Genomic DNA, 230686 nt, shown 5'->3' with positions numbered 1-230686 from the left:
GACTACCACCGGGTGCGGTGCGGCATCGGGCGGCCGCCGGGCCGGATGCAGGTCGCGGACTTCGTGCTGAAGGACTTCTCCTCCACGGAGCGCAAGGAGCTGGACTGGTTCGTGGACCGGGCGGCGGACGCGGTGGAGTGCCTGGTCGCGGAGGGCCTGGAGCGCGCCCAGTCGGCCTACAACGGGTAACGCTTTCAGCCCCCTTCACAGGGACAAGTGGCCCGGAGCAGGTCAGTTCGTCACAAATGTGGACGCCTGGCTCTTGACCGGGGCGGTGTCGTGTCAGCATGCTGGCGCCGCCGCCCCCCATGGCCCCATGCTTCGCTCTCTCCTCAGAGGTGCCTCGATGCTCCGTTCCCATAAGCGCTGGGCGGCTGTTGCCACTGCGCTGCTCCTCTCCGCGTCCGCCGGCCCGGCGTTCGCCGCCGACTCCTACGAGGTGCCGCTGCACCAGGCGAAGGACCTGCCGATCTACGCGGCGCAGTACAAGGGCAAGCCCGGCGACACCTGCGCCTCCATTCCCGCCACGAAGGACGGCTGGCACTTCATAGCGCCGGGCAGCCCCAACGAGGTCTCCTTCGTCAAGCTGACGGTGAAGTTCGAGCCGGGCGGCGAGCAGGTGATCACCACCTTCGGTCCGCCGAACGAGAACCACGCGTACGCGGCTTCGGAGCCCGGCGCGAAGCTGGTCTCGGCGGTCGCCCTGGTCGAGGGCACCACGGGCGGCGGCAAGAAGCTGGAGTGGTTCAACCTCTCGCACACCTGCCCGTCGACGGCCACGACCGAGCCGACGCCTTCGCAGTCCTCCACCACGCCGGCGCCGTCGACGTCGACCTCGGCCTCGGCCTCGACGTCGCCGAGCTCCAGCACGTCGGTCTCGCCGTCGGCCTCGACGAGCACGAGCCCGTCGTCGACGAGCGGGTCGCCGTCCTCGTCGGCGTCCTCCCCCGTCCCGTCCGCGTCGGCCTCGGCCTCCGGCGGCACGACCGGTGGTGACCTGGCGAAGACCGGTTCCGATGCTCCGATCGGGCTGCTCGCCACGCTGGCGGCCGCGCTGATCGGTGCCGGGGCGCTCCTGCTGGTCCGCCGCCGCAGGTCGGGCGCCCAGGGCTGAGCCTGGTCGTAGAAGAAAAAGGGGGGTCCCCCGCGCCGGTCGGTCGGCGCGGGGGACCCCCCTTTCACAGGTACGGCGGCGGGTCAGCCGGTGTTGCGCAGACCCGCGGCGACGCCGTTGACGGTGAGCAGCAGGGCGCGGGCGAGCAGCGGGTCGGCTGCCTCGCCGCGGGCGGCGGCCGCGCGCTGGCGGGCCAGGAGGGAGACCTGGAGGTAGGAGATGGGGTCGAGGTAGGCGTCGCGTACGGCGAAGGTCTGCTGGAGCACGGGGTGGGAGTCGAGGAGCTTCTCGCCTCCGGTGATGCGCAGGACCTCGCGGACGGTGAGTTCGTGCTCGGCCTCGATGCGGGCGAAGACGTGCTTGAGGTGGTCGGGGACGAGGGTGTCGACGTAGTGGCGGGCGATCCGCAGGTCGGTCTTGGCCAGTGTCATCTCGACGTTGGACAGGAAGTTGCGGAAGAAGTGCCAGCGCTCGCCCATCTCGGTGAGGGCGTCCTCGTGGCCGGCTTCGCGCAGCGCCTTGAGGCCGGAGCCGACGCCGTACCAGCCGGGGACGATCTGGCGGGACTGGGTCCAGCCGAAGACCCAGGGGATGGCCCGCAGGCCGTCGAGGCCGGCTCCGGAGTCGGGGCGGCGGGAGGGCCGGGAGCCGAGGTGGAGGTCGGCGAGCTGGTCCACGGGGGTGGCGGCGAAGAAGTAGGCGGGCAGGTCGGGGTCTTCGACGAGTTCGCGGTAGGCGGCGTGGGCGGCGTCGGAGACGGTGTCCATGGCCGCGTCCCAGCGGGAGAGGGCCTCGTCGGACTGGCGCGGCGCGGTGTGCAGGGCGGAGGCCTGCAGGGTGGCGGCGACGGTCAGTTCGAGGTTCTCGCGGGCGAGGGAGGGGACGAGGTACTTGTCGGAGATGACCTCGCCCTGTTCGGTGACCTTGATCTCGCCTTCGAGGGTGCCCCAGGGCTGGGCGAGGATGGCGTCGTGGGAGGGGCCGCCGCCCCGGCCGACGGTGCCGCCGCGGCCGTGGAAGAGGCGCAGGCGGACGCCGTAGCGGTGGGCCACGTCGCGCAGCCGGCGCTGGGCGCGGTGGATCTCCCACTGGCTGGTGGTGATGCCGCCGAACTTGGAGGAGTCGGAGTAGCCGAGCATGACCTCCTGGACGTCGCCGCGGAGGGAGACCAGGCGCCGGTAGGAGGGGTCGGCGAGCATCTCGTCGAGGATGACGTCGGCGGCGCGCAGCTCGTCTGTGGTCTCCAGGAGCGGCACGATGCCGATCTTGGCCCAGCCGGCGTGGAGGTCGATGAGGCCGGCTTCGCGGGCGAGGACGGCGGCGGCGAAGACGTCGTCGGCACCCTGGCACATCGAGATGATGTAGGACTCGATGACCTCGGGGCCGAACTTCTCGAAGGCGTCCTTGACGGCTCCGAACACGCCGAGGGTCTTGGCGCCGGCGGCGTCGAGGGGTGCCGGGGTGGGGGCCAGCGGGCGGCGGGAGCGGAGTTCCTTCGCGAGGAGCTTCTGCCGGTAGTCGCGGGGCATGTCGGCGTAGCGCCAGGACTCCTCGCCGAGCCGGTCGAAGAGCTGGCCGAGGGCGTGGTGGTGGGCGTCGGCGTGCTCGCGTACGTCCATGGTGGCGAGCTGGAGGCCGAAGGCGGCGAGCGTGCGGATGGTGCGGTCCATGTGGCCGTCGGCGAAGAGGCCGCCGCGGTGCTCGCGCAGGGAGGTCTGGATGAGGGTGAGGTCGGTGAGGAGCTCGGCGGTGCCGAGGTAGTCGCGGCCTTCCTCGTGGGGGATGCCCTTGGCGAGGCGCTCGCGGGTGTTGAGGAGCTTCTGGCGGATGCAGGTGGCCTTGAGGCGGTAGGGCTCTTCGGCGTTCAGCCGCTTGTAGCGGGGGCTGATCTCGGGGAGGCGTTCGAGGTCGACCTGGAGGGAGGCGAGGAGTTCCTCGGTGGCTCCGGTGTAGCGGATGGAGTTGGACAGCAGGCCGCGCAGGAAGTCGACGAGTTCGAGGGCGTCGGTGATGCCGTGTTCGTGCTGGAGGATCAGCACGTCCCGGGTCACGTCGGGGGTGACGTTGGGGTTGCCGTCGCGGTCGCCGCCGATCCAGGTGCCGAAGGTGAGGGGCCGGGTGCCGGGGGGCAGCTCGATGCCGACGCGGCGCAGTTCGGCGGCGAGGTCCTCCAGTACGTCGCCTACGGCGCCGGCGTGCAGTTCGTCGAGGTAGTAGATGGCGTTGCGGGCCTCGTCGGCGGGCTCCGGGCGGACGACGCGCAGCTCGTCGGTCTGCCAGACGAGGTCGATGTTCTCGGCGAGGCGCAGGTCGTGGCGGCGGCGGTCGCCGGCGCCGGTGACGGGCTCCTCCAGGAGGGCCGCGATGCGGCGCAGCTTGTTGAGGACGCTGCGGCGGGCCGCCTCGGTGGGGTGTGCGGTGAAGACGGGGCGGACGTTGAGGTTCTTGACCGTCTCGCGCAGGTGCTCGGGGTCGGCGTCCTTGAGCATGTCGGCGGTGCGGGCGAGGAGCCCGCCCTCGGCGGCGCGGTGGGCGCGCAGTTCCTTGCCGCGGTGGACCTGCTCGGTGATGTTGGCGAGGTGGAAGTAGGTGGAGAAGGCGCGCACGAGCTTCGCGGCGGTCTCCAGGTCGGTGTCGCCGAGGAGGGCGGCGGCGGCCTCGCCGTCGGTGCGGGTGAGGGCGCGGACGCGTTCGACGAGGTCGAGCAGGTCCTGGCCCTCCTGGCGTACGAGGGTCTCCCCGAGGAGGTCTCCGAGGCGGCGGATGTCCGCGCGCAGTTCCGCGTTGGCGGTGGCGGCCGGGGTGACGGGGGCCTGCTGGGCGGCCAGGGGGGCCTTGTCAGCACTGCTCACAGGTGCGGCTCCTTGCAGTGTTCGAGCGCTACTGGGCGGTGGGCTCCCGGCCGTGCGCGGCGTGGACCCGCCGGACTCCGTCCGGGGGACCGCCGCTTTTGAGGTGTGGCTCGGGCTGCCCGTGCGGACCGCGCTGTCCGACGGGGACCAGGATAGGTGTCCGACGCCTGTGCCTGGGCAAACGTCTCATAGGCCGAGTCGTACGGGGTCGGGTGGCCGGTGGGGGCGCGGGCGCACTCCTGTTGCCGTGGCCGCGCTCCTCTTGTCCCCGGCCAGGGCTTTGCCATACTTACGATGCCGTAGGTTACGGACCCGTAGGGTTCCGTGGCCGTCGAGCCTGCCGACTTCCCTCACCCCCCAGGGGACACCCCATGACCACCAGCCCCGATCTGATCGAGGGTGCGTCCGCGCCCTCCGAGACATCCGTGCCGTCCGCGACGCTGGGCGGCGAGAGCAAGCGGTCGATCGAGCAGCTCGCCCTGCTTGCGTTCATCACCGTTCCCTTCGTGGCGCTGCTGGCGGCGGTGCCGCTGGCCTGGGGCTGGGGGGTGAGCTGGCTGGACCTGGGCCTGATGGTGTTCATGTACTTCCTGGCCTGCCACGGGATCACCATCGGCTTCCACCGCTACTTCACGCACGGATCCTTCAAGGCGAAGCGGCCGCTCAGGATCGTGCTCGCGGTGATGGGTTCGATGGCGGTGGAGGGTCCGCTGGTGCGGTGGGTGGCCGACCACCGCAAGCACCACAGGTTCTCGGACCACGAGGGCGACCCGCATTCGCCGTGGCGGTTCGGTGAGACGGTGCCGGCGCTGATGAAGGGCCTGTGGTGGGCGCACATCGGCTGGCTGTTCGACGAGGAGCAGACCGATCAGCAGAAGTACGCCCCGGACCTGATCAAGGATCCGGCGATCCGGCGGATCTCGCGGGACTTCATCTTCTGGACGGTCTTCTCTCTGGCGGTTCCGCCGCTGGTGGGCGGCCTGGTGACGATGTCGTGGTGGGGGGCGTTCACGGCCTTCTTCTGGGGCTCCCTGGTGCGGGTGGCGCTGCTGCACCATGTGACGTGGTCGATCAATTCGATCTGCCACGCGGTGGGCAAGCGGCCGTTCAAGTCCCGGGACCGGTCGGGCAACGTGTGGTGGTTGGCGGTGCTGTCGTGCGGCGAGTCGTGGCACAACCTGCACCACGCCGATCCGACGTCGGCCCGGCACGGTGTGCTGCGGGGGCAGGTCGATTCCAGTGCGCGGCTGATCCGCTGGTTCGAGCAGCTGGGGTGGGCCACTGACGTGCGGTGGCCGTCCGCGGCCCGTATCGACGCCCGGCGCGGGGAAAACCGGCCGAACGCGGCATGATGGGGGGCGTGGCGATCGACGGCGGTACATCCAGCAGCGACAAGCCCCGGCGTGGCCGCCGGGTGCGGATGACGGGCGCGGAGCGGCGCCAGCAATTGCTGGACATCGGCCGGGCCCTATTCGCGGAGAAGGGCTTCGAGGGCACGTCGGTGGAGGAGATCGCGGCGAAGGCCGGGGTGTCCAAGCCGGTGGTGTACGAGCACTTCGGCGGCAAGGAGGGGCTGTACGCGGTCGTCGTGGACCGGGAGATGCGCCAGTTGCTGGACGGGGTGACGGGCGCGCTGACGGCCGGGCATCCGCGGGAGCTGCTGGAGCAGGCGGCGTTCGCGCTGCTGGACTACATCGAGTCGTACACGGACGGTTTCCGGATCCTCGTGCGGGATTCTCCGGTCGCGCAGTCGACGGGTACGTTCGCGTCGCTGATCAGTGACATCGCCACGCAGGTGGAGGACATCCTGGGTCTGGAGTTCAAGGCCCGCGGCTTCGATCCGAAGCTGGCGCCGCTGTACGCGCAGGCGCTGGTCGGGATGGTGGCGCTGACGGGGCAGTGGTGGCTGGACGTGCGCAGGCCGAAGAAGGCCGAGGTGGCGGCGCATCTGGTGAACCTGGCGTGGCACGGGCTGGACGGGCTGGAGTCGAAGCCGCAGCTGGTGGGCCGCCGCAAGAGCTGAGGGCTGTGACGGCGCCCTGTCACCGGTGGTCCGGTGGCGGGGCGCCGTCGCGTCACGCCAGTGCCGCGCCAGGCAACGTTTGCCCGTCAGGAGCGGCGGCCGGTGCGTGCTCTCGGCGTGCCGGCCGGAAGCGCTCGTACGGGACGTACGTGGCTTTCGGCCGGTGCGGCGAGGGCACGCCCCGAACGCCGCTCCTTGCTCCACGGGGCAACTCGATACAGACCCTAGGGGGTGTCCGCTTCGTACGGTTCCAGGAATTCGAGCCGGTTGCCGACGGGGTCCTCGGAGTAGAAGCGGCGGTGGCCCGGCAGGTTCTCGTCCCAGACGACCTTGGCGCCCCGCTCCTCCAGTCTCTGTGCGTACTCCTCGATGCCGGTCACCCGCAGTCCGGGGTGCGCCTTGCGGGCGGGCCGGAAGTCGTCCTCGACGCCGAGGTGCAGCTGCACGGGCCCTGCGGCGAACCAGCAGCCTCCGCGGGCGGCGAGGACGGGCGGTTTGGGGATCTCGGCCATGCCCAGCACGCCGGTGTAGTAGGCGCGGAGCCGGTCCTCCGAGTCCGGCGGTGCGGCGAGTTGGACGTGGTCGACGGCGGTGAGCACGGTCAGGCCTCCCTGCGGGCTACGGCGAAGATCCTTCGGAACGGGAAGACGGTTCCGCGCGGCCCGCTCGGGTAGGCCGCGCGCAGCCGGTCGCGGTATTCGGTGAGAAAGGCGTCGGCGGCTTCGCGGTCGTCGCCGAGAGCGGTGAGGACGGGCCGCAGGGCGGTGCCCTTGACCCAGTCGAGCACGGGGTCGGGGCCGTGGAGCAGCTGGTGGTATGTGGTTTCCCAGACGTCGGCGGTGCAGCCCAGCGCGGTGAACCGGGCGAGGTATTCGGCGGGTTCGAGGAGGTGGATGTAACGCGCGCCGTGTCCGGCGAGGCGGGAACGCCAGCGCGGGGTGTCGCACTGCTCGGCGAGCAGGGCGTGGCTGGGGGCGGTGAAGTTGCCGGGGATCTGGAAGGCGAAGGTGCCGCCGGGGCGCAGGCCGTTGATCCAGGCGCCGAAGGAGCCGGGGTGGCCGGGGACCCACTGGAGGGCGGCGTTGGAGACGATCAGGTCGTAGGGCTCCTCGGGGAGCCAGCCGGCGATGTCCCCGTGGCGGAAGTCGAGGCTGCCGCCGCCGGCGGTGGGGCCGGCGTACTGCTCGGTGGCGCGCTGGAGCATCTCCGGGGAGAGGTCGAAGCCGGTGATGGCGGCCTCGGGCCAGCGGGTGGCGAGGAGTGTGGTGACGTTGCCGGGGCCGCAGCCGAGGTCGGCGATGCGGGCGGGCCGGTTGGGGAGTTCGGGTATGCGGGTGAGCAGGTCGAGGAAGGGCCGTGTGCGGTGGCCCGCGTGCCGGAGGTACTGCTGGGGATCCCAGGTGGGTGCGGAGGGCGCGGTGGACGTGGGGGTCCCTGCACGCGCGGTATCGGAATACATGTTCGAGCCTCCCTGCTGGCGGGGCGATCGGAAGCGGAATCCTTTCCGGCCCCCTCCATGCCCCATGCTCGCTTCATTTATATCTCGATGCCAAGATACTCGCGATCGAGATACTTGGGATGAAGAGACTTCACATCGACAGACCCCTTACACTGATCGGCATGGAGGACGAGGTCGACCGACTGGTGGCGGCGTGGCGGCGGGAGCGCCCTGACCTCGACGTGGAACCGCTCGAGGTCCTGAGCCGCGTCAGCAGGCTCGCACGCCATCTCGACCGCGCCCGCAGGCTGGCCTTCTCCGAGCACGGCCTGGAGCCCTGGGAGTTCGACGTCCTGACGTCGCTGCGCCGCGCCGGCGCCCCCTACCAGCTCTCCCCCGGTCAGTTGCTGACCCAGACCCTGGTCACCTCCGGCACCATGACCAACCGCATCGACCGGCTCGCCAAGAAGGGCCTCGTCGAGCGGCTCCCGGACCCCAGCGACCGCCGCGGGGTCCTGGTGCGGCTCACCCCCGAGGGCCGGGACCGCGCCGACCAGGCCCTCGCGGGGCTGCTGGCCCAGGAGCGGGCGATCCTGGCCCAGCTCTCGCAGAGCCAGCGCGGTGATCTCGCCGGGCTGCTACGCCAGTTGACCGCTCCGTTCGACAACATCCCCGGCTAGGTCGGCGGGTCGTACGCCGGCCCGCCGGGCCAGCGCCACCGCGGCGAGGGTGGAGTGCACGCCGAGCTTGCCCAGCACGTTCTGCATGTGCGTGCGGACCGTGTGCGGGGACAGGAACAGCCTGGCCGCCACGTCCTTGCGGCCCAGCCCCGCCACCATGCAGCGCAGCACCTCGTGTTCGCGCGGGGTGAGGGACTCCACGAGCCGTTCGCTGTCCGTACGGTGTTTGCGCGCCGCGGTCAGTTCGCGGAGCACTCCGGTGAGCAGTGCGGGCGGGAGGTGGGTCTCCTCCCGCAGCACCCCGCGGACGACGGCCAGCAGGCGCGAGAGCGAGCAGTCCTTGGCCACCCAGCCCGAGGCGCCCGCCTGCAGTGCGAGGGCGGCCCGGCGCGGCTCGTCGCGCTCGGCGAGGACGACCGTACGGACCCCCGGGTGGGCCGCCCGTACTCCGGCCACGAGCGCGATCCCGTCCGCGGCGGGTGGCGGGGGCCCGGCCCCCGGCTCCCGCTGGGCCGGCACGGCCCCGGGGACCGCGCCGAGGTCGGCGTCGACCAGCAGGACGTCGAAGCGGCGGCCCTCGGCCACCGCGCGTTCGAGGCAGCGCAGCGCGGCGGGGCCGCTGCCGGCCGCGGACACGTCCACGTCCGGCTCGGCCGCGAGCGCGGCTGCGAGCGATTCGGCGAAGATGCGGTGATCGTCGACGACGAGAACCCGGATACGAACCACAAAACCCCCAAGGGTAGGGGAACGGACGACGGCGGGTACGGCGCCAGGACCGGGTGATCCGCAGGCCCACGGCCGCCGCCGAGACATATCTGCACTACCCCGGACCGGACGCCGTACCCGACGTGTCTCGACCCCTGAATCAACACCGGCCCCCACCGGTGTCACGCATCAGCGTAGGGCCGGGGGCGGCTCGTGGTTGGCCGAATAGCAGAAGTTTTCAGCGCGGTTCCCGGGAGTGTGCGGTGCGAGCGGGCTCGGCCGTGGCTGGAAATCGCCTGAATCGGGGGCTGTGGGGCGACTTCCGCGCGGGCGCGTGCCATGGGCAGTTGCACGGGGGGCATTTCACCCGGCGTGTGCACGCCGGGCGCCCGCGCGCAGCGCCCGTCCGCAGCGCCCGGCCCCCGCGCACACGCCCCCACCCCGCGCACACCCCTGCCGGGCGCCCCCGAACCCTGATTCAGGCAGGCGAACCGAGCCCCCAATCAAGACCGGCGAGTGAACCGAAGGGGCGCGACGGGGAGTGGGGCCGAGCGCGCGCAGGAAACCGCGAGGCACGAGCGGCTTCCGAGCACGCACGGCCCCACGAGCCGGCAACAAGCGCCCCGCAGGCGAACCGAGCCCCCAATCAAGAGGTGTGGGTGCGGGCGAAGTCCCAGGCGTCCTGGATGATGCCGGTGAGGTCCGAGCGGTTCGGGGTCCAGCCGAGGCGCTCGTGGGCCGTGCGGGCGGAGGCGACCAGCATCGCCGGGTCGCCGGCCCGGCGGGGGGCGACGACCTCGGGGATCTCCCGCCCGGTGACCTTGCGGACGGTCTCGATGACCTCGCGCACCGAGAAGCCGCTGCCGTTGCCCAGGTTGCAGATCAGGTGCTCCCCGGCGGTGGCGGACTGGAGCGCGGCCAGGTGGGCCTCCGCCAGGTCGGCGACGTGGATGTAGTCGCGTACGCAGGTGCCGTCCGGGGTCGGGTAGTCCTCGCCCAACACCGAGATCGACTCCCGTTCGCCGAGCGCGACCTGGAGGACCAGCGGGATCAGGTGCGTCTCGGGGCTGTGCCGCTCGCCGAACTCGCCGTAGGCACCGGCCACGTTGAAGTAGCGCAGGGACACCGCGGCCAGGCCGTGCGCCACGCACTCGCCCGCGATCATGTGGTCGACGGCGAGCTTCGAGGCGCCGTACGGGTTGGTCGGCGCGGTCACCGAGGCCTCGGTGAGCAGGCCCTCGGTCGGCTCGCCGTAGGTGGCGGCGGTGGAGGAGAAGACGAGCCTGCGCACGCCCGCCTCGCGCATCGCGGCGAGCAGGGCGAGGGTGCCGCCGACGTTGTTCTCCCAGTACTTGCCCGGGTTCACCACGGACTCGCCGACCTGCGAGGAGGCGGCGAAGTGCAGTACCGCGTCGAAGGAGGGGTCCAGGTACCGCGCGGCGTCCTGGATCCGGCCCTCGACGAAGGTCGCGCCCGCCGGGACTCCGACGCGGAAGCCGGTGCTGAGGTCGTCGAGGACGGTGACCTCGTGGCCGGCCTCCAGGAGGTGGGCCGCGACCACGCTGCCGACATATCCGGCGCCACCGGTTACCAGGTACTTGCTCACTCGCCTACTGCCTCTCGCGGGGGACCACGCGCGTGTGCGTGCACGTGTGTGGGCACTGGCTTACCCGATGCGGCGCCCGCGGGGGAAATCGGCGGCCCGGTGCGGCGGTCCGATGCGGCGGTCCGGTCAGCCCTGCGGCGAGGTGGACGGCGGCCCGGGGAGGGCCCGGTCCAGCAGGCCGGTACGGGCGGCCAGCGCGGCCGCCTCCAGCCGGGATCCGACGCCGAGCTTCATCAGGACCCGCTGCACGTGCGTACGGGCGGTGCTCGGCGCGATGGCCATGCCGGCGGCGATCAGCCGGGTGTCCTCGCCCTCGGCGACCCGTACCAGCACCTCCACCTCGCGCGGGGTCAGCAGCCGCAGCAGCCGGCTGCCCTCGTCGTCGGGCTGGACGGCGGGGTTCAGGAGCTCTGCGAAGGCCCCCTGGAGCAGTTGCGGGGCGATGGCCGCCTCTCCCGACCTCGCCTTGGCCAGCGCCCGCTCGACGCCCTCGATGCGCTCGTCGTGGCGTACGTACCCGCAGGCGCCGGCGGCGAAGGCGGCGGCGATCCCGCGCGGGCTGGGCACCGGGCCGAGGACGACCACGGCGATCTGCGGGCGCTCCCGCTTGATGCGGACGACGGGTTCGAAGGCGCCGGGCTCGGCGGGGTGGGCGGTGCCGAGGAGGCAGACCTCCGGGGCGCGGCTGATGACGAGCTCGGCGGCGCCGGCCGCCGGGGCCGTGGCCGCCAGTACCCGGTGGCCGCGCAGTTTCAGGGCAGAGGCCAGTGCCTCGGCCAGCAGCCGGTGGTCGTCGACCACCACGACGCGTACGCCCATCGAGGAATCCACCCCCCATCCTTCTGCCCCGGCAAGCTACACGCTTGTTCGACGGCGCGAGGGGATACCGCGCAGAAGCCCCCGATCGGTACGGACCGTTCGGGGGCTTCGGGCGGTGCTGTGCGCGTCAGCTCGCGGTGAACGACACGAACATGTATTCCGGGTCGGTCGAGTACGGCTTGCTGACGTTCTGCTTGGACATGAAGAGCTTGCCGTTGCGGTAACGGAACTCGGAGGAGAACTCGGGCGAGAAGGAGGTCTCGGCGCGCCGGATGTCCTTGTCGGCCGGGTTCTCCATGAGGAGGGTCTCCTTCATCGTCTTGCCGTCGATGCTGACGATCTGGCCGCCCTTGTCGTACGGGGGGACCTTGTAGGCGATGATGTTCGACCCGTCCATGCGCAGCGGGTACATGGTGTACCGCTCGCCCGCGTCGGCGCGGTCGGTGGTCTGCTTGCCGGTCTCCAGGTCGAAGGAGAGCAGTTCGTTGGTGCGGCCGGTGGGTGACTGGCCCTGGTGCTCGGCGGAGGGCACGTAGATCTTGCCGTTGCCGACGACCATGTTCGAGCACTTCTCGACGTCGGTGGAGGCGCACTTGGCGGCGAAGGAGCCGGCGGCGAGGGGGATGCGTGCCTTCAGCTCACCCTTGGGGTCGACGACGAACAGATCGCTGACGCCCTTGCCGCCCTTGGCGTTGTCGCCGACGTCGGCCGCGACGACGAACGGCTTGGTGGAGACGATGTGCGCGTACTCGATGCCCTCGGAGAGCTTGTACGAGGCGGTGGGCGCGCCGGTGGCCGGGTCGAGGATCTGCGCGTTCAGCGTGTAGTTGGGGTGTCGGCCGCACTTGCGGATGACGCCGAGGGCCTCGCCGCCCGCGTAGCCGGTGTCGCGGCAGCTCTCGCCGTCGACCTTGGGCTGCCACAGGTTCTTGCCGTCGGCGAGGTTCCAGGCGGCGCCGCCGCTGGAGACGCCGCCCGCGGCGACGGTCTTGCCGCTGATGGTGATCTCGGAGAACTGGGCGGGCTTGTCGCCGCCGTTGGCGCTCTTGACGTTGCCGGACCAGGCGAGCTTGCCGGCCTCCAGGTCGATGACGCCGACCTCGGTGCACGGCGGGTACTTGTTCTCGGCCGTGGGCTGGGCGGGCCGGAAGAGGACTGCGCTCTTGTTCTCGCTGACGTGGTGGGTGGCGCCGCAGATCTCGCCGGTGAGGGGGATCTCCCACTTCTTGGCGCCGTCGACGAGGTTGTAGCCGACGACCTTCGACACGTCGGACTTGACGTAGGTGGTGTCGGTCAGCCAGGAGCCGTTGACGGAGACGATGTCGGCGACCGTGGGGGCCGGGTGGTTGTAGAGGGTCTTCGACTTGGGGTTGCCGGGGACCTTCTCGCTGCCGGGCGTGGAGGCCTGGTTCTTGTCGCCGCCCGGGGATGCGCTGGGGTCGCTCTGCGCTGTGGTCCCGCCGCCTGGGTCGCCGGAGGCGTACCAGAGGCCGCCGCCGACGATCAGGACGATGGCCAGGAGGGCCGCGCCGACGATCGTCAGCTGGGTGCGCTTGTCCCCGCCGCCGCCGGCGCCGGCCGGGGGCTGGGCGGGGGGCGCGGGCGCGCCGTACGGGGCGGGCGCGGGGGGCTGCTGCGGGTAGCCGTAGCCGGGGTCGGCCTGCGGGTAGCCGTACGCGGGCTGCGCGGCCGGCGGCTGCGGGGCGGCCGCGGGCGGTCCGGCGGGCGGCGTGGGCGCTCCGAACCCGCCCGGCGGGGGATCCTGCGGCGCTCCGAAGCCGCCGGACGGCGGCTGGCTGGGGGGCGGCGGGGTACTCATCGGTTGCTGTTGCCTCTCGCTGGGCGGCTCGTCGGGCGGCTCGTCGGACGGGTCGTTGGACGGTTTCTCACTTGCCGAAGACCATCAGGAGCTTCTCGTCCTTGTCCTGGGCGAGCAGGCGGGACGTGGAGATGAAGAAGCGCCCGTCCGCGTAGTCGACCTGCGGGGAGTAGAAGGAGCTCTCGATCGGTGCGGAGGGGCCGGACGGGTGGCGCAGGAGTGCGGTGGGTGTGCTGCCGTCGGCCGGAATGGAGAGGACCTCGCCGCCCCTGTCGGCTTCGGCCGTGCGGTAGGCGATCAGCTGCCCGTTCGCGGCCTTCAGCGGTTCGAGGGTGCGCCCCTCGCCCGCCGGCACGCGCCACTTGGCCTTGCCGGTGGCGAGGTCGAAGGCGACGATCTCGTTGGCCTTGCCGATGGCGGCCTTGGTGGGCAGGTAGAGGGTGCCCGCGTCGACGACGGCGGTGGCGCAGCCCTGGAGGCTGTCGTCGTGGCTCGCGCTGCACTCGGTGGAGAAGTTGCCTTCGCCGGAGAGCGTGGTGCGCTGCTTGCCGTCGGGGCCGAGGACCACGACGGAGTTCTCCTTCGAGGACGCGTTCGTGAGGTGCAGGACGATCGGGTCGAGCGAGTAGACGCGGGAGACCTTCCAGCCCTTGGGGAGGCGGTAGGTCCAGGTCTTCTTGCCGGTGGCCGGGTCGGCGTCCTGGACCTCGACGGTCATGTCGGCGTCGTTGCAGGTGGCGATGCCGATCAGCTTGCCGCTGCCGGCGGCGTAGGCGCCGGGCACGCAGCCTTCGGAGGGGCTGCCGAAGAGCTTCTCACCGGTGCTGATCTTGAAGGCGGTGGCGCGGGTGAGCCGGTTGACGGTGACGATGTCCCCGGTCATGGCCAGGCTGGGGTCGAGGAACATGTCGAAGGCGCTCTCCTTGGCGACCTCCTTCGACCAGCCCTCCTTCCCCGTCTTGAGGTCGACCATCCGGATCTGGTTGCAGTTGGCGGTCTCGGAGGGGCCGTCGGCGTACATGACGACGGTCTTGCCGTCGTCGGTGGTCCGCCGGGTCATACCGCAGATCTCCGCGGGGAAGGTGATCGTCCACCTCTCCTTCCCGTCGGCTGCCGCGTAGCCCTTGATCGTCTTGCCGACGGTCTTGGCCACGGTGTCGCCGACGACCCACTGGCCCTTGGTGGCCACCCCGGCACCGGGGCCGTCGATCTTGGTGGTCTTGAGCCAGAGGACCTTGTCCTCGCCCTGCTTGCGGCCGGCGTTGAGGTCCGTCTGCTGGTTGCCGCCGGGGCCGCTGCCGTCGCCCATGTCCACGGACGGGGAGGCGGAGGGCTTGGCGTCGCCGGACTCCTGGGCTACGGGCTGCTGGGGGTCCTCGTCGCCGCCGAAGGCGGCGTAGCCGACGCCGCCGAGGACGAGGACGGCGGCGACCGAGGCGGCGACGAGCAGCGTCAGCTTCTTCTTCGGCGGCATGCCGGGCGCGCCGGGCGCGGGCGGCTGCAGGCCGTGGGCCGGGTACGCCGGGACGGTGGGCGGCTGCTGCGGGTACGGCTGCTGCTGCCCGTGCGCGGGCTGCTGCGCGTAGGGGTTCTCGCCCTGCTGCGGGTATCCGTAGCCCTGCTGCGGCGGTCCCGGCAGGTGTCCGTAACCGGAAGGAGTCGGTGGCTGGTTCGGCGGCTGGGGCGGCTCGGTCATCAGCGCACTTTCGGCTTCGGGGGGGGGCGGGAGAATGACCTTTCTATCACTGACACCGCGCATACAACGGACCGGTCCACCCCCTGTTCCCAAGGGAGGACCGGCCCGTGACGCCCTCGTTATCCGGCCAGTTGGCTCCGAAGACCGGCAGGATCTACGACTCCTCGGCCAGCTCCAGCCAGCGCATCTCCAAGTCGTCCCGGTCGGAGAGCAGTTCGCGCAGTTCCGCGTCGAGCTTGGCGACCTTGTCGTAGTCGGTGGAGTGCTCGGCGATCTGGGCGTGCAGGTTGCCCTCGCGGTCGGCGAGCTTGTTCAGCTGCCGCTCGATCTTCTGCAGTTCCTTCTTCGCGGCGCGCGCGTCCCCCGAGGAGCTGGACTTCGCGGCGGGGGCGGCCGGTGCGGGCGCCGGGGCGGCCGCCTCGATCATCCGCTGCCGGCGCTCCAGGTACTCGTCCAGGCCGCGCGGCAGCATGCGCAGGCTCGCGTCGCCCAGCAGCGCCATCACGGTGTCGGTGGTGCGCTCGATGAAGAACCGGTCGTGGGAGATCACGATCATCGAGCCGGGCCAGCCGTCGAGGAGGTCCTCCAGCTGGGTCAGGGTCTCGATGTCGAGGTCGTTGGTGGGCTCGTCGAGGAAGAGTACGTTGGGCTCGTCCATCAGCAGGCGCAGGATCTGCAGTCGGCGGCGCTCGCCGCCGGAGAGGTCGCCGACCGGCGTCCACTGCTTCTCCTTGGTGAAGCCGAACTGCTCGCACAGCTGGCCCGCCGTCATCTCGCGGCCCTTGCCGAGGTCGACGCGGTCGCGGACGCGCTGGACGGCCTCCAGGACCCGCAGGGACGGGTCGAGTTCGCCGACCTCCTGGGAGAGGTAGGCCAGTTTGACGGTCTTGCCGACGATGACCTTGCCCGCTGCGGGCTGGGCGTCGCCCTGGGTGCGGGCGGCCTCGGCGAGGGCGCGCAGCAGGGAGGTCTTGCCGGCGCCGTTGACGCCGACGAGGCCGACGCGGTCACCGGGGCCCAGGTGCCAGGTGAGGTGCTTGAGGAGGGTCTTGGGACCTGCCTGGACGGTGACGTCCTCAAGGTCGAAGACGGTCTTGCCGAGGCGGGCGTTGGCGAAGCGCATCAGCTCGGACTTGTCGCGCGGCGGCGGGACGTCGGCGATGAGCTCGTTGGCGGCCTCGATGCGGTAGCGGGGCTTGGAGGTGCGGGCGGGAGCGCCGCGGCGCAGCCAGGCCAGCTCCTTGCGCATCAGGTTCTGCCGCTTGCTCTCTTCGGTGGCGGCGATGCGTTCGCGTTCGGCGCGGGCGAAGACGTAGTCGCTGTAGCCGCCCTCGTACTCGAAGACCTCGCCGCGCTGGACGTCCCACATGCGGGTGCAGACCTGGTCGAGGAACCAGCGGTCGTGGGTGACGCAGACGAGGGCGGAGCGGCGCGTCCGGAGGTGGGCGGCCAGCCAGGAGATGCCCTCGACGTCGAGGTGGTTGGTGGGCTCGTCGAGGATCAGGAGGTCCTGGTCGGCGATGAGGAGCTTGGCGAGGGCGATGCGCCGGCGCTCGCCGCCGGAGAGCGGGCCGATGACGGTGTCGAGGCCCTGGTTGAAGCCGGGCAGGTCGAGGCCGCCGAAGAGTCCGGTGAGGACGTCGCGGATCTTGGCGTTGCCGGCCCACTCGTGGTCGGCCATGTCGCCGATGATCTCGTGGCGGATGGTCGCGGCGGGGTCGAGGGAGTCGTGCTGGGTCAGGACGCCCATGCGCAGGCCGCCGGACTGGGTGACCCGGCCGCTGTCGGGCTCCTCCAGCTTGGCGAGCATGCGGATGAGGGTGGTCTTGCCGTCGCCGTTGCGGCCGACGACGCCGATCCGGTCTCCCTCGGACACGCCGAGGGAGATACCGTCCAGCAGGGTACGTGTGCCGTACACCTTGCTGACTGCCTCGACATTGACCAGATTGACGGCCATTAGACGCGCTCCAGGGAAAGGGTGTGGATCAGCCCCTCAGCCTAACCCTCCGGGCCGTGGCTGAACGTTCCACCAGCAAGGCGCCTCCCAGCACCATGGTGATCGCGGCGGGTGCGGTGACCGGGACGGCGACGAGGGTGGCGCTGTGGCCGTCGAGGAGGCCGCCGAGGCCGGTCATGGACAGGCCCAGGACGCCGAGGAGGCACAGGGTGATGCCGAGGGCGGCGACGGCGCCTGAGGCGGCCCCCGCCGGGCCGGCGGGCCGGGCGGGGGCCGGGGCCTCGAAGCGGCGCAGGAGGGCGACGAACACGCCGGTCAGCGCGGCCGCGGCCAGGATCCGTACGGGGACCTGCGCCCACCACGCTGCGGTGGCGGGAGCGGGGAGGTCCATGCCGAGGGCGAGCTGGGCCCCGTACACGGCGAGCATCGCGGTGAGGTGCCAGAGGAAGGCGGTCATGGCGACCCCGTTGGCGGTGACGACCGTCCGCCATACGCGGGGGCGCTGCAGCCAGGCGCCGACGGGCCGGGCGGCGAGCTGTACGGCGCCGACGAGCCACAGGCCGTGGCAGAGCAGGGCCAGGGTGGGCGGGGCCATGTTGGAGACCTTCTCGCCGGGCATCCCGACCATGGACAGCGGGTACGGGCCGCAGGCGACCAGCAGCACGGCCCCGGCGAGTCCGCCGGCGGCGAGGACGGCGGGCCGGCGGATCCGGCCGTCGGCGCGCAGGAAGCCGAGCTGGTGGACGGCGAGCCAGACGAGGGCGAAGTTCAGGAACTCCACGTACGGGACGCCGAGCGCGAAGCGCAGTACGTCGACCAGTGCGGCGGCGCCGGCCAGCGCGGCGAAGGCCGCCCAGCCGTGGCGTTCGTGCAGCTTCAGCAGCGGCGGGGTGAAGGCGACCATGGCCAGGTAGATCCCGATGAACCACAGCGGCTGGGTGACCAGCCGCAGGGCGGCGCCGGTCAGCGTTCCACCGCCGTGGCCGGCGAGTTGCACGGCGAGCGCGACCGCGGCCCACACCAGGACGAAGGCGAGGGTGGGGCGCAGCAGCCGGCGCAGCCGGGCCCGCAGGAAGGCGGCGTAGACGGGGCCTTCGCTGCGGCGGGCCAGGGAGCGGTAGGAGAGGGCGTGCGAGAAGCCGCCGACGAAGAAGAAGACGGGCATGACCTGCAGCGCCCAGGTGAGCAGCTGCAGGGCGGGCACGAGGGCGAGCAGGTTCCCTATGCCGTCCGTGCTGACCGCGGCCATCAGCCAGTGCCCGGCGATGACGGTGCCGAGCGAGGCGACGCGCAACAGGTCGACGTACCGGTCGCGGTCGGCGGGGGTGGCGGCGGCGATGTCGCGTGCGCTGGCTGTCATGCCCCCACGCTGCCCGCCGCCGCCCGCGGCCGGACAGGGCGCGGGTACTCAACTGCGGCGTGAGTACGTGTCAGCCGAGCCAGGGCACCCGGACGACCGAGATCTCCCTCAGCCGCTCCGGCGCCAGGAACATCAGGAAGCCCCGGCCCCGAAGATGTCGAGCGTGCGCAGCCCACCGCCCTCCAGGGGCCCGCGTCCCACTCCGCAGGCGTCTCGGCCCAGGACGGCGAGCTGTTCCGCGAGGCGTTCCACCTCGGCAACGACACCACCGGGCAGGTCACCCACGACGTGCTCGGCGTCCGGGTTGTAGTGCATCTCGTCGGTGCCCCCCAGCCAGCCACACGGCAGGCGGCCGGGGCGAGGATTCACCGCGGCAGGACCGTGGCGCCCGGGGACGGGCTGGAGGCGATGCGGGTGGCGCGGCACGTGCCCGAGGCTTCGAGGGCCGCGGCCACCTTCAGCGCGGCCTCCTCGTCGGCGACGAGGAAGGCCGTCGTGGGGCCCGAGCCGGAGACCAGCGCGGCGAGGGCGCCGGCGCCGAGCCCGGCGTCCAGGGTCGCCCGCAGCGACGGGCGCAGCGAGAGGGCGGCCGGCTGCAGGTCGTTGGCCAGGGTGGCGGCCAGGGCGACCGGGTCGCCGGAGGCGAGGGCGGCCAGCAGCGCCGGCGAGGCCTGCGGCTCCGGGACCGCCGCCTCGGCGGTGAGGCGGTCGAACTCGCGGAAGACGGCCGGCGTGGACAGGCCGCCGTCGGCCACCGCGAACACCCAGTGGAAGGAGCCGGCGGCCACCGGGGTGAGGACCTCGCCCCGGCCGGTGCCGAGCGCGGCGCCGCCGACGAGGCTGAAGGGGACGTCGCTGCCCAGCTCCGCGCAGATGTCGAGGAGTTCCTCGCGCGGGGTGTTGAGGCCCCAGAGGGTGTCGCAGGCCAGGAGGGCCGCCGCGCCGTCGGCGCTGCCGCCCGCCATGCCGCCCGCGACCGGGATGTTCTTGGCGATGTGCAGGTGGACCAGCGGGGCCAGGCCGCCCCGGGCGGCGAGGATCTCGGCGGCCCGCGCCGCCAGGTTGGTGCGGTCCAGCGGGACCTTGTCGGCGTCCGGGCCCTCGCAGGTCACCGTCAGCGTGTCGGCCGGCGTCGCCGTCACCTCGTCGAAGAGGGAGACGGCGAGGAAGACGTTGGCCAGGTCGTGGAAGCCGTCGGGCCGGGCCGCGCCCACCGCCAGCTGGACGTTGACCTTCGCGGGGACCCGTACGGTGACGGGCGTCGTACGCGTGCTCACAGCGCGGGCCTCTCCGGTGCGGGCTTGTGCTCGGCGATCGCGGCGAACTGCTCCACGGTCAGGGACTCCCCGCGGGCCTGCGGGGAGACGCCCGCGGCGACCAGCGCGGCCTCCGCGCCGGCCGCCGAGCCGGCCCAGCCGGCCAGGGCGGCGCGCAGGGTCTTGCGGCGCTGCGCGAACGCCGCGTCGACCACCGCGAAGACCTCTTCCTTCGAGGCGCTGGTCTTGATCGGCTCGGTGCGGCGCACAAGGGAGACGAGCCCGGAGTCGACGTTCGGCGCGGGCCAGAAGACCTTGCGGCCGATGGCTCCGGCACGCTTGACGTGCGCGTACCAGTTGGCCTTGACGGAGGGCACCCCGTAGACCTTGTTGCCGGGCTCGGCGGCCAGCCGGTCGGCGACCTCCGCCTGGACCATCACGAGGGTCCGCTCGATGCTCGGGAAGCGGTCGAGCATGGTCAGCAGGACGGGCACGGCCACGTTGTACGGCAGGTTCGCGACCAGCGCGGTCGGCGGCGGGCCGGGAAGCTCGGTGACCAGCATCGCGTCGGAGTGGACCAGCGAGAAGCGGTCCTTCCTCGCCGGCATGCGGGCCTCGATGGTGGCGGGCAGGGCGGCCGCGAGGATGTCGTCGATCTCGACGGCGACAACCCGGTCCGCGGCCTCCAGCAGCGCGAGCGTCAGCGAGCCCAGGCCGGGGCCGACCTCGACGACCACGTCGTCCGGGCGGACCTCCGCGGTGCGCACGATCCGGCGCACCGTGTTGGCGTCGATGACGAAGTTCTGCCCCTTCTGCTTCGTCGGGCGTACGCCGAGGGCGGCGGCCAGCTCCCGGACGTCGGCGGGGCCGAGGAGGGCGTCGGGGGTACTGGGCGCGGGGTTATCGGGCTGCTGCTCTGCGGTGCTCACCGGTAAAGCGTCTCAGATCGGCCGAGTGGTCCTGACGACGACGTGAACCTGCGGCCTACGACATGAGCCTGCGGCCGCAGTGGGGCCACGGGCTCGCCCCCCGCTGCACGTAGAGCTTCTTCGCCCGGTAGGTCTGCTCCGCGGCCGGGGCGTCCTGGGGGCGGCCGCTGCCGCCGAGGCCCTGCCAGGTGCGGACGTCGAACTGGTACAGGCCGCCGTACGTCCCCGACGCGTCGGTGGCGGAGGCGCGCCCGCCGGACTCGCACCGGGCGAGGGCCGCCCAGTTGAGGCCGTCCGCGCCCGAGACGGAGCTCGGCAGCGGCCTGGTGCCGACCCGGACGAGCTGGGTGACGGGCTCGCGCACGACCTCGTCGGCGATGGCGCGGGGCTTCTGGCGGACCCCGTTGACGGTGCGCAGGCTGTAGGTGACCCGGCGCGCGCCGGGCCGGCCGGCGCGCTCGACGACCTCGGTCCCGGCGAACAGCTCGCTGTCCTTGACCTTCTCCGTCGCGAAGGGGATGCGCTCCTCGCGGACCTCGCGGGAGCCGGTGATCCGGAGCACGGTGACGGTCTGGCCGTCGCGCGGGAAGGCGGTGGGCGGCACGGAGGTGGTGTCCTGGCCCTGGAGGGTGATGCCGGCCTGGTCGAGGGCCTCCTGGACGGTGGCGGCGTTGGTGCGGACGGTGCGTTCTCGGCCGTCGGCCATGAAGGTGACGCTGCGCTCGGTGCGGACGCTGAGGGTCAGGCCGGCGCGCGGTACGGGGGCGGTGCGCGGGGCGGAGAGGTAGGCGCCCTCGGCGCGGATGCCGAACTGGCGCAGGGCGCCGTCCACGGTGCGGGCGGTGGTCCACACCTGGCGCTGCTGTCCGTCGAGGGTCAGCCTCAGGGGGCGGCCGTAGCGGACGACGATGTCCTCGCCGTCGTCGAGGGGTTCGCCGGGGGCGGGGGCGACGAGGTCGTGGGGGCCGACGTCGAGGCCTTCCGCGGCGAGCAGCTCCTCGACGTCACCGGCGAAGGTGTGCAGCTCCCGGGAGACTCCGTCCACGGTGAGGCGTACCGATTTGTCGGCGGCGACGAAGGCGGTCGTACCGCCGGCGAGGAAGGCGACGACCAGGGCCTGCGGCACGATCCGCCGCCAGTTCCCGGCGGGGGCCGCGGGCGGGGCGGGGCCGAGGAGCACCGGTCCCGCGGCCCGGCGGCGGCCGTGCCCCGCCCCCGCGGGCGCGGCGGCCGGGGCGGGGGTGCCGCGGCGCCGGCCCCGGCCGGCCGGGGGCTCCTCCACGGCGGTACGGCCGCGGCCCCCTCGGCCCGCGGCGGCCCCGTCGGCGAGGGTCGGGGTGGGTGTAGGGGCGCGGCGGCGGCCGGTACCCGGGGCGGCGGCCGGCCCGGGCCGTCCGCCCTCCCGGCCCGCGATGTCCGCCCGGGCGGCGGGGTCCGCGGCGCGCCGGCGGCGTCCGGCCCGCCGGTCCTCGGCGCGGGGGACGGGGACGGGGACGGCCGGTTGGGTGTCCCAGGAGGAGGGCCCGGTGTCGGCCGGCACGAGGTCCCCTGCCCCGGGACCGGTGGCCCCCTGCGCGCCCGGCCGGGGACCGGCGGCCCCGGGATCGCCGGGCCGGGGGTCGGCGGACCCGGGACCGGCGGGCCAGGGACCGGCGGGCCAGGGACCGGCGGGCCAGGCCGGCCACGCCCGGGTTTCGCTCCCGTACGGCTCCGGGACGGGAGCGCCTCGGCGGTGACTGCCCTGCGTATCGCTCACGACGCTCGCTCCACTGGTGATCCGGCACCCGCTGGTCGGGGCACGGCACCCTAGCGGAGCGGTCGTCACGGAACAAAGTCGTACGACTACCCTACGTGTCGACCAGGTGGAGCCGCGGTCAGTAGTCGAAGGCGCGGGCGGTGTTGCCCGCCAGGGCGGTGGCCATCGCGTCCTCGTCGATCCCGCGGACCGCGGCCATCGCGCGCACCGTCAGCGGAATGAGGTACGGCGCGTTGGGCCGTCCGCGGTACGGCGCGGGGGTCAGGTACGGCGCGTCCGTCTCGACGAGCACCAGCTCCAGCGGAGCCACGGCCAGAGCCTCGCGCAGCGGCGCGGCGTTCTTGAAGGTGACGGTTCCGGCGAAGGACATGTAGTAGCCGGCGGCGGCGCACTCGCGGGCCATGTCGGCATCCCCGGAGTAGCAGTGGAAGACGGTCCGCTCGGGGGCGCCCTCCTCGCGCAGTACGCGCAGCACGTCGGCGTGGGCGTCACGGTCGTGGATGACGAGGGTCTTGCCCTGCCGCTTGGCGATCTCGATGTGGGCGCGGAAGGAGCGCTCCTGCGCGGCCATGCCCTCCGGCCCGGTGCGGAAGAAGTCGAGGCCGGTCTCGCCGACCGCCTTGACGTGGCCGAGGGCGGCGAGCGCCTCGATCTCCGCGAGGGCCTCGTCGAGGGCGGATTCGCCGCCGCCGGACCGGGCGCCCTGGCGGGACCAGCCGTCGGGATCCCCGTGCACGATGCGCGGGGCTTCGTTGGGGTGCAGGGCGACGGCCGCGTGGACGTTGTCGTACGTGGCCGCGGTCTCGGCGGCCCACCGGGAGCCCTTCACGTCGCAGCCGACCTGGACGACGGTGGTCACGCCGACCGAGGCGGCCTTGGCGAGGCCCTCCTCGACGGTCCCCGACTGCATGTCCAGGTGGGTGTGCGAGTCCGCGACCGCCACCCGGAGGGGTTCGGGCAGCGGCGGCGGTGCGTCCTTGGCGGCGGAGGAAGGGCTCATGGGGCCGATCTTATGACCGGCGGAAGAACCCCATCAGCCGGGAGAACAGGCCCCCGCGCTTCTCGGCCTCGCTGATGGCGACGGGTCCGGGGGCGTCGTGGGGCTCGGCGGTCCTGCGGGGCCCCGGGGTGTGGGGGACGTTCGCTCCGGCCGGCACCGGTCCGGCGATGCCGGGGGCGATGCGGTGGTGGTAGAGGTGGTCGATCATGCCGAGCACCGAGGAGACCTGCCCCGCCCGCATGATCCGTACGACGTGTCCGCCGCAGTTCATGCAGGTCGGGTTGGACAGCGGGGAGGGCACCCGCTCGCTGTCGACCGTGTACATGATGAACGCCTCGCCGCGGCCGTCGACGTGGTGCTCGATCCGGTACTCCTGCTCCCAGCCGTACCCGCAGCGCATGCACGCGAAGGAGTACGCCTCCTGCACGGTCTGCACGTCGGGGCTGGAGAAACGTGCGGGTGCCGGGGCCCGGAGCGGCGCCGGGGTGTCTGCGATCTCACTCATGCCAGCTCCTCTTGTTCCACTGTGCCTCTGCCAGTGGACGCCTCTTCGGGCGGGAGCGCATCAGGTCCTGTCCAGTGTTGGACGGCCTTTGGGCGACTCATGCCCAAAGCGCCCGGCGCACGGTCTGAGCTTTGCTTTTCAGGTTAGCTCTTTACCCGTTCATGGCGCCTTCTGTGCCGCGTTCTTTGCCGCCACGACAGCATCGAACACGTCGCGTTTGGGTACGCCCGCCTCGGCCGCGACGGCCGCGATGGCCTCCTTGCGGCGCTCCCCCGCCTCCTCGCGCACCCGGACCCGGCGCACCAGCTCCTCGTCGTCCACGTCGCCGGGGCCGGCCGCCGGGGCGCCCTCCACGACGACGGTGATCTCCCCGCGCACGCCCTCGGCGGCCCAGGCGGCGAGTTCGCCGAGCCCGCCGCGCTTGACCTCCTCGTACGTCTTCGTCAGCTCGCGGCAGACCGCGGCCCGCCGCTCGGCGCCGAAGACCTCGGCCATCGCCGCCAGGGTGGCGTCGAGCCGGTGCGGGGCCTCGAAGTAGACGAGCGTGCGCCGCTCGCCCTCGACCTCGCGCAGCCGGCCGAGGCGCTCGCCCGCCTTGCGCGGCAGGAAGCCCTCGAAGCAGAACCGGTCCACCGGCAGCCCGGACAGCGCCAACGCGGTGAGCACGGCGGACGGCCCGGGGACGGCGGTGACCTTGATGTCCTTCTCCACGGCGGCGGCGACCAGCCGGTAGCCGGGGTCGGAGACCGACGGCATGCCGGCGTCCGTCACCAGCAGGACGCGCGCACCGCCGGCCAGGGCCTCGACCAGCTCCGGCGTGCGGGCCGACTCGTTGCCCTCGAAGTACGACAGGACGCGCCCGGTGGTGTGCACGCCGAGCCCCTGGGTCAGCCGGCGCAGCCGACGGGTGTCCTCGGCGGCGACGACGTCGGCCCGCTCCAGCTCCGCCGCCAGGCGCGGCGGGGCGTCGGCGAGGTCGCCGATGGGCGTGCCGGCGAGTACGAGCGTGCCCGTCAGGCCTTCGGCCGCGGCGGCTGTGGAGGTGGGCTCGGTGCCGTGGGGCTGGTCAGTTGTCACCCGCCCATCCTCTCAGTCCCACCGCTCGTCACCCCACGCCACTGGGGCGCACACAGATCTCTTCCCTACGATGTGCCGGTGACCAGTACCGCGACGCCGCCGCCCAGCCCCGCGGGGGCCCTGCCCTCCGCAACGGCCGGGGGCGCAGAAGAGCCGTCCACCTGGCTGCGCGACCTGCGCCGCTTCGGCTACGCGCCGCGCGCCGGCGCGTCGCCGCACGTGGACGTCCGAACCCGCCTGGTGCCCCCGTACACGAAGCCGTCCCGGCAGCTGTGGATGACCTTCGGGCTTCCGCCCCAGGTGTGGGGGACCTGGCAGCGCATCGTGTCGTGGGCCGGGCCGCTGCTGGTGGCGCTGGTCGCGGGCGTGCTGCGGTTCGTGCACCTGGGCAGCCCGAAGGCGGTGATATTCGACGAGACGTACTACGCCAAGGACGCCTGGGCCACGATCAAGCAGGGCTACGAGGCGAACTGGCCCAAGGACATCGACAAGTCGATCCTCGCCAACCCGGACGGGGTCGCCCTGCCGGTGGACCCGGGCTATGTCGTGCACCCGCCCGTCGGCAAGTGGGTGATCGGGCTCGGCGAGTGGATGTTCGGCCTCACCCCGTTCGGCTGGCGGTTCATGACCGCCGTGCTCGGCACCCTGTCGGTGCTGATGCTGTGCCGGATCGGCCGGCGTCTGTTCCGCTCGACGTTCCTGGGCTGCCTGGCGGGCGCGCTGCTGGCGGTGGACGGCCTGCACCTGGTGATGAGCCGCACGGCGCTGCTGGACCTGGTGCTGATGTTCTTCGTGCTCGCCGCGTTCGGAGCGCTGCTCATCGACAGGGACCGGGCGCGCGCCCGGCTCGCGGACGCGCTGCCGGTGGACGAGGAGGGCCGGACCCGGCCCGACGCGAAGATCGCCGCTACGCTGCGGCTGGGCTGGCGCCCGTACCGGATCCTGGCCGGGGTCTGCCTGGGGCTGGCCGCCGGCACGAAGTGGAACGGCTTCGTCGTGCTGGCCTTCTTCGGCATCCTCACCGTGCTGTGGGACGCGGCCGCCCGCCGCACGGCCGGCGCGGGCGCCCCGTACGCGGCGATGCTGCGCCGTGACGCGCTGCCCGCGTTCGTGTCCACGGTGCCGGTGGCGGTCGTGACGTACGTGGCGTCGTGGTCGGGCTGGATCTTCAGCCCGGACAACGGCAAGGGCGGCTACCTGCGCGACTGGGCGGCCAAGCACGACCGGGACAGCTCGCTGTCGTTCCTGCCGGAATGGGTGCGCAGCCTCTGGCACTACGAGACCGAGGTCTACAACTTCCACGTCGGCCTGACCTCGGGGCACACCTACGAGTCCAACCCGTGGAGCTGGCTGGTGCTCGGCCGGCCCGTCTCGTACTTCTACGAGTCCCCCGAGCCGGGCACCGACGGTTGCCCGGCGACGGCGGCGGGCAAGTGCGCCCGCGAGGTCCTGGCCCTGGGTACGCCGCTGCTGTGGTGGGCGGGCTGCTTCGCGCTGCTGTACGTGCTGTGGCGGTGGTTCTTCCGCCGTGACTGGCGGGCCGGCGCGGTCGCGTGCGCACTGGGCGCGGGCCTGCTGCCCTGGTTCAACTACCAGGAGCGGACGATCTTCTACTTCTACGCGGTGGTCTTCGTCCCGTACCTGTGCCTGGCGGTGGCGATGATGATCGGCGCCCTGCTGGGCCCGGCGGGCTCGTCGGAACGCCGCCGCGCCCTGGGCGCGATCGGCGCGGGCGTGCTGGTCCTGCTGATCGTGTGGAACTTCATCTACTTCTGGCCGATCTACACGGGCCAGACCCTCCCCATGGACTCCTGGCGCGGCCGCATGTGGCTGGACACCTGGGTCTAGCAGGCAAAACGACGGGCCCGGCACCTGATGGTGTCGGGCCCGTCGCCGTCCGCGCGGGGTCCGGGTCAGCGGGAGGCTTCGCAGGCGGTGTTCGCCGCGTCCTTGCTCGCGCCGCCCGCGACGAGGCTCACGACGCAGCTGGTCTGGTTGCCGATCTGACCCTCGTAGCACGCCTCCGAGTCGCCGTCCGCGGCCTGGGGGCTGTGCTGGGCGACGTACTGCTCGCAGGCCGTGGCGTCGGCCTGGGCGGACGGGGCGGCGGCGCGGGCGGGGGACTCCGGGGCGGGCGACCGGCTCGGCGCCTCGGTCGCCCTCGCCCTTCCGACGCTAGAACAGAGCCCCGGCGCGTGCACGTCGACCGGTCTGCCCCACTCAGGACGACTCGTCGTCCCGCACGGCGGGCGTGGTCGTACCGGTGAGCCGGTCCCGCCGCAGGATCGCGTAGCCGACGGCGTCGTGGACGGCGCTGCCGTCGACGGCGGGCCATCCGCTTTAGCGAGGTTCCGGTCCGGTAACAACTGCGCACCGGGCGACTGCGCAGAGTAAGGTCGGAGCCAAGGGCTCTTTGAACGCGTTCAGGGGCCGTGGGCATGGGGGAGGACGACAGTGAACGGGGCGGCAAAGGGCGCCATCATCGGCGGGGTGTTCCTCGCGATGGTCGGCGGTGCCGGATACGGGGTGTACACGCTGGTCGGCGACGCAGGCGGTGACGGTGGCGCAGACGAGGTCTCCGCCCTGTCCGAGGGCACCGGGCCGGTCAAGGAGAAGGAGGCCGAGGCGGCCGCGAAGGCCTTCCTCGCCGCGTGGGCGGCCGGGGACGAGCGGGGAGCGGCCGACCTGACCAACAACGCCGCGGCCGCGCAGACCGCGGTCGGGGAGTTCCGGACGAAGGCGTACGTCTCCAAGGCCGTGATCACCCCCGGCAGGGCGAACGGCACGACCGTACCCTTCAAGGTCGAGGCGGAGATCACCTACGAGGGCACGACCAAGCCCCTGGCCTACGACTCCCAGCTCACGGTGGTGCGCGGCCTGACCAGCGGCAAGCCCCTGGTCGACTGGCAGCCCTCGGTGATCCACCCGCAGCTGCAGAAGGACGAGAAGCTGCGCGCCGGCGCGCCCGCGAGCCCGCCCGTCAAAGCCGTCGACCGAAACGGCGAGGAGCTGACCGCGGAGAAGTACCCCTCGCTGCGCCAGGTCCTGGACGAGCTGCGCCAGACCTACGGCGGCAAGGCGGGCGGCAGGGCCGGGGCCGAGGTGTGGATCGAGCCGGCGGCGAAGGAGGCTCCCAAGCGGACCCTGCTGACACTGGTCGAGGGCGAGCCCAGCACCCTCAGGACGTACCTGGACGCGAAGGTGCAGGCGGCGGCGGAACAGGCGGTCGCCAGGTTCCCGGAGGCCTCGGTGGTCGCCGTGCAGCCGAGCAACGGACACATCCTGGCCGTCGCGAACCACCGCAAGGACGGCTTCAACGCGGCGATGAGGGGCAACCGGGCCCCCGGATCGACGATGAAGATCGTGACGGCCGCGATGCTGATGGACCGCGGCCTGGTCGCCGCCGACAAGCCAGCGGAGTGCCCGAAGACGGTGACCTGGGGCCGGGAGTTCCACAACCTGAAGAACTTCGACCTGCCGCCCGGCACCAGCTTCGCGACCTCGTTCGCCCGGTCCTGCAACACCGCCTTCATCAAGCAGATCAAGCCCGTCGACGACGACTCCGCCCTGCCCAAGGAGGCCACGGAGGTCTTCGGCATAGGCCTGGACTGGAAGACCGGCATCAAGTCCACCGACGGCAAGGTCCCGCCGGCGACGGGCGCGTCGGCCGCCGCCGCGTACATCGGGCAGGGCCAGATCACCATGAACCCCCTGAACGTCGCGTCCATCACCGCGACCGCCCGCACCGGCGTGTTCCGCCAGCCCGTGCTGGTCTCGCCCGAACTCGACGGCCGGACAGTGGCGAAGGCCCAGCGCCGGATGAAGTCCTCCGTGCAGCAGCAGCTCGTCTCCATGATGAAGCTGACGGCGACCAGCGGCACCGCACGCGAGGCCATGGCCCCGGTCGGCGGCTCGGACAAGGGCGCGAAGACCGGCTCGGCGGAGGTCGGCGGCGCCGACGCCAGCCCGGACAGCTGGTTCACCGGCTTCAGCGGCGACGTGGCCGCGGCCGCGATGGTCGAGGGCGGCGGCCACGGCGGTGAAGCGGCCGGCCCGATCGTCGCGGCGGTACTGAACGCGGGCTGACGCCGGGCCCGTCAGAGGGCCGACCGCAGGGCCCGCACCAGGGCCTGGGCGCGGGGGTCGGCGGTGACCGACTTCGCCAGGGCGTTGGTGACGTAGCCGAAGCCGATGCCGGACTCCGGGTCGGCGAAGGCCAGGGAGCCGCCGCGGCCGGGGTGGCCGAAGGAGGCGGGCGAGAGCAGCGGCGAGGCAGGGCCGTGCAGCATGTAGCCGGCACCGAAGCGGGTGTTGACGACCAGGACCCGGTCGGGGCCCGAGGAGTGCTCCCGGGCGGCGAGTGCGGTGGTGGCCGGGGTGAAGATCCGGGTGCCGTCCTCGACCTCGCCGATGGCGGCCCCGTAGAAGCGGGCCAGGGCGCGGGCCGTGCCGATGCCGTTGGAGGCGGGGAGTTCGGCGGCGCGGTAGGCGGGGGCGTTCTCGTCGGGCAGCGGATCGATGGCGGCGAAGGTGCGGCGGGTGAGGGAGGTGGGGTCGGCGTACGCCTCGGAAACGTTCCTGCGCGGCCTGGTCCTCAGCATCCCGGCGCTCTCCGGCGGCTCGACGGGCGCCACCCGGCCCACCCGGCCGGCCTCGGCCTCCGTCTGCGGCAGGCCGATCCAGAAGTCCAGGCCGAGCGGCTCGGCGATGTCCTGCGCCAGGACGGAGCCCAGCGTGCGTCCGGTTGCCCGGAGCACCAGCTCCGACAGCAGCCAGCTGTAGGTCTGCGCGTGGTAGCCGTGCCCGGTTCCGGGCTCCCAGAAGGGGCGCTGTGCGGCGACGGCGCGCGGCCCGGACACCCCGTCCGCGGCCTCGGCGGCGGTCAGTCCCCGGTCCAGGGCCGGTATGCCCGCCCGGTGCGCGAGGACGTCCCGTACGAGGATCTTCTCCTTGCCGCCCGCCTTGAACTCCGGCCAGTACGCGCCGACCGGCGCGTCCAGGTCGAGCAGCCCGCGCTGGTGCAGGAGCAGCGGGACGGCGGCGGCCACGCCCTTGGTGGCGGAGCGCACGATCTGCGCGGTGTCCTCGGTCCACGGCTCGGTGCCGTCGGCGTCCCGGGTGCCGCCCCACAGGTCGACGACCTTGCGGCCGTCCCGGTAGACGGCCACGGCCGCGCCACGGTCCCCGAGCACCTCGAAGTTGCGTACGAACGCGTCTCTGACGGGCTCGAAGCCCTCCGCCACCGTCCCGCGGACATCCACGTCTGCTCCCACCACCTGCCGCGACGCCGAGGGCGCCTACGTCCACTGCTACTCCCCAGAGCAACGCCGACCGGGCGGTCCTGCTTCCCGGGTCCCCCGGAGCGACCCGCCGGGCCCGGCGTCCGACCGGCGGACGGAGTCCGACGCGGCAGCCCGGAGCCCTGGGAGGCATTCCGGCGCCGATCAGTGCGAGGGGTGCGTCAGAAGGGGCGTACGCGGGTCGAAGCCGAAGGGCAGCTCCAGCCGGTGGGCCCGCATCAGCGTCTCGTCGCACAGCAGGTCCTGCGTGCGGCCGTCCGCCGTGATGACCCCTTCGCTGAGGATGACCGAGCGCGGGCACAGCTCCAGTGCGTACGGCAGGTCGTGGGTCACCATCAGCACGGTCACGTCGAGCGAGCGCAGGATGTCGGCGAGCTCGCGGCGCGAGGCGGGGTCCAGGTTGGACGAGGGCTCGTCCAGGACCAGGATCTCCGGCCGCATGGCCAGTACGGTCGCCACGGCCACCCGGCGGCGCTGCCCGAAGGAGAGGTGGTGCGGCGGCCGGTCGGCGAAGTCCGCCATGCCGACCTGGTCGAGGGCGGCCCCGACCCGCTCCTCCAGCTCCGCGCCGCGCATGCCGGCCGCCGCCGGCCCGAAGGCCACGTCCTCCCGCACGGTCGGCATGAACAGCTGGTCGTCGGGGTCCTGGAAGACGATCCCGACCCGGCGCCGGATCTCGGCGAGGTTCCGCTTCTCCACCGGGAGCCCGGCCACGGTCACCGAGCCGACCCCGCCGGCGAGGATGCCGTTGAGGTGCAGGACGAGGGTGGTCTTGCCTGCGCCGTTGGGGCCGAGCAGCGCGACCCGTTCGCCGCGCCCGACGGTCAGGTCCACGCCGTACAGGGCCTGGTGGCCGTCCGGATAGGCGTAGGCGAGGCCGGCGACCTCCAGTGAGGGGGGTGCGTCCAAAGCGTCCATCCGGATCTCCTTACGGTGCTGTTTCCACTAGGATCGGCCACCTGCGACAGCAGCGGTCAGGGCTCGGCCGTCATGAACCTCCCCGGAGGAGAGTGAGAAGCCGCCTCGGGCGCAGGAGTCACCCCATCAGACAGACGGCTGTCAGCAGGACGGTCAGTGCTGTCAACGGGAGCGCAGAGGCGCGTGCCCACTCCGTGGGCGTTGCCGTCACCTCGTTGATCACCGGCATGGAACCGGCGTAGCCGCGGCTGACCATCGCCAGGTAGACCCGCTCGCCGCGTTCGTAGGAGCGGATGAACAGTGCGCCGGCGGTCTTCGCCAGCACTCCCCAGTGCCGGATTCCGCTCGCCTCGAAGCCGCGCGAGCGGCGGGCGACGGACATCCGGCGCAGCTCGTCGCCGATCACGTCGCCGTAGCGGATCATGAAGGAGGCGATCTGTACGAGCAGGGGCGGCAGCCCCAGCCGCTGGAGGCCCAGCAGCAGGGCCCTCAGCTCGGTGGTCGAGGCGAGCAGGACGGACGCGGCCACGCCGAGAGTTCCCTTGGCGAGGACGTTCCAGGCGCCCCACAGGCCGGAGACGCTGAGCGACATGCCGAGCACCTCGACCCGCTCGCCCTCGGCCACGAAGGGCATGAGCACGGCGAAGGCGACGAAGGGGACCTCGATGAGCAGCCTGCGCAGCAGGAGGCCTGCCGGGATCCGGGCCACGGCGGCCACGCCCGCGAGGAGGAGTGCGTACAGGCCGAAGACCCACACCGCCTCCCGCGGTGTGGACACGACGACCAGGACGAAGCCGAAGGTCGCGGCGAGCTTGCAGTGCGGGGGCAGGGCGTGGACCGGCGAGCGGCCCGGGCGGTAGAGCCTGTGGGCGTGGCCGGCACCCATGTCAGGCGACCGGGGTGGAGGTGGCGGTCAGGTCGTCCGTGCGGCGGCGGCGCACGGCCCAGAAGATCCCGGTGCCGGCGACGACGGTGACGCCGACGCCGATGACGCCGGCGAGTCCGCCCGACAGGCGGGGGTCGTCGACGTCCTTGACGCCGTAGTCGGCGAGCGGCGAGCCGGCGGCGGCGTGCTCCTCGGCCTTCTCGTCGATGCCCTTGTCGGCGGCGACCTTCTCCAGGCCGTCGGGGGCGGCGGAGGCGTAGAAGGAGACGAACCCGGCGAGGACGAGGGCGGTGACCAGTCCGGTCACCCACACCTTCTTCGCCGAGCCGGCCCCGGAAGCAGTGGCGGGCGCGGTGGCGGCGGGCGCGTCGACGAGCGCGCCGTCGACGCGGAGCTTCAACGGCGTGGTCAGCCCGCGGGCCCCGTGCACCAGGTCGGGCCGTACGGCGATCACGGCGCCCACGGTCGCGGCGGTGATGAGGGCCTCGCCGATGCCGATGAGGACGTGTACGCCGACCATGGCGGTGAGCACCTTGCCCAGGGACACGTCGGTGGTGCCGCCGACGGCGTAGACGGCGGTGAAGGCGGCGGCCGCGGCGGGCACCGAGAGCAGGGCCGCCACGAAGCCGGCCGCGGTCACGGAGCGGCGGGTGGGCGGCAGGGCGCGCAGGAGGCCGCGGAAGAGCAGGTGCGCGGTGACGACGGTGACGACGCCCATGACGGTGATGTTCACGCCGAGGGCGGTCAGGCCGCCGTCGGCGAAGAGGATGCCCTGCATGAGCAGGACGACGGACACGCAGAGCACGCCGGTGTAGGGGCCGACGAGTATCGCCGCGAGCGCGCCGCCCAGCAGGTGGCCGCTGGTGCCGGCGGCCACGGGGAAGTTCAGCATCTGCACGGCGAAGATGAAGGCGGCGACGAGCCCGGCGAGCGGCGCGGTCCGCTCGTCGAGTTCGCGGCGGGCGCCGCGGAGGCTGACGGCCACCGCCGCGGCCGCCGCCACTCCGGCGGCCACCGACACGGGTGCGTTGATGAATCCGTCGGGCACATGCATGGAGTGGGCTCCGCTTCTTGTACGGCGGTCTTTAACCGTTCAAGAATAGTGCCCAGTTGCAAACCGTTGGCAAGAGCGAGCGCACCACAAATAGCGTCGCGCGTTTTCGTGGAAATGTGCGAGGCTGGAGGGCAAACGGACGGATATGTTCCGATTCGAGGAGTCTGGTCGATGTCTGCCACCGCCGAGAATCTCCCAGCGACCGCGACCGCGACCGCGGCTCCCGTCGAAGAGCGGGTACGCGCCCGTGTGATCACGGACGACCCCCTCTACCGGGCCATCCCCGTCGCCCTGCGCTTCGCCCCCGCCGAGCCCCTGGCCGTACGGATCGTATTCCCCGCCGATCTGTCCCCCGAGGGCACCGAGAACGAGTGGGTCTTCCCCCGGGCGCTGCTCGAAGCGGGCCTCCAGGCCCCGACGGGGACCGGGGACGTACGCGTGTGGCCCTGCGGCCGCGTCCAGGCGGTCGTGGAGTTCCACTCCCCCGAGGGCGTCGCGGTGGTCCAGTTCGACATCGCAGCCCTGCGCCGCTTCCTGCGCCGCACGTACGCCGCCTCGGCCTAACCCGCCCGGCGCAACGGGCCCGGCCCCGTTTCCCCCGAGTCGGTCGGGGGAAACGGGGCCGGGCCGTCATGACGCGGCGGGCGGTCAGGCGTTGACCAGCTCGCGGTCCTTGTCCGGTCCGTCGCCCGGCGCGGACCCGGTGGCGAGGTGCTTGCGCAGGCTCTCACCCTCCACGTCCACGTTCGGCAGCAGCCGGTCCAGCCACGTGGGCAGCCACCAGGCCTTGTGGCCGAGCAGCGCGAGCACCGCCGGGACGATGGCCATGCGGACCACGAAGGCGTCGAAGAAGACGGCGACGGCCAGGCCGAAGCCGATCATCTTGACCATCTGGTCGCTGGCTCCCAGGAAGCCCGCGAAGACGGCGATCATGATGACGGCGGCGGCCACGACGACCCGGGCGCTGTACTGGAAGCCGGTCACGACCGCCTGGCCCGGGCGCTCGCCGTGGACGTACGCCTCGCGCATGCGGGTGACGAGGAAGACCTCGTAGTCCATGGCCAGGCCGAAGACCACGCCGACCATGAAGATCGGCATCATCGACATGATCGGGCCGGTCTGCTCCACCCCGAAGACCGAGCCGAGCCAGCCCCACTGGAAGACCGCGACGACCGCGCCGAGGGCGGCGACGACCGAGAGCAGGAAGCCGAGGGCCGCCTTGAGCGGGACCAGGATCGAGCGGAAGACGAGCATCAGCAGCAGGAAGGCGAGGCCGACGACGAGTGCCAGGTAGGGCAGCAGCGCGTCGTTCATCTTCTGCGAGAAGTCGATGTTCATCGCGGTGGCGCCGGTGACGAGGACGTCGTCGCCGCTGCCGTCGCGGATCTCGTGGACCAGGTCCTCGGTCTGGGTGGAGGACGGCCGGTCCTTCGGGATGACGGTGATCACCGCGGCGTCGCCGGCCTCGTTGGGGGTCGGCGGGGTGACCGCGGCGACGCCCTTCAGGCCCTTGATCCGGGCGACCGTGGAGTCGGCGAGGGCCTTGTTGCCGTCGACGACCACCATCAGCGGGCCGTTGAAGCCCGGGCCGAAGCCCTCGGACAGCAGGTCGTACGCCTGGCGCTGGGTGGTGGAGACCGGCTGGGCGCCGTCGTCCGGCAGGCCCATCTCCAGCTTGCTCGCCGGGACGGCGACGACGCCGAGGCCGATCACACCGGCCAGCAGCACCATGACGGGGCGGCGCAGGACGAAGCGGGCCCAGCGGGTGCCGCCGTTGGCCTTCTTCTCGGCCCCGGCCGGCTTGCCCTTGCCGAACAGCCTGCTCTTCTCGCCCGCCGGCAGGACCTTCTTGCCGGCGAAGCCGAGGATGGCCGGGACCAGGGTGAGCGCGACGAGCACGGCGATGACCACGGTGCCCGCGGCCGCGACGCCCATCTTGGTCAGCATCGGGATGTTGACGACGGCCAGGCCCACGAGGGCGATGACCACGGTGAGGCCGGCGAAGACGACGGCGGAGCCGGCGGTTCCGGTGGCCCGGCCGGCGGCCTCGTCGCGGTCGCGGCCCTCGGCGAGCTCCGCGCGGTAGCGGGAGACGATGAAGAGGGCGTAGTCGATGCCGACCGCGAGGCCGATCATCGTGGCGAGGGTGGCGGTGGTGTTGCCGAGGTCCAGCACGTTGGCGAGCGCGGTGATGGAGGAGACGCCGATGCCCACGCCGATGATCGCCGTCAGCAGCGGCAGGCCGGCCGCGACCAGCGAGCCGAAGGTGATCACGAGGACGATCGCGGCGACGAGGATGCCGATGATCTCGCCGGAGCCGGTCTCGGGGGCCGCCATCAGCGCGTCACCGCCGATCTGGACGTTCAGGCCCGCGGCCCTGGCGTCGTCGCCGGACTCCTTGAGCGCGTCGCGGGTGGCGTCCTTCAACTCCATGCCGCTGACGGTGTACTTGGCACTGATGTAGGTGGTGGAGCCGTCCTGGCTGACCGCCTGCGTCTCGTAGGGGTTGGCCACGGAGGAGATCTGCTCCGCGCCCGGACCGGTCTTCAGCCCGCCCACGATCTTCTCGACCTCGGCCCTGGGACCGGGGTCGGTGACCTTCGCGCCCTCGGGGGCCTTGACGACGATGCGCGCGGTGGCGCCGTCGGCGGCCATGCCGGGGAACTTCTTGTCCAGCAGGTCGAAGGCTCTCTGGGCCTCCGTGCCGGGTATGGAGAACGATCCGGAGGTCGGGGCGGCCGCGGTGGCGGCGCCGAATCCGGCGGCGAACAGCAGCGCCACCCAGAGGAGGGCGACGAGCCCGCGGCGCCTGAAGGCGCCCCGGCCGAGTCGGTAGAGGAAGGTGGCCACGTCGTGGTTCTCCCGTTCAGGTCGTGGGATGGATCCGGAGGGATCAGGGCGTGGGGAGCCGGCCCGACGACGAGAGCGGCGTGTCAGGAGCAGCAGGGCGGCATCGTTGCCGCGGACTGGGGACGGGACGGGACGGGGACTGAACCGGGGAGGTTCAGACGCCGAGGGCGGGGAAGACCACGGCGTCGATGAAGTCACCGAGGAACGCCCGGTCCACCGGCCGGTCCTCGATCAGCGGGAGCGCGATGAACGCCCCGATGAGCATGTGCGGTACGAAGTCCAGGGCCGGGCACCCCGGTGCGATCTCGCCCCGGTCCACCGCGCGCTGCAGCATCACCTGCAGCCCGGTGATCTCCGGGTCGACCAACAGGTCCCGCAGTGCTTTGTGGAGCTCCGGGCTCTCGTGGACGGCATGGGCCAGACCCCGCATCAGCGCGGTGTCCTTGGCCATCTGCGCGTCGTCCGAGTGCTCCACCATGAGCGCGAAGTCCCCGCGCAGGCTGCCCGTGTCGATCTCGCGCAGCGAGACGGGCTGCGTACATCGCAGGGCTTTGGCCACCAGCTCCGGCTTGCTCCCCCACTGGCGGTAGAGGGTGGCCTTGCTGGACTTCGTACGGGCGGCGACCGCGTCCATGGTCAGCGCCTCGTAGCCGACGTCACGCAGGAGGTCGAGGACCGCCTCGTGCAGTTCGGCCTGCCGTTCGGGGGTGATCCGGCTGCGCCGGGCCGCCATCGCCTCGGTCATCTCCGTGCCTCCATCCGAACGAAACTGTTCCGTACGCTTGAGACGATACCCCTCCCCCAAGCGAAACGAAACCGTTCCGTTTCGCTGGATGGGGTGGCCTGGATCACCAGTACGAGTTGCCGCGCCCCCCTCACGCGGAAAGCATTGGGGGGTGAGTCACGACGTCGCGTACCTCCGATTCCCGCACCTGCACGACGACCTCCTGTGTTTCGCCACGGAGGACGACCTCTGGGTCGCCCCGCTGGTCCCCGACGGCCAGACCCCCGGCCGCGCCTGGCGGGTCACCGTCGACCGGACCCGGGTCGGCCACCCCCGCTTCTCCCCCGACGGCCGCCACATCGCCTTCACCACCTGGCGCAGCCTCGACCCCGAGATCCACCTGGCGCCCGTCGACGGCGGCCCCGCCCGCCGCCTGACCTACTGGGGCGCCACCGACACCCGCGTCTGCGGATGGGACCCCGACGGCAACGTCCTGGCGGTCTCCTCGCACGAACAGCCGTTCTCCTACTTCTCCTGGGCCTACAAACTGCCCGTCGACGGCAGCCCCGGCGGCCGCCTGCCCTGGGGGCCCGTGTCCGACATCCAGGTCGCCGACATCGACGGCGAGCACAGGAGCCTGCTGCTCACCGGCAAACCGCCGCACGAGCCCGCGGCCTGGAAGCGCTACCGGGGCGGCGCCATGGGCCGGCTCTGGCTCCACGGGCGCCAGCTCCTGGAGGACCTCGAAGGGCACCTGGACGCCGCGATGTTCGTGGGCGGCCGGATCGCCTTCCTCTCGGACCACGAGGGCATCGGCAACCTCTACTCCTGCCTGCCCGACGGCACCGACCTGCGCCGCCACACCGACCACGACGAGTTCTACGCGCGGCACGCCTCCAGCGACGGCTCCCGGGTCGTCTACCAGTGCGCCGGGGACCTCTGGCTCGTCGACTCCCTGGCCCCCGACGCCGCCCCGCGCAAGCTCCAGGTCCGCCTCGGCGGCCCGCGCGCCGGCCGGCGCACCTACCAGGTGCCGGCCGCCAGCCACGTCGACTCGCTCTCCGTGGACGCCACCGGGCGGGCCAGCGCCGTCGTGGTGCGCGGCAGCCTGTACTGGCTGACCCACCGCGACGGGCCGGCCCGCACCATCGCCGACACCCCGGGCGTGCGGGTGCGGCTGCCGGAGATGCTCGGCAGCGGTGGGCAGGTCGCCTACGTCACCGACGCCGAGGGCGAGGACGCGATCGAGATCGCCTACCTGCCCCGGGCCTCCGGGGAGCGGCAGCCGCGCCGGCTGGCGTCGGGCGAGCTGGGCCGCGTGACCGAGCTGCTCGCGGACCCGGACGGGGAGCGCCTCGCCGTCGCCTCGAACGACGGGCGGCTGCTGCTCGTCGACGCGACGGAGGAGTCCGACGGCGAGGTCACCGAGCTGATCCGGTCCATCAACGGCCCCGTCACCGACCTGGCCTTCTCCCCCGACGGGGCCTGGCTGACCTGGTCGCACCCGGGCATCGGGCGCTCGCTGCGGCAGATCAAGATGGCCCGCATCTCCGGGCCCGGCGCGCGCACCGTCGTCGACGTCACCAACGGCCGCTTCGCCGACGAGAATCCGGTCTTCACCCGCGACGGGCGCTACCTGGCCTTCCTGTCCTGGCGCGGCTTCGACCCGGTCTACGACGTGCACACCGGCGACCTGTCCTTCCCGCTGGGCTGCCGCCCGTACCTGGTGCCGCTGTCCTCCGCGACCCCCTCGCCCTTCGCGCTCTCCGCCGAGGGACGCCCCGCGGCGGGCGGACTGGACCCGGCCGAGGGGGACTCGGAGAGCTCGGGCGAAGGCGGCGCCGTGACCGTGGAGGTGGAGGGGCTGGAGAGCCGCGTCACCCCGTTCCCGGTGAGCGCCTCCAAGTACTCGGCCCTGTACCCGGTCAACGGCGGCGGACTGGTCTGGCTGCGCTGGCCGATCTCGGGCGCGCTCGGCGAGACCTTCGCCAACCCCAACGACGTCAGCGGCAAGCCCACGCTGGAGCACTTCGACCTGACCAAGGCCCGCAAGAGCGAACTGGCCTCGGGACTGGACTGGTTCGCGGTCAGCGGCGACGGCACCCGGCTCGTGATCAACGACGACGGGGACCTGCGCGCCGTCCCGGCCACCGAGTCGGGCGACAGCGACTCGACGGTCTACCTGGACCTGCGGCGCATCCTGCACGAGGTGGACCCGGCGGCCGAGTGGCGCCAGGCCTTCGAGGAGGCCGGGCGGATCATCCGCGCGTACTTCTGGGAGCCGAACATGTGCGGCATCGACTGGGACGGCGTACTGCGCCAGTACCGCCCCCTGGTCGAACGGGTCGCCTCCCCCGACGAGTTCGCCGACCTGCTGCGCGAGGTCCTCGGCGAGCTCGGCACCTCCCACGCCTACGTCTCCCCCGCCCGCCGAAACGAGGGCCCCCCGCACTACCAGCGGGCCATCGGCCTGCTCGGCGCCAACCTGGTCCCCCGGGACGGGACATGGGTGGTCGGCAAGATCCTGCCCGGCGAGTCCTCCGACTCCAAGGCCCGCTCCCCGCTGGCCGGAACCGGCATCCGCAAGGGCGCGGTGCTCACCCACGTGGACGGCCGGCCCGTGGACCCGGTCGCCGGCCCCTACCCGCTGCTGGCGGGAGCGGGCGGCACCACGGTCGAGCTGACCTTCCAGCCGGAGGAGGGCTCGGGCCGCCCCCGCCGGGTCGCCGTCGTCCCGCTGGTCGACGAGCGGCCGCTGCGCTACCAGGACTGGGTCTCCAAGCGGCGCCAGGTGGTCCGGGAGCTCAGCGGCGGCCGGTGCGGCTACCTCCACATCCCCGACATGGGCGGCTCGGGCTGGGCGCAGTTCAACCGCGACCTGCGCATGGAGATGTCCCGGCCCGCGCTGATCGTGGACGTACGCGGCAACGCCGGCGGGCACATCAGCGAGCTGGTGGTGGAGAAGCTCACCCGCTCCATCCTCGGCTGGGACCTCACGCGCGACGCCCAGCCCGTCAGTTACGCCTCCAACGCACCCCGCGGCCCGATCGTGGCACTGGCCGACGAGGCGACCTCCTCGGACGGGGACATGATCACCGCGGCCTTCAAACTGCTGGGGCTGGGCCCGGTGGTGGGCCAGCGCACCTGGGGCGGGGTGGTCGGCATGACGGGCCGGCACCCCCTCGGCGACGGCACGGTGATCACGGTGCCGATGAACGCCGCCTGGTTCCCCGAGTACGGCTGGTCGGTGGAGAACCACGGCGTGGAGCCGGACTTTGAGGTCCTGCGCACCCCGCTCGACTGGGCGGAGGGGCGGCACGCCGGGATGGACGACGCCGTGCACCTGGCGCTGGAGCTGCTCGAACAGGACCCGGCCGCGATGCCGCCCGGCTACACGGACGTACCGGACCGCCGTCGCCCGAAGCTGCCACCGCGGGAGTGAGCGGCTGACGCGGCGGAAGCGGAGGGGGCGCGGCCGTCCGTGACGGCCGCGCCCCCTCCGGGCGTCAGGTGCCGGCGATCAGCGGCTCCGGGTGCGCTCCTGCTCGTCGGCGGCGCCGCCCGCCCCGACGAGCCCCCTGGAGACACCGGACAGCCGGGGCTCGAAGCGCTTCATCTCGCGCTGCCCGACCGTCGCGATGATTCCGGGCAGATAGCCGCGCACGCCCTGCATCCCCCGCAGCCACCACTGCGCGTACACGTGCGGGGAGCGCCGCTCGATGCCGGCGACGATCCGGTCGACGGCCGGCCCCAGCGGGTACGTGCGGTTCGACGGCCACGGCAGCCGCTGCCGAAGCTCCCGCATGACCTCGTCCTGGTCGGCGCCGCGCACCATGTCCGTGTCGGTCCACGAGAGGTAGCCGACACCGACCCCCACGCCCTTGTAGCCGACCTCGGCGCGCAGGCAGTGGGCGAAGGCCTCGACGCCGGACTTGGAGGCGCAGTAGGCGGTCATCATCGGCGCCGGGGTGACCGCGGCGAGCGAGGCGATCTGGAGGAAGTAGCCGCGGCTCTCCGCCAGCACGGGCAGGAAGGCCCGGGCGGTGACGGCCCCGCCGATCAGGTTGACCTCGATCACCCGGCGCCAGGCGTCGGGGTCGGAGTCCGCGAACGGGCCGCCCGCGGCGACGCCCGCGTTGGCGACGACGATGTCGGCCTTCCCGAAGCGCTCCTTGACCTCCTGCGCCACGCGCGCCATCGCCTCGTGGTCGGTGACGTCGGCGTACCAGTGTCCGCTGTCGGTGTGCAGGCGCGCGGAGACCTCTTTGAGGGCCTCCGGCTCCAGGCCGACGAGCGCGATCCGCGCGCCGCGTGCGGACAGCTTGCGGGCGAGCAGCTCGCCGACCCCGCGGGCGGCCCCCGTGACGACCGCGACCTGGCCTTCCAGACTCCTGCGAGCACTCACGGGGTCTTCTCCTTCTCGGTGGTGTCGAGATAGCGCGCGGTCAGCTCGCACACGGCACGGGTGACGGCCTCGGGAGCCTCGATCGGGATCATGTGGCCCACGCCGGTGAGCTCGGTGAGGCCCACGCAGTGCGGCAGCGCCGCGGCGAGCCCGCGGGCGTGCGCGATCGGGGTGAGCCGGTCCGCGGTGCCGCCGATCACGGCGGTGGGGACGGTCAGCCGCGCCACGTCGGCGTCGAGGTCCAGCCCGGCCAGCACCCGGGACCAGGCGTGCCGCACCCCGGTGGGGCAGGCGTGGACGATTGCGGCGCACGCCTCGACCTTGTCGGGCGCGGAACCGGGGCCCATGGTGGCGTACTTCAGGACCGCACGGGCGACGGGCGTGACCGGCCCGAGCGGGGCGCGCGATCCGAGGAACGCGCCGGTGATACGCGTCCGCACCCGCCCGGCGCGCCCCGGCAGCACCGTGGCCTGCTCGACCAGCCGGGAACTGCCGGTGCTGCACAGCAGCACGGCCGCGGCGTGCTCGGTGAACTCCGGCCGGGCCGCCGCCGCCATGATCGTCATGCCGCCCATGGAGTGCCCGGCGAGAACCGCGCGCTCCCCGGGGGCGAGGGTGGCGCCGAGCACCGCCACGAGGTCGTCGGCGAGCGCGGTGGTGCTGTGCTCCCGCGCGGCGGGGCTGCGGCCGTGTCCGCGCTGGTCGTAGACGACGACCCGGTGGGTGGCGGCCAGGGCCCGTATCTGCGCGGCCCAGAACGCGGTGGAGCAGGTCCAGCCGTGGGACAGCACCACGGGCGGGGCCCCCTCGTCCCCGTGCACCTCTACGTGCAGGCGGGCCCCGTCGGCGGAGACGGCGACGAGCTCGCGCCGAGCGGCGGGCGGGGCGTAGGGGCCGGAGATGACGTGCGCCGGCCGGCTCACGCGGCGCCCTCCGCCTGCGCGGCGAGCGGCGCGGACGGGGCGGTGGGCAGCGGCGCGGGGTCGGCGGCGGCTTCGGTGGCGGGGGCGGTGGTTCCGGGGGCCGCCGCGGGGGCGGTGGCCGGGATCGGGGCCGCCGCCGCGGTCCGCTCACGGTCCCGGGCGCGTACGACCTCGTACTCCGCCAGATCGACGCTGCGCGTCTCCCGGCGGAACTCGCCGGTCGTGCCCGGCCAGACCGTCGTGTTGCGGCCGTTCGCGTCCAGGTACCAGCTGGTGCAGCCGCCGGTGTTCCAGACCGTCCGCTCCATCCGGGCCTGCACCTGCCGGTTCCACTTGTTCACGGCGGAGGGGCGCGCGGCGAGCGCGACCTTCCCGCCCAGCACGCCCAACTGCCGCAGGTAGTCGGCCATGTAGTTCAACTGCGACTCGATCATGAGGATCATCGAGCTGTTCCCGAGCCCGGTGTTAGGGCCGATGATCGTCATCCAGTTGGGGAAGCCGGCCGCGGTCGCCCCGCGCAGCGACTGCATCCCGTCCTTCCACTGGTCGGCGAGGGTCCTGCCCTCCGCGCCCACCACCCGGTCGGCGATCGGCATGTCCGTGACGTGGAAACCCGTACCGAAGACGATCGCGTCGACCTCGGTCTCGGTCCCGTCGGCCGCGACCAGGACCGAGCCGCGGATCTCCTTCAGCCCGGAGGCGACCAGGTCCACGTTGGGCCGTGCCAGTGCCGGGTAGTACTCGCTGGAGAGCAGGATCCGCTTGCAGCCGATCCGGTAGGAGGGCGTCAGCTTGGCGCGCAGCTCCGGGTCCTTGATCGACCGGGCCATGTTGGCCTTCGCGAGCGCCTCGACGAGTCCGAGCTGGTTCGGCCGCTTGGTGAAGGCGCTGACCTGGAGTTCCCGGATGCCCCACAGCAGCCCCCGGCGCGCGGCGCGGGTGAAGGGCAGCTGCCGGTGCAGCCAGCGCTCCACCGCCGAGATCGCCCGGTCGGTGCGCGGCATCACCCATGGCGGGGTCCGCTGGAAGAGCGTCAGGCGCTCCACGTCGGGGGCGACGGCCGGCACGATCTGGATCGCGGAGGCCCCCGTACCGATCATGGCGACGCGCTTGCCGGCGAGGTCGTAGTCGTGGTCCCAGCGCGCGGAGTGGAAGACCTTGCCGGGGAACCCGGCGAGTCCCGGAACCTCCGGCAGCTTCGGCTCGGACAGCGGCCCGGTGGCCGAGACCACCACGTCGGCGGTCAGCTCGCCCTGCGCGGTCTCGATCTCCCAGTGCAGCTCGTCCGCGTCCCAGCGCATCATCCGGACCTCGGAGTCGAGCCGGATGTGCCGGCGCAGCCCGAAGGTGTCCGCGACGTGCTCCAGGTACGCCCGGATGGCGGGCTGCCCGGAGAAGGTCCGCGGCCAGTCCGGGTTCGGTGCGAAGGAGAAGGAGTACAGGTGTGACGGGACGTCGCAGGCGCATCCCGGATAGCTGTTGTCCCGCCAGGTTCCCCCGACCGAGTCGGCCCGTTCCAGTACGACGAAGTCCGTGATCCCCTCGCGCCGCAGCCGCACGGCGGCCCCGAGCCCGCCGAACCCGGACCCGATCACCGCCACTCGTACGTGCTCGCGCCCCTCGCGCCCGCCCTTGCCGCCCATGCCGCCGCCTTCCGCCTCATCCGCAGTCCCAGCCACGCAACGCCGCAACGCACCACACCATCGAAACACTGCCAGCAATCACTGGCACAATCGGGAGGGTAGAGCAGCGCCGTACTCATGGGTAGGGGGCGGACCCGGAAAGTTACTGCCGGTACGCCCCAGGGGGTGTCTTGCCGATCAGGCCGGGCTCGCGGGCCCTGGCACCGCGCCTCGCCGCGTTGTCCTCGGTCGACGACGCTCCGCGTCGCCTCCCTCGTCCGCCTTGCGATCCTTCCCCTAGGCCCTGCGGGCCTGGGGACACCCCATGGCACCAGACCCCCGCTCCCTGATCCGGCCCGACCGACAAGACACCCCCTAGGCTGCATCCGTGGCGAAGGATGAGATGCAAGCGAAGCCGGTACGCGAGTACCGCACCGAGGAGCTGGCCGAAGCGGCCGGCATACCGGTGCGCACCCTGCGCTTCTACCGTGAGCGCAAACTGCTCCCGCCGCCCCGCCGCGAGGGCCGCATCGCCTGGTACGACGACCACCACCTGGCACGGCTGCGCACCATCGCCGGCCTGCTGGAACGCGGCCACACCCTCGGCGGAATCGCGGAGCTGACCGTCGCCTTCGAGAAGGGCCGCGACGTCGGCCAGCTGGGCGAGCTGATCGGCATCGGCGGGTCGGAGGAGACCCCGGTGCGGCTCACCCCTGAGGAGCTGGCCGACTACTTCGAGGGCGAGGTCACCCCGGAGAACCTGGCCGCCTCACTCGACCTGGGGTACCTCGCCGTCGACGGCGACACGATCGTCCACGTCAGCCGCCGCCTGCTGGACGTCTCCTCGGCGCTGGTCCGCGAAGGGGTGCCGCTGGCGGCGGTCCTGGAGACCGGGCGGCGCGTCCGCGAGCACGCGGACGCGATGGCCCTGCTGTTCACCGAGCTGATCTCGGACCACATCTCGCCGGACGCACTCACGCGGCTGCGTCCGCTGGCCAAGAGCGTGGTCGAGGCGGAGCTGACGATGGCCATGGACCGCCTGTCGGCTCCTGCGCCTCCGGGTCAGACCCCGAGCTCGTAGACGACGGTCACGGGCGCGTGGTCGGACCAGCGCTCGGGGTGCGTCTCGGCCCGCTCCACGAAGGCCTTCACGGCCTTCGCGGCCAGCCCCGGGGTCGCCACCTGCAGGTCGATCCGCCAGCCGGCGTCGTTGTCGAAGGCGCGGCCGCGGTAGGACCACCAGGAGTACGGCCCCTCGGTGCCGGGGTGCAACTCGCGCACCACGTCGACGTAGCCGGCCTGCGTGTAGACCTTCCCCAGCCACTCGCGCTCCTCGGGGAGGAAGCCGGCGTTCTTGCGGTTGGTCTTCCAGTTCTTCAGGTCGGCCTCCTGGTGACAGATGTTCCAGTCACCGCAGACGACGACCTCGCGGCCGTCGGCGGCGGCCCGCACCTTCAGCTCGGCGAGGTAGGCCAGGAACTCCCCCATGAACCGGTACTTCTCGTCCTGCTTCTCCGTACCCGCCTCACCGGAGGGCAGGTAGAGGCTGGCCACGGTCACACCGGGCAGGTCGATCTCCAGGTACCGCCCGGAGGCGTCGAACTCCGCACTGCCGAACCCGACCCGCACCTGCTCGGGCGCGCGCCGCGTGTACAGGGCGACCCCGGCCCGCCCCTTCACGGCGGCCGGAGCGAACACGGTGTGCCAGCCCTCGGGAGAGCGCACCTCGTCCGGGATCTGCCCCTCCTCGGCCCGTACCTCCTGCAGGCAGACCACATCGGCGTCGGATCCCGCGAGCCACGCCCCGAAGCCCTTCTTGGCGGCGGCCCGGATCCCATTCACATTCACGGAGGTCACAGTGAGCATCCCAGCACCATAGCGGGATGGTTCCGTACGATGTTCGGATGTCTCATGGGATCGACCTCCGCACCGTGCCGTACGACCACCCGGACGCGGTCAAGCTCAACGACCAGGTCCAGCTCGAATACCAGGTGCGCTACCAGGGCGAGGGCGACGCCACCTATCTGGATCCGGCGATGTTCGCCCCGCCGCGGGGCCTGTACATCGTGGCGTACGACACCTCGGGCGCCCCGGTGGCGACCGGCGGCTGGCGCAGCCAGGAGCGCAACGACGAGGGCTACTCGGACGGCGACGCCGAGCTCAAGCGGATGTACGTCGTCCCGGAGGCCCGCGGCCTGGGCCTGGCCCGCCGCATCCTGGCGACGCTGGAGGAGGACGCCCGCGCGGCGGGCCGCCTGCGGATGGTCCTCGAAACGGGCGACCGGCAGCCGGAGGCGATAGCCCTCTACCTCTCCGCGGGCTACGCCCCGTCGCCGAAGTTCGGCTTCTACCGCTTCTACGACTCCAGCCGCTGCATGGCCAAGCCCCTCCAGCCCTCCGAGGCCCCGGCGCTCCCCTCCCACCCCGCCACCCCCTCCAGCCCCGCGGGCGTGTGAGGCGCCTTCAACCCCGGCGGCGTGTGAGGCGGGGGGCCGGGGGCGGAGCCCCGGTCTTCAGTTCGCAGGCGTGTGAGGCGCGGCGCCCCGGGGGCGGCGCCCCGGGCAACGGCGCCGCTCCCGCCCTAGGGTCTGTATCGAGTTGCCCCGGGCGTCGCGACGCCCGGGGCAACTCGATACAGACCCTAGCGCGGGAGCCAGACGGCCGGGTCCGTCCCCCACCGCGACGGCCCCCCGGCCCACTCCCCGAACGGGCTCATGGCATGCCGCAGCTCCCCGTACCCCGACCCGGTCTCCCGCAGCCACGGCTCCGCCGAGTACTCGGCGGCCCCGCCGCCCCCGCCGGCCGGCGCCAGCCCCCGCACCAGCCACGACCCCGTCCCGGCCAGGGAGAACCGCAGGCCCCGCCCGCCGCCCTCGGCCAGCGCCCGCATCACGCCGGCCGCCACCAGGTAACCCGTCCCGTGGTCCAGCGCCTGCGCGGGCAGCACTCCCGGCGCCCCGTCGGGCCCCGCGCACGCGGCGGCGATCCCGTAGCCCGCCTGTACCAGCGAGTCGAACCCCCGCCGCCCCGCCCACGGCTGCGGCGCCCGCCACCCCCACGCGCACAGTTCGGCCACCACCAGCCCCGGCCGGCGCTCCAACAGCTCCCGGGCCCCGAGCCCGTGGCGTTCCAGCGCCCCCGGCCGGTACCCGGTCACCACCACGTCGGCCTCGGCCAGCAGCCCCTCGAAAACCGCCCGGTCGCCGGCCCGCGCCGACTCGTGCCCACCCAGGTCCAGCAGCGCCGACCGCTTCCCGAAGCCGGTGTCCGCGTGCGCGTCGTCCGACTCCGGCAGGTCCGGCGGGTCGATCCGCAGCACGTCCGCGCCCAGCAGCCCCAGCGTGCGCGTGGCGACGGGCCCGGCGATGACCCGCGTCAGGTCCAGCACCCGCACCCCCGCGACGGGCCGCCCCGGCGGAGCCTCGCCGAGCGCCCGTCCCCGCCCCCGGTCCCCCGTCGTGCGTACGGTCTGCACCAGCGGCTGTGGATCCCCGTACCGCTCTGCCACGGCGACGGCGAGACCGCCCGCCCCGTACACGAGTTCCTGCACCTCGACGGCCGTCCGCCCGGCGACCGCGGCGCGCAGCGCCTCCGGTGTCGGGGACGGCAGCCGCAGCGCCCGTACGAGCGCGGCTTCGTGGTGCGGGTAGTTGGCGTGCGTGCGGACCCAGCCGTCGGCGGCCCGCCAGAAGCCGGACAGCGGGGCGAACGACACCGTGGGCCGACCGCCCACCCGCAGATGGCGTTCGCTGACGAAGGCCGTGGCGACCGCCCCCTCGTCCACCACGAGGGGTGAGGTGTCCCGTGTCGCGCCCCCGGCCCGCACCGCGCCGAGCTCCCCCGCCGCCAGTCCGCAGACCGCGACGGCCGCACGCGCCAACTCCCGTACCGGGAGCGGCCCTTCCCCGAGGTTCCCGCTCCCGACGTACCGGACCCGTTCGACGAGCCCCGGTGCGCCGCCGAGCGCCTCCCAGGCCTGGGCCGTCCCGAAGTCTTTTTCCCCACCGATCGTCATGAACGCATCCTCGCCCAACCGCCCCCGGAAACGCAGAGATCCCGCCCAGCCTTTTGGCTGAACGGGATCTCGTGACGTTCACGAGAGCTACTCGTGAACTGTCGTCTGTGGACCTGTGGGGATTTGAACCCCAGACCCCCTCGATGCGAACGAGGTGCGCTACCAGACTGCGCCACAGGCCCTTGCGACGTGTGAAACATTAGCACCCCTGCGCCGGTGCTCCAAAACGCGTTTCCGGGAGGGTCCGCGCAGGTCACCGATCACTCGTTCGCCGCCCGCGGGCGGTCCTCGCTCTCGTACTGGTCGAACAGCGGGGTGCGGCCGCGGCCCTGGCCGCGGGGGCGCGGGGCGCTCCGGTCCTGCGGGTCGTCTTCGCCGGTGGCCGGGGCGGGGACCGCCGGCTGTGCGCGCAGCCGGGGCTCCGTCGGCTCGGCGGTGCTGGAGCGGGTCGCGCTCCAGGCGTCCGGGGTCACGGGGCCCGTGGCGCGGGGGGCGACCGGGGCCGTCACGTACGTCGGCAGCGGGACCGGGACCGGCTCCCAGCTGTCACCGCGGACGGGGCCGCGTTCGCGCTCGCGCTGCTGGTCCACCCACTCGGCGTGGTCGGTCTGCTCGACCAGTGCGCGCCGTCCGGCCTCCTGCGGGGAGACCGGTGGAGCAGGGTCCGGTTCGCCGGCCGCGTCCGCGCCGCCCTCGGGGTGGCGGCGGCGCGGGCGGTCCTCCCGCAGCTGCCGCGCGGCCGCCTCCGCGCGCCGCCGGTCCATGGTGAACTCGTAGCGCCGCCGCTCCTGGACTCGCAGGTGGGCGATGTACGTGCTCAGCAGGAGGGCGGGCACGGCGGGGGCCCACAGGTAGCGCAGGCCGCCCACCGCGGCGACGACGGCGCCGGCGGTGAAGACGAGGAAGAGGAGTGCGGTGGTGCGCCGGCGGCGCGCGAGGACCTGGAGGCGCTGTTCCCGCCGGGCCCGTTCCGCCCGGTGCTCCCGCTCGGCGGCCGCCGCTCGCGGCTCCGCCCTGGTCGGGGACACGCCGAAGGCCCGGGCGTCGGCGTCGACGGAATTCACCGTTTCCGTCGCGGCGTCCGGGTCCGCGTGGGGCTGGGGCTCCGCCTCCTCGTCACCGCGCTCACGCAGCCCCTTGGCGTAACGGCGCTCCATTCCCGCCCGGCCGGAAAGCAGCCGAATGGCAGTGGAGAAGCGTTCCGTCGGACGGGCTTCGTTCAGCTCGTCCTGCCTCCGGAGCCACATGGGCACCAAGTAGGCGGCCCAGGCCCCGACAATGACTGCGTAGATGAGGCCGCTGCTGCTCACACCTCACACCGTAGAGGGGCGCGGGCGAGGGGATCGGCCAATTGGGCCGGTGTGTCGCGCGATCTCGCTGATATCACGGACTTTTTTTGTGATTCTTCGGATCAGGTTATGGGCGAATCGGTTACCTCGGGCCATTAATTCGAACAGATATTCGTTTATCGCTCCGGCCGGAGCGAACGGCGGGCATCCCTATTTCGGCGGCGACGGCGTGTGGCGCGACCGGTGCCAGCGGCGCAGCAGCCCCTCCGGCACCTCCTCCGCGGTGATCGCGTACACGAGGTGGTCGCGCCAGGCGCCGTCGATGTGGAGGTAGCGCGGACGCAGCCCCTCCTCGCGCAGGCCCAGCTTCTCCACGACCCGCCGGCTCGGCCCGTTCTCGGGGCGGATGCACACCTCGATCCGGTGCAGGCCGACCTTGCGGAAGCAGTGGTCGACCGCCATCGCGACCGCCGTGGGCATCACGCCGCGGCCCGCCACGTCGCGGTCCACCCAGTAGCCGATGTGCGCCGCGCACATCGAGCCCCAGGTGATCCCGGCGACCGTCAGCTGGCCCACCAGACGCCCCTGGTACTCGATGACGAAGGGCAGCATCCGGCCCGCGTTCGCCTCCGCCCTCAGGTGACGGACCATCTGGCGGTACGTGGGCCGCTGGATCACCGGCCCCCACGGCGCGGGCGGCGGAATCGTGGCCTCCCACGGCCGGAGCCAGTCGCGGTTGCGCTGGTTGACCTCGCGCCAGTCCTTCTGGTCGCGCAGTTTTATCGGCCGGAGCGTGACATCGCCGTCGGTCAGGACCACGGGCCAGGTGGGGCCGTTCAGCTCGCGCTCCCGGAGGATCCCGCCGGTCTGGGGTGGTCTCCGCCGCGGATCTGGTCCACCGCGTGCGGGAGGATGCGGGACAGGACCGCGAGGCCGTCGCGCACCCCGCCCGTGGAGCCGGGGAGGTTGACGATGAGGGTGCGCCCGGCGACGCCCGCCAGGCCCCGGGACAGGGCCGCGGTCGGCACCTTCGCCAGGCCCTCGGCGCGGATCGCCTGCGGGATTCCCGGGATCTCGTAGTCCAGCACCCGGGCGGTGGCGTCCGGGGTGCGGTCGGTCGGCGAGATCCCGGTGCCGCCGGTGGTCAGGATGACGTCGTACGCGGCGGCCACGCCCTCGCGCAGTGCCCGCTCGACGGGATCGCCGTCCGGGACCACCCGCGGGCCGTCCACCGTGAAGCCGAGCTTCTCCAGGGCCTCGGCCAGCAGGGGGCCGCCCTTGTCGGCGTACACGCCCTGTGAGGCCCGGTTGGACGCCGTGACGACGAGCGCCCTCCCGAAGGACTCCGCGGCCCCGGACCCGGCGCCGACCGGGGCCGGGGCCGAGCCGGCATCCGGCGCCGCCACCGCGTGGTGGCTGTGCACCTCCCCGCCGCGCGGGGCGTTCACGAGCGGGCCCAGTCGCCGGACTTGCCGCCGGTCTTCTCCTCCACCCGGACGTCCGTGATGACAGCGCCCTTGTCGACCGCCTTCACCATGTCGATCACGGTGAGTCCGGCGACGGCCACGGCGGTCAGCGCCTCCATCTCGACGCCCGTGCGGTCGGTCGTCTTCACGGTGGCGAGGATCTCCACGGCGTCGTCGGCGACCGACAGGTCGACCTTCACGCCCGAGACGGCCAGCGGGTGGCACAGCGGGATCAGGTCGGGGGTCTTCTTCGCCCCCATGATCCCGGCGATGCGCGCGGTGGCGAGGGCGTCCCCCTTGGGCACGCCCTCGCCGCGCAGCAGCTCGATCACCCGGGGGGAGACGAGTACGCGTCCACTGGCGCGCGCCGTCCGGGTGGTGACGTCCTTCGCGGAGACGTCGACCATCCGGGCCGCACCGGCCTCGTCGATGTGGGTGAGCCTGCTCTCGGTACTCATTGCTGTGCCGCTCCGCTCTGGGCCCCCGGGGGCCTGTGTGGTGCGACACACGCTACCCGCACGGGCCGCCGGAGGGGCGCCCCGGGGGAACGGCTCCGGGCGCGCCCGGACGCCAGGACGCGGCTCAGCCGAGCAGGACCACTTCCAGCTCGCTTCCGGGCTCCACCGAGGTGACGTCCTCCGGTACGACCATCAGCGAGTCCGCGTGCGCCAGTGCGGCGATCAGGTGGGAGCCCGATCCGCCGACCGGACTGACCGTGCCGGTCTCGGCGTCGTACGTGCCGCGCAGGAACTGGCGGCGGCCGGCCGGGGAGCGGAGCGCCTTGTCGGCCTTGAGCACGGCCCGCACGCTCGGCCGCCGGACCTCGGACTCCGGCAGCCCCATGAGGGTGCGGATCGCGGGGCGCACGAACAGCTCGAAGGAGACGTAGGAGGAGACCGGGTTGCCGGGCAGCGCCAGCAGCGGGGTGTGGTCCGGGCCGATCGTGCCGAAGCCCTGCGGCTTGCCTGGCTGCATGGCGAGCTTGCGGAAGTCGATCCGGGTCGCGTCCACGTCGACGGGGTCCGCGTCGCCGTCACCCGAGGCGGACGAGCCGACCGAGCCGGACGAGCTGACCGAGCCGGACGAGCCGGACGAGCCGGACGAGCCGGACGAGCCGACCGAGGAGAGCGCCTCCTTGACCACGTCGTAGGCGCCGACGCTGACGCCGCCCGTGGTCACCAGCAGGTCGGCCCGGATCAGCTGGTCCTCGATGGTGGAGCGCAGGGTGTCGGCGTCGTCCGCGACGGCACCCACCCGGTAGGCGATGGCGCCGGCGTCCCGCGCGGCCGCCGCCAGCGCGAAGCTGTTGGAGTCGTAGATCGTCCCGGCGGTGAGCGGCTCGCCGGGCTGGACCAGCTCGCTGCCGGTGGACAGGACCACCACGCGCGGGCGCGGCCGCACCCGGACGGTGCCGCGCCCGATGGCGGCGAGCAGGGCAATCTGGGGCGGGCCGAGGACCGTGCCGGCCGCGAGGGCGAGGTCGCCCGCCTGGACGTCGCTGCCGCGCGCGCGGACGTGGGCCCGCGCCTCGGCCGCGCGGTGCACCCGTACCTCGCCGCCCGCCTGCTCGGGGGCGGCACTGGCCGGGGTCATCCCGGCGGCGGCGCCGCCACCGGTGCCGCCGTCGGTCCACTCCACCGGTACGACGGCTTCCGCACCGGGCGGCAGCGGGGCCCCGGTCATGATCCGGGCGGCCTCGCCGGGGCCGACGGCGGGCAGTTCGCCGCTGCCCGCCGCGACGTCCCCGATGACCGTCAGCACCGCAGGGAACTCCTCGCTCGCACCCTGGACGTCGGCCGTGCGGACGGCGTAGCCGTCCATGGAGCTGTTGTCGAAGGGCGGGAGGGCGACGGGCACGGTGACGTCTTCGACCAGGACACAGCCCTGGGCGTCCAGCAGCTGGAGCTCGATCGGCTCCAGCGGCCGGACGGCCCCGAGGACGTCCGCGAGGTGCTCGTCCACGGACCACAGACGGTGGCCGTCCGCCGGTCGTGGATGCTGCGGTGCGGAACTGCTCAAGGTGCTACATCTCCTCCGTGACGTAACGGTGAAGCCAGGTGCGGAACTCGGGGCCCAGGTCCTCGCGCTCGCACGCGAGGCGGACGATGGCCCGCAGGTAGTCGCCGCGGTCCCCGGTGTCGTAGCGACGGCCCCGGAAGACCACGCCGTGCACCGGACCGCCCACGCTCTCGTCGGCGGCCAGCTTCTGCAGGGCATCGGTGAGCTGGATCTCCCCACCGCGGCCCGGCTCGGTCTCCCGCAGTATGTCGAAGATCGCGGGGTTGAGGACGTAGCGTCCGATGACCGCGTAGTTGCTGGGGGCGTCCTGGGGCTCCGGCTTCTCCACGAGACCGGTGATGCGGACCACGTCCGCCTCGTCGGTGGCCTCGACGGCGGCGCAGCCGTAGAGGTGGACGCTGGCCGGGTCGACCTCCATGAGGGCGATGACGGTGCCGCCGGTGCGGCCGTGGATCTCGGCCATCTGACGCAGCAGCGGGTCGCGCGGGTCGATGAGGTCGTCGCCGAGGAGGACGGCGAAGGGCTCGCGCCCGACGTGCGGCTCGGCGCACAGCACGGCGTGGCCCAGGCCCCGCGGGTCGCCCTGGCGGACGTAGTGCATCGTCGCGAGGTCGCTGGATTCCTGGACCTTCTTCAGCCGGTCGTCGTCGCCCTTGGCGATGAGGGCCGACTCCAGCTCGTAGTTGCGGTCGAAGTGGTCTTCCAGGGCACGCTTGTTACGCCCAGTGATCATGAGGACGTCGTCGAGCCCGGCCGCGACGGCCTCCTCGACCACGTACTGGATGGCCGGCTTGTCCACAACCGGGAGCATTTCCTTCGGGGTCGCCTTGGTCGCCGGAAGGAAGCGGGTGCCGAGGCCAGCGGCCGGAATGACGGCCTTCTTGATCACGGGGTGCAACATAGTCATGGTCAGAACGATAGTGGGTCCTGCCGAACGCCCGACGAGTTCGCGGCTGGTAGGTCCATATATGCCCTGATTCGAAGGAAATTTGATTCTCGTGGCAGAGAAACCGCCCACAGCGTCCGCCAAGTCCGAGCTGCGCCGCGAACTCCTCGCGGCCCGTCGCGCCTTGTCCCCCGACGCCCGCCGCACGGCGGCCGCGGCGCTCGCCGTCACCGCCCTCGAACTGCCCGAACTGGCCGGTGCGCACACGGTCGCGGCGTACGTCTCGGTCGGCGGCGAGCCCGGCACCCGCGAACTCCTCGACGCCCTGCGGGCGGCCGGCAAGCGGGTGCTGCTCCCCCTCCTGCTGCCCGACCACGACCTCGACTGGGCGGCGTACGAGGGCCCCGACACTCTCTCGGAGGCGGCTCATCCGGGGAAGATGCGCCTGCTGGAGCCGTCCGGCCCGGCGCTCGGGCCGGACGCGGTGACGCGGGCCGACGCCGTGCTGCTGCCCGGGCTCGCGGTGGACGGGCGCGGCATGCGGCTGGGCCGCGGCGGGGGCAGTTACGACCGGGTGCTCCAGCGGCTGGAGCGGGCCGGGGCCCATCCGGCGCTGGTCGTGCTCCTCTACGACGACGAGGTGGTCGCGCGGGTCCCGGAGGAACCGCACGACCACCCCGTACAGGCGGTGGCCACCCCGTCGGGGGTGCGCCGCTTCAGCTCATGAGGCCGCCGGCCTGAGGGTCAGGGTGTCGACCGTGGCCTTCTCGACAGCGTCCTTGCCGAAGGGCCACTCCAGCAGCTCGCCCTTGGCCCACATCTTCGTCTGGTCCGTGTAGTGGGAGTTGTACGCGTGGCCCGAGGCACCGGTGAGGTTGATCCAGCGGGACTTGTCCAGGTCGTTGAGGTTGACCACCATCCGCATCGACGGCACCCAGGTGACCCCGTAGCCGCTGGAGGCGTTCCAGCCGGTGGCGTTGACGGTCGCCTCGCCGCCGCCCACGTTCCACGGGCCGCGGTTGAGGAGCCACTGCATGAAGCCGGGGCCCTCGGTGCCGATCGTCTGGTTCTTCAGGTTCAGCTGGTGCAGCCGGCCCCAGCTCCAGGTGGACTGGTCCTTGCCGAGCTTGGCGGTCAGCTCCCAGCGGGCGTCCGCCATGGCCCGCGCGAACAGCTCGTCGCGGGTGGTGGTGGCCGGCTTGTTCAGGCCCTTGGCGGGCGCGCTCCACCACGCCGACTTCTCGTCCTTGACCAGGCGGCGGACCACCTCGAACCAGCGGTCGCCGCCGTCGGGCTGCGCCGAGTCCGCGTCACGGGTGCCGCATTCGCGGACCGTCTTGGACAGGTCGTCGGCCGGGCCGGTGCCGTTGCCGAGGACGTTCATGCAGCTGCCCTCGATCCGCAGCTCCTTGGGCATCTTGTCGCCGAAGGACAGCTTGAGGATGTTGCGCCAGACCGCGTTGAAGTAGGCCGCGGCCGCAGAGTCGGACTCCTGCGTGTAGTTCCAGCCGTCGAGCAGCTTCTGCGCGGCGCGCACGCCCGGGTCGGAGATCTGGATCTTCGACAGCATCGGGGTCAGCAGCGCGGCGATCTCGCTGCTGGTGTCCATCTGCATGGTCCGCATGTCGTCGCTCGAGATCTTGCCGCCGTCCTTGATCTTCGCCTCGATGAGGTCGTTGATCCGCTGGCTGCGGGCGCCGTATCCCCAGTCGGTGGTCAGCAGGTGCGGGTACTTGCCCGCGCCGGTCCCGCCCTCGGCGACGGCCTGGTTGGCGGTGACGATGTAGCCGCGCGAGGGGTTCAGGTCCCAGGGCAGCTCGTTCTGCGGGATGTAGCCGGCGGTGCCGTCCCGGCCGCCCTTCCAGGCGTACTTGGAGTCCCAGCCCGGGGCGGGCATCCGGCCGTCGCCCTGGCCGCGGACCGGGATGCGGCCGGGGGCCTGGTAGCCGATGTTGTTCTTGTTGTCGGCGTAGATCAGGTTCTGCGAGGGCACGTCGAAGTCGGCGGCCGCCTTGCGGAAGTCGTCGAAGGTCTTGGCCTGGTCGAGCTTGAAGACCGCGTCCATCGTCCGGCCCGGGTCCAGTGCGGTCCAGCGCAGGGCGATGGCGTAGCCGTCGCCGCGGTCGGGGGCGGAGACGTCCACGGGGGCGCGGGTGCCGACCGTACCGAGCTCCTCGCTGCGGTCGGAGACGAGCGGGCCGTTGTTGGTGGTGCGGACCGTGATCTTCTTGCTGGCGCCGCCCGCGACCTTGATGACCTCTTCGCGCAGGCCGAAGGGGAGCACCCGGTTGTCGTAGACGTACCCCTCGGGCTTGATCTGCTCCAGGTAGAGGTCGGTGACGTCGGCGCCGAGGTTGGTCATGCCCCACGCGATGTCGTTGTTGTGGCCGATGACGACGCCGGGCATGCCGGAGAAGGTGAAGCCGGCCACGTCGTACTTGCACTGGGCCGAGACGGTGCGGCAGTGCAGGCCCATCTGGTACCAGACCGAGGGAAGTTGCGGCGACAGGTGCGGGTCGTTGGCGAGCAGGGGCTTGCCGGTGGTCGTGTACTTGCCCGAGATGACCCAGGAGTTCGAGCCGATGCCGCTGCCGTTGGGGCCGAGGATCGCGGGGACCTTCTCCAGGGTGTCGGCCAGGGCGCTCAGCTGGGTGCGCAGGCCCACGGTCGCACCCTGGGCGGTGGCGTTGCCGGCGAGGCCGGTGGGGTCGCCGGCGCCCGCGGCGGTGGAGGCCTGGGACACGGCGGTCCCGCCCGAGCCACTACCGGAACCGGAGCCCGAGCCGCTGCCCGCGTTTCCGGTCTGGCCCTGGGGGGTGTACTTCCCGCCGTCGACCTTGCCGCCCTCGACGACCGGCTTGTTCCGGTCGAAGGGGTACGGCGGGTACAGCTCGGCGATCTGCGCCTGCGAGAGCTTGCCCGTCATCAGCGCGCGGTCGATCTCGTCCTGCATGTTGCCGCGCAGGTCCCAGGCCATCGCCTTGAGCCAGGCCACCGAGTCCACCGGCGACCACTTCTCGGGGGCGTAGCCGCCGCTGATCCCCAGGGCGGCGTGCTCGACGGAGAGGTCCTTGCCGGACTTCCCCTTCAGGTACGCGTTGACCCCGTCGGCGTAGGACTGCAGATTCTTCTTGGTCTCGGCGGAGAGCTTGGTGTCGTACTCCTCCTGCGCGACCTGGCGCCAGCCCAGCGTGCGCAGGAAGGCGTCGGTCTCGACCTGGCCGGCGCCGAACATCTCCGACAGCCGCCCCGAGGTCATGTGGCGGCGTACGTCCATCTCCCAGAAGCGGTCCTGCGCGTGGACGAAGCCCTGCGCGCGGAAGAGGTCGCCGTCGTTGTCCGCGTAGAGCTGGGGAATGCCGTGGGCGTCGCGCTTCACCTCGACCGTCCCGGTCAGGCCGGGCACGTCGAGGGAGCCGGTCGTCTGGGGGAAGGAGGCGCGCACGCCGTCCACGCTCCAGTACGCCCCGTAGCCGAGGCCCGCGACGAGTCCCAGGACCAGTACGAGCACGATCAGACGGGCGCGTCGTCCCTTCTTCTTGACGGGAGGAGCGGTTTCGTTGGCGGGCATCGCTGTCCTTAGAGGGGCAGGGTGGTCCTGGGAGTGCTGGGAGCAACCATAGGCGCAGGACCGACTGCGGTGATCCGCCAGGGGTGGAGGCCGTGTGGAGGGCCTGTATCCCGCGACCGCCCGGGAGTCGGCCCGGGAGCCGGCCCGGAGGCGATCCACCGGCGAGCCCGGCGGTCCCGAGGACAGAGGCGGAAGGCCGTTTCACAATGTGGTTATCGCGTAAAGGGCGCGTCAAAGATTAGGTAAGGTAACGAACTACTTGCCGAACTTGCCGCCGGGAGGATCGATCCACCGGGCGCATTGAGGAGGGCCGCCCGCTGACTGTCCACACGCTCAATGAGCTGCTGCTGGTCTGCTCGCTCGTGCTGCTCGTCGCCGTGGCCGCGGTGCGGCTCTCGTCCCGCAGCGGCCTGCCCAGCCTGCTCATCTACCTCGGCATAGGCGTCGCCATAGGCCAGGACGGCATCGGGAACGTCGTTTTCGACAATGCCGAGCTGACCCAGGTCATCGGTTACGCCGCGCTCGTCGTGATCCTCGCCGAGGGTGGTCTGGGCACCAAGTGGAAAGAGATCAGACCGGCCCTGCCGGCCGCGATCATGCTGTCCCTGGTGGGCGTCGCGATCAGCGTGGGCGTGACGGCGGCGGGGGCGCACTACCTCGTCGGGCTGGAGTGGCGCCAGGCGCTGCTGATCGGCGCGGTCGTCTCCTCGACGGACGCGGCGGCCGTCTTCTCCGTGCTGCGCAAGGTCCCGCTGCCCTCCCGGATCACGGGCGTCCTGGAGGCCGAGTCCGGCTTCAACGACGCACCCGTCGTCATCCTGGTGGTGGCCCTCTCCACCATCGGCCCGGCGGACGCGTGGTACGTCCTGATCGGCACGATCGCCCTGGAGCTCGCGATCGGCGTCGCGATCGGCCTGGCCGTGGGCTTCCTCGGCGCCTACGGCCTGCGGCATGTGGCGCTGCCCGCCTCCGGCCTCTACCCGATCGCGGTGATGGCCATCGCGATCGTGGCGTACGCGGCCGGCGCGATGGCGCACGGCTCCGGCTTCCTCGCGGTGTACCTCGCGGCGATGGTCCTGGGCAACGCCAAGCTCCCGCACTGGCCGGCCACGCGCGGCTTCGCCGACGGGCTCGGCTGGATCGCCCAGATCGGCATGTTCGTGCTGCTGGGCCTGCTGGTCACCCCGCACGAGCTGGTCCGCGACTTCTGGCCCGCGGTCGTCATCGGCCTGGTGCTGACGATGGTGGCGCGGCCCCTGGAGGTCTTCCTCAGCCTGCTGCCCTTCCGGATCCCGTGGCGGGAGCAGGTCCTGATGTCGTGGGCGGGCCTGCGCGGCGCCGTGCCCATCATCCTGGCGACCATCCCGATGGTGTCCGGGATCGAGGGCAGCGACCGCGTCTTCAACATCGTCTTCGTGCTGGTCGTCGTGTACACCCTGGTGCAGGGGCCGACCCTGCCCTGGCTGGCGCGCAGGCTGGACCTCGGGCAGAGCATGGAGACCGCGTCCGACCTCGGCATCGAGTCGGCGCCCCTGGAGAAGCTGCGCGGGCACCTGCTGTCCTTCGCCATCCCGCCCGCCTCGCGGATGCACGGCGTCGAGGTGAGCGAGCTGCGGCTGCCGCCCGGGGCGTCGGTCACGCTGGTCGTCCGGGAGGGCAAGAGCTTCGTACCGGCGCCGTCGACCGTGCTGCGGCGCGGGGACGAGCTGCTGGTGGTGGCCACGGACCCGGTCCGGGACGCGGCGGAGGCACGGCTGCGGGCGGTGGCCCGGGGCGGCAAGCTGGCGGGCTGGCTGGGGACCGGCAACGGATCCGCGCAGCATTAGGGCCTGTATCGAGTTGCCCCGTGGAGCAAGGAGCGGCGTTAGAGCGGCATTCTAATTCGGCCGGATTCGGAGAGATATGACCACCCTCATCCGGATATATCCGGTCTTTCGGATGCGAAGCTCCCGTTAATCGCAGGTGGAGAGACGGCTTGTCGGCACAATCACAGGGCGTGATAACGGGTTCCCCTGTACGATGAAGGCACAACAGATCGAACCAACTCTGCCTGACGCAGAGCTGGCGCGACCGCAAAGCGGCCGTGGCACCCTCCCGCATTGGGCGCCCAGGTATCACTCGGTTATGCGCAAGAGGACAGCTCTCGGGGCTCCCAACACGTACGGGTGCGACCGCTCACAAAGCACGGCACCGTCCGCAGACGGGGATGCTCTACCAGGCAGCGGAAAGGCAAGGCCGTGACATCCGCGGTCACGACCGACACGTCCGCCCGCCCCGGCTACGGGCAGCTCCTGCGCACGCCGGGCGCCCTCGGCTTCGTACTCCCCGGCTTCGCAGCCCGGCTCCCCTTCGGCATGCTGACCATCAGCATCCTGCTGCTGGTCCAGCACACCACAGGTTCCTACGGCAGCGCCGGCATCGTCGCCGCCGTCACCGGCATCTCGATGGCCCTCTCCGCCCCGCTGATGGGCATCTTCACCGACCGGTTCGGCCAGAGCGCCGTACTGGTGCCCGTGGTCCTCGCGCACGCCGCAGCCGTCACCGGCCTCGCCGCCCTGGCGCTGGCCGACGCCGACGTCTTGTTCCTGACGCTGGCCGCGATCCCGGCCGGCGCCTCGGTGCCGCAGGTCGGCCCGATGGTCCGCGCACGCTGGGCCGCCCGGCTGGAGGGCTCGCCGCTGCTGCCGACGGCCGCCGCCTTCGAGTCCGTCACCGACGAGTTCACCTTCGTCGTCGGCCCGGTCCTGGCGACCGCGCTGTGCACCGGCGTCCACCCGGCGGCCGGCCTGGTCACCGAGGCCACGCTGACCCTGCTCGGCGGCCTGCTCTTCGCGGCCCGGCGGGCCTCCCAGCCCACGACGCACGCCCCGTCGGCCACCGGTGAGAAGCGCGCCTTCGCGCTGTCCTACCCGGGCCTGCGCGTCCTGATCTTCGCCTTCCTCGGGATCGGCGCCGTCTTCGGCGGCATGCAGGTCTCGCTCGCCGCCTTCTCCAACGAGATCGGCAACCCCGGCGCCAACGGCCTGCTCTACGGCGTCTTCGCGGCCGGCAACATGATCGCGGGCATCGCCATGGGCGCCGTCGCGTGGAAGATCGGCCCGCGCCGCCGGCTGATCCTGGGCTACGTCGGCCTCACCGCCGCCGCGTCCGTCCTGTGGGCGGCGAACTCGGTGTTCCTGCTGGGCGCGCTCGGCCTGGTCGTCGGCCTGTTCATCGCCCCGGCCCTGATCACCGGCTACACGATGGTCGAGCAGCTGGTCCCCGCGCACGCCCGGACCGAGGCCTTCACCTGGCTGACCGGTTCGATCGCCTTCGGGCAGGCCATCGCGGTCATCCTGGCCGGCCGCCTGACCGACGCGCACGGGTCCTCGTACGGCTTCCTGGTGCCGATGGCGGCCACCGCGCTGGCGCTGGCCACCCTGCTGGCGCTGCGGGCCAAGCTGGCCCCGACGGCCCCGAGCCGGATCGTGAACACCTCCGCGTCCGCGCCCGGCACCGAGGACACCGCCTCGGCCGGGGTGACGCCCGCCGCCACCCCCTCGCAGGCCCCCCGTAACCGGGTGAACGAGCGTGGGATGGGTCACCGCGTGCCGCTGACGGTGGACTGATCCGCCGGAATACGTCACCATGGAGCGTCGTTAGCACTCATTGAGTGAGAGTGCCAGGAGGAAATTCGTGCCGACCTACCAGTACCAGTGCACCGAGTGCGGTGAGGGCCTTGAGGCCGTGCAGAAGTTCACCGATGACGCGCTGACCGTGTGCCCGAACTGCGACGGACGCCTGAAGAAGGTGTTCTCCGCGGTCGGCATCGTCTTCAAGGGCTCCGGTTTCTACCGGAACGACAGCCGTGGCGCCTCGTCGAGCAGCACCCCCGCCTCGAAGCCCGCCGGCTCGTCGTCCTCGACGTCGACCGCCGCCGCCGCTCCCGCCGCTGCGTCCTCCTCGACGTCGTCGAGCACGAGCAGCAGCTCCACGTCGGCCGCCTGACCGCTCCTTGACCCGAGGCCCCGCCCGCCCCCCACCGGGCAGCGGGGCCTCCGGCATGCCCGGTTAGGGTGAGTGGCATGGTGAACGCAGAGATCGGTGTCATCGGCGGCTCGGGCTTCTACTCCTTCCTGGAGGACGTCTCCGAGGTCCAGGTGGAGACCCCGTACGGGCTTCCGAGCGACTCCCTGTACGTGGGCGAGCTGGCCGGCCGCTCGGTGGCCTTCCTGCCCCGGCACGGGCGCAGCCACACGGTCCCGCCGCACAAGATCAACTACCGGGCGAACCTCTGGGCCCTGCGCTCGGTCGGTGTCCGCCAGGTGCTCGGCCCGTGCGCGGTCGGCGGCCTGCGAGCCGAGTACGGGCCGGGCACGCTGCTCGTTCCCGACCAGCTGGTCGACCGTACGAAGTCCCGCACGCAGACCTTCTTCGACGGGGAGGCGCTGGCGGACGGCTCCGTGCCGAACGTCGTGCACACCACCTTCGCCGACCCCTACTGCCCGGTGGGCCGGTCCGCGGCGGTGGCCGCGGCCCGCTTGCGGGACTGGGAGCCGGTCGACGGCGGGACCATGGTCGTCGTCGAGGGTCCCCGCTTCTCGACCCGGGCGGAGTCGCGGTGGCACGCGGCGGCAGGCTGGTCCGTGGTCGGCATGACGGGCCACCCGGAGGCGATCCTCGCCCGTGAGCTGGGGCTCTGCTACACCTCGATGGCGCTGGTCACGGACCTGGACGCGGGTGCCGAGACCGGCGAGGGCGTCTCCCACACGGAGGTGCTGAAGGTGTTCGGCGAGAACGTCGGCCGCCTGCGCGAGGTCCTCTTCGAGGCGGTGGCGGCGCTGCCGCCCACGGACACCCGCGACTGCCTGTGCACACACGCGCACGACGGCTGGGACCTGGGCATCGAGCTCCCGTAGTCCGGCGCCGGGCCAGGGCGCCGGGCCAGGGCGCCGGGCCAGGGCGCCGGGCCAGGGCATCCGGTCGTCGGCTGTCACATCCGGGGCAGCTGTCCTGTCTTCCTCTGTGAAGGCCCAGTCGGGACAGACCGCTCAGGGAGTTGACAGTCATGCCTCGTATCTCGCTCACCCCGCCCCGCACCCTGCTGACGCGCATCGGCGCCTGGTACTCCCGACGCACCTACGGCAAGGTGCTCGACCCAGGCCAGGCCTACGGGCACAACGCGCGCGTGCTGTTCTCGTACGTGCGCCTGGAACAGCGGGCGGCGAAGTGGAACGCGCTGGACGCCGGTCTCAAGCACCTCGCCGTGATGGCGGCGGCGGCCCGCATCAACTGCTCGTGGTGCATGGACTTCGGCTACTGGGAGGGCCTTGAGCAGGGGATGGCGGCGGAGAAGATCGAACGGGTGCCGCGGTGGCGGGAGGCCCGGGAGGTGTTCGGCGAACTGGAGCAGCTGGTCATGGAGTACGCCGAGGCCATGACCGAGACCGAGCCGGCGGTCACGGACGAACTCGCCGCGGCACTGGTCGCACGGCTCGGGGAGGCGGCGTTCGTCGAGCTCACGGCGGTGATCGCGCTGGAGAACTGGCGTTCGCGCGTCAACAGCGCCTTCGGGCTGACCAGTCAGGGCTTCTCGGAGTCCTGCCGGGTGGCGGCCGGGAGGCCGGTGACGCCGACAATGACGGCGTGAACACCGGCTTCTCCGCCTCCCCCTCATCCCCCGGTTCCAGCGGTTCCAGCGGTTCCAGCGGCTCGTCCGGTTCCTTCGGTTCCTTCGGTTGGTCCGGTTCCTCGGACCGTGCCTTCGGCGACCGGGTCGTCGTGGCCCTCGACTTCCCCGACCGCCGGTCCGCCGAGGTGCTCGTGGAGCGCCTCGGGGACGCGTGCGGCTCGTACAAGATCGGCCTGGAGCTGTTGACCGCCGCGGGCCCCGGGCTCGCACGGGACCTGGTCGCGCGGGGGCACGAGGTCTTCCTCGACCTGAAGCTGTTCGAGATCCCGAACTCGGTGGCGGGCGCCGTCCGGGCCGCCGGCGCGCTGGGCGCCTCGATGGTCACGGTGCACGGTATGGGCGGTACGGGGATCATGGCCGCGGCGGTGGAGGCGGCCCGGGATTTCCCGCGGCTGCGGGTGCTCGCGCTGACGGTGGTCACCAGCATGACCGGGAGCGACCTCGCCGACATCGGCGTCGGGGCGGGCGCCGAGGAGCAGGTGCTGCGGCTGGCCCGGCTGGCGATGGGCGCGGGCTGCGACGGCGTCATCGCCTCACCGCGGGAGGCCGGGCCGCTGCGGGCGCTGCTGGGGCCGGAGCCGCTGATCGTGACGCCGGGAGTGACGCTGGGGCCCGACGGGGGCGGGGCGGGAGGGCACGCGGGCGGGCATGCCCGGCCGGGGACGCCCGGGGCGGCCTTCGCGGCCGGGGCCTCGCACGTCGTGGTGGGCCGGTCGGTCGCGCGGGCGGCCGACCCGGTGGCCGCGCTGCGGCAGGTCCGGGAGACCGCGAGGGAGGCGCTGGGGGCGGGGGTCCCTCACTCCGGCGGGTGAGCGGGTTTTCCACAGGCTGGGGACCGTCCACAGGCCTGAGCGGGATCCGGGAGGAGGCCGGATCGTGGGGTGTGTCCGGGCGGTGGGTCCGGGCACAGGAACTCACTCCGTCTGGTGGTGCTCGTCATGTCCCGTCTGTCCGCGACCTCTTCGTACTCCTCTCCTTCGCACTCCTCCGCGGCCTCCTCCACGGCCTCGGCCCCGGCAGTCCCTGCGGGCTTGCCTTCCCGCTCCCTCTCCGTGTGTGCGACCGCCACCACCTGTCCGCCCCTGCGTCCCGTCCCGCCGTTCCCGCCGCTGCGGGTGGGGCGGGGATCGGGCCGGCTGCGCCGGGCCGTGCGGCGCCGGCGGCGGGCCGTCTCTGCCGCTCTGGCCGTCGTGGCGGCGGCTCTGGCCGTGGGAGGCACCGAGGCGCAGGCCTCTCGGGGCGGTGCGCCGCCGCCCGTGGTGGAACCGCCGCCGGCGGCGGTGCGGATGGTCTCGGCGCCGGTGCGCATCGCGGACGCCGCGACCGTGCGGCTGCTGCGGCCCGGGGACCGGGTCGACGTGGTCGCGGCGGAGCGGGCGCAGCCGCCCAGGGTGGTGGCGGCGGGGGCCAGGGTCGCCGAAGTCCCCGCTGCGGAGCGGGATGTCGGGGACGGTGGCGCGCTGGTCGTCCTGTCCGTGCCGCGGGAGACCGCGCGGGCCCTGGTGGGGGCGGGCGCGATGGCGCGGCTGGCGGTGACGTTGTGCTGAACCGCACGCACGATCAGTCGATTCACCTCAAAGTGATGGCCGATTGGACACACCGCGCCTGGACTGCCGTAACTTTCGGAACCGTTGGCTCCGTGTTCGGCTCCTGTGAAGAAGGGCTCAGCGATGAGCGAGAAGAAGGAAAACGTGCTGGCGGGCTTCAAGGCCTTCCTGATGCGCGGCAACGTGGTCGACCTTGCGGTGGCCGTGGTGATCGGCGCCGCGTTCACGAACATCGTGAACTCGGTGGTCAAGGGGATCATCAGCCCGGTGGTGGGCGCGGTGGGCACGAAGAGCCTGGACGGCTACAAGTCCTGCCTGAAGGCGCCTTGCACCATCGGCCCCGACGGACAGCCGACCGGTGTCGAGATCCTCTGGGGGTCGGTGCTGAACGCCACGCTGACCTTCGTGATCACCGCTGCGGTCGTGTACTTCCTCATGGTGCTGCCGATGGCGAAGTACCTGGCGCGTCAGGAGGCGCGCCGCAAGGCCCGCGAGGGGGTCCAGGAGATCGTCGAGATCACCGAGCTGGAGGTCCTCAAGGAGATCCGGGACACCCTGGTCGCGCAGCGCGCGGGCGGCGGCGTGGGCAGCCAGGCGGGTTCTCGCGACGGGCTCTGACCGGGCCGGCCGCCCCGGCCGGTCAGATGTGGTGCGGCGGCTTCTCGTCGAGGAAGCGCGCCAGGTCGGCCGCGCTCGCGCCGGTGGGCGGCCGCTCGCCCCAGCCGCGGTCCGTGTCGTCGGACGACTTCTGGTCCAGCGGGTCGTCGAAGTCGATCCGCGGCTTCGGCCGGGGCTGCCGTGCCTGGGGACCGGGGCGCGGGGGCTGCGGATCGGAGGTAGGGGTGCTGCTCATGCCTCCAGGGTACGGCCGCCCGTGGGGGCGGCCCGGACATGATCACCGGTCCTTGGGGTCGAGGAGCCACAGGCCGATCACCACGAGGAACGACAGGGTCAGGAATCCCGCTCCCCACCAGGCCGTCCCGGTGTTGCCCTCCATCCATTCGTTGACCGTGACGGTCAGTGCCCAGAGCTGTCCGACGACGACGGTGAGGGCCAGCACGAGACGGGCGTTCAGCTTCGAGGACCGCTCCGGCTCCTGCTCGGTGCCGGCGCCGGGGCCGGGGCCCGTGTGCCGGATTCCGACGAGCGTGCCGTCGGAGAGGCGGACGGCGAGGGCGCGGTCCTCGTCGCCGGGGAAGCGGAAGGCCACGGACTCGCCGGGGGCCAGTACGTCGGTGACCTTCCTGGCCTCGGGCATCGAGTCGCTGCCGCCGTGCCGGTGCAGGATGCCGGCGGCGACGCCGACACCGCCGACGGCCAGGCCGCCGGAGACGGTGGCGACGATCCGCAGGTAGTCGCGGCGGGTGGTGAGGGAGTCGGCGCTGATCCGGTCCCGCAGCCGTTCGGCGGCCTCGTCGCCCGCGGGTCCGTTTCCCGGTGCGGGGGCGGGCTGTTGGGTGACGCTCATCGGACGTCGACTCCGTTCACCTCTACGACGGGCAGGCCGCCGGGGACGGGCCACCGGACCTTGTCGGCGGGGACGACCATCGCCACTCCGGTGCGGACCATCACGTCACCGAAGGCGAAGGAGTCGGCGACCTGGGCGCCGGGGCGCTCTGCCTGGAGTTCTTCGAGGGTTCCGTAGAAGAGGGCGCCGGTGGGGCAGACGGTGGCGCACATCGGGGCCAGGCCGTAGGCGGTGCGGTCGTAGCAGAGGTTGCACTTCAGCTGGAGCTCCGCCTGGAGGTCGATCTTCGGGACGCCGAAGGGGCAGGCGTTGACGCAGTTGGCGCAGCCGATGCAGCGGGTGGTGTCGGCCTGCTGGACCACTCCGTCGGCGGTCACCTCGACGAGCCGGCCCGCGATGCCGTCGGCGCGGCCGGACACGGCAGCCGCCCGAGGCACGGCCGCCGCCCGGACAGCGCGCCCGACCTGCTGGAAGCCCGCTCCTCTGATCTTCTGGCCGGTATGGCCTACTCCCCCATGACCGCCCGCAGCCGCGAAGAGGACCACCGCACCTCGACGCCGCTGGAGCTGTTCTTCGACCTCTGTTTCGTCGTCGCGATCGCCCAGGCCGGCGCCCAGCTCGTGCACGCGCTCGCGGAGGGCCATCCCGGTACCGGGGTGATCGGCTACTTCTTCGTCTTCTTCGGCGTGTGGTGGGCGTGGATGAACTTCACCTGGTTCGCCTCCGCCTACGACTGCGACGACGTGCCGTACCGGATCGCCACACTCGTCCAGATCGCCGGCGTCCTCGTCTACGCGGCCGGGGTCGCCGAGGCCTTCAACGAGAACGACTGGGCGGTCGCCGTCGTCGGCTACATCATCATGCGCGTCGCGCTGACGGCGCAGTGGCTGCGGGCCGCCGCCGGGGAGAGCGGCACCGCCCGCACCGCCGCCCTGAAGTACGCGGCCGGGCTGGTGGTCTGCCAGGCCGGCTGGGTGGCACTGCTGTTCGCGCCGGACGCCGCCCAGCGCTGGCTGTTCCTGGTGCTGGTCGCGGCAGAGCTGACGGTCCCGGTGATCGCCGAGCGCGGCCACCCGACCCCCTGGCACGCCCACCACATCGTCGAGCGGTACGGGCTGTTCACCATCATCGTGCTCGGCGAGACGATCGCGGCGAGCACGGTGGCGGTGAAGTCGGCGCTCGACGAGCACGAGGCCCTCGACCTGCTGCTCCCCATCGCCGCGGGCGGGCTGCTGATCGTGTTCGCCGCGTGGTGGATCTACTTCGCCGTACCGATGCACGAGCACCTGGCCTCCAACCGGGAGGCCATCCCGTGGGGCTACGGCCACCTGCTGGTCTTCGCGTCGGGTGCGGCGATCGGTGCGGGCATCGAGGTCGCGGTCGAGCACGCGGCCGGCAAGGCGCACATCTCCCAGGTCTCCGCGAACGCCGCCGTGACGGTCCCGGCCGCCGCCTTCCTGTTCATGGTGTGGTTCCTGCACTCGCGCCACTTCAAGCACGGCCCCGCCCAGCAGCTGGTCCTGCCGGTGGCCGCCCTGGCCACCCTCGCCTGCACCTGGACGGGTGTCTACGCCGTCCTCTACGCGGGCCTCGTCGGGGTGGTCACGGTCACCGCCGGCGTGGTCCTGGCCGAGCGGCCGGGCGCCGCGGCCCGGTAGCGGCAGGACGGCCGGGCCGTCACTCCCGCGCCCCTGCCGCCGTTCTCCAGCGCAGAACGAGCAGGACGAACCGCGGGACGAACCGCGGGACGAACCGCAGGACGAACCGCACCGACTGGAGGCCCGGCCATGACACTCCCGGCGCAACGCCACGGCACCGACCCCGGCAGGGAGCTGGCCGAGCCAGGCTTCTGGCAGCAGCCGCCCGCCCACCGGCTCGCCGCCTTCGCCCGCCTGCGCGCCGCCGAAGGACCCGTGTTCGTGCCGGAAGGGGCCGGGCACTGGGCCCTCGTCCGGCACGCCCACGTGCAGGAGGCCAGCCGACTGCCCAAGGTCTTCGCCAGCGCCCCCGGCGTGACCACCCCCGAGCCGGCCCGCTGGGTCCGCGCCCTGTTCGGCGACTCGATGGTCAATCTCGACGGACCGGACCACGCCCAGCTGCGCAAGATCGTCCAGCGGGCCTTCACCCCCCGCCTGCTGGCGGCGGCCGAGGCCGACATCCACGCCGTCGCGGCCCGCATCGTGGACGACGTCCTGGCCCATCAGCCCGACGAGTTCGTCTCGGCGGTGGCCTCCCGGCTCCCGCTGGAGGTCATCTGCAACATGATGGGCATCCCCGAGCGCCACCGCTCCGAGATCGCCGACCGGGTCAACCACGCCTCCGAGAACATCGGCGTGGAGCGCGGCCTGGCCTCCCGGCTGCGGATGCCCGGCCGCGGGCTGCGCGCGCTCGCCCGGATGCAGCGGATGGTGGCGGGCATCGGCCGGGAGCGGCGCAAGAACCCCACCGACGACCTGATCTCGGCGCTGGTCTGCGCGAACGTCGACGGCCAGGCCCTCGGGACCCGCCAACTCGGCGCCTTCTTCTCCCTCTTGATGGTCGCCGGCGTGGAGACCACCCGCAACGCCATCACCCACGGGCTGACCCTGCTGACCGACCACCCGGACCAGCGGGACCTGCTGCTGTCGGACTTCGAGACGTACGCGGACGGCACGGTGGACGAGATGATCCGGCACTCGACGCCGATCATCCAGTTCCGCAGGACGGTGGTCGCCGAACACACCCTGGGCGGCCGCGACTTCCGGCCCGGCGAGAAGGTGGTCCTGTACTACGCCTCCGCCAACCGCGACGAGGCGGTCTTCCCCGACCCCGACGCCTTCGACATCACCCGTTCTCCCAATCCGCACCTGGGCTTCGGCGGTGGCGGTCCGCACTTCTGCCTGGGCGCGCACCTGGCCCGGGTGGAGATGAAGGCGCTCTTCCGCGAGCTGCTGACCCGGCCGGTGGGGCTGCGCGCGGTGGGCCTGCCGGACCTGGCGGGTTCGAACTTCGACAACCGGGTCCGCTCGCTCAGGTTCGCCTTCGAGCGGCCCTGAAGGCGACACCGGGCGACGCCCCCGGGGCGTCGGACCGGCCACCGGGCAGGCTGGGAGCCCGGTGGCCGGAGCGGGTGGGGCGGGGCCCCGGCGCGCTCGCGCCGCGGCCGCAAAGGTGCACCGGACGCCCCTGCGGGCTACTTCTGCAGGCGCCGCACGGAGAGCACGCAGTGGGCGCTGCCCGTGAGGACCTCCTCGTCGCCCGCGAAGGCCTGCAGGGTCGTCGCGTCGACCGGCCGCCCCGGGACCGCCTCGGGCCAGGCGCGCGTGGCGAAGAGGAAGTACGCCTGACCGCTCTCGTCCGCCGCGGCGACCCACTCGTCGGGGGCGGTGCACTGCGCGTTCATCCCGGGCAGGGTGAGCGCGATCTGGTTGCCCTCCAGCAGGATCTGGACCGGGAAGCCGGCCGGGTTGCGGGTGCCGTCCATGACGACGTCGCCGATGGGCAGGCCGATCTCCTCCAGCAGCCCGCGGGCCGCCGCCTCACCGGCCTCCCGGCCACCCGGGCCGTCGCCCAGGGTGTAGGCGAGCAGGTACGGGATGTCGTGCGCCTCGGAGGGGTCGCCGATCCAGGCGAGGACCGAAAGGGTGCCGAGCTGGGACCGGTCGATTTCGGCTTGAGTAGAAGTCATGCGCCGCACCCTAGTGGTCCCGCGCCCGGGCCTTTCACGGCCTTTCACCCGGGCGGGCTAGACGGCCCAGAATCCCTCTCCGGAATTCGCCCGGATGTTCGCGTCCTGGTATTCGAGCCGCACAATGCGTGCGTTTTCCGGGACTTCGAACACCACCCACCCCTCTGCCCGCTCACCGACCTCCAGGGAATCGAAGACGATCGGTTTGCCGGTCGTCAGCTCACCGGTGGGCACCACCGGGTGGCGCTGCCCCGCGCCGTCGTGCGCCCACATGCGTCCGAGCGCCCCGTACGAGGCACCGCCCACGTTGACGAAGGACATCGAGGCGGCCACCCAGCGCTTGCCGGCGGGCGGGGCGAAGTTCTTGTCCGCGCTGATCGCTGGGTTCACATAGGCGCCGAGCACGACCTCCAGGTGGCGGCCGACCTGCGTGCCGTGCACCCGTACGGCGTCACCCACATGGGCAACCTCCGCCCCGGGCCGGACGGGGCCGCCCTCGCCCCCCGGAGCCCCGTCGTCCACCGGAACGGCCGGCGCCGCGGCCGGGGCGGGGGCGGCCCCGTCGGGAACGCCCTGGCAGGCGGTGGCACCCAGCAGCAGCAGCGGGAGCAGGGCGAGGGCTGGAAGGGCGGACAGGGCAGGGAGGGCGGGCTGGCGCATGCAGGATCCCTTCGGGCACGTAGTTCGGCCAGTTTCACGCCCCCGGGCAGGCAATTGCACCCAACGACACGAGTGCGCGGAGCGAGTGCGTACGGCCACCTGCCAGCACAATGCGTTCCGGCGGAATCCCGCCGTCCGCACCCCCTGGAGGAAGAATGCGCATCCCCGCCCGCCGAATCGCCCTGGCGGCCTTCTCCGCACTGGCCGCCACCACGCTGTTCGGCGCTCCGGCCGGCGCCACCGTTTTCGATCAAGGTATTTCCGTGCACCACGACGCCTACGTCGCGGCGGACGGCACTGTCACCCTTTCCGGTTCGTACCACTGCGAGCAGGCGTCACCCGCGGGGGCGATGCAGATCAAGGCGACCGTCGAGCACGAGGGCGGCCGGCTGAGCATCGGCGCGGAGCAGCCCGTCTGCGACGGCAAGGAGCGCCGCTGGGTGGCCACGGCCCCGGGCCGCTGGGTGAACGTGCGCCCGGGCCACGCGGTGGTCACCGCGGAGCTCCAGGAGATCCGCCTCTCGGGCCTGATGCCGAGGTCGGTCACCACCGTCGCCGAGGCCACCACGGACGTCGAGGTCCGCGAGCACTGAAGCCGGTGCGGGACTCCGGGCACGCCCGCTCCCGGTAGCCGCCGCTACCGGGACCGGCACTCGGGGGCGACGCCCGTCATCGACATGAAGGCCACCGTCTGGCAGCCGGGGTCCGCGTGCGGTCGCCCCGTCGTCCAGTCCACGACCGTCGGCACCCCGGCGGCCAGCAGGAGCGCGGCGAGGATGCCGCTCACGGCGCCCTTGCTCAGCCTGCGCACAGTACGTTCCGTTCCATGGTGGGCATCATCGCTCCGGCCCCCGCCGCCCACAACTCGGCGTGTCCGGCCGGTCACCCCGCGCTGCGGGGGCTGCCGCCGACGTCGAACTCGCACCACACCGCCTTGCCGTCGCCCCGGGACTCCACACCCCAGTGCGTGGCCAGGGCGTCCACCAGCAGCAGCCCGCGCCCCGTCGTGGCCGCCTCGCCCGGGGTGCGCCGGCGCGGCCACACGCTGGAGCGGTCCTTGACCCACAGCCGGATCCGCCGCACCGGCTCCGGCAGCACCTCCATGGTCAGCACCGCCCCGCCGTCGGTGTGCAGCAGGGCGTTGACCAGCAGCTCCCCCGCCGCGACCTCCACGTCGTCGGCCAGCTCCGGCACGCCCCAGTCGCGCAGGGCCTGACGCAGGGCGTAGCGGGCCTCGGAGAGGCCCTCCGGGTCGGCCTGGTGGATGTACTGGTGGATGCGCGGCGCCCGGTGTGTGCCGGGGTCGGGGGCCCTGCGCAGCACCAGCAGGGCCACGTCGTCGCCGGAGCCCCAGCGCTCCCACAGCCGGTCCGAGAGGTGGTCGGCGAGCGCCCCCGCCTCCTGCGGGCCGCTGCGTACCGCGTGGGCGAGGGCGTCCATGCCCGCGGTGATGGTCGTACCGGGCTCCTCCACGAGGCCGTCGGTGCACAGCACCAGCGTCTCGCCGGGGACCAGGTCGAGCTGGGTCTCGGGGAACTCCTCCTGCTCGAAGGCCGAGGCCAGCCCCAGCGGCAGACCGCCGCGCACGTTGGGCCAGCCCGTTCGCCCGTCCGTGTGGCGGATCAGCGGGCCGAGGTGGCCCGCGCGGACGGCGCGTACACCGCCCGTCTCCAGGTCGACCTGCGCGTACATGCAGGTGGCGAAACGCTCCGTGTCGAGCTCGGCGAGGAAGCGCGAGGCCCGCGCCAGCACGGTGGACGGCGGATGGCCCTCCCCCGCGTACGCCCGCAGCGCGATCCGCAGCTGGCCCATGATCGCCGCCGCGTGCGTGTCGTGGCCCTGTACGTCGCCCACGACGATGCCGACCCGGTTGCGGGGCAGCGCGATCACGTCGTACCAGTCCCCGCCGACCTCCCGCCCGCTCCACGCGGCGTGGTAGCGGACGGCGATCTCCCCGCCGGAGATCTCCGGGATCCGGCGCGGCAGCATGGCCGCCTGCAGACCGGTCGCGAACTCCCGCTCCTGGTCGAAGAGGAGCGCCCGCTGCAGCGACTGGGCCACGATGCCGGCCAGGCCCAGGCACAGGTTGCGCTCCTCCGGGCTGAACTCCTCGCGCCGCCGGTAGAAGAGGACCAGCCCGCCGATGGCCTTGGCCTGGGCGATCAGCGGCAGGTAGGCGGCGGCGTCGAACCGGATGCGGCCGAGGTAGTCGGCGAGCAGCGGGAACTCGCCGCCGAGGTCGGTGAGCGAGGTGACGAAACGTGCCTGCCTGGTCAGCACCGCGTGCGAGAGCGGGAGCGAGCCGTCCAGCCGGGTGAACCGGCGCTCGCTGAGGATCTCCAGCGACTCCCCGCTCAGCGCGATGATCTTCATGGTGCCGCCCTCGACCAGCCCCAGGGCCAGCCCGTCGGCGCCGAGCCGTTCCAGGGCGCCCGCCCCGGTCAGCGCCGCCGTGACGTCGTCGACGGTCACCGCCCGCGAGAGGGCCTCGGTGGTGCGCTGCACGATCGTCGTCTGCTGGGCGCGCGCCGCCTCCAGCTTGCGCAGCAGCGTCGCGTGGGCGAGCTCCGCCGCCGCGTCCCGCACGATCCCGGCGATGTGCAGCGCCTGCCCGTCGCCGCCGCGCACCACCCGGCCCATGGTGTGCGTCCACTGGTCGCTGCCGTCGCGCCGGTGGACGGTGACGTACGCGCCGAACGTCTCCCCGCCCTCCGCGAGGACGCGGGCGATGGTCTCGCGCAGCCGGGCCGCGTCCTCCGGCCGCATCCGCAGCGCGGCGCCCTCCGCGGTGCCGTCGTACTCTCCCGGCTCCAGGTCGAAAACGGTCATCGCGGCCGCGTCCAGCGCCACCGTACCCGTGCCCAGGTCCCACTCGAAGCTGCCCATGCCGTTCAGCGCGAGCCGCTCCCCGGCGTCGGTCACGGGGGTCCGCCGGGCCGGCCCGGGTCCGTCGCGCTCCGCCGCTGCCACCTTCCGCACCCCCTAGCGGCCGGGCCAGCACGGCTGGGAGATCAGCCGCTCCCACTCCTCGTCCGGGTGCCCCGGGAGGGTGCGCCCTGCCTCCCGCCAGCGCTGGACGACGGAGAGGTAGATCGTGGGCTGGTCGGGGGCGGGCGCCGGCGCGTGCGGGCCCGCGTACGGCGCCGCGTACGGGGGCCGCTCGTGCCCGGCGGTCCGGGCCGTGGCGGACTGTTCGCCGCGACTGGCGGGAATGCGTACCCAGCCGCGGCCCTGTGCTCGCTCCGTGCTCATCACGGACCCCTTCTCCCCGCGGATCTCACCGCAGGTGCGTCTTCGGATGTCCCGGTGGTGGTACCCCCGGACCCGGGCCGGGGGAAGCAGCCCGGACGGGCCGGACGGCACCGGGGGAGCCCGGCCGCGGCCCCCGGGCACCGAGGCGCTTGCGGACTCCTCTCACCAGTCTCCCCGCCGTGAAGCCCGCACCGTGCACGAATCGCATGGAAGGGCCGAATGAGGGAGCCGCCAGCAGTCCCGCGAAGAACAGCCCGGGCCACGAGGACTCGAAGCCGGGGCCCAGTTCCGGGGCCCTGCCGGCGCCGACGGTCGCCAGCGCGGCGCGCAGCCCCGCGTCGAGGATGTCCAGCCGGTCCAGGCCCGGGGCGAAGCCGGTGGCCGCGATGACGTGGTCGACCTCCATGACCACGGATTCGCCCTGGAGGGTGGTCAGCCCGAGCCGCGTCCGCTCGCCCACCGGCACCGCACGGTGCAGCCGGTGCCCGAGCAGCGCGGGCACGCGCCGCTCGAAGCGGTCGCGCAGCCACCAGGCGCCGGCCGGGCCCAGCGCGGTCGCCGCGATCCGCTCCCGGGTGTGCGGGGGCAGCCGGCGCACCGCCCAGGGCAGCTCCGACCAGACCCAGCTGCGCCAGCCCGTGCCGAGGCCGCTGTGCGGATCGCGCAGGGCGCGCAGCGGCGGCCTGCTCAGCGGCTGCGGGACGGTGTTCCAGTTCAGCCGGGAGCGCCGGGCGACCAGGCACGGCCGGGCGCCCTGTTCGGCCAGCAGGGCGGCGGTCTCCAGGGCCGCCTGCCCGGCCCCGAGCACGGCGACCTCCCGGCCGGCGAAGCCGGACAGGTCCCGGTGGCCGCTGCTGTGCGAGTAGTGCCCGGGCGGCAGCCCCCGCAGTGCCTCGGGGAGCCGGGTGAAGGGCATCACCCCGGCCGCGACGGCGACCGTACGGGCCAGCAGGGGCGGTCCCTCGGCGGTGCGGACGCGGAAGCCGTCGCCCTGCGGGGTCACCTCCGTGACGGTCACCTCCTCCACCTCCGGCCCGGCGTGCCGGGCGAACCACATCCCGTACGCGCTGAACGTGCCGATGGGCAGCGGAGTGCCGTGTTCCGCGACCGTTCCGAGGGAGGCGCAGTACTCGGCCAGGGTGTGCCGGCCGTCCGGCGCGGACAGGTTGGAGGACCACGGCTCCGACTTCAGGTACATGCCCTCGGGCATGTGGTCGCGCCACGAGGCCATGGGCCGCCCCAGCAGCCGTACGCCCAGACCCGCGCCGGCCGCGTGCGCGGCGATCGACAGCCCGTACGGGCCCGCGCCGATCACCACGAGATCGTCGATCCGCGTCACGGCCGTTCCTCCACCTCACTCGTCACCTGCGGGTCACCTGCCCGGCCCCGCCCGCCGGGCCCGGTCAACGGCTCACCAGTTCGTCCGGCTCGGCCGAGGCCTCCGGCGGGGCGGGGCGGGAGACCGACCCGGCGGAGGTCCCGCCCAACGGTTCCCGCCCGCCTTGCTGTTCCCGCCCGCGCTGCCGGGGCGCGCGGACGACCGCCCGCGCGGTGCGCCGGCCCTGCGCCGGGACCCCGCGCAGGGCTCTCGCCCCCTTGGCCGCGCCGCGTCCCAGGAACGCCGCGAGCATCGCCAGGAACGGCTTGACGTCGTCCCCGGCGAACCAGGCCGCCTCTACCTGCCTCCGCTCGGCGGCCGGGCCGGGCGCGGGGGACGCGGGGGACGCGGGGGACGCCGCCGGGCGGCGGCGCGGCAGGGACGGGCCCCGGACCGCCGCCAGCAGCGCGTAGTTCTCGGCGACGAACACCCGGCCCGCGCCGCCCGAGGGCTGCGGGACCCGCTGGCCCGTCAGGTCCAGGTACATCGCCTGGACCACGTCCAGGCCGGCCGCGTCCGTGAACAGCCTGAACTGCGCGCCGGGGCGGGGGTTGAAGTCCACCAGCCGGAAGACCCCGCGCTCGTCCCGGCGGAAGTCCAGGTCCAGGATCCCCTGGTAGCCGAGGCGTTCGGCGAGCTTCAGCGCCGCCTCCTCCACCGCCGGGTCCGGCAGCCAGCGCCCCACCGCCGTCAGGCCCGTGCCCACCGGCCAGGCCAGCTCCTTGCGGCCCGAACCGGCGAGCAGCGGACGCCCGCCGCGGGTGAAGGCGCCGTGGAAGAACCAGTCGGTGTCCGGCCCGGCCGGCAGGAACCGCTGGAGCAGCAGCCTGCTCCCGGCCTCGGCGGAGCGCTCGTACAGGCGGCGCGCCTCGGCGGTGGTGTGCACGAGTGTGGTGCTGCGCAGTCCGTCCGCCCCGGTGGGCAGCAGCCAGGGCCGGCTCCACTTGGCGACCACGGGCAGGCCCAGCCGCCAGGCCGCCTCCGCCGCCTCCGTTCCGCTCGCCGGGACCACGGTGTCCGGGTGCGGGACGTCCCACCGCGAACAGAGCCGCGACAGCTCGGCCTTGTCGGCCACGCGGGCGGGCAGGTTGTCGGGCTGATGGGGGATCCGGAAACGGTCGCGGAGCTTCGGGGCGATCCGGGACACGGCGATGGCGCTCAGGTCGTCCATCGCGACGAGCACGGCCGGGCGGCCGATCCGCTCCGACACCCCGGCCAGGCACTCCAGCAGGGCCTCCGGCGCCTCCGGGTCCAGCCCGCCGGCGGGCCCGGGATGGGCGGCGCGCAGGTACCGCGAACGCCCCATGGGTCCTCCCCCGGCCTCGACGACGGCATGGACCTCCACGCCCTTGCGGCCAAGGGATCTGACGGCGCCGAGGGTTCCGTGGTGGAACGGATTGCGGTCGAGTCTGAGCACAACGGCGGGCACATGGTTGGCGAACGCGTGCATGGCAGCGGTGTCTTTCACCTAGTCGGACCAAGCGGGGGTGGTGGGCAACTGCTAATGGCCTACGCGGTAGTCACCGAACAGGCCGTTCGTCGGATGTGATGCCTAACGTCTTGGCAAGCACACCGATTCAGGAAAGCTCGGGAGACGCCATGCCCAGACCACGCCGCCGACTGGCGGGCACCTGCATCGGGACGGTCACGGCCGGACTGCTCGCCACCGGTGCCGCCCTCGCGACGCCGGACGAGAACCGTGCCGAGGACTCCGGCATCGCCATGGGTGCCTATCTCGACTACGGCCCGAACGGGGTGGCCCGCATCCCGCACCTCTCGCGCTGGCTGGGCGGCAGGGACATCCGGGTCGGCCACACCTATCTCCCCGGCGACCAGTGGGCCGGCATCGAGGGCCGGGTCTCCTTCCTGGGGGACTGGGCGCGATGGCGTCTCGCGGACGACGACCGGATGTTCGTCCTCAACGTGCCCATGCAGGCGCGCAACGAGGAACGGGTGCCGGACGAGCAGGTGGCCCGGCTGATCCGGGCGGGCGCGCAGGGCCAGTACGACGTGCACTTCCGCAGGCTCGCCGAACGGCTGGTGTCGCTGGGTGTCCCGGACACCGTGATCGTGCTCGGCTGGGAGATGAACGGCGTCACCTACACCCACCGCTGCCGCCCCGACCCGGCGAACTGGAAGGTGTACTGGCGGCGCATCGTCACCGTGATGCGCGCCGTGCCCGGCCAGAAGTTCAAGTTCGACTTCGCGCCGAACAGGGGTACGGACGCGATCGGCTGGACGAAGTGCTACCCGGGCGACGACGTCGTCGACATCATCGGCATGGATTCGTACGACCAGGGTCCCGGGCAGACCTTCGACGACCAGATCTCCCAGCCGTACGGGCTCCAGAAGCACGTCGACTTCGCGCGGGCGCACCGCAAGGCGATCTCCTTCCCGGAGTGGGGGCTGTTCCGGCGCGGGGACAACCCGGAGTACGTACGGCGCATGCTGGCGTGGATCGAGCAGAACAAGCCGCTCTACCACACCATCACCGACTACTGCCCGCACGGCGTGTGGCAGTGCAAGCAGAACCCGGCGTCCGCGAAGGTCTTCCGATCGGCGCTGACGCCCGAGGCGCCCGGCCCGGTGACCCCGACGCCGGTCGTGCCGACGCCCGTGGTGCCGACCCCCGTGGTGCCCACTCCGGTGGTGCCGACTCCGGTCGTTCCCACGCCGTCCGTGCCCACGCCGCAGGTGCCGACTCCCCAGATCCCGACCCCGGCAGTCCCGACTCCGGCCCTGCCGACCCCCCAGGTCCCCACACCGCAGGTCCCCACGCCGGCAGTCCCCACGCCCCAGGTACCGACCCCGCAGGTGCCGACCCCGCTCCCCGAGCCCTCGACGGCCGAACCGAGCCCGGTCGTGCCGAGCCCGGTCGTGCCGAGCCCCGAGGTGCCGACACCCGCCAGCCCCAGCCCGCTGGAGCCGGAGCCGAGCCCCGAAGTGCCGAAGCCCTCGCCTGCGGCGCCCTCGCCCGTGGGGCCGGCGCCCGTCACTCCGAGCCCGGTCGTGCCGAAGCCCCAGCCCACGCCGGTCAAGCCGCAGCCGCAGCAGCCACCGCCGGTCAACAGCATGCAGTGGTGCGTGCCGATCAACTTCGGCGAGTGGCTGTCCAAGCTCGTCGGCAAGCAGTCGGTCTGCATCAAGATCGACCTGGGCGGGGGCTCCGGCTTCTGGCCCTTCTAGGTCCTGTCCGGAGTTCCGGCGCGGGAGAAGGGGCGGCGTCCGGTGCCGTCGAGTCCAAGGCGGGGGAGGGAGTCGACGCGGAGCGTCGGCGACTGACGACAACGCCGGAAGCGGCGGTGCCGGACGCCGCAACGCCGCGGGGGAACTCCAGACAGGACCTACGGAGTGTCCGCGAAGCAGCGCCGGCCCCCGCCGGGCAGGCGGGACCGAGTGGACACGACCGGGAAGGGTCATCGCACCCGCAGTTCGTTGAGCCGCGCCCGCCAGTCCCTGGCGGCCGGCAGCGCCTCCCGCAGCGCGTCCACCGCCCGCTCGCGCCCCGTCACCTGCGACTCGTGCAGCCGCAGCAGGGGCGCGAGCGCCCTCGTGGCCATCAGGAAGCGCTGGTTGACGAGCGCCGCGGGCCGCCAGTGGTTCTTGTACGGCTCGTTGCCCCGCAGGAAGCTCACCACCGGCCGGCCCTCCTCCAGCGCCCGCCCGGCCTCGTAGCGCAGCAGCAGCGTCGCCACGTCCACCTTGCGCGCCCGCAGGTCCGGGTCCGCCCCGTAGAGGTAGCCGCCGCTCAGTCCCGCCGACAGCAGCGTGACGTTGGCGGCCACCACCTTCCCGTCCAGCCGGAACTCCGTCAGCCGGCCCTCCCCCGCCCGCACCATCCGGCGGGTGGCCCGGGTCAGGTGCTCGGCGAAGCGGGGCCGCAGGTGCTCCGGCGTCACCCCGCGCCCGCGCCACTGCTTCTCGTGCAGCCGCAGCAGGTTCCGTACCGCACGCGGCACCTCCTGCTCGGTGGCCTCGTGCTCCTCGATCCCGGCGGCGTCGGTCTTGCGCAGCTTCGCCCGCACGCGCTGGGCGCCGGAGGCGGGCATCCGCTTGACCAGTTCGTCGAACGGCAGGGCCGGCAGCTCCATGCACGTGGAGTCGGCGAGCCTGCTGCCGACCCCGGGCCACTGCCGGTACAGCTCCTCGGCGGCGGCCCCGGGACGGACCTCCCGCAGGTCGACCACCGCGCCGCGGGCCGCCCGGTGCAGCCCGTGGGCCAGCGCCGGGACGACCTGGCCGGCGTGCTCGGCGGCCACCAGCACGTCGAAGTAGTCGGTGATCGGGCCGCCGAGGGGCACCAGCAGGGGAATCGGCCGGTGCACGAGCATCAGAGCGGCCGCGCCGACCAGTTCCCCGCCGCGCCGGACGAGGACGATCCGGAGCCGGCCGTCCTTGCCGTACGTCAGCCACCACGAGTGCAGCCAGGCGTGGCTCTGGAAGGGGGTGGCACTGGGACAGGCGCGGACGAGCCGGTTCCACGGCTCCTCCAGCGCGGCGAACTGCCGGGGGTCGCGGCACAGCGTCACCGACAGGGCCCCGGTGGAGCCCGAACTCATCGAACGGACTCCTTCTCCTTGGCCGAGGCCGGCTCACCCTGCGCCGGGAGGGTGGCGTACTCCTCGGCCGGGGCCTCGGCCGCGTGCTCCGCCACCGGCCGGGCCGCCGGACCGGCGGCGGACGCGGCCACGCCCTCCTCGGGGCGCCGCGCGCGGCCGGGCCGGGCCAGCAGCCACAGGCCGCCCAGCAGCCCGCCGGCGCACATCCCCACGGCACCGCTGATGGCGGCGGACGGGGAGGCGGGGTCGGCGGGGGCCACGGCCTGGTTGAAGAGGAGCAGTTGGACGCCGGTGTTCTTGGCGGCCTGGTTGCTGCTCAGCGACAGGGCGTCGGCGACCGCGTTCGCGATGTCGGCGGCCTCGGCGGGGTTCGTGGAGGTACCGGTGATGGCGATCATCGGGGACTCGGGGGAGGTCTCGGCCCGCACCTGGGTGCGCAGCTGACGCGCGGTGAGGCCCGCGCGGGGCTGTGCGTAGGCGAGGGTGGCGCTGCTGGTGGCGATACGGGCGTACGCCTGCGCGAAGCCGAGGGCGGTGGCGGGCTCGGTGGTGTCGTCGGGGACGGCGACGACATAGCTGGTGGCGGCGTACTCGGGGGCCTTGAGCACCCCGTACGCCCCGCCGGCGGCGAGTCCCAGCGCGGCGCAGACGGGCAGCGGCCACCACACGGGGGGCCGGGTGAAGCGCCGCCTGGGACTCTTCCCGGAGCGGTGGTCCGCCCTCTTCTCCGGCTTCTCGGACTTCTTCTCGGCGCTGTCGGCCATGGTCGTGCTCGCTTTCTGGAGGGAGGTGGGTCCTGCGGGTCCCGGCCGGGACCCCTTCGGGTGTGTGGGGGTCAGCCGCCGGTGCGGGGCGTCTGCCGGGGGGAGCCGGGCCCGGGCACCGTCAGCCCCGCCGGCGACCGCTGCGCGGGGCCCGGTGCCTGCGGAGCCGGTGCGTGCGGTTCCGGCGCCTGCGGTTCCGGCTCGGAGCCCCGGCCCGTCCCCGCCGCGCGCGGCGCATCCGAGAGGGCGAGGTCGTACACGTCCAGCAGTCGGCGCGCGCTGCCGGCGATGTCGTAACGGCGCACCACCGGCGGCGGGGGCAGCCGTCGCGCGCCCGCCTCCATGTGGCCGCGCAGCGCGGCGACGAGCTCCTCGGTGCCGGTGCCGATGCGACGGGCTCCGGGGGCCTGGGCGGCGGGCAGGTCGTCGATGGCCGGGCAGGTCACGTGCAGGACGGGAAGCCCGGCGGCCAGGGCCTCCACGACCGCGAGCCCGAAGGCCTCCTCCCGCGACGGCGAGACGAAGACGTCCATGGCGGCCAGCAGCGCCGGGATGCCGGGGGTACGGCCGTCGGGGCTGTCGCCCAGCGGGTCCCGCTCCCCCAGCAGGTGGATCCGGCTCTGCACGCCCAGCTCGGCGGCCAGCCGGCGCAGCCCGGCCCGCTGCGGGCCGTCCCCGGCCAGCAGCAGGTGCGCGCCGGGCAGTGCCGCCACGGCCCGGACCAGTACGTCGAAGCGTTTGCCCGGGACCAGCCGGCCGACCCCGCCGACCACGAAGGCGCGCTCGGGCAGCCCGGTGCGGGCCCGGGTGGCCCGGCGGACGCCCTCGTCGAAACGGAAGCGGACGGCCTCGATCCCGTTCGGTACGACGTGGACCCGCGCGGCCGGCACCCCCCACCCCTCCAGCCGCGCGGCCACGGTGTCCGACACGGCCACGGTCGCCGCGCCCAGCCGTTCACTGGCCAGGTACAGGGCCCGGACCCCGCCCGAGAGGGGGCGGCCCTCGATCTCGCCCTCGCCGAGGGAGTGCTCGGTGGCGACGATCGCCGCGGTGCCCGCGAGGCGGGCCGCGATGCGCCCGTACACGCAGGCCCGGTACAGGTGCGTGTGCACGAGGTCGTACTGGCCGCGCCGGATGAACCGCACGAGCCGGGGCAGCGCCCCCAGGTCCCGGTTGCCGCGCATCCCCAGGTGCACGACCCGTACCCCGTCGGCGCGCAGCCCTTCGGCCACCGGGCCGGGGTTGGTCAGCGTCAGTACGTCGCACCGCATCGGCATGTGCCGTAGCAGCAGCCGCAGTTGCTGCTCTGCGCCGCCGACGCCGAGGCCGGTGATGACGTGCAGTGCCTTGACCGATTCCATCGCCTTCACCGGGACACCGCCCGCCCCAGCTCCCGGACGTGGTGGCGCAGGTGCTTGGCCCGCAGCCGGAGGCCGCCGTCGGCCTGGCTGACGTGCGTGCGCGGCAGGGCGTGCCGGCCGGCGAGGCGGCCGGGGTCGATGGCGCAGGCGTAGCCGTAGCCGGCCGCCCGCGTCGCGTCGACGACCCGGGCGTCGAGGTGCCCGTACGGGTAGCAGAACCCCTCGGGCAGGGCTCCGGTCAGCTCGCGCAACAGGTCCCGGCTGCCGCGCAGTTCCTGCTGGAGCACATCGTCGGCGGCCGCGGTGAGGTCCTGGTGGAGCAGGCCGTGCGAACCGATCTCCTGCCCGGCGGAGGCGACTTCGCGGATGCCTTCGGCGGTGAGCAGGGACTTGCGCGGCCCCAGCGGGTCCCACACGTTGTCCACGCCGAGCCGCCCGGGCAGTACGAAGAGGGTGGCGGTGCAGTCGTGGCGCTGGAGCAGCGGCAGCGCGCGGGTCAGGAAGTCGGTGTAGCCGTCGTCGAAGGTCAGTCCGACCAGCCCGGCTCCCCGGCCGGCCGCCCGTGCCCGCAGCAGCTCGCCGACCGACACCCCGCGCAGGCCCCGGGAGCGCAGCCACAGCAGCTGGGCCTCCAGGGCGCGGGGGGTGACGGTGATCCCGTACGGGTCCTCGGCGGGGTCGGTGAACTCGGCGACCGAGTGGTACATCAGGACCCACGGCGGAGCGGTCCGGCGGGCGGGGGCCACCACGGCGGCGGGGGCCGTGTCGGTGTCAGCGGGCATTGCGGAACCTCTGCGTGAACTGGGAGATCTGAGCGGGCAGGGCGGTGACTTCGAGGGCGCGTATGGCTGTGCCGGTGGCGCAGAACATGGCCGGGACCAGCAGGCAGCCGAGGGCGGCGCTGAGCAGCGGGTCGGGGATCATCGGCCCGGCGATCCACCCGGTGGCGCAGGCGGCGCCCGCGGCCACCGCGAGCCGTCCGATGCCGACGGCGACCCGGCGGACGTGGATGGCGATGATCCGCGGGCCGAGTCCGGTGAGCAGCAGGGCGGCGGCGGTGGAGATGCCGGCGGCGTTGGCGGCGGCGATGCCGTAGGTGCCCCACCAGCGGACGGCGAAGGCTCCGGCCACGATGTTGACGAGCAGTCCGGCACTCATCGCGAGCGCCGGGAACCAGGTGGGCCGGGCGGTCGAGAAGAAGGGCCGGGACAGTGCCCCGACGAGGCAGTGGCCGAGCAGTCCGAGTCCGTAGACCCGCATGACGGAGGCGGTGGCGAGGGTGTCCTGGTGGGTGAAGGCGCCGCGTTCGAAGAGGACCTGGATGATCTGGGGGGCGTATCCGATGACGAGCGCGGTGCCCATCAGGACGGCGAGGGAGGCCAGTGCCAGGTCCCGTTCCACCCGTCGGCGGGCTTTCTCCCGCTCGCCGCCGGCCATGGCCTGGGCGACGACGGGGAAGGTGACGGTGCAGATCATCAGCGACAGCACCATCGGCATCTGCGCGACCTTCTGCGCGTAGTTGAGGTGGGAGATCGCCCCGGGCTGGAGTGAGGCGGCCAGGAACCGCTCGACGAGCACCTGCGACTGGCGGAAGACGGCGAAGAGGATGACGGGGGCGATGACCCCGAAGGCGATGAGGGTGGGGCGGTCCCGGTCGCGCTGGCTGCGCGGGGCGGCGGCCCGTTTGGCCCGGGGCGGGCCGAAGCCCACGTTGCGGATGAAGGCGGGAAGCTGCACGAGCGCCATCAGCAGCCCGCCGACGGCGACGCCCGCGGCGGCGGCCCGCACGCCCCACAGGGTGTGGAGGGCCACCATGGTGGCGATGATGCCGATGTTGTACGAGACGTAGATCGCGGCGGGCGGCAGGAAGGAGCGGTGCGCGCGCAGCGCCGCGCTGAAGTAGCCGGCGACGCCGAAGGAGAGCACGGTCAGCGCGGTCAGGCGGGTGCACTCGACGGCCAGTGCGGGGTCGGGCAGGCCGGGGGCGAGTACGGCGACGACGGCCGGCGCGGCGACGACGAGGACGGAGGCGACGGCGGCCAGGAACACGACGAGCCGCGGCAGGGTCGCCCCGACCAGCAGCCGTACGGGGTCCTGCGCGCGGGCCTCCCTGCGGGTCAACCCGGCCCGGGTGGCGGCCCGCCGGGCCAGTGCGTGGCTGAAGGCGGGGACCATCAGCAGCGCCATGGCGTCCTCGATCAGCAGCGTCGAGGCCATCTCCGGGACGGTCCAGGCGATGAGGAAGGCGTCGCTGTCGTGCCCGGCGCCGAAGAGGTGCGCGATGGTCTGGTCGCGCACCAGCCCGAACAGGGCCCCGGCGGCGGTGAGCCCGGCGGTGACGGCGGCGGCCTTGGCCAGGAACCGCCCGAGCGGTGCGCCTGCGGCGGGCTCGGCGGACACCTCGGCCTCGCCCCGGCGGCGGCCGCGTGCGGACCGGCTCCCGCCGGAGGCGGCGGGTACCGCGGACCCGGCCGGATCACGGTCGCGGCGGACACCGCCGAACCGCCTGCCACCGGGGGTGGAGCGTACGGAGGCCGCGCCCCGGCCGTGCGCGGCACGGGGCTGCCCCCCGCCCGGCCCGGCGGCCCCGCCCTCGCGGCGGACATCGCCGAGCCCGTCGGCCGGTGCGCGGGCTCCGGGCGCGTCGGCGGATGCGCTCGTGGTGCGCGCCGCCACCCGCACGCCGAGCCCCGCCGGGGCCCCGCCGGGATACCCGGCGGGGCCGAACAGCGGCTCCCGCACTGCGGACCCGCCTCCCGGCAGGCCTCCGGCGACGAACCCCGGGTCCGCCGGAGTCGGCACGACGCCGGAGCCCGTGGGGGCCGGACCGGCCGCGGGCGCGTTCCGTACGTACCCGGCGGAGCCGAAGGGGCCCAGTTCGCCGGGCGGGGGCGGCGGAACGCGGGTGTGGCCCGCCCCGGCGGGGAGGCCGGAGGCGGGCCGCCAGGGCGTGGTGTCCGTCACCGGCCGCTCGAACTCTCGGGGGCCGCCCCCGCAGCGGCGACGGCGCCGCGCAGCGGATCGGCACCGCCGGGCGAGGGAAGCGCCCACCAGGCCGCCAGGCCGATGATCACGCCCGTCAGGACGGTGGACGGGCCGCCGATGTCCGCGTAGAGGAAGTCGGTCAGCTGCCACACGAACAGCCCGGTCGCGATCAGCCCGCAGTCCCGCATCCGCGCCCCCGCGCCGGAGACGAGCCGCCGCAGCCCCGCGACCAGCAGCGCCGCCCAGCCGCCCGCCAGCGCGATCAGCCCGATGAGGCCCTGCTCGCTCAGGATCAGCAGGTACATGTTGTGCGGGGAGAGCAGCGGTTGGCGGATGTACGCCTGCCCCGCGCCGGCGGTGTCGCTGCCGGAGGAGAGCCCGAGCGAGGCGTGGCCGTCGCGGTGGGCGGGGAAGCCCTTGAGGCCCACGCCCGCCGCCGGCCGCTCGCGCCACATCGACTCGGCGGCCGACCACATCGTGTAGCGGTCGGTCACCGACTGGTCGGGGGCGCTGGAGACCTGCGTGATGGAGGTGAGCCGCTCGGCGACCATCTCGGAGCCGACGCCGAGCCCTCCCACCAGGACCACCCCGGCGGCGGCCAGCGCGGCGAGGACGGTCAGGGCCCGCCGGATCCCGGCCAGCGCCATCACCAGCAGCGCCGCGCCGAGGGTGGCGATCCAGGCACCACGGCTGAAGGACAGCACCAGCGGCAGGACGAGCACCAGGGCGCAGCCCGCGGCGATCCGCCGCAGGCGCGGCGGCAGTCCGGGGGCGAGGGCGGCCGCCGTGGCGACGACCAGCCCGTAGGCGACGACCGTGGCCATGCCCATGACGTCGCCGGGGCCGAAGGTGCCGACGGCCCTGATGTCCTCGCCCTGGTAGGAGGCGCCGGTGTGGGTGGCGTACTGGACCACCCCCACCGCACCCTGCACCAGCGCCAGGACCACGAAGCAGCCGGCCGCGATCCGGAACTCCCGTGCATCGCGGACCAGCAGCACCACGGCGGCCGGGACGAGCACGAAGACCTGGAGGTAGCGTACGAAGCCCGGCAGGGCCGCGTACGGGTCTCCTGCGGTCACCGTCGCGACCGCGAGGCCGACGGCCGGCGCCCCGAGGACGAGGACCCCCAGCGGGGTCAGCGCCCGTACCCGGCCGCGCAGCGCCTGCACGGCGCAGACGAGGACGAGCAGAAGCGAGGCGGCGTCGGCGGGGCCGACCTTGCCGGAGGCGGTCGCGTCCCCGGCCGGGATCGGGGCGAGCAGCAACAGCACGGTCGCGGCGAGCGGCAGCAGCGGCCAGTGCAGGCGCAGCATGCCCGGTACGTCCGGCCGGGCCCAGTGGCCGGGGGCGGCGAGGCTCATCAGCTGCCCCCCAGCCGGAAGCGGAAGAAGGAGGCCGCGGTGCGGGCGAGGATCCACAGGTCCTGCCACAGCGACCAGGTGTCGATGTAGTGGTTGTCGAAGCGGGCCCGGTCCTCGATGGAGGTGTCCCCGCGCAGGCCGTTGATCTGGGCGAGGCCGGTGATGCCGACGGGCATCCGGTGGCGGGCCTCGTAGCCGGGATGGACGGTGGAGAACTTGGCGACGAAGAAGGGCCTTTCGGGGCGCGGGCCGACCAGGCTCATGTCGCCCCGGACGACGTTCCACAGCTGGGGCAGTTCGTCGAGGGAGGACTTGCGCAGGAAGGAGCCCACCGGGCTCATGCCGCGGTCGCCCGCGACCGTCCAGCGGGTGGCGGCCTCGTGCTCGTCGGCGCGCAGCGTCCGGAACTTCAGCAGGGTGAAGGGGCGCCCGTACAGGCCGACCCGCTCCTGCCGGAAGATCACGCCCGGCCCGTCCCAGAGGCGTACGGCCGCCGCGCACAGCAGCATCACGGGCGCGGCGGCGACCAGGGCGACCAGGGCGAGCGCGGAGTCGATCACGCGCTTGGCCCAGCGCTCCGGCAGCCGGGCCGGGCGCGGCAGCAGCGGCTGGACGGCGTATCCCCACAGCTGGTCGGCCGGGTGGGTCAGCCGCATGCCGGTGACCTTGGCGGTGCCGGCCGGGTCCGCGAGCCACAGCCGGCAGCCGTGGTCGTGGAAGAGCCGGACCAGGGAGGCGGTGCGCTCGTCGGCTTCGGGCGGCCGGGTGAACACCGCGTGCCGGACGGAGTTCTGGATGACCGCGCGCCGGATGTCCTCGGGGGTGGCGAGGAGCGGCAGGACGCCGGTGCCCGCGTCGGCGGCGGCCGCGGTGTCGGCGAGCCCGACCGGGCGCAGACCGAACTCGGGGCGGCTGTGCAGGGCTGCGGCCACCGCGCTCGCCCCGGCGCCGGGTCCGACGACGAGGGTGGAGGCGGGCCGGCGCAGGGCTGCCCGGCGGTGCAGCTGGTTGGCGATGCCGCGGCCGGCGCAGACCAGTACGGCCTGCAGGCACACGGCGGTCAGCAGCACGCTCCAGCCCATGGCGCGGGCGGGGGCCAGGGCGGCCGTGACGGCGGCCGCCGCACACCACAGGACGGCGGAGCGCCCCACCAGGGCGGGCAGTTCGAGGACGGCGGAGGGGGCGAGCCGCGGCCGGTACAGGCCGGCCTGCGCGTGCAGTGCGACGAGCAGGACGGGCAGCGCGGCGACGGCGGGCGCGGCCGCCGGGGCGGGCAGCTCCGGTCCGGGCAGGGTGGCCGCGGTGAGTACGGCGGCCAGCGCGTCGGCGGTGAGCAGGGGGAGCACCCGGCTGCGGCGGCGGACGCGCCGCGGGCGTACGGCGGACCGGGCCTGCTCGGCCCTGGGCCCGCGCGGCGGGTGGATGGCGGTCGCGGAACGGCGGGCCGCCGCGTGGGGCGCGGGCGCGAAGGCGCTGCCGCCGGGCCCTGTGCCGCCCTGCCCGGTGTGCCGGGCGGGTGCGCTGTCCATCGTCATCGGCTGATGCGCTCCTGGTTAAAGGGCCGGGGCCTGCCCAGCAGTTCGTGGTACAGGCCGCTGACCGCGTCCGTGGTCCGCCGCACGTCGAAGTCGGTCCGGGCGTGCTGCCGGGCCTGCTCCCCGAGTTCGGCGAGGAGCCGCGGCTCGGCGAGCAGCCGTCCCAGGGCCTTGGCCAGTGCCGTCGGGTCCTCCGGCGGCACCAGGCACAGGCGTCCCTGGCCGGGCGGCAGGCTCTCCCGGGCACCGCTGACGTCGGAGACCAGGACCGGCCGGCCACAGGCCATGGCTTCGAGCGGGGCGAGCGCCATGCCTTCCCACCGCGACGGCAGTACAACGAGATCGGCCGCCCGAAGCCACGGTCGGATGTCCGCGGCGGCGCCCGCGAAGTGCACGCTGGTGCCGGACGGCGCCGTGCGCTGAAGCCGTTCGGTGTCGGGGCCGCCGCCGACGAGGGCGAGGCGGGCCGTGGGGACCGTGGCGAGCACCTCCGGCCAGGCCTGCAGCAGGATGTCCTGGCCCTTCTGGGGGCAGATCCGGCCGGCGCAGACCGCGAGCGGCCCGCCGGCCGAGAAGGAGGGCGGCAGCGGCAGGGCGGCGCGGGACTCGGCCCGGTCGTGGCCGGCGTCGGGTGCGCCGGGCCGGAAGTGGTCGAGATCCACGCCGTTGCGGATCACCGTCCAGTGGGCGTTGATGCCCTCGGACTCGCCCGCGCGGCGTTCGGCCTCGCTGACGCAGAGCACCCGGTCGGCCCAGCGGGCCGCGTACCGCTCCCAGCGCAGGGCGAGCGCGGCGGTGGCTCCGCCGACGGCGTCGAAGGACCAGGCGTGGGGCTGGAAGACGGTGGGGAGGGTGCCGCGCGCGGCGAGCCGTCCGGCCAGTCCGGCCTTGGCGCTGTGGGCGTGCAGGAGGTCGGGCCGGACGCGGCTCAGCAGCCCGCGGGCGCCGGCCACTTCGGCGGGGAGCCGGGGGCCTGGGGACCGGCCGGCCCGCCAGGTGAACACCTCGGCCCCGGCCGACCGGGCCGCGTCGCCGAGCGTGCCGCCGGGCGGGCAGCCGACGACGGCGCGGATGCCCTCGGCGGTCTGGGCGCGGACGAGGTCGGTGACGACCCTGGCCACACCGCCGTCGACGGGCTGTACGAGGTGGAGGACGGTCGTGGGCTGTGCCGCCCGGGAGTGTGTGGGCACGGGGAGTGCTCTCCTGCGTTCAGCGGCGCGCTTCTGTCTGAACGAAGAGCACACCGAGGAAATGACCCTGACTTTCGCCCGTGAACGTGAAGTTCAGGCTGCGGGCGCCACCGGACAGGGCGGGACTCAGATCGAAAACGTCCGCGTCATATCCGAGATTATTAATATGATCGGGCTGCCGCACGAACGGCTGCCCTCCGAATTCCGTGATCGTGGAATTCATAACATCATTAAAAGGATTTTCTCCGTCACTGAGATTCACCCGGCGACCACTGTCGGCCGTCACGATGAGTGAGTCCCCGAGGGTCCCGCGGTCCCCGTCGTACCCGACCACTCCGACCTTGCCCGCCGACCCGGCCGGCACGTCCAGGCCCTCGACCTCGACGGTTCCGTCGCCGGCCCGGGCGGCGAGCGACTCGAAGCCCTCCCACAGCGAGATCCGGCGCAGCGGCTCCTGCGGGTGCTCGTAGGCGACGACCAGCGTCCAGCCGCCCCAGGCTCCGACCTCGGAGTGGCCCATGGCGATGTTCAGCTGCGCGACCGTCCACATCCCGGCGCCGCCCCTGCGCACCAGCGGGGTCACGTCCGCGGACGCCTGATAGGCGTCGCTGCCCGCGTCCGTGCGGTGGCCCATCACCGTGTCGGCGAGGACCTCCTTGTACGCCCCGCCCGGCTCGGCGACCAGCACCCGGCCGTTGTCCTCGGGCGGCTTCTGCTCGCCCACCCGCAAGTTCCCGCCCCAGTAGAGCCGGGCGTACGAGACCTTCGCGCCCTGGGGGACCTTGAGCTCGGCCCGGGTGGAGTTGTAGGTGTCCGGGTTCTTGTCGACCTCGCTGTAGAACATCTCGAACTCGCTGTTGACCCCCGCCGCACCCCGCTTGACCTCGGCGCACGACTCCGCCTGCGGGGACTGCTCCCTGCGGCAGCTGATGCCCGCGTTGGAGGCGCGGACCAGCCCGCCGTGCTGCACGGCCTGGTAACGCTGGGTGAAAGGGACCCGCGGCAGCTCCCTGGGGGTGGGCGCGGCGGCAGCCGCGGGAGCGTTCACGGAAAGTGCGAGGCAGGACAGCAGGCCGAGCGCGCCGAGGATTCTGCCGGAGGAACCCATGACCCTGTCTCCATTTTCGATCAAGGGAACAAAACAGGAGTGAACTTTGTCAGAAATCGGGCTGGAAATCACGCCGGACTCGCTCATACGGCCTTTTGGGCGATAGCACACACCCTCGCAACGGGCGGGTCGTTAAGAGGTGCACCATTGTTCGAGCCGAAAGGAAATTCGCAGATGAAGAAGAGGCTGCTGCGCGGCACCGCCGTCGCCGCCGCGGGTGTCGCCGTGCTCGTGGGCGGCGCGGGCCTCGCCTCCGCGCACGGGGGCGGCGCGACGGCCGAGGGCCTCGCCGCCGGGTCCCCGGGCGTGGCGAGCGGCAACCTGGGCCAGGTCCCGGTCCACGTCCCGGTGAACGTCTGCGCCCTCACCGTGAACGTGGTCGGCGCGCTGAACCCCGCCTTCGGCAACACCTGCGTGAACGCCTGACCGTCAATCGCGCCGCCCGAAACGGCTGCATCCGAGTGAAGCCACGCAACCCGAGCCGGGTCGCGGCCGTTGGTCCGGGTGCTCCGCTTCCGGGCAATCCTGCAAAAAAGGGATGACAATGATCAAGAAGATGATGGCCTCGGCCGCGGTTGCCGCCTCGGTCGTGGGCATGGGTGCCGCGATGGCGCCGCAGGCGATGGCGGTCGGCAACGACAACGGCATCAACACCGTCAACGGCAACAACTCCGCGCAGATCTACGGCAACCAGGCCACCTACGGCAACATGAGCCCGCAGATGGCGCTCATCCAGGGTTCCTTCAACAAGCCCTGCATCGCGCTCCCCGCGAAGGCCAACGTCCAGTCCGTGCTGGCCCTGGTCAACGTCGGCGTCCAGGACATCCCGGTCCTGTCCAGCCCGCAGAACCAGCAGTGCACCGAGAACTCCACCCAGGCCAAGGGCGACGAGGCTCTCTCGCACATCCTCAGCAACATCCCGGTCCTCTCCGGCAACGCCTCCGCCGGCAGCTGACCGCCCCCGCGCACGCGAGGCCGCCGCACCTTCGGGTCGCGGCGGCCTCGCCGCTTGTCGGGCGGACCCCGGTACGGAATTCGCGACGCAAATAGCCGGAGGACCGGCCGCCGAAATTCGGGCGGAGCATCGGGGTGAATTACCCGGCGGTCTCCGAAAAGGCGCGGTTTCTTTTGCCCGGGTGGCTCGTTGTTAATTCTGCAGCGGATACACCTCTGCGGGAAGGATCGAAACGAAATGACGTACAAGAAGGCTGTGGTGCTGGCCGCCGGCGCTCTGATGGCAGCTGGTGCCGCCTCCCCCGCCATGGCCGACTCGGTTGCCGACGCCAAGGCCGTGGGCTCCCCGGGTGTCGCCTCCGGCAACGCCGTCCAGGTCCCGGTCCACATCCCGGTCAACCTCTGCGGCAACAGCGCGAACCTCGTCGGGCTGCTGAACCCCGCGTTCGGCAACACCTGCGTCAACGCCTGACGCAGCGCCTGCGCCCGCAAGGGCAGACCTCCTCGAAGGTGGCCTCGGAGTGCACGGCGGTGCACTCCGAGGCCACCTCCGATTCACCACCGGCGCCTGCCGGTAGACAGGGTAAGGACCCATGCGACAGGTACTGAGCCGACAGGTTCTGGGCAAGGGCATGCTCACGGCGGCAGCCGCGTCGAGCCTGCTGTCGATCGCGACCGGTGCGGCCTGCGCGGCTTCCGGGACGGCCGAGGTCTCGCATTCGCCGGGCGTGCTCGCCGGCAACAGCGTCTCGGTGCCGATCACCCTCTCGCCGAACGTGTGCGGCAACAGCGTGGACGGCGGCGCGGCGCTCAACCCCGCGATGGGGAACACCTGCGCCACCGGCTCCGGCACGCACACCGACGAGGGCCCCGGCCACGGGCGCTACCTGAGCCCCGAGCACGCCGAGGCCTTCGAGCGCTACCTCGACGAGCGCTCGGGCCGCCACGCCGTCCCCGAGCAGCGGCAGGAACCGCGGCGCTACGAGGTACCGCGGCAGGCGGTGCCGCAGCAGGCGGTGCCACAGCAGCAGGCCCCCCGGAAGGAGGGCCCCCGCCACGCCAAACCGCGCCACGAGGAGCCGCGCCACGAGGGCGGCTACGGCGGCCCCGGCGAGCAGCAGCAGGGCCCGGAGGAGGAGTGCGACGACCACCCGGCGCCGCCCCCGCCGGCGCACCACGCCCCGCCGGCGCCGGCGCCCGAGCACCCGCACCCGATGCCGCGGCCGGTGGAGGACCACCCGGCCCCGCTGCCCGGACCGGGGCCGGTCCAGGAGGCGCCCGCGCCGCCCGGGGAGCAGCCCGTACCGCTCCCGGAGCCCGCACCCGGCCCGCAGTCCCCGGCCGAGGAGGCGCCGAAGCCGCTCCCACAGCCGCAACCGCCGGTCGCCGAAGAGCCGCCGCACACGCTCCCCGCCCCGGCCCCCGTGGTCGAGGAGGCGCCGCCCGCGCCGCCGCACGGCAGCCACCCCGTGGAGCGCCCCGCCCCGGCCCCCGGCCCGGAGGCCGCACCGCCTGCGGACCAGCCGCCGGCCGCCCCCGCCGGCGACACCCCCGTCCACCTGCCGCCGGCACCGGCCCCGGCACCGGCGCCCGCGCCTGCCCCGGCGCCACTGCCCGCCCCGGCGCCCGCTCCGGCCCCGGCCCAGGTCGGCGCGCCCGTGCTGGCCGAGACCGGTGCGGGTCAGCCCGCGGCCGCGGCGGTCCTCGCGTCGGCCCTGATCCTGGGCGGCGCCATTCTGTACCGGCGCTCGCGCGCCGCCTGACCGGCGATACCGGTAATCGCAAGAAATATCGGCCGGAGAATCCCTCGTCGGATTCTCCGGCCGCTGTCATGTACCCGCGTTCCGTTTCCACGGCGCCCGGGAATCGTTACGCATGGCGATAGCGGCGCGCCGGTCGCCGCTGATGCCTCTGTCCACGAAAGAAGAGGATTTCGATAATGAAGCTCACGAAGGTCGCCGCTGTCGTCGTCGGCTCCGTCGCCGCCCTCGGCGCCTCCGGTACCGCGTTCGCCGCCGAGCCGGCCGCCGCGATGCCCCCCATGAGCCTGACCGGCGGGGTGACGCAGACCCTCGACGCCGTCGCCCCCGTCACCGAGAACCTTCCGCAGACGGTGGGCAACGGGCTGGCCGAGCAGGGGGACACCGTCAACAAGGTCGTGGGCACGGCCCAGAAGGTCAACCAGGCCCGCAACGACGTGCCCGGCACCGTCCTCGGCCTCGCGAACGGCGCCACCCAGGCGTCCCCGATGCTGGGCGGCGTACAGCTCAACGGCGGCAAGGGCTGAACCGCGCGGCACTAGGTTCCGTCCGGCACCTGCCGACAAGACTGTGGGCGCCACCGGCAAGGCCGGGGCGCCCACGGTCAGTTGTGCAACCGACCTCAGTTGTTGACGCAGGTGTTGCCGAACGCCGGGTTCAGCAGCGCGATCACGTTCACGGTGTTGCCGCAGACGTTGACCGGGACGTGGACCGGGACCTGCACCAGGTTGCCGGAGAGGACGCCGGGGGAACCCACGGCCGCGCCCTCGGCCGACGAGTCGGCGACGGCGGAGCCGGCGGCACCGGCCGCGGCGAGACCAGCGGTGGCCAGGACCAGGGCGGCCTTCTTGGCAGAGTTCATGGGAAGTGCACCTTCTGTTCGACGTTCCGCCCCGCTCCGGGGCTCACACCGAGCGAAACGTTCCACACTCCCAGACGACACGGTTCTGCGCACGATCAGACCTGTTCGGCTCAATCGCTGTCGCCGTGTTGCCGTTCCGGGGACCTTTACGGAAGGGCGGGGAGCTGGAGGCCCGGGAGTTCGACGTCGGGGACCTCCGCGTCGGGCACCTCCGGCACGAGGTCCACGGGAGCCGCCGGATCGGGCAGCGCGGGCGGGGTGAGCGGCGGCAGCTGCGGGACCTCGACCCCCGGGATCTCGGGGAGTTGCACCCCGGGAAGGCTCGGCAGGTTGATCTCCGGGAGCTTGATTTCGGGGAGCTTGATCTCGGGCAGCTGGATTTCCGGGATCTTGATGTCCGGCAGGGTGACGCCCGCCGGGAGCAGCGCCTGGATCTGCTCCAGGAGGCCGTTGACGAGGTCGTCGATCGGGCCGGCCGGGGCCGCCTTGGTGGACACCGCACCGGAGCCCGAGTCGACGGCGCTCGCGGGGGCCGCCGCGCCGGTCAGTATGACGACGGCGAGCGCCGAGGGGACGAGGAGGCGGGCGCGGGACGGCTTCGTGCGGTGCATGGGGGTTCCTTCACGGGGGGACACGGGGACATGCGAGCGGACCGTCGGGACCGCTCTTCACCCACCGTGGGAACACCCCTCACGGAGCGCAACAGGAGCCGGGGCGGCTGGGGCCGCGTACGGGCTTCGCGCATGTGTCCGCAGGCGGCTCACCCGGGGTGGGGAAAACTTCGTGACGCGCGGGCCGTTTGAGTGAAGCAGCGGAACCATCCCCCTGACCGGACGGTTGATCAGGGCGCTCCATCAGCGGGCACTCGTGCGACAAAAGGATCAAGATGTTCAAGAAGTTCATGACCGCCGCCGCGGTTTCCGCCGTTGCCGTCGGCGCGGGCGCTGCTGCCGCGGCCCCGGCCATGGCCATCGGCAACGACAACGGGGTCAACACCGTCAACGGCAATGGTGCCCAGCAGATCTACGGCAACCAGAAGACCCACGGCGACCAGAGCCCGCAGCTCAGCCTGGTCCAGGGCTCCCTGAACAAGCCCTGCATCGGCCTGCCGGCGAAGATCAACGCCCAGTCGCTGGTCGCCGCGCTCAACATCGGCGTCCAGGACATCAACGTCCTGTCCAACCCGCAGAACCAGCAGTGCACCGAGAACTCCACCCAGGCCAAGGGCGACGAGCCGCTCTCCCACATCCTGGACAACATCCCGGTCCTGTCCGGCAACGCCTCCGTCGGCAGCTGATTTCCGCTCCCCCCGCCCCGCGCGGGGGTCCGGGCCGACGAGCCCGCGCGGTGATGTGACAGGGCCCCGGCAGCGTCCAGCTGCCGGGGCCCTCGCACGTGCCGCGCACGCGGCGGTCAGCCGGTCCAGAAGTCCCACCACCGGGTGAGGATCAGCATCCCGATCACCCCGATGTGCAGGGCGGGCGGGGCCCAGCCGAACTCGGCGAAGAAGACCCGCAGCGGGCCGGGGGCGGGGAGGACGCCCGTACGGACGTTGTGCGCGGTGACGGCCCAGAACATCAGCAGGGTCGCGACCCAGGCCAGGCAGCACCACAGGCAGAGCGCGTTGATCTCGTAGAGCGACTGGACCATGAGCCAGCTGCAGAAGCCGACGCCGAAGACCGTGCCGGCGTTCAGTCCGAGCCAGAACCAGCCGCGGTAGCGGGCGCCCGCCAGCAGGCCCGCGCCGACGCAGACGACGACGGCGTAGGCGACCAGTCCCAGCATGGGGTTGGGGAAGCCGAAGGCCTGCGCCTGCTCGCTCTGCATCACGCTGCCGCAGGAGACCACCGGGTTGAGACTGCAGGCGGGCTTGAAGTCCGGGTCCTCCAGCAGGAGGAACTTGTCGAGGGTGATCACCCAGGAGGCCAGTACCCCGGCCGCGCCGGTGACGGCCAGCAGCCACGCCAAGCCCCGCGGGGCGGCGTCCCGTTGGTCCTCGTGTCCACTGCGGGGCAGGCCCTGCCGGGCCGGGGCGTCCACTGTATTCGTTGCCATGTGGCCCATACTCCCCCGCCTCCACCCAGAGCGGGTCCAACCATGCCCATCTGTACGCAAGTTGACCTGAAGGTGTGGCGGGAACCCCCGATGCTTCCCGGACGTTTTACCGAACCCCGGACGTGATGTCAGAGCCAGGGGTTACGTTGAGCTTCCGCGAAGTGACAAGCTGCGACGGCCTGGAGACCCACCTTGAGCGATCCGTACGAGACAACCGAGGCGCACCTCGACCGACTCCTCGGCCGCGCCCTCAACTCCTTCGACCTGCCCGACCGGCTGGTCGAGCGCCTCGGCACGGCGCTCGCCCACAGCTCTTCGCTCTGCACCACCCACCACGACCCGGCGGCGGGCGTCTGGCGGGAGACGCGCCGGCACACCTGCCTGCTGGCCGACGGCGGCTCGGTCTCGCTGTGGGAGCTGTCGTACCGGCTGGAGGGCGACCGGGCCGTGCGGCACGAGGTCTTCGCGGACAAGGCCGATATGTGCCTGGCGGTGGCCCGGCTGTTCGGCGCCTCCGCCGCCGGGGCGGTCCCCGATCCGCTGCCTCTCCCGGGTGAGGAGGAGCGCGACGACGACCCGGGGGTGTTCGGCGCACTGTTCGCCTCACGGGGACCGTCGGCCCGGCACCGGGAGTACGCGGTGGAGGGGTCCGCCGACCACGCCCGGCGGGTGCTGCGCCGCGCGGAGAACCGGGACCGGCCCGGCGAGGCGGTGGCGGCGCTGCTGCGGGCGGCGTACGCGCACCACATCACGCAGGCGTTCGGCACGCGGCAGCTCCTGCCGGACGGGCGGGGCGCGGGCTTCAACCTGTACGAGCACGCCTTCGTGCTGCTGGACGGAAGCGAGCTGAGCCTGTGGGAGGTCGAGCACACGGCGACTCCCGACGGTCGGCACATGTGCGAGGTGTACGAGAGCGAGGCCGCCGCGCGCGGGGCGATGGAGCTGCGCGCCCGCGTCGGCTGACCCGCCCCGCCCGGAACGGACATGCCCGCTCGTGACGGGCGGGCATGTCCGCGGAAGAAGCCGCGTCAGAGGGCGGCGGGCACCTTCTGCGGTGTGCTGCCCGTGTGCTCGGCGGCGCCTTCGCGCTCCTCCATCGGGATCGCCTTGCGCGGCAGCATGAACATCACCGTGGAGATCACGACCAGTACGCCCACGACCCACCAGAGCGCGCCGCGGAAGGCCTCGACGTAGGGCGGGCCGAAGACCATGTCGTCCTCGATCAGCCCGAAGAAGACGACGGAGGTCAGGGCGAGGCCCAGCGCGTTGCCCATCTGGCCGGTGGTGTTGATCAGCCCGGAGGCCGAGCCCGCGTCGCGGCGCGGCACCTCGGACAGCGTGGTGTCGTTGAGCGGGGCGACGATCAGGCCCATGCCGACGCCCATGAGGATCAGCGGGGCGGCCATCTGCCAGGAGGCTATCTCCATGCCGTAGTGCTCGGACTCCCAGATGTAGAGGATCAGGCCGGCGGCCATGACCAGGGCGCCCGCCTGGAGCACCTTGCGGCCGAAGCGCGGGACGAGCTTCTCGACGGAGAGGCCCGCGGCCACCGAGACGGCGATGGAGAAGGGGATGCCGGTGGTGCCCGCGCGCAGGGCGCTCCAGCCGAGGCCCATCTGCATGTAGAGCGTCCAGACCAGGAAGAAGATGCCGGTCGCGATGCCGAAGGTCAGCTGGACCGCGATGCCGCCAGCGAAGCTCTTGACCTTGAAGAGGGAGAGCTCGACGAGCGGCGAGCCGTCCTTCTTGATCTTGTGCTTCTCGTACACGAGGAACGCGGCGAAGACGAACGGCGACGCGATCATGCAGACGAAGCCCCACGCCGGCCAGCCGTTCTCACGGCCCTGGGTGAGCGGGAAGATCAGCATGACGAGGGCGAGGGTCGCGAGGACGACGCCGACCAGGTCCAGCCGCAGGGCCTGGGGCGCCTTGGACTCGCTGATGAACTTGCGGCCCAGGATCACGCCCGCGATGCCGACGGGCAGGTTGATCAGGAAGATCGGGCGCCATTCGAGACCGAAGAGGTTCCACTCGGTGAGCAGCGCGCCGAGCATGGGGCCGGAGACGGCGCCGAGGCCCACGATCGCGCCGAACATCCCGAAGACCTTGCCGCGTTCCTGCGGAGGGAAGGTGACGTGGATGATCGCCAGCACCTGCGGCACCATCATGGCGGCCATGCCGCCCTGGAGGATGCGGGAGGCGACGAGCATGGCCGGGTCGGCCGCGATCCCGCACAGCAGCGAGGCGGCGGTGAAGCCGGATATGCCGATGAGGAAGAGGCGCTTGCGCCCGTAGATGTCACCGAGACGGCCGCCGGTGATGAGACCCGCGGCGAAGGCGAGCGCGTAGCCGGCCGTGATCCACTGGATCGCGCTGGTGGAGGCGCCGAAGTTCTGGCGCAGGGTGGGTATCGCGATGTTGACGATGGTGACGTCGACCAGGTCCATGAAGGCCGCGGTCATCACGATGGCGAGCGCCAGCCAGCGGCGGCGGTCGGGGGGTGAGTCGGGTGCGTCGTGGGCTGCGTCGGTCCGCTCTTCTTGTGCGGGCCCGTTCTCTCTTTCGGGCGATGTCTTGGACGTCTCGGTGGTCATGAGGAGAAACCTAGACGGGATGTAGGTCAGTTAGTGTCCTATTTCGCTGGCAACCTGGATCCCATGACCGACACACCGGCACGGCTGCTGTCCCTGCTGTCCCTCCTGCAGACCCCGCGCGAATGGCCCGGGAGGGAGCTCGCGGAGCGGCTGCGGGTGAGTTCGCGGACCATCCGGCGCGACATCGAGCGGCTGCGGGAGCTCGGCTACCCGGTCGAGGCCACGCTCGGCGCCGAGGGCGGCTACCGCCTGGTGGCGGGAGCGGCGATGCCGCCCCTGCTGCTCGACGACGAGGAAGCCGTCGCCATCGCGGTCGGGCTGCGGGCGGGCGCCGGGCACGCGATCGAGGGGGTCGAGGAGGCCTCCGTACGCGCACTGGCGAAGCTGGAGCAGGTCCTTCCGTCGCGGCTGCGGTACCGGGTGGGCGCCCTGCAGTCGGCCACGATCGCGCTGACGCGGGGGGACGGGGCCAGCGTGGACCCGCGGACGCTGACGACCATGGCGTCGGCGGTGGCCGGGCCGGAGCGGCTGCGGTTCGCCTACCGGGCGCGCGACGGGGCCGAGTCGCGGCGGCTGGTGGAGCCGTACCGGCTCGTCAGCACGGGCAGCCGGTGGTACCTGGTCGCCTACGACATGGAGCGGGAGGACTGGCGGACCTTCCGGGTGGACCGGGTGGCCGAGGCCTTCGCGACGGGGGCCCGGTTCACGCCCCGGGAGCTGCCCATGGACGCGCAGGAGTTCGTGCGGCGCGGGCTCGGCTCGCACGGCGCGCAGGCGTACGCGGTGGAGGTGGCCTTCGAGGCGGTGGCGGCGGAGCTTCCGGAGTGGTTGCGGGCGGCCGCCGTGCCGGGCGGGGGGACGCCGACCGTGGTCCGTTTCGACAGCAGGGACGCGCTGGAGTGGCTGGCGGCCCGGCTGGCCCTGACGGGCCTGGCCTTCACGGTGCGGGAGCCCGGTTCCCTGGCGGAGGCGGCTCGCGTGCTGGGCGCGCGGCTGAGCGGAGCCGGTTCCTTCCGGGCGGCCGACCGGTAGCGGGTCGCACGCGGCGCGCTCCCGGCCGGTTCCCCGCTGCCCGGGACGGGCGCCCCTCGCCCCGCCCCGGGCAGCGGGGAGCCCCGGCGCCTGGGGGGGATAGGCACCGGGGCTCGTTTCGGGGGTCGACGGCGGGCGGCTAGGCGACCGCGTCGAAGCCGGTGTCGCGCGCCATCCGCTTCAGCTCCAGCAGGGCGTGCTTCTCGATCTGGCGGATCCGCTCACGGGTCAGGCCGTGCTGCTTGCCGACCTCCGTCAGGGTCCGCTCGCGGCCGTCGTCGATCCCGTACCGCATCTTGATGATGGACGCGGTGCGCTGGTCGAGCTTGCCGAGCAGGTCCTCCAGCTCCTCGCTGCGCAGCAGCGAGAGCACGGACTGCTCGGGGGAGATCGCCGAGGTGTCCTCCAGGAGGTCGCCGAACTGCGTGTCGCCCTCGTCGTCCACCGACATGTTCAGGCTGACCGGGTCACGCGCCCAGTCCAGTACGTCGCCGACGCGCTTCTCCGTGGAGTCCAGCTCGGCGGCGATCTCGGCGTGCTCCGGGTCGCGGCCGTTCTCGCGGTTGAACTCGCGCTGGACCCGGCGGATCCGGCCGAGCTCCTCGACCAGGTGGACGGGGAGGCGGATGGTGCGGGACTGGTCGGCGATGGAGCGGGTGATCGCCTGGCGGATCCACCACGTGGCGTACGTGGAGAACTTGAAGCCCTTGGTGTAGTCGAACTTCTCCACGGCGCGGACCAGGCCGGCGTTGCCCTCCTGGATCAGGTCGAGGAGGGGCAGGCCGCTGCGCGGATAGCGCCGGGCGACGGCGACGACGAGGCGGAGGTTGGAGCGGATGAAGACTTCCTTGGCCCGCTCCCCCTCGGCGGCCAGCGCCTGGAGTTCCTCGCGGGTGGGCGTGTCCCCGTCGCACTCTATCGCGCCGTCGAGGATCTGCTGGGCGTAGACACCGGCCTCGATGATCTGGGAGAGCTCCACTTCCCTGGCGGCGTCGAGGAGCGGGGTGCGCGCGATCTCGTCCAGGTACATGCCGACCAGGTCGCGGTCTGCGATCTCCCCGCCCACAGCGCGTGCGCTGCTCGTGGACTGACGGCGGGCGACGGCGCGGGTTGCCATGCGTGCTCCCTTGCGATGTGTTCGGTCGCGGTGCGGCTGCCGGACGGCCACCGGCGGTGCGGTGGTGCGCCCTCGGACACTCTCCCGAGTGCCCGCTTCCGAAGGAAACAACGACTGGAAACGGGACAGAATTCCCACGCTGGTCCCTCTTCTTCGAGATCTTGCAGTATCCTGCCCCGCCACGAGAGGGGGCCGGATGGCGCGGAACCTCGAAGATGTGCAGGTCAGGCCCGGAACGAGGCCGATCCGACGTCGCACACGAACCCGTGGGGTCACCAGTCCGTGAGACGGGCGTCACGCTCGGCACACCGTGTTCACTCCGGAGCAGCGCCGCCCTCGGCTGCACTCCGCCCCTGAAGACGGCCTTCACCGGCTTCTGGTTGCCTGGACTGGCGATCGAGTGGCTGGATACGCCCCAACCAGGCCTTTCCGCCTGATAGTGACCATGTCACGGCGGTGGAGGCAGGCATCTCTACCTCCACCGCGCGCGCGTGGGGCCGAGAAGCGGCGCCGACCGGTCGGCGAGCACCCGTTCGGGTGGGGCCCGGGCATATTCCTTCGGCTGGGACGCGGCCTCCGTGGCGTCGGGGCGTCGCTTGTGCCGCCCGGTCGGCGACGCCCACACCGATGAGGAGGTGCTGAACCATGACCGCTCTCGCCCACGAGACGCAGGAGGCTGCGATGTCGAAGGTCACGACTCCCCCGTCGGACCTCGACGACGCCCCGTGGCAGGCATGGAAGGCCATCGAACTCCCCGAGGGCCACCACGCCGAGATCGTCGAGGGGTTCATCGAGGCGTCACCCACGGGACGCTACGCACAGCCGGATCGTCAATCGCCTGCGGGACCGGCTCGTCCTCCACCTCGCCCAGAGCGAGTTCGCCGCCTGGCAGGACACCAACGTCATCCACCACCGCAAGGTCTGGATCCCTGACCTCTTCATCGCGCGGGAGGACGCCGAGGAGCACATCACCGAGGACGGGCTGGGCATCGCCGCGTCCGCCGTCCGGCTGGTCGTCGAGGTCGTCTCCGCCGGCAGCGACGGCATCACCCGCGACCGCACCCGCAAGCGGCGCGAATACGCCCGGGCCGGCATTCCCGTCTACGTGCTCATCGACGACTTCGACGAGGGCGGCACCATCACCGTACTGACCTCTCCCGACCCGGAAGCGGCCGTCTACGCCGACGAGGTACGGGCCGCGTACACGGCGGGCGTGACCCTCTCCGACGGGCCCGCCAAGGGGTTCGCCATCGGGGAGGACGTCACCGGGCCGGGGCGGGCGCGCTAGCCGTACTGGAGACTGCGCTTGGAGAGGCCCATCCAGAAGCCTTCCACCGGGGTGCGGCGGGTCGTGAGGTCGCCGGCGGCATCGGCCGCGCCGAGGGTGACGAAGAGCGGGGCGAAGTGTTCCGTACGGGGATGGGCCAGGCGGCCGGCGGGGGACTTGGCCTGGAAGTCGAGCAGGGAGTCCAGGTCACCGGCGGCCAGCGCCTCATGGCCCCACGCGTCGAACTCCGCGGACCAGGCGGGGACGCCCGGGCCCGTGTGGCGCAGTGCGGCCAGGTTGTGGGTGAAGAAGCCGCTGCCGACGATGAGGACACCCTCGTCGCGCAGGGGTGCGAGCGTGCGGCCGATGTCCATCAGGCGGCGCGGGTCCAGCGTCGGCATGGATATCTGCAGGACCGGTATGTCGGCGTCGGGGAACATCTCCACGAGCGGGACGTAGGCGCCGTGGTCCAGGCCGCGGTCCGGGATGTCCTGGACGGGGGTGCCGGGTGCCCGGAGCAGCGCCCGGACCGAGGCGGCGAGCTCCGGGGCGCCGGGGGCGTCGTAGCGGACCCGGTAGTAGTGCTCGGGGAAGCCCCAGAAGTCGTGGACGAGCGGGACGGGTTCGGTGGCGCCGAGGGCCAGCGGGGCCTCCTCCCAGTGGGCGGAGACCATGAGGATCGCCGTGGGCCGGGGCAGGTCCGCCGACCAGGCGGCCAGCTCGCCCGGCCAGAGGGGGTCGTCCGCGAGCGGCGGCGCCCCGTGGCTGAGGTACAGCGCCGGCATGCGCGTCTCGCCGGTGGCCGTGGAGGCCTGGGCTGCGGGGGTCGGGGTCATGGGGGCGCTCCTCCGTCGTCGTGCAGGGCTGCCTCCACAAGACTAACCCCACTTGGTTCAAATTTGAACCAAGTGGGGTGTGCAGTCATTCCCGCGGGCCTGCGGCCGGGGTCAGTGGGCGATCACCGGGACCTTGAACTCGGCGTCCTCGGCGGAGCCGGACCCGGAGGCCACCGGGTCACCCGCACCCGGCCGGCCGGTGTTGATCAGCGTCAGGGCGATGGCCGCACTGGCGGCCAGGATGCCGACCGCCCACCAGATGGCGGAGGAGTAGCCCTCGACCATGGCCTGCGCCTGGATCAGCTGCGCCGCCGGGCCGCCCGCCGCGGCCTCGGCGGCGTGGTCGGCCAGGTACGCCGTGGTCGCCGAGGCGGCGATGGTGTTCAGCAGCGCGGTGCCGATGGCGCCGCCGACCTGCTGGGAGGTGTTGACCATGGCGGAGGCGACACCGGCGTCGGCCGGGTTCACCCCGTGCGTGGACAGGGACATGGCCGGCATGAAGGCCGTTCCCATGCCGAGGCCGAGGAGCAGCTGCGCCGGCAGGATCAGCGCCGGGTACGAGGAGCCGACCTCCAGCTGGGTCAGCAGCAGCATGCCGGCGGCGGCGACCAGGAAGCCCGGGCCCATCAGCAGGCGCGGGGCGACGCGGGTCATCAGGCGGGCGCCGATCTGGGTGGAGCCCAGGATCATGCCCGCGATCATCGGCAGGAAGGCGAAGCCGGTCTTGACGGGCGAGAAGCCCTTCACGACCTGGAGGTAGTAGGTGAGGAAGAGGAACAGGCCGAACATCGCGATGACGGCCAGGCCGAGGGAGAGGTAGACACCCCCGCGGTTGCGCTCCAGCAGGACGCGCAGCGGCAGCAGCGGGGACTTCACCTTGGACTCGACGAGGACGAAGGCCGCCAGCAGGACCGCCGAAGCGGCGAACATGGCCACGGTGACCGGGTTCGACCAGCCGGCCGACTCGGCGCGGGTGAAGCCGTACACCAGGGCCACGAGACCGGTGGTGGACAGGACCACGCCGGGGATGTCCAGCGGGGCGCGGTTGCGGGAGCCGGCGGGCTCGCGGATGACCATCCAGGCGCCCACGGCCGCGACGATCGCGAACGGGATGTTGACGAAGAAGGTCCAGCGCCAGTTGAGGTACTCGGTGAGGACGCCGCCGAGGATCAGGCCGACGGCGCCGCCGCCGCCCGCGATGGCGCCGTAGATGCCGAATGCCTTGGCCCGCTCCTTGGCGTCGGTGAACATCACCGCGAGCAGGGAGAGGGCCGCCGGTGCGAGCAGCGCGCCGAAGGCACCCTGCAGGGCGCGGGCGCCGAGCATCATGGCCTCGCCGTTCGCGGCGCCGCCGAGCGCGGAGGCCAGGGCGAAGCCGACGAGACCGACGACGAAGGCGTTCTTGCGGCCCCACTTGTCGGCGATGCGGCCGCCGAAGAGGAGCAGTCCGCCGAAGGCCAGCGCGTACGCGGTGATGACCCACTGGCGGTTGCCGTCGGAGATGCCGAGGTCGGTCTGGGCGGAAGGGAGGGCGATGTTCACGATGGTCGCGTCGAGGACGACCATCAGCTGGGCCAGGGCTATGAAGACGAGCGCCTTCCAGCGGCTGGGATCGGCAGCCGACACGGGTGTCGCGGCTGTTTTCGGCATGGGGATACCCACTTCACTGTGCGGAATGACCGGAAAAGGCTAGTTCGTTGGCTGTGGCGGTGTCACATGGTTTTCAGCGTCAGGTCTTCCAACGTGGCCGCCGAACCGGGGAGTTCGGAGCGGGCCGGGGCCCGCAGCCCGTCCAGGAAGAGCTGGAGATGGCGGTGGGCGAAGGTGTCGGTGTCGAGGCAGGCGGTGCCCGGGAGGGGGCGGCTGAGCTGGGACAGGGCGACCATCAGGTCGCCGGCGCCGATGTCCGCGCGGACCAGTCCGGCCTCCTGGCCGGCGGCCAGCAGCGTCTCCACGGCCGCCGCCAAGGCGGTGCGCGCCGCGAGGAGTTCGGGGTGGTCGCGGTCGAAGCCGTCGGCGAGCATCGGGCACAGGGCGCCGATCCGCTCGTCGGCGGCGGTGTGCGTGAAGCGGCACAGCGCGGCGAAGGCGTCGGGCTCCTCGGCGAGGGAGGCCTCGGCCGAGGCCGTGACCCGCTCGGTGGTGAAGAGCACGACGTGGTGGACGAGGGTGTCGCGGTCGGCGAAGTGCCGGTAGAGGGTGGCGTTGCCGATGCCCGCCCGGCGGGCCACCTCGTCGAGGGGGGCCGCCGATCCGAATTCGACGAAGGCCTCGCGGGCCGCCGCCAGGATCCGCTCACGGTTGCGGACGGCGTCGGCGCGCGGCCGCGGTGCGGCGTCGGCGCAGGATGCGCGGGAGCGGCCAGGCCGCGGGGCCGCCGGGTCCACCGCCGCCTCCGGGGCGGGCGGGGCCGCCAGGGCGGTCGTGGTGGGGCGCTGCATCGCGGGGCCTCCCTGGGGCGGTGACGAGCGGATCGGACGTACGGGCCGGCTCGCCAAACGGGGAGCCGTTCCCCGCTTGGCGGGACTCACGTACAAACGGGGAACGGATCCCCGGTTATTTCACTCCTCCGTGTGAGCCGGGTCACGCCGGCGAGGGTCGCCCGTCACCGTTTGGCCTCTTCCGACGCGCGGGCGCCGCGCGCCCGGCGGAGGGTGAGCGCACAGGGCGCAGACCGGACAGGGCCGGCTGCCGCGGACCCGAAGGCGAGCTCCATGACGCAGACCCGCCACCGGATACGCAGACCACGCCTCACCGGCGCGTACATCGGCCTGACCGCGCTGGCGATCGGCGTCACCGCGACCGCGAGCACGGGGATATCCGGCCGCGGCCAGTCGGCGGCCGGACCGGTGGCCACGACCGTCGAATCGGCGCTCGCGCCGTGCCGGATCGCCGGGACGATGGGCGTGCAGATGTCCGAGGGCATGCCGACCCCGCCCGGGTACTCGCGCTCGACGGGAGAGGTCCGGGCACTGAACCTGATGATCGACTTCCCCGACGCCAAGGGCGAGGGAACGGCCCTGGACCGGCTGGCGGAGTTCTTCCCCCAGACCTCCGACTGGTTCCACACCAGCTCCTACGGCCGGATGGCCTACCGGGCCGAGGCACCGATACGGACCTGGCTGCGGATGCCGATGCCCTTCGCGGCGTACGGGATCGAGCGCGGTTCCTCGTACGAGCCGGGCTACCGCCAGCTCGTCGAACACATCGCGAAGGCCGCCGACGACGAGGTGGACTTCAGCCGGTACGACCTGATCAACATCCTGGTCACGCCGAACGCCGGGCCGTCCGCCCTGGACACCGTCCTGTCGGTGACCTTCTCGGGCAACGGCGAGGCGCCGATGGCGGACGGGGTCCCGCTGTCCAACACGTCCTTCGTCTACAGCCGGCAGGACGACGGCTCCGGGACCTACCGGGAGACCGGCTACCGGGTGCTCCCGCACGAGAACGGGCACGTCTTCGGGCTGCCCGACCTCTACACGTCCGACGGCGGGAACACGGTCGGGCACTGGGACATCATGAGCGAGGACTGGGGTGCCAACAACGACCTGATGGGCTGGCACAAGTGGAAGCTGGGCTGGCTGGACAGCACGCAGATCTCGTGCGCGTCGAAGCCGGGCACCAGCGACCACGTCCTGACCCCGCTGGCGGCGGAGGGCGGCATGAAGCTGGCCTTCGTCCCGCTGTCGGAGAGCACCGGATACGCCGTGGAGGTGCGGACCCGGGCCGGCAACGACGAGGCCGTCTGCCGACCGGGGGTCCTCATCTACAAGGTGGACTCCGACGTGGACACCGGACACGGGCCGGTGACCGTCTCGGACAGCTCGGACGCGAGCGGCGGCTGCACCCGCCGGCCCAACGTGCACGCCGAGCTGTCGGACGCGCCGTTCCGGCCGGGTGAGACCTTCACCGACGAGAAGGCCGGCATCAGCATCTCGGTGGTGGGCGAACTGCGCGACGGCAGCTACCAGGTCCGCGTCACCCGCCCGTAGCGCCCCTCCGGGCGGGCACGGACCGGGCTGCGGAGCCGGGCCGCGCTCGGCGCGATCCGGCTCCTCGGCCGCCCGCGGCCGGGAAACGCCCGGCCCGCGGCACTAGCCTTCGGCTAAAGCCGGTTCGTGTACGCCGGTAAAACTTCCGGACGCCTGGCGGCGGTATGTCTGCTCTGCGGGCAACCTTCCGGAATCGGCGTTGGTAGCTTCCCCCCTGAGCGATCGTCGGAGGGGGCCGGCCATCCGAGTCGTACGGCGGACCGCTCCTCCTGACCCGCACCACTTACGGGACGTTCATGAGGAGTGACCACCCCATGCCGATGAAGACCACCCTGCGCATCACCGTGGCCGCCGCGACCGCCTTCGCGGCGCTGGGCATCGCCGCCCCGCAGGCCGCCGTGGCCGACACCCCCGGGCGCCATGTCACCGTCGCTCCCCAGGCCTCGGCCTCGACCCAGAGCCTCGTGGCGGCGAACCGGCAGGCGGCCGCCATGGCCGCCAACGTCTGCGGCGCCGGCTACACCCAGATCCTGCTGGCGGAGCGGCTGCCGAGCGCCACCACCCGCTACGCCACGGTGTACGTCTACACCAACGGCAAGGAGACCGGCCCGCTGATCTACGACCAGCCGACCTGCGCCGTGCTCCACAACGAGACCGGTTCGGCCCAGTACATGGGCGTGCGCCTGAAGGACAACTACACCTCCACCCCGGACACCCAGGACTTCGGCACCTACAGCTCCTACGCCGGCCCCGTCTACCAGAACAAGGGCTACTGCGGCCACGTGTACTCGTACATGAAGAAGTCGGGCAAGGTCGTCGTCGACCACCTGCGCGTCGTCGGCTCCTGCAACTGACCGCAGCGCCGACGGGCCCCCGCGGCGTGCGGGGGCCCGTCGGTGTTTGCGCAGGCCGCCGGGAGGGGTCAGCGGCCGGTGGCTCTGGGCCAGAAGGCGTCCAGCCATACGAGGGTGTCCCGCATGACGTAGTGGTCGGCGTTCGGGCGCAGCGCGGAGAGCAGGAAGGAGCGGGCGCCCTCGGAGGGCACGCCGAGGACGGTGAAGCGGGGGTCCGGGGAGCCGTCGGCGCCGACGGGGTGGAAGCGCGGCGTGAGGTCGAGTCCGCCCGGCTGGAAGACCTCGCCGTCCGCGGACTCGTTGCGCCACAGCCGCACCATGCCCCGGCCGAGGAGGTTGCGGTAGAGCGGGAGGGCGTCGAGCCGCGGGTCGAAACCGTGCATGCGGGCCTCGACCAGGACGTCGACGGGCCGGGACAGGCCGGTGTGCGGGCCTTCGACCACGGTCTTCCCGGTGGCCGCGTCGAGCCGGGCGCGCGCTCCCGGCCCGGCGCCGACGTCGACCAGTCCGCAGTCGACCAGGGCGGCCATCTTCGCCATGATCTCGGCGGCGGCCCCGTTCGCCAGCCGGTTGTGGTGGCGTACGTAGGTCCCCAGGAAGTGGCGCTGGGAGGCGGGGGTCAGGCCCGCGTGGTCCACGGCGTACGAGATGACCTGGCGCAGGTCGCGCCAGACGCCGTCGGCGGCGGCCTTGTGGGGGTTCTTCACGTTGCCCTGCCGGGCCCACAGCTGGTCGCGGGCCATGAACGCGGCGACCGACGCACGGAACTCCTCGGGAGAGGCGGCGGGCGGGACCGGGGAGACGGCGCGGTGCCAGTCGAAGCGGTTGCCGTGGAGGTAGGTCTCCAGGCCCCATGCGGAGTCGAGGGGGTCGGTGACCTGGCCGGGCGGCAGCGAACGGTCGACGCACCGGCGGACCCCGGCCTCGGCCGAGGGCCCGTACACGGTCCTCGTCCAGTGCAGCAGCACGTCGCGGACCGGCCAGGACACGGCGGCCTGGGCCCCGAAGAGCGCGCACTTGCCGCGCAGGACGCCCTCCAGGACGTCGGCGATCTCGTCCACGGCGCGTTCCAGCGGGGCGGTCAGGGCGCCGGGCCCGTCGGCGGGCGTGCCGGTCACGAAGGCCAGGTATCCGGGGAGCGCGCGCCGGGTCAACAGCAGCGCCGCGGCGGGGCCGAAGAGGGTGACGTAGTGCAGGTGGGCCATCTCCAGGACGACCAGAGGCAGGAGGTCGCGTTCGAAGTCCAGCTGCCGGCGCCCGGTGCCGTCGCCGCCCTGGGGCCGGCCGACGTGGGCGCGCAGCTGGTCGACGGCCTCGCGCGTCAGGAAGGTGCCGGGGTGGTCGCCGCCGCCGTCGGCCGGCTTGTGGTTGTCGGGGCGGGCGAAGGTGAACAGGCCGGAGCCGCTGAACGCCACGACGGCCGCGGGCTCCCGGCCGGAGGGGCGGTAGACCAGGCGCGGGCCGTCCTGGTGGAAGGTGCCGCCGCGGCCCTCGGTGAGGTGCAGGATCGTGTCGATGGCGGTGAGGCCCATGCCGGCGCAGCCGACGACCGTGTCCGGTCCGCAGCTGCCGGCGTCGAGTTCCTCCTCCAGGGGGTACGGATGCGGTACGTGGCGGGTCGCGCCGCCGGCGGCCGGGCGGTCCGCGGCGGAGCGGCTCGGGTCGTGGTGGGAGTGGCCCGTCAGCAGGAGCACCTCGTCGGCGGTGCGGCGGTCGCCGTCGGCGGTGACGACCTCCAGGCGGTCGCCGCCGGCGGGGGCGATGTCCACGACCTCGGTGTGGTGCAGGTGGAGGGCGGCGCCGGGGTGGCGGCGCAGGTCCGCGGCGAAGGCGTCGAACATGTCGCGCAGGGCCAGTCCGTGGACGTAGCGCTTGGGCCAGTCCTCGGGGCCGAGGTCGAGGTCCGGGTCGCCGGTCTCCTCGTAGCGGCGGCGGCACCACTCGTGCAGGGTGGGCCGCTCGGCGGGCGGGCGCAGCGGTCCGGCGCCGGCCACCGTCTCGTCGGCGGCGAAGCCCACCTGGGCGCCGATGCGGTTGAGGTAGCTGGTGCGTGCCTGGTCGGGGGCGTGCGCGCGGCCCGCGCCGAACGCGCCGGTGCGTTCGTAGAGGTGGACCTCCAGGCGGCGTCCCTCCCCCAGCCGGTCGATCGTCGCCGACAGCCGCTCCAGGGCGTACGTGGCCCTGGGCCCGCCACCCACCACGGCGAGCCGGTAGGGCTCGGACGTCGCCGCGGGTCGGCCGGATGCGTCAGCTCGGGGGGTGGTCACGGGCACCTCATTCAGGGGTCGGAGGAGATCTGCCGGGGCGCGGGGGCCGGTCGGTCCGTCGGCCGCGCCCGTCAGCTGCGGGCCGTCGGTGCGGGGCCGTCGGTGCGGGGCCGTCGGTGCGGGGCCGTCGGTGCGGGGCCGTCAGTCGCGGGGCCGTCAGTCGCGGGCCGGCAGGATGCGGGCGAGCGCGGCGAGGAAGCGGTCGATGTCCTGCTCCGTCATCTGCCCCATCGTGGAGAGCCGGAAGAAGTCGGCCGCCAGCTGTTCCTGGGCGCTGTAGATGACGAAGCCCTCCGCGCGCAGGCCGCGGTGCAGTTCGGCGTAGCCGCAGCCGTCCGGGATGCGGATGGCGGTCAGGGAGGCGGCCCGCTGCCCGGGCGGGAGCAGGATCTCCAGGCCGAGCGCCTCCAGGCCGTCGCGCAGCCGCCGCGCGAGGGTGGTGTAGCGGGCGTGGCGGGCCTCCCAGCCCTCGGCGAGGGCCAGGTCGAGGGCGGCGTCGAAGGCGTAGAAGCCGGGGATGGCCGGGGTGAACGCGGGGGCGTGGGCCTTCTCCTGGGCGGCGTAGTGCCGGTGCAGGTCGAGGTAGTAGCCGCGCCGGGGGTGGCCAGCCAGGGCTTCGAAGGAGGTCCTGGCGGCGCTGACGAAGCCGAGGCCGGGGGCGCCTTCGAGGCACTTGTTGGCGGAGCCCGCCAGCCAGTCGACACCGTCGGCTGCCAGGGAGATGCGTTCCGCGCCGACGCTGCTGACGGCGTCCACGACGACCTCGCGGCCGTGGGCGTGCGCGATCCGGGTCACGGCCGCGACGTCGTTGAGCATGCCGCTGCTGGTCTCGTGGTGGACCACGCCGACGTGGGTCAGGCCGGGGTCCGCGGCCAGGGCGCGGTCGACGGCGGCGAGGTCCACGGGGGTGGCCCAGCCCAGTTCGAGCCGGTGGGCGCGGATGCCGTGGGCGTCCGCGATGTGCCAAAACCGCTCGCCGTAGTGCCCGTTGTCGATGACCAGCAGGCCGCCGCCGTGCGGCACGGCCGAGCTGACGGCGGCCTCGACGGCGGCGGTGCCCGAGCCGGTGAGGACGACGGAGGTGTGCCGGTCGTCGCCGCCCGCGGCGAGGGTGGTCTTGTGCCGGACGCGGGTGAGGAGGTCGGAGAACTCCGGCTCGCGGTGGCACATGTCGGGTCCGGCGAGCGCCGTGCGCACCCGGTCGTCGGTGATGACGGGGCCGGGGTTCATCAGGACGAGGCGCTCCGGGCGCGGCGGTGTGCTGTCGTTCATCGGGCGATCGCTTCCTTGAATCGGGCTGCCGAGGCGGGCGGGGCGAGGGCCGGGCGGCCGAGGTTCGGGTCCGATCCGGGGGCGATGCGGACGCGGACCAGGTGGGCTCCGCCGTCCCGCTGTGCGCGCAGGACGGCGGCGCGCAGGGCGTCGGCGTCGCGTACGTCGTGGGTGGCGCGGTAGCCGCAGGCCGCGGCGATCGCCGCGAAGTCGACCCCGGCGGAGGCGGTGGGCTGCCCACCGGTGGACTCGTAGGACTCGTTGTCCAGCAGCAGGTGACACAGGTCGGTGCCGGCGTGGCGGCCGATGGTGGCCATGGCCTCCAGCCGCATCAGGGCAGCGCCGTCGCCGTCGAGTACGGCGACCCGGCGGTCGGGGGTGTGCAGGGCGACGCCGAGGGCCACGCTGGAGGCGCAGCCCATGGAGCCGACGACGTACAGGTTCTGCGGGCGGTCCCAGTCCCGTTCCAGTTCCCGGGCGGTCTTGCCGGTGGTGGCGACGAGCAGGGTGTCGGGGTCCATGGCGGAGACGATGTGGCCGATCGCCTCGGCCCGCTTCATCAGCGGCGGGCCTGCTGCCGGGGCAGGGGCCGCGGCGGGGGCCTCGTAGGGGGCGACGGCCCCCTTGGGCACGATGAACGCGAAGGGCAGCCCGGTGGTGTCCATGTGCTCGGCGGCCACCCCGAGGCGCTGGGCGAGGAGCGCGGGATCGTCGGGGAGGACCTCGTTGCGCACGCCCATGGACGTCAGCATGTCCTGGGTGATCCGGCCCATCAGCTCGTGCTGGGGCTCGTCGGGGCGGCCGGGGCGGCCGCGCCAGGTGACGAGGAGCAGGACCGGCAGGCGCAGGGTGTGGCAGAGGGAGGTCAGCGGGTTGACGGTGTTGCCGAGGCCGGAGTTCTGGAGGATGACCACCGGGCGGCGGCCGGCGAGGACGGCGCCGGCGGCCAGGGCCACGGCCTCGCCCTCGTTGGCGGCGATGACGTACTCCTGCGGGTGCTCGGCTTCCAGGCAGGAGATGACCGGGCCGAGGAAGGAGCAGGGCACGCCGGTGAACGGCCCGTGCCCCTGCTGCCTGAGCAGTTCGACCAGGGCGCGCGCCCGGAGGGCTCCGGCGCTCACTGGCCGCCCTCCCGGGTGGCGAACAGCTCGGCGGCGCGGGCGATGTCCTGTGCGGTCCGCAGCTCCAGCCAGCCGGAGCCGATCTCGACCGCGCCGACCCGGTGTCCGGCGGCGAGCAGGTCGGTGAGCAGGTCGGCCAGGGTGCCCTCGGTGCCGTCGGCACGGCGCTTCTCGGCGATCTGGCGCACGGCGGCGAAGCCCTGGGCGGAGAAGGCCGCGGCGCCGGCGAACTCGCCGTCCGCCCTGGAGCCGGCGACGGCGAGGACCTCGCTGCCGGAGGCGCCGCCCAGCCGGCGGCCGCCGCGGGCCGTGGAGTCCAGGGTCAGCGGCAGGGCGTCGGCGCGGCGCTCGGCGCCGGGGCCCTGGGAGACGTCGACGAGGACGGCGATGTCGCCGCCCGCGGCGACGAGGCGGCGCAGCGGCTCGCCCTCGACGAAGACGTCGCCGGAGACCAGCACGGTGCCGCTCAGGGCGTCGTCGTCCAGGGCGAGTACGGCGCCGGTGGCGTCGGCCTGGGCGGGCAGGATCGTGACGTCCTGGGGGGCCCGCGCGGTGTCGGCGCCCGCGGTCGCGGACACCGGTTCGATGTCCGCCCGGCGCAGTGCGGCGCTCTGCTCGGCGAGCAGGCCGGCGGCGGGGGCGGTGGGCCGGCCGGGGACGACGACGGCCCGGGCGCGGCCGGCGTACGGGGTGATGAACTCGGCCTCGTGGCGCTTCTGGAGGGGCATGCCCTGGAGGTCGAACACGGTGGACAGGGGCGCGATCCGGTCCTCGATGCCGGTGGTGCGGTCGTCGCGCAGGATCGAGGCGAAGGTCTCGGTGACGGCGGCGATGCCCGCGCGCAGACCGTGGTTGGCGTAGATGACCATCTTGGCGCCGGCGTCGGCCAGTTCGGTGGCGGTGATGGTGTGGTAGGTGGTGGGGACGACGACCACGGGGGTGGGCAGGGTCCAGCGTTCGAGGAAGCGCAGGACCGGTTCCGGGGAGCTGCCCTTGGCGTGGATCAGTACGGCGTCCGCGCCGGCCGCCGCGTAGGCCTCGCCGCGGCGCAGTGCCTCGTCCATGCCCCAGCCCGCGATGAGGGCCTCGATCCGGGCGATGACCATGAGGTCCGGGGCGGCCTGGGCGGCCTTGGCCGCGCGCAGCTTGCCGCAGAACTCGGCGATGGGGGCCAGTTCCTGACGGCCCGGGATGAAGCTGTTGACCTTCGGGAAGCGCTTGTCCTCGATGGACACGCCGGCGATCCCGGCCGCCTCGTAGCGGCGGATCATGTTCATGACGTTGTGGGCGTTGCCGTACCCGGCGTCGCAGTCGGCGACCACGGGGACGTCGACGGCGGCCGCCAACGAGGTGGCGGTGGCGAGGAGTTCGCTCATGGTCAGGATGTCGGTGTCGGGCACGCCCTGGGAGGCGGACACCTCCAGGCCGCTCGACCAGACGCCGTCGAAGCCGGCCCGCTCGGCGAGGCGCGCGCCGAGCGGGTTGTGCGCGCCGACGATGCGTACGGTGCCCGGGCGGGCGAAGAGGTCGCGGAGCCGCCGGGCTCCGGTCGTCCTGTGGTCCCCGCGTGCCTCTGTCGTCCCAGTAGTCATGCCGATTCTCCTGTTGTCCGCATTCGTGCGTGAGGGGGCGCAGCATCATCGGGGCGGCCCACATAATGCAATTGCCGGAAATTCAAATGGGTCGGGGTGAATGGATGGGCTGGATATGCGGCCCGCGGCTCGCGCCCTGCGGTCACAGGGTGACGGCCGTGAATACCAGGCCGTCGGCCACCAGCCAGCGGCCGTCGAAATGCCGGACGGTACGGCCGGCCACCTCCGGACCGTCCACCAGGAGGCGTGCGTGGAACGCCCCGCCGGTGGTGGCCGGGCCCGGTTCCGGATGGAACCGCAGTTCGGCCTGGGTGAAGTCGAGCCAGCGCCCGGTGAGCGGGAACCACGTCTTGTAGACGGACTCCTTGGCGCTGAAGAGGACCGTGTCCCAGTGCAGGCCCGGCCTGGACCGGGCCAGCGTCCGCAGCCGGACGCGCTCGTGCGGGAGCGCCACCGCCTCCAGGACTCCCGGGGGCAGCGGGACGTGCGGTTCGGCGTCGATGCCGATGCCCGTCAGATCGGTGGACCGGGCGGCGGCGGCCGCCCGGTAGCCGTCGCAGTGGGTGATGGCGCCGGCCACCCCCGCGGGCCACAGCGGCTCTCCGGAGCCGCCCACGGGAACGGGCCCGGCGGGCACCCCCAGGCTGTGCAGTGCGCGGCGGGCGCAGAGCCGTCCGGTGGCGAAGGTCCGCCTGCGTCCTTCCGAGGCGCGCGCCACGGCCGCCCGTTCCTGCGGGTGGAGGCGGGAGACGGCGCCGGGTGGGTCCGCGTACTGCGCCGAAGTGGCCACGCAGGCGGGCAGGATCCGCTCGATCACTTCGTGCGCCCCCCGCCCGTGTGCTCCGCGCCCGCCCGGCCGGCGCCCGCGAAGAGGCCGGCCACCGCGCCGAGGGCGGCCACCGCCGCGGTGGCGAGCAGGGCGTGCTGCATGCCTTCCAGGAACACGGTCCGGGAGATGTCCGTGAGGGTGGCGTGCGCCATGTCCACGGTCCCCGGCTCCGGTGCGAGGCCCACGGCCACCGCGCGTACGGCCGTGTCCAGGGCGCCGGGGGCGATCCAGGCGCCCTCCGCGGCGAGGCGTGCGGGCAGGGCGGAGGCGGCGTGGGCGGCGACGAGGGCGCCCGCGGTGGCGGTGCCCAGGCTGCCGCCCACCTGCATGGCCGTCTGCTGCATGCCGCCGGCGACTCCGGACAGTTCGACCGGTGCGCTGCTGATGACGAGTTTGGTGGCGCCGACCATGACGGGGCTGAAGCCGAGCCCGAGCAGGAAGAAGCACAGCGTCGTCTCCAGCGTCCCGGACTGCGCGTCGAGACGGGACAGGGCGCACATGGCCGTCGCGGTCACCAGCAGTCCGGTGACCACCGGGGCCCGGGGCCCGGACCTGCTGATCCACAGCGCGGCGAACGGCGCGCCCACGATCATCAGCAGGGTCAGGCCCAGGACGCGGACGCCCGACTCGGCCGGGGTCAGCCCGAGCACGTTCTGCAGGTAGAAGATCAGGACGAAGGGCGCGCCGAACATCACGAAGGACATGGCGAGCATGGCCAGGACGCCGACGGTGAACCGGACCGACCGGAAGATGCGGGGTGGTATCAGCGGGTCGGCGGTGCGCCGCTCCCACCAGGTGAAGAAGGCACCGAGGAGCAGCGCCGCGGCCAGCAGCGCCAGGGTGCGGGCGTCGGGGCGGCCCTGGTCGGCGACCGTGGCCAGGCCCCCGACGAACAGGCACAGCGCGGTGCCCAGGACGGCCATGCCGGTCAGGTCCAGGCGGCCGGGCGGCCGCTCGGCGCGTACGTCGCGCAGGACGGTGGCGCCGAGGGCCAGGGCGACCGCGCCGAGCGGCACGTTCAGGAAGAACACCCAGCTCCACGAGGCGTGTTCGACGAGCAGGCCGCCGACGACGGGGCCGGCCGCGGTGGACGCGGCGATGACGGCGCTGCGCACGGCGATCGGCATGTTGAGCCGCTCGGCCGGGAAGGCGGTGCGCAGCAGGCCGAGGGTGGCGGGCTGCATCAGCGCGCCGAACACGCCTTGCAGGACGCGCAGTGCGATGACCCAGCCGAGGCTGCCGGAGGCGCCGATGGCCACCGAGGCGGCCGTGAAGCCGGCGGCGCCGATGAGGAAGACGGTGCGGTGGCCGTAGCGGTCCCCGAGCCTGCCCGCGGCGATGAGCAGGGCGGCGACGGCGAGCAGGTAGCCGTTCGTCACCCACTGGATGCCGGTCAGGCTCGCGTCGAGCTCGGCCTGCATGGCCGGCTGGGCGACGGTGACGATGGTGCCGTCGAGCGAGACCATCATGGCCCCGACCGACAGGGTCAGCAGGGTCAGCCAGGGGTGGCCCCGTACCCCGCGGCGCGACGGGGAGGGCGGGCCGCCCTGCCCCTCCGCGGCCGCGGTGTGTCCGGTCGCCCTGCTCATGTAAGGAGCTCACCCGGCTGTCCCGCGGCCGCCGCGGTGTTCGTCCGGCCGGAGCCGTCGCGGCCGCCGCCGGCGCCGTCCTCGGCGGGCTTCCAGCCGGGCGGGCCGAAGACGTACCCGAGCTTGTGGCGCAGCGTGCTCGCGCCGCGCACGTCGCGGAACATGTTGGCGAACTCGTGGACCTGGATCTTCCAGATGGAGAAGGTCTCGATCTGCTTGGTCAGGCCGTACGTGGGGCGCTGTACCTCGGGCTGGAAGGTGCCGAAGATCCGGTCCCAGAGGATGAGGATGCTGCCGAAGTTCTTGTCCAGGTATTCCGGGTCGTTGCCGTGGTGCACGCGGTGGTGCGAGGGCGTCACGAAGACGTACTCGAACCAGCGCGGCAGCTTTCCGATCTTCTCGGTGTGCGCGAAGAGCCCGTACACCAGGTGGGCCGAGTGCATCGTGAAGACCAGCGCGGGGTGCACGCCGAGCAGCGGGAGCGGCAGCCAGATCATCTTCTCGAACCACTGGGCCCACTTGCGGCGCAGCGCGGTCGAGAGGTTGAAGTACTGGCTGGAGTGGTGCACCTGGTGACCGGCCCAGATGAGCCGGATGCCGTGCGCGGCGCGGTGGTACCAGTAGAGGAGGAACTCCACGCCGAAGAAGAGGACGACCCACGTGGTCCAGGACGAGGACGACAGGTGCCAGGGCGCCACGTACTCGTACACGAGCAGGTAGAGCGCGAGCGCCACGGTCCGCAGCATGGTGGACGAGAACAGTGCGCCGAAGCCCGTGAGGATGCTCGCCCGGTGGTCCCGCAGGTCGTATCCGGGCCGCTCGTCGTGGTCGTCGCCGAACTTGATCGCCAGCATCTCGATCACGATCAGCAACGCCATGGCGGGCAGGGCGTAGACCGCTGGATCGTGCAGCCGGTCTATGACCTTATCGAGCATCGCTCTCTCCTCGTTTCGACTTCCGCAAAAGCCTAAACACGCTCCCTAAAAAGCCCCCTAAAGCCCGCCTTAACTTCCGCCTTCACCCGGACGACGCCCTGCGAGCAGAACTGTTTAGTGGCGTTTTAGCATCCCCCGGGTACGCTCGCCGTCGGCTTGGCAGGAAATCGCAATTTCCGGATCGTCGCCACTTTTTCGAGGAACTGGCCGCAATGATCCAGGAACGGGGTGCGAATGGGCGGGAACGGTCTCGCGGTCCGCATGGAGCGGCCGGCCCGCGGCGCCGGCCCGGTGCGGGTGCTCGCCCTGCACGGGCTGGCCGCCAGCGCGACCACCTGGACCGCCTTCGGCGAACACGCTGCGGACGACGTGGAGTTGTGGACGGCCGAACTGCCGTGGGGAGTCGGCGGCCCGACCTCGTGGAGCCACCGCGGCGACCCGGCCGAGTGGATCGGCCGCGCCCTGGCCACGGTCCCCGGCGGGGCCGACGTCCTCGTCGCGCACTCCTTCTCCGCCGTCCTCGCCGTCGAGCACCTCGCCCGGACCCCGCACGCCGGACGGCCCCGCGCCCTGGTCGCCGTGTCGCCCTTCCACCGGCGGGACCCGGCCGACTTCCGCTGGGACGACGCCGGCCACTACCTCGGCATCTTCCAGGAGGTCTTCGAGGAGGCGCTGGGCGTCGCCTCGGCGCGCCGGCTGTCCCCGCGGACCCGCCGGGACATGGCCCTGCTCGTGCGCGACCGCGTCGGCCCCTACGGCTGGACGCGCTTTTGGGAGAGCTACCTGCGCAGCCCCTTCGTCGACGTCGGCGGCCTCGACCTGCCGGTGCTCGTCGTGGCCGGGGCGCAGGACCGCTTCGCGCCGCCGCGGGAGGCCGGGCTGCTGGCGGCCGCGCTGCCGCAGGGACGGCTCGAACTGATGCGGGACTGCGGGCACTTCCCGATGACCGAGCGGCCCGGGCCGTTCGCCGAAGCCGTCCACCGGCTGATCGCCGGGTCGGCCGCGCAGCCGTACGCGGCTCCCACGAGAGTGAGTTGACCCTTGCGCCCCTCTGCCACCCCCGAGGTCCTCGTGACCGGAATCGGCGCCGTCAGCTGCCTCGGCGCCACCGCCGGGGAGTTCTGGACCGGTCTGAAGGCCGCCGCCTCGCGGCCCGCCCCCGTACCGGGTCTGACCGAGCACGTGCCCGACGTACTCGCCTACCAGGTGCCCGACGGCGGGACCGGTGCGCCGGACACGTCGCCCGGCGCCCTGGGCCGTGCCGCGCGCTTCGCGCTGGCCGCCGCCCGCGAGGCGGTCGCCGACGCCGGCCTGGGCGCGCACGAGGTCGCGGAAGCCGCCGTGGTGATCGGCACGGCCGTCGGCGAGAGCGGCGGGCGCGAGAGCGGCCACGACGGCGGGGGCGCCGCGGACGGGACCCCTGCGCCGGCGGCGGGCTCCTGGGAGCCCATGTTCTCCGTAGCCTCCGCGGTCGGCGCCGAACTCGCCACCTTCGGGCCGAACATCAGCGTGAGCAACGCCTGCGCCGCGAGCGGATACGCGCTGTCCGTCGCCGTGGACCTGATCCGCCGCGGCGAGGCCGACACCGTGCTGCTCGGGGGTGCGGAGGGCATCGCCCGGGTGCCCCTGGCCAGCTTCAGCCGGCTGGGCGCGGCCGACCCCGAGGCATGCCGGCCCTTCGACGCCGGCCGCCGGGGCACCGTCTTCGGCGAGGGGGCCGCCGTGCTGGTGCTGCAGTCCGCCCGGGCCGCGGCCGGCCGGCCCGTCTACGGCAGGGTGCTGGGGACCGCGTGGAGCTGCGACGCCCACCACCCCACCGCGCCCGATCCCGGCGGCGAGCAGCTGGTACGGGTGGCCCGCACGGCCCTGGAGGAGGCCCGGCGCGGTCCCGACGACGTCGGCTGCGTCATCCCGCACGGCACCGGCACCCGGCAGAACGACGTGGTCGAGTACCAGGTCCTGCGGGAGGTCCTCGGCGACCACGCCGCGCACACCCCGCTGTTCAGCCTGAAGGCGTTCATCGGGCACACCGCGGGCGCCGCGGCCGCCTTCGCCGCCGTGTGCGCGGCGCTGATGGCCCGGCACGGGGAGATCCCGGCGAACATCGCGCTCGCACGGCAGGACCCGCAGTGCCCGGTCTGGCTGCCGCAGGACGGCCCGACCGCGCTGCGGAAACCGAACGTCCTGGTCAACGCGTACGCGTTCGGCGGGAGCAACTTCTCGATGGTGTTCGGGGGCGGGGCACGGTGACGGCGGGTGTCGTGGTGGCCGAGTCCGTCGCCCACGGTGCGGGAGTGGTCCTGCCGCCGGAGGGGGCCGGACCGGCACAGGCCTGGTTCGACCACCGGGCGCGGCTCGGCCGCGGGTACAAGTACCTGCCGCCCGCCTGCCAGTACCTGCTCGCGGCGGCCCGGACGGCCCTGGAGGACTCCGGCCGGGAGGCGGACCCGCACGCCCCGGCCACGGCCCCGGAGCTGCGCGGCGCCGTCGTCGGCACCAACAGCGCCGTGGCGGCCCTGCACGCGGCCATCGACGAGACCGTCCGCCGCGAGGGGGCATCGGCGCTGAGCCCGATGAGCGTGCCGTACTTCGCGGTGAACCTCGTCGCCGGCCGCCTGTCGACCGAGCACCTGCTCAAGGGCTTCAACCTGACCGTGACCTCGCCGCGCGTGGCCGGCGTCGAGGCCCTGCACCTGGCCGCCCTCGAACTGGCCGCGGGCCGCGCCGCCGTGACCCTGGCGGGGGCCGCGGAGGCACCCGACCCGCGGGCCGGCGACGCCGAACCGGAGGCGGGCGCCGCGCTGTTCGTGCTCCGCCCGGGCGGCGGGCCCGTACCGGCCGGCGGCGCGGTGCTGCGGACCGTACTGCGCTTCGTCCCGCCGCCGGCCCTGGCCGCCGCGGAGGGCCGCCGACGCGCCCGGGACTCCGTACGGCAGGCCCTGGACGCCCTGCGCGCGGGCGGGCCCGCACCGGACGAGGTCGAGCTGCTGGCCGACCCCTCGCCCGTCGGCGACGCCGTCGCCGACGCCCTGCGCTCCTGGTGCGCCGACCGCGCACCGGTGTCCACGCGCTGGTCCGGGGCGCGGGCCGGGGCCCTGGCCCCGGTGGTCCGGCTGGCCGCCCGCCCCCTCCCGGCGCCCGCCGGCTGCCGGCTCGTCGTCACCGCCTCCCGCGCGGGCAACGTCGCGCTCGCCACGGCGCACACCCCTGAACACACCGACTGAGAGGTACGCATGCTGACTTCCCTCAAGGGCTCCTGGTGCCTGATCCTGGGCGCCTCCAGCGGTATGGGGCGGGCCACCGCCCTGGCCATGGCCAAGGAGGGCGCCAACGTCTTCGGCGTCCACTTCGGCACGGCCGCCCAGCAGGAGGAGGCCGACGAGCTGGTGGCCGAGCTGCGCGCCACGGGCGTCCAGGTGTCCTTCCACAACTGCAACGCCGCGAGCAGGCAGACCCGCGCCGAACTGGTGCCGGTCCTGGGGGAGCTGGCCGGGCCCCAGGGCGTACGGGTGCTGCTGCACTCCCTCGCCTTCGGCAGCCTGCTGCCCTTCCTCCCGCGGGAGGGCCAGGAGGACGTCATCACCCCGCGGCAGATGGACATGACCGTCGACGTCATGGGCCACAGCCTCGTGTACTGGGTGCGCGACCTGTACACGGCCGGCCTGCTGCCGCGCGGCGCGAAGGTGTTCGCGCTCACCAGCCGCGGCGACGGCCGGGTGATGCCCAGCTACGGCGCCGTGTCCGCCGCCAAGTCCGCCCTGGCCTCGCACGTGCGCCAGCTCGCCGTCGAACTGGCGCCCTCCGGCGTCTCGGTGAACGCCCTGCGCGCCGGCCTGACCCTGACCCCGGCACTGCAGCGCATCCCCGGCAGCGACGGACTGGCCCGCTACGCCACGGACGCGAACCCGCACGGCCGCCTGACGGTCCCCGAGGACGTCGCCGAGGCCGTCGTCATGCTCTCGGCCACCGACTCCTCGTGGATGACCGGCAACGTCATCGACGTCGACGGCGGCGAAGGCCTCGTCTGACCCCTCCCCCGCACCACCCGCCCACCCACCATCCCAGGAGAGAACGATCATGCCCGAGCAGACCACCGGCGCCGCCGTACTGGACACCGAGGACCTCCGCTCCACCATCGCGGAGATCCTGGACGTCGACCCCTCCGAGGTGACCGACACCGCCGACTTCAAGGAGGACCTCGACGTCGACTCCCTGCTGGCGCTGGAGATCCTCGTCACCCTGGAGCGCAAGTACCAGGTGAAGATGGAGGAGTCCAACCTCCAGCTGATGCGCTCCTTCAAGGTCGTCCACGACCTGCTGGCCGAGAAGCTCGCCGCCTGATGCCGCACGACACGCGCAGGGTCGCGGTCGTCACCGGCGGGTCGCGCGGCATCGGCCGGGCCGTCGTGGAGCGCTTCCTGTCCGACGGGTACGACGTCGGCTACTGCTACCGCTCCCGGCCCGCCGACGCCGACGCGCTCGAAACCCTCGCCGCCGAGCACGGCGGCCGGGTCTTCGACGCGTCCGTGGACGTGACCGACCCCGACGCCGTACGGGGCTTCCTGGAGCGGACGCAGGAACGGCTCGGGGCGATCGACGCCCTCGTCACCAACGCGGGCATCGTCCACGACGGGCCGCTGGTGACGATGGGCCAGGACGCCTGGAACAGCGTCATCGACACCAACCTGACCGGTACCTACAACGTGTGCCGGGCCGCCGTCTTCACCCTCATGAAGCAGGGCCGGGGAAGCATCGTCACCGTGTCGTCCGTGGCGGGCGTCTGCGGCAGCGCCACGCAGGCCAACTACGCGGCCTCCAAGGCCGGGATCATCGGCTTCACCAAGTCGCTGGCCAAGGAAGTGGCCCGCTTCGGCGTCCGCGCCAACGTGGTGGCGCCCGGCCTGATCGCGACGGACATGACCGACGGCATGACGGAGAAGGCCCGCGCCGGCGTCATCGCCTCGATCCCGCTCCGCCGGATCGGCACCGCGTGGGAGGTGGCCGACACCGTGGCGTTCCTCGCGTCGGACCGCGCCGCCTACATCACGGGACAGGTGATCCGGGTCGATGGCGGCATTAGCAACTGAGGGAGCGCGGTGATGGCAGCGATGGCAGCGCAGACGGGGTCCGCACGGGTCGTGGTGACCGGGCTCGGCGTGCTCACGCCGATCGGCACGACCGTGGAGGGCTTCTGGGACGCCGCGGTCCGCGGGGTGGTGGGCACGGGGCCGCTGACCCGTCCCGACGCGGCCGACTTCCCGGCCGCGCTGGCCGGCGAGGTCGCCGGCTTCGACGCGCCGCGGGCCGGCGGGGAGCGCAGCCTGGCGCTCGCGAGGGCCGCGGCCGCGGCGGCCGCCGCCGACGCGGGGATCCCCCGGTGGACCGGCGACCCGTACCGGGCGGGCGTCTGCCTGGGCACGCTCCTCGGCAGCCGCGCCGGTCTCGAACCGGCCGTGACCGGCTTCCACCGCGGCGCGGACACCGGCGGGGCGCCGCACCCGGGGCCGCGGCCGGCGCCGGACCTCACCGACGCGGTCGCCCGCGAACTGGGCTTCCTCGGACCGGGCCTGGCCGTCGCGACGGCCTGCGCCTCGGGCAACAGCGCGCTCGCCCACGCCGCGGACACCATCCGGGCGGGCCGCGCCGACGTGATGATCGCCGGCGGTGTCGACGAACTGTCCAGCGGCATCATGATGATGTTCTCCAGCCTGCGCTCACTGGCCCCCGACTTCCTGCGGCCCTTCGACCGCGACCGGGCGGGGCTCATCGTCTCCGAGGGGGCGGCCGCCCTGGTCCTGGAGTCGTACGAGCACGCCCGCCGGCGCGGCGCGCACGTCCACGCCGAACTGGCGGGCTGGGCCTCGGCGTCGGACGCACACCACATGACGGCCCCGCACCCGCAGGGCAGCGGCGCCCGCCGCTCCATGCTGCGGGCCCTGAAGTACGCCGGGATCTCCCCCGACCGTGTCGACCACGTCAGCGCCCACGGCACCGGCACCCCCTCCAACGACCGCGTCGAGGCACAGGCCCTGCGCGACGTCTTCGGACCCCGCACACCCGCCGTGACCTCGCTGAAGGGGGCCCTCGGCCACACGCAGGGCGCGGCCAGCGCCATCGAGGCCGTGGCGTGCGTCCTGGCGCTGCGCGACGGGGTGGTCCCGCCCACGGCCAACCTGGTCGACCTGGACCCGCAGTGCGATGTCGACGTCGTACGCGGCCAGGCGCGCGAGACGCCGGTGCGGGTCGCCGTCAACAACGCCTTCGGCTTCGGGGGCAACACCGCCTGCACCGTCTTCACCCGCACGAGCACAGCAGGGAGCGCACGATGAGCCCGACGGCCGCCGTCACCGGCATCGCCCTGGCCAGTCCGCTCGGCGGCAGCCTCGACGCGACCTGGGAGGCGCTGCTCGCCGGGCGGACCGGCTTCACGCGGGCCACCGCCACCGACGGCCTGTACCCGGGCGTGGTGAAGGCCACGGCCGGCGCGCTCGCCGACGACCTGCCGGACGTACCGGCCTTCGGCCGCAAGCGGCTGCGCGCGCTCAGCCGCGAGTCCCTGCTGGTCTCCCGGGTCGGGATGCTCGCCTGGCAGGACGCCGGATTCGGGCCGGGGACGGCCCCGGACCCGCAGGAGACCGCCGTCGTCCTGGGCACGGCCGCCGGCGGCCTGACGGGCTACCTCCAGGTGATGCGCGACGGCCTGACCCTCGGGCCGGAGCTGGTCAGCCCGTACGCCGGCCCGCAGGGCAGCCTGAACGCCGCGGCCTCGGACCTGTCCATCGCCGCCGGCGCGCAGGGCAGCATCGTCACCGTGACGGCCGGCCGCTGCTCCGGGGCGCACGCGCTGGCCGTCGCCGCCGACCACGTCCGTACGGGGCAGGCGGAGGCCGTGCTCGTGGCGGCCGTGGACGTGCTGGACCCGCTGCGGCTGGCCGCCGGTGAACGGGCGGGCACGCCCCGGCCGTTCGGCGCGGACCGGGCGGGCGCCCCTCCCGGCGAGGCGGCCGTGGTGCTCGTCGTCGAGGACGCCGCGCGGGCCCGGGCCCGAGGTGCCCGGGTGCACGCCGAGATCGCGGGTGTGAGCGCCCTGCGGGGCGGCGCCGGCGGCGCGAGCGCCGCCGCTCCCGCCGTCGCCGCGGCCCTGCGCGAGGCCGGCGTCGCGGCCGGGGACCTCTCCCTCGTCTGCTCGTCCGCCGCCGGCGACCCGCACACCGACCGCGCCGAGGCCTTCGCCGTGCACGGGGCCGTCGGATCCCGCACCCCCGTCCACAGCCCCTTCGGCGCCCTCGGGGACTGCGCGGGCGCCACCACCCTGCTCCAGGCCGCGCTGACCGCGAGGGCCCTGGCCGACCGGTGCGCCCCGCCCACCGCGGGCCGGGGCGGCCCGGATCCGGACCTGCCCGCGCTCGCCGCCGCAGACGGGCCGCGGGACCTGGCGGGCGGGCCCGCGCTGGTCCTGACGACCGACGCGCACGGCCAGGCCTCGGCCGTGGTGCTGCGCACCCCGTAGGCCTCTCGGCCGCTCCCGCCGGCCCGCCCGGCCCGCGTACCAGAACCCATGAACGAACCAGGGAGATCCGGAGCTCCGGCCCCCTGCCGTACGGAGGTAGGAAGTGCATCACGACCCGGCTGAGCTGATCGCCATCGTGGGGATGGCGGGGCGATTCCCCGAGGCTCCCGACACGGACCGGTTCTGGGACCTGCTCATGGATGGCGGCGACGCGATCCGCCCGATCCCGTCGGCCCGTTGGAGGACCGACCAGCCCCTGGACCCGGAGAAGGAGATCCAGGGCCACGGCGGCTTCCTGGAAGGCATCGACGAGTTCGACGCCGCCTTCTTCGGGGTCTCGCCGCGCGAGGCGGAGGTCCTCGACCCCCAGCAGCGACTGATGCTGGAGACCAGCTGGCTGGCGCTGGAGGACGCCGGAGTGCCCACCGCGAGCCTGAGCGGCACCCGGACCGGCGTCTACTTCGGCGGTCTGTGGCAGGACTACGAGCGGCTGCGCGAGGACCGCGGCGCCCGCCCCACCCAGCACTCCATATCCGGCAACGCCCTCGACATGCTGTCGGCGCGGATCTCCTACTTCCTCGGTCTCACGGGTCCCAGCCTGACCCTGGAGACCGGCTGCTCCTCGTCCCTCGTCGCCCTGCACCTGGCCTGCCAGGCCATCCGGGCCGGCGACGTGGACGGCGCGCTGGTCGGCGCCGCCAACCTCATGCTGACCCCGGACGTGACCATCGGCCTCACCCACTTCGGCGGTCTGTCCCCCACGGGCCGGTGCAGCGCCTTCGGCGCCGGCGCGGACGGCTTCGTACGCGGCGAGGGCGTGGCCGCCGTCTACCTCAAGACCCTGGAGCGGGCCCGCCGGGACGGGGACCGCGTGCACGCCGTGATCGTGCGCACCGCCTCGAACAACGACGGCGGCGGCACCAGCCTGGTGACGCCCAGCCTCGCCGGCCAGGAGGACCTGCTGCGCCGCGTCTACAACGACTCCGGCATCCCCGTCGACCGGGTCGCCTACGTGGAGGCGCACGGCACCGGCACCCGGGCGGGCGACCCGGTCGAGGCGACCGCCCTGGGCAGGGTGCTGGGGCAGGCCCCCGAACGGGCGGGCCGGCCGCTCGGCATCGGGTCGGTGAAGACGAACATCGGGCACCTCGAACCGGTGGCCGCGCTCGCCGGCCTCTTCAAGGCGGTGCTCTCGCTGAAGAACGGCGTCGTGCCGCCCAGCCTGCACTCCGCCGAGCTCAACCCGGACATCCCCTTCGGTGAACTGGGCCTGGAGGTCGTGCGGGAGCCGCTGCCGCTGCCCGCGGACGGCGCTCCGGTCTACCTGGGCGTCAGCTCCTTCGGCTGGGGCGGCACCAACGCACACGCCGTGATCACCGCGGCCCCGCCGGCCACCGCGCCGGCGGACGAGGCCGCGCCGCGGGACCACGGCCGGAGGCCCTTCGTCCTGCCGCTGAGCGCCCACAGCCAGGCGGCGCTGGTCCAGCGCGCCCGCGACGTGCGCGCGGCCCTGGACGCCCCCGGCGCCGATCCGCGGGAGATCGCCGCCACCCTGGGCTGGCAGCGCGACCAGTTCCCCTTCCGGGCGGGCCTCGTCGCCACCGACGGCGACGGCCTGCGCTCGGCGCTCGACGCCTACGCCGCCGACCCGGAGGCCACCGCGACGGGCACCGTCGGCGGCCGGGCCCGGGAGCGCGGCCGTACCGCCTTCGTCTTCCCCGGCCAGGGCTCGCAGTGGGCCGCCATGGGCGCCCGGCTGTACGCCGAGGACCCGGCGTTCGCCGCGGTGATCGACCGGTGCGCCGCGGCGCTCGCCCCGCACACCGACTGGTCCCTGACCGAGGTGCTCACCGGCCGCGACGGCGACGCCTGGATGGGCCGCGTCGACATCGTCCAGCCGGTGCTGTGGGCGGTCTCCGTCGCCCTGGCCGCCGCCTGGCGCACGGCCGGCGTGGAACCGGACGTCGTCGTCGGCCACAGCCAGGGCGAGATCGCCGCCGCCACCGTGGCCGGGATCCTCTCCCTGGAGGACGCCGCCCTCGTCGTGGCCCGGCGCAGCGCCGTCCTGCTGCGCACCGCCGCGGGCACCGGCCGGATGCTCGCCGTCGACCTCGACGCCGACGCGGCCGCCGCCGCCCTGGAGGGCTTCGAGGACTGCGTGGCGCTCGCCGTGCACAACGGCCCCAGCTCCTGTGTGCTCTCCGGCGACGCCGACTCGGTGCTGCTGCTGAAGGAACTCCTGGAGGCGGACGGCACGTACTGCCGTCTGATCAACGTGGACTACGCGTCCCACAGCCCGCTCATGCTCGACCTGACCGGCGAACTGCACGAGGTGCTCGCCCCCGTCCGGCCCGCCGAGGGCTCGATCCCCCTCATGTCCACGGTGCGCGCCGCGGAACTGGCGGGCCCGGAGATGGACGGGGCGTACTGGGTGGAGAACCTGTGCCGCCCGGTGCGCTTCGCGCAGGCCATGGACGCGCTCCTCGACGAGGGCGTCACCCACGTCGTGGAGGTCAGCGCGCACCCCGTCCTGGTGCCGGCGCTGGAGCAGATCGGCGCGCTGCGCAAGGAGCCGCCGGCCGTCCTGGGCACCCTGCACCGCGACCGCGGCGCCCCCGAGGACCTCGCCGAGAGCTTCGCACAGGGCCATGTCGCGGGCCTGACGGCGTACGGGCCGCGCCCGGCGTCACGCGACGCGGGGGTGCCCGCGTACCCGTGGCAGCGCGAGAGCTACTGGGTCGGGGCGCCCCAGCGCGGAGCGGGCCGTTCGGCCGCCTTCGCCTTCCCGCTCGCCCCGCTGCCGACCGAGGCCGGCACCTGGCACGGCACCACCGAGATCGGCACCGCATCCCACCCCTGGCTCGCCGACCACCAGGTGCACGACGCCGTCGTCGTGCCCGCCGCGGCCTCGATCGAGCTGTGCCTGGGCACGGCGGCCGCCCGTACCGGCGGTGTCCCGCAGTCGCTGCGCGGCCTGTCCTTCCTCAGCGACATGACCCTCGCGGACGGCGGGCTGCACCTGGGCGGCGTCTGGCGCGAGGACGCCGGCGAGGGCGCCGGACTGGAGGTGCTGTCGCTGCCCGACGGCGGCGACGGCTGGACGCGGCACATGACGGCGCACGCCTCCTACCGCGCCGAGCAGGCGGCCCCGCCGGTCTTCCCCACCGGCCTGTTGAGGGAGCCGGCCGTCGACGGGGCCGCGTTCTACCGGTCCTGCACCGCCCGCGGCCTGCGGTACGGCCCGGCCTTCCAGGGCGTACGCGAACTGCGTGTGCACGGCGACGAGGCGCTGGGCCGGGTGGCCCTGGCCGAGCAGTGCCGGCCCGGCGCCCGCCGGTTCGTCCTGCACCCGGCCCTGTGGGACGGGGCGTTCCAGCTCTCCCTCGCGCTGTGCGGGCACGAGGACACCGTGGTGCCCGTCGCGATCGGGCGGATCGCGCTGCTGCCGGGGCGGCCCTCGGACCTGACGGAGCTGTGGGTGCACGCGGTGCGCCGCCCCGACGGGCTCTTCGACCTGGCCCTGTACGGGCCGGACCGCCAGCCGGTGGCCCGCGTGAGCGGGCTGGAGCTGCGCCGCCTGCGCACGGGCGAGCGGTCCGGGCCGGCTCCCGAGCGCGTGCACCGGTTCGGCTTCCACGAACGCCCGTACGCGGGACCGGGACCGGGCGCGGAGCGGGGGCCCTGGCTGGTGTGCGGCCCGGAGTCGGCCCGCACCGCCGTCGTCGCACTGGCCGGTGCGCTGGGCGGCACCGCCGTGGCGCTGCCGCGGGCCTGGGCCGGCGGGACGCAGGCCTGGGCCGAGGCGCTGCGGGCCGCCGACGGCGGGGAGGTCGTGTTCGTCGCCCCGGACCGTGCGGCCGGCGAGGAGGAGCAGCGGGCGGGCCTGGAGGCCCTCGGCGCGCTCGCCGGGGCCTGCGCGGACCGGCCGGTGGCGCCCCGCCTGACGGTGCTGACCACGCGGGCGCAGGCCGCGTCGGCCACCGAGGCGCCCGACCCCGGAGCGGCCCTGTACTGGGGTTTCGTACGGGTGGTGCAGGGCGAGCACCCGGGGCTGGCGGCGCGGCTGGTGGACACCGCGGGCGACGAGGGGTGGACGGCCGGCGTCGTACGGGAACTGCTGGACGCCGAGCGCGAGGACCAGGTCCTCAGCCGCGGGGAGCGGCGCCTGGCCGGCCGGCTGGAGCGCGGCGGGCACCGCCCGGACGACGCGGCCGTTCCGCTGCCGTACACGGGCCGCCAGCCGTTCCGGCTGCATCCGGGGCCGCGGCCCGGACTGTGGGAGTCCCTGCGCTACCTGCCGCTGGTGCGCAGGCGGCCTGGGCCGGGCGAGATCGAGATCGAGGTGGACGCGGCCTCCCTGAACTTCATCGACGTGATGAAGGCCGTGGGCACCTACCCCGACGAGGCCGGCGGCAAGGAGCTGCTCGGCGGGGACTGCTCCGGCCGGGTCGTCTCGGTGGGCCCCGGCACGACCGGGTTCCGTGTCGGCGACCGGGTGGTGGCCTGCGTCTTCGGCGCGATCGTCTCGCACGTGACCGTCCGCGCCGACCACGCGCGGCCGGTGCCGCAGGAGATGGCGCAGGAGGACGCCGCCGCGCTGCCGCTGGTCCTGGCGACCGCCTGGTACGCGCTGCACGACCTGGCCCGCACGGAGCCGGGCGAGACCGTCCTGGTCCACTCGGCGGCCGGCGGTCTGGGTCTGGCCGCCGTCCAGGTGGCCCGGATGCTGGGCGCCGAGGTCATCGCGACGGCGGGCAGCGCCGCCAAGCGGGCCTACCTGCGGGAACTGGGCGTCGAGCACGTCTTCGACTCGCGCGACCTGTCCTGGGCGGACGCCGTGTCGGAGCGCACGGGCGGCCGCGGCGTCGACGTCGTCCTCAACTCGCTGACCGGCGCCGCCATCGCGCGCGGCCTGGAGGTGCTCGCCGAGGACGGCCGGTTCGTCGAGGTCGGCAAGAAGGACATCCACGGCGAGCGCACGCTGGGCCTCGCCCCCTTCCGCAAGGGCGTCAGCTTCGCGGCGGTGGACCTGGAGGGGCTCGTCATGCGGCGGCCCCAGCGGTTCGCGCGCCTCTTCCGCGCGGTCTGGGACGAGGTGGAGGCGGGCCGGCTCACGGCCCTGCCCGTCACCCAGTACACCTTCGACAACGCGGCCGAGGCGCTGCGCGCCATGTCGCACGGCGACCACATCGGCAAGTTCGTGCTGTACGGGCCGCAGACCGTCGAGCGGGTGGTCGCGGACCCTCTGCCGTACGGCCGGTTCCGCGCCGACGGCACCTATCTGATCACCGGCGGCCTGGGCGACCTGGGGATCTCGCTGGCCGAGCACCTGGTGGAGCGCGGGGCAACCGCCCTGGCCCTGCTGGGCCGTTCGGAGCCCTCCCCGCACGCCGCGGAGCGCATAGCGGCGCTGCGCGCGGCCGGCGCCCGGGTCGCGGTGGTGCACGCGGACGTCGCCGACGCCACCTCCCTGGACCTGGCGCTGGCCCGGGTGCGGGCCGAACTGCCGGCGCTGCGCGGCGTGTTCCACGCGGCGGGCGTCCTCTCCGACGCCGTCGTGCGCAACCTCGACGCGGCGGGCGTGGCCCGGGTGCTGGCGCCGAAGGCGGACGGGGCCGCCGCACTGGACCGGCTGACGGCGGACGATCCGCTGGACCTCTTCGTGCTGTTCTCCTCGGCCGCAGGGCTCGTCGGCAACGTCGGCCAGTCCGCCTACGCGGCGGCCAACACGTACATGGACGCGCTGGCCGCGGCCCGGCGGGCCGCGGGCCGGCCCGCGCTCAGCGTCCAGTGGGGCACCTTCGACGGCATCGGCCTGGCGGCCCGGTCCGCCGAGCGCGGCGAGCGCCTCGCGGACCGCGGCATGGACGGCTTCGAGGCCGCCGAGGCCTGGCGGGCGCTGGAGTCCTTCCTCGCGGAGGGCGAGAGCGTCGTGGGGTACGTGGCCTTGGACCCGCGCCGCTGGTTCGAGACGTACCCGGCGGCGGCGGGCCTGCCCAGCTGGAGCCTGCTGCGCACGACGGGGGAGCCGGGCGCCGGCTCGGGCGGCGACTTCCGCCAGTTGCTGGGCGGCTGCCCCGAGGAGGAGCGGCACGCGGTGGTCGAGGAGCGCGTACGGCAGCTCGCCGGCAGGGTGCTGCGGCTGTCCGCGGACTCCATCGACCGCGAGACGCCCCTGAAGTCGCTCGGACTGGACTCGCTGATGAGCCTGGAGCTGCGCAACCGGCTGGAGGCCGATCTGGGGCTGCGGCTGTCGCCGACGCTCCTGTGGACGTACGGGGCGCTGCGGCCGCTGGCCGGGGCGCTGGTGGAGCGGCTCGCGGAACAGGAGGCCTGACGGTGGAACAGGACAGCGGCAGGGCGGCGGGCGCGGCCCGCGCGACCCCGGTCAGCCGGGCCATGGAGACGATCCGTGCCCTGCGCGAGGAGCTGGCGGCGCTGCGGGGCGCCCAGCCGGTCGCCGTGGTCGGCGTCGGCCTGCGGGCCCCCGGCGGCATCGAGGACCTCGACGGCTACTGGTCGGCGCTGGCGTCGGGGGCGGACGCGGTGCGCCCGATCCCGCAGTCGCGGCGGGCGCCCTTCGGGGAGGCCTGGGACGAGGTGCCGCACCGGGGCGGGTTCCTGGACGAGGTGCTGGAGTTCGACGGCCCGTTCTTCGGTGTCGCGCCCCGCGAGGGGCGCTCCCTGGACCCGCAGCACCGGATGCTGCTCGAAGTGGTCTGGGAGGCCCTGGACGACGCCGGCATCCCCGCCGGCCGGGCGGCGGCCGCCGCGGCCGGCCTGTACGTGGGCATCACCGGCCAGGACTACCGGGAGTGGATGCGCGAGGGGCCCGACTCGTACTGGGCGACCGGCAACGGGCACTGCTTCTCCGCCGGGCGGCTCGCGCACACCCTGGGCCTGACCGGCCCGGCCATGGCCGTGGACACGGCCTGCTCCTCCTCGCTGGTGACGGTGCATCTGGCGCGGCAGGCGCTGCGCAGCGGCGAGTGCGACATCGCGGTGGCCGGCGGGGTGAACCTGGTGCTGTCACCGCACGGGACCGCGCTCGCGGCGCGCACGGGGGCCCTGTCCCCGGACGGGGTGTGCCGTCCGTTCGACGCGCGGGCCAACGGCTTCACCCGGTCGGAGGGCTGCGGCATCGTGGTCCTCAAGCGGCTGGCGGACGCCGTGCGCGACGGCGACCGGGTGCACGCGGTGATCCACGGTTCGGCGGTCAACCACGACGGGCGGGCCTCGGGCTTCACCGCGCCCAACGTGCTGGCGCAGACCCGGCTGGTGGAGCGGGCGCTGGCGGAGGCGGGCCTGGGCCCGGCCGACATCGGCCATGTGGAGGCCCACGGCACCGGTACGTCGCTGGGCGATCCGATCGAGGTGGAGGCGCTGGCGGCGGCCCTGGGTCGGCCGGGCGGCGCGGGGGCGCCGGTCCTGCTCGGCTCGGCCAAGGCGAACCTGGGCCACACCGAGTCGGCGGCGGGTGTGCTGGGGCTGATCAAGGCCATGCTGAGCCTGCGGCACCGGGCGGTGCCGCCCGTGCCGCACTTCACCACCCTGAACCCGCGCATCGACCTGTCGGGGACGGGCTTGCGCATCCCGACCGAACTGGAGCCGTGGCCCGCCGGCGCCGGCGCGTACGCGGGCGTCAGCTCCTTCGGCATGAGCGGCACCAACGCGCACGTCGTGCTCGGCGCCCCGGCGCCGGACCCGGCGCCGGCCGCGGGCCCGGCCGCGGCCGTAGCCGTGACCGGCTTCGAGGTGTCGGCCCGGACCCCGGCCGCGCTGCGGTCCTACGCGGCGCGGCTGGCCGCGCGCCTGGCCGGCATCAAGGACGAGGAGTACGCCGCCTTCGCCTACACCGTCACGCACGGCCGTACGGCCCTGGCCACCCGTATCCGGGTCGAGGCGTCCGACCGGCACCGGGCGGCGGCCGCCCTGGGCGCCGTCGCCGAGGGCCTGACCCCGCCGGAGGTGCGGGAGGTCGCGGCGGACACGGCCCCCGGGTTCGCGGACCTGCCCCGCCGGGTCCTGGACCTGCCCGCGTACCCGTGGGAACGACGGCGCTACGCCCCGTTCGACGCGGAGCGCCCGCCCGCGGGCTGACCACGGCCGGGTACGCGCAAGGGCCGGCCCCGGACGGTGATCCGGGACCGGCCCGCTCCGTGCGGCGCCGTCCGGTCAGGCCGTCGCCGCGTCCTGGATCAGGGCGACGACCGCAGCGACCGTGAGGTCCTTGGTCAGCGCTTCGAGGGGGACGTCGACGGCGAACTCGCGCTTGACGGACGCGGTGAGCTCGACGACGCCCAGCGAGTCGATCTCCAGTTCCTCCAGCCTGGCCTGGTCCGTGATCGCGTCGGGCTCCGCCCCGAAGTCGACGAGTTCGCGCTCGACGAAGGCACGGACGGAAGCAAGATCGGCGGGCTGGGGCACGACATCCTCGTCTCTGAATCCTGAGCAGTGAAACGCGCAGCAGCCTAACAACGGGCGCACTACGCGCGGCTAAAGAATCCCTTTCGTCCGGCTGACCGCGGCACTAAACGATCCTTGCCCGCCCTGCCGACCCCTCCTATATTCCCGGTGAACGCTCGGCCGAGACGTTCAGAGAGGGAGACCTGCACATGCTCCGGATGCTGCTGAGGCGGCTTCTCCTCATTCCGTTGCGGCTCGTCCTGCGGCCCCGCGTCAGCGGTGTCGGGAACCTGCCGAAGTCCGGCCCCTTCATCATCGCGGCGAACCACCTGTCCTTTTTCGACTCCATATTCATCGCGCTGCTGGTCCCGCGGCACCTCTATTTCGTGGGCAAGCAGGGCTGGCTTGAGATGCCGGGCCTCAAGGGCCGGCTGCAGGGCCTGTTCTTCCGTTCCGTCGGGATGATCTCCGTGGACGGGACGAGCGGTTCCGCGACCATGGCGGGCCTGGAGACCTCCCTGCGGATCACGCGCGAGGGGCACGGGGTCGGCGTGCACATCGAGGGCACCCGGTCGCCCGACGGCCGCCTGTACAAGGGCAACACGGGCACGGCGTGGATCGCGATGCGGAGCGGGGCGCCGGTGGTCCCCTGCGGGCTGACCGGCACGGAGCGGGTGCACCCGGCCGGCGCCAAACGCCTCTACGTCTCCCGCTTCGACGTCCGCTTCGGCGCCCCCATGACCTTCCCCGAGCACGCCGGCCGCGAGGCCGACCGCCGCGCACGCCGCGAGGTCACGAACCGGATCACCCAGGAGATATCCGCCCTGACCGGCCAGGAATACGTCGACGTCTATGCCGCGACCGTCAAGAGCCGGGCTGCGGCCGAAGCTGCAATTCCGGTTCCGGTTTCTCCGAGGGAAAGCCAGGGATAACAAGGGCTTTAGCCTGCCTCGATAGCCTCGGCCGAGTGCGACCTGACCACCGAGAGAGGTTCTCGTGAAGATTCTCCGCCAGGAAGACAAGAAGTTCGGCGTAACCGTCGAGGAATTCGATCTCGCCACCGCCACGGCAGCGGATTTCGAGGAGATCAAGAACCGCGTCTACAACGACAAGATCGTCGTGCTGCGAAACCAGCACCTGTCCTCCCCGGAGTTCGCCGAACTCGGCCGCCGCCTCGGCACCGTGGAGACGTACTACGAGCCGATGTACCAGCACCCGGAGGTCTCCGAGATCTTCGTGTCGTCGAATGTGGCGAGCGCGGACGGCACCCAGGTCGGCGTCCCGAAGACCGGCAAGTTCTGGCACGCGGACTACCAGTTCATGCCGAACCCCTTCGGGCTGACCCTCATCTACCCGCAGGTCGTCCCCAAGCAGAACCGCGGCACCTATTTCATCGACATGGGCCGCGCCTACGAGGGCCTGTCCGACGAGCTGAAGCGCGCCGTCGAGGGCACCCGCGCGGTGCAGAACGTCAGCCGCTACTTCAAGATCCGCCCCGAGGACGTCTACCGCCCCGTCGGCGAGCTGGTCGACGAGATCCAGGCGAAGACTCCCCCGTCGCCGCACCCGACCGCCTTCAAGCACCCCGCCACCGGCGAGACCGTCCTCTACATCAGCGAGGGCTTCACCACCGGCCTGCTGGACGCGGACGGCAACGCGCTGGACAAGTCCCTGCTGACGGCCCTCCTGGAGTCCAGCGGCCAGCTCGACGACACCTTCGAGCACGAGAACATCCACCTGCAGACCTTCGAGCAGGGCGATCTCCTCGTCTGGGACAACCGCAGCCTCGTCCACCGGGCCCTGCACACCACCACTGCGGAGCCGGCCGTCTCGCACCGCGTCACGGTGTACGACCAGTACCCGTTCTACGACGGCATCGGCGCCTGATCCCCCACACGTCTGCACCCACCCCGAACAACGAGGTAGCCATGACCATCGGATGTCCCGTCACCGGTCACAAGGACCCCTTCGACGAGGAGTTCTTCGCGGACCCCTACCCGGTGTACGCGCAGATGCACGAGGAAGCGCCCGTGCACCGGGTGCGCCTGCCCGAGGGAACGCTCGTCTGGCTCGTCACCAAGTACGAGGAGGCCAGCGAGGCGCTCAAGGACCGCCGTCTGGTCCGCAACCGCCGCTACGCCGGCGAGGACTACGAGAACGAGATCCTGCCGGAGATCGTGCGGTCCGGGAACCTCCACATGGAGGACGGCCCCCTGCACACCCGCCTGCGGCGGTTCATGAACTTCGCCTTCACCCCGAAGCGCATCGCCGCCATGGAGCCCCGCATCCACGAGGTGACCGCCACCCTGCTGGACCGCATCGAGGCGGACGGCGGCGGCGACATCATGGACCTGCTCGCCGCCCCCCTGCCCATCACGATGACCAGCGACATCCTCGGTGTCCCGGAGGACCAGCGCAGCAGCTTCCGCGAGTGGAGCGACACGCTGCTCGGCGGTGAGCCGGTGGCCGCCAAGCAGGCCGCGGTCAGCCTGCTCGGCTTCGTCACGGAGCTCATCGCGAACAAGCGCGAGAACCTCACGGACGACCTCATCTCGTACTGGATCACCGCCGAGGACACCGACGGGCAGCCGCTGACCGATCAGGAAATGATCGGCATGACGTTCTTCCTCCTACTCGGCGGCTACGACACCACCGTCGGCCAGATCGGCGCGTCCACCCTCGCCCTGCTCAACAACCCGGACAAGGCCGCGCTGATGCGCGACAACCCGGAGATCATCCCGGACGCCGTCGAGGAGCTGATGCGCTGGGACGGCTCCACGCACAGCGGCATCCGCCGCTTCGCCGCCGAGGACATGAACATCGGCGGTGTGGACATCGCCAAGGGCGACTGCGTGCTCATCTCGCTCGGCGCGGCCAACCGCTGCCCGGTGCGCTTCGAGGACCCCGAGGTCATGGACTTCGGGCGCGAGGACAACTGGCAGCTGGCCTTCGGCCGCGGCCCGCACCACTGCCCCGGCAAGGAGCTGGCCCGCAAGGAGCTCCAGATCGCGCTGGGCGAACTCGTACGCCGTTTTCCGAACATGCGCCTCACCAAGCCCGAGGAGGAGGTCGTCTGGCGGCCCTCCTACATCATCCGGGTCCCCCAGTCCCTGCACGTCACGGTCTGATGCACAGCGAGGAGACGAAGTTGGAGCGCAGTCAGGGCCTGGCGGAGGACACCGTGCAGGTCGAAGCCGCCCGATGCCCCGTAGGGCCGCTCGGCACACCGTTCGACGCCCAGTTCTTCGCCGATCCCTACGCCACGTACCGCCGGCTGCACACCGAGGGTCCGGTGCACCACATCAGGACTCCGGACGGCGTGGAGGCCTGGCTTGTCACCCGCTTCGCCGAGGTCCGCCAGGGGCTCGGGGACCACCGGCTCGTACGCCACGTGCGGCACGCCAAGGACACCTACCACCGGTTCCCGCTGCCGGTGGAGTTCACCAAGTCGCTCGTACGGGAGGACCCGCCCGAGCACACCCGCCTGCGCCGCTTCATGAACATGGCGTTCGCGCCCAAGCGGGTCCGGCTGCTGCGGCCGCGGATCGTCGAGGTCGCCGAACGCCTCATCGACGAGCTCGGCGAGCACGGCGAGACCGAGCTGATGGCCTCGTACGCCGCCGCGCTGCCGATCGAGATCATCGCGGACATGCTCGACATCGCCCAGGAGGACCGGGCGGGCTTCCGGCGCTGGGCCGACGTGATCCTCGGCATCGACCCGGAGGAGATGCGCGAGGGCGGGATCGGGATGCTGAAGGTCCTCACGGACCTGATCGAGCGCAAGCGCGCGCAGCCCGGCGACGACATCTGGACCGAGTGGATCGAGGGCAAGGACGACCAGGGCGGCAGCCTCGACCAGCACGAACTCATCGGCATGGGCTTCATGGTCCTGCTGGGCGGCTACGACCCCACCGCGGGCGTCATCGGCTGCGCCATCCACACGCTCCTGCAGGACCCCGCCCTCGCGGAGCGGCTGCGCAAGGAGCCGGAGCTCATGGCGGACGCCGTCGAGGAGTTCCTGCGGATGTTCGGTTCGAACCACACCGCGGCCCGGCGGTTCGCCGCCGAGGACGTCGAGATCGGGGGCGTCACCATCCCCGCCGGCGACACCGTGCTGCTCTCCCTCGGCGCCGCCGACCGCGACGCCCTGCAGTTCGACGAGCCCGACACGTTCGACATCGCGCGGAACAACAACCGGCACGTGGCCTTCGGTTTCGGCCCGCACTACTGCCCCGGTACCGAGCTCGCGCGCATCCAGATCGCGGTCGCACTCGAAGTGGTCCTGCGTCGCCTGCCGGATCTGAAGCTCACGATCCCGGCCGAGGACGTCCGGCTCCGGCCGGCCTACTTCATCCGTTCGCCCGTCGCACTGCCCGTCTCCTACTGAGTGCCGGTTCTGGAGAGACACGTGACGCAGACAAGGACTCCACCGGCCGGGTCCCGCCCCGACCGGCTCGACACCGACACCGAGCTGCTGGCGCAGGTGCTCAGGCCCTACCGGGAGCACTGCCAGTACCTGAAGTCGTGCGAGGTGGCGGGCGGGACCGGGGACGGGGGTGCGGACGGGCCGCTGACGGCGCGCTGCACGTTCGAGATCCCGGAGTCGTGCTACATCGACGACACCGGGCACTTCAACTCGGTGGAATTCAACATCTGTTACAACCAGATGCTGTACTACGTCATCGCGAAGTCGGTGCAGGACGGGCTCCTGGAGTCCTTCGCGCACTGGTCCATGGAGGACTACTGGCAGCGCCAGCTGGCCGACTTCCTCATCACCGACTTCCGCAGCACCTTCAAGCGGGCCATGCGCGGCCGCCACTTCTCCGGCGAGATCCAGATCCTGGACGTCGTGGAGTGGGAGGGCAGCGACCTCCGCGAGCCGCTGCTCGTCGTCCACACCGCCTGCCGGTACTGGGACGCGAGCGGCGGCAACTGCCACGGCGAAGTGAAGATCGCCATCACCCATCCGACGACTGCGACGACTGCGACGACTGCGGTGCAACCATGACCATCGACCCCCGTGCTGCCGACCGCTTCCGGCGGCTCCCCCGGTCGGAGTGGCGGACGGAGCTGGAGGCCCTCGTGGTCCAGGAATTCCGTACGGCCCTGCTGATGACCGGCGACGAGACCGTTCCGCTCGACCAGAACTACTTCGACCTGGGCCTGACCTCGCTGCGCGCCACCGAGATCAAGCAGCGGCTGGAGGCCGCTCTCGCCGTCACGATCGACACGTCCGTGCTCTTCGGCAGCCCGACGGTCGACCGGCTCCTGGACCACCTGCTCACGCAGCCCCTGGACGGCACGCCCGCGCCCGGCCCGGCGGCCCCCGCCGCGCCCGCCGCACCCGACCTGCGCAAGTCCCTGGTCGACGATCTGCTGAGCGACCTCTACCAGGCCTGACCACGTCTCTCCGGCAGGGCCCCCGCGGCCCTGCCGGATCTGGAGGAAAGACCGTGCCCAACACGCCCGCCCGTGAGCAGGATGAGCTGGAGGCGTCCCGTGAGGCACTCCGGCAGCACAAGCAGCTCCTCAAGGAGCTGATGCTGGAGAAGTACGAGCCCATCGCCATCGTCGGGGCCGGAATCCGCTTCCCGGGCGGCAACGACACCCCCGAGGGCTTCACCGAGTTCCTGCGCGCCGGCGGTGTCGGGACCGGCCCCATCCCCGAATCCCGCTGGAACGTCGCGGAGTTCGCCTCCGGGGGTGAGAACGCCAAGGGCAGGATCCTGCCGCACAGCGGCGGCTTCCTGGACGGCATCGACCGGTTCGACCCCCGCTTCTTCAACATCTCTCCCAAGGAGGCCCAGTACATCGACCCGCAGCAGCGGCTCGTACTGGAGACCGCCTGGGAGGCGCTGGAGCACGCCAACATCGACCCGACCGGCCTGCGCGGCGGCAACGGCGGCGTCTACGTCGGCATCAGTTGCGTCGACTACACCATCGAGATCGACGACCTCGCCTACGACGAGCTGGACGCCAACGTCGGCACCGGTACGGCCCACAGCGTCGCGGCCGGCCGCATCTCCTACTTCCTCGGCATGCGCGGCCCGAGCATGGCCATCGACACCGCCTGCTCCTCCTCGCTGGTCGCCCTGCACCTCGCGGTCGAGGGGCTGCGGCGCGGCGAGTGCGAGATCGCGCTGTGCGGCGGCGTCAACGCCATCCACCACCCGCGCAACCACATCGTCTTCTCCCAGGCGGGCATGCTCTCGCCCGACGGGATGTGCAAGACCTTCGACGACTCGGCCGACGGCTACAGCCGCGCCGAGGGCTGCGGCATGGTCGTCCTCAAGCGGCTGTCCGACGCCCTGCGCGACGGCGACCGGGTGATCGCCCTGGTCCGCGGCACGGCCGTGCGCCAGGACGGCGAGAGCGGCGGCCTGACCGTCCCCAACGGCTCCGCGCAGGAGCAGGTGATGCGGGCCGCGCTGGCCGCGGCGATGCTGGAACCCGGCGACGTCTCCTACGTCGAGGCGCACGGCACCGGAACCTCCCTCGGCGACCCCATCGAGATGGGCGCCATCAACGGGGTCTTCTCCCGGTCCCACACCGCGGACGCGCCGCTCGTCGTCGGCTCCCTCAAGAGCAACATCGGCCACATGGAGGCCGCCGCCGGTATCGGCGGTGTCGTCAAGGCCGCGCTCCAGCTGCAGAACGGCGAGATCTACCCGCACCTGCACGTGGACAAGCCCTCGTCGCACATCCCCTGGGCGGACATGCCCGTCGAGGTGCCGAACGAGGGCCGCGCCTGGGCGGCGCCGGTCCGCCGCGCCCTGATCAACTCCTTCGGCTTCCAGGGCACCATCGCCTCCGCCGTGCTGGAGCAGCCGCCCGCACCCGCCGGGCAGGCGCACCCCGACCAGGACCCTCCGGAGGCCGCGGGGCATGTCTTCACCCTCTCCGCCAAGGGCGAGAAGGCCCTGGCCCTCCAGACGCGCGCCTACCGCGCCTTCCTCGCCGAGAACCCGGACGCCGACCTCGCGGACCTCTGCTACACCGGCAATGTCGGCCGCGCCCACTTCGGCACCCGCCTGACCGGTGTCGTCCGGGACCGCGCCGAGCTGGAGGCGCTCCTGGACAAGACCCCCGCGGCCGCCTCCGACCTGCGCAAGGTCGCGCTGCTCTTCACCGGGCAGGGCTCCCAGTACCCGGGAATGGGCCGCGCGCTCTACGACGCGTACCCGGTGTTCCGTGAGCACCTGGACGCCTGCGACCAGCTGTTCGCGCAAGGCCTCGGCCGGTCGGTGAAGGACCTCGTCCTGGGCACCGCCGCGGACGCCGAGGTGATCCACGAGACCCGCTACACCCAGCCGGCGCTGTTCGCCCTGGAGTACGCCACCGCGAAGCTCTGGCTGAGCTGGGGCATCGAACCGAGCGTCCTGATCGGCCACAGCATCGGCGAGGTCGTCGCCGCCGCGATCGGCGGGCTGTTCTCGCTGCAGGACGCCGTGCGGCTGGTCGCCGCCCGCGCCCGGCTGATGCAGTCGGTGACCGCCCCCGGCGGCATGGTCGCCGTGACGGCGCCCGCCGAGGAGGTGGCGCCGCTGCTGGAGGCCTACGCGGACGTCTCCTTCGCCGCGTTCAACGCCCCCGGCCAGTGCGTGATCTCGGGCGGCACCGCCTCCCTCGCCGAAATCACCGACGCGCTCACCGCCCGCGAGGTGAAGACGAAGGCGCTGCCGGTCTCGCACGCCTTCCACTCGCCGCTGATGCACGAGGTGTTCGACGCGTTCCGCGAGGTCGTCGCCACGATCGACTTCCGGGTGCCCGAGCTGACCCTGGTCTCCAACCTGACCGGCCAGGTCGCCGACCCGGCCGAGCTGGCCACCCCCGAGTACTGGGTGCGCCACATCGGCGAACCGGTCGACTTCGCCGCGGGCATGGCCACCATCGGCGCTCGCGGCCGCCACGTCTTCATCGAGGTCGGGCCCGCCGCGACGCTGCTGGGCCTGGGCCGGCGCATCCTCGACGCCCGCGACCACGTGTGGGTGGCGAGCACCGGCGCCGAGGACACCGCCGGCTCCACGGCCCGCAAGGCTCTCACCGACGTCTACGCCGCGGGCCTGCACGTCGACTGGGCCGGCTACCACGCGGGCCGCCCGCACCGCCGCGTCCCGCTGCCGCGCACGGTCTTCGACCGCAAGCGCTACTGGCTTCCGATCAACGGCGTCCGGCACTCCAAGGAGCTGGTGGCCGACGCCTCGCGCGTCCACCACCCGCTGCTCGGCCAGGAGATCACCGACACGGCGGGCCGGGAGCGGGGCGTGCGCGAGTTCGCCGCGACCATCGCCCCCGACCGCCCGGCCCAGCTCGCCGACCACGTGGTCATGGGCCAGGTGGTGTTCCCCGGCGCGGGCTACGTCGAGATCCTGCTGGCGCTCCAGGACGCCGTGTACGGCGAGACGGGCCGGCCGCTGGAGGGTGTGGACATCCTCGAACCGCTGATCCTCACCGAGGATCAGCCCACCGAGGTCCGCACCCGCCTGACGGAACTGCCGGACGGCGGCGCCGAGGTAGAGATCGTCAGCCGGGTCGACGGCTCCGGCCGGGCCATCGAGCGCCGGCACGCCGTCGCCCGGATCGCCGCCGGCTGGACCCTGCTGCCCGAGCTGGAGCAGGCCGCGGCCGAACTGTCCGCACGGGCCGCCGCCGACACCGGCGCGCCGGCTGCGGCTCCGCGCCGCGCGGACGACCTGTACGCCGACTTCGCCGACCTCGGCCTGGAGTACGGCCCCGAGTTCCGCCGCATCGAGCTGCTGGCCCGCGAGGGCGACGGCGTGGCCGTCGCGCACCTGCTCGGCCGGCCGGCCGGCGCGGTGGAGCACATGCCTCCGTCCGTCCTCGACAACGTCATCCAGTCCCTCGCGGCCGTCCTCGACAACGGCCACACCTACCTCCCGGTCGCCTTCGGCACCTTCCAGCTGCTGAAGAAGCCCAAGCAGGGCGCCCTGCGCAGCCTGGCGCGGATCACCAGCGAGGAGAACGCCGACGGCGAACTCACCGCCGACCTGCTGCTGCTGGAGGGCGACCGGCCGCTGTTCGTCGTCCGCGACCTGGGCTTCAAGCGGGTGGCCAACACCGCCGGCGGGCCCCGCCGCAGGTTCTTCCACACTCCGCGCTGGACCAAGCGCTCACTCGTGCGGCGCGGCACCGACGGCGCCCGCCGGATCCTGGTCGTCGGCCGGGACGAGGCCGACCTCGCCGGGGCGGTCCCCGAGCTCGCGGCGGCGGACGCCGCCCTGGCCTTCGCCCCCGACGCCGCCTCGGCGGCCCGCGCGGCCGAGGCCCTGACGGGCCGGCCCACCGACGTGGCCTGGTTCTGGCGTGCCCAGCCGGGCCCGGTCACCGAGGAGCGGCTGCGTGCCGAGTCCGAGGCCAACTACCGGGACCTGCTGGCGCTGCTGGCCTCGCTGGAGCAGCAGGGCTTCGGCCGCGAGCAGAGGCTGTGGCTGGTCACCGAGGGCGCTCAGCGGCTGCCGGGCGACGTGCCCGCGCCGGGTGCCGGAGCCGTGCCCGCATCCTCCCTGTGGGGCTTCGGCCTGTCCCTGTGGAGCGAGTACCCGACGTACAAGGTCACCCTGGTCGACCTGCCGGACGGCGGCGACGCACGGTCGCTGGCCGACGAGTGGCTGGCCGCGGAGGCCGAGGAGTTCCAGATCGGCTACCGGGCGGGCAACCGCCACGTGCGCCGGCTGCGCCCCGTGGAGCCGGCCGCGGCCGACGACGAGAACTTCGAGCTCACCGTGACCCAGTACGGCGAGTTCGCCGACATCAAGCCGGTGCCGCTGGCCGACGTCACCCCCCAGGGGGACGAGGTGCAGGTCCAGGTGCACGCCGCGGGCCTCAACTTCAAGGACGTCCTCAACGCGCTCGGCCTGCTCAAGCAGCACGCCGAGGACACCGGGGTGCCGTACCAGCGGCTGCCCCTCGGTTTCGAGGGCTCCGGCACGGTCCTCGCGGCCGGCCCGGACGCCGAGTTCGCCCCGGGCGACGAGGTCGTCCTCAGCCACCTCGGGTGCATGAAGCGCCGGGTGACGGTGCCGTCGGCCATGGCGGTGCGCAAGCCCGCCAACGTCGGCTTCGCCGAGGCGGCCGGCCTGGCCACCGCGTACGTGACCGCGTACTACGCCCTGCACGACCTGGCCGGCATCAAGGCCGGCGACACGGTGCTGGTGCACGCCGCCGCGGGCGGGGTGGGGCAGGCCGCGGTGCAGCTGGCGAAGCTCGCCGGGGCCGAGGTCATCGCCACGGCCAGCCCGCGCAAGCAGGCCCTGCTGCACGCCCAGGGCGTCGAGCACGTCCTGAACTCCCGCTCCCCGCAGTTCGCCGACCGGATCCTGGAGATCACCGGCGGCGCGGGCGTCGACATCGTCCTCAACAGCCTGAACAAGGAGTACATCGCCGAGGGCATGCGGGCGCTGGGCCGGGGCGGGCGCTTCGTGGAGCTCGGCAAGATCGGCATCTGGTCGGCGGAGCAGGCACACGAGGCGCGTCCGGACGTGGCGTACCACAACTTCGACCTCAGTGAGTTCCCCGAGCACGAGCTGCGCTCGGTGAACAAGCAGATCCTGGAGACCGTCGCCGGGCTGCTGGAGCGCGAGGAGATCCGGCCCATCCCGACGACCTCGTACTCCCTGGAGGAGATCGAGGAGGCGTTCGGGGTCCTCAGCCGGGGTGCGAACATCGGCAAGCTCGTCCTCGACCTCACCGCGTCGGGCGACCGCCCGGCCCGGCCCGTGGAGATCGCCGCGGACCGCACGTACCTGATCACGGGCGGTCTGGGCGCCATCGGCACCGTCACGGCCGAACGCCTGGTCGCCCTGGGCGCCCGGCACATCGGGCTGGTCAGCCGGCGGGCGGTGTCCGCCGAGCGGACCGCGGCCATCGCGGCCGGCCTCGGCGAGGGGGTCTCGGTGACCGCCTACCAGGGCGACATCGCCCGCACCGAGGACGTGCTCCGCATCGCCGAGGACCTCAAGGCGTCCGGCAGGCCGCTGGCGGGCGTCTTCCACGGCGCGGGCGTCCTGGCCGACATGCCGATCTCGGCGATGGACTGGGAGAGCATCGAGAAGGTCTTCGAGGCGAAGGTGTTCGGCACCTGGCAGCTCGACCAGGTCCTGCGGACCTTCCCCGAGGAGCCGTTCCTGGTGGGCTACTCCTCGGTGGCCTCGGTGCTGGGACCGGTGGCACAGGGCAACTACGCGGCGGGCAACGCCTTCATCGACACGGTGATGCAGTGGCGCTCCGCGGCGGGCCTGCCGGGCCTGAGCATCGGCTGGGGGCCGTGGGCCGAGGTGGGCATGGCCGCGAACCTCAGCGCCGAGCTGATCCGCGGCATCGAGGGCCAGGGCATGCGGTTCCTCAAGCCGACGGACGGCGCTCGGTGCCTGTTCAAGGCGCTGGGCGGCAGCGAGTCGCACGTCACCGTCGGCGAGTTCGACTGGGACCGGTACGCGTCCGGGCGTCCGGCGGCGAGCGCGCTCTACCGCGAGGTGGCGCGGGCGTCGGCCGCGGCGGTGCGCAAGGTCGACCTGGAGGCGCTGCGGGCCCTGCCCCGGGCCGAGCGCCGGGCCACGGTCAACGAGCTGATCCGGGAACGGATCGCCGTGCTCCTCCACTTCGAGGGCGCGGACGACGTCCCGGCGGACGCGAAGTTCACCGAGCTGGGACTCGACTCCCTGGTGGCCGTCGAGCTGAAGAACGCCCTGGAGGCCGGCTTCCAGGTGCCGCTGCCGACGTCGATCGTGTTCGACTACCCGTCGATCCTGCTGCTGGCCGAGTACCTGGACCAGGAGATCGCCCCGCCGGCCGCCGACGAGGGGGCCGCGGGCCGGGCGCCGAAGGACGTCCGGGAGCTGTCCGAGGAGGACGCCGACGCCGAACTCGCCGACCTGATGGATCTGTGACGCGGTGAAGGAGTACATCGAGTCCCTGTCGGGGCTCTCCCACAAGCAGCTGGTCCTGCTGCTGGCACGGCAGCGGCTGCGCGAGAGCGAGGGCATCGCCGTCACCGGCCTCGCCTGCCGCCTGCCGGGCGGCCTGGACAGCCCCCGGCAGTACTGGGAGGCGCTGCGGGACGGCCGGGTGGTGGCCGGTGGCGGCGGGATACCCGTCGACTCCACCGGCCGCCCCCGGTGGAACACGGCCGCACCCGACCTGGCGCCCCTGGCCGGGCTGCTCGGCCAGGGCTCCTACCTGGCGGACATCGACCTCTTCGACGCCGAGCGCTTCGGCATCGGCGAGGAGGAGGCGTCCTTCATGGACCCCCAGCAGCGACTGCTGCTGACGGTGGCCGCCGAGGCGCTCCAGGACGCGGGAGCGGCGCCCGGCACCGACGCCCGGGTCGGGGTGTTCGCCGGGGTGAGCACCGTCGAGTACAACTACGCCTGTCTGCGCAACGGGGTCGGACCCGAGGGCCTCTCCCCGTACATGGGCACCGGTGGCGCGCTGAGCGCCGCCGCGGCCCGCGTCGCCACCGGGCTGCGGCTGGGCGGGCCGGTGCTCACGGTCGACACGGCCTGCTCCTCGGCGCTGACCGCGCTGCACCTGGCCTCGCACGCGCTGCGGGCCCGCGAGTGCGACCTCGCCGTCGTCGGCGCCTGCCACCTGCTGCTGGCGCCGTTCACCACGGCCGTGTTCGCGCAGGCGGGCATGGTCTCGCCGACGGGCCGCAGCCGGCCCTTCGACGCGGCGGCCGACGGGCACGTGCGCGGCGAGGGCTGCGGGGTGCTGGTGCTCAAGCGGCAGTCCGACGCCAAGGCGGACGGGGACACCCCGTACGCCGTGGTCCGCGGCAGCGGCATCCACCAGCACGGCGACCGGCCCGCCATGGCCGCGGCGTCCGCGCTGGGCCAGCGGCGGGTCATCGCGGACACGCTGCGCTCCGCCGGGATCGACCCGCACGAGGTGGGCTACGTCGAGGCGCAGGCCAACGGCTCCAAGCTGGGCGGGGTCATCGAGGCGGAGACCCTCGCCGGCGTCTACGGCCGGGACTCGGCAAACGCCCCCGAGCTGCTCGTCGGCTCGGCCAAGGGCACCCTCGGCTACCTGGAGACGGCGTCCGGCGCGGCCGGCCTGATCAAGGCCGTGCTGGCGCTGAACCACCGCACGGTCCCGGTGCAGCCCGGCTTCGACGTCCCGGACCCGGCGATCCCGTGGCAGCGCATGGCACTGCGCGTGCCGACGGCCTCGCAGCCGTGGCCGGACGCGCCACGGCGGCTGGCCGGGGTGAGTGCGTTCGGCTTCACCGGAACCAACGCGCACGTCCTGATGGAGGGCGTGGACGGGCCCCCGCGGCAGGCGCCCGGACCGGCGCCCGTACGCGGCCGGCGGTACTGGCCGGAGGGCAACCAGTGGACTTGAGGAGCGAGGAGCCGGACATGTACCACCCGCAGTTGCAGACCCTGGACCGCACGGTGGCCTTCCACGCCGCCGAACGCCCCGACCGGACGGCCGTGGTCTGCGAGGGCCGGGAGGTCGGCTACGGGGAGCTGCACCGGCGCAGCAACCGGACGGCGCGCGCGCTGCACGCGGCCGGGGCGGTGCGCGGCTCCCGGGTGGCGTACCTGGGCAAGGAGTCGGAGCACTACTACGACATCCTCTTCGGCTGCGCGAAGGCCGGCACGGTCCTGGTCCCCGTCAACTGGCGGCTGACGGCCTCCGAGGTGGACCACATCCTGCGGGACTCGGGGACCGGGCTGCTCTTCGTCGAGGACGAGTTCCTCGACGTCGCGCACAAGGCGGCCGCCGGACTGCCCTCGCAGGTGCGGATCGTCGCCCTCGACGGCCCGGCGGGCCGCGGCAGCGGCTTCACCGCCTGGCAGGCGGGCCATTCGGACGCCGACCCGGAGACGTCCGCCGCCCCCGACGACCCGATCGCCCAGATCTACACGAGCGGCACCACGGGCCTGCCCAAGGGCGTGGTGCTCGCGCACCGCAGCTTCTTCAAGGTGCGCGACGCCCTCGCGTCCGAGGATCTGCGGTGGATCGACTGGCGGGCGGAGGACGTCAGCCTCATCGGCATCCCCGGCTTCCACATCGGCGGCCTCTGGTGGGCCACGCAGGGCTTCAACGCGGGGGTCACCAATGTCGCCATGCGGATGTTCGTCAGCGGCGAGGCGGTGCGGCTGATCCGCGAGCACGGGGTCAGCACCACCTGCCTGGTCCCGGCGATGCTCCAGATGATGCTGGCCGAACCGGGCGCGGGCAGCGCCGACTTCGCGACCCTTCGCAAGATCGTCTACGGCGGTTCGCCCATCTCCGAGAGCCTGCTCCAGGAGTGCCTGGAGAGGATCGGCTGCGAGTTCGCGCAGATCTACGGGCTCACCGAGACCGGGAACACCGCGGTCTGCCTGCCGCCGCACGAGCACGTGGCCGGCGGGGCCCGGCTGAAGGCCGCGGGGCGGCCCTACCCGGGCTTCGAGGCCAAGGTGATCGACCGGGCGGGCCGGGTGCTGCCCACGGGCGCGATCGGCGAGGTGTGCCTGCGCACGCCGTCGCGGATGCTCTCGTACTGGGGGCTGCCCGAGGCCACCGCGGACACCCTCGTGGACGGCTGGATCCACACCGGGGACGCCGGCTATCTCGACGACGGCGGCTACGTGTTCATCTGCGACCGGATCAAGGACACGATCATCGTGGCCGGCGAGAACGTGTATCCGGCCGAGATCGAGAACGCGCTCGCCCGGCACGAGGCCGTGGTGGAGGCGGCCGTCGTGGGCGTCCCGGACGAGCGCTGGGGCGAGGCCATCCACGCGTTCGTCGTGGTCAGGCCCGGTCACGAGGTCAGTCCGCGGCAGCTCGTGCTCTCGCTCAAGGGCACGATCGCCGACTTCAAGATTCCGTCCGGTTTCGAGTTCATCCAGACCCTCCCGCGCAATCCGAGTGGAAAGATCCTCCGGCGGGAACTGCGTGACCGCTTCTGGCAGGACCGGGAGCGCCAGGTCAACTGAGCTCCCCGGGCGCCGCGTCGGCGCCTGTTCCCCCCACTTCCCGTCCCGACCAAGCGAGAAAGCAGGCAACCGGATGGCTTCCCTCAGCACCATACGCAACGTCATCAACGCCATGTCGTACGTCTCCGTCAAGGCGGCCGGAGCGCCGGCCTGGAAGCTGTTCCTCGGCGCGCCGCCCCGCACCCCGGTCCGGCCCGAGCAGCGGGAGGTCCACGACCGCGCGGAGCAGGAGACCCTCACGGTCGGCGGACGCGAGATCCGCACGTACCGCTGGGGCAGCGGCGAGAAGCCCGTCCTGCTGGTGCACGGCGTGAGCGGGCGGGCCGCGAACTTCGCCGGCTTCGTCCAGGGCATCGAGGCCCTCGGCCTGACCGCCGTCGCCTACGACGCCCCCGGCCACGGCGCGTCGGCCGGTTCGACCTGCACCATCCTCGAACACGGCGCGGTCATGCGGGCGGTGCAGGAGCGGTACGGCGACTTCCACGCGGTCGTCGGGCACTCCTTCGGCGGCACCTCCGCCTACCTGGCGGCCCGCGGCGGCCTCGTCACCGAGCGGCTCGTGTCCATCTCCTCCGTGGCGGACTTCGGCTCGCTCCCGGAGACCTTCTGCGGGCAGCTCGGCCTGCGCCCGGCCCTCGCCGGCGAACTGCGGCGGCGCAGCGAGCTGCACTTCGCCCCCGAGCGGGACATCTGGAACCGCTTCTCCGCCGACCACCGGCCGGAGGAGGTCACGGCGCGGATCCTCGTCGTCCACGACGAGAACGACCGCGAGGTCGGCGTCGACCAGGGCCGCCGGCTGGCCGCGAGCTACGGCGACCGGGCGGAGCTGCTGATCACACGCAAGCTGGGCCACCGCCGGATCCTGGGCGACCCCGAGGTCATCGGCAGGGTCCTGGACTTCCTCAAGGACTGAACCGGCGGGCGGCGGCACACGCGGCGGGCCGGCGGGCGGAACAGACGAGCGCGGACGAGCGGACGAGAGAGAGCGATGAGCAGCAAGCCTGGGACCACAGCCGGCCACCCGGAGCGGCATGCGCCGGCCGAACCGATCGCCGTGATCGCCATGGCCTGCCGCCTGCCGGGCGCGGCCGGGCCGCGGGACCTCTGGCGCCTCCTGCGGGACGGGGCGAGCGGCGTCAAGGACGTCCCCGCCGACCGCTGGGACGCCGAGGAGTTCTACGACGGGGACGCGCGGCGGCCGGGCCGTGTGAACACGCGGCGCGGCGGCTTCCTCGACGACGTCGCCGGCTTCGACGCGGAGTTCTTCGGCATCTCCCCGCTGGAGGCCGAGGCGTTGGACCCGCAGCAGCGGCTGGTGCTGGAGCTGGGCTGGGAGGCCTTCGAGAACGCCGGCCTGCGCCCCTCGGAGGTCCGCGGCAGCGCCGCGGGCGTCTTCGTCGGCGCCATCGCAGCCGACTACGAGGCGCTGCTCGCGCAGCAGGGCCCGGAGGCGATCGGCCCGTACGCCTTCACCGGTCTGCAGCGGGCGCTCGTCGCCAACCGCCTCTCCCACACCTTCGGCCTGACCGGCCCCAGCATGACGGTGGACACCGGCCAGTCCTCCTCCCTGGTCGCCGTCCACCTGGCCTGCGAGAGCCTGCGCCGCGGCGAGTCCGAGCTCGCGCTCGCCGGCGGCGTGCACCTCAACCTGATCCCCGAGAGCGCCGTGCGCGCCTCGCAGTTCGGGGTGCTCTCCCCGGACGGCGAGTGCTACACCTTCGACGCCCGCGCCAACGGTTTCGTACGCGGCGAGGGCGCCGCCGTCGTCCTGCTCAAGCCGCTGGACCGGGCGCTCGCCGACGAGGACGAGATCGTCTGCGTCATCCACGGCAGCGCGGTCAACAACGACGGACGCGGCGAGGGACTCGGCGTGCCGAACCCCGACGCGCAGGGCGGCGTCATCCGCGCCGCCCTGCGCCAGGCGGGCGTCGCGGCCCGCGACATCGGCTACGTCGAGCTCCACGGCACCGGCACCCCGCGCGGCGACCGGCTGGAGGCCGAGGCGCTCGGCGGTGTGTTCGCGGCCGGCCGTGAGGCCGTCGGCCCGCTGCGGGTCGGCTCGGTCAAGACGAACATCGGCCACCTGGAAGGGGCGGCGGGCATCGCCGGGCTGCTCAAGGCGGCTCTCAGCGTCCGGCACGGAGAGATCCCCCGCAGCCGCAACTTCGAGCGGCCGAGCGACCTCGTACCCCTGGACCGGCTGGGGCTCACCGTCCAGCGGGAGCACGGCGCGTGGCCCGGCGGGAGCCGCCCCCGGCTGGCCGGGGTCAGCTCGTTCGGTGTCGGCGGCACCAACTGCCACGTGGTCATCGGCCAGGCACCGCCGCGACCCGCGGCCGCCCCGGCCCGCGAGAGCGCCGCGGGCGCCGTCGTGCCGTGGGTGCTCTCCGCCCGCAGCACCGCCGCGCTGCGCGACCAGGCCCGGGCGCTCGGCGAGCGCTTCGCCGCCGACCTGGGCCTGACCCCCGCCGACGTGTCCTACGCGCTGGCCGCGACCCGCGACCGGATGGAACACCAGGCCGTGCTCGTGGCGGGCGCGAGGGAGGAGTTCCTGACCGGGCTGGAGGCCCTCGCGCAGGGCCGCCCCGCGCCGGGTCTCTTCCGCGGGCGGGTCCGCCGCCCGGCCCGTACGGTCTTCGTCTTCCCCGGCCAGGGCTCGCAGTGGGAGGGCATGGCGCTGGACCTGCTGGAGACCTCGGAGGTCTTCCGGGCCTCCATCGAGCAGTGCGCCGGGGCCCTCGCGCCGTACACCGACTGGTCGTTGACGGAGGTCCTGCGGGGCACGCCGGGGTCGCCCGGCCTGGACCGGGTGGACGTGGTCCAGCCCGTGCTGTTCTCGGTGATGGTGTCGCTGGCCGCCCTGTGGCGCGCGCACGGCGTGGAGCCGGACGCGGTGGTCGGCCACTCGCAGGGCGAGATCGCCGCCGCCTGCGTGTCGGGGGCGCTCTCGCTGGAGGACGCCGCCCGCGTCGTCGCCCTGCGCAGCCGGGCCATCGTCCGCCTCGCGGGCACCGGCGGCATGATGTCGGTGGCCCTGTCCCCGCAGGAGCTGGAGCCGCTGCTCGCCCGGCACCCGGGCGAGCTGGCCCTTGCCGTGGTCAACGGCCCCTCGTCGGCCGTGGCCGGGGGATCCCCGGGGGCGCTCGCCGCCCTGCGTAGGGCCTGCGAGGACGGCGGCGTCCGCACGCACACCCTCCCGGTCGACTACGCCTCGCACTCCCCGCAGGTCGAGGCCATCGCCGACGAGGTGCGCACGGCCCTGAGCGGCATCCGGCCCCGCGAGGCCCGCGTCCCCTACTGCTCCAGCACCACCGGGGAGTTCCTCGACACCCGCGCGCTCGACGGCGGTTACTGGTACCGCAACCTGCGCGACACCGTGCGCTTCGACCGCTCCGCACAGACCCTGCTCGACGCCGGCTTCGACCTGTTCGTCGAAGTCAGCCCGCACGCCGTACTGGCCGCCGGGCTCGCCGACACTCTGGAGTCGCGCCCGGCCGGAGCCGGGGCCGGCGTCGGCGCCGACGTCCATGTGGTGGGCACGCTCGCCCGCGACGAGGGCGGCCTGGACCGCTTCCTGCTGTCCCTGGCCGAGGCCCACGCGGGCGGCGCCGCGGCGGACCTGGCCGAGGTGGCCCGGGCCGCCGGGGGCCGCCGGGTCCCGCTGCCCACCTACCCCTTCCAGCGGCGCCGGCACTGGCTGCGTACGCGGCCCCGCACCGCGACCGCGGTACCCGCCGGGCCGGCCGACCCGGTCGGGCCGGCGCCCGCTGCGGCACCGGCCGCCGACGTGACCGGCGCGGACCCGCTGGACCTCGTACTCGGCCACGCGGCCGCGCTGCTCGGGTACGCGGACCCGGCGGACGTCGACCCGCACGGGGCCTTCCGCGACCTCGGCTTCAACTCCCTGACCCTGGTGCAGCTGAGGCGCCGCCTCGCCGAGGCCACCGGCCTGCGGCTGCCCGCCACCCTGTTCTTCGACTTCCCCACACCCGACGCCACGGCGCGGCGGCTGCGGGAGCTGGACGGCGGCCGCGCGCACGGCCCCGCGGGCGAGCCCGCCGCACCGGCCGCCGCCGGGGCGCCGACGGACGCGGACGCACCGGCGGACCTCGACGCCCGGGAGGACGGCGACCCCGTCGTCATCGTGTCGATGGCCTGCCGCTACCCCGGCGGGGTCGGCTCCCCCGACGACCTCTGGCGGCTCGTCACCGAGGGCGGCGACGCCATGTCGGAGTTCCCCGCCGACCGCGGCTGGGACCTGGACGCCCTCCACGACCCCGATCCCGCCCGCCCGGGCACCACGTACGCCCGCCGGGCCGGCTTCCTCTCCGACGCGGCCCGCTTCGACGCGACCCTGTTCGGGATCAGCCCGCGCGAGGCCCTCGCGATGGACCCGCAGCAGCGGATCATGCTCGAACTGGCCTGGGAGGCCTTCGAGCGGGCGGGTATCGACCCGCGGTCCGTCCGCGGCCACCGCACCGGCGTGTTCGTCGGCGCGATGCCCTCCGGCTACGGCCCCCCGCTGCACGAGGCCCCCCGGAACGCCGAGGGCCACCTGCTGACGGGCTCCGCGCCCAGCGTCATATCCGGCCGGATCAGCTACGTCCTGGGCCTCCAGGGGCCCGCGCTGACCGTGGACACCGCCTGCTCGTCCTCCCTGGTCTCCCTGCACCTGGCCGCGCAGGCCGTCGAGCGCGGCGAATGCGACGCGGCGCTCGCCGGCGGCGTCACCGTCATGGCCAACCCGGGCATGTTCACCGAGTTCAGCCGCCAGCGCGGACTGGCCGCCGACGGCCTGTGCAAGGCGTACTCCGCGGACGCCGACGGCACCGGCTGGAGCGAGGGCGCCGGCCTGCTGCTGCTGGAACGGCTCTCCGACGCGCGCCGGCACGGACACCCGGTCCTCGCGGTCGTCAAGGGCACCGCCACCAACCAGGACGGCGCCAGCAACGGGCTGACCGCCCCGCACGGCCCCTCCCAGGAGCGGGTCATCCGCGCGGCCCTCGGCGCCGCCGGGCTCGCCCCGCACGAGGTGGACGCGGTCGAGGGCCACGGTACGGGCACCGTGCTCGGCGACCCGATCGAGGCCGCGGCGCTGCTGGCCACCTACGGCCGGGACCGGCCGGGCGACTCCCCTCTGTGGCTGGGCTCCCTCAAGTCCAACATCGGCCACACCCAGGCGGCGGCCGGGGTCGGCGGGGTGATCAAGACCGTCCTCGCGATGCGCCACGGCCTGCTGCCGCGCACCCTGCACGCCGAGTCCCCCTCACCGCACATCGACTGGTCGTCGGGCGCCGTACGGCTGTTGCAGGAGCACCGGCCCTGGCCGGCGGCCGGCGCCCCGCGCCGGGCCGCCGTCTCCTCCTTCGGCATCAGCGGCACCAACGCGCACGTGGTCGTCGAGGAGCCGCCCGCCCCGGTGCCCGCGGCCGAACCGCCGGCCGCCCCGGTGCCGGCCGGCGGACTCCTCGCCTGGCCGCTGTCGGCCGCCGACGAGGACGCGCTGCGCGAGAGCGCGGCCCGGCTGCGCGACGCGGTGTCCGGCGGGCAGCCGCCCGCACCGGCCGACATCGCCCACTCCCTGGCCACCGGCCGCGCCGCCCTGGCGCACCGCGCGGTCGTCCTGGCCACCGGCCACGAGGAGTTCACGGCGGCGCTGACGGCCCTCGCGGACGGCACGGCGGCCACGTCCGTCCACCGGGGGACCGCCGCCTCCGCACCCGGCCGGCTCGCCTTCCTCTTCACCGGGCAGGGCAGCCAGCGCCCCGGCATGGGCCGCGAGCTGTACGAGGCGTTCCCGGTGTTCGCCCGCGCGCTGGACGAGGTGTGCGGACACCTCGACGGCCTGCTCGAAGGACCGCTGCGCACCGTCATGTTCGCCCCGGAGGGCACCGCCGGGGCCGCGCTGCTGGACCGTACGCAGTGGACGCAGCCGGCGCTGTTCGCCTTCGAGGTCGCGCTCTTCCGGCTGGTCGAGGCATGGGGCCTGCGCCCCGACCGGCTGCTCGGGCACTCCGTCGGCGAGCTCGCCGCCGCCCATGTGGCGGGTGTGCTGTCGCTCCCCGACGCCTGTGCGCTGGTCGCGGCCCGGGCCCGGCTGATGGGAGAGCTGCCGGAGGGCGGCGCCATGGCCGCGCTGCACGCGCCCGAGGACGAGGTGCTCGGCCTGCTCGCCGGGCACGAGGACGTCGCGGGCATCGCCGCCGTCAACGGCCCCCGCTCGGTCGTGGTGTCCGGGGACGAGGACGTCGTACGGGAGATCCTGGACCGCTGCAGGGAGTCGGGCCGGCGCGGCAAGCTCCTCAACGTCAGCCACGCCTTCCACTCGCCGCTCATGGAGCCGATGCTGGAGCGGTTCGCCGCCGTCGCCCGATCGGTGACCTACCACCCGCCGCGGATCCCCGTCGTGTCGCACCGCACCGGGCGGCCGGTGTCCGCCGCCGAGCTGTGCACCGCCGACTACTGGGTGGAGCACGTCCGCCTGCCGGTGCGCTTCCTCGACGGGATGACCGCGCTCGCCGGGGACGGCGTACGGGCCTGCCTGGAACTGGGTCCCGACGGCGTGCTCGGCGCCATGGCCCGCGCGTGCCTGGCCGAGCCGGGGGCGACCGTACTGGCCGCGGCGGCCCGGCGGGGACGGCCGGAGCCGGCCACGCTGCTCGGCGCCCTCGCCGAACTGCACGTGCGCGGCACCACGGTGGCCTGGGACCGGGTCCTGGCCGGACGCGGGGCGCGCCGGGTGGACCTGCCGGCCTATCCCTTCCGCGGCTCCGCGTACTGGCTGCCGCTGCCCGGTCCGGCCGGCGGCGGCCTGGCCGCGGCGGGCATCGGGGCGAGCGGCCACCCGCTGCTCGGCGCGGAGATCGAACTGCCCGCCCAGGACGGCCTGTTGTTCACCTCGCGACTGTCGACGGAGAGCCACCCGTGGCTCGCCGACCACGTCGTGCAGGGCACGGCCTTGGTACCCGGGACCGCCTTCGTCGAGATCGCCCTGCAGGCCGGGGCCGCCGTCGGGGCCGCGGGGATCGCCGAACTGGTGCTGCGGCGCCCGCTCGCGCTGAGCCCGGGCACCGCGGTGGACCTGCGCTGCCAGGTCGGGGCCCCCGGCCCGGACGGCACGCGCACCGTCACGGTGCACTCCCGTCCGGCCGGCGCGGACCGCGGGGAGCCGTGGACCGAGCACGCCGGCGGCCTGCTGCAGGCTCCGGCGGCGCAGGACGAGCCGGCACCCGCCGCCGCGCCGGTGGATGCGGCCGGGGGGCACGGGCACGGGCTCCCGGACGGCACGTACGAGCGGCTGGCCGGCCTGGGGTTCGCGTACGGGCCGGGCTTCCGGGGGTTGCGGTCGATGGGGCGCACCGGCGGAGCGCTGTGGGCCGAGGTGGCCCTGCCCGAAGGGCAGCGGCCCGCGGCGACCGCCTTCGCGGCGCACCCCGCGCTGCTGGACGCCGCGCTCCACCCCTTCCTGGTGGACTGCCTCGACTCGGGCGGCCGGGACGTCCTGCTGCCCTTCGTGTGGCGCGGTGTCCGGGTGCACAGCCCCGGAGCCGGCGCCGCCCGGGTGCGGCTGGAGTCGGGGCCTGGCGCGGGCACGTTCGCGCTGGAGCTGACGGACGGCGGGGGGCGGCCGGTCCTGACAGCGGAGTCCGTCGTGTTCCGGTCCCGCCCGGCCGGGGACGACCCGGCCGCGGGCCTGCTCGTACTCGACTGGTCGCCGGCGCCGGCGAAGGAGTCGGGGACGGAGTCGGCGCCCGCGGCGGGCAGCGGGCGCTGGGCGGTGCTGGGGTCCGACAGCCTGGGGCTGGCCACGGCGTTCAAGGCGCGGGACGTCGCGGTGACCACGTTCGTGGACCTGCTCGCCCTGGACGGGGGCCTGGGCGCGGCGCGGGAGGTCCCGGACGTCGTGTTCGTCACGGCCCGCGGCGAGGCCCCGGACACCGCGGACGCGACCCGCTCCGCCGCCCAGCGCACCCTGCTGCTGCTCCAGGAGTGGCTGACCGACACCCGGATCGGCGACAGCAGGCTGGTCTTCGTCACCTCCGGCGCCGTCGCCGCGACGGCCGCGGACGAGGTCTGCGATCTGGCCGGCGCGGCCCTGTGGGGGCTGGTGCGCAGCGCGCAGACCGAACACCCCGGCCGGTTCGTCCTGGTCGACGTGGCAGCGGACGAGGACGTCGACGCGCGGGCCCTGGCCTCGGTCGTGGCCTCCGGCGCACCGCAGTCCGCGATCCGGGCGGGCGCCGTACTGCACCCGGCCCTCACCCGGGCCGTCACCGGCGGCGACGGCGGCGGTCTGAAGCCGGCCGCGACCGCGTGGGGCGCGCCCGGCACGGTGCTGGTCACCGGTGGCACCGGCGCCCTCGGCGCCCTGCTGGCGGAGCACCTGGTGCGCCGTCACGGGGTACGCGACCTGCTGCTGCTCAGTCGGAGCGGGCCGCGGGCCCCGGGTGCCGGGCGGCTCGTCGCCGCCCTGGCGGAGCTGGGGGCGTCGGCCACCGTCGTGGCGTGCGACGCCTCCGACGCCGGGGCGCTGGCCGCCGTACTGGCGGACGTACCGGCCGACCGGCCGCTGACGGCCGTGGTGCACGCGGCGGGGATCACCGACGACTCGACGATCGCGGGGCTCACCCCGCGCCGGCTGGAGCGGGTGCTGGCGGCCAAGGCCGCGGCGGCGCTGAACCTGCACCGCCTGACGGAGGGTGCGCCACTGCGGGCGTTCGTGATGTTCTCCTCCGTCATGGGTCTGCTGGGCGGCGCCGGACAGGCCAACTATGCGGCTGCCAACGCCCAGTTGGACGCGCTCGCCCTGCACCGGCGGGACCTCGGCCTGCCGGGCCTGTCCCTGGCCTGGGGGCTGTGGGGCGGCGCGGGGATGGGCGGCCGGCTCGGGGCGGCGGACCTGGCCCGTATGGCTCGGACGGGCCTGGCGCCGCTCTCGGCGGAGCAGGGCCTGGAACTGTTCGACGCGGCCTGCGCGGGCGACGCGGCGGTCGTCGCACCGGTCGCCCTGGCACCCGGCGCGCTGCGCGGTGACGGGCGTCGGCTGCCGGCGCTGCTGCGGGGCCTCGCCCTGAGCGGCGAGGCGGCCCCGGCCGGGGCCTCGGGGGTGGATTCCGCGCGGGAGGCGCTGCGCGGGCTGCCGCCGGCGGAGCGGCGGGCGGAACTCGTCGAGATCGTGCGCCGCCGGGTCGCCGAGGTACTGGGGCACGCCGGTGCGGAGGCGGTCGCCGCGGACCGCGACTTCTGGGAGCTGGGCCTGGATTCGCTGACCGCGCTGGAGCTGACCGGCAGGCTCGCTTCCGAGGCCGGGGTGCGGCTGGGCGCGACGGCGGCCTTCGACCACCCGACGGCCGTGGCCCTGGCCGCCCACCTGGGCGCCGAGATGGACGGGGCATGACGGGCGGGGCATCACGGACGGGGTGACGGACGGGGCATGCGGGACCGGCCGCAGCCGTGGGGGTGTCCCCCGGCGGCGGCCGGTGCCGGCCGGTCAGTGCGCGAGGGCCTCGCGCAGGGTGTCCACGACCGCGCCGCGGTGTTCGTCGGCGAGGAGGAAGAAGTGGTCGCCGTCGAAGCGGCGGACCCGGCAGGGGCCGGTGGTGTGGTCGGCCCAGCCGTCCAGCGGTTCGTGCGGGACCAGCGGATCGGCCGTGCCGCCCAGGACGTGCAGGGGCACGTCGAGGCGTATGTCCTCGAACCCCGAGGCCGCTTCCCGGCTGAGGTCGATGTCGGCGCGCAGGACGCGGGTGACGTGGGCGAGCATGTCCGGGTCCTGCATGACCCACTCGGGGGTGCCACCACCGTCGCGCAGCAGCCGGACGGCGTCCTCCTCGCTGCTGGTGGCGTGCGCCCGGCGCGTGGTCCGGCCGGGTACCTGGCCGCTGACGACGGCGGCACGGCAGTGCGGGCCGAGGAGGTGCGCGGCGCGGGTGGCGAGGAGCGCCCCGAGGCTGTGGCCGAAGACCACGGTGGGCAGCGGGTCCCGGCCGAGCACCTCGTCGGTGACGGAGTCGAGGACCTCGTCGAGGCGGCAGCCGGGGGTCTCGCCGAAGCGGCGCTCCCTCCCGGGCAGCGACAGCCCGAGCACTTCGACGTCGTCGGGGAGCGGTTCGACGAGGGGGAAGAGGGTGTTGGGGCCGGCGCCGGAGTGCGGGAACACCAGCAGGCGCAGCCGGGGCGCGACCGCCGCCCCCTGGAGCCGCAGCAGCGGCCACCAGGGGGCGGTGGAGGAGGACTTCACCGTGGTCACGTCGTCCTTCCCGGTCACGGGCAGTGGATGATCTGGCCGGCGTAGGACAGTCCGCCGCCGAACGCGAAGAGCAGTACGGGCGACCCCTTCTCGATCTCACCGCGCTCTACGAGCTTGGAGAGCGCCAGCGGGATGCTGGCGGCGGAGGTGTTGCCGGAGTCCACGACGTCCTTGGCGATCACGGCGTTGACCGCGCCGATCTTGCGGGCCAGCGGTTCGATGATCCGCAGGTTGGCCTGGTGCAGGACGACGCCGCCGAGGTCCTCGGGCTTGACCCCGGCCCGCTCGCACACCTGGAGCGCGACCTTCGGCAGGGCGGTGGTGGCCCAGCGGTACACCGACTGCCCCTCCTGGGAGAAGGTGTGGGACGGCGCCTCGATGCGCACGGCGTGCCCCATCTCGGGTACGGAGCCCCACACGACCGGGCTGATGAGGGACTCCTCGGAGGCGACGACGACGGCCGCTCCGGCTCCGTCGCCGATGAGCACGCAGGTGGTGCGGTCGGTCCAGTCGGCGAAGTCCGTGAGCTTCTCCACGCCGATCACCAGGGCCTTGGTGGCGGAGCCGGTCCGGATGCTCTGGTCCGCCAGCGCCATTGCGTGTGGAAATCCAGAACAAGCCGTGTTCACGTCAATGGCAGCCGGAGCCTTCGCGCCGACAGCCGCGGCGACGCGGGCCGCCATGTTGGGAGAGCGGTCCTGCGCCGTACAGGTGGCGACGATGACGAAATCTATGTCCGCTCCGGTGAGGCCCGCATTCGCCAGAGCGTTTGCAGCGGCCTTTGCTGCCATGTCCGAAACCGACTCGTCCTCGGCCGCCACCCGGCGGGTCTTGATCCCGACCCGGCTCTGAATCCACTCGTCGCTGGTCTCGACCATTTGCTCCAGATCGGCGTTGGTCAAAATCTTTGACGGCTGATAGTGCCCGAAGGAAAGCACGCGGGACCCGACCATCAGTGATTCTCCTCGTTCCATGGACCCTGACCCGGATCCGGATTGACCCACGGTCACCCTATGCAGCGGGCCGACCGCGCTCACGCGGCGCTCACGCCCACCAGCTGATCCGCGCCACAGTCGTCCAGGGACGGGGCATGGGTCAAGATCGCGTGCTGAAGGCGCTGCAGGCGGGGGGCGGGCTCGATGCCGTGGTCCTCGACGAGGTTCCGCCTGACCCTGCTGTACGTCGCCAGCGCCTCGGCGGTCCGCCCGCTGCGATAGAGCGCCACCATCAGGTAGGCGAAAAGGTTCTCCCACGTCGACCGGTCATCCAGCAGCGCGTATATCTCGCCCACGAGCGCCTTGTGGTTTCCGAGTTCGAGTTCGAGCTCGAAACGCTGCTCGTGCGCGAAGGAGCGGCGCTCGTCGAGCCGGCGGCCGAGGGATTCGAATGCCGGAATGCCGCGCAGATCCTCCAGGGCCTGCCCGCGCCACAAGGAAATGGCCTGCTCGAATGTTTTCGAAGCCTTTTCCCGTGCACCTTCCCGGCGGAATTCCCGGGCCATTCCGAGCAGCCGGTCGAATTCATAGACGTCGAGATCGCACCCGACGAGACGGAGCTTGTATCCGGGCGGCTGCGTGGTGATGAGTGCGGCCGCGTCGAGATCGAGGCTCTGGAGGTGCTTGCGCAGCTTGGACACGTAGACGTGCAGGGCGGTGGAGGCGGTCTGCGGTGGAGCGCCCGACCACAGGGCCTCGATGAGCCGGCCGGAGGACACGGCCTCGCCGTGGTGGGCACAGAGATAGGCCAGCAGGGAGCGGAGCTTGAGCGCTCTCGGCGAAACCTGAATCCCGTCCTCTGTCTCTATCTCAACCGGTCCGAGCACTTGGAACTTCACGGTATTCCCCCTGGTAGACCTCTGCGCCACGAAGGGGATGCGAACAACCGGCCTGCACCGTGCAGCCCCCCTCCGCACCCCTAGATCTTTCATGGGGTACCTAGATCGAGTCAAGCGGCTCAACTCTCTTCTGAGCAACCCTTGAGGTGTCGAGATGGAATCTCCGCATTACGAACGCTCCACACGAATCGGCCACATCTCACACCCATCCGGGATGACCCGGTTCCGTTTCTTCGTCACCCCTGAACGGCTATTTCTCGCCACCAGAACACAGCCTTTCAAGCCAAATACAAACGGCTCGAAAGCGACCTGCGACGGGCGCCGAAACCCGCACGTACCGGACGTCCGGCGCCGTCGGCGCCGGACCGCGGGACGAGATCCCGCCTACGACCGACCCGGCGCAGGGGGCGCCGGGTCCGCGATCAAGTCGATCACTTTCGGTGCAACCACCACGAACGCCCTGTCGTCCCTCTCGACAGGACGTTCACGCATTTCGAAAACATGTTCGCATCGACCTATCGGTATGTGTACTCTGAACGCGCTCTACTTCTGAACTGGTTCAATAAAAAAAGGGGGGACCGGTGCAGCGTCACCGCGTCATGATCTCGGCTGCCGTCGTAGCAGCAGCCATCGGCTTCGTACCGACCGCGGCCCAGGCCGCCGACCAGCCCGCGGCGCGCCAGGGGAGCGCAGCCGCGGCGATGGATGCCGCCAAGGCCGCATCGACGAAGCAGGCCGTCTTCCACAGCCCGGCGGAGCGTACGGTCCGCACGTCCGGCAAGGCGGCGGCCGCTCCGCAGGCCGCCGGGGCCGCCGGAGCCGCCGACGCCGCGAAGGGCAACGCCGGCCTCGCCGTCGACCTGCGCGCCTCGGCCACGTCGGCGCACGGCTTCAGCCTGGCGTCCCGGATCACCACCGCCGCCGGCGCCCCCGTCCGGGTCGACATCGACTGGGGCGACGGCAAGACCGACACCGAGCACGTCACCGGGGCGAAGCTGCTGACCTCGAAGCACACCTTCGCCGAGGTCGGGAACCACAAGGTCACGGTCACCCTGACCGACCAGGACAACAACGTCACCGCCACCAACAGCGTCGACGTCCAGGCCGCCGGCTCGAAGTTCACCCCGCACGCACCGACCCGGCTGCTCGACACCCGCTCGGGCATCGGCGGCAGCTCCTACCCGGTCACCCCGTACGGCGTGGCCCGCGTGAAGGTCGGCGGCAACAGCGGCATACCGGCCGACGCGACCGCCGTGGCGCTCAACGTCACGGTCGTCAGCCCCCGTTCCGCAGGCCACATCACGGCCTATCCGTCGGGCACGGCGCAGCCGACCACCTCGAACGTCAACTTCGTCGCGGGTCAGACCGTGCCGAACATGACGATCGTGCCCGTGGGCGCGGACGGCTACGTCGAGCTCGTCAACCGCAGCCACGGCGAGGTGGACCTGCTCGCGGACGTCACCGGATACTTCAGCCGCTCATCCGGCGCCGGCGGCTACACCTCCCTGGACCCGTTCCGCATCGCCGACAGCCGTACGGGCCAGGGCACTTGGGGTCAGGTCGCCGGGCAGAGCACCTTCGAACTCCAGGTCGCCGGCAACGGCGCGATCCCGGCGAACGGCGTCACCGCGGTGGCCCTCAACGTCACCGCCACGGCTGCCCGCGGCGTGGGACACCTGACCGTCTTCCCGAGCGGACAGTCGGCACCGGACACGTCGAACGTGAACTTCACGGCCGGTCAGACCATCGCGAACTCGGTGATCGTCCCGGTGGGCCCCGACGGCAGGATCAGCGTCCGCAACGGCTCCTGGGACCCGGCCGACGTCATCGTGGACGTCGTCGGCTACTACAGCCCCAACAGCAAGGCCGCCTACCTGCCGACGACGCCGACGCGTCTGCACGACTCACGCAAGTACGACTTCCCGGTCCAGGGGCAGGACTACCGCTGGCTGCCGCTGGCGGACGGCGATCCGACGGTCACGGCGTTCGTCCTGAACGCCACGGTCACCGACACCCAGGGCAGCGGGCACCTCACGGTCGCCCCGGACCCGAACACCTGGGCGCAGTACAAGAACAACACCGCGAAGTGGCCGACCCCGCCGAACTCCTCCAACCTGAACTGGACGTGGGGCCAGACCGTTCCGAACCTGGTCCAGGCGAGCACCGGCAAGACCGGCGTCATCGACTTCTGGAACCGCGGCTGGGACCGCACGCACCTCGTGGTCGACATGTTCGGCCTCTACGAGCAGGACTGATCCGCCGGGCGGCCCGCGCCCTCCCGCGCCCGTGCCCCGGGAACAGCCGTACAGGCCGTTCCCGGGGCACGGCCCCTTCGGAGGCGGCTGTCACACGGGCAGGGACGAGCGCGGCTCCAGCAGGGTGATCTCCGCCGGGCCGCCTCGTCGGCGCAGACCGGCTGCCGGGCGAGGCGCACGACGATGTCCACCGGCCCGCTCGTGAAGGGGCTCGAAGGACCTCCACGGCGCCGCCGTTGCCGCCGGGCAGGTGCTCAGCCGGAGGAACCGAATGCGGTGGCCACGGTCTCGCCACCCCAGCCGGCGGGGCTGCGCCACATGACGTTGACGCGGAACACGTCGCGAATCGTGTCCGCAGCCCAGTCCTCGGCGGGCGGTTCGGAGAGGACGAGGTAGAGACCGTCGGCCGGCGAGGGCAGCGTGTGGTTGATCTCTAGCAGGCGGGTCGCGCCCGATCGCAGGTCCGCATAGGTGGAGCAGCCTGCGCCCAGGGCCTCGTAGAGGAAGAGACCGTGCCGGGTGACGCAGCTGACGTCGACCACCGGTGAGTCGGCCGGCTGGAGGTCGGCCCAGAGCAGTGACGCCTTCAGCGCGTGACGCACCGCTTCGTGCTTCCGGCACGCGCGGTCGGTCTCGGCGGCCGCCTCCAGTACGCGAAGGAAGCCGTCCTTCGTGGCCGCAGCCGGTGTTGCGGGGGTGGTGTCCGCGGTGGTCATCTGTACTTCTTCCTTCTGATCGGGTTGCGTCATGGCGGCGGGGACGGTGCCGCCGGAGTTCGGCTTCGGCGCCGTGCCGAAGCGCTCCTGGAGCTCTCGCCGCGCCGCAGCGAGGGGCCCCGCCCAGCCGGAAGCCGCCAGCCCCGCCGCGAGCCGGCCCCGCTCGAAGGTGCCTTCCTTGAGCGCACGGTTGGTCGTGGCGGCGAGATCGCGGAGAACCCCGAGCCGTTCCCTGTCCGGATCGCCGAACAGATGGAGTACGTCGACCCAGTCGGCCTGGTCCCGTCGGAGGATGCGGTTGGCCATCCCCTGGAGTTCGGAGAGACGGATGCGGGCGTCGGGAACGTCGCCCTCGTTCGCGGCCAGTTCTTCGAGAACGTCCAGTGCCGCGAGGTAGCGCCCTGCCATCCGCTCCGAGACGGGCGACCGACCGCGCTGGTCAGCGGCAAGCACCGTCTGCGTCGTCTCGTTGGCGAACACCCAGCAGTCCAGCTTCTCGCCCCGCACCGGGGGAACCGACCCATGGCGGACCGTGAGGACCAGCGGTCGGTCGATCCTCGGAGACAGGGGCCTGACCTTGTAGCGGCCTCCCGGGGCCCGGTCCACGACCTCGACCCGGACATCACTGCCGATCCGGGGAAGCCGTGCGGGCCCCGCGCCCTCCGGGTGACTGCCGGGCACCGTCGGCGCCTCGGCGTCCCCGGCACGGGTGAGCGCCTCCGGCAGCGGTGCGGTGTGCAGGACGGTCAGGCTCTGGGTGCTGCGGGTGAGGGCCACGTACAACTGGCGAAGCCCGGCGGGACCGCGGTCGGCGATCGTGGCGGGCTCGACGACCAGGACGTGGTCGTACTCCATGCCCTTGGCCTGGGTGGCCGCCAGGACGTACACGGCCTCGCGGTCCTGCTCGGCGATATCGCTGCCCTCGTCGATCCGGCGGTTGATGGCCTCCAGCCAGTCCGAGTCGTCGGGGACGAGGACGGCAACGGATCGGGGGGTGCTCCCGTCACTGGTGTGCACGAGTCGTGCCACGTGGGCGACGGTGTCGTCGAGCAGCTTCCACGGTTCGGTCGCCACGGTCCGTACGGCGTCCGCCCCCGCCTCACGGACCGCCTGCGGATACGGCAGGGTCGGGGCGATCACCCCGGCGAGAGGGGCGACGAACTCCATGATCTCGGCGGGGACGCGGTAGCTGGTGTCGAGCTGGGCAACGCTCCAGTCGCCGTGGTCGGAGAGGAGCGCGCCGAGCAGGTCCCAACTCGTCGGAATGTGGGCTCCCGTCGCCTGCGCGAGGTCGCCGAGGACGGTCATGGAGCCGCCCACGGCGCAGCGCCGCCGTAAGGAGCGGGCCTGCATGGGCGTGAGGTCCTGCGCCTCGTCGACGACGATGTGCCCGTAACGCGGTGGGGTGTCACCGCTGATCAGCACGCGGAGCTCTTCGAGGCAGACGTGGTCCTCAAGGGTCCACGGATCGGCGTCGGCGCTGGCAGCGCGGGCCCGCAACAGGGCCGCCTGCTCGTCCTCGTCGAGGATGCCGTCGGCGCAGTCCCGCAGGAGGTCGGCCGAGTCGTAGAGGCTGCGCAGGGCCTCTCGGGGGCCGGGGGACGGCCAGACGCGTTCGACGAGGCGCTCGACCCGGCGGTTGCGTTCCAGGTCGCGGCGGATGTTGCCGGCCTGCCCGCGGCGCGGCGCGATGTCGGCGAGCTCTTGGAGGAGTCGGTCGACGAAGAGCCCGCGGAGGCGCTCGCGGCGCTCCCGGAAGGGGCCGTCGCCGGAGTGGGCGCGGTCGAGGAGGGCGAGGACCTCGGACGTGGGCACCCGCAGGGTCGTACTGCCTGCGGTGACGACGACGGCGGGCTCGTCACCCTCGAAAGAGGGAGCGACGGCGAGGGCGTCGAGAGCTTCGGGGCGGTAGTCGCTCTCGACGCGGCGCCGCAGCACGGCCGCCATGCGTTCGTCCGACTTCACGAGGCGTGCCTTCGGGGAGTCGGTGCCGAGGACCTCGCCCTCCCACAGGCGGTCCAGCTGGACGGCGTTGACGTCCCGGGTGCCGAGGGTGGGGAGGACCTGTCCGACGTAGTCGAGGAACCGTTGGTGGGGGCCGATGACGAGGATGTCCTGGGCCCTGAAGTGCTCGTTGTTGACGAGCCAGGTCACCCGGTGGAGACCGACCGCCGACTTGCCGGTACCGGGGCCGCCCTGCACGAAGAGGATGTCCGAGGGCGAGCCGGTGACCAGCTCCATCTGGTCACGCCGGATGGTCTCGACGATGTCGCGCATCCGGCCGCCGCGCGACCGCTGGAGCTCCCGCAGCAGGAAGTCGTCCGGCTGGAGCGCCTCTGGCCGCTGCCGCCGCAGGACATCGCCGGGCGTGGGGGCCGCCGTACGCTCCGGGGCGTGGGGCGCGTCCGCCTCCTGCGTCGCGCTGTCGTCGGCGGCCCGCCGGGGCCGCGGCACGCCGGCGGCCTCGGGCTCCGGGACCGCGGCGGCCTCGGGCTCCGGGACGCCGGCGGGCTCGGGTACGGCGGCTGGCTCCGGCGCCGCGGCCGGCCCGGGTACGGCCAAGGGCCCGGGTGCGGGCTTCTGCAGGGAGATCTCGTCGAAGTAGCCTTCGACGATCCGCTGCACGCAGCGGAGTTGTCGACGCAGGACCACCTCGCCCGGCTTCTCGGGCCGGGTCTCGATCCACTTCTTCGCCAGGGGGCTGGTCCACAACAGGACCACCGGCTCGTGCGAGGCGTCGTGCACGCCCCGGCGCCCGATGTACCACGGCCGGGGTGCCTCACCCGGGTCCTCCGGCGCGTCGACGCGGGCGAAAACCAGCGCTTCGTCGCCGAGCCCTCCGTAGGCCTCCGCCCGAGCCTGCGCCTCCGCCCGGTTGGCGATCCCGTCCTTGCCGCTCGCCGAGGCGGTGGCGGCCGAAGTGCCGCTCAGTTCAGCCAGTTTCGCGGTGTAGCAGTCGTACGCGTGGTCCACTGCCCGCTGCTCGCCGACGAGGATCTCATCCCGAGTGGTGGTGCTCATGTGCGTCCTCCCTGCGGTGCCGGGGGACACCGCCACGGGCGTGCGCCCGTGCCCCGCTGAAACAACTATCAGAAACCGGACGGTAACGAATAGTCAGCGGATCAGTTCCCCGATGAGGCCCCCGACCCCGGCCCACCAGGCCCCGCACCTGGTCGTATGTACGTACGAGCTCCTCCAGGCGGCAGTGGCAACGCGGCACCCCCGGCAGCGCGGCAGCGCGGCAGCGCGAGGCCGACGCCGCGACACCGACCGGACCCGCGGATCCACCTTCTGGGCTGAGGCGGCTGGGCCGGCCCGGCCTCCGCCACCCTCGTCGGCGTCGGCCGCACGGCACGCGAAGCCACCCGCGGGATCGCCGATCTCCTTCGGTCCTGAGCTCCGGGTACTGCCCGGCGGACCCGGGGCCGTGGGTCCCCGTACGCCGTCGGGGCTCTCAGCTGATGCGCGGGCTCCGACGCTCCAGCAGGACCACGTCGCGCCAGGTGCCGTGGTGGCGGCCGATCCGTTCACGGGTACCGATGACCCGGAAGCCGGCGCGCTCATGGAGGGCGAGGCTGGCGGTGTTCTCCGGGAAGACGCCGCACTGGATCGTCCAGACACCCGCCGCTTCGGTCGAGGCGATCAGCGCCTCAAGCAGGGCGCGGGCGACGCCCCGGCCGCGGGCGCCCGGGGCGACGTACACGGAATGCTCGACGACGCCCGCGTACGCACACCGGTCCGAGACCGTGGCCGCGGCGACCCAGCCGAGCACCTTGCCGCTCTCGTCCACCGCGGCGAAGCGGTGGTCCGGCAGTTTGGCGGCGTCGAACGCAGCCCAGGTCGGGGCGGTTGCTTCGAAGGTGGCATTGCCTTCGTCGATCCCGCACTGGTAGATCGCGAGTACGCCCTGCGCGTGCACAGGCTCCATCGCCACGATGGCGAGGTCAGCAGCCACCAGCGGGCGCCTCCTCGCCGAGGATCGCGCGTACAGCGCGCGGGAAGACGGTCAGGCAGGTGCGGTTGACCGTGTAGAGGGTCGAGGTGCCCTGCTTTTCGGCGAGGACGAACCGCACCTCGGCGAGGATCTTGAGGTGGTGGGAGACCGTCGACTGGCCGACCTCCACCCGCGTGACGATCTCGCCCACGCTCATCGCGCGGCCCTCGCCGGCCAGCAGGCCGAGCAGCCGCACACGGGTGGGATCGGCCAGGGCTTTGAACCAGCCCGCGTACGTGCCGGCGTCCTCTTCACTGAGCGGCAGAACGGCTTTCATCGTTTATCGACGATAATCGATGAAAGCGCGAGGCGCCAGCGGCGCACACCCGGCCCGCCGGCCTCAGCCCTCGCGAACGGCTCCGACCAGCAGTGCCCCCATCGCAGCGAGCACGGCAGGCTCGACTCGGTAGTAGACCCATGTCCCGCGGCGCTCGGAGGACAGCAGCCCCGCCTCCTTCAGCTTCTTCAGGTGGTGGGAGACGGTCGGCTGGGACACCCCCACATCGGAGATGTCACATACGCACGCCTCCCCGCCCTCATGGGAGGCGACGGCGGAGAACAGGCGCAGACGCACAGGATCCCCGAGGGCCTTGAACATCTTCGCCGCGATCTCGGCCTCGCTCGCGGACATGGCGCGCTCGGTCAGCGGCGGGCAGCAGGGCGCGACGGCCTCGGGCTCCAGAAGCGGCAGAACCTTCGCATTCGACATACATCTATGTTGACACACGTCGAACCAGTTCGGCAGGGGCGCCCTCGCCTCAGGTGCGGCCCAGGAAGGCCGCCAGGCGGCGGGCGGCCCGCGAGGCGTCGCGGCCGACCCCGCGGAGGGAGTTCGAGGACAGGCTGCGCTGCCATTCGAGGCCTACGAAGGCCAGGCCGGGGTGGCCGAGGGCGGCCCCGCCCCGATGGCGCGGCCGGCCTTCTGCGTCCAGGGCGCCGTCGAGTCCGGCGAGGTAGGGCAGGTCGGGGCGATAGCCCGTCGCGAGGATCAAGGCGTCCACCGTTTCCACGCTCCCGTCAGCCCAGGTGATCTTCTCGCCGCCCAGGCCCCGGAACACCGGGCGGCGGTCCGGGGCGCCGGCGTCCACGGCAGCGCGGTAGCGGCCGTCGTCAAGGACGCGCTGGGCGGGCGGGGTGCGCAGCAGGCGCCCCAGGGGTGCGGTGTCCAGGCCGCTGCGGGTCAGCCAATAGGTCAGGTCGCGGCCCAGCAGGTGCTGGGCCGCGTACTTCACCGGCACCCGGGTCGCCAGCGTCGTACGGCTCACCCGGGCAAGCTCGGCTGCGATCTGGACCGCGGAGTTGCCCGCCCCGACCACCACGACCCGCTGCCCGGCGAACGGAGCCGGGTCTCGATAGTCGGCCGCATGCAGGACCCGGCCGGTGAAGGACTCCAGACCCGGCAGCGCCGGCCGGAGGGGGCGCCCGAAGCTGCCGGTCGCCGCGACGACCGCGCGTGCCGCGAGGCGCCCGCCACCCTCCGTCTCCACGGTGAAGCCGGCGCCGTTCGCCGCGACCGCGGCCACCCGAAGGCCGGTACGGATGTCGGCCTGGAGCCGGTCGGCGTAGGCGGTCAGGTAGGCGACGACCTCGTCGCGGTGCGGGTAGCGATCCGGATCGCCGCCGAACGGCATGCCGGGCAGCGCGCTGAACCGAGCCGGGGAGAACAGCGTCAGGCTGTCGTAGTAGTGCGGCCAGGACCCGGCCGCGCGATCCGACGCTTCCAGGATCACCGGCGCGCGCCCTCGCCGGGCGAGTGCCTGCGCGGCCGCCATACCCGACTGGCCGCCCCCTATGACCGCGACGTCCACGTGCTCCACAAGAACCTCCGATTTGATGAATGTCTATGTTGACGCCCATCGAAGCAGGTGCCATGCTGGAAACGCAAGCATCGATAGATGTCAAAACAAAGGAGGAGCCCGCCGTGAACGCGCCCGCCACCACCGAGCTGCCTGTCGTCGTCATCGGGGCCGGTCCCGCCGGACTCGCCGCCGCCGCCCACCTCGTCGACCGCGGCATCGAACCCCTCGTCCTGGAGGCCGGCCCCGCAGCCGGCGCCGCCGTACGCGAGTGGGCGCACGTGCGGCTGTTCTCCACCTGGGGCGAGGTCGTCGACCCGGCCGCCGAGAAGCTCCTCGCCCCCACGGGCTGGGTCAAGCCCGACCCGGCCACGTACCCCTCCGGTGGCGACTGGGCCGAGCTCTACCTCCAGCCGCTCGCCGACGTCCTCGGCGAGCAGGTCCGCTACGGCACCCGGGTCACCGGCGTCTCCCGCACCGGACGGGACCGCATCGTCGACGCCGACCGCGACGCCCAGCCCTTCGTCGTCCACTACGAGACCGCCGACGGAGCCGAGCGGCAGGTCCGGGCGCGGGCCGTCATCGACGCCTCCGGGACGTGGACCACCCCGGGCCCGGCCGGCGGCAGCGGTCTCGCCGCTCTCGGCGAGAAGGCGGCGGCCGACCGCATCACCTACCGCGTCCCGGACCTGAAGGACCCTGCCGTCCGCGCCCGTTACGCGGGCAAGCGCACCGCGGTCATCGGCTCCGGCGCCTCCGCCTTCACCGCGCTCGCCTACCTCGCCGACCTCGCCCGGGACGAGCCGGGCACCCACGCCGTCTGGATCCTGCGCCGCGGTATCAGCGGCTCGACCTTCGGGGGCGGAGCCGCCGACCAGCTCCCGGCCCGCGGCGCGCTCGGCCTCGCCGCCAAGGCAGCCGTCGACGACGGCTACGCCGACGCCGTCACCGGTTTCCGCACCGGCGCCGTCGAGCGCGACGGCGACCGGGTGGTCCTGGTCTCGGAGGACGGCCACCGCCTGGAGCCGGTCGACGAGGTCATCGTCCTCACCGGCCTGCGCCCCGACCTCTCCTTCGTCTCCGAACTGCGCCTCGGCCTCGACGAGCGCCTCCAGGCGCCTGTGGAGCTGGCCCCGCTGATCGACCCCAACCAGCACTCCTGCGGGACGGTCTACCCCCACGGCGTGAAGGAGCTCTCCCACCCGGAGAAGGATGTCTACCTCGTCGGCATGAAGAGCTACGGGCGGTCCACCGCCTTCCTCGCCATGACCGGATACGAGCAGGTCCGCTCCGTCGCCGCCTCCCTCGCCGGCGATCAGGAAGCCGCCGAGCGCGTCGAGCTCACCCTGCCCGAGACCGGGGTGTGCGGCGGCGCCGGCCTCTTCGACCAGCCCGAGCCCGCGGAAGCGACCGGTGGCGGCTGCTGCTCCGCCCCCGCCACGCTCACGATCGGCGCCCCGGCCTCCTCCGGCGGCTGCTGACCACCGTGCAGCACATCCAGGCCGACACGGCCGCGACCGGGACGGGGGTCCGGGCGCGGCCGCGCGCCGTGCTGCCCGCGCTCTGTGCCACGCAGATCACCAGCTGGGGAATCGTCTACTACGCCTTCCCCGTCCTGCTCCCCCACCTGACCGCCGAGACCGGCTGGTCCACCAACGCGGCAACGGCCGCGTTCTCGCTCGCGCTCCTGATCTCGGGCCTGGCCGGGATCCCGATCGGCAGGATCCTCGACCGGCGAGGCCCGCGGGCCGTGATGACGGTCGGCTCGGCAGTCGGCGTACTCGCCCTGCTGGTCGTCGCGACCGCCCCCAACCTGATCGTTTTCACGCTCGGTTGGCTCCTCGCGGGCACCGCCATGGCCGCCACCTTCTACCCGCCCGCATTCGCCGCGCTGACCCGCTGGTGGGGGCCCGACCGGATCCGCGCCCTGACCATCGTCACCCTCGCCGGCGGACTGGCCTCCACCGTCTTCGCGCCCTTGACCGCGCTCCTCGCGGAACACCTGAGCTGGCGAGCCACCTATGCGGTCCTGGCGGTCGTCCTCGCCGTCATCACCGTCCCCACGCACGCCCTCGCCCTGCGCGCCCCCTGGCCGCCCGCCCCACCGCCCCCACCCACCGTCGACCGCACGCGCATACCCCGCAGCCGCCCTTTCCTGCTCCTGGCCGCGGCGTTCACGCTCTCCAGCTTCGCCATGTACGCCGTGGTCATCGCCCTCATCCCGCTCCTCATCGAGCGCGGCGCCACGCCCACCGAGGCCGCCTGGGCACTCGGACTGGGCGGGGCGGGCCAGACGCTCGGGCGGACCCTCTACGCGAGCCTGGCCGCTCGCACCTCGGTGACGACGCGCACCGTCACCCTCATCACCCTCGGCAGCGCGACCACCGCCGCACTCGCCCTCGTCCCGGGCCCCGTGTCCTTCCTGGTCCTGCTCTCGATCCTGGCCGGCGTCGTCCGGGGCAACCTCACCCTCCTCCACGCCACAGCCGTCACCGACCGATGGGGCACGACGCACTACGGCCGCCTCTCCGCCCTCCTCGGAGCCCCGGCCCACATCGCGGCCGCCCTCGCCCCCTGGGCAGGCACGGCCCTCGCCGGCCCTCTCGGCGGCTACCCGCACCTCTTCGCGACCCTGGCCGCCCTCGCGCTCGTCGCGGCGCTCCTGGCGCTGATGACCAGGACCGGACTCGACCGACGACCGCTCACCAAGGCGGACCTGGGGTGACGCTGACCAGCCGTCCGGGATCCACCCCGCCCCCACACTTCGTCAACGCCGAGAGAGCCGCAGCCGCCACGGCCACGTCTCGCAGTCGGCCACCGTCCCGACAGCGGCCCCACACACGCGACATCGCCTGAACGTGCAGGTCACAGGGTCCGAGATGGGCCTGGGGTAGCCGCACGCCAATCGAGGCGACCTCGGCCGGCCTGATCCGCTAGGCTGTCAGCGGTCAGTCGGCTACCAGGCGTGTGCCCGGGAAAGTGTCCGTAAGGACGCTGCCCGCTCCGCGTACGCACGCAAGCTGGCCAGAACGTTTGTCCGTCCGCGCCAGGCGGCCCCAGCGGGGTTCTCCGACACTGTTCGCGACAAGCCCCCGCCTTCGTGGGATCTGTGGGAAATCAGATCGCCGCAGATCAGGGTGAATGCGCTGGCAGGCCACCAAACGCGCCAGGGCATTTTTCCCAACGACTTCCGGGTTCGCGCAGGCCACGCCAGGCCCCACGTCCTCCACAGGCTGCCACTTGGAGCGCTGGCTGGAGCACCTCAGCCCGACCCCCTGGACACGTCAGCTCACCCATCTGGCACCGCAGGGATTGCTACTCAAATAGCAGCACGTGAGGCTTGGGACGTGACACCACACGCTGCCCCTTGGGTGCCCTGGCCCCGCTTCGATCGCCGCGCATATCTCCTTCTGCTGGACGACCAGCGCAGGCTCCTGCTGTGCGGTGGATGCTGCGGCGGCTGGACCGTCCCGCAGGTCCGCATGACGAGCGGAACACAATTCGTGGAGTCGGCTGTCCGATTCCTGGACGAGCAATTCGGATTGACGAATCCACGCTTCGGCTCCGTCTACGGAGTCCGGCAGTCGCGCGCCGGCGACAACTGGGAGTTCGACCGCGTGACGGCGGCACGCGTCTTCATCGTCCGCATCAGCGACGCCGAGGGGGCGGCAATCGAGCAGAGGTCGCCCGCACACGCTCGATGGGGTGTCTCGGACCTACGCAGGCGGAGGCGGGAGATCCACCCTGAGGGCATCGTCCTGCTGACCACCGGATACGTCGAGGGGTGGATTCCCGGCGGCCCTATCTCTCTTTGTTGAGCTCCTGCGAGTTGTACCCCTGGTTGCCGGGGCCAGCACTTCACCGGGGCGTCAGAACCCGCCCTGCACGAAGAGGATGTCCGAGGGGGAGCCGGTGACCAGCTCCATCCGGTCACGCCAAATGGTCTCGACGATGTCCCTCATCCGACCACCGCGCGACCGCTGGAGCTCCCGCAGGTGGTGCTCATGTGCGCCCTCCCTGCGGTGCCGGGGAACACCGCCACGGGTATGCGCCCGTACCTGCTGAAACAAATATCACAAACCAGATAGTGACGAACAGTCAGTGGATCAATATGGAAGGCAGTGCTCACCGCCGACCTGACTGGCCGGCGATTCACCGCGCCCCTCCCTGGGATGCAGCTGAGCGATGCCCGACCACCACCGCGCCGAGCTGCCGGTCGCCCCCTGCCGATGGCGGCAGGACGCGGCGGCCTTGGAGGACAGCTCCATCATGCAATCATGCACACCGGCCGCGGAGGCGAGGGGGCGCAGCCGACTCCGCAGACACCCCGCCGGGGGGCATGGGCTGGCGGCCATCACTTACATGGTGCTGGCCTGGGGGTCGTCGTCCCGGTCGGTCGCCAGTACCGCCGGTAGCGGCAGTCCGTACTTGTCGCACAGGAACCGGGTCTGGCAGTACCGCTGGGCGTCGGCGGCCACGCCTCCGAGGACCGCCGAATTCATGCCGGCACCGACGAGGACGCCCACGAACGGCACGACCTTGGCGACGCTCTTGACGGGCACCCTGGAGCCGGCCGGGCCCAGCTGCTGCATCAACGTCTCAAGGGCGGCCAGGAGACGGTGGTCCTGGCGGAGCTTTTGTGACCAGTTCACGCGCCCCTTGACCGCGTCCGCTGCCCGTGCGACGTCACGCAACGGCTTGGCTTTAGCCGCCTGTGCCATGAAGGACCGCTGTACAAGGCGTTCAATGAAGTCCTGCTCCTTGGGGTCCTTGGCGTCGTAGCCGTAGGAGTACGCGATGCGCGCTGCTATCGACGTGCTCAGAACCTGGATGACGAGGATGTCCGCGGTCATCGCGGCGGGGATACCGGCTACGGGGACCATGGCCAGCAGGCCCATGGCTCCGCCTTCGAATGCGCCAGCGGTTCGCCACTTGAGGGTGTTGCGGGTCAGCAGCCGGTCGCAGACCTGGAGGTCCTGCTGCCGCAGTTCGGAGAAACTGTCGATTTCGAAGCCGTGCTTCCGGGCGAGTTCCTCAACGTTCTTCGGGTTGTTGAGATCCATGGCCCAGTCGTTGACCAGCTCGAGCAATGCTGCCGCGCCTGCGAGCGCCGGCCGCATGGCCGTGTCGGCGACCGCGTCGCCTGCGCGACGGATCGGTTCCGTGACCGCCTCCGGCACAGCGTCCTTGACCCGTCTCACGGCGTTTCCCGCGACCTCACCGGTACGACCGAGCGCGGCGCTTGCCCAGTTCGGCAGACCCCGGCGGTTGTTACGGCGCTGCCAGTGCTCATTGAGCGTGTCCCATACCTGCCCCTCGTACGCGGTCATCGGGGTTGCACCGTCGACCAGTGGGTCGGCGTAAGTGCTCATTGAGTTCTCCATTTCGACTGTGATCGCTGGGTCCACGATGTCTTGCCGGCCGACACGTGGGTGAATCCGCAGCAGTGCGGGGGGTGTCCGCCGTCGACTGCACAGGCCACCTGCGGGGTGGTAATTCACCTCTGCCGCCAGGCAGCGGTCAGGCTTGGTGATCCTCGTCCTCTTGGGGCAAGGGCAGGCCCTGGGTCTCGTTGAGGTGTCCGTACACCGTCGGCCAGGGCAGATGAGGGCTCATGTCGTCGAGCCCTCCGTACGCCTCGGAGCGGGCCTGTGCCTCGGCCTGATTGGCGATGACGTCCTTGCCGCTCGCCGAGGCGGTGGCCGCCGAGGTGCCGATCAGTTCAGCCAGTCTCGTGGTGTAGCAGTCGTACGCGTGGTCCACCGCCCGCTGCTCGCCGGCGAGGATCTCGTCCCGAGTGGTGGTGCTCATGTGCGTCCTCCCTGCGGTGTCGGGGGACACCGCCACGGGCATGTGCCCGTACCCCGCTGAAACAACTATCAGAAACCAGACGGTGACGAACGGTCAGTGGATCAGTTCCCGGACGAGGCCGCTGGCCTCGGCCCGCCAGGCCCTCACCTGGTCGTACGTGGGCCCGAGCTCGTACAGGTGGTAGTGGCACCCCAGACTCAGCTGGGACCAGAGGGCCTTCGCCCGTCGGGCCGTCTCGGCCGACGCGACGGAGTGCAGGAGGAGCAGCTTGGCGCGCCCCGTGGTGCGGGACAGACCGGGTGCCGCGGCTTCCAGCACCCGGTCGACGCAGAGCTCCAGCGCTGTCCGCAGCGCGAGGCAGGCGCCGCGGTGCCGACCGGCGGTGGTGGCGTCGGCGAGTTCGCCGTCGAGGAGGCGGTCGGCCGTCAGCAGCAGACCTTCGACGGAAGCAGGGGCAGGGGTGGTCATGCGGTCACCTCCGGCTTGCGGATCTTCTGCGCCAGAGCCTCGACGTCCGTGACGAAGCGGTGGGGGTTGGGGATCGAGGTGCCGTCGGGGTGGGCTCCCTTCTGGCATTGGTGGATCAGGGAGCACGCGGGGCTCCCGTAGCGGCGGCGCACCTCCTCCCTGACGTCGCTACCGCGCTCCACGTCGCCGAAGAGGGCGAAGGCCGCAACCTCGTGGAACCTCTCCGCGCTGTCGATCGCGGCCTGGAGGTCGTGTTCCGATCCGCCGGTGCGGTGGTGTCGGATCCACGCGGCCTCCAGGAAGGCGTTCTCCAGGGCGATACGGCACAGGCCGGGCAGCACGTGGCTGTACGTCTCGGGGGGAAGGCCCCGGGTGGCGGCGATGGCCCGGGCGTCGCCGATGGCCTGCGCGACCGGGTCGTCGATGCGGTCGACCTTCACCCGAGACCTCTCGCCCCGCGTCACCTGGAAGACCGTGACCGGCAGCTCCTGGTCAGTAAACGCCTTCTGCAGACGAGGGTCGTGGGTGAAGACGACGATCTGCCGATGCCTGCCCAACTCGTGCAGCACCTGGGCGAGTCCGTGCACCTTGGTCGGGTCCATGGACTGTACGGGGTCGTCGATGACGAGGAAGCCGAACGGGCTGTCCGCGGTCGTGGCCCTCGGCAGGAAGAGGGAGAGAGCGAGGGAGTGCAGCTCCCCCTGGCTCATGACGTCGAGCGCGGGGGCGTCCTGGCCGTCGACGGAGGCCGCCATGACGAGCTTGCGGACGTTCGCCTTCTCGCTGCCCTTCAGGCTGACGGCCGTGAGATCGACATTGCTCTCCTGCCGCAGGCGCTCCCAGATGCCCTGCGTGGCGTCGGTGAAGCGCTCCATGCGCTGCTCCCGCAGCTCGGTGGAGAGGTCCTTGAGCCACTTCACCGCCTTCCGGAGGTTGCCCAGCAGAGGCCTGTCCCGCTCGGTCTCGCGCGCCTTGTCCGCCCAGGCGGCAAGCCGGGTGACGAGCGCGCGCCACCGCTCGTCGCGCTCCTCAAGCTCGCGGGCCGCGTGCCTCCTGACGGTGTCGCAGGCGTCGACGAGGACCGTGGCGGCCTCCTCGGCGCTCCTGGCGAGCTCGGCGGGGGCGGTGATCTGCCAGCAGTCGGTCCACGCCTTCCACGGGCCGGCCAGTGCAACGGGGATCCGCTGGGGGTTCTCGATGAGGTTGTGGAGGTTCCGCTTGCCGGTCCGGACGGCGGCGTGCGCGTCCTCGGCGGACTTCGCCTCGTGGCGCAGCTCCGCCACCTGTCGGGAGGCGCGGTCGTACCACTCCCGTCCGAGGACCCGTTCCGTTCCGCACGTCGGGCAGACGTCGTCGTCGGGGTGCCGGTCGGCGTGGGCGAGGGCCTTCTCCAGCAGGTCGGCGCGCAGCCGGGCGTTCTCGGCGTCGGTGCCGTGCAGGTCCTCCACGTCGGCGAGGGCGTTCCGCAGCCGCCGGACGGCCTCCTCGACCTCCGCCAGGTCGGGCCCCTGCACCCCGGCCTCGATCCGGAGCTCGGCGAGCCGGCTGTCGTCGGCCGGGGGAAGACCGGCGACGAGGGCGTCGATGGTGTCGAGGTCCGGGGCGCCCGGGGTGTCCACGGCGAGCAGGGCCCGCACGGCGCGGTCGTCGTCCTCCAGCGTGTAGAGGGACTCCTTCAGGCCGGGGAGGGCCTCCTTCATCTCCTTCGCGACGGACGCGAGGGCCTTCTCCCGCACGCTCAGCCGGTTGGTCGCGGTGGAGAGCAGCTCCATGCCGAGGATGGTGGCGATCGCGTCGTACCGCTCGGACGGCTTGCCGGTGAGCATGAGGTCGAGGTCGGTGTACGAGAGGAACGGCCGGTGATCGGCGAGGGCCGTGTCCCAGCCGGCCTCGGCCACGGGGACCGTCCCGTGACCCGGGCGCTTGAAGGTGGCCTCGGAGCTGCCGAATTCCTGGCTCGTCCAGGTGCGGGCGAGGGTGCTGTTGCCGGTGTCGCCCTCGATCGCGAGCTTGAGCTCGATCTTGGGGCTGTCGGCGTTGTGGAGGTTGTACCAGTGGCCGCCGCGCGTGGCGTCCTGGCCCGGCCGGTGGGCCCGGGTGCCGGTGAAGCCGACCTCGATGGCTTCGGCGAGGCTGGACTTGCCGGAGCCGTTGCGGCCCACGACGAGGTTGACGCCCGGGCGGGGGCTGAGGCTCAGCCGGGCACGGGGGCCGATGCCGCGGAGGCCGTTGACGGCGAGGGAGCCGAGGTAGACGCGCCCCGAGACGGCGGACGACGTGGTGGTGCCGGCGTCGGCGGTGCCGCTGCCGAGCGCGTCGCGGAGCAGGGCCTTGACGGGGTCGGTGAGAGCCGACTCGGCCAGGCGCGTCGCCACCGTCTCGGCGAGGGGAAGCGCGGTCTGCTGGTGCTGTTCCGTCTCGGTCACGAAGGGCCTCCTGCGCGGTGTGGCGGGATGAGGCGGTGTCGTGCACCACCTGCTGACAGGACGGAACGTTAGAGAGATGGCGAGACATATCCTCAACGACTGACTGGTAATCGGGGTTATCAACCTTCCGCTCCAGGAACGAAGTTGAGCTCCGCCGCCGCCTCTTTCGCACTCCTTGGCGTGACGAGGCCCTGGCGCCGGGAAGCTCGGTCGGAGCCGCCAGGGCAGTCGTCCGGCCCGTGCCGTCGTTCAGTCATCGCCCGAGGGTGAACGTGAGCCCTCCGGAACGCAGTTCGTCCTCGGTCTGGGTGAGGCCGCCGCGGTGGGAACACCTCCACCGTGTAGAACTTGGAGCCCTGAGGTATCCCCTCGATCGTGAACGGGAACTCGCATCCCAGCGCGGCCTTCTTCCCGCCTTCCAGTTCGCCGGTGGCGACGAGAGTGCCGTCTGCGCCGGTGACGTTGACCTGCGCACCGCGCTGGATGTCCGAGTAGCCGTCCAGCCCGGTGCAGCCCTCTCCCTCCTCAAGGAAGGAGAGGGAGGAGTCGGCGAGGGTGAGCGTGCCGCTCGTCCCGAAGGTCTTCTCGGTGGAGGACGCGGCGCCGCCGGACAGGGAGACGATCAGCCAGCAGCCACCCGTGACCGCGACGCCGAGGGCCAGGCCGACTGCGAGGATCGCAGAGCGGGGCTGCCGGGACCAACGCAATGCGTCCGCCGGAGCGTTGCGAGCGGGGGCCGACCCTTCACCCCCGGACACGGGCGGCTCCGGAGGGGGCATTGGAATACTCGGCGGTTGTTCGGGAGGGGTGGCCATTCGGACAGTCCTTCCATCGGGGGCGCGGCGGGAGCATCGGTGGCAAGGACCACGGGCCCGGGCACGGCCTTGGCCCGCGGACAGGCAAGGGGAGAACGGCGGCCCACGGTTCCTCCGGTTCGGGACGAGGGAAGCGGTCGCTTCGGGTCGGAGCGAAGGCAGAAGCCCGGATCAGTGGCTCAGCCGGCCTTCTTCCACGGCAGACAGCCCTTGACCTCCAGGTACTCGCCCTTGCGGACGGTCACACGGGTCTGCCCTTGGACGTTTCCGTTGGCGACGATCGACGAGAACTCGCCGGAGGCGTCCTTGTGCCGAGCCCAGTAGCAGTTGGGGAAGAGGCTGTCCACCGGACCGGCGGTCATGTACGTGGCGGCCTCGATGTCCTCGCCAACCAGGTACTGACCGTCCCCCTTGAAGGAGGTTGCCGGGCCGGGCTTCGCGGTCGGCTCGGGGGACGGGGTGCTCGGGGCCGTCGTGCGAGCGGGCGCCGGTTCGGTGGCCGGGGCTCGTGTGCGCGCGTGGTCTCGGCGGCCCGGGAGGGCGTGGTGACCGTGGGCGCGGGCCGCTCCCGGCCGGCCTTGTCCTCGGTGGCGTCGGGGCTGCCGATCGCTACGCCGACGATCAGGGCGACGAACGCCGTTACGCCGTGGGTCAGCCACGCCTTCGCCCGGGACAGCCTGCGTGTGGGGGCCGGCGGCGGCACGGGGCCGCCGCCGGGGCCGGAGTGAGGGGGGCCGGGCTGCATGGGTGATGTGCCGGTCATGACGGAGCTCCCTGGCTTCCCGGGATCGCGTGGTCGTCACGCGATCGGCCTGTTAATGAGGGGAACCTGCCACTCACACGGAGGATGTGGCTCCGTCATTTTGATAAGAGGGGTTATCAGGCAGCCGATGGATCATTCCTTGATCGGCGGTAGGCTTTCTGTCGTTCGTCGCCGACGGCTCCCGGAGCCGTCACGGCGGACGCGATTCCGCGGAGCTCCGTGGACGTCCGCGAAAGCCCACGGCACGGAGGAGGACCGATGAGCAGCCCGACGCCTGTCGGCGACTCCCCCATCCTGCCGGGCCCGCTCTCCTGGCGTATCGGTTACGCCGAGATCGCCGCCCTGGCCCAGGTAAAGCGGCCCGTCCCCACCACCTGGAGCCGGCGCCACTCCGACTTCCCCGCACCGGTGACCCGCGAGAGCGGCAGCCCGCTCTTCGATGCCCGGGAGGTCGTCGACTGGCTGATCCGGACCGGCCGCGGCAACGCCGAGCCCCGCCGCCTGCGGGCCGAGGCGGCCCTGCACACCCTCTCTGCCTGGCGGTCCTCCGGCCTCTCCGCCCCCGTTCTGGTGGGTGCACTGACGGCCTTGATCTGCCTGCGCCAGCAGTACGACGCTCCCGTCAGCGAGCACGCCTGGGGCGACCTCCTCGATCAGGCCGCCGACCTCGACGCTGAGGACACCTTCCTCCTCTCCGAGCTGCGGGCCGTCCCCGACCCGGACCACCTGGGCCCGGCCCTGGGGGCGCTCGCCGACGAGCTGACCGAGGCCGCCTACACCCCCGCCGAAGCCTTCGGCTGGGTTCTGGATGCCCGCCGTCGCCTCGGCTCCCACGACCTCGCCGCCGACGAACCCACCCCTGTGGTGGCCCGCGCCCTCGCGGCCCTGGCCGGCGTCGACACCCTGACCGACGAGGCCGTCCTCGCCACCCCGTATGCCCGCAGCGGCGACCTGCTCGCCGCCCTGCACACGACGGCGCCAGAGGACTCCGGCCACACCTACCTCGCGGCGGAACCCGACTCGGCGCTCGCCCGCCTCGTCCGGCGCCGGATGCTTGTCCGGGGCGTCTTCGAGTTCTTGCTCGACGTCACCGAGGGCGAGGAGCTGGCCACGGATGACTGGGGCGACCCCGACGTACTGGTCTGCGTCCTCCCGTACGAGGCGAGCGAGACCCGCAGCGCCCGCCGGACCCTGGAGCGGATCCAGGACCTCACCGACTACCTCGGCGACAGCTCGACGGCGGTCGTCCTCGGCCCGGCCGACGCGCTCGTCCGCTCGCTGCCCCGGCACAGCGACGCGGACCGGCTGCGCCGCTCCTTCCTGGGCGAGGGCCTTCTCAAGGCGGCGATCAGCCTGCCCGACGGAGCGTTCGCCTACCGCCCCGGCTACCGCACCGCTGTCTGGATCCTCGCCCGCACCCCCGAGGACGAGCGCGCGGGCCGTGTCCTCCTCGCCGACTACTCCGCCCAGCCGCTCACCGAGCCGGTCCTCGACGTGCTCGCCGAGGACATCGCAATCTGGCGAGCCTCCGCATGGCGTGGGGACCGCCGCCACGAGTTCCGCCATGCGGTCGTCGTGCCGGCGAAGGATCTCGACGACCGGCCGGGCTCTGCCTTCACACCCCAGCACCGCTCACCCGAATCCCGGTACACCAGAGCCGTCGTAGAACGCCCCGCCCGCATCGCCGACGTGGAGCGGCACCTCGCCGAACTCGAGGAGCGGGCGACGCGCCGGGCCGGCATCGACGGCCCTCTGAAGACCGGGGCCGTACTCCGCCCCGAAGACCAGCCGGTCCGTCGCACGACCGTCCGCCGTCTCCTCAAGGACCGCCGCCTGCGCCGCCGCCCCGGCCACCGCATCGCCCCCGAGCACCTCGCGGCCGACGGGCACTACGCGGTGATCGGGCCGGCGGAGATCCTCGGCGCCTCGCGGTTCGGCAGCCGCCGCATCGACCGGGGCCTGGTGCTCACGGCGTACGAGCACGTCCAGTTCACCGAGCCGGGCGACCTCGTCGTCACCACCAGCCCGCGCTTCGGCGTCCACGTCGACACCGAGGGCCTGTCGGTCGTCATCGCTCCCGCCCGCATCCTGCGCGTCCACCCCGACGCCGACCCCCCGGTGCGGCCCCGGGTCCTGGCGGCACTGCTGCGGGCTTCCGCCTACGACCACGGCCGCACCAGCGGGGCCGTACGCGCGTCGCGCGGCATCGAAGACCTGAGCGTCCCGGACCTGGGGCGCGAGGAGCTGGAACGGTACGAGGCCGTGCTCGCCGAGATCGAGCGCCGGGCGGAGCTGCTGCGACAACAGTCCGAGGCGCTCGACGACCTGGCCCGCATCACGGCCGCCGGCATGGCCGACGGCACCTTGACCATCCAGAACCTGCCCGAACTTCCCGGAACCGACGACTGAAGGAGACGGCCCACCTCATGCCCCCGCGCAAGAAGAAGCCCACCGAGCAGGAGGAGCTGTTCAGCGCCTCCACGCCCAAGGAGATCCAGGCGATCCTGTGGAAGGCCGCCGACAAGCTGCGCGGCTCCATGGACGCCGCGCAGTACAAGGAATTCGTCCTCGGCCTGATCTTTCTGAAGTACGTCTCCGACGCCTTCGAGGAGCGCCGCAACGAACTCGCCAAGGAGCTCGCCGAGGACGGAATCTCCGAGGATCAGATCGGCGACTTCTTGGAGGACCGCGACGAGTACACCGGCGCCCACGTCTTCTGGGTCCCGGAAACCGCCCGCTGGTCCTGGATCGCAGCCAACGCCAAGAGCCAGGGCGTCGGTGAACTCCTCGACGGGGCGATGGACGCAGTCATGCGGGAGAACGCCGCCCTGACCGGTGTCCTCCCGAAGATCTTCAACCGCGACAACGTCGACCAGAAGCGCTTGGCCGAACTCGTCGGCCTCATCAGCGACGCCCGCTTCGGCGGGACCGAGGACAAGCCGGCGCAGGACGTCCTGGGCGAGGTGTACGAGTACTTCCTCGGCAACTTCGCGCGGGCGGAGGGTAAGCGGGGTGGCGAGTTCTACACCCCGCAGTCGGTCGTCCGGCTGATCGTGGAAATCCTGGAGCCGTACAACGGGCGCGTGTACGACCCGGCGTGCGGCTCGGGCGGCATGTTCGTCCAGGCGAGCAAGTTCATCCAGGCGCACCGGGGCCGTGGGCACAAGGCCGACATCGCGGTCTACGGCCAGGAGCTCAACGAGCGCACTTGGCGCCTCGCGAAGATGAACCTCGCGATCCACGGCATCGACGGCAACCTGGCCGCCCGCTGGGGCGACACCTTCGCCGACGACAAGCACCCGGACCTCAAGGCCGACTTCGTGATGGCCAATCCGCCCTTCAACATCAAGGACTGGGCGCGGGACGAGAGCGACGCCCGCTGGAAGTACGGCGTCCCCCCGAAGAACAACGCCAACTACGCGTGGCTCCAGCACATGGTGTCGAAGCTGGGCGAGCGTGGCACGGCCGGCATCGTCCTGGCCAACGGCTCTATGAGCTCCCAGTCGAGTGGCGAAGGCGAAATCCGCCAGGCGATGGTGGAGGCGGACCTAGTGGCCTGCATGGTCGCCCTGCCGTCCCAGCTCTTCCGTACGACCCAAATCCCGGCGTGCCTGTGGTTCCTGGCCAAGGACAAGTCACCGCAGGGCGCGAAGGGCCTGGCCGACCGGCGCGGGGAAATCCTGTTCATCGATGCCCGGAGCATTGGCGAGATGGCGGACCGCACGGAGCGTGTGTTCGCGGACGCCGACCTGGCGAAGATCGCCGGCACGTACCACGCGTGGCGGGGGACGGCCTCGGCACAGGACGAGAGCCTGACGTACGAGGATAAGCCCGGATACTGCTTCTCGGCGGACCTGAAGACGGTCAGGGAGCACAGGTACGTCCTGACGCCTGGTCGCTACGTGGGGGCCGTCGAGACGGAGGAAGAAGACGTCGAAGCGGTGGCGGCGCGGATCACCTCTCTAACCGAGGAACTGTTTGAACTGTTCGAAAAGTCCGCAGAGTTGGAGAAGACGGTGCGGAAGCAGCTGGGGAGGGTGACCCATGGCTGATTGGGAGAAGGTCCGTTTCGACCAGCTGGCCTCACCGGAGCGTTGGGCGTTCTCCATCGGCCCGTTCGGATCGAAGGTGACTACCAGCGACTACCGCGAGGCCGGAGTGCCATTCATTCGCGGAGTGAATCTGGCGCAGGGAATCTTCTTCGACGACGGCTTCGTCTACATCGCGGACGAGAAAGCCGAGGAAATCGAGTCTGCGCTCGTAAAGCCCGGGGATATCATTTTTACTCGCAAGGGGACGGTCGGCCAGGTCTCGATGATCCCGCGTAATTCACGCTATGAGAAGTATGCAATCTCGGGCAGCCAGGTGAAGGCCCGTATCGACGAGCGCCACGCCGTACCCGAGTTCTATTACTACTGGTTCAGGTCCTCCGCCGGCCAGCACAGCATCCTTGAGCATGCCGTCACAACCGGGGTTCCCAGCCTCGCCAACTCCCTTCAGAGCATCCGCGGACTCATGGTGCCGAAGCCGTCCCGCGCGGAGCAGTCGGCGGTAGCGGAGGTCCTGGGCGCGGTGGACGACAAGATCGCCGTCAACGAGCGCATCGCCACCACGTATGAGCGCCTGCTTCAGTACAGGTTCACGGAACTGGGACTGTCCGACGAGCCTGATGGCGAGGAGGCCATCGCCGTCACTGACCTCGTCGAGTTCAACCCGAAGCTGTCCAGGCCTCAAGCCGATGAGCCCGTGTATGTGGACATGGCCGCGTTGCAGACCGACCGGGCCGGCATTCCCGTCTGGACTCGGCGCGCTCCGAAGTCCGGCCCGCGATTCATGAACGGCGACACGCTTCTGGCGCGTATCACCCCGTGTCTGGAGAACGGGAAGACCGGATACGTCGACTTCATGGAGGACGGCGAAGTGGGTCTCGGATCCACCGAGTTCATCGTGATGCGCTCCCTCCCCGGAGTCCCTGCTGAACTAAGCTACTTCCTGGCGCGTGACGGAAGATTCCGCGAGCATGCGATTCGCGCCATGGTCGGCACATCCGGGCGTCAGAGAGTCAGCGCAGCGGACGCGGCAAACTTCATCGTGAATCGTCCCGACACCGATGAGCTGGCCTCGTTCGGTCGGCACGCGAAAGCGGCCTTCACCCACCTGAAGTCCCTGCAAGACGAGAACCGCACCTTCACTACCCTCCGCGACACCCTTCTCCCCCAGCTCATGTCCGGCCGGCTCCGCGTCAAGGACGCCGAGAAGATTGTCGAGGACCACGTATGACGTACCCCTCTGGCGGCGACGACAGAGAGAACCACCGCCCCTACGAGGCTGACTGGGAGCAGCTCGCCCGTGAAGAGATGGCCGAGCTCGCCTGGGAGCCCGCCTCCGGCAACGAGTTCGCGGTCGGCTCCGGGCACCGCAAGTCCTGGGACGACCTCATCCTGTACCCGGACCTCCGCGACGCGGTCGAGCGGCTCAACCCGGACCTTCCACTGAACGCCGTCCGGGACGCCGTCGGCATCGCGGCGACCCCGTCCTCCCAGGACACGTACGAGGAGAACCGCACCGCCCACGGCTACCTGACCGCCGGCATCCGGTCCGTCACGTACACCGACGCCTTCGGGGCCGAGCATAACCCCACCATCCGGCTCGTTGACCTCGACAACCCGGACGCGAACGTGTACCGCGTCCTCAACCAGGTCACCGTCATCGACGGCGAGAAGCGCCGCCGTTTCGACGTCGTGCTGTACGTCAACGGGCTGCCGCTCGCCGTCCTGGAGTTGAAGCGCGCCGGCGACGAGGACGCGACGCTCCAGGACGCGCACACCCAGGTCACCCGCTACGTCGAGGAGTTCCCGACCGCGTTCCGGTACAACACGGTCGTCCTCGTCTCGGACGGCATCACCGCCAAGTACGGCACGCCGTTCACGCCGTACGAGCACTTCGCGCCGTGGAACACAGACGAGCTCGGAGAGCGCGTCGACCTGTTCTCCGCCGAGGGCATATGGGACTCGGGCCAGAACTTGGCCCTGCACGGGCTGTTCACCCAGGACCGGTTCCTCACCCTCGTCAAGTCCTTCATCAACTTCGTCCCGTCGAAGAGGATGAAGCGGATCGCGAAGCCGCACCAGTTCTACGCCGTGACCCGCGCCGCCGAGGCCGTACGCGTGGCCGCCGCAAGCGACGGCAAAGCCGGCGTCGTCTGGCACACGCAGGGCTCGGGCAAGTCCGAGGAGATGGTCCTCACCACCACCATGGTGATGAAGGACCCGGCCCTCCTGAACCCGACCGTCGTCGTCATCACGGACCGCACGGACCTCGACGACCAGCTGTACTCGACGTTCCTGGAGAGCGAGATCCTCCCGGAGGCGCCGAAGCAGGTCCTCACCCGGGCCGAGCTCCGCGAGGAACTCGCGGCCAAGCGGGTCGGCGGCATCCTCTTCACGACGCTGCAGAAGTTCGGGCGGACGAAGGAGGAGAAGGAGTCCGGCGCGGACCACCCGCTCCTCTCTGACCGCCGGAACATCATCGTCGTCGTCGACGAGGCGCACCGCAGCCACTACGACAACCTCGACGGCTACGCCCGCCACCTGCGGGACGCGCTCCCGCACGCCACGCTCCTCGCCTTCACCGGTACGCCGATCTCCGAGGCCGACCGCAACACGCGCGAGGTGTTCGGCGACTACATCGACGTGTACGACCTCAAGCGAGCCGCCGACGACGGGGCGACGGTCAAGGTCTTCCACGAGAGCCGGGTCATCCAGCTCATGATGGACCGGGACGTCGACCCGACAGAGATCGACGAGAAGGCCGACCACATCACCGAGGGGCTCGACGACGTCGAGCGCCGGCGCGTCGAGCAGGCCGTCGCCACGATGAACGCGATGTACGGTGCGCCCGCCCGCATCCGTGAGCTCGCCGCCGACCTTGTCCAGCACTGGGAGACGCGCCGGGCGGCGATGCAGCCGTTCGTCGGCGTCTCCGAGACGGGCGGGGCGACCGGCAAGGCGATGATCGTGTGCGCGACCCGCGAGATCTGCGTCCGCGTGTACGACGCTCTGCGCGACCTGCGGCCCGGGTGGCACAGCGACGAGTTCGACAAGGGCGCGATGAAGATCGTGTTTTCGTCGAACACGCGCAGGGACGAGCCCCCGCTGCTCGCCCATGCCCTGAGCGACAGCCGCCGCAAGGCCGTCATCAACCGGGCCAAGGACCCTGAGGACGAGCTGCAGCTCCTCATCGTCAACAACATGCTGCTGACCGGCTTCGACGCGCCGCCTGTCCACACCATGTACCTGGACCGGCCGCTCAAGGGCGCCGGCCTGATGCAGGCCTTGGCCCGCGTCAACCGCCGCTTCCGGGGTAAGGAGGACGGCCTGCTCGTCGGATACGCGCCGCTCACCGAGAACCTCCAGCGGGCGATCGCCGAGTACACGGACGCCGACCAGCAGGACCGTACGCTCGGGCAGGATCTCGACCGGGCGTTGGACGAGCTGCGCAACGAGTACGACATCCTCAACGACATCCTGCGCGGCCTCGACTGGCGGGCCCGGCTGGAGATCCCCTCCAAGACGGCGTTCATCGACGCCGCGCTCCGGGCTGCGAACCACCTCCTTGACCCGGCCACCCCGGGCAACAACCCCGAGAAGCTCGACGACCCCCGGCAGACGCTCGGCCGACGCTACCGCGAGCACTCCCACCGCCTGGAGCGCTTCTACGCGCTCTGCGGTAGCTCCACCGACATCGGCGAACGCTTCCCGGACCATCCGGCTTGGCGCCGGGACATCCAGTTCTTCGTCGAGGTCCGCGCCTACATGGCGAAGATCGACGCGATGAACCGCGAGGCCCGCGGCCTCCCCGTCGCCCGCGACGTCGAGCTGTACCTGGCGCAGCTGACGTCCTCGGTCGTGGAGACCGGCGGGGTGACCGACCTGCTCGCCGAGGCAGGTCTGGAGACCGCCGACCTGACGCACCTCAACGACGCGCTCGTCGCGAAGCTGCAGAGCAGCGAGACCCCGCACCTGGCGGCAGAGGCCCTGCGGCGGCTCATCGAGCGCAAGATGCGCGAGGTTACCCGGCACAACATCGTCCGGCGCACGACCTTTTCCGAGCGGCTGCAGGACCTCATGGTCCGGTACATGCGGCAGCAGTGCACGAGCGCGGAGCTCATCGCCAAGCTCGTGGAGATGGCCAAGGAGGTCATGGAGGACGCCCGCCGCGGCGAGAAGTTCGAGCCGCCGCTGGACTGGCGCGAGCTCGCCTTCTACGACGCGGTCGCCGACCACGGGACGGCCCGCTCCGTCATGGGCGACGAGATCCTCGCCGGCATCGCCCGCGAGCTGGTCGCGGAGGTCCGCAGCAAGCTCAAGCCGGACTGGATCGCCCGCGAGCCGGTCCGCGCCCGACTCCGCAGCGCCATCAAGCGCCTCCTGGCCCGCCGGAACTACCCGCCGGACGAGGCCCCGGAGGCCATCGACCTGGTCCTGAAGCAGATGGAGCACTTCGCCAACGAATGGTCAACGAACGGCGCTGGGGAGAGCTGACCCAAGAAGTGACCCTGCGGGGCGGTGCGAGTCAGAAGAACCGTCTCGCACCCGCCCGCACCACGCCAGCGGGGAACTGCCCCCAATCTCTTGCGACTTCGTGGACGAACTCCTATGGTGAGCGTCCACATGGATTCGTCCACGAAGTCACAATCGGGGGAGTTCGCCATGGAGCACGCGACCATGCGAGCGGCGGTCGTCGCCGCGCTCATCGACGCAGAGGCGCTGCGCGACAAGCTGAACGGACTGCTTGCCGATATCGACGGGACAGAGACCGCGATCGACCTCGGTCGCCAAGGTCTGTGGACCAAGGCCCAGGTCTCGCTGCTGTGGAGCAGGGTGAAGCATCTCCCCGGCGTCCGAGCCCTGTTCGAGGTCACTGCCGAGCGCCCCGACGAGAAGATCACCTTCACGGAGGTCCTTCAGCGCTCCGGACTTCCGGAACGTCAGCAGAGCAACGAACACGCGGCTCTCAGCCGAATCTCCGGCCAGCTGTTCAAGGAGAAGCGCTGGCCGATCGAGAACAGTCAGGGCGGCTCCGACAGCACGACGGGCAAGGCCGAAATGCTCTATTGGATGGACAGCCGCGTCGCCGCGTGGTGGCGGGACATCGCGAAGTAGCGGTTCTGGCTGGGGGCCTGCTCGGGGGCGGCGGCCCGCAGGACTCAGCGGCGGTCATCGCCCAGGCCTTCTGATCACCGTAGACAGGCACTGCCGAAAGCAGCGCTCGGTAGGGGTGGGAAATGAACAGACCTGTGTCGTCGGACAGCGCGTCCGATGGGGCATCGGGTGGGGTACCGGCCGATGACGACATGGCGATACTCCAGTACCGGCCATGGGCAGAGTCGAGCCTTTACAAGGAGGCCCTGAGTCAGACGATCGAGGTCTTCTACGACACGTCGGAAGCTGCTGACCGGCTTGGCCTGCCGCACATGCGCAAGGTTTCGGAGGCCGCCTTCCGGCAGGGCCAGGACCTGCCTGCGGGGCTGTACCTGTTCGAGTCACGGCGGTCTGGCGGCCGTACCGCGGCCCTTGCCCTGTACGACGGCAGCGCACCGGTGCCTACTCAACGCAAGCGGCTGCGCGACGTCGAGGACAGTCACCTGCTGCATCGCGCCCTTCTGCTGTACCGCGCGTGCCGGACTCAGCTCGAGATGCCCAAGCCCGAGGTGTCGTCGGTCGAGCCCATTCACGCCGTCGGTGACGTCGTGCGGGTCACGGGCCGGGGCAGCGCCTACACCGTCGTCCGTGCGCGCGCAGTGGGTGGGAAAGTCGTCCAGTACACCCTGCGGGGTGTCGACGGGCGATCGATCAAGGTCTTCGAGGAAGACCTCGAAGCCGTCGCCGCAGTGTGTGACGACCCCGAACAGTGGATACTCGGATCACCTGCCTCGGCGGCTGAAACCGCGCTGACGCTGACCCTGGCCAAGCTCAGCACTCCGCTCACGGACACCGTGTACTCCTTCCAGTCGAGCCGCACTGTGTTCCGCCCCTACCAGTTCCGCCCCGTTCTCAAGCTGATGAACTCGGATCGTCAGCGGCTTCTGATCGCGGACGAGGTCGGTCTCGGAAAGACCATCGAGGCAGGGCTGATCTGGAACGAGCTGGAGCAGCGCACCCATCTGACGAGGCGAGCCGCACGGCGCGCCGGCACACACTTCCGAGGACTGGTCATCTGTCCGGCCGCGCTCGTCCAGAAGTGGCAGGACGAGATGGAACAGCGCTTCGACCGACGGCTGCGCCTCCTCGACAACAACGGCATGGAGGAGCTCCTCAAGACGCTGCGCCGAGGCGACGACGAGGAGCCCTTCGCCGGGGTGATCTCCTTGGAGCGCCTTCGCAGGGTGGGGCAATTGGACGAGCTCATCGAGCTCCAACCGCGCTTCGACCTGGTGATCGTCGACGAGGCCCACTACGTGCGCAATGCGCAGACCAGCAGTCATGCGGCGGTCAGCAGAATGGCCGACTGGGCAGACGCCCTTATCTTCCTATCCGCGACCCCGCTGAACCTCGGAAACCAGGATCTCTACAACCTGGTCCACCTGCTCGATCCGGGCTCCTTCCCCGATCCCCGCGTCTTCGAAGCGCAGCTGGAGCCGAATCGACACCTCAACACCGTTGCGGCCCGACTGGCCGGTGGGATCGGCTCCACCCCTGGCGGCGCGAGCGGTCTGCTGCCTACGCTGGACCGCGTGTCGGGATCCACTTTCGGCAGATTGGTTGCGAAGCGACCGGAGTTCACGCGTCTGCGCCAGATCCTGACGACTTCGACACCCCTCTCGGCGCACCAGCTCTCCGAGACCAGGCGGAACATTGCGGAGCTGAATGCCCTGGCGGGCATCGTCAGCCGCACGCGCAAGGCTGACACGCCCGACGCCAAGGCCGTACGCGTGCCCGAGGACGTGAGGGTCACCTGGACCGCAGCGGAGCGTGACTTCTACGATCAACTCCACGACTGGTGCCTACGACGTGCCGCCCGCAGCGGGACGGCGTCCGCGTTCGCCGCGCAGATGTGGCTCCGGCAGGCCGCGAGCTGTATCCCCGCCATGCAGCAGAGGCTGAGAGAGCGATTCTCCGGGACGCCCGCCGGTCCAGGCACACGCGAGGCTCCCACGAACCGCCCCGGATTCCTTGATGAGGAGGCGGCTCTCTTTGACGACGCTGAGGCCGAGGTCGCGCCCGAGGCGGTCAAGCAGGCTGCCGATCAGGACGGCGAGGAGCTCGCCGTCCTGCCGGGGCTGCTGCGACCGCTGGCCCAGGACACCAAGTTCGAGGCGTTCGTCGGCATGCTACGTGAGGCCCAGGCCAAGGGGCTGCGCCAGGCCATGGTGTTCTCCTTCTTCAAACGCACTCTGGAGTACCTGAAGGAGCGGCTCGGTAACGAATTCCGGGTGCGGGTGATGCACGGCGGGGTACCACCGCAGGAACGTACTGCCATCATGGCTGACTTCCGCGCGGGGAAGTTCGACCTTCTCCTGGTGAGCGAGGTCGGAAGCGAGGGCCTCGACTTCGAGTTCTGCAATGTGCTGGTCAACTATGACCTGCCGTGGAACCCCATGCGCGTCGAGCAGCGCATCGGCCGGCTCGATCGGTTCGGGCAGAAGCACGAAAAGATCTTCATCTTCAACATGCAGGTGCCCGGCACCATCGAGACGGACATCTTCCAGCGCCTCTATCAGCGCATCGGCGTCTTTCAGGACTCCATCGGTGAGCTGGAGCCGATTCTCCACGGCCAGCTACGCGAACTCCACCGCGTGGTGCTGAACCCCCATCTGACCCAGAAGGAGCGCCAGCGCCAGATCGACCGCATCGATGTCGCCCGCGTCGACCGGGACAAGGACATCGCGTCGCTCGAGAAGGCCCGGGAGTACCTCACGGGCCTGGACGACCTGCTCGTGGAGGGCTTCGACCAACACACCCCCGGGCGGGGCCGATACCTGGGACCGCGGGAGATCCGCGGGCTCCTCGACGCGTTCCTCCACCAGAGCGGCGTCGGCCGGATGGTTCCGGTCCCGTCCGCCGACGACCTGATGGACATCACTGGCAGCGGCCTACTGCGCCAGATCATGTACGAAGCTCAGGACGCCGGGGTCTTCTCCCTCTCCCGGGGCAGCGATCTAATGGCGAGTCTCGCGGATCGTCGTCGGTCGCTGCGCGCCTGCTTCACCGCCCAGACCTCCACGGAGACCGGTGCCCCCCTGCTCAGCGTGAGGCATCCGCTGGTGCGCACCGCCCACTGGTGGTTCGCCGAACGAACCGAGTCCACCAGTCGTTACGGACGGGTGAGGGTGCCCGGTCTCCCGCCGGGGTCCCGATACCTGGTCGAAGTCAGACTGGCGCAGGTGGACGGTGCCCGGCCTCGGCGTGAGCTTTGGACCACGGCCGTCGACACCGCGACCCTCCAGGAGGTGCCAGGGGTGGGCACCGCGCTCCTGACTTGTCTCGCCGATGGCGGACTCGGAGGGGCGACGGAGCCGCTTCCTGCACGGTTCTCGAAGCTTCTCCCGGACGTACTCGACACTGTGCAGGATCTGGCGGCAGAGAGGGAGTTCTCTGCCAAACAGACCTACCAGGCGGAGAACGCGGCCCTCGCGGCAGGTCGGCGTGCGACTGTGGAGGACACCTACCGTCACAAGATCGAGCAGGCCCGCCGGCTCGCGCAGGAGGTGGACAGTACCTCCATCCGCCGTCTCCACGCCGCCCGGGTGGGACTCCTGGAAGGTCAGCGAGACGCCCGTCTCGCTCAGATGGACCGCGACTCCCGATTCAGCCTGTCCACCGAGACGGTTGCCCTTGTGGTGGTCGAAGGCTGAGCCGGGAGGCGGGGAGCGAGCGTGGCAGCGGACTCCACCTCACGCCTACTGGTGAGGGTGCGAGTACATATCGGTGAACTTGACGGCCCGTTGATCCGGGAGCACGTTGTGCACGGTACTCAGGCTCACGGAATCACGCTGTCCGGCTCGCAGAATCGGCCACCGCTCCACCCGGAAGCGCGATTCCCGGTAGGCGCAGTCCTTGACGTAGATCTCTCCGGAGACCTTCAGCGTGAACGTGAAGTTGGCGAACCGTCGGAGACTGATCGGAAGATGAGGTGTCGGAATGCCATCCACGACGAAGTCGAGGGCCTTGCCGTCGACTGAGACGGCGCGGAGCGCGGCGGTGGTGTCTCCTGTAAGCCCAGGTACCTGGCTGTCGTACCGGTGGGCTAGGTCGCTCTCCCTCCGGAAGACCTGGTCGGCGGAGTAGAGCGGCTTGAACGCCGGATACAGGAGCTCACGATACGTCCTGCCGTCCCTGCCTTGCCATTCGAGCACCAGATCGAACCCTGGTCTTGGGAGATTGAGCCGGTGATACCGATCGGAGCGCACCACGAGCCCCGTCGCCACCGACTCCTCCGGAGTTTCCAGTGACTGGTCGTACTCCACCTGAGCCTGCGGGAAGAAGCGCAAGAACTCCTCACGGACCAGGGGGATCTGGGACATCCCGCCGGCCAGGAGTACGTAGTCGACGTCTCCGGCAAGCTCCTCCAATGGCATCCGGGCGAGAGCGGTCAGATCTGGCGCATTCTGACGACGCAGCCGCGCCTCGCACAGGGCGGCTCGCACGAACTCCAGAGCCCGGTTCAGCTGCGGACGGAAGGCGTTCTCCAGACGCTGCCGCGTGTACTCCAGCATGGGGAAGGAGGTGAAACCACCACCGATCGGTACGCCTTGCCTATCGAAACGGATATCGGAAAGCAGGACCTTGAGACGGCGGGCCGCCAGCAGCAGCAGTGCTCGTACGGTCCGAGGGTCCGGCAGGCGATCGACGCGCATGCCGAGTGCCTCCAGATCTCGCTCCAGGTCAGCCGCGATCCGTCGGTCCAGCGCGTCGCCGGCCTCCGGAACGCCGCGTGCCGAGAGGACCGTCAACTCCGGTTCCAGATCGTCCAGGTCCTCAGTCACGGACATCAGGGCGATGTCCAGCGTCCCCCCGCCGTAGTCGAAGACCAGAACGGTGCCTTCGGGCGGACGGCCGTCGCGCTCGTGGCACCCCTCCGACCAGGCCAGACCTGCCGCGATCGGTTCGTCGACGATGTCGGCGACCGTCACGGGGATGCCCGCCTCCGTGGCCAGCCGGGCCAGCCGCCTCCGGCGAGGCCCGTCCCAGATCGCGGGACAGGCCAGGCGGAACTCCGCGTCGTCGGTGTGGGCCTCGTTGGCCTTGGCCAGTAGGAGCACATGCCGGAGCAGGGAAGCGACCAGCCGGTCCGGGGTGAACTCCCACGTGCCGAGCGACAGGGGTCCGTGCATGTCGTCGGTGATGTACTGCTTGACGGACCGCACGGCGGCGGCACCACCGATCGCCTCTGCGGGCTCTCCAAAGACAAGCTCTCCCCTGGTCGTGGCGGCGACCACGCTGGGGATCCAGGAGGTACTGATTCCGATCGGCACGGTCTCGGCGAAGCCGTACGCCAGCCTCTGTGTCACCAGTGTGGTGGCCGTACCGAAATCTATGCCCACCAGGGGCCTTCCCTCACCCACGCATGTTCCCCTCCCCGCGGAGGCCCCCAGGAGACGGCGCCCCTCCGCCAATATCGAGAATTTGCTTATGCCTACTGCTCGGCGGCTCGAACCGACGCCGGCACCAGGACGACCTCCTGTGACGTTCCGGGCTGCCACGCGAACCCTGACCGCTCCACGACGACCCGCGCGGCGGATCCGGTCGTGGTGAGCCGATGGCGCACAGGATCGAAGCCTGTCTCCTCGCCGACGACGCCGATATCCGCGACATTCGCCGCCGCAGCCTGGGTCAGGACCCGGCGGTACAAAGCATCGGCAGCAGCGGATCCGCTCATGTCCGCCGCGTGAACCACGTGGTCCGCGACCTCGGCCAACACGGCTGCGAGCACCCGCAGCCCGTCCATCCGAGCCTGCCGCAACTGGGACTGGGAGACGGCTCTTCCCGCCTGACGTACTTGGCGCAGCTCCTCTTCCCTCCGCTGCACCTTGTCGGCGAGGGCCTCAGCTCGCCGATTGGCCTCCTCCAGCGTCGAGGACACGTCCGCGAACTGCTGCCTCTGAATGCCGGCCTGCTCGTCGGACCGGTTGCACTCGGCCTGCAGATCGGAGACGCGGAGACGCAACCGGTCCCGTTCCGCCCGGAGCTCTTCTGCGGCGGCTTCCTGCCGCCTCAGTGCGGCTTCATACTGATCACGCTCGTCAGACGATAGGCCCAAGCTAGCCTCGGACAGCTCATGGATATCCGTGTGATGGCCCTCGGCCTCCTCCGCCGGGCCGCCCGGAAGTACCCAGGCCTGAGAGGGTTGTTCGTCCAGAAGGCCGACGGCGCACTCCGTCCCGCCCGGTTCCGCCGCAAGCGAGGACATCGGGCTTTCCGGAGCGCTGCCCGAGCAGGGCTCTGTCTTCACCGCTGCCTCGACGTCATCGTGCTCAGCCGTGGCAACCGCGATAGACGGCATGTGCTCCTGAGGCAGGCGATCCGCCGGGAGCAGTTTCCACTGCGCTCCTCCCCTCACCTTGGTGACACGAGGATCCGTGTCCAGCTCTTTGCGCACATTGCCCCACCAAGTGTTGTCGTATCCCCCCGCAAGCTCGAACTCACCAATCCACCGGCGCAGGTCACCGAAGGACGCGGTACCGCCACGCTCTCCGAGGAGGGTCACCAGGACGGAGACCGGAGATTCGGCGAACTCCCGTTGAAGGGCCTCGGCGTCTCGTAGCGAGCGATGCCGTAGGGAGCCGGCAGGCGCCACCTCGATGTCGGAGGGGGCAGGGAGCGGAATCTCTGTTCGCTGACCGTCTGACCACTCCACGACCACGCGTGCGTCTCCTACGAGGCATACGATTCCGATGCCAGCTTCATCCGTACCGTCGTTCGGTCGGCTTATGACCAGGTCTCCGCTCTTCACGGCGGGCACACTACAGGTCCCTCCTCATCTGCCTGCCGCACATCCGGGAGTGGGCCGACGGCTCGGGGGCCCAGAGGTGCAGCCTCCAGCGGCCTGCTTTAGGGGAGGCGGTAGCCAGGCGCCTTTGGGTCGCGCTTCAGAGGGTTGCCGGGGCACGCCTTCCGGTACAGCCCGCCCTTCGTAACCCAACACGCCTCCAGGGTCCGGAGTTGGGCAAAGAGGCAGGTCGTACGTCTGTCACCCCCTGACCAACGTGTCTCGACAGGGCCCCGAGAACCTCCGCCGGTGGGGGCCGGTCGCTTGACTTATCCGGCGACCGACCACCCCTGCCCGTCACTGCCTGCCTGTGCCCCGGCGCCAGTCCTCCATGACCAGCCAGAAGTCACGGGGCCACGACATAGTCATCGGGTCGAAGGAGTAGTTCTTGGCCGAGGTGTCCCGCCACAGGGTCTGGGCGTGTTGCACCTCGTCCGCGAGAAGTCTCGCAGTTGCCAGGTGCTCCCGGGCACAGGAGTAGTCCCTCTCCTCCGCGGCGCCCACGAACGCAGGCCACAGTTCCCACACCAGGTGATTCCAGAGTTCCCTCAGATGGTCTCCTGTCCTCTGACGGAGCGCCGCTCCCACCATCTGGTCGACTTCGTGCAATCGGTGATCGAGTTCACCAGAGGGGTCGTCGTCCCAGCCGTGCTTCTCCACGAGCCCCTTCCAGACCAACCAGGAGCGCTCCGCCTCGGTCCGTGCAAACTCTTCCAGCTCCCGCCGGGAAAGCATCGGGAAGTCCTGACCCGCCGCCGCAGTCGAGGGAGCCTCGTCCGGTGCCGGATCCGCCTCGCCGCCGTACCTGACGCGAGTGAGAACCTCCAGCAGGCGGAGTGCGGATTCGACATCTTCGTCACGAACCAGTCCGCAGATATCCGCCACGTCCTGGGAGACTCCCTCCCAGTCGCTCTCGGCAAGGTGATTGTCGAGCTCGTCAGCCAGCCAACCGGCTGACCCGCGACTCCGAAGACCTCCCAGAATCTCCTCGACCTCGGACTCGAGCCGGCCCACCACGGCTTCCGGCGTCTCCCGGGCTCGCTGGGCCTCTGCTTCCCCCTGAGCCCGTTCGGCTGCTTCACGCTGTCGGTCCCGCGCCACCTGGACTGTCGGAAGACGTGTCTGACTGGCACGCATCTTCTCGGCCGCCACGATGTCGATCTCGTCCAACTCCCGGATGGCCTGCATGCGATGCCCAGCCTGGATGAGCGGGTCCGATGCGAGGCAGCACAGCAGGCTCACCGCTTCCTTGGGAGCACGTTGTGCAACGGCCACTGCCAGGGCAAGTCGGTCCGCACTCGCGGCGGCCGGGTCTGCTACCAGCTGCTCCACGGCCAAAGGTACGTAAGAGCCCGGGTACTCATACTCAGCGAGAGCGAGACCTACCCTCATACGGGTCTTCATCGGGGCGGTCTCGTCTTCGGCGAAGAGGCTCGCGGTCCACACTGCCCACCCCTCGCGCACCGCATCCGCCAACCAGCCCCATCCGTTCCGGGGCAGCAGATATCGGGCTTCCGCGTAACCCACATCACGCCCACGATTCACCAGGGCATCGGCGGCCCTGTGACGAATGCCCTTCGGCAGACCCTTGGTTCCCACGACATAGCAGAGGCCGACGACGTATTCGGCAGAGGAATAAGAAGGCCGGTCGACACCAAGCCCGGACAGGCGCAGGATGCGCTGCAAGTCCTCGTTCCAAGGTCCCGGCGTCTTGACCACGAACGACGCTGCCGCCAGTGCCGCCCCGCCACGGATCTCACACGCGTGCAGGCTGGAAGTCCGCCAGTTATCGCCGAGTGAGTCATCGGCCAATCGGACCAGACAGGTACGGATGACATCGTCGGGCTGTCTGTCGCGAACCGGCACGTTGCAGTCCGGCAGTAGTTCGGGCCTCTCAACGCCCCCCATTCCACTCCCCCTTGATCGACAACCACGAGCATCCTAGCGGCGAAGCATCAGGCATCTTCGGAGCTTTCAGGGCCCGCCTCGGTCCTCTGGTATCTGCCGCCGCGTGACACCGCGCTGTCTCACTGGCCGAGAGCGCCGCCCGTTCTCGTCAGCCATTCGGTTCATCGGAGGGGTGAGATCAGCGTTCGCGCCGCAGCGAAACCCGAACATTCTTGTCGCCATCACGATCAAGGAACAGGCCTGACCCGTTCACGCTGGTGAGGTATGGAACGTCCACACCTACACCGAGAACTTTCGGCTCACCCGTGCTGGTCGTCAGGTTCAGCTCCGCGACGACCGCTTCCGCGCCATCGGCCGCCGATTTGTCCTGGACCGCCCCGTAGGCCGTGCCGTCGTCGCGGATCGAGGCGAGCGCGATCGTCTTGCGGTCCCCGTCACCTTCCAGACAGATGCCCTTGCCGAGCTTCAGATCGAAGACAACAGGCCCGGCTGCCAGGTAGCGGCGGTCTGGCGAAGTAATCACGGGGTAGTCGCGAGCCTTGTTGGAGCCCGGTACTTCGTGCGCACAGGTCATGCTGGCCTGCAGCCGGCCCGTTCGCACATCGTGCACCGACCACAGCGGGGCGTTCGGAGCTCCGAACGTGCCGCCTGTCGACCAGCCCGCGAGGATGTGGCCACCGGAAACGCCGTACACATCGCCATTCCACGAGCCGACAATGCCCGTCTTCGCTTCGATACCACTCGGGCGTACGGCGTCACTGAACCAGCGGTTCGGAATGCCGAAGCCTCCAGTGCCCAGGCCTACCAGCGGGCCGTCTGCTGTGGCCGCCAGCACGCGGCTGCTGGCGCAGGCCACCGTCGTCGCACACTGGGAAAGCATGCCGTTCGGCTTCTCGTATGCGTCGACCTTGCCGGTCGCCACGTCCACCGCTGCCGCCGAACGGGGAAAGGCGTCACTATCGCCCCAGGCGACGAGGATTCGCCCACCCGTCAATCCCACACGCACTTCACCGGGGTCAGCCGAAACAGGGACGTCGATCTCTCGCAGCGGCTTGACCGAGGTGCCGGAGGCATCGGCGGCATACACGGCGAGCCGCACCACCTCAGCCCCCTCGTGGAGAGAATCCTTGCCCCGCATTCCGTGCGCGTAGGCGAGCACGTACTCGCGCCCGTCCTGCTCGACCGCCATCACGTCCGGGATCTCCCCCGCCCGACCGGATTCCGCGTCGCCCTCCGCACCCTTGATCGGCGTGGGAGGGTTCCAGGGCCCGGAGATCCAGCGGACCTCACCGGTGTCGGCGGCACGCGCCTCGACAGTGTACCCGTTGGAGGCGGCGTGCATCATGGCAATCACACCCGAGCGCGGTGCGGCAGTCACGGGAATTGTCCGCACCACGCCTGGAACCCAGTTCAAGGTTGCATCCCAGCCCTTGCCCGGGTCGTAGGCCGACGGCACCTTCAGCTCCGCAAGCGGCTTCGCCTTATGGCCCGACTGAGGAATCCCGTTCTTGTCTTGGGCTCGACTGTCACCGCTGCCGCCGCTACAGCCCGCCACCAGGACTGCCGCCAACACGACCCCGCCCACCGGCCTGGCCACACGCATGCCGCTCTCCCTCTTCGCCCCCGTGGCCCCTCAGAGGCGCCCGTGATCATGCGTTCGGCGACGCTACCAGGGCTGACTACACACCCATTGCCGAGGATCACTCTCCGCTGGCGACCAGCAGCACGTTCACCTGGTCATCTGGCTGGCTACGTGAAAGGGGCGTCGGTGCGCCCGGCGTAGAAGCCATGCACAGGTTGGCTGATACGAGCCGGTGTGTGGCGGGGAGCTGACCTTGACCAGGGTCCGTGAGAGCTGGTCCGCTTATGCGCGATAGGGCGTCGGATTCGGGGGTTGCGTTCGTGACCAGAGCTACAGCTGGAAAGCTGTGCCGCGCCACAGGCGGCCAGCCCGAACGGACCAATCCCTGCTCCGTCAAGACGACCCACGTATGAGGCTCCGGCGGGGGATTTCCGTCGCCGTCGTGGCCGCCGGCGGAGCCGTTACGACCATGCTCGTGGGGCTCGTCACCAACGCCGTGTCCGAGTCGGAGTGGCCCGGGTGGCTGGGGTGGTTGCAGCGGCATGGCTGGTTCTCGTTCGCTTTGCTCGGCGGGGCCATGGTCGGGCTGGCGGTACTGCTTGCCGCGCTGTCGGAGTCGGGGGCGCAGGAACGCCGCGCCGCGCCGACGCCCCAGCCAGAGGAAGGGGCGGCGCCTCCAGGTGCTGCCCTCGTGCTGCGGTCCCTGCCCCGCGACACCACCGCGTTCACCGACCGGACCGCCGAGCTCGAGGCGCTGGTGCGGTCCGTACGGAACTCGCAGGAGAGCGGCGAGGCCCTACCTGTGCATGTGATCGACGGAATGCCAGGAGTCGGGAAGACGACGTTCGCCGTACACGCAGGACATGTGCTGTCGGAGCGGTTCCCAGACGGCCAGCTCTTCGTGAATCTCAACGGGCACACGACAGGAAGGCCCCCCGTCCAGGCCACGGAAGCGCTCGCATCGTTGCTGGCGGCGACCGGAGTGCCGGCGCAGCGGATTCCTGTCGGCGACGACTTGGGTGCGGTCACCGAGGCGAGGGCGGCCATGTGGCGGAGCCAGCTCGCGAACAAGAAGGCACTGCTCATCCTCGACAACGCGTCCAGCTATCGCCAGCTGGAGCCCCTGCTCCCTGGCGGGAGCGACTGTCTCGTGCTGGTGACGAGCCGGAAGCGGTTGGCTGCGTACGAGGAGGTGGTCCTGCCAGTGGAGGCGTTGCCGGCGGAGCATGCGGTCGACCTGTTCGTACGCCTCAGCGGGCGGTCGGCGGAGTCGCTGGATCGTTCTGTCCTCGAGCAGTTGGTGGAGCTGTGCGGGTACCTGCCACTGGGGGTGTCGTTGCTCGCCGCGCGGCTGCGCCATCGCCCGTCGTGGAGTGCCGAGGATCTCCGTGCGCGTCTGGTCACTGCCAGGGACCGGCTGGGAGAGCTCCGAGCTGGGGAGCGCGCGGTCGCCGCGACGTTCAGTCTGTCCTACCAGGACCTCACACCTGAGCGGCAGCACTTCTTCCGGTGTCTCGGCCTCTACCCTGGAACCGAGCTCGATGCCTTCTCCGGGGCCGCGCTCGGCTCGGTCTCGGTGGCGGCGGCACGCAAGGGACTCGACACGCTCTACGACGCCCATCTGATCGAGGAACACCCGGGGAGCCGGTTCCGGCTTCACGACCTCCTACGCGACTATGCCCGCGGTCTCGCCGACGAGGGAGGCAGCATGGCCCCTGTTCATGCCGTTCAGCGCGTGTGCTCCTACTACCTGGCCGCCCTCGCTGTCGCGAACAGACACATTGCCCGCAGCGGCGCCTCCACTCCGAATCCTCCGGATGAAGCCGCCCAATTCGAGACCCCTCCCATCGATTCACGTACGGCGGCTCTCGGCTGGCTGGAGGACGAGCGGGCCAACGTCCTGGCATGTATCCGAAGGGCAAACGATCTAGCGCTGCACGAGTTGGTGATTCACATGGCTGCGGCGATGGCGCCCTTCCTGCGGCAGGCCGGTCCCTGGGATCAAGCCATTGGCCTCCACCGGACCGCCGCCGAGGCCGCCCGGCACACCGGCGACCGGCGGGCGCTGGCCAACGCGCTGGCCGAGCTCGGAGTCGTACGGCGCTTCACGGCGGCCTACCCCGAGGCCATTGAGGCACTGAACGAGGCGGTGACGGAGTACGAGGCGGTCGGCGAGAAGCGAGGCAAGGCTGACGCTCTGAACCAGGTGGGCATCGTCTGGTACATGACCGCGGACAACGACGCCTCTGCCCAAGCGCAGACCGAGGCCCTCGCGCTCTATCGGGAAGTCGGCGACCGTCTCGGCCAGGCCAACGCGCTCGCGGACCTCGGCATGGTGCGCCGGCAGACCAGCCGGTTCGACACAGCGGTGGCGGCACAGACCGAAGCGTTGTCGATCTACCGGGAGCTGGGCGACCGGTACGGGGAGGCCAACTCACTGCGGGACCTTGGCGTCGTGCACTGTCTCCTGGGCGAGTATCAGCTGGCTGCCCAGCGCCACCGTCAGGCATTCGACATCTATCAGAAGCTCGACGATCGGGTCCACCAGGCGTACGCCCTCAACGAGCTCGGAGTCGTACGGCGCCTGACCGGCGATCTCACCGGGGCGCGGGAGGCTCATACCCGGGCGCTGGAGTACTTCACCGAGCTCGGTGAACGGTTCGGCCGCACGAACAGCGTTCGCTATCTCGGGGTACTGGACCGTATGGACGGGAACGTCATGGAGGCGATCCGGCTGTTGGATGATGCCCTGGGCTCGTACCGTGATCTCGGCAGCCGTGGTGGCGAAGCCGCCGCTCTGGGCGAGCTGGGTGCGGCGCGCGGGGTCGCCGGCGAGCGGGACGGTGCCGTCGAGTGGTTCCGGCGGAGTCTGGACATCCTCCGAGAGCTCGGCGACCGGTGCGGTGAGGCGGAGGTCCTGAACCTCTGGGGGACGCTGCTGTACTCCTCCGGTGACTGGGCTGCCGCCCGCGGACTCTTCGAGCAGGCGCTGGGGCTGGCCCGCGACATCCGCTGCCCGCTTGAAGAGGCACGGGCTTTGGAGGGGGTCGGCCGTTGTGACTGGACGGCCGGCGAACGGGCGCGGGGTGAAGGGTCGCTGCGTGAAGCGCGCGATGTGTACCGACGGTTGGGCATCGGCGGGGCGGCAGCTGTCGTCGAGCGGCTCATTGCGTCGCAGGCCGAGTAGCGGGGCATGTGGCTGGATTCGATATGTCGCCGAGGGTAGCGTCGCTGCTACCTTGCGGGCTGGTCTGCCGCCTCAATCGCCGTTGCACCACGCCGAGGAGCGTCGAATGCCGTCACGTACGCCCGTTCCCGCACCGCATGCTCCGGCGTCCGTCGTCGCGGAGTCGATCAACGGTTCGGTCGTCCTGGATCGTGTCGCCGTTCGCGTACGGCAGCGGCTGGCGGCCGAGCAGACGGCGTCGAACCACGCCGGCGAGGGTGGTCACCACGCTTCGCTGATCTGGACCTGGCCTCTTTAAGTCGTTCCGCTCGATGACACCGCGCGCGGACGTTGCCCCCTTTCGGTCGTTCATCCTCAAGGTTGCCAATCGCTGCAACATCGACTGCGACTACTGCTACGTCTTCAACTCCGCTGACCAGGCGTGGCGGCACCTGCCTGCTCGGATGAGTGCGGACGTGGCCCGGGCGGCTGGGCTGCGAATCGGTGAGCACGCAGCGGTGCACGGCCTGCGGAGCGTGCACGTCGTGCTGCACGGCGGTGAGCCGTTGCTCACCGGCCCCCGGCACATGGCAGGCCTGCTCGGCGCCGTACAGGAGGGTGTTCCGGCCGGTGTGGCGGTCCGTTTCGAGCTCCAGACCAACGGGACGCTCCTCACGGAGCCGTGGCTGGACCTCTTCGAGCGGTACGAGGTCGTCGTGGGCGTCAGCCTCGACGGACCGCCGACTGCGAATGACCGGCACCGGCTGACACACGCCTCGCGATCGAGCGCCGCCTCGGCCGTACGCGGCATCGAACTCCTGCGGTCTCGGCCTCACCTGTTCGCAGGGCTGCTCGCCGTCGTCGACCTGGCCAACGACCCGGTTGAGGTCCACGACTACCTGGCGTCGTTCGAGCCGCCTGTGATCGACTTCGGCCTGCCGCACGGGACGCACGACGAGCCGCCGCATCGCGACGACCCGAGTGTGCCCGAGTACGGGTTGTGGATGAGCCGCGTCTACGACGCCTGGCTCGCCCGGCCGGAGCAGCGGCACAGTGTGCGGATGCTGGAGGACATCGTGGCGCTGAGCTCCGGGGTGCACAGCTCGGTGGAGTCCCTCGGCCTGGCCCCGCCGACGAGCATCGTGATCGAGTCGGACGGCACGATCGAGGGCGTGGACACCCTGCGGTCCGTCGAGGAAGGCGCCTCCTGGCTGGGACGCGAGGTCTTCAGCCAGTCCTTCAATGAGGTCCTTCACCATCCGAAGCTCCTGCACCGGCAGAACGGGAAGGCCGCGCTCGCCGATCAGTGCCAGAGCTGTCCTCTGGTGGAGGTGTGCGGTGGGGGCTATCTACCGCACCGCTTCAGCACTGACCGCGGCTACCGAAACCCCTCGGTCTACTGCGCGGACTTGGAGTACCTCATCCGGCATGTTCAGGACTCCCTGCGCCAGCACGGCTGGGCTCCTCAGGCACTGACGCCCCCGTAGCCACGAGCCGTGCCGCCACGCCAGGATCACGTATTGCGACGGACGAGTGAAGCGATGAAAGAGCGACAGGAGATGTCGATGACCGTGACGATCCGCCCCGCCGAAAGGCGCGACACCGTGGCAGTGGCCGATCTGATCGAGGAGATCGAACGGTTCTACGGATCGACCGAGATCCAGCCGCTCGAGGAGCGCCGCTCCCAGGTGGAGGAGGCGCTCTTCGGCTCCCCGCCGTTGGCGTCCGCTCTCTTGGTCGAGGACGAGGCTGGTGATCTCGTCGGGCTCGCCGCCTACTCGTTCCTCTGGCCGGCGGCTGGCTCCTCCCACTCTCTGTTCCTGAAAGAGCTCTATGTCCGCGGCACCCTCCGGCGCCAGGGCATCGGCGCGCGCCTCATGGACGAGCTCCGCGCCCTGGCCTCAGCACGTCCCGGATGCAGCCGGGTCGAGTGGATGACGGACCGCAACAACCCCGGCGCGCGCGCCTTCTACAAGTCGTTGGGGTTCGCGGAGTTCGACGGGAAGATCGTCTACCGTGTGGACACCTAATACGACGTGAGGGTGGGCTTGGGAGGTGAACCTCCGACCGGCCTCTGGGACCGGTTTGAGCAGCAGCTACCTGGCGACCGCGACAGAGGGAAACACCATGCGGCAGACGGTGCGGCGGTGCGAGGAGTGCCAGACGATGCTGGCGTGATGTGAGCTGCCCGGGACGCAGATGCGGTTGATCCCCTTGAACTTGCCAGGCGAGCAGTCTGGGCGGGGCTCTCATCACCCACTACCGCCACATCCGACCGTCAACAGCGGTCTGGCGCCATTGCTTACCCAACGCCATCCGATGCGCTCGAGCCTGCGGGGGACGGCCCCTCCGCCTCATCGTTGTAGCCCCCGGGAGCCTCGCCAGGCGCAGGAATGCGCCACTCCACGTGAACGGGCCACAGCATCACGCCCAGCGCGCCCTCTAGATCAACCACGGTCAGCATGTCCGGCCAGACCGTGCCGTTGAGGACGTTCGCGATCACCTGGCGGTTGACGCCGCTTTTGCGGGCGAGCGCGTTGGCGCTCATGCCCCGTTCCGCCATGGCCTCGGAAAGCGCGCGGGCGATGGCCTGGGCTACGAGGGCTCCACGGTGCGCCTGCATCACGGCATGCGGCCACTCGCCGCCGCCCACGAACTCGTTCGGCCTCTTCGCACGTCTCGTTCCTCCAGGCACCTGACAAGTGTGGCGGAGTCACGCTCGCAATGCGTACCCACCCCACCCATGCTACTGATGTAGCATCCCTTGGTGAAGGGAACCAGCGAAAGGACTGCGCATGATTTCGTGTACCGATTCCCTCCCCGCCATGAAAAGCCCCGAGTCGGAAGCAGTCCACAGGCCGCCCGCTGCCCATGCAGTGGATGCGTCCGGCAGGGCATCGCGCAGCGCACGCCATGCGGCGTGGAGCCGTGACCCCAACCCGGACGCAGTATGCAGGTGCACTGCCAGGGCTCAGCCGAACCGGCCCGGGATTCTGGCACTGGAAGACGGGCAGCACGCTCCTACTGCCAGCGTGATACAGATGCCCCTCTCACCCTGCATCTCCTCGGCCGACTACCGGGCAAGCCTCAGCCGACCCGGACCACAGCACGGCCCTCATAGCCACTGCAGAGATCGCCAGCGTTCATGATCGCCGCATGGTCGTTAACCACAGTTGACGCATGAACCCTTGCTTCCACCTTCGCCAGGCTGCGCTGCCGGAGCCGAGGACGTCCTGGTCAACTGGCCTGTAAACAGGCAGCTTTGCGATGCCAGGCAAGATCGACAGTTTTCCTGCGGAGGAAGACTGCGGTGGCTTACGCTGCGCAAGCGCCGCCCACGCGCATGTCCCAGGAGGAACCCGTGCCCACCGCCAGCAGTCGTTCGGCAGCTTCCGAACCAGCCAAACCACTGCCTCACTTCAGGGTTCCGGTCAACAGGCAGATCGCGATCATCAAAACCCTCGGGTCCATGCCCCAGCCCTGCCATGTCAGAGACATCCAGGAGCGCACGAACATCGGCTCGTGGCAGGTCGGAATCGCCATGAAGTTCCTGCTGGATTGCGAGCTGGCCGAGCGCGTCCCCCCTCGGGGTACCTACCGTGCCACGAAGAAGGGTGTCGCTGTCGCGCGCGCCTGGTCAGTGAGCCCGGACGAAGGCCAGCGGGCACTGCACGACGCTTGGAAGGGACTCTGGTTCGTCCGCGCCGCACGCGAACGCCTCGCGGACGGCGCCGGGCTGCGCGCCGGACTACGGCTCCAGTTCATCAGGCAGGTCAAGACAGCAGGCCATGAGCAGGGCGTCGACCGGCTCCTGGACCTGATGACCGCAACCGGCTTTCTCCTTGAGGAAGCCGATGGGTACATCAGGTGGCACGCAGACGCGGCAGAGCCCGCCTCCAGGGCCGAGGACGGTCAACCCGAAGCGCAGCTGGAACCGGAACAAGCCGAGACTCGGCAGGACGTTCCCGAGGCGGGCGAGCAGACACCCGCCTCGGATGCGGATGACTCCTCGACGAACCACACGGAGTACGAATCCGGGGCCGGCCAGGACGAGCGCTGCTCCGGCCATGGGGAAGAGAAGCACGCGGAGACGAGCACCGGCGTTCCCGGTCCTCGCCGCGCCGCCGATAGCAGCTCAGGGCAGCCGTACCACGACCACGATGCAGGGAAGCTCCTGGCCGGGCAGCTCGACCTGGGTGACGTGTGTCATCTGACCCCCGAAGAAGCGGCTGCCCTGCACGACCACCTCACCGGACTGCTCACCACTCTGTCGGCGATGCGGACCCGTTTCCTTGAGCACGGCGAGGTCCTGAACGCCGCACTCCTGACCCCCTGGAACCTGGCTGACATCGCCGCCATGGATCGGGCTGAATGGCTCAACACGCACTCTCTGGCACGCCAGATGAGCACTGCCGCGCCCCTGAGGAGGCAGCCGACGAACGTCTAAAGACTGGGTCCGGAGGCGTCCTTCTCCTTGGCCGGTGCAGACGCCTCCGGACCCCCCACCGCAACCCGACACTTCCCCGCGAGGCATACGCCCGCGAGAGAGGGGCTTTGGCGTGCCCTCACCCAAGGCGAGAGCCATCAACCACCGTAGCGCGACTGAACCGCGCTCCCCATACTTTTCCGCGAATACCGTGATCATGAGTACGTCGTGGTCAGGGCCCGGCCACCCCGCTGGAGGCCCGCATGGCTAGGGCCACCCTCCGCGCTGCCCTCCGTAAAGTCGTCCACGAATGGGACCTGCGAACACGGGCCGGCACCCTCAGCCCCCAGACCGCCGAGTCCTACATCACCACCTCTGAACGGCTCCTGCTGTACGCCACGGCCCTTGCGCTCACCCGCCTGGACGACATCAGCGACAACGTCGCTCGGGGGTTCATCGACGCCCCCGGCCACGACCGCCACGGACGGATGGTTCCCGTCCCGGCCGAAAGCACGCGCCGGGGCCGAAAGGCTGGCGTCGACGCCCTCTTCGTGGAAGCACGCCGGCTCGGCCTGACCACCCGGGCCCCGTTGCTCGACCTGCCGCCCATCCCCCGTTCCGCACGACGTCCCACCGGCGTCCTGTCCGACAGCGACATCGACGCGCTGCGCTTCCACTCTGAACGGGGCATGCCTCAGACACGGCACGCCGCCGTCCTCGGGCTCCTTCTGTCCGGGCTGCACACCAGCGAGATCGGTTTCACCAGCACCACTGACCTCGACTTTGGGCACACCCGGGTGTGGGCGCTGGGTGCCACGCATGTCACCGCCCGCTACTGCCCCCTCGATGATGACTGGGCTCGCGAAGTGCTGCGTCTGCGCACGGACTTCATCAGCAGCCTGACCGCGCAGTGTGGCGCCCCACGCGCCCTGGCCACGATCGCGAATTCCCCCGCTTACCGCAGGCAGGCCAGTGTCTGCACGGCGTTCGGTGAGATCGTTCGCAGCAGCGGAACCGCTCCCGATGGCAAATCCGCAAGACCACGCGACGTCTCCAGCTGGCTCGCCGGGAAGGTCCTCGACGACACCGGCCAGATCGCTGACGTCGCGCTGCGCTTCGGGCTGTCGTCCCTTGACCGGGCCGCGCAACTCGCCGACTACCAGTGGCGCCCCCTCACCACCGAGGACGGCATCCTGTGAACCCTGCGGCCCCCAGTCGGCGCATGCCGGCCAATGCTTCCAAGCGCGCCCGGACCAATCCGGGGAGGGAGGGAAAGCCGAGGAAGAAGGAACCGGACTGGATCCTCGGCGCCGTCCCGCAGGATGCACTCAGTCCCGTCGGCTTCCAGCCCGAGCCCAAAGGAGCCGAGGCCCGCAACATCCCGGACCTCGAGCGGCTGGCGTTCCTCGTGGCCAACCCAGCCCTGTACGAGGTGGCCGCGGAGGTCTTCCCGCGGAAGACCTCCGGCAACGCCAGCCGGCCTGCGCACTACCCGCCGTACATCTACCTCATCTTCGTTGCCGCCATCTCGATCTTCAGCAGTGCCCGATCTGTCGAGGCGAATTTGCGCCTCGGCTCCGTGTGGAAAATCGTCGTCGAAGGTGTGCGCCACTGCCTGGGGGACAAGGAGGCCGACTTGCTTCCCGAAACCGGGCCCGAGCGCCACCACTGGATGGACTTCCAGCCGAAGATGATCCGAGCTTTGCCCCGGCTCCGGGAAATCTCAAGGGACACGTGGATCCGCCAGGCGATCGCACAGGGACTCCTTTCCGAGGAGAGACCCCGTGGAAGCTGGCTTCGCCCTGATCGAAGCCAGGTCATCAACGGCGACGGCACCGTAGTCCGTCCCCCTTCCGACCAGACCGAAGAGTTCAGCGTCGACAAAAAGACCGGAGAAATCCGGAGGCATCGCGTTGACCCGGACGCTGGGATCCAGACAGAAGGAGACGGAAACAGCATCTACGGTAAGAAGCTGGTCGCCTTCTCCACCCGCGTCGCCGGGAAGCCCCACAGCCGCTGGTTCCTGAACGTCGACAGCGCACGCCACCGCTCGCCCGAAGAAGATCCGGACAGGGAGGAGGAGGCCTCCGTAGCCCTCCGCCTCGCCCACGAGATCATCGACCGCGCCCCTGGCGTCATCGCCGCCAGCTTCGACACCGCATGGCGAGGCGTCCACCGGACCGGACTCGTCCGCCGGGGAATCATCGTCTTCACCAGACAGCACGATGGCATCAAGCCGCACCCACTCGAGCGATTCCACTACCAGGACTGCACCCACGACATCTACGCCACAGCCGGCCGTGCCTGCGAGCGGCAGATCACCGTCAACGGGAAAACGATGTACTCGCCGCTACCCGTCCGGGAACTCGAAGTGCGCTCCGGAAATACCTGGCGCTTCTACCACAGAGTAGAAATCCCGTGCCGCCACGGAGCGCACACCGAGCGCATCCCCGTATACGAGACACAGACAGACCAGAGGATCGACCCTAGAACCAAACGAAAGAAGTTCAACAGGACCGAGCATCTGCGCCAAGTACCCCCGAACACCGACTACGGCGACAGGCTTCTCGGTTTCCGCCAGGACAGCGAATCAGGAAACTGCACACTCGACTACTCGCACCGCGACAATCGTGTCCCCGCGTACGGAGCGCAGGCAGCCCTCCTCGTCTACCTCGGCTTCGCCTGGATGATCAACTCCATCTCCCTCGCCACGGCTGCGGGCCCATCCGCCTGACCGCGCTGCGGCCGACGCGGTCCCGCCAGCGGAGCTCGCTGCGGGCCCCGGGCCCCACCGCGCCGCCGCAAGATCACATCCCCCTAATCCGACAGCAACCTACGGTCCCCACCCGCTACACTGGCGCCGGTGCGCAGCCCTGGCTGTGCACCGCGCAAGATCCTGGGACGACGTGTCTGGCATCGCGGGGTTCACCCCGATTTCCTACACGTTTTCCCACAGATCCCCGCCTTCGTAGCTCAGGGGATAGAGCACGGCTCTCCTAAAGCCGGTGTCGCAGGTTCGAATCCTGCCGAGGGCACAGTCGAGGACCCCCCGCCGGTGAACGGCAGGGGGTCCTCTTCGCGTGGTACGGGGCTTCAGCGGGCGCGGCGTGTGCAGGGGCCGGGGGTCGCAGGTGCGTCCCGGCGGGCGTCCCGGTCGGGGACGGGATCGGTCGCCGGGGGCGACGCCGGGCCCGGGAGCACGACGCGGGCCTCGGCGCCGCCCTCCGCCCGGTTGCGGAAGGCGAGGGTGGCGCCGAGGGCCCGCGCCTGGCCGACGGCGATGGTCAGGCCCAGCCCGTGGCCCTTGTTCGTGCCCTCCGTGCGGAAACGCTGCGGGCCGGTCGTGATCAGGTACTCCGGATAGCCCGGCCCCGCGTCGGTCACCGTCAGGACCGGGCCGTCCACCGTGACCGTGACCGGGGCGGCGCCGTGGCTGTGCGCGTTGGCGACGAGATTGCCCAGGATCCGCTCCAGGCGGCGCCGGTCGGTCTCCACGCGCGGGGAGGCAAGCACCCTCAGGGCGGTGTCGGTGCCGGACGCGCGGATCGTACGGGCCGCCAGGTCGGCCAGGTCGTACGAGTCCAGCTCCACGCGTTCGCTGCGCGTCTCCAGCCGGGAGATCTCCAGCAGATCCTCGGTGAGCGAGCGCATCGCCTGCACCCGGTCTCGTACGAGTTCGGCCGGGCGGCCCGGCGGCAGGAGCTCGGCGGCCGCGTTCAGGCCGGTCAGCGGGGTGCGGAGCTCGTGGGCGACGTCCGCCGTGAACCGCTGTTCCGCCTCCAGCTTGCCCTGGAGGGACGAGGCCATGGTGTCCAGGGCCCGGGAGACCGCCGCGACCTCGTCCTTGTTGCGGGGCTTGTCGCCGACCCGGGCGTCCAGGTCGCCGGCGCTGATCCGGCGGGCCACCTGCGCGGTCACGTGCAGGCGCCGGGTGATCCGGGTGACGCCGACCGCGCCGATGAGGAGGGTGACGCCGATGGCGAGGCCCGAGGAGCCGAGGATGGCCCGGTCGAGATCGGCGATGGTGCGCTCGGCCCCGCGGAAGTCCACGAACACGGCGATCGCGCTGCCGTGCTCGGCGGGCGCGGCCGCCCACATCACGGGACGCCCGCGGTGCCTGCCGACGGCCGTGCCGCGCTTCCCGTCGAGCGCGAGGGCGCGCAGCTCCGGGGGCAGGCCCGAGGGTTCGATGCCCTCGCCGCGCGGCATGCGCGCGCCGTCCTCGTACGCCTCGATGGACCGCTCCAGCTTCAGGAGCGCCTTCTCGCGCGCCGTGCCCACGGTCTGGCGGGTCATGGCGCCGTGCACGAGGCAGCCGAGCAGGGCGGCGAGCCCGCAGCACATCAGGGTGATGAAGACCGTGGCCTTCCAGGTCAGGGTCGAGGTCCAGGCGGGCAGCCGCGGGCGCGGCCGCAGCCGCGCTCTGCGCTGCATTTCGTTCATGGTCAGGTCACGGTAATGCGCCCGCCCGGGCGGGCGACCGGCGGGATCCGGCCGGATCCCGCGAGATCCAGCCAGATCGGGCCCGGGCTCGTCGGCGGGTGTCCGCGCCGGTTTCGGCCTCCGCCAAAGACGCAAGCAGGACGCCGCCAGGAACGCGACCGGAAGCGGAACCGGAGCGGAACCGCAAACGGCATCGGAGCGGCATCGGAAACGGACGGGCAGCGGACCCGAAACGGACGTGGAACCGGAAGCGTGTGTGGCGTCGGAAGGGCGTGAGGGCGCACGAAGCCCTCCCGGCCGGAGCCGGAAGGGCCGCGCCACCACGGATGCGCCTTCCCGCGAGGGATCAGCTCAGGCCACTGCTGCGTTCGCCGATGCGGTCGCCCTGCGGAGTGCCGGCCCGCTTGAGATCGGCCTTCGTGTGCAGTCCGCCCTTGACCTTGCTCCGCACAGGACCGTCGAAGCCGTGACCCGGGGAGCGCGGCGGCTGCGCGGCCGCCTCCTGCGCCTTTGCGATGGCCGCCCGGACGTCCCGCTTCTGCTCTTTGTTCATCCCGTCGTCAACTCCCTCAGGAAGCACCCAATCGGACTACTGGGATCGTATGCATATATACGGAGCAACGCACCCGGACCGGAACGTAAAGAAATCCGGTCTCCTGGTCAGGGAGTCGAGCCGGTCGCCGGGGCCGGGCTCTCCGGCAGCCCCACCGTCGCCTGGATGACCTCCTCGGGGCAGGGCGTGCCCCGCGGCAGCTGGTACTTCGCCGCCACCCGGTACTCCCCCGGCGCCGGGACCAGCAGCTCCGTCCACACGTCTCCCTCGGCGTCCGGCAGCGCCTTGAACAGGCATCCGGCGGTGTTCGCGAACTCCTTCGGCACGGCCCCCCGCGCCTTCGAGTCCACGGTCTCCTGCGGCGGCGGCACCGGCTTGCCGGCCCCGTCCACCAGCCCCAGCCACGGCGAGTGCGGGATACGCACCAGCACCCGGCCGGCCTGCCTGACGTCGACGACGAGCTGGTCGGCGCCCGCCCGCACCACGGTCGCGGGCCCCGACACCAGGTTCGTCGGATCGTCGACCTTGAAGAGCCGCCAGTTCGCGTCGCCCCACACCTGCTGGAGGTACGGCAGCCCCGCCCGCACCAGCTTCGCCTCGTCCTCACCGCCCGAATCGGGCTTGTCGGCCGGCAGCACCACGTAGTGCACGGCCCAGCGCTCCAGCCAGGCCCGGTAGCTGTCGGCGGTGAGCGTGTCGTCGTAGAAGAGCGGGTTGCGCTCCAGGTCGGCCTGCCGGTTCCAGCCGCGCGCGAGGTTCACGTACGAGGGGAAGGCGGAGGACTCGCGGTGGCTGCTGACGGGAACCACCTCGACCCGGCCGCGGTCGGCGCCCGCCTTCCGGAGCTGGTCCACGAGCGGGGCCAGCTCCCGGTTCCAGGCGGCCACCGGGGTGGTGCGGACGATGTCCGTGATGCTGTTGGTGGTGATCCAGGCGTTCAGGCCGACGAACGCGAGCAGCACCCCGTACCAGCGCCGCGACCGCGGGACCTCGTACGGGAGGGCCGCGAGCAGCACGGCGCCGCCGAACAGCATCACCATCCTGGTGACGTTCGAGCCGACCTGGGAGTCGATCACCCAGGTCAGGAAGACCCCGAGGGAGTAGACCGAGGCGGCGATCCGGACCGTCTTCCAGCGCCGCGGCACCAGGAAGAAGATCAGCAGCCCGAACAGGAACGGCAGCCCGGCCGAACCGATCTTCATCGGCTGCGTACCGGAGAACGGGAAGAGCCAGGCCGACAGCCCGACCACGGCCACCGGGGCCAGCCCCAGGGCGTACGCACCCGGGCGCCGACGGCTCAGGAACAGCGCGGCCGCGATCACCCCGAGGAAGAGGCCCGCGACCGGGCTGGCGGCGGTCGCGATCCCGGCGAGCGGGGCCGCCACCGCGGCCTTGGCCCAGCGGCGGTACGCCCACTTGCGGGGCCAGCAGAAGACCGCCGCGACCGCGCCGAGCGCGAACATCGCGCCGAGCCCGAAGGTCACCCGGCCCGACAGCGCGTTGCAGAACAGCCCGTACACCCCGGCCAGAGCGGGCCACACCGGCTCCCGCACGGCCCCGCGGCAGCGGGTCAGGATCAGGGCGAGCAGCCCGGCCGAGACAGTGCCCGCGATCATCATCGTGGTCCGCACACCGAGCATGTGCATGAGGTACGGCGAGACCACGCTGTACGAGACGGGGTGCATGCCGCCGTACCAGGCGAGGTTGTACGCCGAGTCCGGATGCCGGCCCACGAACTCGGCCCAGGCGTCCTGCGCGGCGAGGTCGCCGCCGCTGTTGGCGAAGATGAAGAACCAGACGACGTGCAGGACTGCGGCGAACAGGGTGGCGACGGCCACCGGGTGCCGGCGGAGCGGATCGAGGGCGCGGGTGCGGATGCGGATGCGGATGCGCCGAGGGGGCGTCTCGTGCGGCTCTGGCTGCCCCTCCGGCTGTCCCTGCGACTCCCGCGGTTGCTGCGGCTCCTGGTCCCCCTGTTGCGGCGGCAGGGGGTCGGCGCCACGGCCCGGGCCGCCACCGTCGGCCGACGGGATGGCTGCCTGGCGCCGGCCCTGCTGCTCAGCGGTGGTCACTGCCACACTCCCCACACATGGATCCGCACCGGGACGCATCTGCGCGTCCCGGGTCCACCCTGCCGTCAAAGTCTCGCCGAGGTGCCCCCCGGGCGCCTGGCCGCCCGGCCGCCTGGCCGCCTGGCCGCCCGGGCGTCGGTCGCACCTTGGCGGACACTCGCTCGTGCTGTGGCCGGAAAGGTTTGCCGGGTCGCGGTGTTCGGCGCATGGGGTCTCCCCAGGCCCACAGGGCCGAGGGGAAGCATCGCAAGACGGAGGGCCACGGCGCGTACCGGACGTACGGGCGTGGTCCGACAACGCGGCGAGGCGCCGTGCCGGGCGCCGTGACCCGGTGAACCTTGGCGGTCACACAGCACTAGACGCGCACCGGCGCCCCGGGGTTGCCCGGGGCGCCGGAACAGCGCTCTCACCGACTGCCGCGTCAGCCGATGCGGGTCAGCCGATGCGGGTCAGCTTGCTGCCGATGCCCGGCGAGGCCAGGTCGCTCTGCAGCGCCACCGGCACCTTGACCTGACTGGCGCCCTCGCCGACGGTCAGCAGGCCGACCTCGGTACCGGCCTTCGCGGTCTGCGGCACCTTGCCGCCGCCGTCCGCGAGCTTCACGTCCACGGTGAGCGAGGCCCACCCGATCGCCTGCACGTCGGCGGTGGCGACGACCGGCGTCCGGCCGCCGAGCCCGTCGTCGACGTACCCCACGACCTGGCCCTTCTTCACGACGATCGCGCCGTCGAGGGACTTCTGCGTGGCGGTCATCAGCTGCTTGCTCGCGGCGAGCACGGTGTCGATGATCGACGGCTTGTGCTGGCCGAGGACGGCTCCGACGATCAGCTGGTTGGTGTTGCCGATCTTCTTCTGCGCGGCGAAGAGGAGATTTCCGCCCGCCTTGGTCGTCGTACCGGTCTTGATGCCGAGCGCGCCGCTGGGGCCGGTCAGGCCGTTCCAGTTGCGCCAGTTCTTGCCGGACGGGTCGACCCAGTTCGGCTTCTTGGTGATGTCGAGCAGTGTCTCGATCTCGACCAGCTTCAGGCCCAGCTTCACCTGGTCCTCGGCGGTGCTGACCGTGGTCGCGTCCAGACCCGAGGGGTCCGTGTACGTGGTGTTGGTCATGCCGAGTTCCTTGGCGGTGTCGTTCATCTTCTTGACGAACGCCTCCTGGGAACCGGAGTCCCAGCGCGCGAGCAGCCGCGCGATGTTGTTGGCCGACGGGATCATGAGGGCGGCGATCGCGTCGTACTCGGAGATCTTGTCGCCCTCCTTGACCGTGTCGAGGGTGGACTCGTTGTCGGTCGAGTTGTTCTTCTTGCCTTCGGTCTCGGCCGTCTTGTCGACGTCGATCATCGCGCCCTGCTCACCCTTCTTTATGGGGTGGTCGCGCAGGATGATGTACGCCGTCATCGACTTGGTGACGCTCGCGATCGGCACCGGCTTCTGCTCGCCGGACTGGCCGAGCGTGCCGAGGCCGGCGGCCGCCATGTACGCCTGCCCCTCGGTGGGCCAGGGCAGCTGCGGCGCGGCGCCCTCGAAGGTGTACGAGGACTTCGCGGTCATCACGAGCTTCGGCTCGGGCAGTGGGCGTACCAGCTGCACGACGGCCAGGATGACCGCCAGGAGCACGACGAGCGGCGCGTAGATCTTGATCCGGCGGACGGCGGTGCGCAGGGGGCTCGGCGGCGGGGGCGGGTTGTTCGTGAGGTCCGCCAGCATGTCGAGCGGAGGCTTGGGAGGCAGCGGCTGCTGGGTGGTCCGCTCACTCCGGTCGTTGAGCCGCTCGGTGGTGGTCGCCGCCGCGGAGCCCGGTGCCGGCGGGGCCTGCGGTACCGGGGCCTTCGGCGCCCCGCCGTCGGCGCGCAGCGGCACGAAGGTGCTGGCCTTGGGCGCGTCGGGCCGCGGCGCCTCCGGCTTCGGGGCGCGGAAGACGGCGGTGCGCTCGCTGTCGGCGGCGGCCTCGTCGGCCGGAGCGGACGTGGAATCCGGAGCGGAAGTGGAAGCGGTACTCGGCCTCGCGGCGGGCGTCGGCTTCTGCTTCTCCCCGCTGTCGGGCTTGAGCGCATCCACCTTCGGCACGCGGAACACGGCGGTGCGCTCGCTGTCCGCCGCCTGCCCCTTCGGCTCGCCGGAACCGTTCCCGGCGGCCCCGCCCGTCCCCGGCTTCACCGCGCGGAAGACGGCGGTGCGCTCACTGTCCGCGGGTTCGTCGGCAGCGGGCTTCGAGGGCGCGGCCGGAGCCGGCCCCTTCGGCAGCCGCACACCTCGGGACTTCGCCTCACCGGACCCGGCCTCACCGGACCCGGGCTTCACGGCGCGGAACACCGCGGTGCGCTCACTGCCGGCCGACTCGGCGGCGGGAGCCTCCGCAGGCTTCTGCCCGGTGGCAGCCGACGGCGTGCCCCCACCGGCCCCGGCGGACCCGGGCTTCACGGCACGGAAGACGGCGGTGCGCTCACTGTCCTCGGCCGCGGACTGCCCCTCGCTGGAAGCGGAACCGCCCGCACGGGACGCAGCGGGACGCCCGCCAGCCTCGCCGGACGCCCTGTCCGCGCGAGCGGAGCCGGTGCGGTCGCTGTCCGCCGCAGCCGGCTTGGGCGCACCGAAAGCGGAACCGGCCGCGCCGGACGCAGCGGAACGCCCGCCGCCCTCGGCCGAAGGCTGCCCCGCACCGGCGGAGCCGGTCCGGTCCCTGTCCAGGACAGCGGGCTTCGACTGGCCGGAAGCGGAACCGCCCACGCGGGACGCAGCGGGACGCCCGCCAGCCTCGGCCGACGACTTACCCGCGCGAGCGGAGCCGGTGCGGTCGCTGTCCGCCGCAGCCGGCATCGACGCACCGGAAGCGGAACCGGCCGCGCCGGACGCAGCAGGACGCCCGGCAGCCTGCTCCGAGGCCTCGCCCGCCGAACTGGCGGCTGCGGACTGCGACTCGCCCGAAGCGGAACCGCCCACGCGGGACGCAGCGCGACGCCCGCCAGCCTCGGCCGACGACTTACCCGCGCCAGCGGAGCCGGTGCGGTCGCTGTCCGCCGCAGCCGGCTTCGGCGCACCGAAAACGGAACCGGTCGCGCCGGACGCAGCGGAACGCCTGGCGGTCTCACCCGAGGACTCGCCCTCAGCGGCGGAGCCAGCGCGGTCGCTGTCCGCCGCAGCGGGCTGCGGCCCGCCGGAAGTGAAACCGGCCGCGCGGGGCGCAGCGGGACGCCCGGCAGCCTCGCCGGACGTCCTGTCCGCGCCGGCGGAGCCCACCCGGCCGGAGCCGGGGCGGTCGCTGTCCGCAGCCGCGGGCTTCGACTCGCCGGAGGCGGAATCGGGGGCGGAACCGGGGGCGGTCGTCGGGGACGCGGTGGGGAGCCTGGCGGGTTCGGCCGGCGAACGGTACGCGCCCGCGGCAGCCGCATCGGCGGAGCCGGAAGCGGGCTCCTCCGTGGTGGCGACCCATGCCGCCACCGCCTCGCGCAGCGCATCCCGCCCGCCGACCCCGACCCCGGCATCGGCATCGGCATCGGCATCGGCATCGGCATCGGATTCAGCCGCACCGCCGTCGGCCCCGGCATCCGCCTCGGCCCCGCTTTCGCCCTTACGGGCGACCACGGCACCGTCATCGGATTCCCTCGGCCGGAACACCGACAGCCTCGGGTCGCGCTCCGCGGACGACTCCGCCGCCCCCGGCGTTTCTTCATCTACCGACTTGTCGGGGGACTCGCCCGCCACCGCTCCTCCTCATCGCCGCCACGTTCGGCTGTCCGAATGTCTAACAGTGTCCCGTCTCGGGAGCATCGCCCCCGTGCTAGACGAGAACGACATAGCTGCGGGTTCCCCCACAAAGCGGCCACGCGCTCTCGACAGATGAATGTGAGAGGCGTCACCCTGTCACTCATCCACGCGGGGAGGCATGGATGGGCAGGAGCCGCAGAACAATTCCGGAGGAGCTTCTGTTGCTCGCCTTGGACCCGGCCACGGGTACCACGGCGCAGCCGCAGTCGCTCGACCTCGGCCTGGCCGGGGCACAGCTAGTGGAGCTGGCTCTGGCAGGACGGATAGCCCCTGATGGGGATCGTATCGCCGTGGTGATGCCACGGCCGACAGGAGATCCGACTCTGGACTCCGCACTGGAACTGCTGCGCAGGCGCGGCAGCCCGGTACGGGCCGTCCACTGGATCGGCGGACCCCGGCTGGGGCTTCGTCAGATTTACCTCGCGCACCTTGAGCGCTGCGGCATGGTCCATGCCGTCGCGGGACAGATGTGCGGGGTGTTGCCGACGACTCGCTACCAGGCGACGGACACGGAGATCAGCCGGGAGATCCGAGCCCGGCTCGACAGTGCGATCCGCACCGGCGTACCGCCGGACCCGCGGACCGCGGCGCTCGCCGCGCTGGCCCACGCGGTCGGACTCGGCAAGCACCTGTACCCCGGCAACGAGGGGCGCTCGTCCAGGTCCCGGCTGCGGGATCTGATCAGGCACGACCCGATGGGCGGACTCGTGGCGCACGCCGTGATGGACGTCCAGAACGGTGTGGCAGCACAGCCGCGCCGGGACCGCCCACCGGCGCCGCCGGCCCGGCCCACGGCGGGCGGCATGCCGCTGCAGCCGCGTCGCACGGGTGCGATGGCCCGCGTGGCCGCGCACTGATCCACCCCCGGTGCGGCCCGGGCAGATCCCGGGTCCCCCGTTCCACCGCTCGACCGTTCCACAGCTCCACCGCACCACCGCACCGAGCCGCCAGCGCGCGGGGTGACGGGGCCGGTCCTCCGGCTCCGCCGCCCCGCGCGTCTGTGTTTTCCCTGCCGTTCCCCAGCGGCGCCGCCCGCTTCGGTGGCAGTCTGCTGAACATCAGCCACGCAGAGAGACAGCTGCACTACAGAAGAAGGCGGAGGTGCCGTTCACGTGGCGTCCAATGTCAATCCCACCGTCCGACGCCGCCGACTGGGAATGGAGCTGCGCAAGCTCCGCGAGGACAAGGGCATGACGGCCGAACAGGTCGCCGAACGCCTCCTCGTCTCCCAGTCGAAGATCAGCCGACTGGAGAACGGCCGCCGTTCCATCAGCCAGCGCGACGTCCGCGACCTGTGCGACGTGTACGAGGTCGAGGACCGCCGGCTCATCGACTCCCTCATGCAGATGGCGAAGGACTCCCGCCAGCAGGGCTGGTGGCACGCCTTCGGCGACATCCCGTACAGCGTCTACATCGGGCTGGAGACGGACGCCGCCAGCCTGCGCACGTACGAGCCCCTGGTGATCCCCGGGCTGCTCCAGACCACGGAGTACGCCCAGGCCCTTGTCCGCGGCGCGTGGCCGGAGACCGCCCCGGCCGACGTGGACAAGCGCGTCCAGGTCCGGATGCACCGCCAGAAGCGGCTCTCCGAGACCGAGAACAACAACCCGGAGCTCGGCCCGCTGCGCCTGTGGGCGGTCATCGACGAGGCGGCGCTGCGCCGGCACGTGGGCGACACCCAACTGATGATCCGACAGCTGGGGTACCTGATAGAGCAGTCGGAGCAGCCGCACGTCACGGTGCAGGTGATGCCCTTCGAGCTGGGCGCGCACCCCGGCGTGAACGGCCAGTACGCGATCCTGGAGTTCCCGGACGCGTCCGACTCGACGGTCGTCTACATCGAGGGCGTGACGAGCGACCTGTACCTGGAGAAGGCCAACGACGTCCAGAAGTACAGCGTGATGTACGAGCACCTGCGCGCCCAGGCGCTGGGCGTCGACCAGACACGTGAGTTCATTCTGGGGATCATCAACGAATATGCGGACAAAGGCGAATAGTCCTGTGACGCAAGGGGCAGGCGGGATCGGGGGCGGCACCGTACACCGTCGATCCCCAGCCACAGAAGGCTTGAATGGAATATGCCACTCGGTCGGGTGAATGCTTCCTTCACCCGTCAGGAGCTGCGGGTAGCGTCGATCACGTCAGCCGGAAATGGCCGACAAGACACCGAACTACTCGCTCACCGGAGAGAAACATGGCTATTCGCCAGGGCGCCAACGACAACTGGGTCAAGTCCTCCTACTCCGCCAACGGCGCCTGCGTCGAGGTCAAGTCCCCCGTCATGGAGACGATCGCCGTGCGTGACTCGAAGGTGCAGGACGGCCCGTCCCTCACGTTCGCGCCCGGCTCGTGGACCTCGTTCGTCACCGACGTCACCGAAGGCCGGCTGGGACGCCTCGCCTGAAGATCACGACGCGTCCCGACCGTCCCGACTGGAGCCCTCTCGACCGATCCGCCGTCTTGGCCGAGGGGGCTCGGCCATGCCCGCCTCCGGGCCGGCGGCACAGCCGGCCAGCCATTCAGACGGCGACCAGCCGGCCGTCAGTCGGCCGTCAGTCGGCCGTCAGTCGGCCAGCCGACGGTCTGCCGGTCGGCCAACAGGTCGGCCTGTCAGCGCAACTGGTCGACGTATCGGTCCGTCCCCGGCACCGTCGGGATGAACGGAGCCACGAGTTCCACCCGCCCCAGGCCCGCCTCCGCGACCTCCGCGTCCAGCCCCTGGAAGCGGTCCCAGCAGGCCCGGGGGTCCTCCTCCAGGAACCACAGCAGCGTGAGGCGCGTGTCGACCCCCTCCACCTGCTTGACGTACGCCATCCGGTCACCGGGCAGCGGTGTCGGCCGGAAGACCGTCACCATCGCCGCCGGGGAGCCGTGCAGCCGCCTCGGCAGGGCGCGTGAGCGCAGCCACTCCAGCAACTCGGCCCGCTGCGCGGGGCCGTCGGCGTCGACCACCTGCACCACCAGTCCGGCGTACGGGTGGTCGAGCGCGTGACAGTCCCGCGGGCCGGCGGCGCCGTCGCGGTAGACGGTGGCCGCGTGGTCCTGGAAGGCCGTGAAGACGTGGGTCCGGTCCTGGTAGACGCGCCCGTCGCGGTTGAGCCGCTTGTTGATGCCGACGGTCCACTTCATGTGCTCGTCGTAGCGGCCCTCGGTGACCCAGTACGTCGAGATGTAGCAGCCGGCGGTGACCGGCTGGGCGACGGCCGACTTCTCGGGGTAGCGCAGCTCCTGGAGCTCGCGGGTGGCCACCCAGCGGCGGCCCGCGTACATCCAGGGCATGGCCATGGCGCCGGCGTAGTAGTGGTCGTCCTCGTACCAGCGGTTGTACGCGTACTCGTGGCCCGGGTGCGGCTCCACCATCGTGATCAGCGCATGGCCGGGGCGGACGCCGTACGGGCCGACGGCCGCCAGCGCGGCGTAGTCCTCGACGCGGGTGCCGGTGTCCTGCTGCGGGTCCTGCTCTGCTGTCGTCATGGGAACGGTCTAGCTGATGTGGCGTCAGATCGGGAGGGGCCGGGCGGAGTCGGAGGGCGGCGGGACGGGGCGTCCACCCCCTGACACATACATGTCGTCTACAACTTTTCCTCGCTACGATGCGCGCACCCGTCTCCCGGAGGAGCCCCCGTGCCCGCTTCCACCACCGCCGCTGGCGCCACCACCACTGGCGCCACCGTCGCGGCCCCGCCCGCGTTCGCCGCCCGTGCCACCTCGGTCGAGGGCTCCCCCGTACGCGAGATCCTCGCGCTCACCCAGCGGCCCGGGATCATCTCCTTCGCCGGCGGCCTTCCGGCGCCCGAGCTCTTCGACACCGAGGGCCTGCGCGCCGCGTACGACGCCGCGTTCGCGCTGTCGGCGCGCCGCGCGCTCCAGTACTCGACCACCGAAGGCGCCCCGGAGTTCCGCGCGGCCGTCGCGGCGCGGGCCACGGCGCGCGGGCTGCCGACCGGCGCGGACGACGTACTCGTCACCTCCGGCTCGCAGCAGGCCCTCGCCCTCATCACCGCGGCTCTGATCGAGCCGGGCGACGTGGTGCTGGTCGAGAACCCCACCTACCTCGCCGCGCTCCAGTGCTTCGGCCTGGCGGGGGCGCGGGTGGTGGCCGTGCCCTGCGACGGCGAGGGCGTGCTGCCGGACGCGCTGGCGGAACTCGTCGCGCGGGAGCGGCCGAAGCTGCTCTACACGATCCCCACCTTCCAGAACCCGACGGGGCGCACCCTGCCGGCCGCCCGCCGGGCGGCGGTCGCGGAGGTCGCGGCCCGCCTGGGGCTGTGGCTGGTGGAGGACGATCCGTACGGTGACCTGCGCTACGAGGGCGACGACCTCCCGTGGCTCGCCGCCCACCCGGGCGCGGAGGACCGTACGGCCCTGCTCGGCAGCTTCTCGAAGATCATGGCGCCGGGGCTGCGGCTGGGCTGGCTGCGTGCGCCGGCGGCGCTCCTGCGGGCCGCGGTGGTCGCGAAGCAGGCGGCGGACCTGCACACCTCCACGGTGGACCAGCTGGCCGCGGCGCACTACCTCGCGACCGCGGACCTGGACGCGCACATAGCCGCCGTGCGCGGCGCGTACCGCGAGCGGCGCGACGCCCTGCAGGACGCCCTGAGCCGGACCCTGTCGGCGGACTGCGACTGGAACCTGCCCGAGGGCGGCATGTTCGTGTGGGCCCGGCTCCCGGAGGGCCACGACGCGACGGCCCTGCTGGGCACGGCCGTCGGGCACGGCGTCGCGTACGTCCCGGGAGCCCCCTTCCACACGGGCAGCCCGGACCCCCGCACGCTGCGCCTGTCCTTCACCACGCACACCCCGCGGGAGATCGCCGAGGGGGTCGGCCGCCTCGGCGCGGCGCTGGCGGAGTACGGCGGGACGGCAGCGTAGTACGGCGGTACGGCGGACGGCCGGCGGCGGCACGGCGGACGGCGGCACGGCGGCACGGCGGGGGCGGGACGGCGGGCGGCGGGACGGCGGGCAGCGGGCAGCGGGCAGCGGGCAGCGGCAGGGCAGGCGGCGGCACGGCGGGCAGCGGGGCAGCGAGCAGCGCGGGGCGGCAGGCGGACGGCGGCGGGCGGCGGGGGCGGTACGGCGGGCCGCGGGTGGCGGCCGTGGCGCCTCGCGGGGCCTCAGTGCTGGAGACCGACCTTGAGCAGCACGATGACCAGCCCGAGGAGGAGGTTGACGATGCCGGCGACCGCCATGAGGCGGCGCGAGGCGCCGGCGCGTTTCGCGGCCACGGTCGCCCAGCCGACCTGGCCTGCCAGGGCGACCAGCAGGGCCAGCCACGCGATGCCCTGCGGGCCGAGGCCGAACAGGGGGCTGATGGCCACGGCGAGGGCCGGCGGGACGGCCGCCTCGATGATCGGGCGTTCCTCCCGGGAGGTGCGGCGGATCACTCTCCAGCTGAGCCGGCCCGCCATGCGGGCGCCGAAGAGGCGGGCGAAGACGTGCGCGGCCCAGAACACCACGCCGGTGCCCAGCAGCAGCGCGATGAGCTGCAGGCGTGGGAACGCGCCGAGCGTGCCGGCGCCGACGACGACGGAGGCGGCGAGCAGGGAACCGTAGACCGCACCGGCGTAGTCGCCGCGGATGTGCCCTCCGTGCCCCGCCGCGCCCCCCTCTGCATCCTCCTCCGGAAGCCGCGCCCGGCCCTTCTTCGGGGCAGACGTGGGGGCCGTCCTCGTTGCCGGCTCCGGGCCTGCCCCCGGCGGGATCGTCGATGCCGGCTCCGGTGGCGTCCCCGGGGCCTCGGGGGCCCGCTCCGGGACCTCCGGGACCCCCGCGGGGGCCTCCTCCCGGGCCTCCTCCGGGCCGCCCGCGGCCACTATGACGCGGCCCCGGACCGCGAGGCGGTGGTGGGCCACTTGAGCTCGATCTCCATCTCGATCTCCCCGTCGCCGACCTCGACCTCGATCTCGGTATGCAGTTCGTCGGGGATCCGCAGGCTCATCGTGCCGGGGCCGAGTTCCAGTTCGGCGTTGCCGCCGTGCCGCAGTGCCTCCGCGAGGGCGGAGAGCTGATCGGCGGCCTCCAGACGTGAAAGGGAACTCTTCTGCTCGAACTTGAGGTCCTTCACGACTGTCTCCTATCCGCCACGGCCAGCGGGACCACCGGGACCACCGGTAAGGCTCACCGGGACCACCGGCTAAGGCTCATTGTGCCGCCGTACCAGGGGCCGGGCATCCCGGGCGCTTCCGCTCGCCTGCGCCGTCACCGCGGCCGAGGCCGGTTGAAGGCCAGCGCGAGGACGTCGCGCCACTGCATCGGCGGACTGGCCGCCGGAGCGCCCGGACGCTCCCTCGGCACCAGTACGCGCAGGGCGCCCGGGCGGATGGAGCAGGTGACGGGCGTGGGCAGGGTCAGGGCCTCCCCGTCGACGGCGACCGGGATGCTCTCGGCGTCCGACCTGATGACGACCTGCCGGGAGGTCAGGACGTGCAGGCCCGCCGCCCGTGCGCCGCGCAGCGCCACGTCGGCCGCCTGGGCGGCGTTGTCGACCCGGATTCCGACGACGCCCAGCACGCCGAGGTCGAGGCGGGCCCGGCGGGCGCCGACGGACATCGGCTCGGGCGACGAGTAGGGGTTGTTGCTGATCAGCAGCGCCTGCTGGGCTTCCAGACGCGTCTCGTCGGTCGCCGCGTCGAGGGTGCGTCCGGCGTACCCGAGCAGCAGGTCGGGCAGGGCGTTCAGCGCCGAGTCCGCCTTGGCGTCCCGGTACTCCGGCCGCTGCACGACCTCCGCGTAGACGCCGAAGGAGGCCGTGTTCACGAAGGCGCGGCCCCCTGCGAAGCCCAGGTCGACCCTGAGTTCCTCTCCGTCCGCCAGCGCGTCCAGGCACCGGGCCGGGTCCTCGCGGTCCAGGCCGAGGTCCATGGCGAAGTGGTTCCTGGTACCGGCGGAGACCACCAGGAACGGCAGATCGTGCTCGGCCGCCACCTCGGCCACCCGGGCCTGGGTGCCGTCGCCGCCCGCCACCCCGAGCAGGTCCGCCCCCTCGGCCACCGCCCGGCGGGCGAGGGCGGCGACGTCCGTCACGACCTCCGGGTCCAGCAGCACCACGCGGGCGCCGAGCGCCTCGCCCTTCTCGACGAGGCCGAAAAGGCCGACCTTCCCGCCGCCGGACTTCGGGTTCATGATCAGCACCGGGTTGCGGGGGCGTTCGGCGGGGACCGCCCGCATGCCGGCGGGCGGCCGCGCGGCGCGCAGCGCCGTCCGCGCGCACACCACGGCGGCGGCCCACACCACGATGGCGGCCAGCGCCGTGGGCCACAGGTCGGCCCGTGCGTAGATGACGAGGATGGCCACGGGAGCGGCCACGGCCAGCACCGCCCCGGCCAGCCGGACCGGTCCACGGTGGGCGACCACCCACCAGGTACCCATGGCGGTGAGCGCCGCGCCGGCCACCCCGACCACGACGACGACCAGCCCGCCGCGCTCGCCGGCCGCCACCAGCACCACCACCGCGCCCAGCGCACAGACCAGCGCCAGCAGAGCGAACAGCCGGGCGCGCGGGGGCACGCCGACAGGGTGCGAGAGCGACATGGTCCTCACGTCCTCCGACCGGGTCCTGGCACGGCGGATCGTCCCCACCAGGATGCTTCCCACCCGATCATCCCCCCAACACCCGCCCCCCGCACGCAGGGGCGAGCCCCGCCCCTTCCCATGGGCGCGGCGGACCCCTAGCCTGACGCACCGTCAGATTCGCCGCGCCCGCCCCTGGAGGTACGTCGTGCTGTTGCGAGGGAAGACCGTCATCGTCTCCGGCGTCGGGGCCGGGCTCGGGCATCAGGTGGCCGCCGCCGTCGTGCGGGACGGCGGGAACGCCGTGCTCGGGGCGCGGACCGAGGCGAACCTCGCCAAGTGCGCCGCCGAGATCGACCCCGGCGGCGCCCACACCGCCCACCGGCCGACCGACATCGGCGACGAGGCGCAGTGCGAGGCGCTCGCGGCCATGGCCGTGGAGCGGTTCGGGGGCGTCGACGCCGTCGTGCACGTCGCCGCCTGGGACTCGTACTTCGGCGGGCTGGAGGACGCCGACTTCGGGACCTGGCAGCAGATCCTCGACGTCAACCTGCTGGGGACCCTGCGCATGACCCGGGCCTGCCTGCCCGCCCTCAAGGAGAACGGCGGATCCGTCGTCATCATCGGGACGCAGTCCGCCGTCGCCGCGCCCAACGAGGTGCAGCAGGCCGCCTACGCCGCCTCCAAGGGGGCCCTGACCTCCGCCATGTACTCCATGGCCCGCGAGCTCGGCCCGTACCGGATCCGCGTCAACACCGTGCTGCCCGGCTGGATGTGGGGCCCGCCCGTACAGGCCTTCGTCACCTTCACCGCCCACACCGAGGGCGTCCCCGAAGCCGAGGTGCACGCCCGCCTCACCGAGCGCATGGCCCTGCCCGACCTCGCCACCGACGGGGATGTCGCCGACGCCGCCGTCTTCCTCGCCTCCGACCGCGCCCGGGCGATAACCGGCCAATCGTTGCTGGTCAACGCCGGTGAGCTGATGAGATGACGGTCTCCACCGGCGCGTCGGCGGATCGTATGCTCGCCGCATGACCATTCCGAGTGCCGCTCCGACCGAAAACGCGATGCGCCGCGCGCTGCGACGGGCCCGAGACGGCGTCGCGCTCGACGCGGCCGAGGCGGCCGTACTCCTCCAGGCGCGCGGCGAGGCCCTCACCGACCTCGCCGCCTCCGCCGCCCGCGTCAGGGACGCGGGGCTCGCCGCCGCCGGCCGGCCCGGTGTCGTCACGTACTCCCGCAAGGTCTTCATCCCCCTCACCCGCCTCTGCCGCGACAAGTGCCACTACTGCACCTTCGTCACCGTCCCCGGCAAGCTCCGCCGGGACGGCCACGGCATGTACCTGTCCCCCGACGAGGTCCTCGACATCGCGCGCAAGGGCGCGGCGATGGGCTGCAAGGAGGCCCTCTTCACCCTCGGCGACCGCCCCGAGGACCGCTGGCCCGAGGCCCGCGAATGGCTCGACGCGCACGGCTACGACGACACCCTCGCGTACGTCCGCGCCATGGCGATCCGGGTCCTGGAGGAGACGGGGCTGCTGCCGCACCTCAACCCCGGCGTCATGTCGTGGTCCGAGCTGCAGCGTCTGAAGCCCGTCGCCCCGTCCATGGGCATGATGCTGGAGACCACCGCCACCCGCCTGTGGTCCGAGCCCGGCGGCCCCCACCACGGCTCCCCCGACAAGGAACCGGCCGTCCGGCTGCGCGTGCTGGAGGACGCGGGCCGCTCCAACGTCCCCTTCACCACCGGCGTCCTGATCGGCATCGGCGAGTCCTACGAGGAGCGGGCCGACGCCTTCTTCGAGCTGCGCCGCATCCAGCGCAGCTACCACGGCATCCAGGAAGTCATCGTCCAGAACTTCCGCGCCAAGCCGGACACCGCCATGCGCGGCATGCCGGACGCCGAGCTGGAGGAGCTGGCCGCGGCCATCGCCGTCGCCCGCCACATCCTGGGGCCGAGCGCCCGCATCCAGGCCCCGCCGAACCTGGTGGACGCCGAGTACGCCCTGCTCATCGGCGCCGGCATCGACGACTGGGGCGGCGTCTCCCCGCTGACACCCGACCACGTCAACCCCGAGCGCCCCTGGCCGCACATCGAGGAGCTGGCCGCGCGGACCGCCGCCGCCGGTTTCGAGCTGCGCGAACGCCTCACCGTCTACCCGGAGTTCCTCCAGCGCGGCGAGCCCTGGCTGGACCCGCGGCTGCTGCCCCACGTACGGGCGCTGGCCGACGCCGAGACCGGCCTGGCGGACGAGTCCGCGGCCGTCGAGGGCCGGCCCTGGCAGGAGCCCGACGAGGGCTTCGCCGCGTACGGGCGCACCGGCACCGGACGCACCGACCTGCACACCGCCATCGACACCGAGGGCCGCACCACCGACCGCCGCGAGGATTTCGACCACGTCTACGGCGACTGGGAGGCCCTGCGCGAGGCGGCCGCGCCCGGCATGGTCCCCGAGCGCATCGACACCGACGTACGGACCGCCCTCGCACAGGCCGCCGACGACCCGGAGAAGCTCACCGACGCGCAGGCCCTCGCCCTGCTGCACGCGGACGGGCCGGCCCTCGACGCCCTGTGCCGGATCGCGGACGACCTGCGCCGGTCGGTCGTCGGCGACGACGTCACCTACATCGTCACGCGGAACATCAACTTCACCAACGTCTGCTACACCGGCTGCCGTTTCTGCGCCTTCGCGCAGCGCCGTACGGACGCCGACGCCTACACCCTCTCCCTCGACCAGGTCGCCGACCGGGCCGCCCAGGCCTGGGACGTCGGCGCGGTCGAGGTGTGCATGCAGGGCGGCATCCACCCCGACCTGCCGGGGACCGCGTACTTCGACATCGCGCGGGCGGTCAAGCAGCGGGTGCCGGACATGCACGTGCACGCCTTCTCGCCGATGGAGGTCGTCAACGGCGCGACGCGCACGGGCATGTCCGTACGGGACTGGCTGACGGCCGCCAAGGAGGCCGGCCTGGACTCGATTCCCGGGACGGCGGCGGAGATCCTGGACGACGAGGTGCGCTGGGTCCTGACCAAGGGCAAGCTGCCGACGGCGGACTGGATCGACGTGGTCACCACCGCGCACGAGCTCGGGATCCGCTCCTCGTCCACGATGATGTACGGGCACGTGGACCAGCCCCGGCACTGGCTCGGCCACTTCCGCACGCTGGCCCGCATCCAGCAGCGGACCGGCGGGTTCACGGAGTTCGTCACGCTCCCCTTCATCCACACCAACGCCCCCGTGTACCTGGCGGGCATCTCCCGGCCCGGCCCGACGGTCCGCGACAACCGCGCGGTGACGGCGATGGCCCGGCTGCTGCTGCACCCGCACATCCCCAACATCCAGACGAGCTGGGTGAAGCTGGGGGCGGAGGGCGCGGCGGAGATGCTCCGCTCCGGGGCGAACGACCTCGGCGGGACGCTGATGGAGGAGACCATCTCCCGGATGGCCGGGTCGAGTTACGGCTCGTACAAGTCGGTCCAGGACCTGGTGGCGGTCGCGGCGGCGGCGGGCCGTCCCGCGAAGCCCCGTACGACGCTGTACGGGGAGGTGCCGCAGGAGCGACAGCAGGCGGCCCGCGCCTCGGACGGCCACCTGCCGGAGCTGCTGCCGGTACTGGACTGAGCGCGGCGGACTGGGTCCGCGGACCGGGCCGCGGACCGGGCCGCGCCCCGGGTCCGCGGCGTGGTCCCCCTCCCCACCGGCACGGCGGTGGCCGGAACAATTCGCTGGGCGGACCCCTTCCGGATCCGATCGAACCTGTCCACTACAGTGCGGATTTCGTATGCTCGGCGGTCACGGGTAGGGACGCCGGCCATCGGCCCGGGGGGACGACGTGATCGGTACGAACGACGGCACGAACGGCAGCGCCCACACGGCTCGCGCGTCCGCTCCGGCCCCGACCGCGGGCCAGGTCCAGCCGGACGGGCCGCCGGTCCCGGGCCCGGCCGCCCGTACAGCCGCGGCCGCGCCGCCCAGGCCCGCCCCACCCGCGGGAGGCAGGACGCTCGGGCAGGGGATCGTCACCGGCCTCTGGGGGCGGATCGAGCAGCAGGACTTCCGCAGCCGCATCCGCGGCACGCTCCTCGGCGCGGCGCTCGGCGACGCCCTCGGCGCGCCCCTCACCGGCCTCTCCCTCGACGCCATCCGCGAGGCGCACGGCCCCGACGGGCTGACCGGCCCCGCCGCCGCGCACGGCCGCCGCGGCCGGATCACCGCCGCCACCCAGCTCACCCTCTTCACCGTGGACGGGCTGATACGGGCCCACGTACGCCGGGACACCGGCGCCTGGCACCCGCCCACCGACGTCCACCGCGCGTACCGCCGCTGGGCGGCGACCCAGCACGACTGGGGTCCCGACGAGCGCCGCGAGGACAACGGCTGGCTCGCGCGGGAGGAGTGGCTCTACGCCCGCCGCGACCCCGACCGCGCCTGCCTGACCGGCTTCGGCGACGACGTCCTCGCCACCCTCGACCGGCCCAAGAACCCGGCCGCCCGCGGCGCGGCCGCCGCCGCCCGCTCGGCCCCCTTCGGGCTGCTGGTCGGCTGGGAACCCGCCCTCGTCCTCCAGCTCAGCGTCGAGTGTGCCGCGCAGAGCCACGGCCATCCCACCGCCCACCTCTCGGCCGGCGCCCTCGCCGTCATCGTCCACGGCCTGACCCGCGGCGACTCCCTCGACGCCGCCGTCCAACGCACCCTGGGACTGCTGGGCGCCCGCCCCGGACACCAGCCCGTCACCGACGCCCTCCAGCGCGCCATGTCGGCGGTCACCCAGGGCCCGCCCGGCCCCGACACCGTCGAAGCCCTCTGCCCCGTCAAGGCCGCGCCCGACGCGCCGGACATCCCCGTCACGCCTGACGCATCCGACGTGCCCGTCACGCCCGCCGCCTCCGTCCCGCCCGTCCCGCCCGACGCCTCCGACGCCCTCGCCGTCGCCGTCTACTGCGCCCTCGTCGCCGAGGACGTCGCCCACGGCCTGCGCCTCGCTGTCAACCACGGCGGCGACTCCGCTGCCGCGGGCACCCTCTGCGGCGCACTGCTCGGCGCACTCCACGGCGAGACCGCCCTCCCGCCCGCCTGGCTCGCCGAACTCGAAGGCCGGGCCACGCTCCTCGAACTGTGCGACGACTTCGCCCTGGAGATGACCCAGGGGCCGACCCTCCACAGCCCCTCCGCCTCCTCCCCTGGCTGGCTCGCCCGCTACCCGCGCGGCTGACAGTGACCCCCGCGACCTGACGCCCCCTCAACAATCAGAGTGCCAGACCGTACCGTGGCGTTCCCATGTCCCGGCCGCCGGAGGTGCCAGCACACATGCGGATCGCCACGACCGTCTTCCTCACCGACCGCACCGTCTCCCCCGTCCGTCTCGCCCGCAGCCTGGAGGAACGCGGCTTCTCGGGCCTCTACCTGCCGGAGCACACCCACATCCCCATCGCCCGCGAGACCCCCGCCCCCATGGGCGGCGAACTCCCCGAGATGTACGGCCGCACCCTCGACCCCTTCGTCGCCCTCGGCCAGGCCGCCGCGGTCACCGAGCACCTGCACCTGGGCACCGGCATCACCCTGGTCGCCCAGCACGACCCGATCGGCCTGGCGAAACAGGTCGCGACCCTCGACCATCTCTCCGGCGGCCGCTTCACCCTGGGCATCGGCTACGGCTGGAACGTCGAGGAGGCCGCCGACCACGGCGTCGAGTGGCGCACCCGCCGCGACCTGGTGCGCGACCGCATGGCCCTGATGCGCGCCCTGTGGGCTCCGGAACCGACGGCGTACGTGGGCCAGTACTGCTCCGTCCAGGCCAGCACCGCCCACCCCAAGCCGGCCCAGGCCCCGCGCGAACTCGGCCCCGGCTCCCCCCTGCACGGCCCCCGCACCCTCATCGGCGGCGCGGCCGGCCCGAAGCTGTTCGCCGCCGTCGCCGACCACGCCGACGGCTGGCTTCCGATCGGCGGCGGCGGCCTGGCCGATTCCCTCCCGGTGCTCCGCCAGGTCTGGGAGACCGCCGGGCGCGATCCGAAGTCCCTCCAGGTGGTCCCGTACGCCGTGCGGCCCACCCCGGGCAAGCTCGCCCACTACGCCGACCTCGGCATCGAGGAGGTCGTCCTCCAGCTCCCCTCCGCCACCGAACCGGAGATCCTGCGCACCCTGGACGACTTCGCCCAGTACCTCTGACCTGCCCTGACATAACACAAGCGGGGCCCGCCCGATCGTGCGATCGGGCGGGCCCCGGTGCTCACTTCGCCGTGGATCCTCAGGACGTGAAGTAGCCGTTCAGGTCGGCGATCACGTGGACGGAGCCGGAGTTGTTGAAGAACGTCACCCGTCCGTCCACGACGGGGACGACCACCAGGTTGGAGACGGTCTGCCCGGCCGTGTAGTTGAGGTTCGACACGCCCGGACGTCCGGTGCCGTGCGGGTGGACGATCAGGTGGCCCGCGTCGGTGGGGCCCGTGACCGTGACGTTCAGGACGACGGCGGTCACACCCTGCGCGGGTACCCCCGCCACCCCGGCCACCTGGAGGCTCACCGAACCGCCGGGACCCACGGCACCCGCCCGGGCGCCGGTGCCGTCGCGGGTGTCGAGCAGCCGAACCGGTCCCGCGGCGGCAAACGTGGAACCGGTTGCCGCGTAGTAGCCGGTGACGTCGGCGATGAGGTCCACCGAACCGGAGTTGTTGCGCAGGTCCACCTTGCCGTTCACCACGGGCACCGTCACCAGGTTGGGGACGATCTGCCCAGGCGTGAAGTTGAGGTTCGACACGCCCGGCGCCGCCTGACCGTTCGGGTAGACCGTTACATGGCCCGCCTCGGTCGGCTGGACCGCGGTCACGTTCATGACCACCGCAGTAACACCACTCGCCGGGATCCCCTTCACGCCCGCGACCTGCAAGGTCACCACCCCGCCCGGACCGACCCGCTCCTTCTTCGCACCCGTACCGTCACGGGTGTCCAGGAACCGCGCGGGCGTGAGCGGGTTCAGCGCGGAGCCCCTACCGGCCTGGTCGGTGTAGTACCCCGTCACGTCGGCGATCAGGTCCACCGAACCGGTGTTGTTGCGCAGGTCGACCTTCCCGTTCACCACCGCCACCGTCACCAGGTTCGGCACGATCTGCCCGGGCGCGAAGTTGAGGTTCGACACCTTGGGCGTGGGCTGCCCGTTCGGGTAGACCATCACGTGCCCTGCCTCGGTCGGCTGGACCGCGGTCACGTTCATCACCACGGCCGTCACCCCGCTCGCCGGGATCCCCTTCACGCCCGCGACCTGCAAGGTCACCACCCCGCCCGGACCGACCCGCTCCTTCTTCGCACCCGTACCGTCACGGGTGTCC

Annotated in this window: 177 protein-coding genes, 2 tRNA genes and 5 pseudogenes (1 of these 184 cut by a window edge); 84 read left to right on the top strand and 100 right to left on the bottom strand. The window is 72.4% G+C overall.

Translation table 11 applies throughout. The features are described 5' to 3' along the window. Both pth and ACFWFZ_RS11220 read left to right on the top strand, forming a co-directional pair. Nucleotides 1-189 carry the end of an aminoacyl-tRNA hydrolase gene (pth, locus tag ACFWFZ_RS11225; protein WP_387119924.1) on the top strand. Its footprint begins 402 nt before the window's first position, so the window shows 189 of its 591 coding nt (coding positions 403-591); the start codon falls outside the window, past its left edge; its stop codon occupies nt 187-189. A 157-nt stretch (nt 190-346) separates the two neighbouring features. Further along, the gene (locus ACFWFZ_RS11220; RefSeq protein WP_387119921.1) at nt 347-1114 is read left to right on the top strand and encodes an LPXTG cell wall anchor domain-containing protein; all 768 of its coding nucleotides are present in this window, start codon (nt 347-349) and stop codon (nt 1112-1114) included. Between the two features lie 83 nt (nt 1115-1197). Here the strand turns inward: ACFWFZ_RS11220 and ppc are convergent, their stop codons facing one another. Then, nucleotides 1198-3966 (bottom strand): phosphoenolpyruvate carboxylase, encoded by a 2769-nt coding sequence (gene ppc / locus ACFWFZ_RS11215; protein ID WP_387119918.1) that lies wholly within the window; start codon nt 3964-3966, stop codon nt 1198-1200. Between the two features lie 371 nt (nt 3967-4337). Between ppc and ACFWFZ_RS11210 the strand changes: the two genes are divergently transcribed. After that, the gene (locus tag ACFWFZ_RS11210; RefSeq protein WP_387119915.1) at nt 4338-5318 is read left to right on the top strand and encodes an acyl-CoA desaturase; all 981 of its coding nucleotides are present in this window, start codon (nt 4338-4340) and stop codon (nt 5316-5318) included. Beyond that, on the top strand, nt 5315-5989 hold the full coding sequence (locus tag ACFWFZ_RS11205) for a TetR family transcriptional regulator (protein ID WP_387119912.1): 675 nt from the start codon (nt 5315-5317) through the stop codon (nt 5987-5989). Before ACFWFZ_RS11210 ends, ACFWFZ_RS11205 begins: the two co-directional genes overlap by 4 nt. A gap of 224 nt (nt 5990-6213) precedes the next feature. On the opposite strand, the gene ACFWFZ_RS11200 is transcribed toward ACFWFZ_RS11205, so the two are convergent. Together ACFWFZ_RS11200 and ACFWFZ_RS11195 are read right to left on the bottom strand one after the other, a co-directional pair. Next, on the bottom strand, nt 6214-6588 hold the full coding sequence (locus ACFWFZ_RS11200; protein ID WP_387119909.1) for a VOC family protein: 375 nt from the start codon (nt 6586-6588) through the stop codon (nt 6214-6216). 2 nt (nt 6589-6590) lie between these two features. Beyond that, nucleotides 6591-7448, bottom strand: a complete 858-nt coding sequence (locus ACFWFZ_RS11195) for a trans-aconitate 2-methyltransferase (protein ID WP_387119906.1) — start codon at nt 7446-7448, stop codon at nt 6591-6593. 161 nt (nt 7449-7609) lie between these two features. Here ACFWFZ_RS11195 and ACFWFZ_RS11190 point away from each other — a divergent pair, with 161 nt between their 5' ends. Continuing rightward, entirely contained in the window at nt 7610-8107 is a 498-nt protein-coding gene (locus tag ACFWFZ_RS11190; RefSeq protein WP_030659599.1) for a MarR family winged helix-turn-helix transcriptional regulator, read from the top strand. Here ACFWFZ_RS11190 and ACFWFZ_RS11185 read toward each other — a convergent pair. The 14 genes from ACFWFZ_RS11185 to rsmI form a co-directional block, all read right to left on the bottom strand. Further along, a complete protein-coding gene (locus tag ACFWFZ_RS11185) occupies nt 8066-8833 on the bottom strand; it encodes a LuxR C-terminal-related transcriptional regulator (protein ID WP_387119903.1) in 768 nt (255 codons plus the stop codon). The genes ACFWFZ_RS11190 and ACFWFZ_RS11185 overlap by 42 nt on opposite strands. 625 nt (nt 8834-9458) lie before the next feature. Next, nucleotides 9459-10418 (bottom strand): UDP-glucose 4-epimerase GalE, encoded by a 960-nt coding sequence (gene galE / locus ACFWFZ_RS11180; protein ID WP_387119900.1) that lies wholly within the window; start codon nt 10416-10418, stop codon nt 9459-9461. Between the two features lie 126 nt (nt 10419-10544). Next, complete coding sequence (locus ACFWFZ_RS11175) at nt 10545-11237, bottom strand: response regulator transcription factor (RefSeq protein WP_387119988.1); 693 nt, start codon at nt 11235-11237, stop codon at nt 10545-10547. 127 nt (nt 11238-11364) lie between these two features. Beyond that, nucleotides 11365-13056: a PQQ-binding-like beta-propeller repeat protein gene (locus ACFWFZ_RS11170; RefSeq protein ID WP_387119897.1), complete on the bottom strand. Its 1692-nt coding sequence runs from the start codon at nt 13054-13056 to the stop codon at nt 11365-11367. Nucleotides 13057-13123: 67 nt separating this feature from the next. Continuing rightward, nucleotides 13124-14752: a PQQ-binding-like beta-propeller repeat protein gene (locus ACFWFZ_RS11165; RefSeq protein WP_387119894.1), complete on the bottom strand. Its 1629-nt coding sequence runs from the start codon at nt 14750-14752 to the stop codon at nt 13124-13126. A gap of 154 nt (nt 14753-14906) precedes the next feature. Further along, entirely contained in the window at nt 14907-16709 is a 1803-nt protein-coding gene (locus ACFWFZ_RS11160; RefSeq protein ID WP_387119891.1) for an ABC-F family ATP-binding cassette domain-containing protein, read from the bottom strand. A 28-nt stretch (nt 16710-16737) separates the two neighbouring features. After that, nucleotides 16738-18069: an acyltransferase family protein gene (locus tag ACFWFZ_RS11155; RefSeq protein WP_387119887.1), complete on the bottom strand. Its 1332-nt coding sequence runs from the start codon at nt 18067-18069 to the stop codon at nt 16738-16740. Between the two features lie 132 nt (nt 18070-18201). Continuing rightward, complete coding sequence (locus tag ACFWFZ_RS11150) at nt 18202-18438, bottom strand: hypothetical protein (protein ID WP_387119884.1); 237 nt, start codon at nt 18436-18438, stop codon at nt 18202-18204. Then, the gene (locus tag ACFWFZ_RS11145) at nt 18435-19346 is read right to left on the bottom strand and encodes a 4-(cytidine 5'-diphospho)-2-C-methyl-D-erythritol kinase (protein ID WP_387119882.1); all 912 of its coding nucleotides are present in this window, start codon (nt 19344-19346) and stop codon (nt 18435-18437) included. The genes ACFWFZ_RS11150 and ACFWFZ_RS11145 overlap by 4 nt, the downstream gene beginning before the upstream one ends. Then, nucleotides 19343-20254, bottom strand: a complete 912-nt coding sequence (rsmA, locus tag ACFWFZ_RS11140; RefSeq protein ID WP_387119879.1) for a 16S rRNA (adenine(1518)-N(6)/adenine(1519)-N(6))-dimethyltransferase RsmA — start codon at nt 20252-20254, stop codon at nt 19343-19345. Before rsmA ends, ACFWFZ_RS11145 begins: the two co-directional genes overlap by 4 nt. Nucleotides 20255-20309: 55 nt before the next feature. Next, nucleotides 20310-21536: a ubiquitin-like domain-containing protein gene (locus ACFWFZ_RS11135; RefSeq protein WP_387119985.1), complete on the bottom strand. Its 1227-nt coding sequence runs from the start codon at nt 21534-21536 to the stop codon at nt 20310-20312. Between the two features lie 592 nt (nt 21537-22128). Continuing rightward, complete coding sequence (locus ACFWFZ_RS11130) at nt 22129-23010, bottom strand: TatD family hydrolase (RefSeq protein ID WP_387119876.1); 882 nt, start codon at nt 23008-23010, stop codon at nt 22129-22131. Between the two features lie 10 nt (nt 23011-23020). Beyond that, the gene (locus ACFWFZ_RS11125) at nt 23021-23515 is read right to left on the bottom strand and encodes a hypothetical protein (RefSeq protein ID WP_387119873.1); all 495 of its coding nucleotides are present in this window, start codon (nt 23513-23515) and stop codon (nt 23021-23023) included. 159 nt (nt 23516-23674) lie between these two features. Next, nucleotides 23675-24532 (bottom strand): 16S rRNA (cytidine(1402)-2'-O)-methyltransferase, encoded by an 858-nt coding sequence (rsmI, locus tag ACFWFZ_RS11120; protein ID WP_030662584.1) that lies wholly within the window; start codon nt 24530-24532, stop codon nt 23675-23677. A 138-nt stretch (nt 24533-24670) separates the two neighbouring features. Here rsmI and ACFWFZ_RS11115 point away from each other — a divergent pair, with 138 nt between their 5' ends. Together ACFWFZ_RS11115 and ACFWFZ_RS11110 are read left to right on the top strand one after the other, a co-directional pair. Further along, nucleotides 24671-26440 carry a dolichyl-phosphate-mannose--protein mannosyltransferase gene (locus ACFWFZ_RS11115; RefSeq protein ID WP_387119870.1) on the top strand — a complete coding sequence of 590 codons (1770 nt, stop codon included), beginning with the start codon at nt 24671-24673 and terminating at the stop codon, nt 26438-26440. Between the two features lie 606 nt (nt 26441-27046). After that, on the top strand, nt 27047-28678 hold the full coding sequence (locus ACFWFZ_RS11110; protein WP_387119867.1) for a penicillin-binding transpeptidase domain-containing protein: 1632 nt from the start codon (nt 27047-27049) through the stop codon (nt 28676-28678). Nucleotides 28679-28689: 11 nt separating this feature from the next. On the opposite strand, the gene ACFWFZ_RS11105 is transcribed toward ACFWFZ_RS11110, so the two are convergent. The 4 genes from ACFWFZ_RS11105 to ACFWFZ_RS11090 all read right to left on the bottom strand — a co-directional run bounded on the left by ACFWFZ_RS11105 (nt 28690) and on the right by ACFWFZ_RS11090 (nt 32750). Continuing rightward, nucleotides 28690-29853, bottom strand: coding sequence for a serine hydrolase domain-containing protein (locus ACFWFZ_RS11105; protein WP_387119864.1), 1164 nt, complete (start codon nt 29851-29853; stop codon nt 28690-28692). Between the two features lie 183 nt (nt 29854-30036). Next, the gene (locus tag ACFWFZ_RS11100) at nt 30037-30810 is read right to left on the bottom strand and encodes an energy-coupling factor ABC transporter ATP-binding protein (protein WP_387119861.1); all 774 of its coding nucleotides are present in this window, start codon (nt 30808-30810) and stop codon (nt 30037-30039) included. 118 nt (nt 30811-30928) lie between these two features. Next, nucleotides 30929-31696 (bottom strand): cobalt ECF transporter T component CbiQ, encoded by a 768-nt coding sequence (gene cbiQ / locus ACFWFZ_RS11095; protein WP_387119858.1) that lies wholly within the window; start codon nt 31694-31696, stop codon nt 30929-30931. Between the two features lies 1 nt (nt 31697). Next, a complete protein-coding gene (locus ACFWFZ_RS11090; protein ID WP_387119856.1) occupies nt 31698-32750 on the bottom strand; it encodes an energy-coupling factor ABC transporter permease in 1053 nt (350 codons plus the stop codon). Between the two features lie 171 nt (nt 32751-32921). Here ACFWFZ_RS11090 and ACFWFZ_RS11085 point away from each other — a divergent pair, with 171 nt between their 5' ends. Further along, nucleotides 32922-33314, top strand: coding sequence for an SsgA family sporulation/cell division regulator (locus ACFWFZ_RS11085; protein ID WP_387119853.1), 393 nt, complete (start codon nt 32922-32924; stop codon nt 33312-33314). 84 nt (nt 33315-33398) lie between these two features. On the opposite strand, the gene ACFWFZ_RS11080 is transcribed toward ACFWFZ_RS11085, so the two are convergent. Together ACFWFZ_RS11080 and ACFWFZ_RS11075 are read right to left on the bottom strand one after the other, a co-directional pair. Next, complete coding sequence (locus tag ACFWFZ_RS11080) at nt 33399-35600, bottom strand: MMPL family transporter (RefSeq protein ID WP_387119850.1); 2202 nt, start codon at nt 35598-35600, stop codon at nt 33399-33401. 154 nt (nt 35601-35754) lie between these two features. Continuing rightward, nucleotides 35755-36345 carry a TetR/AcrR family transcriptional regulator gene (locus ACFWFZ_RS11075; protein ID WP_030827458.1) on the bottom strand — a complete coding sequence of 197 codons (591 nt, stop codon included), beginning with the start codon at nt 36343-36345 and terminating at the stop codon, nt 35755-35757. Between the two features lie 151 nt (nt 36346-36496). On the opposite strand from ACFWFZ_RS11075, the gene ACFWFZ_RS11070 reads away from it, so the two are divergent. Beyond that, nucleotides 36497-39766 (top strand): S41 family peptidase, encoded by a 3270-nt coding sequence (locus tag ACFWFZ_RS11070; RefSeq protein ID WP_387119846.1) that lies wholly within the window; start codon nt 36497-36499, stop codon nt 39764-39766. Nucleotides 39767-39844: 78 nt separating this feature from the next. Here the strand turns inward: ACFWFZ_RS11070 and ACFWFZ_RS11065 are convergent, their stop codons facing one another. From ACFWFZ_RS11065 to ACFWFZ_RS11055, 3 genes are read right to left on the bottom strand one after another with little or no spacing between them, the layout of a single operon-like run. After that, complete coding sequence (locus tag ACFWFZ_RS11065) at nt 39845-40729, bottom strand: SDR family oxidoreductase (RefSeq protein ID WP_387119843.1); 885 nt, start codon at nt 40727-40729, stop codon at nt 39845-39847. Continuing rightward, entirely contained in the window at nt 40726-41652 is a 927-nt protein-coding gene (locus tag ACFWFZ_RS11060; RefSeq protein ID WP_387119840.1) for an alpha/beta fold hydrolase, read from the bottom strand. Before ACFWFZ_RS11060 ends, ACFWFZ_RS11065 begins: the two co-directional genes overlap by 4 nt. After that, entirely contained in the window at nt 41649-43295 is a 1647-nt protein-coding gene (locus tag ACFWFZ_RS11055) for a flavin-containing monooxygenase (protein WP_387119837.1), read from the bottom strand. The genes ACFWFZ_RS11060 and ACFWFZ_RS11055 overlap by 4 nt, the downstream gene beginning before the upstream one ends. A gap of 382 nt (nt 43296-43677) precedes the next feature. On the opposite strand from ACFWFZ_RS11055, the gene ACFWFZ_RS11050 reads away from it, so the two are divergent. Beyond that, nucleotides 43678-44355, top strand: coding sequence for a MerR family transcriptional regulator (locus tag ACFWFZ_RS11050; RefSeq protein ID WP_387119982.1), 678 nt, complete (start codon nt 43678-43680; stop codon nt 44353-44355). Here the strand turns inward: ACFWFZ_RS11050 and ACFWFZ_RS11045 are convergent. Continuing rightward, complete coding sequence (locus tag ACFWFZ_RS11045; RefSeq protein ID WP_387119835.1) at nt 44337-45140, bottom strand: exodeoxyribonuclease III; 804 nt, start codon at nt 45138-45140, stop codon at nt 44337-44339. The genes ACFWFZ_RS11050 and ACFWFZ_RS11045 overlap by 19 nt on opposite strands. Before the next feature lie 38 nt (nt 45141-45178). Here ACFWFZ_RS11045 and ACFWFZ_RS11040 point away from each other — a divergent pair, with 38 nt between their 5' ends. Continuing rightward, nucleotides 45179-45730, top strand: a complete 552-nt coding sequence (locus tag ACFWFZ_RS11040; RefSeq protein ID WP_387119831.1) for a GNAT family N-acetyltransferase — start codon at nt 45179-45181, stop codon at nt 45728-45730. 185 nt (nt 45731-45915) lie between these two features. Here ACFWFZ_RS11040 and ACFWFZ_RS11035 read toward each other — a convergent pair whose 3' ends face one another. The 8 genes from ACFWFZ_RS11035 to galU form a co-directional block, all read right to left on the bottom strand. Further along, nucleotides 45916-47289, bottom strand: coding sequence for a CoA transferase (locus ACFWFZ_RS11035; RefSeq protein WP_387119828.1), 1374 nt, complete (start codon nt 47287-47289; stop codon nt 45916-45918). A gap of 108 nt (nt 47290-47397) precedes the next feature. Next, a tRNA-Ala gene (locus ACFWFZ_RS11030) sits at nt 47398-47471 on the bottom strand. Nucleotides 47472-47549: 78 nt separating this feature from the next. Next, entirely contained in the window at nt 47550-48599 is a 1050-nt protein-coding gene (locus ACFWFZ_RS11025; protein ID WP_387119825.1) for a hypothetical protein, read from the bottom strand. Nucleotides 48600-48788: 189 nt separating this feature from the next. Further along, nucleotides 48789-49397 (bottom strand): GNAT family N-acetyltransferase, encoded by a 609-nt coding sequence (locus ACFWFZ_RS11020; RefSeq protein WP_387119822.1) that lies wholly within the window; start codon nt 49395-49397, stop codon nt 48789-48791. A 17-nt stretch (nt 49398-49414) separates the two neighbouring features. Continuing rightward, entirely contained in the window at nt 49415-49984 is a 570-nt protein-coding gene (locus tag ACFWFZ_RS11015; protein ID WP_387119979.1) for a molybdenum cofactor biosynthesis protein B, read from the bottom strand. Between the two features lie 38 nt (nt 49985-50022). Further along, entirely contained in the window at nt 50023-50502 is a 480-nt protein-coding gene (gene moaC, locus ACFWFZ_RS11010; protein ID WP_030662516.1) for a cyclic pyranopterin monophosphate synthase MoaC, read from the bottom strand. 124 nt (nt 50503-50626) lie between these two features. Continuing rightward, nucleotides 50627-52063: a gephyrin-like molybdotransferase Glp gene (gene glp / locus ACFWFZ_RS11005; RefSeq protein ID WP_387119818.1), complete on the bottom strand. Its 1437-nt coding sequence runs from the start codon at nt 52061-52063 to the stop codon at nt 50627-50629. Nucleotides 52064-52067: 4 nt separating this feature from the next. Continuing rightward, nucleotides 52068-52970, bottom strand: coding sequence for a UTP--glucose-1-phosphate uridylyltransferase GalU (gene galU, locus ACFWFZ_RS11000; RefSeq protein WP_387119815.1), 903 nt, complete (start codon nt 52968-52970; stop codon nt 52068-52070). Between the two features lie 91 nt (nt 52971-53061). Between galU and ACFWFZ_RS10995 the strand changes: the two genes are divergently transcribed. Then, nucleotides 53062-53676 (top strand): 5-formyltetrahydrofolate cyclo-ligase, encoded by a 615-nt coding sequence (locus ACFWFZ_RS10995; RefSeq protein ID WP_387119812.1) that lies wholly within the window; start codon nt 53062-53064, stop codon nt 53674-53676. On the opposite strand, the gene ACFWFZ_RS10990 is transcribed toward ACFWFZ_RS10995, so the two are convergent. Continuing rightward, nucleotides 53671-56520, bottom strand: coding sequence for a penicillin acylase family protein (locus tag ACFWFZ_RS10990; RefSeq protein WP_387119809.1), 2850 nt, complete (start codon nt 56518-56520; stop codon nt 53671-53673). The genes ACFWFZ_RS10995 and ACFWFZ_RS10990 overlap by 6 nt on opposite strands. Before the next feature lie 299 nt (nt 56521-56819). Between ACFWFZ_RS10990 and ACFWFZ_RS10985 the strand changes: the two genes are divergently transcribed. From ACFWFZ_RS10985 to mscL, 8 genes are all read left to right on the top strand, one after another. Then, the gene (locus tag ACFWFZ_RS10985; protein WP_387119976.1) at nt 56820-58346 is read left to right on the top strand and encodes a potassium/proton antiporter; all 1527 of its coding nucleotides are present in this window, start codon (nt 56820-56822) and stop codon (nt 58344-58346) included. A 411-nt stretch (nt 58347-58757) separates the two neighbouring features. After that, on the top strand, nt 58758-60128 hold the full coding sequence (locus ACFWFZ_RS10980; protein WP_387119806.1) for an MFS transporter: 1371 nt from the start codon (nt 58758-58760) through the stop codon (nt 60126-60128). 67 nt (nt 60129-60195) lie between these two features. Next, nucleotides 60196-60507, top strand: a complete 312-nt coding sequence (locus tag ACFWFZ_RS10975; protein WP_387119803.1) for an FmdB family zinc ribbon protein — start codon at nt 60196-60198, stop codon at nt 60505-60507. A gap of 77 nt (nt 60508-60584) precedes the next feature. Continuing rightward, nucleotides 60585-61418, top strand: a complete 834-nt coding sequence (locus ACFWFZ_RS10970) for an S-methyl-5'-thioadenosine phosphorylase (protein ID WP_387119800.1) — start codon at nt 60585-60587, stop codon at nt 61416-61418. A 149-nt stretch (nt 61419-61567) separates the two neighbouring features. Further along, nucleotides 61568-62149 carry a carboxymuconolactone decarboxylase family protein gene (locus tag ACFWFZ_RS10965; RefSeq protein ID WP_387119797.1) on the top strand — a complete coding sequence of 194 codons (582 nt, stop codon included), beginning with the start codon at nt 61568-61570 and terminating at the stop codon, nt 62147-62149. After that, a complete protein-coding gene (gene pyrF / locus ACFWFZ_RS10960) occupies nt 62146-63003 on the top strand; it encodes an orotidine-5'-phosphate decarboxylase (protein ID WP_387119794.1) in 858 nt (285 codons plus the stop codon). The genes ACFWFZ_RS10965 and pyrF overlap by 4 nt, the downstream gene beginning before the upstream one ends. Nucleotides 63004-63222: 219 nt before the next feature. Continuing rightward, nucleotides 63223-63738: a hypothetical protein gene (locus tag ACFWFZ_RS10955; RefSeq protein WP_387119790.1), complete on the top strand. Its 516-nt coding sequence runs from the start codon at nt 63223-63225 to the stop codon at nt 63736-63738. 123 nt (nt 63739-63861) lie between these two features. Further along, nucleotides 63862-64356: a large conductance mechanosensitive channel protein MscL gene (gene mscL, locus ACFWFZ_RS10950; RefSeq protein WP_387119787.1), complete on the top strand. Its 495-nt coding sequence runs from the start codon at nt 63862-63864 to the stop codon at nt 64354-64356. Nucleotides 64357-64378: 22 nt separating this feature from the next. Here mscL and ACFWFZ_RS10945 read toward each other — a convergent pair whose 3' ends face one another. The 3 genes and pseudogenes from ACFWFZ_RS10945 to ACFWFZ_RS10935 form a co-directional block, all read right to left on the bottom strand. Further along, nucleotides 64379-64591 (bottom strand): hypothetical protein, encoded by a 213-nt coding sequence (locus ACFWFZ_RS10945; protein WP_387119784.1) that lies wholly within the window; start codon nt 64589-64591, stop codon nt 64379-64381. Nucleotides 64592-64633: 42 nt separating this feature from the next. Continuing rightward, nucleotides 64634-65206, bottom strand: coding sequence for a DUF6755 family protein (locus tag ACFWFZ_RS10940; protein WP_387119781.1), 573 nt, complete (start codon nt 65204-65206; stop codon nt 64634-64636). Then, a pseudogene (locus ACFWFZ_RS10935) lies at nt 65203-65583 on the bottom strand (4Fe-4S dicluster domain-containing protein); the annotation flags it as partial. The gene ACFWFZ_RS10940 and the pseudogene ACFWFZ_RS10935, both read right to left, overlap by 4 nt. Nucleotides 65584-65706: 123 nt before the next feature. Here ACFWFZ_RS10935 and ACFWFZ_RS10930 point away from each other — a divergent pair. Beyond that, nucleotides 65707-66864, top strand: coding sequence for a low temperature requirement protein A (locus tag ACFWFZ_RS10930; protein ID WP_387119778.1), 1158 nt, complete (start codon nt 65707-65709; stop codon nt 66862-66864). A gap of 129 nt (nt 66865-66993) precedes the next feature. Then, nucleotides 66994-68241 (top strand): cytochrome P450, encoded by a 1248-nt coding sequence (locus tag ACFWFZ_RS10925; RefSeq protein ID WP_387119775.1) that lies wholly within the window; start codon nt 66994-66996, stop codon nt 68239-68241. Between the two features lie 137 nt (nt 68242-68378). Here the strand turns inward: ACFWFZ_RS10925 and ACFWFZ_RS10920 are convergent, their stop codons facing one another. Beyond that, nucleotides 68379-68873: a DUF5949 family protein gene (locus tag ACFWFZ_RS10920; protein ID WP_387119772.1), complete on the bottom strand. Its 495-nt coding sequence runs from the start codon at nt 68871-68873 to the stop codon at nt 68379-68381. Nucleotides 68874-68930: 57 nt separating this feature from the next. Next, entirely contained in the window at nt 68931-69533 is a 603-nt protein-coding gene (locus tag ACFWFZ_RS10915; protein WP_387119770.1) for a DUF4352 domain-containing protein, read from the bottom strand. A gap of 155 nt (nt 69534-69688) precedes the next feature. Between ACFWFZ_RS10915 and ACFWFZ_RS10910 the strand changes: the two genes are divergently transcribed. Further along, complete coding sequence (locus ACFWFZ_RS10910) at nt 69689-70126, top strand: DUF6299 family protein (protein ID WP_387119767.1); 438 nt, start codon at nt 69689-69691, stop codon at nt 70124-70126. A gap of 44 nt (nt 70127-70170) precedes the next feature. On the opposite strand, the gene ACFWFZ_RS10905 is transcribed toward ACFWFZ_RS10910, so the two are convergent. From ACFWFZ_RS10905 to ACFWFZ_RS10885, 5 genes are all read right to left on the bottom strand, one after another. Beyond that, complete coding sequence (locus ACFWFZ_RS10905; RefSeq protein WP_387119764.1) at nt 70171-70344, bottom strand: hypothetical protein; 174 nt, start codon at nt 70342-70344, stop codon at nt 70171-70173. Between the two features lie 71 nt (nt 70345-70415). Continuing rightward, nucleotides 70416-72503: a SpoIIE family protein phosphatase gene (locus ACFWFZ_RS10900; protein WP_387119762.1), complete on the bottom strand. Its 2088-nt coding sequence runs from the start codon at nt 72501-72503 to the stop codon at nt 70416-70418. A gap of 12 nt (nt 72504-72515) precedes the next feature. Further along, nucleotides 72516-72785 (bottom strand): hypothetical protein, encoded by a 270-nt coding sequence (locus ACFWFZ_RS10895; protein ID WP_387119759.1) that lies wholly within the window; start codon nt 72783-72785, stop codon nt 72516-72518. Nucleotides 72786-72810: 25 nt separating this feature from the next. Next, nucleotides 72811-74115 carry an NAD(P)-binding domain-containing protein gene (locus ACFWFZ_RS10890; protein WP_387119972.1) on the bottom strand — a complete coding sequence of 435 codons (1305 nt, stop codon included), beginning with the start codon at nt 74113-74115 and terminating at the stop codon, nt 72811-72813. A gap of 73 nt (nt 74116-74188) precedes the next feature. Further along, nucleotides 74189-75631, bottom strand: coding sequence for an ATP-grasp domain-containing protein (locus tag ACFWFZ_RS10885; RefSeq protein ID WP_387119756.1), 1443 nt, complete (start codon nt 75629-75631; stop codon nt 74189-74191). A 131-nt stretch (nt 75632-75762) separates the two neighbouring features. On the opposite strand from ACFWFZ_RS10885, the gene ACFWFZ_RS10880 reads away from it, so the two are divergent. After that, nucleotides 75763-77349, top strand: coding sequence for a glycosyl hydrolase (locus ACFWFZ_RS10880; protein WP_387119753.1), 1587 nt, complete (start codon nt 75763-75765; stop codon nt 77347-77349). Nucleotides 77350-77579: 230 nt separating this feature from the next. Here ACFWFZ_RS10880 and ACFWFZ_RS10875 read toward each other — a convergent pair whose 3' ends face one another. The 9 genes from ACFWFZ_RS10875 to ACFWFZ_RS10835 form a co-directional block, all read right to left on the bottom strand. Next, entirely contained in the window at nt 77580-78722 is a 1143-nt protein-coding gene (locus ACFWFZ_RS10875) for a GNAT family N-acetyltransferase (RefSeq protein ID WP_387119750.1), read from the bottom strand. Continuing rightward, complete coding sequence (locus ACFWFZ_RS10870) at nt 78719-79486, bottom strand: lipopolysaccharide biosynthesis protein (RefSeq protein WP_387119747.1); 768 nt, start codon at nt 79484-79486, stop codon at nt 78719-78721. The genes ACFWFZ_RS10875 and ACFWFZ_RS10870 overlap by 4 nt, the downstream gene beginning before the upstream one ends. Before the next feature lie 71 nt (nt 79487-79557). Next, a complete protein-coding gene (locus tag ACFWFZ_RS10865; RefSeq protein WP_387119970.1) occupies nt 79558-80847 on the bottom strand; it encodes a glycosyltransferase in 1290 nt (429 codons plus the stop codon). Between the two features lie 5 nt (nt 80848-80852). Continuing rightward, complete coding sequence (locus ACFWFZ_RS10860; protein ID WP_387119744.1) at nt 80853-81629, bottom strand: polysaccharide deacetylase family protein; 777 nt, start codon at nt 81627-81629, stop codon at nt 80853-80855. Next, on the bottom strand, nt 81619-83811 hold the full coding sequence (locus ACFWFZ_RS10855) for a lipid II flippase MurJ (protein ID WP_387119741.1): 2193 nt from the start codon (nt 83809-83811) through the stop codon (nt 81619-81621). Before ACFWFZ_RS10855 ends, ACFWFZ_RS10860 begins: the two co-directional genes overlap by 11 nt. Beyond that, complete coding sequence (locus tag ACFWFZ_RS10850) at nt 83808-85193, bottom strand: O-antigen ligase family protein (RefSeq protein WP_387119738.1); 1386 nt, start codon at nt 85191-85193, stop codon at nt 83808-83810. The genes ACFWFZ_RS10855 and ACFWFZ_RS10850 overlap by 4 nt, the downstream gene beginning before the upstream one ends. Then, the gene (locus ACFWFZ_RS10845) at nt 85193-86728 is read right to left on the bottom strand and encodes an exopolysaccharide biosynthesis polyprenyl glycosylphosphotransferase (protein ID WP_387119735.1); all 1536 of its coding nucleotides are present in this window, start codon (nt 86726-86728) and stop codon (nt 85193-85195) included. Before ACFWFZ_RS10845 ends, ACFWFZ_RS10850 begins: the two co-directional genes overlap by 1 nt. Then, a complete protein-coding gene (locus ACFWFZ_RS10840; protein WP_387119732.1) occupies nt 86725-87918 on the bottom strand; it encodes a glycosyltransferase in 1194 nt (397 codons plus the stop codon). The genes ACFWFZ_RS10845 and ACFWFZ_RS10840 overlap by 4 nt, the downstream gene beginning before the upstream one ends. 19 nt (nt 87919-87937) lie before the next feature. Further along, entirely contained in the window at nt 87938-89098 is a 1161-nt protein-coding gene (locus ACFWFZ_RS10835; RefSeq protein WP_387119967.1) for a DUF3344 domain-containing protein, read from the bottom strand. A gap of 102 nt (nt 89099-89200) precedes the next feature. Here ACFWFZ_RS10835 and ACFWFZ_RS10830 point away from each other — a divergent pair, with 102 nt between their 5' ends. The 5 genes from ACFWFZ_RS10830 (at nt 89201) to ACFWFZ_RS10810 (ending at nt 92267) form a co-directional block, all read left to right on the top strand. Further along, complete coding sequence (locus ACFWFZ_RS10830) at nt 89201-89452, top strand: chaplin (protein ID WP_387119729.1); 252 nt, start codon at nt 89201-89203, stop codon at nt 89450-89452. A gap of 118 nt (nt 89453-89570) precedes the next feature. Then, nucleotides 89571-89981 (top strand): rodlin, encoded by a 411-nt coding sequence (locus ACFWFZ_RS10825; protein WP_030031071.1) that lies wholly within the window; start codon nt 89571-89573, stop codon nt 89979-89981. 237 nt (nt 89982-90218) lie between these two features. After that, on the top strand, nt 90219-90452 hold the full coding sequence (locus tag ACFWFZ_RS10820; RefSeq protein WP_387119726.1) for a chaplin: 234 nt from the start codon (nt 90219-90221) through the stop codon (nt 90450-90452). A 121-nt stretch (nt 90453-90573) separates the two neighbouring features. Then, on the top strand, nt 90574-91743 hold the full coding sequence (locus ACFWFZ_RS10815; protein ID WP_387119723.1) for a chaplin family protein: 1170 nt from the start codon (nt 90574-90576) through the stop codon (nt 91741-91743). Nucleotides 91744-91919: 176 nt separating this feature from the next. After that, a complete protein-coding gene (locus ACFWFZ_RS10810; protein WP_387119720.1) occupies nt 91920-92267 on the top strand; it encodes a hypothetical protein in 348 nt (115 codons plus the stop codon). A gap of 95 nt (nt 92268-92362) precedes the next feature. Here the strand turns inward: ACFWFZ_RS10810 and ACFWFZ_RS10805 are convergent, their stop codons facing one another. Both ACFWFZ_RS10805 and ACFWFZ_RS10800 read right to left on the bottom strand, forming a co-directional pair. Beyond that, a complete protein-coding gene (locus ACFWFZ_RS10805) occupies nt 92363-92602 on the bottom strand; it encodes a chaplin (RefSeq protein WP_030649260.1) in 240 nt (79 codons plus the stop codon). Between the two features lie 146 nt (nt 92603-92748). Then, the gene (locus ACFWFZ_RS10800) at nt 92749-93213 is read right to left on the bottom strand and encodes a hypothetical protein (RefSeq protein WP_387119716.1); all 465 of its coding nucleotides are present in this window, start codon (nt 93211-93213) and stop codon (nt 92749-92751) included. Between the two features lie 275 nt (nt 93214-93488). Between ACFWFZ_RS10800 and ACFWFZ_RS10795 the strand changes: the two genes are divergently transcribed. Further along, complete coding sequence (locus tag ACFWFZ_RS10795) at nt 93489-93899, top strand: rodlin (protein ID WP_030845158.1); 411 nt, start codon at nt 93489-93491, stop codon at nt 93897-93899. A gap of 116 nt (nt 93900-94015) precedes the next feature. Here ACFWFZ_RS10795 and ACFWFZ_RS10790 read toward each other — a convergent pair whose 3' ends face one another. Next, entirely contained in the window at nt 94016-94657 is a 642-nt protein-coding gene (locus ACFWFZ_RS10790; protein WP_387119712.1) for a vitamin K epoxide reductase family protein, read from the bottom strand. Between the two features lie 192 nt (nt 94658-94849). Between ACFWFZ_RS10790 and ACFWFZ_RS10785 the strand changes: the two genes are divergently transcribed. Beyond that, the gene (locus tag ACFWFZ_RS10785; RefSeq protein WP_387119709.1) at nt 94850-95620 is read left to right on the top strand and encodes a DUF6227 family protein; all 771 of its coding nucleotides are present in this window, start codon (nt 94850-94852) and stop codon (nt 95618-95620) included. 65 nt (nt 95621-95685) lie between these two features. On the opposite strand, the gene ACFWFZ_RS10780 is transcribed toward ACFWFZ_RS10785, so the two are convergent. Beyond that, the gene (locus tag ACFWFZ_RS10780) at nt 95686-97251 is read right to left on the bottom strand and encodes an MFS transporter (RefSeq protein WP_387119705.1); all 1566 of its coding nucleotides are present in this window, start codon (nt 97249-97251) and stop codon (nt 95686-95688) included. Nucleotides 97252-97314: 63 nt separating this feature from the next. Here ACFWFZ_RS10780 and ACFWFZ_RS10775 point away from each other — a divergent pair, with 63 nt between their 5' ends. After that, entirely contained in the window at nt 97315-98283 is a 969-nt protein-coding gene (locus tag ACFWFZ_RS10775; protein WP_387119702.1) for a helix-turn-helix transcriptional regulator, read from the top strand. Between the two features lie 139 nt (nt 98284-98422). Here ACFWFZ_RS10775 and ACFWFZ_RS10770 read toward each other — a convergent pair whose 3' ends face one another. Continuing rightward, nucleotides 98423-99400 (bottom strand): RNA polymerase sigma factor RpoD/SigA, encoded by a 978-nt coding sequence (locus ACFWFZ_RS10770; RefSeq protein WP_387119699.1) that lies wholly within the window; start codon nt 99398-99400, stop codon nt 98423-98425. 676 nt (nt 99401-100076) lie between these two features. Between ACFWFZ_RS10770 and ACFWFZ_RS10765 the strand changes: the two are divergent. Continuing rightward, nucleotides 100077-100502 (top strand): annotated as a pseudogene (locus ACFWFZ_RS10765) (Uma2 family endonuclease); the annotation flags it as partial. Between the two features lie 3 nt (nt 100503-100505). Then, nucleotides 100506-100688 carry a hypothetical protein gene (locus tag ACFWFZ_RS10760; protein WP_387119696.1) on the top strand — a complete coding sequence of 61 codons (183 nt, stop codon included), beginning with the start codon at nt 100506-100508 and terminating at the stop codon, nt 100686-100688. Here the strand turns inward: ACFWFZ_RS10760 and ACFWFZ_RS10755 are convergent. The 3 genes from ACFWFZ_RS10755 to ACFWFZ_RS10745 all read right to left on the bottom strand — a co-directional run bounded on the left by ACFWFZ_RS10755 (nt 100685) and on the right by ACFWFZ_RS10745 (nt 103944). Beyond that, complete coding sequence (locus ACFWFZ_RS10755) at nt 100685-101503, bottom strand: dioxygenase (protein WP_387119693.1); 819 nt, start codon at nt 101501-101503, stop codon at nt 100685-100687. The genes ACFWFZ_RS10760 and ACFWFZ_RS10755 overlap by 4 nt on opposite strands. Nucleotides 101504-101614: 111 nt before the next feature. After that, nucleotides 101615-103153, bottom strand: a complete 1539-nt coding sequence (locus tag ACFWFZ_RS10750; protein WP_387119690.1) for an MFS transporter — start codon at nt 103151-103153, stop codon at nt 101615-101617. 62 nt (nt 103154-103215) lie between these two features. Continuing rightward, nucleotides 103216-103944, bottom strand: coding sequence for a TetR/AcrR family transcriptional regulator (locus tag ACFWFZ_RS10745; protein WP_387119687.1), 729 nt, complete (start codon nt 103942-103944; stop codon nt 103216-103218). A gap of 273 nt (nt 103945-104217) precedes the next feature. Here ACFWFZ_RS10745 and ACFWFZ_RS10740 point away from each other — a divergent pair, with 273 nt between their 5' ends. Both ACFWFZ_RS10740 and ACFWFZ_RS10735 read left to right on the top strand, forming a co-directional pair. Next, nucleotides 104218-105495: a M6 family metalloprotease domain-containing protein gene (locus ACFWFZ_RS10740; protein ID WP_387119684.1), complete on the top strand. Its 1278-nt coding sequence runs from the start codon at nt 104218-104220 to the stop codon at nt 105493-105495. Between the two features lie 314 nt (nt 105496-105809). Then, nucleotides 105810-106349, top strand: a complete 540-nt coding sequence (locus ACFWFZ_RS10735) for a hypothetical protein (RefSeq protein WP_387119681.1) — start codon at nt 105810-105812, stop codon at nt 106347-106349. A gap of 68 nt (nt 106350-106417) precedes the next feature. On the opposite strand, the gene ACFWFZ_RS10730 is transcribed toward ACFWFZ_RS10735, so the two are convergent. The 7 genes from ACFWFZ_RS10730 to ACFWFZ_RS10700 form a co-directional block, all read right to left on the bottom strand. Then, nucleotides 106418-108616, bottom strand: a complete 2199-nt coding sequence (locus ACFWFZ_RS10730; protein ID WP_387119678.1) for an FAD/NAD(P)-binding protein — start codon at nt 108614-108616, stop codon at nt 106418-106420. A gap of 156 nt (nt 108617-108772) precedes the next feature. Next, on the bottom strand, nt 108773-109888 hold the full coding sequence (locus ACFWFZ_RS10725) for a 2-aminoethylphosphonate aminotransferase (protein ID WP_387119675.1): 1116 nt from the start codon (nt 109886-109888) through the stop codon (nt 108773-108775). Further along, a complete protein-coding gene (gene aepY / locus ACFWFZ_RS10720) occupies nt 109885-111009 on the bottom strand; it encodes a phosphonopyruvate decarboxylase (RefSeq protein ID WP_387119672.1) in 1125 nt (374 codons plus the stop codon). Before aepY ends, ACFWFZ_RS10725 begins: the two co-directional genes overlap by 4 nt. Then, complete coding sequence (locus ACFWFZ_RS10715; protein WP_387119670.1) at nt 111006-112601, bottom strand: isocitrate lyase/phosphoenolpyruvate mutase family protein; 1596 nt, start codon at nt 112599-112601, stop codon at nt 111006-111008. Before ACFWFZ_RS10715 ends, aepY begins: the two co-directional genes overlap by 4 nt. A 142-nt stretch (nt 112602-112743) precedes the next feature. Continuing rightward, complete coding sequence (locus ACFWFZ_RS10710) at nt 112744-113418, bottom strand: 4'-phosphopantetheinyl transferase (protein ID WP_387119666.1); 675 nt, start codon at nt 113416-113418, stop codon at nt 112744-112746. Next, the gene (locus ACFWFZ_RS10705; protein ID WP_387119663.1) at nt 113415-115019 is read right to left on the bottom strand and encodes an MFS transporter; all 1605 of its coding nucleotides are present in this window, start codon (nt 115017-115019) and stop codon (nt 113415-113417) included. The genes ACFWFZ_RS10710 and ACFWFZ_RS10705 overlap by 4 nt, the downstream gene beginning before the upstream one ends. Next, nucleotides 115016-115954, bottom strand: coding sequence for a sterol desaturase family protein (locus ACFWFZ_RS10700; RefSeq protein WP_387119660.1), 939 nt, complete (start codon nt 115952-115954; stop codon nt 115016-115018). Before ACFWFZ_RS10700 ends, ACFWFZ_RS10705 begins: the two co-directional genes overlap by 4 nt. 234 nt (nt 115955-116188) lie before the next feature. On the opposite strand from ACFWFZ_RS10700, the gene ACFWFZ_RS10695 reads away from it, so the two are divergent. The 10 genes from ACFWFZ_RS10695 (at nt 116189) to ACFWFZ_RS10650 (ending at nt 131564) form a co-directional block, all read left to right on the top strand. Beyond that, the gene (locus ACFWFZ_RS10695; protein WP_387119657.1) at nt 116189-116992 is read left to right on the top strand and encodes an alpha/beta fold hydrolase; all 804 of its coding nucleotides are present in this window, start codon (nt 116189-116191) and stop codon (nt 116990-116992) included. A gap of 3 nt (nt 116993-116995) precedes the next feature. Continuing rightward, nucleotides 116996-118204, top strand: coding sequence for a beta-ketoacyl-[acyl-carrier-protein] synthase family protein (locus tag ACFWFZ_RS10690; RefSeq protein WP_387119652.1), 1209 nt, complete (start codon nt 116996-116998; stop codon nt 118202-118204). Then, nucleotides 118201-119178: a beta-ketoacyl synthase N-terminal-like domain-containing protein gene (locus ACFWFZ_RS10685; protein ID WP_387119649.1), complete on the top strand. Its 978-nt coding sequence runs from the start codon at nt 118201-118203 to the stop codon at nt 119176-119178. The genes ACFWFZ_RS10690 and ACFWFZ_RS10685 overlap by 4 nt, the downstream gene beginning before the upstream one ends. A gap of 9 nt (nt 119179-119187) precedes the next feature. Beyond that, the gene (locus tag ACFWFZ_RS10680) at nt 119188-119982 is read left to right on the top strand and encodes an SDR family oxidoreductase (protein ID WP_387119646.1); all 795 of its coding nucleotides are present in this window, start codon (nt 119188-119190) and stop codon (nt 119980-119982) included. A 49-nt stretch (nt 119983-120031) separates the two neighbouring features. After that, nucleotides 120032-120295: an acyl carrier protein gene (locus tag ACFWFZ_RS10675; protein ID WP_387119643.1), complete on the top strand. Its 264-nt coding sequence runs from the start codon at nt 120032-120034 to the stop codon at nt 120293-120295. After that, the gene (fabG, locus tag ACFWFZ_RS10670; RefSeq protein ID WP_387119640.1) at nt 120295-121041 is read left to right on the top strand and encodes a 3-oxoacyl-ACP reductase FabG; all 747 of its coding nucleotides are present in this window, start codon (nt 120295-120297) and stop codon (nt 121039-121041) included. The genes ACFWFZ_RS10675 and fabG overlap by 1 nt, the downstream gene beginning before the upstream one ends. A 12-nt stretch (nt 121042-121053) precedes the next feature. Beyond that, entirely contained in the window at nt 121054-122283 is a 1230-nt protein-coding gene (locus ACFWFZ_RS10665) for a beta-ketoacyl-[acyl-carrier-protein] synthase family protein (RefSeq protein ID WP_387119637.1), read from the top strand. Next, the gene (locus ACFWFZ_RS10660; protein ID WP_387119634.1) at nt 122280-123464 is read left to right on the top strand and encodes a beta-ketoacyl synthase N-terminal-like domain-containing protein; all 1185 of its coding nucleotides are present in this window, start codon (nt 122280-122282) and stop codon (nt 123462-123464) included. Before ACFWFZ_RS10665 ends, ACFWFZ_RS10660 begins: the two co-directional genes overlap by 4 nt. Before the next feature lie 103 nt (nt 123465-123567). Next, nucleotides 123568-129801 carry an SDR family NAD(P)-dependent oxidoreductase gene (locus ACFWFZ_RS10655; protein WP_387119631.1) on the top strand — a complete coding sequence of 2078 codons (6234 nt, stop codon included), beginning with the start codon at nt 123568-123570 and terminating at the stop codon, nt 129799-129801. Nucleotides 129802-129803: 2 nt separating this feature from the next. After that, nucleotides 129804-131564 carry a polyketide synthase gene (locus ACFWFZ_RS10650; RefSeq protein WP_387119628.1) on the top strand — a complete coding sequence of 587 codons (1761 nt, stop codon included), beginning with the start codon at nt 129804-129806 and terminating at the stop codon, nt 131562-131564. Nucleotides 131565-131639: 75 nt separating this feature from the next. On the opposite strand, the gene ACFWFZ_RS10645 is transcribed toward ACFWFZ_RS10650, so the two are convergent. Next, entirely contained in the window at nt 131640-131891 is a 252-nt protein-coding gene (locus ACFWFZ_RS10645; RefSeq protein WP_387119625.1) for an acyl carrier protein, read from the bottom strand. A gap of 188 nt (nt 131892-132079) precedes the next feature. Between ACFWFZ_RS10645 and ACFWFZ_RS10640 the strand changes: the two genes are divergently transcribed. The 11 genes from ACFWFZ_RS10640 (at nt 132080) to ACFWFZ_RS10590 (ending at nt 156218) form a co-directional block, all read left to right on the top strand. Next, nucleotides 132080-132802, top strand: coding sequence for a lysophospholipid acyltransferase family protein (locus ACFWFZ_RS10640; protein WP_387119621.1), 723 nt, complete (start codon nt 132080-132082; stop codon nt 132800-132802). Nucleotides 132803-132866: 64 nt separating this feature from the next. Further along, nucleotides 132867-133757: a TauD/TfdA dioxygenase family protein gene (locus ACFWFZ_RS10635; RefSeq protein WP_387119618.1), complete on the top strand. Its 891-nt coding sequence runs from the start codon at nt 132867-132869 to the stop codon at nt 133755-133757. Between the two features lie 41 nt (nt 133758-133798). Then, the gene (locus ACFWFZ_RS10630) at nt 133799-134998 is read left to right on the top strand and encodes a cytochrome P450 (RefSeq protein ID WP_387119615.1); all 1200 of its coding nucleotides are present in this window, start codon (nt 133799-133801) and stop codon (nt 134996-134998) included. A 20-nt stretch (nt 134999-135018) separates the two neighbouring features. Beyond that, on the top strand, nt 135019-136257 hold the full coding sequence (locus tag ACFWFZ_RS10625) for a cytochrome P450 (protein WP_387119612.1): 1239 nt from the start codon (nt 135019-135021) through the stop codon (nt 136255-136257). A 21-nt stretch (nt 136258-136278) separates the two neighbouring features. Further along, the gene (locus ACFWFZ_RS10620) at nt 136279-136878 is read left to right on the top strand and encodes an FcoT family thioesterase (RefSeq protein WP_387119609.1); all 600 of its coding nucleotides are present in this window, start codon (nt 136279-136281) and stop codon (nt 136876-136878) included. Next, entirely contained in the window at nt 136875-137270 is a 396-nt protein-coding gene (locus ACFWFZ_RS10615; RefSeq protein ID WP_387119605.1) for an acyl carrier protein, read from the top strand. Before ACFWFZ_RS10620 ends, ACFWFZ_RS10615 begins: the two co-directional genes overlap by 4 nt. Nucleotides 137271-137323: 53 nt before the next feature. Further along, nucleotides 137324-143776, top strand: coding sequence for an SDR family NAD(P)-dependent oxidoreductase (locus tag ACFWFZ_RS10610; protein ID WP_387119602.1), 6453 nt, complete (start codon nt 137324-137326; stop codon nt 143774-143776). 4 nt (nt 143777-143780) lie between these two features. Continuing rightward, on the top strand, nt 143781-145232 hold the full coding sequence (locus ACFWFZ_RS10605) for a polyketide synthase (RefSeq protein ID WP_387119598.1): 1452 nt from the start codon (nt 143781-143783) through the stop codon (nt 145230-145232). 17 nt (nt 145233-145249) lie between these two features. Then, complete coding sequence (locus ACFWFZ_RS10600; RefSeq protein WP_387119595.1) at nt 145250-146821, top strand: long-chain-fatty-acid--CoA ligase; 1572 nt, start codon at nt 145250-145252, stop codon at nt 146819-146821. 73 nt (nt 146822-146894) lie between these two features. After that, a complete protein-coding gene (locus ACFWFZ_RS10595; RefSeq protein ID WP_387119592.1) occupies nt 146895-147734 on the top strand; it encodes an alpha/beta fold hydrolase in 840 nt (279 codons plus the stop codon). A gap of 75 nt (nt 147735-147809) precedes the next feature. Next, on the top strand, nt 147810-156218 hold the full coding sequence (locus tag ACFWFZ_RS10590) for a type I polyketide synthase (RefSeq protein ID WP_387119589.1): 8409 nt from the start codon (nt 147810-147812) through the stop codon (nt 156216-156218). Between the two features lie 93 nt (nt 156219-156311). Here ACFWFZ_RS10590 and ACFWFZ_RS10585 read toward each other — a convergent pair whose 3' ends face one another. The 3 genes from ACFWFZ_RS10585 to ACFWFZ_RS10575 form a co-directional block, all read right to left on the bottom strand. Then, complete coding sequence (locus ACFWFZ_RS10585) at nt 156312-157088, bottom strand: thioesterase II family protein (RefSeq protein WP_387119586.1); 777 nt, start codon at nt 157086-157088, stop codon at nt 156312-156314. After that, nucleotides 157085-158023 (bottom strand): beta-ketoacyl-ACP synthase III, encoded by a 939-nt coding sequence (locus tag ACFWFZ_RS10580; protein WP_387119583.1) that lies wholly within the window; start codon nt 158021-158023, stop codon nt 157085-157087. The genes ACFWFZ_RS10585 and ACFWFZ_RS10580 overlap by 4 nt, the downstream gene beginning before the upstream one ends. 80 nt (nt 158024-158103) lie before the next feature. Continuing rightward, nucleotides 158104-158904 carry a BTAD domain-containing putative transcriptional regulator gene (locus tag ACFWFZ_RS10575; RefSeq protein ID WP_387119580.1) on the bottom strand — a complete coding sequence of 267 codons (801 nt, stop codon included), beginning with the start codon at nt 158902-158904 and terminating at the stop codon, nt 158104-158106. A 581-nt stretch (nt 158905-159485) separates the two neighbouring features. Here ACFWFZ_RS10575 and ACFWFZ_RS10570 point away from each other — a divergent pair. Further along, nucleotides 159486-161159 (top strand): PKD domain-containing protein, encoded by a 1674-nt coding sequence (locus ACFWFZ_RS10570; protein WP_387119577.1) that lies wholly within the window; start codon nt 159486-159488, stop codon nt 161157-161159. Between the two features lie 254 nt (nt 161160-161413). Here ACFWFZ_RS10570 and ACFWFZ_RS10565 read toward each other — a convergent pair whose 3' ends face one another. Next, complete coding sequence (locus tag ACFWFZ_RS10565; protein ID WP_387119573.1) at nt 161414-164896, bottom strand: HelD family protein; 3483 nt, start codon at nt 164894-164896, stop codon at nt 161414-161416. 252 nt (nt 164897-165148) lie between these two features. On the opposite strand from ACFWFZ_RS10565, the pseudogene ACFWFZ_RS10560 reads away from it, so the two are divergent. Continuing rightward, nucleotides 165149-165271, top strand: a pseudogene (locus ACFWFZ_RS10560) (pyridine nucleotide-disulfide oxidoreductase); the annotation flags it as partial. 58 nt (nt 165272-165329) lie between these two features. On the opposite strand, the gene ACFWFZ_RS10555 reads toward ACFWFZ_RS10560, so the two are convergent. From ACFWFZ_RS10555 to ACFWFZ_RS10540, 4 genes are all read right to left on the bottom strand, one after another. Next, nucleotides 165330-165803 (bottom strand): GNAT family N-acetyltransferase, encoded by a 474-nt coding sequence (locus ACFWFZ_RS10555; protein WP_387119963.1) that lies wholly within the window; start codon nt 165801-165803, stop codon nt 165330-165332. A gap of 16 nt (nt 165804-165819) precedes the next feature. After that, nucleotides 165820-166146, bottom strand: coding sequence for an ArsR/SmtB family transcription factor (locus ACFWFZ_RS10550; RefSeq protein ID WP_387119570.1), 327 nt, complete (start codon nt 166144-166146; stop codon nt 165820-165822). A 63-nt stretch (nt 166147-166209) separates the two neighbouring features. Next, a complete protein-coding gene (locus ACFWFZ_RS10545; RefSeq protein WP_387119567.1) occupies nt 166210-166578 on the bottom strand; it encodes an ArsR/SmtB family transcription factor in 369 nt (122 codons plus the stop codon). Nucleotides 166579-166627: 49 nt separating this feature from the next. Then, entirely contained in the window at nt 166628-167686 is a 1059-nt protein-coding gene (locus ACFWFZ_RS10540) for a flavin-containing monooxygenase (protein WP_387119564.1), read from the bottom strand. Between the two features lie 104 nt (nt 167687-167790). Between ACFWFZ_RS10540 and ACFWFZ_RS10535 the strand changes: the two genes are divergently transcribed. The 3 genes from ACFWFZ_RS10535 (at nt 167791) to ACFWFZ_RS10525 (ending at nt 171483) form a co-directional block, all read left to right on the top strand. Continuing rightward, nucleotides 167791-169146 (top strand): NAD(P)-binding domain-containing protein, encoded by a 1356-nt coding sequence (locus ACFWFZ_RS10535; protein ID WP_387119562.1) that lies wholly within the window; start codon nt 167791-167793, stop codon nt 169144-169146. A gap of 5 nt (nt 169147-169151) precedes the next feature. After that, the gene (locus ACFWFZ_RS10530; protein ID WP_387119559.1) at nt 169152-170390 is read left to right on the top strand and encodes an MFS transporter; all 1239 of its coding nucleotides are present in this window, start codon (nt 169152-169154) and stop codon (nt 170388-170390) included. 757 nt (nt 170391-171147) lie between these two features. Beyond that, entirely contained in the window at nt 171148-171483 is a 336-nt protein-coding gene (locus ACFWFZ_RS10525; protein ID WP_351585152.1) for a hypothetical protein, read from the top strand. Nucleotides 171484-171540: 57 nt separating this feature from the next. Here ACFWFZ_RS10525 and ACFWFZ_RS10520 read toward each other — a convergent pair. The 7 genes and pseudogenes from ACFWFZ_RS10520 to ACFWFZ_RS10490 all read right to left on the bottom strand — a co-directional run. Next, nucleotides 171541-171735 (bottom strand): annotated as a pseudogene (locus ACFWFZ_RS10520) (hypothetical protein); the annotation flags it as partial. A 288-nt stretch (nt 171736-172023) separates the two neighbouring features. Further along, nucleotides 172024-173037 carry an EcsC family protein gene (locus ACFWFZ_RS10515; protein ID WP_387119555.1) on the bottom strand — a complete coding sequence of 338 codons (1014 nt, stop codon included), beginning with the start codon at nt 173035-173037 and terminating at the stop codon, nt 172024-172026. 148 nt (nt 173038-173185) lie between these two features. Then, complete coding sequence (locus ACFWFZ_RS10510; RefSeq protein WP_387119552.1) at nt 173186-173476, bottom strand: hypothetical protein; 291 nt, start codon at nt 173474-173476, stop codon at nt 173186-173188. A gap of 93 nt (nt 173477-173569) precedes the next feature. Continuing rightward, the gene (locus tag ACFWFZ_RS10505; protein ID WP_387119549.1) at nt 173570-173944 is read right to left on the bottom strand and encodes a hypothetical protein; all 375 of its coding nucleotides are present in this window, start codon (nt 173942-173944) and stop codon (nt 173570-173572) included. Further along, nucleotides 173941-176370: an AAA family ATPase gene (locus ACFWFZ_RS10500; RefSeq protein ID WP_387119546.1), complete on the bottom strand. Its 2430-nt coding sequence runs from the start codon at nt 176368-176370 to the stop codon at nt 173941-173943. Before ACFWFZ_RS10500 ends, ACFWFZ_RS10505 begins: the two co-directional genes overlap by 4 nt. A 119-nt stretch (nt 176371-176489) precedes the next feature. Continuing rightward, nucleotides 176490-177077: a hypothetical protein gene (locus ACFWFZ_RS10495; protein WP_387119543.1), complete on the bottom strand. Its 588-nt coding sequence runs from the start codon at nt 177075-177077 to the stop codon at nt 176490-176492. A gap of 287 nt (nt 177078-177364) precedes the next feature. Continuing rightward, the gene (locus ACFWFZ_RS10490; RefSeq protein WP_387119539.1) at nt 177365-177547 is read right to left on the bottom strand and encodes a hypothetical protein; all 183 of its coding nucleotides are present in this window, start codon (nt 177545-177547) and stop codon (nt 177365-177367) included. 659 nt (nt 177548-178206) lie between these two features. Between ACFWFZ_RS10490 and ACFWFZ_RS10485 the strand changes: the two genes are divergently transcribed. The 6 genes from ACFWFZ_RS10485 (at nt 178207) to ACFWFZ_RS10460 (ending at nt 190804) form a co-directional block, all read left to right on the top strand. Continuing rightward, complete coding sequence (locus ACFWFZ_RS10485; RefSeq protein WP_387119536.1) at nt 178207-180357, top strand: hypothetical protein; 2151 nt, start codon at nt 178207-178209, stop codon at nt 180355-180357. A gap of 17 nt (nt 180358-180374) precedes the next feature. Next, the gene (locus ACFWFZ_RS10480; protein WP_387119533.1) at nt 180375-182000 is read left to right on the top strand and encodes a type I restriction-modification system subunit M; all 1626 of its coding nucleotides are present in this window, start codon (nt 180375-180377) and stop codon (nt 181998-182000) included. After that, on the top strand, nt 181993-183228 hold the full coding sequence (locus ACFWFZ_RS10475) for a restriction endonuclease subunit S (protein ID WP_387119530.1): 1236 nt from the start codon (nt 181993-181995) through the stop codon (nt 183226-183228). Before ACFWFZ_RS10480 ends, ACFWFZ_RS10475 begins: the two co-directional genes overlap by 8 nt. Then, nucleotides 183225-186491, top strand: a complete 3267-nt coding sequence (locus ACFWFZ_RS10470; protein ID WP_387119527.1) for a type I restriction endonuclease subunit R — start codon at nt 183225-183227, stop codon at nt 186489-186491. Before ACFWFZ_RS10475 ends, ACFWFZ_RS10470 begins: the two co-directional genes overlap by 4 nt. 168 nt (nt 186492-186659) lie before the next feature. After that, on the top strand, nt 186660-187112 hold the full coding sequence (locus ACFWFZ_RS10465) for a hypothetical protein (RefSeq protein WP_387119524.1): 453 nt from the start codon (nt 186660-186662) through the stop codon (nt 187110-187112). A gap of 134 nt (nt 187113-187246) precedes the next feature. Next, a complete protein-coding gene (locus ACFWFZ_RS10460; protein WP_387119521.1) occupies nt 187247-190804 on the top strand; it encodes a helicase-related protein in 3558 nt (1185 codons plus the stop codon). Nucleotides 190805-190849: 45 nt separating this feature from the next. Here ACFWFZ_RS10460 and ACFWFZ_RS10455 read toward each other — a convergent pair whose 3' ends face one another. From ACFWFZ_RS10455 to ACFWFZ_RS10440, 4 genes are all read right to left on the bottom strand, one after another. Further along, nucleotides 190850-192493, bottom strand: a complete 1644-nt coding sequence (locus ACFWFZ_RS10455) for an Hsp70 family protein (protein WP_387119518.1) — start codon at nt 192491-192493, stop codon at nt 190850-190852. A 92-nt stretch (nt 192494-192585) separates the two neighbouring features. Next, on the bottom strand, nt 192586-193902 hold the full coding sequence (locus ACFWFZ_RS10450) for a hypothetical protein (protein ID WP_387119515.1): 1317 nt from the start codon (nt 193900-193902) through the stop codon (nt 192586-192588). A 333-nt stretch (nt 193903-194235) separates the two neighbouring features. Next, a complete protein-coding gene (locus ACFWFZ_RS10445; protein WP_387119512.1) occupies nt 194236-195846 on the bottom strand; it encodes a hypothetical protein in 1611 nt (536 codons plus the stop codon). A gap of 178 nt (nt 195847-196024) precedes the next feature. Next, the gene (locus ACFWFZ_RS10440; RefSeq protein WP_387119510.1) at nt 196025-197449 is read right to left on the bottom strand and encodes a hypothetical protein; all 1425 of its coding nucleotides are present in this window, start codon (nt 197447-197449) and stop codon (nt 196025-196027) included. Between the two features lie 388 nt (nt 197450-197837). Between ACFWFZ_RS10440 and haaT the strand changes: the two genes are divergently transcribed. The 4 genes from haaT to haaN all read left to right on the top strand — a co-directional run bounded on the left by haaT (nt 197838) and on the right by haaN (nt 202624). After that, on the top strand, nt 197838-200615 hold the full coding sequence (gene haaT / locus ACFWFZ_RS10435; RefSeq protein ID WP_387119507.1) for a cyclophane-containing RiPP biosynthesis TPR protein HaaT: 2778 nt from the start codon (nt 197838-197840) through the stop codon (nt 200613-200615). 106 nt (nt 200616-200721) lie between these two features. After that, nucleotides 200722-200913, top strand: coding sequence for a HaaA family cyclophane-containing RiPP peptide (haaA, locus tag ACFWFZ_RS10430; RefSeq protein WP_078556773.1), 192 nt, complete (start codon nt 200722-200724; stop codon nt 200911-200913). Between the two features lie 13 nt (nt 200914-200926). Further along, nucleotides 200927-202081, top strand: a complete 1155-nt coding sequence (locus tag ACFWFZ_RS10425) for an FxsB family cyclophane-forming radical SAM/SPASM peptide maturase (RefSeq protein WP_387119504.1) — start codon at nt 200927-200929, stop codon at nt 202079-202081. Nucleotides 202082-202159: 78 nt separating this feature from the next. Continuing rightward, nucleotides 202160-202624 carry a cyclophane-containing RiPP N-acetyltransferase HaaN gene (gene haaN, locus ACFWFZ_RS10420; RefSeq protein ID WP_376119381.1) on the top strand — a complete coding sequence of 155 codons (465 nt, stop codon included), beginning with the start codon at nt 202160-202162 and terminating at the stop codon, nt 202622-202624. A 272-nt stretch (nt 202625-202896) separates the two neighbouring features. Here the strand turns inward: haaN and ACFWFZ_RS10415 are convergent, their stop codons facing one another. After that, nucleotides 202897-203157, bottom strand: a complete 261-nt coding sequence (locus ACFWFZ_RS10415) for a helix-turn-helix domain-containing protein (RefSeq protein WP_376119447.1) — start codon at nt 203155-203157, stop codon at nt 202897-202899. Between the two features lie 798 nt (nt 203158-203955). Here ACFWFZ_RS10415 and ACFWFZ_RS10410 point away from each other — a divergent pair. From ACFWFZ_RS10410 to ACFWFZ_RS10395, 4 genes are all read left to right on the top strand, one after another. Continuing rightward, nucleotides 203956-205041: a hypothetical protein gene (locus ACFWFZ_RS10410; RefSeq protein ID WP_387119501.1), complete on the top strand. Its 1086-nt coding sequence runs from the start codon at nt 203956-203958 to the stop codon at nt 205039-205041. Nucleotides 205042-205283: 242 nt separating this feature from the next. After that, entirely contained in the window at nt 205284-206219 is a 936-nt protein-coding gene (locus ACFWFZ_RS10405) for a hypothetical protein (RefSeq protein WP_387119498.1), read from the top strand. Nucleotides 206220-206242: 23 nt separating this feature from the next. Next, nucleotides 206243-207754 (top strand): hypothetical protein, encoded by a 1512-nt coding sequence (locus ACFWFZ_RS10400; protein WP_387119495.1) that lies wholly within the window; start codon nt 206243-206245, stop codon nt 207752-207754. Between the two features lie 228 nt (nt 207755-207982). Continuing rightward, nucleotides 207983-208055: transfer RNA gene (locus ACFWFZ_RS10395), tRNA-Arg, on the top strand. A 58-nt stretch (nt 208056-208113) separates the two neighbouring features. Here ACFWFZ_RS10395 and ACFWFZ_RS10390 read toward each other — a convergent pair. The 4 genes from ACFWFZ_RS10390 to ACFWFZ_RS10375 form a co-directional block, all read right to left on the bottom strand. After that, nucleotides 208114-209454: an ATP-binding protein gene (locus ACFWFZ_RS10390; protein ID WP_387119959.1), complete on the bottom strand. Its 1341-nt coding sequence runs from the start codon at nt 209452-209454 to the stop codon at nt 208114-208116. A 355-nt stretch (nt 209455-209809) separates the two neighbouring features. Continuing rightward, a complete protein-coding gene (locus tag ACFWFZ_RS10385; protein WP_387119492.1) occupies nt 209810-210016 on the bottom strand; it encodes a hypothetical protein in 207 nt (68 codons plus the stop codon). A gap of 107 nt (nt 210017-210123) precedes the next feature. Continuing rightward, nucleotides 210124-212088: an MFS transporter gene (locus ACFWFZ_RS10380; protein ID WP_387119489.1), complete on the bottom strand. Its 1965-nt coding sequence runs from the start codon at nt 212086-212088 to the stop codon at nt 210124-210126. Nucleotides 212089-212523: 435 nt separating this feature from the next. Next, on the bottom strand, nt 212524-214506 hold the full coding sequence (locus tag ACFWFZ_RS10375) for a hypothetical protein (protein ID WP_387119486.1): 1983 nt from the start codon (nt 214504-214506) through the stop codon (nt 212524-212526). A gap of 1466 nt (nt 214507-215972) precedes the next feature. Here ACFWFZ_RS10375 and ACFWFZ_RS10370 point away from each other — a divergent pair. From ACFWFZ_RS10370 to ACFWFZ_RS10360, 3 genes are all read left to right on the top strand, one after another. After that, a complete protein-coding gene (locus ACFWFZ_RS10370) occupies nt 215973-216707 on the top strand; it encodes a GPP34 family phosphoprotein (RefSeq protein ID WP_387119483.1) in 735 nt (244 codons plus the stop codon). Nucleotides 216708-216962: 255 nt separating this feature from the next. Continuing rightward, complete coding sequence (locus ACFWFZ_RS10365; protein ID WP_387119480.1) at nt 216963-217847, top strand: helix-turn-helix domain-containing protein; 885 nt, start codon at nt 216963-216965, stop codon at nt 217845-217847. 197 nt (nt 217848-218044) lie between these two features. Next, nucleotides 218045-218254: a DUF397 domain-containing protein gene (locus ACFWFZ_RS10360; RefSeq protein WP_387119477.1), complete on the top strand. Its 210-nt coding sequence runs from the start codon at nt 218045-218047 to the stop codon at nt 218252-218254. Between the two features lie 206 nt (nt 218255-218460). Here ACFWFZ_RS10360 and ACFWFZ_RS10355 read toward each other — a convergent pair whose 3' ends face one another. After that, nucleotides 218461-219324: a hypothetical protein gene (locus ACFWFZ_RS10355; RefSeq protein WP_387119474.1), complete on the bottom strand. Its 864-nt coding sequence runs from the start codon at nt 219322-219324 to the stop codon at nt 218461-218463. A 150-nt stretch (nt 219325-219474) separates the two neighbouring features. Here ACFWFZ_RS10355 and ACFWFZ_RS10350 point away from each other — a divergent pair, with 150 nt between their 5' ends. Continuing rightward, complete coding sequence (locus ACFWFZ_RS10350; protein WP_387119471.1) at nt 219475-220722, top strand: PLP-dependent aminotransferase family protein; 1248 nt, start codon at nt 219475-219477, stop codon at nt 220720-220722. Between the two features lie 242 nt (nt 220723-220964). Here ACFWFZ_RS10350 and ACFWFZ_RS10345 read toward each other — a convergent pair whose 3' ends face one another. The 3 genes from ACFWFZ_RS10345 to ACFWFZ_RS10335 form a co-directional block, all read right to left on the bottom strand. Next, nucleotides 220965-221429 carry a hypothetical protein gene (locus ACFWFZ_RS10345; protein ID WP_387119956.1) on the bottom strand — a complete coding sequence of 155 codons (465 nt, stop codon included), beginning with the start codon at nt 221427-221429 and terminating at the stop codon, nt 220965-220967. A gap of 233 nt (nt 221430-221662) precedes the next feature. Continuing rightward, a complete protein-coding gene (locus tag ACFWFZ_RS10340; protein WP_387119468.1) occupies nt 221663-221914 on the bottom strand; it encodes an amphi-Trp domain-containing protein in 252 nt (83 codons plus the stop codon). A 134-nt stretch (nt 221915-222048) separates the two neighbouring features. Beyond that, nucleotides 222049-223380 (bottom strand): diacylglycerol/lipid kinase family protein, encoded by a 1332-nt coding sequence (locus ACFWFZ_RS10335; protein ID WP_387119465.1) that lies wholly within the window; start codon nt 223378-223380, stop codon nt 222049-222051. A gap of 187 nt (nt 223381-223567) precedes the next feature. Here ACFWFZ_RS10335 and ACFWFZ_RS10330 point away from each other — a divergent pair, with 187 nt between their 5' ends. From ACFWFZ_RS10330 to ACFWFZ_RS10315, 4 genes are all read left to right on the top strand, one after another. Further along, a complete protein-coding gene (locus tag ACFWFZ_RS10330) occupies nt 223568-224350 on the top strand; it encodes an SDR family oxidoreductase (RefSeq protein WP_387119462.1) in 783 nt (260 codons plus the stop codon). Between the two features lie 40 nt (nt 224351-224390). Continuing rightward, entirely contained in the window at nt 224391-226982 is a 2592-nt protein-coding gene (locus ACFWFZ_RS10325; protein ID WP_387119459.1) for a bifunctional FO biosynthesis protein CofGH, read from the top strand. A 394-nt stretch (nt 226983-227376) separates the two neighbouring features. After that, nucleotides 227377-228573 carry an ADP-ribosylglycohydrolase family protein gene (locus ACFWFZ_RS10320; protein ID WP_387119953.1) on the top strand — a complete coding sequence of 399 codons (1197 nt, stop codon included), beginning with the start codon at nt 227377-227379 and terminating at the stop codon, nt 228571-228573. Nucleotides 228574-228668: 95 nt separating this feature from the next. Then, nucleotides 228669-229529, top strand: a complete 861-nt coding sequence (locus tag ACFWFZ_RS10315) for a TIGR03619 family F420-dependent LLM class oxidoreductase (RefSeq protein WP_387119456.1) — start codon at nt 228669-228671, stop codon at nt 229527-229529. Nucleotides 229530-229608: 79 nt separating this feature from the next. Here ACFWFZ_RS10315 and ACFWFZ_RS10310 read toward each other — a convergent pair. After that, nucleotides 229609-230686: pseudogene (locus tag ACFWFZ_RS10310) on the bottom strand (hypothetical protein); the annotation flags it as partial.

The sequence above is a fragment of the Streptomyces sp. NPDC060232 genome (assembly GCF_042726555.1).
Classification (GTDB): domain Bacteria; phylum Actinomycetota; class Actinomycetes; order Streptomycetales; family Streptomycetaceae; genus Streptomyces.
Note: the sequence above shows the minus strand (reverse complement) of the source record. Positions and strands in the feature narration are given on the sequence as shown.

Excerpts from the sequence above, each read along its gene's own strand:
- ACFWFZ_RS11220 (WP_387119921.1), top strand. The coding sequence starts at position 347 with ATGCTCCGTTCCCATAAGCGCTGGGCGGCTGTTGCCACTGCGCTGCTC.
- ACFWFZ_RS11210 (WP_387119915.1), top strand. The coding sequence starts at position 4,338 with ATGACCACCAGCCCCGATCTGATCGAGGGTGCGTCCGCGCCCTCCGAG.
- ACFWFZ_RS11205 (WP_387119912.1), top strand. The coding sequence starts at position 5,315 with ATGATGGGGGGCGTGGCGATCGACGGCGGTACATCCAGCAGCGACAAG.
- ACFWFZ_RS11195 (WP_387119906.1), bottom strand. The coding sequence starts at position 7,448 with ATGTATTCCGATACCGCGCGTGCAGGGACCCCCACGTCCACCGCGCCC.
- ACFWFZ_RS11190 (WP_030659599.1), top strand. The coding sequence starts at position 7,610 with ATGGAGGACGAGGTCGACCGACTGGTGGCGGCGTGGCGGCGGGAGCGC.
- ACFWFZ_RS11175 (WP_387119988.1), bottom strand. The coding sequence starts at position 11,237 with ATGGGCGTACGCGTCGTGGTGGTCGACGACCACCGGCTGCTGGCCGAG.
- ACFWFZ_RS11170 (WP_387119897.1), bottom strand. The coding sequence starts at position 13,056 with ATGAGTACCCCGCCGCCCCCCAGCCAGCCGCCGTCCGGCGGCTTCGGA.
- ACFWFZ_RS11165 (WP_387119894.1), bottom strand. The coding sequence starts at position 14,752 with ATGACCGAGCCGCCCCAGCCGCCGAACCAGCCACCGACTCCTTCCGGT.
- ACFWFZ_RS11160 (WP_387119891.1), bottom strand. The coding sequence starts at position 16,709 with ATGGCCGTCAATCTGGTCAATGTCGAGGCAGTCAGCAAGGTGTACGGC.
- ACFWFZ_RS11155 (WP_387119887.1), bottom strand. The coding sequence starts at position 18,069 with ATGACAGCCAGCGCACGCGACATCGCCGCCGCCACCCCCGCCGACCGC.
- ACFWFZ_RS11130 (WP_387119876.1), bottom strand. The coding sequence starts at position 23,010 with ATGAGCCCTTCCTCCGCCGCCAAGGACGCACCGCCGCCGCTGCCCGAA.
- ACFWFZ_RS11125 (WP_387119873.1), bottom strand. The coding sequence starts at position 23,515 with ATGAGTGAGATCGCAGACACCCCGGCGCCGCTCCGGGCCCCGGCACCC.
- ACFWFZ_RS11100 (WP_387119861.1), bottom strand. The coding sequence starts at position 30,810 with ATGGACGCTTTGGACGCACCCCCCTCACTGGAGGTCGCCGGCCTCGCC.
- cbiQ (WP_387119858.1), bottom strand. The coding sequence starts at position 31,696 with ATGGGTGCCGGCCACGCCCACAGGCTCTACCGCCCGGGCCGCTCGCCG.
- ACFWFZ_RS11090 (WP_387119856.1), bottom strand. The coding sequence starts at position 32,750 with ATGCATGTGCCCGACGGATTCATCAACGCACCCGTGTCGGTGGCCGCC.
- ACFWFZ_RS11085 (WP_387119853.1), top strand. The coding sequence starts at position 32,922 with ATGTCTGCCACCGCCGAGAATCTCCCAGCGACCGCGACCGCGACCGCG.
- ACFWFZ_RS11075 (WP_030827458.1), bottom strand. The coding sequence starts at position 36,345 with ATGACCGAGGCGATGGCGGCCCGGCGCAGCCGGATCACCCCCGAACGG.
- ACFWFZ_RS11055 (WP_387119837.1), bottom strand. The coding sequence starts at position 43,295 with ATGGGCGGCAAGGGCGGGCGCGAGGGGCGCGAGCACGTACGAGTGGCG.
- ACFWFZ_RS11050 (WP_387119982.1), top strand. The coding sequence starts at position 43,678 with ATGCAAGCGAAGCCGGTACGCGAGTACCGCACCGAGGAGCTGGCCGAA.
- ACFWFZ_RS11045 (WP_387119835.1), bottom strand. The coding sequence starts at position 45,140 with ATGCTCACTGTGACCTCCGTGAATGTGAATGGGATCCGGGCCGCCGCC.
- ACFWFZ_RS11040 (WP_387119831.1), top strand. The coding sequence starts at position 45,179 with ATGTCTCATGGGATCGACCTCCGCACCGTGCCGTACGACCACCCGGAC.
- ACFWFZ_RS11035 (WP_387119828.1), bottom strand. The coding sequence starts at position 47,289 with ATGACGATCGGTGGGGAAAAAGACTTCGGGACGGCCCAGGCCTGGGAG.
- moaC (WP_030662516.1), bottom strand. The coding sequence starts at position 50,502 with ATGAGTACCGAGAGCAGGCTCACCCACATCGACGAGGCCGGTGCGGCC.
- galU (WP_387119815.1), bottom strand. The coding sequence starts at position 52,970 with ATGACTATGTTGCACCCCGTGATCAAGAAGGCCGTCATTCCGGCCGCT.
- ACFWFZ_RS10990 (WP_387119809.1), bottom strand. The coding sequence starts at position 56,520 with ATGCCCGCCAACGAAACCGCTCCTCCCGTCAAGAAGAAGGGACGACGC.
- ACFWFZ_RS10970 (WP_387119800.1), top strand. The coding sequence starts at position 60,585 with ATGGTGAACGCAGAGATCGGTGTCATCGGCGGCTCGGGCTTCTACTCC.
- ACFWFZ_RS10965 (WP_387119797.1), top strand. The coding sequence starts at position 61,568 with ATGCCTCGTATCTCGCTCACCCCGCCCCGCACCCTGCTGACGCGCATC.
- mscL (WP_387119787.1), top strand. The coding sequence starts at position 63,862 with ATGAGCGAGAAGAAGGAAAACGTGCTGGCGGGCTTCAAGGCCTTCCTG.
- ACFWFZ_RS10945 (WP_387119784.1), bottom strand. The coding sequence starts at position 64,591 with ATGAGCAGCACCCCTACCTCCGATCCGCAGCCCCCGCGCCCCGGTCCC.
- ACFWFZ_RS10940 (WP_387119781.1), bottom strand. The coding sequence starts at position 65,206 with ATGAGCGTCACCCAACAGCCCGCCCCCGCACCGGGAAACGGACCCGCG.
- ACFWFZ_RS10930 (WP_387119778.1), top strand. The coding sequence starts at position 65,707 with ATGGCCTACTCCCCCATGACCGCCCGCAGCCGCGAAGAGGACCACCGC.
- ACFWFZ_RS10925 (WP_387119775.1), top strand. The coding sequence starts at position 66,994 with ATGACACTCCCGGCGCAACGCCACGGCACCGACCCCGGCAGGGAGCTG.
- ACFWFZ_RS10920 (WP_387119772.1), bottom strand. The coding sequence starts at position 68,873 with ATGACTTCTACTCAAGCCGAAATCGACCGGTCCCAGCTCGGCACCCTT.
- ACFWFZ_RS10915 (WP_387119770.1), bottom strand. The coding sequence starts at position 69,533 with ATGCGCCAGCCCGCCCTCCCTGCCCTGTCCGCCCTTCCAGCCCTCGCC.
- ACFWFZ_RS10910 (WP_387119767.1), top strand. The coding sequence starts at position 69,689 with ATGCGCATCCCCGCCCGCCGAATCGCCCTGGCGGCCTTCTCCGCACTG.
- ACFWFZ_RS10895 (WP_387119759.1), bottom strand. The coding sequence starts at position 72,785 with ATGAGCACGGAGCGAGCACAGGGCCGCGGCTGGGTACGCATTCCCGCC.
- ACFWFZ_RS10880 (WP_387119753.1), top strand. The coding sequence starts at position 75,763 with ATGCCCAGACCACGCCGCCGACTGGCGGGCACCTGCATCGGGACGGTC.
- ACFWFZ_RS10875 (WP_387119750.1), bottom strand. The coding sequence starts at position 78,722 with ATGAGTTCGGGCTCCACCGGGGCCCTGTCGGTGACGCTGTGCCGCGAC.
- ACFWFZ_RS10870 (WP_387119747.1), bottom strand. The coding sequence starts at position 79,486 with ATGGCCGACAGCGCCGAGAAGAAGTCCGAGAAGCCGGAGAAGAGGGCG.
- ACFWFZ_RS10865 (WP_387119970.1), bottom strand. The coding sequence starts at position 80,847 with ATGGAATCGGTCAAGGCACTGCACGTCATCACCGGCCTCGGCGTCGGC.
- ACFWFZ_RS10860 (WP_387119744.1), bottom strand. The coding sequence starts at position 81,629 with ATGCCCGCTGACACCGACACGGCCCCCGCCGCCGTGGTGGCCCCCGCC.
- ACFWFZ_RS10850 (WP_387119738.1), bottom strand. The coding sequence starts at position 85,193 with ATGAGCCTCGCCGCCCCCGGCCACTGGGCCCGGCCGGACGTACCGGGC.
- ACFWFZ_RS10845 (WP_387119735.1), bottom strand. The coding sequence starts at position 86,728 with ATGACGATGGACAGCGCACCCGCCCGGCACACCGGGCAGGGCGGCACA.
- ACFWFZ_RS10830 (WP_387119729.1), top strand. The coding sequence starts at position 89,201 with ATGAAGAAGAGGCTGCTGCGCGGCACCGCCGTCGCCGCCGCGGGTGTC.
- ACFWFZ_RS10825 (WP_030031071.1), top strand. The coding sequence starts at position 89,571 with ATGATCAAGAAGATGATGGCCTCGGCCGCGGTTGCCGCCTCGGTCGTG.
- ACFWFZ_RS10820 (WP_387119726.1), top strand. The coding sequence starts at position 90,219 with ATGACGTACAAGAAGGCTGTGGTGCTGGCCGCCGGCGCTCTGATGGCA.
- ACFWFZ_RS10815 (WP_387119723.1), top strand. The coding sequence starts at position 90,574 with ATGCGACAGGTACTGAGCCGACAGGTTCTGGGCAAGGGCATGCTCACG.
- ACFWFZ_RS10810 (WP_387119720.1), top strand. The coding sequence starts at position 91,920 with ATGAAGCTCACGAAGGTCGCCGCTGTCGTCGTCGGCTCCGTCGCCGCC.
- ACFWFZ_RS10805 (WP_030649260.1), bottom strand. The coding sequence starts at position 92,602 with ATGAACTCTGCCAAGAAGGCCGCCCTGGTCCTGGCCACCGCTGGTCTC.
- ACFWFZ_RS10800 (WP_387119716.1), bottom strand. The coding sequence starts at position 93,213 with ATGCACCGCACGAAGCCGTCCCGCGCCCGCCTCCTCGTCCCCTCGGCG.
- ACFWFZ_RS10795 (WP_030845158.1), top strand. The coding sequence starts at position 93,489 with ATGTTCAAGAAGTTCATGACCGCCGCCGCGGTTTCCGCCGTTGCCGTC.
- ACFWFZ_RS10790 (WP_387119712.1), bottom strand. The coding sequence starts at position 94,657 with ATGGCAACGAATACAGTGGACGCCCCGGCCCGGCAGGGCCTGCCCCGC.
- ACFWFZ_RS10780 (WP_387119705.1), bottom strand. The coding sequence starts at position 97,251 with ATGACCACCGAGACGTCCAAGACATCGCCCGAAAGAGAGAACGGGCCC.
- ACFWFZ_RS10775 (WP_387119702.1), top strand. The coding sequence starts at position 97,315 with ATGACCGACACACCGGCACGGCTGCTGTCCCTGCTGTCCCTCCTGCAG.
- ACFWFZ_RS10770 (WP_387119699.1), bottom strand. The coding sequence starts at position 99,400 with ATGGCAACCCGCGCCGTCGCCCGCCGTCAGTCCACGAGCAGCGCACGC.
- ACFWFZ_RS10755 (WP_387119693.1), bottom strand. The coding sequence starts at position 101,503 with ATGACCCCGACCCCCGCAGCCCAGGCCTCCACGGCCACCGGCGAGACG.
- ACFWFZ_RS10750 (WP_387119690.1), bottom strand. The coding sequence starts at position 103,153 with ATGCCGAAAACAGCCGCGACACCCGTGTCGGCTGCCGATCCCAGCCGC.
- ACFWFZ_RS10745 (WP_387119687.1), bottom strand. The coding sequence starts at position 103,944 with ATGCAGCGCCCCACCACGACCGCCCTGGCGGCCCCGCCCGCCCCGGAG.
- ACFWFZ_RS10740 (WP_387119684.1), top strand. The coding sequence starts at position 104,218 with ATGACGCAGACCCGCCACCGGATACGCAGACCACGCCTCACCGGCGCG.
- ACFWFZ_RS10735 (WP_387119681.1), top strand. The coding sequence starts at position 105,810 with ATGCCGATGAAGACCACCCTGCGCATCACCGTGGCCGCCGCGACCGCC.
- ACFWFZ_RS10725 (WP_387119675.1), bottom strand. The coding sequence starts at position 109,888 with ATGAACGACAGCACACCGCCGCGCCCGGAGCGCCTCGTCCTGATGAAC.
- ACFWFZ_RS10715 (WP_387119670.1), bottom strand. The coding sequence starts at position 112,601 with ATGACTACTGGGACGACAGAGGCACGCGGGGACCACAGGACGACCGGA.
- ACFWFZ_RS10705 (WP_387119663.1), bottom strand. The coding sequence starts at position 115,019 with ATGAGCAGGGCGACCGGACACACCGCGGCCGCGGAGGGGCAGGGCGGC.
- ACFWFZ_RS10700 (WP_387119660.1), bottom strand. The coding sequence starts at position 115,954 with ATGCTCGATAAGGTCATAGACCGGCTGCACGATCCAGCGGTCTACGCC.
- ACFWFZ_RS10695 (WP_387119657.1), top strand. The coding sequence starts at position 116,189 with ATGGGCGGGAACGGTCTCGCGGTCCGCATGGAGCGGCCGGCCCGCGGC.
- ACFWFZ_RS10680 (WP_387119646.1), top strand. The coding sequence starts at position 119,188 with ATGCTGACTTCCCTCAAGGGCTCCTGGTGCCTGATCCTGGGCGCCTCC.
- ACFWFZ_RS10675 (WP_387119643.1), top strand. The coding sequence starts at position 120,032 with ATGCCCGAGCAGACCACCGGCGCCGCCGTACTGGACACCGAGGACCTC.
- fabG (WP_387119640.1), top strand. The coding sequence starts at position 120,295 with ATGCCGCACGACACGCGCAGGGTCGCGGTCGTCACCGGCGGGTCGCGC.
- ACFWFZ_RS10665 (WP_387119637.1), top strand. The coding sequence starts at position 121,054 with ATGGCAGCGATGGCAGCGCAGACGGGGTCCGCACGGGTCGTGGTGACC.
- ACFWFZ_RS10660 (WP_387119634.1), top strand. The coding sequence starts at position 122,280 with ATGAGCCCGACGGCCGCCGTCACCGGCATCGCCCTGGCCAGTCCGCTC.
- ACFWFZ_RS10640 (WP_387119621.1), top strand. The coding sequence starts at position 132,080 with ATGCTCCGGATGCTGCTGAGGCGGCTTCTCCTCATTCCGTTGCGGCTC.
- ACFWFZ_RS10630 (WP_387119615.1), top strand. The coding sequence starts at position 133,799 with ATGACCATCGGATGTCCCGTCACCGGTCACAAGGACCCCTTCGACGAG.
- ACFWFZ_RS10615 (WP_387119605.1), top strand. The coding sequence starts at position 136,875 with ATGACCATCGACCCCCGTGCTGCCGACCGCTTCCGGCGGCTCCCCCGG.
- ACFWFZ_RS10600 (WP_387119595.1), top strand. The coding sequence starts at position 145,250 with ATGTACCACCCGCAGTTGCAGACCCTGGACCGCACGGTGGCCTTCCAC.
- ACFWFZ_RS10595 (WP_387119592.1), top strand. The coding sequence starts at position 146,895 with ATGGCTTCCCTCAGCACCATACGCAACGTCATCAACGCCATGTCGTAC.
- ACFWFZ_RS10590 (WP_387119589.1), top strand. The coding sequence starts at position 147,810 with ATGAGCAGCAAGCCTGGGACCACAGCCGGCCACCCGGAGCGGCATGCG.
- ACFWFZ_RS10580 (WP_387119583.1), bottom strand. The coding sequence starts at position 158,023 with ATGGTCGGGTCCCGCGTGCTTTCCTTCGGGCACTATCAGCCGTCAAAG.
- ACFWFZ_RS10565 (WP_387119573.1), bottom strand. The coding sequence starts at position 164,896 with ATGAGCACCACCACTCGGGATGAGATCCTCGTCGGCGAGCAGCGGGCA.
- ACFWFZ_RS10555 (WP_387119963.1), bottom strand. The coding sequence starts at position 165,803 with ATGGAGCCTGTGCACGCGCAGGGCGTACTCGCGATCTACCAGTGCGGG.
- ACFWFZ_RS10550 (WP_387119570.1), bottom strand. The coding sequence starts at position 166,146 with ATGAAAGCCGTTCTGCCGCTCAGTGAAGAGGACGCCGGCACGTACGCG.
- ACFWFZ_RS10545 (WP_387119567.1), bottom strand. The coding sequence starts at position 166,578 with ATGTCGAATGCGAAGGTTCTGCCGCTTCTGGAGCCCGAGGCCGTCGCG.
- ACFWFZ_RS10525 (WP_351585152.1), top strand. The coding sequence starts at position 171,148 with ATGACGAGCGGAACACAATTCGTGGAGTCGGCTGTCCGATTCCTGGAC.
- ACFWFZ_RS10515 (WP_387119555.1), bottom strand. The coding sequence starts at position 173,037 with ATGAGCACTTACGCCGACCCACTGGTCGACGGTGCAACCCCGATGACC.
- ACFWFZ_RS10510 (WP_387119552.1), bottom strand. The coding sequence starts at position 173,476 with ATGAGCACCACCACTCGGGACGAGATCCTCGCCGGCGAGCAGCGGGCG.
- ACFWFZ_RS10505 (WP_387119549.1), bottom strand. The coding sequence starts at position 173,944 with ATGACCACCCCTGCCCCTGCTTCCGTCGAAGGTCTGCTGCTGACGGCC.
- ACFWFZ_RS10490 (WP_387119539.1), bottom strand. The coding sequence starts at position 177,547 with ATGACCGCCGGTCCGGTGGACAGCCTCTTCCCCAACTGCTACTGGGCT.
- ACFWFZ_RS10485 (WP_387119536.1), top strand. The coding sequence starts at position 178,207 with ATGAGCAGCCCGACGCCTGTCGGCGACTCCCCCATCCTGCCGGGCCCG.
- ACFWFZ_RS10480 (WP_387119533.1), top strand. The coding sequence starts at position 180,375 with ATGCCCCCGCGCAAGAAGAAGCCCACCGAGCAGGAGGAGCTGTTCAGC.
- ACFWFZ_RS10475 (WP_387119530.1), top strand. The coding sequence starts at position 181,993 with ATGGCTGATTGGGAGAAGGTCCGTTTCGACCAGCTGGCCTCACCGGAG.
- ACFWFZ_RS10470 (WP_387119527.1), top strand. The coding sequence starts at position 183,225 with ATGACGTACCCCTCTGGCGGCGACGACAGAGAGAACCACCGCCCCTAC.
- ACFWFZ_RS10465 (WP_387119524.1), top strand. The coding sequence starts at position 186,660 with ATGGAGCACGCGACCATGCGAGCGGCGGTCGTCGCCGCGCTCATCGAC.
- ACFWFZ_RS10445 (WP_387119512.1), bottom strand. The coding sequence starts at position 195,846 with ATGGGGGGCGTTGAGAGGCCCGAACTACTGCCGGACTGCAACGTGCCG.
- ACFWFZ_RS10440 (WP_387119510.1), bottom strand. The coding sequence starts at position 197,449 with ATGCGTGTGGCCAGGCCGGTGGGCGGGGTCGTGTTGGCGGCAGTCCTG.
- haaT (WP_387119507.1), top strand. The coding sequence starts at position 197,838 with ATGAGGCTCCGGCGGGGGATTTCCGTCGCCGTCGTGGCCGCCGGCGGA.
- haaA (WP_078556773.1), top strand. The coding sequence starts at position 200,722 with ATGCCGTCACGTACGCCCGTTCCCGCACCGCATGCTCCGGCGTCCGTC.
- ACFWFZ_RS10425 (WP_387119504.1), top strand. The coding sequence starts at position 200,927 with ATGACACCGCGCGCGGACGTTGCCCCCTTTCGGTCGTTCATCCTCAAG.
- haaN (WP_376119381.1), top strand. The coding sequence starts at position 202,160 with ATGACCGTGACGATCCGCCCCGCCGAAAGGCGCGACACCGTGGCAGTG.
- ACFWFZ_RS10415 (WP_376119447.1), bottom strand. The coding sequence starts at position 203,157 with ATGGCGGAACGGGGCATGAGCGCCAACGCGCTCGCCCGCAAAAGCGGC.
- ACFWFZ_RS10405 (WP_387119498.1), top strand. The coding sequence starts at position 205,284 with ATGGCTAGGGCCACCCTCCGCGCTGCCCTCCGTAAAGTCGTCCACGAA.
- ACFWFZ_RS10400 (WP_387119495.1), top strand. The coding sequence starts at position 206,243 with ATGCCGGCCAATGCTTCCAAGCGCGCCCGGACCAATCCGGGGAGGGAG.
- ACFWFZ_RS10390 (WP_387119959.1), bottom strand. The coding sequence starts at position 209,454 with ATGCAGCGCAGAGCGCGGCTGCGGCCGCGCCCGCGGCTGCCCGCCTGG.
- ACFWFZ_RS10385 (WP_387119492.1), bottom strand. The coding sequence starts at position 210,016 with ATGAACAAAGAGCAGAAGCGGGACGTCCGGGCGGCCATCGCAAAGGCG.
- ACFWFZ_RS10370 (WP_387119483.1), top strand. The coding sequence starts at position 215,973 with ATGGGCAGGAGCCGCAGAACAATTCCGGAGGAGCTTCTGTTGCTCGCC.
- ACFWFZ_RS10360 (WP_387119477.1), top strand. The coding sequence starts at position 218,045 with ATGGCTATTCGCCAGGGCGCCAACGACAACTGGGTCAAGTCCTCCTAC.
- ACFWFZ_RS10355 (WP_387119474.1), bottom strand. The coding sequence starts at position 219,324 with ATGACGACAGCAGAGCAGGACCCGCAGCAGGACACCGGCACCCGCGTC.
- ACFWFZ_RS10335 (WP_387119465.1), bottom strand. The coding sequence starts at position 223,380 with ATGTCGCTCTCGCACCCTGTCGGCGTGCCCCCGCGCGCCCGGCTGTTC.
- ACFWFZ_RS10325 (WP_387119459.1), top strand. The coding sequence starts at position 224,391 with ATGACCATTCCGAGTGCCGCTCCGACCGAAAACGCGATGCGCCGCGCG.
- ACFWFZ_RS10315 (WP_387119456.1), top strand. The coding sequence starts at position 228,669 with ATGCGGATCGCCACGACCGTCTTCCTCACCGACCGCACCGTCTCCCCC.